The 230,686-nt window shown below is 40.2% G+C and carries 205 protein-coding genes, 1 tRNA gene and 3 pseudogenes (2 of these 209 running past the window's edge); 118 read left to right on the top strand and 91 right to left on the bottom strand.

What is annotated here, in order from left to right; translation table 11 throughout:
- Positions 1 to 346, top strand: partial view of a fluoride efflux transporter CrcB gene (gene crcB, locus PISS_RS06650; protein WP_010389726.1) — the 3' portion only. 35 nt of this gene lie to the left of the window's left edge; the window shows 346 of its 381 coding nt (coding positions 36-381); its start codon lies off the left edge, out of view; the stop codon is at positions 344 to 346.
- A 9-nt stretch (positions 347 to 355) separates the two neighbouring features.
- The gene (serS, locus tag PISS_RS06655) at positions 356 to 1,660 is read left to right on the top strand and encodes a serine--tRNA ligase (protein ID WP_024601694.1); all 1,305 of its coding nucleotides are present in this window, start codon (positions 356 to 358) and stop codon (positions 1,658 to 1,660) included.
- Between the two features lie 114 nt (positions 1,661 to 1,774).
- Here the strand turns inward: serS and PISS_RS06660 are convergent, their stop codons facing one another.
- Entirely contained in the window at positions 1,775 to 2,158 is a 384-nt protein-coding gene (locus tag PISS_RS06660) for a phage integrase N-terminal SAM-like domain-containing protein (RefSeq protein WP_232311343.1), read from the bottom strand.
- 310 nt (positions 2,159 to 2,468) lie between these two features.
- On the opposite strand from PISS_RS06660, the gene PISS_RS06665 reads away from it, so the two are divergent.
- The 4 genes from PISS_RS06665 (at position 2,469) to PISS_RS06680 (ending at position 5,126) form a co-directional block, all read left to right on the top strand.
- Entirely contained in the window at positions 2,469 to 3,176 is a 708-nt protein-coding gene (locus PISS_RS06665; RefSeq protein ID WP_058154503.1) for a hypothetical protein, read from the top strand.
- Between the two features lie 38 nt (positions 3,177 to 3,214).
- On the top strand, positions 3,215 to 3,778 hold the full coding sequence (locus PISS_RS06670; protein WP_058154504.1) for a hypothetical protein: 564 nt from the start codon (positions 3,215 to 3,217) through the stop codon (positions 3,776 to 3,778).
- A gap of 373 nt (positions 3,779 to 4,151) precedes the next feature.
- Entirely contained in the window at positions 4,152 to 4,514 is a 363-nt protein-coding gene (locus PISS_RS06675; RefSeq protein ID WP_232311344.1) for an alpha/beta fold hydrolase, read from the top strand.
- Between the two features lie 285 nt (positions 4,515 to 4,799).
- Complete coding sequence (locus tag PISS_RS06680) at positions 4,800 to 5,126, top strand: YggL 50S ribosome-binding family protein (protein ID WP_058154505.1); 327 nt, start codon at positions 4,800 to 4,802, stop codon at positions 5,124 to 5,126.
- 448 nt (positions 5,127 to 5,574) lie between these two features.
- On the opposite strand, the gene PISS_RS06685 is transcribed toward PISS_RS06680, so the two are convergent.
- On the bottom strand, positions 5,575 to 6,687 hold the full coding sequence (locus PISS_RS06685; protein WP_232311345.1) for a response regulator transcription factor: 1,113 nt from the start codon (positions 6,685 to 6,687) through the stop codon (positions 5,575 to 5,577).
- A gap of 183 nt (positions 6,688 to 6,870) precedes the next feature.
- On the opposite strand from PISS_RS06685, the gene PISS_RS06690 reads away from it, so the two are divergent.
- A complete protein-coding gene (locus PISS_RS06690) occupies positions 6,871 to 7,767 on the top strand; it encodes an alpha/beta fold hydrolase (protein ID WP_058154507.1) in 897 nt (298 codons plus the stop codon).
- A gap of 4 nt (positions 7,768 to 7,771) precedes the next feature.
- Here the strand turns inward: PISS_RS06690 and PISS_RS06695 are convergent, their stop codons facing one another.
- Positions 7,772 to 8,953 carry a PQQ-dependent sugar dehydrogenase gene (locus PISS_RS06695; RefSeq protein WP_083494650.1) on the bottom strand — a complete coding sequence of 394 codons (1,182 nt, stop codon included), beginning with the start codon at positions 8,951 to 8,953 and terminating at the stop codon, positions 7,772 to 7,774.
- Here PISS_RS06695 and PISS_RS06700 point away from each other — a divergent pair.
- On the top strand, positions 8,938 to 9,399 hold the full coding sequence (locus tag PISS_RS06700; protein WP_058154508.1) for a hypothetical protein: 462 nt from the start codon (positions 8,938 to 8,940) through the stop codon (positions 9,397 to 9,399). The genes PISS_RS06695 and PISS_RS06700 overlap by 16 nt on opposite strands.
- A 74-nt stretch (positions 9,400 to 9,473) precedes the next feature.
- Here PISS_RS06700 and PISS_RS06705 read toward each other — a convergent pair whose 3' ends face one another.
- Both PISS_RS06705 and PISS_RS06710 read right to left on the bottom strand, forming a co-directional pair.
- Positions 9,474 to 10,673: an Nramp family divalent metal transporter gene (locus PISS_RS06705; RefSeq protein WP_058154509.1), complete on the bottom strand. Its 1,200-nt coding sequence runs from the start codon at positions 10,671 to 10,673 to the stop codon at positions 9,474 to 9,476.
- Positions 10,674 to 11,074: 401 nt separating this feature from the next.
- Positions 11,075 to 12,337 (bottom strand): valine--pyruvate transaminase, encoded by a 1,263-nt coding sequence (locus PISS_RS06710; RefSeq protein ID WP_058154510.1) that lies wholly within the window; start codon positions 12,335 to 12,337, stop codon positions 11,075 to 11,077.
- Between the two features lie 234 nt (positions 12,338 to 12,571).
- Between PISS_RS06710 and PISS_RS06715 the strand changes: the two genes are divergently transcribed.
- From PISS_RS06715 to PISS_RS06730, 4 genes are all read left to right on the top strand, one after another.
- Complete coding sequence (locus PISS_RS06715) at positions 12,572 to 13,585, top strand: endonuclease/exonuclease/phosphatase family protein (RefSeq protein ID WP_058154511.1); 1,014 nt, start codon at positions 12,572 to 12,574, stop codon at positions 13,583 to 13,585.
- 354 nt (positions 13,586 to 13,939) lie between these two features.
- Complete coding sequence (locus tag PISS_RS06720; RefSeq protein WP_058154512.1) at positions 13,940 to 14,944, top strand: HlyD family secretion protein; 1,005 nt, start codon at positions 13,940 to 13,942, stop codon at positions 14,942 to 14,944.
- Positions 14,944 to 17,733: a ribosome-associated ATPase/putative transporter RbbA gene (rbbA, locus tag PISS_RS06725; protein WP_058154513.1), complete on the top strand. Its 2,790-nt coding sequence runs from the start codon at positions 14,944 to 14,946 to the stop codon at positions 17,731 to 17,733. The genes PISS_RS06720 and rbbA overlap by 1 nt, the downstream gene beginning before the upstream one ends.
- Positions 17,734 to 17,735: 2 nt before the next feature.
- Positions 17,736 to 18,857 carry an ABC transporter permease gene (locus PISS_RS06730; RefSeq protein ID WP_058154514.1) on the top strand — a complete coding sequence of 374 codons (1,122 nt, stop codon included), beginning with the start codon at positions 17,736 to 17,738 and terminating at the stop codon, positions 18,855 to 18,857.
- Positions 18,858 to 18,996: 139 nt separating this feature from the next.
- Here the strand turns inward: PISS_RS06730 and PISS_RS06735 are convergent, their stop codons facing one another.
- On the bottom strand, positions 18,997 to 20,163 hold the full coding sequence (locus PISS_RS06735) for a DUF3103 family protein (RefSeq protein WP_058155481.1): 1,167 nt from the start codon (positions 20,161 to 20,163) through the stop codon (positions 18,997 to 18,999).
- 279 nt (positions 20,164 to 20,442) lie between these two features.
- On the opposite strand from PISS_RS06735, the gene PISS_RS06740 reads away from it, so the two are divergent.
- On the top strand, positions 20,443 to 20,862 hold the full coding sequence (locus PISS_RS06740; protein WP_058154515.1) for an MAPEG family protein: 420 nt from the start codon (positions 20,443 to 20,445) through the stop codon (positions 20,860 to 20,862).
- 52 nt (positions 20,863 to 20,914) lie between these two features.
- On the opposite strand, the gene yddG is transcribed toward PISS_RS06740, so the two are convergent.
- The 3 genes from yddG to PISS_RS06755 form a co-directional block, all read right to left on the bottom strand.
- Positions 20,915 to 21,817, bottom strand: coding sequence for an aromatic amino acid DMT transporter YddG (gene yddG, locus PISS_RS06745; RefSeq protein WP_058154516.1), 903 nt, complete (start codon positions 21,815 to 21,817; stop codon positions 20,915 to 20,917).
- Positions 21,818 to 21,999: 182 nt separating this feature from the next.
- Positions 22,000 to 23,847: an ABC transporter ATP-binding protein gene (locus PISS_RS06750; protein ID WP_058154517.1), complete on the bottom strand. Its 1,848-nt coding sequence runs from the start codon at positions 23,845 to 23,847 to the stop codon at positions 22,000 to 22,002.
- A gap of 110 nt (positions 23,848 to 23,957) precedes the next feature.
- Positions 23,958 to 24,413 (bottom strand): phosphate-starvation-inducible PsiE family protein, encoded by a 456-nt coding sequence (locus PISS_RS06755; protein WP_013464778.1) that lies wholly within the window; start codon positions 24,411 to 24,413, stop codon positions 23,958 to 23,960.
- Between the two features lie 280 nt (positions 24,414 to 24,693).
- On the opposite strand from PISS_RS06755, the gene PISS_RS06760 reads away from it, so the two are divergent.
- Both PISS_RS06760 and PISS_RS06765 read left to right on the top strand, forming a co-directional pair.
- Positions 24,694 to 26,088 (top strand): M28 family peptidase, encoded by a 1,395-nt coding sequence (locus PISS_RS06760; protein WP_058154518.1) that lies wholly within the window; start codon positions 24,694 to 24,696, stop codon positions 26,086 to 26,088.
- Between the two features lie 119 nt (positions 26,089 to 26,207).
- The gene (locus tag PISS_RS06765; protein ID WP_058154519.1) at positions 26,208 to 26,654 is read left to right on the top strand and encodes a DUF4826 family protein; all 447 of its coding nucleotides are present in this window, start codon (positions 26,208 to 26,210) and stop codon (positions 26,652 to 26,654) included.
- Positions 26,655 to 26,752: 98 nt separating this feature from the next.
- Here PISS_RS06765 and PISS_RS06770 read toward each other — a convergent pair whose 3' ends face one another.
- Genes PISS_RS06770 through PISS_RS06785 form a run of 4 tightly spaced genes read right to left on the bottom strand, consistent with a single transcriptional unit; the run spans position 26,753 to position 29,663 of the window.
- Entirely contained in the window at positions 26,753 to 27,220 is a 468-nt protein-coding gene (locus PISS_RS06770; protein WP_058154520.1) for an outer membrane lipoprotein, read from the bottom strand.
- A gap of 16 nt (positions 27,221 to 27,236) precedes the next feature.
- Positions 27,237 to 27,854 carry a penicillin-binding protein activator LpoB gene (lpoB, locus tag PISS_RS06775; RefSeq protein ID WP_418054962.1) on the bottom strand — a complete coding sequence of 206 codons (618 nt, stop codon included), beginning with the start codon at positions 27,852 to 27,854 and terminating at the stop codon, positions 27,237 to 27,239.
- A gap of 10 nt (positions 27,855 to 27,864) precedes the next feature.
- Positions 27,865 to 28,290 (bottom strand): YcfL family putative periplasmic lipoprotein, encoded by a 426-nt coding sequence (locus tag PISS_RS06780; RefSeq protein WP_013464782.1) that lies wholly within the window; start codon positions 28,288 to 28,290, stop codon positions 27,865 to 27,867.
- An 8-nt stretch (positions 28,291 to 28,298) separates the two neighbouring features.
- Entirely contained in the window at positions 28,299 to 29,663 is a 1,365-nt protein-coding gene (locus PISS_RS06785) for a COG3014 family protein (protein WP_058154522.1), read from the bottom strand.
- Positions 29,664 to 29,879: 216 nt separating this feature from the next.
- Here PISS_RS06785 and PISS_RS06790 point away from each other — a divergent pair, with 216 nt between their 5' ends.
- On the top strand, positions 29,880 to 30,755 hold the full coding sequence (locus PISS_RS06790) for a DMT family transporter (protein ID WP_058154523.1): 876 nt from the start codon (positions 29,880 to 29,882) through the stop codon (positions 30,753 to 30,755).
- Here PISS_RS06790 and PISS_RS06795 read toward each other — a convergent pair.
- The 7 genes from PISS_RS06795 to PISS_RS06825 form a co-directional block, all read right to left on the bottom strand.
- Positions 30,742 to 31,437 carry a M15 family metallopeptidase gene (locus tag PISS_RS06795; protein WP_058154524.1) on the bottom strand — a complete coding sequence of 232 codons (696 nt, stop codon included), beginning with the start codon at positions 31,435 to 31,437 and terminating at the stop codon, positions 30,742 to 30,744. The genes PISS_RS06790 and PISS_RS06795 overlap by 14 nt on opposite strands.
- Positions 31,437 to 32,567 (bottom strand): succinyl-diaminopimelate desuccinylase, encoded by a 1,131-nt coding sequence (gene dapE, locus PISS_RS06800; protein ID WP_013464786.1) that lies wholly within the window; start codon positions 32,565 to 32,567, stop codon positions 31,437 to 31,439. Before dapE ends, PISS_RS06795 begins: the two co-directional genes overlap by 1 nt.
- The gene (locus tag PISS_RS06805; RefSeq protein ID WP_013464787.1) at positions 32,567 to 32,911 is read right to left on the bottom strand and encodes an ArsC family reductase; all 345 of its coding nucleotides are present in this window, start codon (positions 32,909 to 32,911) and stop codon (positions 32,567 to 32,569) included. Before PISS_RS06805 ends, dapE begins: the two co-directional genes overlap by 1 nt.
- A gap of 4 nt (positions 32,912 to 32,915) precedes the next feature.
- Positions 32,916 to 33,413, bottom strand: a complete 498-nt coding sequence (locus PISS_RS06810) for a PTS glucose transporter subunit IIA (RefSeq protein ID WP_013464788.1) — start codon at positions 33,411 to 33,413, stop codon at positions 32,916 to 32,918.
- A gap of 3 nt (positions 33,414 to 33,416) precedes the next feature.
- Positions 33,417 to 33,803 carry an ACT domain-containing protein gene (locus PISS_RS06815; protein WP_024602576.1) on the bottom strand — a complete coding sequence of 129 codons (387 nt, stop codon included), beginning with the start codon at positions 33,801 to 33,803 and terminating at the stop codon, positions 33,417 to 33,419.
- Positions 33,804 to 34,024: 221 nt separating this feature from the next.
- Positions 34,025 to 36,178 (bottom strand): phosphate acetyltransferase, encoded by a 2,154-nt coding sequence (gene pta, locus PISS_RS06820; RefSeq protein ID WP_058154525.1) that lies wholly within the window; start codon positions 36,176 to 36,178, stop codon positions 34,025 to 34,027.
- Position 36,179: 1 nt separating this feature from the next.
- Positions 36,180 to 37,394, bottom strand: a complete 1,215-nt coding sequence (locus tag PISS_RS06825) for an acetate kinase (RefSeq protein WP_058154526.1) — start codon at positions 37,392 to 37,394, stop codon at positions 36,180 to 36,182.
- 252 nt (positions 37,395 to 37,646) lie between these two features.
- Between PISS_RS06825 and yfbV the strand changes: the two genes are divergently transcribed.
- Complete coding sequence (gene yfbV / locus PISS_RS06830; RefSeq protein WP_016899917.1) at positions 37,647 to 38,093, top strand: terminus macrodomain insulation protein YfbV; 447 nt, start codon at positions 37,647 to 37,649, stop codon at positions 38,091 to 38,093.
- Here yfbV and rlmA read toward each other — a convergent pair.
- The 3 genes from rlmA to xthA are packed head-to-tail and all read right to left on the bottom strand — an operon-like array spanning position 38,077 to position 40,336.
- Complete coding sequence (gene rlmA / locus PISS_RS06835) at positions 38,077 to 38,880, bottom strand: 23S rRNA (guanine(745)-N(1))-methyltransferase (protein WP_058154527.1); 804 nt, start codon at positions 38,878 to 38,880, stop codon at positions 38,077 to 38,079. The genes yfbV and rlmA overlap by 17 nt on opposite strands.
- Positions 38,877 to 39,524, bottom strand: coding sequence for an energy-coupling factor ABC transporter permease (locus tag PISS_RS06840; protein WP_013464794.1), 648 nt, complete (start codon positions 39,522 to 39,524; stop codon positions 38,877 to 38,879). The genes rlmA and PISS_RS06840 overlap by 4 nt, the downstream gene beginning before the upstream one ends.
- Before the next feature lie 5 nt (positions 39,525 to 39,529).
- Complete coding sequence (gene xthA, locus PISS_RS06845; RefSeq protein ID WP_013464795.1) at positions 39,530 to 40,336, bottom strand: exodeoxyribonuclease III; 807 nt, start codon at positions 40,334 to 40,336, stop codon at positions 39,530 to 39,532.
- A gap of 240 nt (positions 40,337 to 40,576) precedes the next feature.
- On the opposite strand from xthA, the gene PISS_RS06850 reads away from it, so the two are divergent.
- The 4 genes from PISS_RS06850 (at position 40,577) to rluB (ending at position 43,339) form a co-directional block, all read left to right on the top strand.
- Positions 40,577 to 41,008, top strand: coding sequence for a hypothetical protein (locus PISS_RS06850; RefSeq protein ID WP_013464796.1), 432 nt, complete (start codon positions 40,577 to 40,579; stop codon positions 41,006 to 41,008).
- Positions 41,009 to 41,209: 201 nt separating this feature from the next.
- A complete protein-coding gene (locus tag PISS_RS06855; protein ID WP_028835840.1) occupies positions 41,210 to 41,731 on the top strand; it encodes an EF-hand domain-containing protein in 522 nt (173 codons plus the stop codon).
- A gap of 151 nt (positions 41,732 to 41,882) precedes the next feature.
- The gene (scpB, locus tag PISS_RS06860) at positions 41,883 to 42,473 is read left to right on the top strand and encodes an SMC-Scp complex subunit ScpB (protein ID WP_013464798.1); all 591 of its coding nucleotides are present in this window, start codon (positions 41,883 to 41,885) and stop codon (positions 42,471 to 42,473) included.
- On the top strand, positions 42,470 to 43,339 hold the full coding sequence (gene rluB / locus PISS_RS06865; protein ID WP_008110001.1) for a 23S rRNA pseudouridine(2605) synthase RluB: 870 nt from the start codon (positions 42,470 to 42,472) through the stop codon (positions 43,337 to 43,339). The genes scpB and rluB overlap by 4 nt, the downstream gene beginning before the upstream one ends.
- A 61-nt stretch (positions 43,340 to 43,400) precedes the next feature.
- Here rluB and PISS_RS06870 read toward each other — a convergent pair whose 3' ends face one another.
- Positions 43,401 to 44,147: a YciK family oxidoreductase gene (locus tag PISS_RS06870; RefSeq protein ID WP_028835839.1), complete on the bottom strand. Its 747-nt coding sequence runs from the start codon at positions 44,145 to 44,147 to the stop codon at positions 43,401 to 43,403.
- A 207-nt stretch (positions 44,148 to 44,354) separates the two neighbouring features.
- Here PISS_RS06870 and PISS_RS06875 point away from each other — a divergent pair, with 207 nt between their 5' ends.
- Positions 44,355 to 46,790 carry a VolA/Pla-1 family phospholipase gene (locus PISS_RS06875; protein WP_036956409.1) on the top strand — a complete coding sequence of 812 codons (2,436 nt, stop codon included), beginning with the start codon at positions 44,355 to 44,357 and terminating at the stop codon, positions 46,788 to 46,790.
- A 100-nt stretch (positions 46,791 to 46,890) separates the two neighbouring features.
- Complete coding sequence (gene sohB, locus PISS_RS06880; RefSeq protein WP_036956513.1) at positions 46,891 to 47,907, top strand: protease SohB; 1,017 nt, start codon at positions 46,891 to 46,893, stop codon at positions 47,905 to 47,907.
- A gap of 83 nt (positions 47,908 to 47,990) precedes the next feature.
- Here the strand turns inward: sohB and PISS_RS06885 are convergent, their stop codons facing one another.
- Positions 47,991 to 49,322 (bottom strand): dicarboxylate/amino acid:cation symporter, encoded by a 1,332-nt coding sequence (locus PISS_RS06885; RefSeq protein ID WP_013464802.1) that lies wholly within the window; start codon positions 49,320 to 49,322, stop codon positions 47,991 to 47,993.
- A 185-nt stretch (positions 49,323 to 49,507) separates the two neighbouring features.
- Here PISS_RS06885 and PISS_RS06890 point away from each other — a divergent pair, with 185 nt between their 5' ends.
- On the top strand, positions 49,508 to 52,219 hold the full coding sequence (locus PISS_RS06890) for an Ig-like domain-containing protein (protein WP_058154528.1): 2,712 nt from the start codon (positions 49,508 to 49,510) through the stop codon (positions 52,217 to 52,219).
- A gap of 253 nt (positions 52,220 to 52,472) precedes the next feature.
- Positions 52,473 to 55,181, top strand: coding sequence for a type I DNA topoisomerase (gene topA / locus PISS_RS06895; protein ID WP_033102497.1), 2,709 nt, complete (start codon positions 52,473 to 52,475; stop codon positions 55,179 to 55,181).
- Positions 55,182 to 55,348: 167 nt separating this feature from the next.
- Here the strand turns inward: topA and PISS_RS06900 are convergent, their stop codons facing one another.
- Positions 55,349 to 55,591, bottom strand: a complete 243-nt coding sequence (locus tag PISS_RS06900; RefSeq protein ID WP_016899532.1) for a hypothetical protein — start codon at positions 55,589 to 55,591, stop codon at positions 55,349 to 55,351.
- 243 nt (positions 55,592 to 55,834) lie between these two features.
- Here PISS_RS06900 and PISS_RS06905 point away from each other — a divergent pair, with 243 nt between their 5' ends.
- On the top strand, positions 55,835 to 56,389 hold the full coding sequence (locus PISS_RS06905) for a TIGR00645 family protein (protein WP_058154529.1): 555 nt from the start codon (positions 55,835 to 55,837) through the stop codon (positions 56,387 to 56,389).
- Positions 56,390 to 56,442: 53 nt separating this feature from the next.
- On the opposite strand, the gene PISS_RS06910 is transcribed toward PISS_RS06905, so the two are convergent.
- Entirely contained in the window at positions 56,443 to 58,083 is a 1,641-nt protein-coding gene (locus PISS_RS06910) for an alpha-glucosidase family protein (RefSeq protein WP_058154530.1), read from the bottom strand.
- Positions 58,084 to 58,741: 658 nt separating this feature from the next.
- Here PISS_RS06910 and PISS_RS06915 point away from each other — a divergent pair.
- The 10 genes from PISS_RS06915 (at position 58,742) to PISS_RS06970 (ending at position 73,597) form a co-directional block, all read left to right on the top strand.
- On the top strand, positions 58,742 to 61,534 hold the full coding sequence (locus tag PISS_RS06915) for a TonB-dependent receptor (RefSeq protein ID WP_058154531.1): 2,793 nt from the start codon (positions 58,742 to 58,744) through the stop codon (positions 61,532 to 61,534).
- Between the two features lie 118 nt (positions 61,535 to 61,652).
- The gene (locus PISS_RS06920; RefSeq protein ID WP_036956417.1) at positions 61,653 to 63,146 is read left to right on the top strand and encodes a tryptophan halogenase family protein; all 1,494 of its coding nucleotides are present in this window, start codon (positions 61,653 to 61,655) and stop codon (positions 63,144 to 63,146) included.
- Between the two features lie 150 nt (positions 63,147 to 63,296).
- A complete protein-coding gene (locus PISS_RS06925) occupies positions 63,297 to 65,159 on the top strand; it encodes an alpha-amylase family protein (protein WP_036956516.1) in 1,863 nt (620 codons plus the stop codon).
- On the top strand, positions 65,149 to 66,636 hold the full coding sequence (locus tag PISS_RS06930; protein ID WP_033102494.1) for an MFS transporter: 1,488 nt from the start codon (positions 65,149 to 65,151) through the stop codon (positions 66,634 to 66,636). Before PISS_RS06925 ends, PISS_RS06930 begins: the two co-directional genes overlap by 11 nt.
- Positions 66,637 to 66,650: 14 nt before the next feature.
- Positions 66,651 to 69,056 carry a glycoside hydrolase family 15 protein gene (locus PISS_RS06935; RefSeq protein WP_036956420.1) on the top strand — a complete coding sequence of 802 codons (2,406 nt, stop codon included), beginning with the start codon at positions 66,651 to 66,653 and terminating at the stop codon, positions 69,054 to 69,056.
- 70 nt (positions 69,057 to 69,126) lie between these two features.
- Positions 69,127 to 70,839 (top strand): alpha-amylase family glycosyl hydrolase, encoded by a 1,713-nt coding sequence (locus tag PISS_RS06940; protein ID WP_036956421.1) that lies wholly within the window; start codon positions 69,127 to 69,129, stop codon positions 70,837 to 70,839.
- Between the two features lie 846 nt (positions 70,840 to 71,685).
- Positions 71,686 to 71,952, top strand: coding sequence for a DUF4177 domain-containing protein (locus tag PISS_RS06955; RefSeq protein WP_058154532.1), 267 nt, complete (start codon positions 71,686 to 71,688; stop codon positions 71,950 to 71,952).
- A gap of 192 nt (positions 71,953 to 72,144) precedes the next feature.
- Entirely contained in the window at positions 72,145 to 72,795 is a 651-nt protein-coding gene (locus PISS_RS06960; protein WP_058154533.1) for a YidC/Oxa1 family membrane protein insertase, read from the top strand.
- Positions 72,796 to 72,822: 27 nt separating this feature from the next.
- Entirely contained in the window at positions 72,823 to 73,248 is a 426-nt protein-coding gene (locus PISS_RS06965) for a GNAT family N-acetyltransferase (RefSeq protein WP_058154534.1), read from the top strand.
- Positions 73,249 to 73,357: 109 nt separating this feature from the next.
- Positions 73,358 to 73,597 (top strand): DUF3955 domain-containing protein, encoded by a 240-nt coding sequence (locus PISS_RS06970; RefSeq protein WP_058154535.1) that lies wholly within the window; start codon positions 73,358 to 73,360, stop codon positions 73,595 to 73,597.
- 9 nt (positions 73,598 to 73,606) lie between these two features.
- Here PISS_RS06970 and PISS_RS06975 read toward each other — a convergent pair whose 3' ends face one another.
- Together PISS_RS06975 and PISS_RS06980 are read right to left on the bottom strand one after the other, a co-directional pair.
- Positions 73,607 to 74,239 carry a trimeric intracellular cation channel family protein gene (locus PISS_RS06975; RefSeq protein WP_058154536.1) on the bottom strand — a complete coding sequence of 211 codons (633 nt, stop codon included), beginning with the start codon at positions 74,237 to 74,239 and terminating at the stop codon, positions 73,607 to 73,609.
- Between the two features lie 285 nt (positions 74,240 to 74,524).
- Positions 74,525 to 75,541: a LacI family DNA-binding transcriptional regulator gene (locus PISS_RS06980; RefSeq protein ID WP_013464820.1), complete on the bottom strand. Its 1,017-nt coding sequence runs from the start codon at positions 75,539 to 75,541 to the stop codon at positions 74,525 to 74,527.
- A gap of 291 nt (positions 75,542 to 75,832) precedes the next feature.
- Here PISS_RS06980 and glk point away from each other — a divergent pair, with 291 nt between their 5' ends.
- From glk to PISS_RS07010, 6 genes are all read left to right on the top strand, one after another.
- The gene (glk, locus tag PISS_RS06985) at positions 75,833 to 76,831 is read left to right on the top strand and encodes a glucokinase (protein ID WP_016899969.1); all 999 of its coding nucleotides are present in this window, start codon (positions 75,833 to 75,835) and stop codon (positions 76,829 to 76,831) included.
- A 29-nt stretch (positions 76,832 to 76,860) separates the two neighbouring features.
- The gene (locus tag PISS_RS06990) at positions 76,861 to 77,874 is read left to right on the top strand and encodes a LacI family DNA-binding transcriptional regulator (RefSeq protein ID WP_008110549.1); all 1,014 of its coding nucleotides are present in this window, start codon (positions 76,861 to 76,863) and stop codon (positions 77,872 to 77,874) included.
- 340 nt (positions 77,875 to 78,214) lie between these two features.
- A complete protein-coding gene (gene edd, locus PISS_RS06995) occupies positions 78,215 to 80,065 on the top strand; it encodes a phosphogluconate dehydratase (RefSeq protein WP_058155483.1) in 1,851 nt (616 codons plus the stop codon).
- Between the two features lie 33 nt (positions 80,066 to 80,098).
- Positions 80,099 to 80,731, top strand: coding sequence for a bifunctional 4-hydroxy-2-oxoglutarate aldolase/2-dehydro-3-deoxy-phosphogluconate aldolase (eda, locus tag PISS_RS07000; protein ID WP_013464823.1), 633 nt, complete (start codon positions 80,099 to 80,101; stop codon positions 80,729 to 80,731).
- On the top strand, positions 80,728 to 81,732 hold the full coding sequence (gene gap / locus PISS_RS07005; protein ID WP_013464824.1) for a type I glyceraldehyde-3-phosphate dehydrogenase: 1,005 nt from the start codon (positions 80,728 to 80,730) through the stop codon (positions 81,730 to 81,732). Before eda ends, gap begins: the two co-directional genes overlap by 4 nt.
- 133 nt (positions 81,733 to 81,865) lie before the next feature.
- Positions 81,866 to 82,990 carry a sterol desaturase family protein gene (locus tag PISS_RS07010; protein WP_058154537.1) on the top strand — a complete coding sequence of 375 codons (1,125 nt, stop codon included), beginning with the start codon at positions 81,866 to 81,868 and terminating at the stop codon, positions 82,988 to 82,990.
- A 45-nt stretch (positions 82,991 to 83,035) separates the two neighbouring features.
- On the opposite strand, the gene PISS_RS07015 is transcribed toward PISS_RS07010, so the two are convergent.
- The 4 genes from PISS_RS07015 to PISS_RS07030 all read right to left on the bottom strand — a co-directional run bounded on the left by PISS_RS07015 (position 83,036) and on the right by PISS_RS07030 (position 89,364).
- Positions 83,036 to 84,313 (bottom strand): protein kinase, encoded by a 1,278-nt coding sequence (locus tag PISS_RS07015; RefSeq protein ID WP_058154538.1) that lies wholly within the window; start codon positions 84,311 to 84,313, stop codon positions 83,036 to 83,038.
- Between the two features lie 73 nt (positions 84,314 to 84,386).
- Positions 84,387 to 85,100, bottom strand: coding sequence for a YebC/PmpR family DNA-binding transcriptional regulator (locus PISS_RS07020; protein WP_013464827.1), 714 nt, complete (start codon positions 85,098 to 85,100; stop codon positions 84,387 to 84,389).
- 199 nt (positions 85,101 to 85,299) lie between these two features.
- The gene (locus PISS_RS07025; protein WP_058154539.1) at positions 85,300 to 87,378 is read right to left on the bottom strand and encodes a M13 family metallopeptidase; all 2,079 of its coding nucleotides are present in this window, start codon (positions 87,376 to 87,378) and stop codon (positions 85,300 to 85,302) included.
- 195 nt (positions 87,379 to 87,573) lie between these two features.
- The gene (locus tag PISS_RS07030; protein WP_198147823.1) at positions 87,574 to 89,364 is read right to left on the bottom strand and encodes an ABCB family ABC transporter ATP-binding protein/permease; all 1,791 of its coding nucleotides are present in this window, start codon (positions 89,362 to 89,364) and stop codon (positions 87,574 to 87,576) included.
- Positions 89,365 to 89,477: 113 nt separating this feature from the next.
- On the opposite strand from PISS_RS07030, the gene PISS_RS07035 reads away from it, so the two are divergent.
- From PISS_RS07035 to PISS_RS19015, 6 genes are all read left to right on the top strand, one after another.
- Positions 89,478 to 89,939: a hypothetical protein gene (locus tag PISS_RS07035; protein ID WP_058154541.1), complete on the top strand. Its 462-nt coding sequence runs from the start codon at positions 89,478 to 89,480 to the stop codon at positions 89,937 to 89,939.
- 107 nt (positions 89,940 to 90,046) lie between these two features.
- Entirely contained in the window at positions 90,047 to 91,885 is a 1,839-nt protein-coding gene (gene secD / locus PISS_RS07040) for a protein translocase subunit SecD (protein WP_058154542.1), read from the top strand.
- Positions 91,878 to 92,807 carry a protein translocase subunit SecF gene (gene secF / locus PISS_RS07045; protein ID WP_013464832.1) on the top strand — a complete coding sequence of 310 codons (930 nt, stop codon included), beginning with the start codon at positions 91,878 to 91,880 and terminating at the stop codon, positions 92,805 to 92,807. The genes secD and secF overlap by 8 nt, the downstream gene beginning before the upstream one ends.
- Positions 92,808 to 92,908: 101 nt before the next feature.
- Complete coding sequence (locus PISS_RS07050) at positions 92,909 to 93,385, top strand: GreA/GreB family elongation factor (protein ID WP_008110531.1); 477 nt, start codon at positions 92,909 to 92,911, stop codon at positions 93,383 to 93,385.
- 104 nt (positions 93,386 to 93,489) lie between these two features.
- Positions 93,490 to 94,038 carry a dienelactone hydrolase family protein gene (locus tag PISS_RS07055; RefSeq protein ID WP_058154543.1) on the top strand — a complete coding sequence of 183 codons (549 nt, stop codon included), beginning with the start codon at positions 93,490 to 93,492 and terminating at the stop codon, positions 94,036 to 94,038.
- Between the two features lie 154 nt (positions 94,039 to 94,192).
- The gene (locus PISS_RS19015) at positions 94,193 to 94,534 is read left to right on the top strand and encodes a hypothetical protein (protein ID WP_232311346.1); all 342 of its coding nucleotides are present in this window, start codon (positions 94,193 to 94,195) and stop codon (positions 94,532 to 94,534) included.
- A gap of 147 nt (positions 94,535 to 94,681) precedes the next feature.
- On the opposite strand, the gene PISS_RS07065 is transcribed toward PISS_RS19015, so the two are convergent.
- Positions 94,682 to 95,017: a zinc ribbon domain-containing protein YjdM gene (locus PISS_RS07065; protein WP_058154544.1), complete on the bottom strand. Its 336-nt coding sequence runs from the start codon at positions 95,015 to 95,017 to the stop codon at positions 94,682 to 94,684.
- A gap of 315 nt (positions 95,018 to 95,332) precedes the next feature.
- On the opposite strand from PISS_RS07065, the gene PISS_RS07070 reads away from it, so the two are divergent.
- The 3 genes from PISS_RS07070 to PISS_RS07080 are packed head-to-tail and all read left to right on the top strand — an operon-like array spanning position 95,333 to position 98,401.
- A complete protein-coding gene (locus PISS_RS07070; protein WP_058154545.1) occupies positions 95,333 to 96,727 on the top strand; it encodes a RimK family protein in 1,395 nt (464 codons plus the stop codon).
- Positions 96,727 to 97,872, top strand: a complete 1,146-nt coding sequence (locus PISS_RS07075) for a GNAT family N-acetyltransferase/peptidase C39 family protein (RefSeq protein WP_058154546.1) — start codon at positions 96,727 to 96,729, stop codon at positions 97,870 to 97,872. Before PISS_RS07070 ends, PISS_RS07075 begins: the two co-directional genes overlap by 1 nt.
- A gap of 16 nt (positions 97,873 to 97,888) precedes the next feature.
- Positions 97,889 to 98,401, top strand: coding sequence for an MgtC/SapB family protein (locus PISS_RS07080; protein ID WP_013464839.1), 513 nt, complete (start codon positions 97,889 to 97,891; stop codon positions 98,399 to 98,401).
- A gap of 12 nt (positions 98,402 to 98,413) precedes the next feature.
- Here the strand turns inward: PISS_RS07080 and PISS_RS19020 are convergent, their stop codons facing one another.
- Together PISS_RS19020 and PISS_RS19025 are read right to left on the bottom strand one after the other, a co-directional pair.
- Entirely contained in the window at positions 98,414 to 99,130 is a 717-nt protein-coding gene (locus PISS_RS19020) for an EAL domain-containing protein (RefSeq protein WP_335337942.1), read from the bottom strand.
- 30 nt (positions 99,131 to 99,160) lie between these two features.
- Complete coding sequence (locus tag PISS_RS19025) at positions 99,161 to 99,643, bottom strand: GAF domain-containing protein (RefSeq protein WP_232311347.1); 483 nt, start codon at positions 99,641 to 99,643, stop codon at positions 99,161 to 99,163.
- A 232-nt stretch (positions 99,644 to 99,875) separates the two neighbouring features.
- Between PISS_RS19025 and PISS_RS19030 the strand changes: the two genes are divergently transcribed.
- Both PISS_RS19030 and PISS_RS19035 read left to right on the top strand, forming a co-directional pair.
- Positions 99,876 to 100,424 carry a hypothetical protein gene (locus PISS_RS19030; protein WP_058154547.1) on the top strand — a complete coding sequence of 183 codons (549 nt, stop codon included), beginning with the start codon at positions 99,876 to 99,878 and terminating at the stop codon, positions 100,422 to 100,424.
- A gap of 44 nt (positions 100,425 to 100,468) precedes the next feature.
- A pseudogene (locus tag PISS_RS19035) lies at positions 100,469 to 100,921 on the top strand (GGDEF domain-containing protein); the annotation flags it as partial.
- On the opposite strand, the gene PISS_RS07095 reads toward PISS_RS19035, so the two are convergent.
- Positions 100,910 to 101,920, bottom strand: a complete 1,011-nt coding sequence (locus tag PISS_RS07095) for a GlxA family transcriptional regulator (protein ID WP_058154548.1) — start codon at positions 101,918 to 101,920, stop codon at positions 100,910 to 100,912. The pseudogene PISS_RS19035 and the gene PISS_RS07095 sit on opposite strands and share 12 nt — an antisense overlap.
- Positions 101,921 to 102,048: 128 nt before the next feature.
- On the opposite strand from PISS_RS07095, the gene PISS_RS07100 reads away from it, so the two are divergent.
- Positions 102,049 to 103,956: a beta-ketoacyl synthase gene (locus PISS_RS07100; RefSeq protein WP_058154549.1), complete on the top strand. Its 1,908-nt coding sequence runs from the start codon at positions 102,049 to 102,051 to the stop codon at positions 103,954 to 103,956.
- Between the two features lie 69 nt (positions 103,957 to 104,025).
- Here the strand turns inward: PISS_RS07100 and PISS_RS07105 are convergent, their stop codons facing one another.
- Positions 104,026 to 105,210: an acetyltransferase domain-containing protein gene (locus tag PISS_RS07105; protein ID WP_058154550.1), complete on the bottom strand. Its 1,185-nt coding sequence runs from the start codon at positions 105,208 to 105,210 to the stop codon at positions 104,026 to 104,028.
- Positions 105,211 to 105,336: 126 nt separating this feature from the next.
- Complete coding sequence (locus PISS_RS07110; RefSeq protein WP_013464847.1) at positions 105,337 to 105,753, bottom strand: MgtC/SapB family protein; 417 nt, start codon at positions 105,751 to 105,753, stop codon at positions 105,337 to 105,339.
- Between the two features lie 271 nt (positions 105,754 to 106,024).
- Here PISS_RS07110 and PISS_RS07115 point away from each other — a divergent pair, with 271 nt between their 5' ends.
- A complete protein-coding gene (locus PISS_RS07115; protein WP_083494652.1) occupies positions 106,025 to 106,357 on the top strand; it encodes a hypothetical protein in 333 nt (110 codons plus the stop codon).
- Here the strand turns inward: PISS_RS07115 and fghA are convergent.
- Both fghA and PISS_RS07125 read right to left on the bottom strand, forming a co-directional pair.
- On the bottom strand, positions 106,311 to 107,153 hold the full coding sequence (gene fghA / locus PISS_RS07120; protein ID WP_024601045.1) for an S-formylglutathione hydrolase: 843 nt from the start codon (positions 107,151 to 107,153) through the stop codon (positions 106,311 to 106,313). The two genes, PISS_RS07115 and fghA, sit on opposite strands and share 47 nt — an antisense overlap.
- A gap of 66 nt (positions 107,154 to 107,219) precedes the next feature.
- Complete coding sequence (locus tag PISS_RS07125) at positions 107,220 to 108,341, bottom strand: S-(hydroxymethyl)glutathione dehydrogenase/class III alcohol dehydrogenase (RefSeq protein ID WP_013464850.1); 1,122 nt, start codon at positions 108,339 to 108,341, stop codon at positions 107,220 to 107,222.
- 130 nt (positions 108,342 to 108,471) lie between these two features.
- Between PISS_RS07125 and PISS_RS07130 the strand changes: the two genes are divergently transcribed.
- From PISS_RS07130 to PISS_RS07160, 7 genes are all read left to right on the top strand, one after another.
- Positions 108,472 to 109,344: a LysR family transcriptional regulator gene (locus PISS_RS07130; RefSeq protein ID WP_029609976.1), complete on the top strand. Its 873-nt coding sequence runs from the start codon at positions 108,472 to 108,474 to the stop codon at positions 109,342 to 109,344.
- 136 nt (positions 109,345 to 109,480) lie between these two features.
- Positions 109,481 to 110,698: a lipoprotein-releasing ABC transporter permease subunit gene (locus PISS_RS07135; protein ID WP_013464852.1), complete on the top strand. Its 1,218-nt coding sequence runs from the start codon at positions 109,481 to 109,483 to the stop codon at positions 110,696 to 110,698.
- Positions 110,691 to 111,389, top strand: coding sequence for a lipoprotein-releasing ABC transporter ATP-binding protein LolD (lolD, locus tag PISS_RS07140; protein ID WP_013464853.1), 699 nt, complete (start codon positions 110,691 to 110,693; stop codon positions 111,387 to 111,389). Before PISS_RS07135 ends, lolD begins: the two co-directional genes overlap by 8 nt.
- Complete coding sequence (locus PISS_RS07145) at positions 111,379 to 112,623, top strand: lipoprotein-releasing ABC transporter permease subunit (protein WP_058154552.1); 1,245 nt, start codon at positions 111,379 to 111,381, stop codon at positions 112,621 to 112,623. The genes lolD and PISS_RS07145 overlap by 11 nt, the downstream gene beginning before the upstream one ends.
- Before the next feature lie 98 nt (positions 112,624 to 112,721).
- The gene (locus PISS_RS07150; RefSeq protein ID WP_058155487.1) at positions 112,722 to 113,195 is read left to right on the top strand and encodes a YehS family protein; all 474 of its coding nucleotides are present in this window, start codon (positions 112,722 to 112,724) and stop codon (positions 113,193 to 113,195) included.
- Positions 113,196 to 113,582: 387 nt separating this feature from the next.
- The gene (gene gdhA, locus PISS_RS07155) at positions 113,583 to 114,935 is read left to right on the top strand and encodes an NADP-specific glutamate dehydrogenase (protein WP_028835295.1); all 1,353 of its coding nucleotides are present in this window, start codon (positions 113,583 to 113,585) and stop codon (positions 114,933 to 114,935) included.
- Positions 114,936 to 115,115: 180 nt separating this feature from the next.
- On the top strand, positions 115,116 to 116,222 hold the full coding sequence (locus PISS_RS07160) for a GGDEF domain-containing protein (RefSeq protein WP_058154553.1): 1,107 nt from the start codon (positions 115,116 to 115,118) through the stop codon (positions 116,220 to 116,222).
- Positions 116,223 to 116,267: 45 nt separating this feature from the next.
- On the opposite strand, the gene PISS_RS07165 is transcribed toward PISS_RS07160, so the two are convergent.
- Together PISS_RS07165 and PISS_RS07170 are read right to left on the bottom strand one after the other, a co-directional pair.
- Positions 116,268 to 118,001 (bottom strand): AMP-binding protein, encoded by a 1,734-nt coding sequence (locus PISS_RS07165; RefSeq protein ID WP_058154554.1) that lies wholly within the window; start codon positions 117,999 to 118,001, stop codon positions 116,268 to 116,270.
- A 330-nt stretch (positions 118,002 to 118,331) separates the two neighbouring features.
- Positions 118,332 to 118,778 (bottom strand): DUF3010 family protein, encoded by a 447-nt coding sequence (locus PISS_RS07170; protein WP_008110482.1) that lies wholly within the window; start codon positions 118,776 to 118,778, stop codon positions 118,332 to 118,334.
- 565 nt (positions 118,779 to 119,343) lie between these two features.
- Between PISS_RS07170 and thrS the strand changes: the two genes are divergently transcribed.
- From thrS to PISS_RS07220, 10 genes are all read left to right on the top strand, one after another.
- A complete protein-coding gene (gene thrS, locus PISS_RS07175) occupies positions 119,344 to 121,254 on the top strand; it encodes a threonine--tRNA ligase (protein WP_024601037.1) in 1,911 nt (636 codons plus the stop codon).
- Between the two features lie 59 nt (positions 121,255 to 121,313).
- A complete protein-coding gene (gene infC / locus PISS_RS07180; RefSeq protein WP_008110479.1) occupies positions 121,314 to 121,874 on the top strand; it encodes a translation initiation factor IF-3 in 561 nt (186 codons plus the stop codon).
- Positions 121,875 to 122,086: 212 nt separating this feature from the next.
- A complete protein-coding gene (rpmI, locus tag PISS_RS07185; protein ID WP_004587840.1) occupies positions 122,087 to 122,287 on the top strand; it encodes a 50S ribosomal protein L35 in 201 nt (66 codons plus the stop codon).
- 15 nt (positions 122,288 to 122,302) lie between these two features.
- Positions 122,303 to 122,665 carry a 50S ribosomal protein L20 gene (gene rplT / locus PISS_RS07190; protein WP_008110477.1) on the top strand — a complete coding sequence of 121 codons (363 nt, stop codon included), beginning with the start codon at positions 122,303 to 122,305 and terminating at the stop codon, positions 122,663 to 122,665.
- A 286-nt stretch (positions 122,666 to 122,951) separates the two neighbouring features.
- Positions 122,952 to 124,769, top strand: a complete 1,818-nt coding sequence (locus tag PISS_RS07195; RefSeq protein ID WP_096040832.1) for a M14 family metallopeptidase — start codon at positions 122,952 to 122,954, stop codon at positions 124,767 to 124,769.
- Position 124,770: 1 nt separating this feature from the next.
- Positions 124,771 to 125,412, top strand: a complete 642-nt coding sequence (locus PISS_RS07200) for an MBL fold metallo-hydrolase (RefSeq protein WP_058154555.1) — start codon at positions 124,771 to 124,773, stop codon at positions 125,410 to 125,412.
- 84 nt (positions 125,413 to 125,496) lie between these two features.
- Positions 125,497 to 125,955 carry an Lrp/AsnC family transcriptional regulator gene (locus PISS_RS07205; protein ID WP_008110469.1) on the top strand — a complete coding sequence of 153 codons (459 nt, stop codon included), beginning with the start codon at positions 125,497 to 125,499 and terminating at the stop codon, positions 125,953 to 125,955.
- Between the two features lie 114 nt (positions 125,956 to 126,069).
- Entirely contained in the window at positions 126,070 to 127,626 is a 1,557-nt protein-coding gene (locus PISS_RS07210) for a SulP family inorganic anion transporter (RefSeq protein WP_008110467.1), read from the top strand.
- Positions 127,627 to 127,884: 258 nt separating this feature from the next.
- Entirely contained in the window at positions 127,885 to 128,958 is a 1,074-nt protein-coding gene (locus tag PISS_RS07215; RefSeq protein ID WP_008110465.1) for a sensor histidine kinase, read from the top strand.
- Positions 128,955 to 129,779, top strand: a complete 825-nt coding sequence (locus tag PISS_RS07220) for a LytR/AlgR family response regulator transcription factor (RefSeq protein ID WP_008110464.1) — start codon at positions 128,955 to 128,957, stop codon at positions 129,777 to 129,779. The genes PISS_RS07215 and PISS_RS07220 overlap by 4 nt, the downstream gene beginning before the upstream one ends.
- A 62-nt stretch (positions 129,780 to 129,841) precedes the next feature.
- Here PISS_RS07220 and pyk read toward each other — a convergent pair whose 3' ends face one another.
- Positions 129,842 to 131,278, bottom strand: coding sequence for a pyruvate kinase (gene pyk, locus PISS_RS07225; protein ID WP_036956445.1), 1,437 nt, complete (start codon positions 131,276 to 131,278; stop codon positions 129,842 to 129,844).
- A 350-nt stretch (positions 131,279 to 131,628) separates the two neighbouring features.
- Here pyk and gndA point away from each other — a divergent pair, with 350 nt between their 5' ends.
- The gene (gene gndA / locus PISS_RS07230) at positions 131,629 to 133,002 is read left to right on the top strand and encodes an NADP-dependent phosphogluconate dehydrogenase (protein ID WP_036956446.1); all 1,374 of its coding nucleotides are present in this window, start codon (positions 131,629 to 131,631) and stop codon (positions 133,000 to 133,002) included.
- A gap of 66 nt (positions 133,003 to 133,068) precedes the next feature.
- On the opposite strand, the gene ansA is transcribed toward gndA, so the two are convergent.
- On the bottom strand, positions 133,069 to 134,079 hold the full coding sequence (ansA, locus tag PISS_RS07235; RefSeq protein WP_024601031.1) for an asparaginase: 1,011 nt from the start codon (positions 134,077 to 134,079) through the stop codon (positions 133,069 to 133,071).
- A 70-nt stretch (positions 134,080 to 134,149) separates the two neighbouring features.
- Positions 134,150 to 136,015, bottom strand: a complete 1,866-nt coding sequence (gene sppA / locus PISS_RS07240; RefSeq protein ID WP_008112457.1) for a signal peptide peptidase SppA — start codon at positions 136,013 to 136,015, stop codon at positions 134,150 to 134,152.
- Positions 136,016 to 136,337: 322 nt separating this feature from the next.
- On the opposite strand from sppA, the gene PISS_RS07245 reads away from it, so the two are divergent.
- The 6 genes from PISS_RS07245 to bamJ all read left to right on the top strand — a co-directional run bounded on the left by PISS_RS07245 (position 136,338) and on the right by bamJ (position 141,140).
- Complete coding sequence (locus PISS_RS07245) at positions 136,338 to 138,299, top strand: oxidoreductase (protein WP_036956448.1); 1,962 nt, start codon at positions 136,338 to 136,340, stop codon at positions 138,297 to 138,299.
- A gap of 395 nt (positions 138,300 to 138,694) precedes the next feature.
- Positions 138,695 to 139,243, top strand: coding sequence for an NAD(P)H nitroreductase (locus tag PISS_RS07250; RefSeq protein WP_013464866.1), 549 nt, complete (start codon positions 138,695 to 138,697; stop codon positions 139,241 to 139,243).
- A gap of 203 nt (positions 139,244 to 139,446) precedes the next feature.
- On the top strand, positions 139,447 to 139,824 hold the full coding sequence (locus tag PISS_RS07255) for a hypothetical protein (protein WP_024601029.1): 378 nt from the start codon (positions 139,447 to 139,449) through the stop codon (positions 139,822 to 139,824).
- A gap of 98 nt (positions 139,825 to 139,922) precedes the next feature.
- A tRNA-Ser gene (locus tag PISS_RS07260) sits at positions 139,923 to 140,018 on the top strand.
- A gap of 111 nt (positions 140,019 to 140,129) precedes the next feature.
- Complete coding sequence (locus PISS_RS07265) at positions 140,130 to 140,453, top strand: hypothetical protein (protein WP_013464868.1); 324 nt, start codon at positions 140,130 to 140,132, stop codon at positions 140,451 to 140,453.
- 69 nt (positions 140,454 to 140,522) lie between these two features.
- On the top strand, positions 140,523 to 141,140 hold the full coding sequence (gene bamJ, locus PISS_RS07270) for a BamJ family beta-barrel-assembly machinery protein (protein WP_008112467.1): 618 nt from the start codon (positions 140,523 to 140,525) through the stop codon (positions 141,138 to 141,140).
- 78 nt (positions 141,141 to 141,218) lie between these two features.
- On the opposite strand, the gene PISS_RS07275 is transcribed toward bamJ, so the two are convergent.
- Entirely contained in the window at positions 141,219 to 143,609 is a 2,391-nt protein-coding gene (locus PISS_RS07275) for a TonB-dependent receptor (protein WP_058154556.1), read from the bottom strand.
- A 173-nt stretch (positions 143,610 to 143,782) separates the two neighbouring features.
- Entirely contained in the window at positions 143,783 to 144,172 is a 390-nt protein-coding gene (locus PISS_RS07280) for a YkgJ family cysteine cluster protein (RefSeq protein WP_008465669.1), read from the bottom strand.
- Positions 144,173 to 144,380: 208 nt separating this feature from the next.
- On the opposite strand from PISS_RS07280, the gene PISS_RS07285 reads away from it, so the two are divergent.
- The 3 genes from PISS_RS07285 to PISS_RS07295 all read left to right on the top strand — a co-directional run bounded on the left by PISS_RS07285 (position 144,381) and on the right by PISS_RS07295 (position 146,039).
- Positions 144,381 to 144,806, top strand: a complete 426-nt coding sequence (locus tag PISS_RS07285; protein WP_008112472.1) for a tetratricopeptide repeat protein — start codon at positions 144,381 to 144,383, stop codon at positions 144,804 to 144,806.
- A gap of 135 nt (positions 144,807 to 144,941) precedes the next feature.
- Positions 144,942 to 145,415, top strand: coding sequence for a hypothetical protein (locus PISS_RS07290; RefSeq protein WP_058154557.1), 474 nt, complete (start codon positions 144,942 to 144,944; stop codon positions 145,413 to 145,415).
- A gap of 27 nt (positions 145,416 to 145,442) precedes the next feature.
- Positions 145,443 to 146,039 carry a DUF1287 domain-containing protein gene (locus PISS_RS07295; protein WP_058154558.1) on the top strand — a complete coding sequence of 199 codons (597 nt, stop codon included), beginning with the start codon at positions 145,443 to 145,445 and terminating at the stop codon, positions 146,037 to 146,039.
- A 97-nt stretch (positions 146,040 to 146,136) separates the two neighbouring features.
- On the opposite strand, the gene yfaE is transcribed toward PISS_RS07295, so the two are convergent.
- The 5 genes from yfaE to ubiG all read right to left on the bottom strand — a co-directional run bounded on the left by yfaE (position 146,137) and on the right by ubiG (position 151,697).
- Positions 146,137 to 146,409 carry a class I ribonucleotide reductase maintenance protein YfaE gene (yfaE, locus tag PISS_RS07300; RefSeq protein ID WP_008112475.1) on the bottom strand — a complete coding sequence of 91 codons (273 nt, stop codon included), beginning with the start codon at positions 146,407 to 146,409 and terminating at the stop codon, positions 146,137 to 146,139.
- Positions 146,409 to 147,539 carry a class Ia ribonucleoside-diphosphate reductase subunit beta gene (gene nrdB / locus PISS_RS07305; protein ID WP_013464873.1) on the bottom strand — a complete coding sequence of 377 codons (1,131 nt, stop codon included), beginning with the start codon at positions 147,537 to 147,539 and terminating at the stop codon, positions 146,409 to 146,411. Before nrdB ends, yfaE begins: the two co-directional genes overlap by 1 nt.
- A gap of 73 nt (positions 147,540 to 147,612) precedes the next feature.
- Positions 147,613 to 149,895, bottom strand: a complete 2,283-nt coding sequence (nrdA, locus tag PISS_RS07310; RefSeq protein ID WP_013464874.1) for a class 1a ribonucleoside-diphosphate reductase subunit alpha — start codon at positions 149,893 to 149,895, stop codon at positions 147,613 to 147,615.
- 411 nt (positions 149,896 to 150,306) lie between these two features.
- A complete protein-coding gene (locus PISS_RS07315; RefSeq protein ID WP_058154559.1) occupies positions 150,307 to 150,987 on the bottom strand; it encodes an HAD family hydrolase in 681 nt (226 codons plus the stop codon).
- Positions 150,987 to 151,697 carry a bifunctional 2-polyprenyl-6-hydroxyphenol methylase/3-demethylubiquinol 3-O-methyltransferase UbiG gene (gene ubiG / locus PISS_RS07320; RefSeq protein WP_028835280.1) on the bottom strand — a complete coding sequence of 237 codons (711 nt, stop codon included), beginning with the start codon at positions 151,695 to 151,697 and terminating at the stop codon, positions 150,987 to 150,989. Before ubiG ends, PISS_RS07315 begins: the two co-directional genes overlap by 1 nt.
- 178 nt (positions 151,698 to 151,875) lie before the next feature.
- Between ubiG and gyrA the strand changes: the two genes are divergently transcribed.
- The 10 genes from gyrA (at position 151,876) to PISS_RS07370 (ending at position 162,614) form a co-directional block, all read left to right on the top strand.
- Positions 151,876 to 154,575, top strand: a complete 2,700-nt coding sequence (gene gyrA / locus PISS_RS07325) for a DNA topoisomerase (ATP-hydrolyzing) subunit A (RefSeq protein ID WP_008465686.1) — start codon at positions 151,876 to 151,878, stop codon at positions 154,573 to 154,575.
- A 98-nt stretch (positions 154,576 to 154,673) separates the two neighbouring features.
- Positions 154,674 to 155,756 (top strand): 3-phosphoserine/phosphohydroxythreonine transaminase, encoded by a 1,083-nt coding sequence (gene serC / locus PISS_RS07330; RefSeq protein ID WP_036956455.1) that lies wholly within the window; start codon positions 154,674 to 154,676, stop codon positions 155,754 to 155,756.
- On the top strand, positions 155,756 to 157,033 hold the full coding sequence (aroA, locus tag PISS_RS07335) for a 3-phosphoshikimate 1-carboxyvinyltransferase (protein ID WP_016899928.1): 1,278 nt from the start codon (positions 155,756 to 155,758) through the stop codon (positions 157,031 to 157,033). The genes serC and aroA overlap by 1 nt, the downstream gene beginning before the upstream one ends.
- A 107-nt stretch (positions 157,034 to 157,140) precedes the next feature.
- Entirely contained in the window at positions 157,141 to 157,851 is a 711-nt protein-coding gene (gene cmk, locus PISS_RS07340) for a (d)CMP kinase (RefSeq protein WP_016899929.1), read from the top strand.
- 95 nt (positions 157,852 to 157,946) lie between these two features.
- Positions 157,947 to 159,614 (top strand): 30S ribosomal protein S1, encoded by a 1,668-nt coding sequence (rpsA, locus tag PISS_RS07345; protein WP_002961176.1) that lies wholly within the window; start codon positions 157,947 to 157,949, stop codon positions 159,612 to 159,614.
- 67 nt (positions 159,615 to 159,681) lie between these two features.
- Complete coding sequence (gene ihfB, locus PISS_RS07350) at positions 159,682 to 159,969, top strand: integration host factor subunit beta (protein ID WP_008114744.1); 288 nt, start codon at positions 159,682 to 159,684, stop codon at positions 159,967 to 159,969.
- 21 nt (positions 159,970 to 159,990) lie between these two features.
- The gene (locus tag PISS_RS07355) at positions 159,991 to 160,272 is read left to right on the top strand and encodes a lipopolysaccharide assembly protein LapA domain-containing protein (protein ID WP_008114742.1); all 282 of its coding nucleotides are present in this window, start codon (positions 159,991 to 159,993) and stop codon (positions 160,270 to 160,272) included.
- A 2-nt stretch (positions 160,273 to 160,274) separates the two neighbouring features.
- On the top strand, positions 160,275 to 161,411 hold the full coding sequence (lapB, locus tag PISS_RS07360) for a lipopolysaccharide assembly protein LapB (RefSeq protein WP_028835278.1): 1,137 nt from the start codon (positions 160,275 to 160,277) through the stop codon (positions 161,409 to 161,411).
- A gap of 33 nt (positions 161,412 to 161,444) precedes the next feature.
- Positions 161,445 to 162,149, top strand: coding sequence for an orotidine-5'-phosphate decarboxylase (gene pyrF / locus PISS_RS07365; protein ID WP_058154560.1), 705 nt, complete (start codon positions 161,445 to 161,447; stop codon positions 162,147 to 162,149).
- A 90-nt stretch (positions 162,150 to 162,239) separates the two neighbouring features.
- Entirely contained in the window at positions 162,240 to 162,614 is a 375-nt protein-coding gene (locus PISS_RS07370; RefSeq protein ID WP_232311348.1) for a hypothetical protein, read from the top strand.
- A 56-nt stretch (positions 162,615 to 162,670) separates the two neighbouring features.
- Here PISS_RS07370 and PISS_RS07375 read toward each other — a convergent pair whose 3' ends face one another.
- Both PISS_RS07375 and PISS_RS07380 read right to left on the bottom strand, forming a co-directional pair.
- A complete protein-coding gene (locus PISS_RS07375) occupies positions 162,671 to 163,501 on the bottom strand; it encodes a CvfB family protein (protein ID WP_058154561.1) in 831 nt (276 codons plus the stop codon).
- Positions 163,502 to 163,503: 2 nt separating this feature from the next.
- Positions 163,504 to 164,826 (bottom strand): DEAD/DEAH box helicase, encoded by a 1,323-nt coding sequence (locus tag PISS_RS07380; RefSeq protein ID WP_058154562.1) that lies wholly within the window; start codon positions 164,824 to 164,826, stop codon positions 163,504 to 163,506.
- Between the two features lie 206 nt (positions 164,827 to 165,032).
- On the opposite strand from PISS_RS07380, the gene trhO reads away from it, so the two are divergent.
- The gene (trhO, locus tag PISS_RS07385; RefSeq protein ID WP_013464881.1) at positions 165,033 to 166,040 is read left to right on the top strand and encodes an oxygen-dependent tRNA uridine(34) hydroxylase TrhO; all 1,008 of its coding nucleotides are present in this window, start codon (positions 165,033 to 165,035) and stop codon (positions 166,038 to 166,040) included.
- A gap of 58 nt (positions 166,041 to 166,098) precedes the next feature.
- Here trhO and PISS_RS07390 read toward each other — a convergent pair whose 3' ends face one another.
- Positions 166,099 to 166,536: a hypothetical protein gene (locus PISS_RS07390; RefSeq protein WP_013464882.1), complete on the bottom strand. Its 438-nt coding sequence runs from the start codon at positions 166,534 to 166,536 to the stop codon at positions 166,099 to 166,101.
- Between the two features lie 221 nt (positions 166,537 to 166,757).
- On the opposite strand from PISS_RS07390, the gene PISS_RS07395 reads away from it, so the two are divergent.
- From PISS_RS07395 to PISS_RS07410, 4 genes are all read left to right on the top strand, one after another.
- On the top strand, positions 166,758 to 167,774 hold the full coding sequence (locus PISS_RS07395) for an efflux RND transporter periplasmic adaptor subunit (RefSeq protein ID WP_013464883.1): 1,017 nt from the start codon (positions 166,758 to 166,760) through the stop codon (positions 167,772 to 167,774).
- A 2-nt stretch (positions 167,775 to 167,776) separates the two neighbouring features.
- Positions 167,777 to 170,857, top strand: coding sequence for an efflux RND transporter permease subunit (locus PISS_RS07400; RefSeq protein WP_058154563.1), 3,081 nt, complete (start codon positions 167,777 to 167,779; stop codon positions 170,855 to 170,857).
- Positions 170,858 to 170,943: 86 nt separating this feature from the next.
- Complete coding sequence (locus tag PISS_RS07405; RefSeq protein WP_016899937.1) at positions 170,944 to 172,839, top strand: putative nucleotidyltransferase substrate binding domain-containing protein; 1,896 nt, start codon at positions 170,944 to 170,946, stop codon at positions 172,837 to 172,839.
- Between the two features lie 3 nt (positions 172,840 to 172,842).
- Positions 172,843 to 173,544, top strand: coding sequence for a 3'-5' exonuclease (locus tag PISS_RS07410; RefSeq protein ID WP_013464886.1), 702 nt, complete (start codon positions 172,843 to 172,845; stop codon positions 173,542 to 173,544).
- Between the two features lie 78 nt (positions 173,545 to 173,622).
- Here PISS_RS07410 and PISS_RS07415 read toward each other — a convergent pair whose 3' ends face one another.
- The 4 genes from PISS_RS07415 to pxpB form a co-directional block, all read right to left on the bottom strand.
- Positions 173,623 to 175,203 (bottom strand): BCCT family transporter, encoded by a 1,581-nt coding sequence (locus tag PISS_RS07415; RefSeq protein WP_013464887.1) that lies wholly within the window; start codon positions 175,201 to 175,203, stop codon positions 173,623 to 173,625.
- Positions 175,204 to 176,013: 810 nt separating this feature from the next.
- Positions 176,014 to 177,678 carry an asparagine synthase B gene (gene asnB, locus PISS_RS07420; protein ID WP_016899940.1) on the bottom strand — a complete coding sequence of 555 codons (1,665 nt, stop codon included), beginning with the start codon at positions 177,676 to 177,678 and terminating at the stop codon, positions 176,014 to 176,016.
- Positions 177,679 to 177,973: 295 nt separating this feature from the next.
- The gene (locus PISS_RS07425) at positions 177,974 to 178,915 is read right to left on the bottom strand and encodes a 5-oxoprolinase subunit C family protein (RefSeq protein ID WP_058154564.1); all 942 of its coding nucleotides are present in this window, start codon (positions 178,913 to 178,915) and stop codon (positions 177,974 to 177,976) included.
- Positions 178,912 to 179,568: a 5-oxoprolinase subunit PxpB gene (gene pxpB, locus PISS_RS07430; protein WP_013464891.1), complete on the bottom strand. Its 657-nt coding sequence runs from the start codon at positions 179,566 to 179,568 to the stop codon at positions 178,912 to 178,914. The genes PISS_RS07425 and pxpB overlap by 4 nt, the downstream gene beginning before the upstream one ends.
- 360 nt (positions 179,569 to 179,928) lie before the next feature.
- Here pxpB and msrA point away from each other — a divergent pair, with 360 nt between their 5' ends.
- Positions 179,929 to 181,215: a peptide-methionine (S)-S-oxide reductase MsrA gene (gene msrA, locus PISS_RS07435; RefSeq protein WP_013464892.1), complete on the top strand. Its 1,287-nt coding sequence runs from the start codon at positions 179,929 to 179,931 to the stop codon at positions 181,213 to 181,215.
- A gap of 642 nt (positions 181,216 to 181,857) precedes the next feature.
- On the opposite strand, the gene PISS_RS07440 is transcribed toward msrA, so the two are convergent.
- The 9 genes from PISS_RS07440 to PISS_RS07485 all read right to left on the bottom strand — a co-directional run bounded on the left by PISS_RS07440 (position 181,858) and on the right by PISS_RS07485 (position 191,328).
- Positions 181,858 to 182,736: a LysR family transcriptional regulator gene (locus PISS_RS07440; RefSeq protein ID WP_013464894.1), complete on the bottom strand. Its 879-nt coding sequence runs from the start codon at positions 182,734 to 182,736 to the stop codon at positions 181,858 to 181,860.
- 247 nt (positions 182,737 to 182,983) lie between these two features.
- A complete protein-coding gene (locus tag PISS_RS07450; RefSeq protein ID WP_013464895.1) occupies positions 182,984 to 183,640 on the bottom strand; it encodes a 3-oxoacid CoA-transferase subunit B in 657 nt (218 codons plus the stop codon).
- A 15-nt stretch (positions 183,641 to 183,655) separates the two neighbouring features.
- On the bottom strand, positions 183,656 to 184,354 hold the full coding sequence (locus PISS_RS07455) for a CoA transferase subunit A (RefSeq protein ID WP_013464896.1): 699 nt from the start codon (positions 184,352 to 184,354) through the stop codon (positions 183,656 to 183,658).
- Positions 184,355 to 184,383: 29 nt separating this feature from the next.
- Positions 184,384 to 185,280, bottom strand: a complete 897-nt coding sequence (locus PISS_RS07460) for a hydroxymethylglutaryl-CoA lyase (protein ID WP_058154565.1) — start codon at positions 185,278 to 185,280, stop codon at positions 184,384 to 184,386.
- Complete coding sequence (locus tag PISS_RS07465; RefSeq protein WP_058154566.1) at positions 185,280 to 187,271, bottom strand: acetyl/propionyl/methylcrotonyl-CoA carboxylase subunit alpha; 1,992 nt, start codon at positions 187,269 to 187,271, stop codon at positions 185,280 to 185,282. The genes PISS_RS07460 and PISS_RS07465 overlap by 1 nt, the downstream gene beginning before the upstream one ends.
- Before the next feature lie 8 nt (positions 187,272 to 187,279).
- Positions 187,280 to 188,050 (bottom strand): enoyl-CoA hydratase/isomerase family protein, encoded by a 771-nt coding sequence (locus PISS_RS07470; protein WP_058154567.1) that lies wholly within the window; start codon positions 188,048 to 188,050, stop codon positions 187,280 to 187,282.
- 12 nt (positions 188,051 to 188,062) lie between these two features.
- A complete protein-coding gene (locus tag PISS_RS07475) occupies positions 188,063 to 189,670 on the bottom strand; it encodes a carboxyl transferase domain-containing protein (RefSeq protein ID WP_036956475.1) in 1,608 nt (535 codons plus the stop codon).
- Positions 189,671 to 189,680: 10 nt separating this feature from the next.
- On the bottom strand, positions 189,681 to 190,856 hold the full coding sequence (locus PISS_RS07480) for an isovaleryl-CoA dehydrogenase (RefSeq protein ID WP_058154568.1): 1,176 nt from the start codon (positions 190,854 to 190,856) through the stop codon (positions 189,681 to 189,683).
- A 37-nt stretch (positions 190,857 to 190,893) separates the two neighbouring features.
- The gene (locus tag PISS_RS07485; RefSeq protein ID WP_008114692.1) at positions 190,894 to 191,328 is read right to left on the bottom strand and encodes a MerR family transcriptional regulator; all 435 of its coding nucleotides are present in this window, start codon (positions 191,326 to 191,328) and stop codon (positions 190,894 to 190,896) included.
- 330 nt (positions 191,329 to 191,658) lie between these two features.
- Here PISS_RS07485 and PISS_RS07490 point away from each other — a divergent pair, with 330 nt between their 5' ends.
- The 10 genes and pseudogenes from PISS_RS07490 (at position 191,659) to PISS_RS07540 (ending at position 202,697) form a co-directional block, all read left to right on the top strand.
- Positions 191,659 to 192,840 (top strand): thiolase family protein, encoded by a 1,182-nt coding sequence (locus PISS_RS07490; protein WP_058154569.1) that lies wholly within the window; start codon positions 191,659 to 191,661, stop codon positions 192,838 to 192,840.
- A gap of 70 nt (positions 192,841 to 192,910) precedes the next feature.
- The gene (locus PISS_RS07495; protein ID WP_058154570.1) at positions 192,911 to 194,401 is read left to right on the top strand and encodes a CoA-acylating methylmalonate-semialdehyde dehydrogenase; all 1,491 of its coding nucleotides are present in this window, start codon (positions 192,911 to 192,913) and stop codon (positions 194,399 to 194,401) included.
- 120 nt (positions 194,402 to 194,521) lie between these two features.
- Complete coding sequence (locus PISS_RS07500) at positions 194,522 to 195,679, top strand: acyl-CoA dehydrogenase family protein (protein WP_033103468.1); 1,158 nt, start codon at positions 194,522 to 194,524, stop codon at positions 195,677 to 195,679.
- A 10-nt stretch (positions 195,680 to 195,689) separates the two neighbouring features.
- Entirely contained in the window at positions 195,690 to 196,469 is a 780-nt protein-coding gene (locus PISS_RS07505; protein WP_013464905.1) for an enoyl-CoA hydratase, read from the top strand.
- Positions 196,469 to 197,626 (top strand): enoyl-CoA hydratase/isomerase family protein, encoded by a 1,158-nt coding sequence (locus PISS_RS07510; protein ID WP_013464906.1) that lies wholly within the window; start codon positions 196,469 to 196,471, stop codon positions 197,624 to 197,626. Before PISS_RS07505 ends, PISS_RS07510 begins: the two co-directional genes overlap by 1 nt.
- 4 nt (positions 197,627 to 197,630) lie before the next feature.
- Positions 197,631 to 198,530 carry a 3-hydroxyisobutyrate dehydrogenase gene (mmsB, locus tag PISS_RS07515; protein WP_013464907.1) on the top strand — a complete coding sequence of 300 codons (900 nt, stop codon included), beginning with the start codon at positions 197,631 to 197,633 and terminating at the stop codon, positions 198,528 to 198,530.
- 9 nt (positions 198,531 to 198,539) lie between these two features.
- Positions 198,540 to 199,310 carry an SDR family oxidoreductase gene (locus PISS_RS07520; RefSeq protein ID WP_013464908.1) on the top strand — a complete coding sequence of 257 codons (771 nt, stop codon included), beginning with the start codon at positions 198,540 to 198,542 and terminating at the stop codon, positions 199,308 to 199,310.
- Positions 199,311 to 199,837: 527 nt separating this feature from the next.
- Positions 199,838 to 201,121: a hypothetical protein gene (locus PISS_RS07530; protein WP_058154572.1), complete on the top strand. Its 1,284-nt coding sequence runs from the start codon at positions 199,838 to 199,840 to the stop codon at positions 201,119 to 201,121.
- 125 nt (positions 201,122 to 201,246) lie between these two features.
- Positions 201,247 to 201,471, top strand: coding sequence for a hypothetical protein (locus tag PISS_RS07535; RefSeq protein ID WP_058154575.1), 225 nt, complete (start codon positions 201,247 to 201,249; stop codon positions 201,469 to 201,471).
- A 112-nt stretch (positions 201,472 to 201,583) separates the two neighbouring features.
- Positions 201,584 to 202,697 (top strand): annotated as a pseudogene (locus tag PISS_RS07540) (transposase).
- A 206-nt stretch (positions 202,698 to 202,903) separates the two neighbouring features.
- Here PISS_RS07540 and PISS_RS07545 read toward each other — a convergent pair.
- A pseudogene (locus tag PISS_RS07545) lies at positions 202,904 to 203,026 on the bottom strand (IS110 family transposase); the annotation flags it as partial.
- Positions 203,027 to 203,375: 349 nt separating this feature from the next.
- Here PISS_RS07545 and PISS_RS19040 point away from each other — a divergent pair.
- Both PISS_RS19040 and PISS_RS07555 read left to right on the top strand, forming a co-directional pair.
- Positions 203,376 to 203,738, top strand: coding sequence for a hypothetical protein (locus tag PISS_RS19040; protein WP_232311349.1), 363 nt, complete (start codon positions 203,376 to 203,378; stop codon positions 203,736 to 203,738).
- A gap of 64 nt (positions 203,739 to 203,802) precedes the next feature.
- Entirely contained in the window at positions 203,803 to 204,246 is a 444-nt protein-coding gene (locus tag PISS_RS07555; protein WP_058154580.1) for a hypothetical protein, read from the top strand.
- A 145-nt stretch (positions 204,247 to 204,391) separates the two neighbouring features.
- Here PISS_RS07555 and PISS_RS07560 read toward each other — a convergent pair whose 3' ends face one another.
- Positions 204,392 to 204,604: a hypothetical protein gene (locus tag PISS_RS07560; protein ID WP_058154582.1), complete on the bottom strand. Its 213-nt coding sequence runs from the start codon at positions 204,602 to 204,604 to the stop codon at positions 204,392 to 204,394.
- Positions 204,605 to 205,051: 447 nt separating this feature from the next.
- Here PISS_RS07560 and PISS_RS07565 point away from each other — a divergent pair, with 447 nt between their 5' ends.
- A complete protein-coding gene (locus PISS_RS07565; RefSeq protein WP_058154583.1) occupies positions 205,052 to 205,603 on the top strand; it encodes a cytochrome b in 552 nt (183 codons plus the stop codon).
- A gap of 49 nt (positions 205,604 to 205,652) precedes the next feature.
- Here the strand turns inward: PISS_RS07565 and PISS_RS07570 are convergent, their stop codons facing one another.
- Both PISS_RS07570 and PISS_RS07575 read right to left on the bottom strand, forming a co-directional pair.
- Positions 205,653 to 207,200: a methyl-accepting chemotaxis protein gene (locus tag PISS_RS07570; protein ID WP_058154585.1), complete on the bottom strand. Its 1,548-nt coding sequence runs from the start codon at positions 207,198 to 207,200 to the stop codon at positions 205,653 to 205,655.
- 183 nt (positions 207,201 to 207,383) lie between these two features.
- Entirely contained in the window at positions 207,384 to 208,901 is a 1,518-nt protein-coding gene (locus tag PISS_RS07575) for a leucyl aminopeptidase (protein ID WP_058154587.1), read from the bottom strand.
- Positions 208,902 to 209,141: 240 nt separating this feature from the next.
- On the opposite strand from PISS_RS07575, the gene PISS_RS07580 reads away from it, so the two are divergent.
- Positions 209,142 to 210,959, top strand: coding sequence for a protein kinase domain-containing protein (locus PISS_RS07580; RefSeq protein WP_058154588.1), 1,818 nt, complete (start codon positions 209,142 to 209,144; stop codon positions 210,957 to 210,959).
- 57 nt (positions 210,960 to 211,016) lie between these two features.
- Positions 211,017 to 211,448 (top strand): DUF3859 domain-containing protein, encoded by a 432-nt coding sequence (locus PISS_RS07585; RefSeq protein ID WP_013464918.1) that lies wholly within the window; start codon positions 211,017 to 211,019, stop codon positions 211,446 to 211,448.
- Positions 211,449 to 211,511: 63 nt separating this feature from the next.
- Here PISS_RS07585 and PISS_RS07590 read toward each other — a convergent pair whose 3' ends face one another.
- From PISS_RS07590 to acuR, 3 genes are all read right to left on the bottom strand, one after another.
- Positions 211,512 to 211,928: a VF530 family protein gene (locus PISS_RS07590; protein WP_008114664.1), complete on the bottom strand. Its 417-nt coding sequence runs from the start codon at positions 211,926 to 211,928 to the stop codon at positions 211,512 to 211,514.
- A gap of 72 nt (positions 211,929 to 212,000) precedes the next feature.
- Positions 212,001 to 212,993, bottom strand: coding sequence for an acrylyl-CoA reductase (NADPH) (gene acuI, locus PISS_RS07595; RefSeq protein ID WP_058154590.1), 993 nt, complete (start codon positions 212,991 to 212,993; stop codon positions 212,001 to 212,003).
- Positions 212,994 to 213,042: 49 nt separating this feature from the next.
- The gene (acuR, locus tag PISS_RS07600) at positions 213,043 to 213,678 is read right to left on the bottom strand and encodes an acrylate utilization transcriptional regulator AcuR (protein ID WP_016900341.1); all 636 of its coding nucleotides are present in this window, start codon (positions 213,676 to 213,678) and stop codon (positions 213,043 to 213,045) included.
- Between the two features lie 363 nt (positions 213,679 to 214,041).
- On the opposite strand from acuR, the gene rmf reads away from it, so the two are divergent.
- On the top strand, positions 214,042 to 214,212 hold the full coding sequence (gene rmf / locus PISS_RS07605; protein ID WP_008114656.1) for a ribosome modulation factor: 171 nt from the start codon (positions 214,042 to 214,044) through the stop codon (positions 214,210 to 214,212).
- Between the two features lie 63 nt (positions 214,213 to 214,275).
- Here the strand turns inward: rmf and fabA are convergent, their stop codons facing one another.
- Positions 214,276 to 214,791 (bottom strand): bifunctional 3-hydroxydecanoyl-ACP dehydratase/trans-2-decenoyl-ACP isomerase, encoded by a 516-nt coding sequence (fabA, locus tag PISS_RS07610; RefSeq protein WP_008114654.1) that lies wholly within the window; start codon positions 214,789 to 214,791, stop codon positions 214,276 to 214,278.
- Positions 214,792 to 214,986: 195 nt separating this feature from the next.
- Here fabA and PISS_RS07615 point away from each other — a divergent pair, with 195 nt between their 5' ends.
- The 3 genes from PISS_RS07615 to PISS_RS07625 are packed head-to-tail and all read left to right on the top strand — an operon-like array spanning position 214,987 to position 217,095.
- Positions 214,987 to 215,844 (top strand): 6-carboxytetrahydropterin synthase, encoded by an 858-nt coding sequence (locus PISS_RS07615; protein WP_058154592.1) that lies wholly within the window; start codon positions 214,987 to 214,989, stop codon positions 215,842 to 215,844.
- Positions 215,837 to 216,655, top strand: coding sequence for a M23 family metallopeptidase (locus PISS_RS07620; protein WP_058154594.1), 819 nt, complete (start codon positions 215,837 to 215,839; stop codon positions 216,653 to 216,655). The genes PISS_RS07615 and PISS_RS07620 overlap by 8 nt, the downstream gene beginning before the upstream one ends.
- Before the next feature lie 5 nt (positions 216,656 to 216,660).
- Positions 216,661 to 217,095, top strand: coding sequence for an acyl-CoA thioesterase (locus PISS_RS07625; protein ID WP_008114650.1), 435 nt, complete (start codon positions 216,661 to 216,663; stop codon positions 217,093 to 217,095).
- A 186-nt stretch (positions 217,096 to 217,281) separates the two neighbouring features.
- On the opposite strand, the gene PISS_RS07630 is transcribed toward PISS_RS07625, so the two are convergent.
- The 12 genes from PISS_RS07630 to PISS_RS07680 form a co-directional block, all read right to left on the bottom strand.
- Positions 217,282 to 218,604 carry a Na+/H+ antiporter family protein gene (locus PISS_RS07630; RefSeq protein ID WP_028835250.1) on the bottom strand — a complete coding sequence of 441 codons (1,323 nt, stop codon included), beginning with the start codon at positions 218,602 to 218,604 and terminating at the stop codon, positions 217,282 to 217,284.
- Positions 218,601 to 220,574, bottom strand: coding sequence for a transglutaminase TgpA family protein (locus tag PISS_RS07635; protein ID WP_058155491.1), 1,974 nt, complete (start codon positions 220,572 to 220,574; stop codon positions 218,601 to 218,603). Before PISS_RS07635 ends, PISS_RS07630 begins: the two co-directional genes overlap by 4 nt.
- Positions 220,567 to 221,556 carry a DUF58 domain-containing protein gene (locus PISS_RS07640; RefSeq protein ID WP_058154595.1) on the bottom strand — a complete coding sequence of 330 codons (990 nt, stop codon included), beginning with the start codon at positions 221,554 to 221,556 and terminating at the stop codon, positions 220,567 to 220,569. The genes PISS_RS07635 and PISS_RS07640 overlap by 8 nt, the downstream gene beginning before the upstream one ends.
- Positions 221,557 to 221,560: 4 nt before the next feature.
- Positions 221,561 to 222,466, bottom strand: coding sequence for an AAA family ATPase (locus tag PISS_RS07645; protein WP_058154597.1), 906 nt, complete (start codon positions 222,464 to 222,466; stop codon positions 221,561 to 221,563).
- An 8-nt stretch (positions 222,467 to 222,474) separates the two neighbouring features.
- Complete coding sequence (locus PISS_RS07650; protein WP_013464929.1) at positions 222,475 to 222,858, bottom strand: response regulator; 384 nt, start codon at positions 222,856 to 222,858, stop codon at positions 222,475 to 222,477.
- A gap of 357 nt (positions 222,859 to 223,215) precedes the next feature.
- Positions 223,216 to 223,527 (bottom strand): DUF1090 domain-containing protein, encoded by a 312-nt coding sequence (locus PISS_RS07655; protein ID WP_232311351.1) that lies wholly within the window; start codon positions 223,525 to 223,527, stop codon positions 223,216 to 223,218.
- The gene (locus tag PISS_RS19105) at positions 223,508 to 223,642 is read right to left on the bottom strand and encodes a hypothetical protein (protein WP_257720501.1); all 135 of its coding nucleotides are present in this window, start codon (positions 223,640 to 223,642) and stop codon (positions 223,508 to 223,510) included. The genes PISS_RS07655 and PISS_RS19105 overlap by 20 nt, the downstream gene beginning before the upstream one ends.
- Positions 223,643 to 223,669: 27 nt before the next feature.
- Entirely contained in the window at positions 223,670 to 224,638 is a 969-nt protein-coding gene (locus tag PISS_RS07660; protein ID WP_028835244.1) for an ATP-dependent 6-phosphofructokinase, read from the bottom strand.
- A 185-nt stretch (positions 224,639 to 224,823) separates the two neighbouring features.
- Positions 224,824 to 225,396 carry a MiaE family protein gene (locus PISS_RS07665; protein WP_013464932.1) on the bottom strand — a complete coding sequence of 191 codons (573 nt, stop codon included), beginning with the start codon at positions 225,394 to 225,396 and terminating at the stop codon, positions 224,824 to 224,826.
- A gap of 74 nt (positions 225,397 to 225,470) precedes the next feature.
- Entirely contained in the window at positions 225,471 to 226,103 is a 633-nt protein-coding gene (locus PISS_RS07670; protein ID WP_096040833.1) for a sulfotransferase, read from the bottom strand.
- Positions 226,104 to 226,109: 6 nt separating this feature from the next.
- The gene (locus PISS_RS07675) at positions 226,110 to 227,009 is read right to left on the bottom strand and encodes a type 2 periplasmic-binding domain-containing protein (protein WP_058154599.1); all 900 of its coding nucleotides are present in this window, start codon (positions 227,007 to 227,009) and stop codon (positions 226,110 to 226,112) included.
- Between the two features lie 6 nt (positions 227,010 to 227,015).
- On the bottom strand, positions 227,016 to 227,384 hold the full coding sequence (locus tag PISS_RS07680) for an MAPEG family protein (RefSeq protein WP_058154601.1): 369 nt from the start codon (positions 227,382 to 227,384) through the stop codon (positions 227,016 to 227,018).
- Positions 227,385 to 227,504: 120 nt separating this feature from the next.
- Here PISS_RS07680 and PISS_RS07685 point away from each other — a divergent pair, with 120 nt between their 5' ends.
- Positions 227,505 to 228,866, top strand: coding sequence for a DUF2254 domain-containing protein (locus PISS_RS07685; RefSeq protein ID WP_058154602.1), 1,362 nt, complete (start codon positions 227,505 to 227,507; stop codon positions 228,864 to 228,866).
- An 86-nt stretch (positions 228,867 to 228,952) separates the two neighbouring features.
- On the opposite strand, the gene PISS_RS07690 is transcribed toward PISS_RS07685, so the two are convergent.
- Positions 228,953 to 229,663, bottom strand: a complete 711-nt coding sequence (locus PISS_RS07690; RefSeq protein ID WP_058154604.1) for an SIMPL domain-containing protein — start codon at positions 229,661 to 229,663, stop codon at positions 228,953 to 228,955.
- Positions 229,664 to 229,775: 112 nt separating this feature from the next.
- Positions 229,776 to 230,686: the 3' portion of an NAD-dependent malic enzyme gene (locus tag PISS_RS07695; RefSeq protein WP_028835240.1), read on the bottom strand. 784 nt of this gene lie beyond the right edge of the window; only the last 911 of its 1,695 coding nucleotides appear in the window; the start codon falls outside the window, past its right edge; its stop codon occupies positions 229,776 to 229,778.

Consider the following 230,686-nt stretch of genomic DNA (forward strand, 5'->3'; position numbering starts at 1 on the left):
AGCGTCAGGAGCCTGTTTACGGTTTTTTATTAGCGAAACCATGCTAAAACTCCTCGGTAGGGGATTCCCTTTTGGCACGTTGACGGTTAATATTCTGGGTTCATTGTTGATGGGCATTTTATACGGTTTAATAGATAAACAAGTTATTGCCGTCAGTCCTGCTAAAACCCTCATCGGAATTGGCTTTTTAGGTGCGTTAACCACCTTTTCAACATTCTCAATGGATTCGTTGTTGTTATTACAACAAGGTCACTTTATTAAAATGGCCCTCAATATCATCTTAAACGTGATGGTGTGTATTTTTATGGCTTGGCTGGGCCTTCAGCTAGTAATGCAAAAAGGTTAAAAAACTAACATGTTAGATTCTAAATATTTACGTCAAGATGTCGAACAAACTGCCGCTCGATTAGCCGCACGTGGTTATGAGCTAGATGTAGCGGTAGTGACTGAACTTGAAGAAAAACGCAAAACATTACAAGTAAAAACGCAAGAACTTCAAAGTCAACGTAACGCCAGTGCTAAAGCCATTGGCCAAGCAAAAGCAAAAGGCGAAGACGCACAACCATTGCTAGACGCAGTTGCTAACTTAGGCAGCGAGTTAGACGCGGCTAAAGCTGAGCAAGACGAAGTGTTAGAAGCAATTAAACAAATTGCCTTAGCAATTCCAAACTTACCGGACGAGTCGGTACCAGAAGGCGCTGACGAAGACGACAACGTAGAAATTTTAACTTGGGGCACCCCTAAAAAGTACGATTTTGAAGTTAAAGACCACGTTGACGTAGGGCAAGACCTAAACGGCCTAGACTTTGAAATGGGCGTTAAAATTAGTGGCGCACGTTTTACCGTAATGCGCGGCCAAGTAGCACGTATGCACCGTGCACTTACCCAATACATGCTAGACACCCACACAGATAAAAACGGCTACACAGAAATGTATGTACCGTACTTAGTGAATAGCGCAAGCCTTTACGGCACCAGCCAATTACCTAAGTTTGCCGGCGATTTATTCCACACGTTAGGCCTAGTGAACGATGATGGCGAGCAACAAGCTGGTTTTAGCTTAATTCCTACGGCAGAAGTACCGCTTACTAACAGCGCACGTGATGAAATTTACGAAGAAAGCGATTTACCTATTCGCTTAACAGCGCATACGCCATGTTTTAGAAGTGAAGCAGGCAGCTATGGTCGCGATACACGCGGTTTAATCCGTCAGCACCAGTTTGATAAAGTTGAACTAGTACAACTTGTAAAACCAGAAGATTCAATGCAAGCTCTCGAAGAGCTAACAGGCCATGCTGAACAAATTTTACAAGCGCTAGAATTGCCATACCGTAAAGTGATTTTATGTATGGGCGACATGGGCTTTGGCGCAGCTAAAACATACGATTTAGAAGTATGGTTACCAGCACAAGATACCTACCGCGAAATTTCGTCTTGTTCAAATATGGTCGATTTCCAAGCGCGCCGTATGCAAGCTCGTTTTCGCCGTGAAGGTGCTAAAAAACCAGAGCTTTTACACACACTAAACGGCTCAGGTTTAGCGGTTGGCCGTACACTTGTAGCAATACTAGAAAACTACCAACAAGCCGACGGCTCTGTAGTCGTACCAGAAGTATTACGCCCATACATGGGTGGACTTGAAGTGATTGGTAAAGCTTAAAGTACTAGCTGTCAGTTTTTAGCTATAAGCTTTAAGAAAGAGAGCCGTTGTTTTAACGAACAGCGGCTTTTTTATTGTGGGTTCAGAAAAAGGTGAAAGGTTAAAGGTTCGAGGTTAAAGGTAAAAGCTTGATACGACCCCCGATAAAGTAGCACGGGGTAAATAATGCTTTGCAGAGCACACTTTAAAAAAATTATTTATTTCCTGCTGCGTTAAAACTACCAGTAGTTTAGTTGCTCGTTTGCTCTTAATAAAACCTAATGATAAAAAGCTCAACGCATTTAAGGCTTGTGTTTGAGTATTAGGAGCAACATTTTTTTGGTTGACTAAATGATTTAAAAAAAGTTCGACCTCATTATCTCCCATCGTTGTAGGGTGTCTCATAGAGTTAAAACGAATAAACGAAGCTATCCAGTATAAATACGCTTTAACGGTACTTTTAGCATAACGCTTTAGATACATTTGTTCGGCTATCATAGTTAAAAATGGTGATTTCATGATATGAATCTCCAGTAAAAGTTAGCTGTATATATAGACAGTACCTGTTGCTTTGTCCAATATTACTGATCTCCACCATTTTGGTGTATGTCGCCATTTATAAAACATGAGTGAAGCTAACTAACTGTTTACAGGTATCTATTTGAGGGCTAAGATAAATGTATTGTAATATATGGACATTTGTCGTTTTATAAACCGACAAATGTCGTAGACAAAATTGTTAAGTGCCAAAAGAGTAGATGCTTTGAGATTCATTCATTACACGTCGAGTCTGGAAGGGCTGTTAGGAATACTAAGACATGGCTTTATAATGAATCCTTGCCAAAGAAAGACTCTAGATCTGTTTACTGACCGCTGTGAGTTTATTAGTCGAGAGCCACAGTATTTTGGAATGGTATGTTTGCACGGTTTCAATGTAAAACCTAGTCTCAGATATTGGGAAAAGTATGGGCCTTTCGGTATCGAGATGTCGCCAGACTGGGTTATAGAAAAGCGCTTTCAAAAGGTGCGTTACATTGAAAGACACGGGAGAGAACGAGACAGAATCAAAGCTTTTTTTGACGAAGCAATCGAAGAGCTTGACGGTATAGTTAATTCTCAGTACCCGGAAGATGGCTTTCGTCAGATGGCCTATACAAATAAAATTGTAGCGGGGCTTTTGGGTGCAAGGAAGTGGGCTAAATTTTTGACTCTCTTTGAAAGCATGGAGCCATACGAAAATTCATACGAACGGGAGTGGCGCTTTTCTCGGCCGGATCCGCTCTACAATAATGATCCGATTCCGAAAGTGGTTGATAACTTGAATAATGACCGAGGTTGGTCAAGACATATATATCCACTCAAATTTTCCGACTCAGATGTTCTAAAGGTTCATGTGAGTCGTGATTGCGTAAAAGAGCTTCAGGAAATGTTAAATGATATGCAATCAGACTTAAAGATTAGTACAGCACTTAACAAGTTGCTGAGCGCGGAAAAATTACTCGCTACGCTCCCAATTTTCCGGAGAGCAAAGCGTTAGGTTTATTCATTAGTTTTGAGTTCATACAAGGAAAGAAAATGAAAAAGGATGAGTTTTTAAATCCAAGATCAATGTCCACACCAGCCGCTTGCGGTGGTATTGTAATTATTATAACCAACTCTCTAGTATTTAATTTTTCTATTTCTGCGGTATGGACTGCACTTGCATTTAGTGCGTTGCTTGCTTTATTGGTGCTATATGCCAAAAATATCGAACCTTGGGAAAAGGCTTTACATTATATCGTTAATACTTTCTTGATTTTTTCATTTGCTGCTGGTGCAAACCAAGGAATTCATAAGGCTGCGACCCCTGAAATCGCTTATGCAGCGACAAACCCATCAGCATCAATTGCTATGTTCCCCGAAAAAGCAATCCCAATGAGTATTGATGCACTTAACCAGCTAGAGTTTTCATTAGCAAGTATATATAGTGATGAGAAAGTTGTGAACAAGTCTGAACTAATGTCTATTCAACAAACACTGCATGAATTAACATTAAAATTAAAATCCGTAGAGTCTAATATATCGAAATCTAATCCTGATCGTATTGAAATAACTGGCTCACGAATTGAAAAACCTTTTTTCACAGATTGGTTAAATTAAACCTAACAAGTCGTTTAAAAGGACAATGCTCCTCACCCGTTTTAGTGGACAGTTTTTTGCCCATTATTAAAACCACAGGGGTCAAATCTTGACTTTAGACATTAGAACTTAAACTTCTCAAAGCGGCTTAATTTAAGTCGCTATTTTGCATATTAAGCACAGCGTGATAAGTCGGGTTGTCCCAAGTAAATTCATCATTTTTTTGTTGGATGGCGTGGCTTCGCCACTTATCCGACCTACGTTAAAAGGTAGGTTGGTTAAGCCAAAGGCGCCACCCAACAGAGTTCTAATTTAGGTGACACAAGCTAAGAAGTTAATTAAGGTAGTAACTTAGTTTATGTGTTTATAACCCTATAAAAGCAGCGAAATTGTCATGAATGTCATTAGTAACACGATTAGCAACACTACAATAATCACTGACTCATTAGCTTCTTGGCACAAGAGCCAATCGACGTTTGAATTTCAAGGTCATAACATTGCATATCATGTGCAAGGCAAAGATGACGCGCCGTGTTTATTACTGATCCATGGTTACCCAACCGCAAGTTGGGATTGGCATAATCAATGGGCTGCGCTCACTCAATATTTTAAGGTATTTACCCTGGATATGCTGGGCTTTGGTTTTAGTGATAAACCAAAAAACAGTCGCTACACCATTAGTATACAAGCGGATTTACTGACACATTTTTTAAAAGTGTTCAATGTAAAGGCAACGCATATTTTAAGCCACGATTAAAAAAACCAAAGGGGTCAAATCTTGACTTCAGACATCAGAACTTAAATTTCTCAAAACGGCTTAATTCAACCTGTTATTTCCCTCTAAAAGAGCAGCGTCTCTTATCCTCTTTGTGAATTAAGTTCTTCATTAATAAAAGCACTCAGATAACAATTTAGCGAAGTTAGGTAAGTTTTAACTATATGTTAAATAGTAAGTTATCTTTGGCTTTTGCTCCTTTATAACTTATTCTAAGCCACTTCATTGACAGATTAATAAGTTGGCGTCATATACCAAAGGATATTTATGAGTACTAAAAGTAGACGATTACGCAAGAAGTTGTATTTAGATGAATTTGCTATTCTAGGTTTTGAATTTACTTGTAATTTAAATGCTACTGAAGCGGAATTTGATTTATTGCTAGATGAGCTTTTAGAATTCATCGATAAAAGAAAACTTTGTATTGCTGGTGGAGGTGATTGTAAGTCATTCAGTGGCTTTATTTGTTCTGTTCATCGTTTTGGTTCGGCGACTAACCAAGATAGAGCAGACATTGAGCTTTGGTTAAAGTCTAAAGAAAACATTTCAAATATTGTTGTTAGTCAACTAGTTGATGCAAACTACGCAGTGTAATGATTTATTTAAAGATTATTTGGTTGAAGACCAAAATTAGCAAATATTAACTTCACATATCAGAACTTAAATTTACAAAAGCGGCTTAAAAGCCGTTATATTGCATATTAAGCACAGCGTGATAAATCGGGTTGCCCCAAGTAAATTTATCATTTTTGTCGGATGGCATGGCTTCGCCACTTATCCGACCTACGTTAAAAGGTAGGTTGGTTAAGCCGAAGGCGTCACCCAACAGAGTTCTAATTTAGGTGACATAAGTTGATGATTTAATTAATTTAGTTACTAATTTATGTGTTTATAACCCTCTAAAAGCAGCGAAGTTGTCATGAATGTCATTAGTAACACTACAATAATCACTGACTCTTGAGCTTAATTGTAAAAGAGCGAAGTAAGGTTGAAGTTTTAACGTCATGGTTCTGTCGGGCTTGGTCTATAAATTGTACTTATATTATTCAACAGCTTTTAAGCGTTTTGTAATGGCTTGTAATTTATCTTCTAGTGTAAAAGACAGGATTAAGGTTTCTTCTACAATTTCTTTCGTTTCATCAACTAAGCCTACTAGCTCCGACTCTTGCTCTTCATCTAAGCCTAGGGTGATCATTTTTGATTGTATAGCTTGAGATAAGTCATTAACGAGTATTTTTATTTGTTTATCTTGCTCTGAGCATTGCTTTTTTATGGTACTAAAATCATCAGTAAGTTGGCTTTTGAGGGTGTTTAAAGCTTGTTGGCGTATCGTCGCTTTTTCTAATTGTTGTTCAATAAATTCTATCCTGCTTTCTATAATGGTAAGCAAAATAGCAAAGTTATCTCGAAGGCGACCAAGTAAGCCTTCATCCTTTGTATTTATTCCCTTTACAAGCATTGAACAAGCAGGCGCGTTAAATAATAAATTAGAGCTAAATGGAACTATTCGCTTGGCTCTTCTGCCTAGTTCTAGAATTTCTTTTTCCAAGTCAGAAATAGTTTGTTTTGGGAATTGGTGATATTGGTTTGCTACCCTAAACTCTACGCAACAGCTGGCGCCTGCATTAGTAAAATAGCGCTGTACGTTAGCAAATAATGTGTCTAAATCCGTTACCTCAAGATTGTCAGTAAAAAATGTGACTAATTCTCCAAGTTCGCTTGCTTGTTGCATTGATGTAAAAGCGGTAGATGAAGCGACTTCGAACATTTCTTTTAGATTATTTCGCTCTGTAATGCGCAGTTCTACACGCTTTAATTTTTCGTTAAGTTCCTTAAAATCTACTGGCTTGGCAATATAATCATCACCGCCATAGCCATAAGCTGTTAGTTTGTCTTCACTCGATGTTAAGGCTGAAATAAATATAATTTCACAGTCGTCGTACGCACCACATTCTTTTATTTCTTTAACCAAGTCGTAACCCGTGAAATCATTACTAAGTAAGATATCCATTAGGACTACTTGAGGCTGATGTTCCTCCATTAAAGCTAATATAGGCTCGCTGCCATCAGATGAGGTAATGTCATGTTGCTTGGATAGGACCATTTCCATGATATTTCTATTTTGAGGGTTATCATCGACGGACAATATTTTCACATGCTCTCCTAAATTTAACTATTCTCATCCTTCTTCAATATAATAGCCATGGAAATGGCTACCCGCAAATAATCGGCTTATGTATATTTTCATTACTTATTTAAGTGACACAACTTTAACCCTCAATTACGGTAGTTACTTAATTTATGTGTTTATAACCCCTATTAAAGCGGAGAAATTGTCATGAATGTAATTAGCAACACTACAATAATCACTGACTCATTAGCTTCGTGGCATAAGAGCCAATCGACGTTTCAATTTCAAGGTCATGACATTGCATATCATGTGCAAGGGGAAGAGGGCGCGCCGTGTTTATTACTGATCCATGGTTACCCAACCGCAAGTTGGGATTGGCATAATCAATGGACTGCGCTCACTCAACACTTTAAGGTGTTTACCCTCGATATGCTGGGCTTTGGTTTTAGTGATAAACCAAAAAATAGTCGTTACACCATTAGCATGCAAGCGGATTTACTGACTCATTTTTTACAGCTTTTTAATGTAAAAGCAGCGCATATTTTAAGCCACGATTATGGTGATACGGTAGCCCAAGAGCTACTTGCTAGAAGCAACTTAAATGAAGCTCATGGCATAAAAATACAAAGCATTTGCTTTCTTAACGGCGGGTTATTTCCAGAAACACATGAACCGGTATTACTGCAAAAGTTGCTACTTAGTCCACTTGGCGGATTTGTGTCGCGATTTGCAAACTATAAAAGCTTTAAGCGTAATTTTGATAATATATGTGCTACGCCCCTTGCTGAAAAAGAGCTCAACGAGTTGTGGCAGTTAATTGCATATAAACAGGGTAAGCCAGTCATGGCAAAACTGATTTATTACATCACAGAGCGTAAATTACATCGCGCTCGTTGGGTGAGCGCTTTACAACAAGCAGATGTACCCATGCGTTTAATTTGCGGTATGGACGACCCTGTTTCGGGTCGTCATATGGTTAAACGATATCGCGAATTAATCATTAATCCAGATATTATTGAACTAGAAGGGGTAGGACATTACCCGCAATTAGAACAACCAAATCAAGTAACTCAGTCCTTCTTTGAGTTTCATAAGTTTAAATAAATGACTAATTTGGCGTTACCAGCATTAACTTTGCCTCTTTTCCATCCGTTAATATCGCTACATTACCTTCAGCAGTGACAAACACATCTCTGAGCCTGCCTGTGGCTTCTGGGAAAATATGAGTCTGGGTGTATTCACCATTCGCTAAATTAATACTGTAGAGCTTTTTATCGACCAATGTAGTAATAAGTACGTGGCGTTGCAGTGAAGGGAAGGCTGCATGGTTATCGCCATAATACGCCATGCCTGATGGCGCAATTGAGGGCGTCCAATCTACGGCTGGTTTAGCCATTCCAGGGTAGTCTCTAAAGGGAGAAATACGTGCTTGTGAATAATCGTCGCCGTTGGTGATTACTGGCCAGCCGTAATTGGTGCCAGCTGTTAAATAGTTGAGCTCGTCACCGCCTGCGGGGCCATGTTCGTGGCTAATAATTTGCTGTGTATCGTAATCATAAACCAAGCCTTGCAAGTTACGGTGCCCGAGTGAATAAATGGCATGCGCGTTAGCGTTTTTGTGACTAATAAACGGGTTATCGCTTGGTATTGTGCCGTTTAAGTTTATGCGTAATGTTTTGCCAAGTTGACTGGTAATAACCTGTGCTTGCTCGCGGTAGTCAAAACCATCACCACTTGAAAATAATAAGGTATTATCAGGCAGCACAAGCGCGCGGCCAGAATAATGCTGCGGTGTGCCTTTATCGGTGGCGACTTTATAAATAACTTTTGGTACTGAAAACTGCTCGCCATCAAACTTAGCTTTGGCAATAACGAGTCTGTTTGCATCAAGCTCACCTTGGGCATAAGTGAATATTATTTCTTTTGATTCACTGTAATTTGGCGAAAGCACTACATCAAGTAAACCACCTTGCCCTGCAACGTATAAGCCCTCGAAGTTTATTTTAACTCGGGTTTGTTGGTTGTTTTTAATGATAACAACATGGCCATCACGCTCGGTGATTAACCAGGTATTGTTTGGGAGTTTAACCATACTCCACGGTGAATTGAGCCCTGTTGCTAAAGTACTAGCTGTGTATTGCTGTGTTGGTAACTCGGCACTGGCGTGACAAGAAAACGCTAAAAGTGACAGTAGCGTAATACAATATAGAGATTGTTTACCCTGCAAGCCTTTGCTAGTGTAAGGAAAAAGTTTTATTTTAAGTTGAGATAACCATGCAGTTTTTAACACGTATACTCCCGTCATTTTTAGTTTCTTGGTTACTTACATTCACTCTTGCTAGCTTGTTTCATAGTCAATACGTTGTCAATCAATTAGTTAATGTAGGTGTTGTAGTGGGCTTTAATGACCGTGTTAACTTAATCCTTGAAGATTGGCTTGGCTTGCTACCGACCTATGGCGCTATTATTGCTGTTGCACTTGCTATCGCGTTTTTGGTTACTTGGTTTATTGCTAAAAAAATGAACAAGCAAGGCACACAACTATTTGTTATTGCTGGTATGGTGGCGTTTGCAACGGCGTTAATTGCGATTGAGTCAATTATGAATATTACTATTATTGCAGGTGCAAGAGGTTGGGGTTTTTATGCGCAATTATGTGCAGGTGCAGTAGGGGGTTATGTATTTGCAAAACTCATTAAGGAAAATAAGCACAAGGCAGCGCATCACGGCTTTTAAGTTAGTATTGGTCTGCAATTTAAAAAGCCGCTATTAATATAGCGGCTTTTGTGTGTATAAATTGCGTCGTGATATCAAAAAATCAAACTAAACAGCTTGTAACCACTTAAGCCAAAAATAAGCACTAACACCGGTAAAATAAGTAAGTTTACCAACATTGAGTTGGTGTATTTGCCCATTACTGTTTTTTGGTTAACCAGCCACACTAGGTAGGTGGTGACAATAGGCAGTAATAGTCCATTAGCTGCTTGGGCAAAAATTATCACGGCAACAGGGTCTAAACCCAGAGACGCCACGGCTGCACCAAATAATAAAATAACAATGGCGACACTTTTAAAGCGGGTGTTATCCATTTTATTTGACCAACCTAACATGCCACATACTGCATATGCACCGGCAAGGGGAGCTGTTATTGCGCTGGTTAAACCTGCTGCAAATAAGCCAATAGCAAAAAAGTAATGGGCAGCATCGCCAAGTAATGGCTCAAGTTGTACCGCCATGTTGGCAGCGCTAATTTGCCCTGCATCTGTGCCATAAAATGCCACTGACGCGGTTGATAAAATTGCCAGCGTGATCACGCCACCTAAGGTGATAGACACACCCGTATCTACATTAGTTTGCTTAATAACTTTTTGCTTATCACTTTTGCTGTCGTGTCTTGCAGCTAAAACACCTGAGTGTAAAAATAAGTTATACGGCACTATGGTGGTGCCCACTAACGCCAATACGGTGGTAATTGAACCCTCTGGCATACTAGGAATAAAGCCTGCTAACACATCACTCAGCGAGGGAGCAGCCATAACAAGTGTAGAGATAAACACTAGGCTCATTAAAATCACTAATAAAATAAGCGCGTTTTCAACGACTTTGTGTTTACCGCTGTAAAGTAACACCGCACTTAAAAATGCAATGAGTGGCGTCCAAAGCTGGGCATTAACATGAGGAAATATTTCAATTAATCCCATGCTGGCACCGCTAAGGTTGCCAGCCTCGTAGGCGGCACTACCTACTCCAATGGCGCTGATCACTAAAAATATAGCGAGAGATTTAAATAGGGGCGTTTCAATGTGAGCTCTTAGCGCTTGCGCTAAATCTTGCCCGGTGGCTACGCCAAGGCGCGCCGCCATAGATTGTAATAATATGGTGGCAATAACTGAAAACAGTAATGTCCATATTAGTGCAAAACCAAAGTTTGCACCTGCCACGCTGGCAGTCGTAATAGTCCCTGGTCCAATGAAGGCAGCGGTGACGAGTAGTCCTGGTCCTAATCGCATAATTGACCTTAATAGTACTTTTGTATATTGCTATTTAAAGTTACATCTAACGTTTTATAACGCGATGCCTGTATTATTGCTGCCACTTATATTAAGTGCCTTGCAGCGATAGCCGCCCCTTGGCAAACCCTTTTTTGATGATAATCATATGTTAAAAAAGGTCGCGTAGCATACCAACTTATATATAAATTTAAAGGGGGTGTGGCGCGTTTGCACAAAATTAATACAATCAATAAATAACAGTAATAACCGCTTACCTCAGTTTAGGGCTTATTTAACGGCTTAGAGGATGACTGAATAACCTTAAATTGTTCACAGGTTTATGCCAATAACTATAGGCACTATAAACGCTTTGCACGCACTGTATTCATGCAAAGGGTTTGAATGCCCTAAATATCAATTCATGCCATCACGGCTTTAATGGCCTCTAAGCCTTTTCGCAAAGTGCTGGCATCGGTTGCATAATTAATGCGAATACACTGGTGTTTGTGTGCCCAAGCATCATCAATACCAATAAAAAAATTATGCCCGGGAATAATATAAACATCCTGCTCTTTGAGCTTTTGGTAAAGTTGTTCGCTGGTTATTTTTGCCTCTTTAAACCACAGCCACATAAAAAATGCGCCTTCTACTTTGTGTAAGTAAACGGGGAGGTGGGCAAATATTTCATCAAACAAGTTCATTGCTGTTTGTGCTTTTTCTCGATAAAAAGGCAGCACTGAATTTTTACACAGCGGAAGGAGTTCATCTTCATTAGTAAGGCGCGTTACTAAACTTGGGCCAAAACTATTCGGCGACAAAACCATACTGCCATTCACACGGCCAATGGCTTTAATTATGTCATTGTTAGCCACTACAATACCGGTTCGCAAACCCGGTAGGCCAAGCTTTGAAAGTGACATGCATAAAATAATGTTTGAGTTCCAGGTTAAGTTTGCGTCGGTATAAATACACCCAGGGAATGGGTCGCCGTAGGCGTTATCAATGATCAGTGGGATATTATATTGCTTAGCCAATAAATCGAGATGCTGTACTTCTTCATCAGTAATGACATTGCCTGTTGGGTTAGTCGGGCGCGATACACACAGTGCGCTAATGCTGCTGTCGCTTGCTAATACTTGCTCAACAGCTTTAAAATTAATGATATATTTAAATTGGTTTGAGCCACTTTCAGTATTTAAAATTTCGATATCGGGCTTTATTGCTACAAACATATCGTCAGTTAAGCCTTGATCTGCATAGCCTACATATTCAGGTGCCAGCGGAAATAAAACCTTTTTATGGCTTCCATCAGGCATACTGCCAGCTAACAGATTAAATAACACAAAAAAATTGGCTTGGCTGCCATTACCAAGCGCTATATTATTTGCGGTTAAATCCCATGAGTATTCACTTTTTAGTTGCTTGGCCAGAGCTGCACGAAATGCATCATTACCCGTTGGGCCATCGTAAAGTCCAAATACGTTGGAAAGTGTATTATTAGCAACAAGCTTTTGTAACTCATTGATAAAAATATCATTAACCTCAGGCACTAGGGCCGGATTACCACCACCGAGCATAACAATATTTGGATTATTACTGTTTTTAGCATCGCCTAAATCTTCCATTAACTGAGTAATACCATTAGGTTGAGTAAATTTAGTGCCGAAGTTTGAGTAATCCATAATGACCGTGTGCCTTAAAAAATGATAAGTTAGTGTAAATTAACACTATGAATTTGATATTGAAAAATTTTCACCGCTTAGATTACTATAGCCATAACCCGCTATAATCGTTTTTCATATTTTAAGTAGGGCAGCCTTATCAGCAACCTTGAATCACACACTAAAACACCTTTAAACACCAAAGCAGACGATTCGGTTATTACTGATACGATTCTTAAAATTGCCACTTTTAACTTGTTTAATTACCTTGAGCCGCCTAATGCCTATTATGAATTTGAACGCATATACACCGCAGAGCAGTGGGCTAGAAAGCAGCGTTGGCTTATTAATTACTTAACCGAGCATCAGCCTGATGTGATTGGTTTTCAGGAAGTATTTAGTATTGAGTCGCTTAAAGAATTAGTTAAAGATCAAGGCTATACGTACTTTGGCGTGGTAGATGAGCCCCAGGTAATCGACGACTTTATTTACAAACGCCCTGTTGTGGCAATAGCCGCAAAATACCCAATTGCTGAAGTGGCAAGTGTTGAGCATGACCATGAGCTTGCTGAAACCCTTGGTTTAACTGAGGATTTTACATTTAGCCGAAAGGTGCTTAGAGCTACAATAACCTTACCGCATATCGGCAACACGGATTGTTATGTGGTGCATTTTAAGTCTAAGCGCTCAATGATAGAGCTTGATGAGCAAAACAAAGACCTCACACCCGAAAAAAATATTATCGAGCTATTAAAAGCCGATATAGCAGGGAGTTGGGGCTCAACTATTCAGCGCGGCAGTGAAGCCACATTACTGATGATGGACATCATTGCGCGCCGCGAATCTACACAAAATCCAATGGTTTTAATGGGCGATTTTAACAACGACTTAGCTGATGGCGTTTTAAGCCATTTACTAACAAATACACTGCGCTTTGCCCCTGCGTTTGACAGTAAAACTTACCTTGTAAAATATTGCCTTAACGACGCATGGCAGTTATTTGCAAAGTCGCAATTAAATTTGGCTAATCAAAATAATGAAAATACAGTGGATTTAAAGCGAAAGCCTACCCATTATTTTGGCGCGAGCAGCTCAGTGCTTGACTACATTTTGTTATCTTGCGAGTTTGACTCAAGTTACGACGACAGTTTTTTTGAGGTGAGCCAGTACCATACTTACGATCGTCATTTAATTAACCCTGAATTTGAGCGTGATGATTTAAGCACCGATCATGGCGTGGTATTGATTAGCTTAGCATTAAGGTCGTAGCGGGTTTTGTTACTATAAATAGTAAGCTAATCTGTCGCTGACATAATTAATATTAAGGCGCTCAGTAGGTGCCTTGATGTTTTCCCTTTCTTTTATCCTGCTGTTTTAAAAAATCACTAATAATTAGTGCATTAACTCTAATTTATATTGATCTACATCATCTTTATTAACGGTGAGAGTGGTAGATTAGTGACGGTGGATTTTTAAGTTCGTTTAAATCACTTATTACAACTACCCTTGTTGTACTTACAAAGCAGGGTTGCTTTCATATAACAATTAGCGTGCTGTATCCTAACAATTTTTACCTTGACTACCCTCACTTACATTACTTTTACATACATGGAGTTTTAGTACATGACAATTAAATCAACGCTCAAATCTTTGAGTAAACTCGCTGTTTTGGTCATTGTGGGCGGGGCTGGCTGGTATGCTTGGCAAACCTTGCAACCTACATCATTTGCTGAACAACTCCCTGACAGCGTTGCCTATGGAAATGGGCGAATTGAAGCGACTGAGTACGATATTGCTACAAAATTACCGGGCCGCTTAGTTGACGTTATGGTGCAAGAAGGCGATATGGTCAAAGCGGGTCAAACGTTAGCGGTTATTGATACTGATGATTTAAACGCACAGTTACGTGAAGCTCAGGCGGGGCTTCGTGTTGCCAATGAGTCTCGTAAATACGCATTAGCGATTGTAGAGCAGCATAAAAGTGAGCTTAATTTTGCACAAACTGAATTGCGCCGCTCTGCAAAATTATTGGAAAAAGGCCATATTTCAAAAGAAGTGGTAGATCAACAACGAACCACCTCTGCTATTGCGCAAGCTGCTTTAACCGCGGCAAACGTAAAAGTTGTGCAGTCGGATGCTGAAATAGAAGCAGCGCAGGCACGTATTGAGCGATTACAAAGCAACATAGCCGACAGCACGTTAACAGCACCAATCAATGGACGCATATTGTATCGATTAGCTGAGCCTGGCGAAGTGCTTGGCGGTGGTGGCAAGGTTTTATCGTTATTGGATTTAACCGATGTTTATATGAGTATATATTTACCAACAGCGCAAGCGGGCAAGGTAACAATAGGCTCACAAGCGCGCATTGTTATTGATGCTGTTGCCGAGTATACATTGCCGGCTAAAGTGACGTTTGTATCTGCACAGGCGCAATTTACCCCTAAATCGGTAGAAACCCGAAACGAGCGCGATAAACTGATGTTTAGAGTTAAGGTAAAGCTCGACTCGCAGTTATTAAAAGACCATATCAAACAAGTAAAAACAGGGGTGCCAGGGCTTGCTTATGTGTTGTTAGCGCCTGAAAAAAATTGGCCTACGTCATTACAGGTACGAGTGCCTGAATAATGGATAACGACGATAAAAACATTCAACAGCCATCACGTGAAAGTGTGGTTACGCTTACTAAGGTGAGCCATCGCTATGCTAATAATCGCGTGCTGGACAACATTAGTATTTCATTACCTGGCGGGAAAATGGTCGGGTTTATAGGCCCTGATGGCGTAGGAAAATCAAGCTTGCTGGCACTTATTTCTGGGGCAAGGGCGATTCAAGAGGGGGAGGTTGAGGTATTAAACGGCAATATGCGCAGCAGTGGTTTTCGTAATACGGTGTCGCCACGCATTGCTTACATGCCTCAAGGGCTTGGCAAAAATGTGTATCCAACACTTTCTGTGTTTGAAAATATAGATTTTTTTGGTCGTCTATTTTCTCAAAATAAAGCCGAGCGAAAACAACGAATTAATAACCTTTTAAAAAGTACAGGCTTAGAGGCATTTGCCGATCGCCCCGCAGAAAAGCTCTCTGGTGGGATGAAACAAAAACTCGGTTTGTGCTGCGCACTGATCCATGACCCTCAATTATTAATTTTAGATGAGCCAACTACCGGAGTTGATCCGCTATCGCGTCGTCAATTTTGGCAATTAATAAACAGTATTCGCGCTGAAAATACACAAATGAGCGTACTGGTTGCGACCGCCTACATGGAAGAAGCCGATGATTTTGATTGGCTAGTTGCTATGGACGATGGAAAAGTAATCGGTACGGGCAGCCCACAAAACCTGAAAGCGCAAACTAATAAAGAATCGCTTGATGAAGCCTTTATAGCATTACTTCCTGAAGAAAAGCGCCATGATCATCAGCGGTTAGTTGTGCCACCTCGTAAACAAGACTTAAACACAACTCAGTTCGCTATAGAAGCAAATGGATTATGTAAAACATTTGGCGATTTTACCGCCGTTAACAAGGTGAGCTTGAGTATTGAACAAGGTGAAATTTTTGGCTTTTTAGGCTCAAATGGCTGTGGAAAAACCACCACAATGAAAATGCTTACGGGGTTACAACCGGCAACCAGTGGCGAAGCAAAATTGTTTGGTGAAAAGGTCGATGCCAATAACATAGAAAGCCGCAAGCGCGTTGGTTTTATGTCACAAGCGTTTTCGCTTTATAACGAGCTTACAGTGAAGCAAAACTTGGTATTGCATGCGCGTTTATTTCACTTACCTGCAGAGAAAATAGAGCCGCGCGTTAAAGATTTAATTACTCGGTTTAACCTTAAAAAATACAGTGACGATTTTCCTACCGATTTGCCCCTAGGTATTCGCCAGCGTTTATCGCTTGCTGTTGCGGTAGTACATAGCCCTGAAATGCTCATACTTGATGAGCCCACATCGGGGGTAGACCCCGTTGCAAGGGATGACTTTTGGCAGCTACTCATTGAGCTTTCGCGCGAACAAGGCGTGACTATTTTTATTTCGACTCACTTTATGGATGAAGCGGCTCGTTGCGATAGAATTTCGTTAATGCATGCAGGTAAAATACTTGCCAGCGATACGCCAGCTGCACTGTGCCAAGCGCGTAATACCGACACACTAGAAGCTGCCTTTATTGAATATTTAGAAGAGGCGGTAAATGCAGCGGGAGCAAGCTCGGCGATACAAGTATCGATAACGGATAAACCCAAAGCATTGGCTACAGCGCCCGCTACTCGTAAAAATAACACTAACCCCACATTTAGTTTGTTGCGGCTATTTGGTTATGCGCATCGCGAAACGCTAGAGTTGTGGCGCGATCCTATTCGCCTAACGTTTGCTTTAATGGGCTCGATAATTTTGCTGTTTATTTTAGGTTACGGCATTACATTTGATGTTGAAGATTTAAGCTTTGCGGTACTAGATCAAGACCAATCACCCGAGAGCCGCAACTACATTCAAAATATGGCAGGTTCACGTTACTTTATTCAAAAAGCAGATATTAAAAGCCCGCAAGAACTTGATAAACGAATGCGCAGTGGTGAGTTAAGCGTGGCCGTTGAAATTCCACCTAACTTTGCTCAGCAATTTAAACGCGGCCGTAAACCTGAAATTGTAGTGTGGATTGATGGTTCTATGCCGTTTAGGGCAGAAACGATTAATGGTTATATGAGCGGCGTGTATTACAGCTATTTAACCAACTTATCTTTGCGCACTTATGCACAAGTACCAAACTTAGTGCCAGCTAATATTGAATCTCGCTATCGTTATAACCAAGATTTTAAAAGCATTGAGGCCATGGTGCCGGCGGTTATTCCACTACTATTGGTATTTATTCCTGCAATATTGATGGCGCTTGGCGTAGTGCGCGAAAAAGAGTTGGGTTCAATCATAAACTTATATGTAACACCGGTTAATCGGCTGGAATTTATTATTGGCAAACAGCTGCCTTACATTTTAGTGAGTATGATTAGCTTTTTTGGCTTAGTTGCACTTGCTATTACTGTGTTTGGTGTGGCGCTAAAAGGCAGCTTTTGGGCGCTTAGTTTGGCTGCATTATTATACGTTACAGCGACTACCGGAGTGGGGCTGTTAATTTCGGCTTTTACAAAAACACAAATTTCAGCACTGGCAGCCACTACGGTGGTTGTGTTAATGATTGCCGTTAACTTTTGTGGGCTAATTGACCCTGTTTCTTCCTTGGAAGGGTTTGGGGCGTTTATTGGCAAACTGTTTCCGACCACCTACTTTTTAGAGGCGTGTCGGGGGGTCTTTAATAAAGCGCTTAATTTTTCTGATTTATCAGCCCAGCTACTGCCTTTATTCGCTTTTATACCCGTGCTGACTCTGGCCAGTGTATTGTTACTTCCAAAGCAGGACAAATAGCCATGCAACGTCGCGGAAACATTATTAATTTAGGTATTAAAGAGTTGCGTAGTTTATGGCGTGATAAGGTTTTGCTGCTATTTGTTTTTTTTGCTTTTACTGGGCTGATTTATGTGGTGGCTTCAGCCACGTCGATAGAGTTAAATAATGCGCCAATTGCTGTTGTTGATCACGACCAATCGCAATTATCTAAGCGTATTATTAATGCCTTTTATGAGCCTTACTTTAAAACACCAGACAGTATTTCATTAAGCGATGTTGACTCAGCTATGGATAATGGCCGTTATACTTTTGTGCTTAATATACCGCCTTATTTTGAGCGTGATGTACTTGCAGCTAAGCAACCTACGATTCAAGTAAATATAGATGCTACGCGTATGTCGCAAGCATTTATTGGTGATAACTATATTCAAACCATTATTAACGGCGAAGTAAATGAGTTTGTGCAAGGTTATCGAACCGTTTATTCACTGCCAATAAAGCAATCGGCGCACATTATGTTTAATCCAAACATGACAAGTGTATGGTTTGGTAGCGTGATGGAATTGATAAACGTGATCACAATGATTTCGATTATTTTAACTGGCGCCGCGGTGATCCGTGAACGCGAACACGGCACATTAGAGCATTTATTAGTGATGCCATTGAGCCCCTTTGAAATAGTGATGGCGAAAATTTGGGCCAATGGGTTAGTGATTTTATTACTAACTGCGTTTTCATTATTTATTGTGATCGAAGGTTTGTTACAAGTGCCTATTCATGGCTCGCCAGGCTTATTTTTATTTGGCGTTGCTATTCATTTATTTGCGACCACATCACTGGGCATATTGTTAGGCACACAGGCGCGCACCATGCCGCAACTCGGGTTATTGATGATCTTAATTTTATTACCATTACAAATGCTCTCTGGCGGTGTTACGCCGCGTGAAAGTATGCCTGAGGTGGTGCAAAATATTATGTTATTGGCGCCAACAACGCATTTTGTAAAATTTGCTCAAGCAATTTTATACCGAGGAGCAGGGTGGGATGTAGTTTGGCCTTACTTTTTAGCATTAACTGTTATTGGCAGTGTGTTTTTTACTATTGCATTAATGCGCTTTCGTAAATCAGTGGCGCAAGGTTAGGGTATTAAAATATAACGTGTAATTTCAAAAAATGACTTTAAGATAAAGCCACCCGTTAACGTTAAAGCGCTAATGGGTGGCTATTGAAGTATGGGGGAGTGATACCATCCGCAATAATAATTAAGCGAATGGGGATGACTTAGTTTAGTCTTGGGTTAATTTCTAAAGGAGACAGCGTAATGGTCGCATTACTGCTTGCTCCTTTATATTCTTGATAGTCTTTGTTTTCAAACAGCGTGTAAAAAACATCAACATAATCGTCATTATTAGTAAACCACTCATCCGGCATTGCTTTAAGTAGTTCATTGGTCAGCTTAGGGATAATGGCATAACCCTGCGCTTGTAAATCAGGAATGCTCGCCATTACTTGCTCTGATATTTCTAATAATTTTATTGCTAGAGTTTTATAGTTGGTGTTGTCATCTTGTTCCATTAAGAGTAAATCAACCGCTTGCCAACGATAACGCTGCCAATGAATTAGCACCTGATTAGGGCTGTAATCGGTTTGATCATGATCTAAATACGGTAAATCAACGATATCTAATATTGGTTCATCTCGGGTGGGGTCGACACCCGTTACAATGGCATAAATTTCAGCACCACCTGAGATCCAAGGTTCTTTGTCATCTTCTAAGCGTATTTTTTTCAATACACTGGTTTGCAGAGGTTGTTCATTGCTTAACTGGTTTCGTGGACTAACCGTGCTTTTACTGAATTTGTTAGTAGATAAAATTCCTCTCATTACTGCAATACCCGCATCTTGTACTTTTTGTTGATCTAATTCGACAATAAAGACAGGTTGGGTCGGCATTTGGTCAACACTAAGATAATGAATGTCACCATACTGATCGAACGCTTCAATCTCGCTCCATTGCGTATCGTCACCAGCGGGTGCAAATGCAAATAAAGGGCGTTCGCCTTGCTGCCAAGCGCTAAGCATTTTATCGCTTGCCAAACGCACTTGTAACAAACTACCTGTGTTTTGTGGTAAACCTTTCAGTTGTTGTAACGCGTTGTTTGCTAAACGAGTATTTTGTTGTGTGTGCATACCTAAAGACGGTAGCTGATCCGCATTCAAAACCAGTTTATATTGGCTTAGTGTTTGTTTAAGATCAGCGTTTAATACACTGTAATTAAGCGCTATTTGTTTTGCGAAATTGCGTTTAATGGTGGCTACGTCTTTGTATTGCGCCAACTTAGCCAAGTTTTCACCTTTTTCGATTTCATATTGAGCTGAAAAAGCGGGCGCTAATACACAGTTCAATAGCGCTAAGGTTACTAAGCATTTGGTTATTTTATTCATCATATTCATTTTACCGTTCCGTTATCAGTAACACTATAAAACAACACTTAGAATAAATACTCAAATAAAAATTATAAAATACGTAATTAGTGCTGGTTTTGAGTTTCGCTCAGACTCTAAAAAAATACCAAGATGCTGTGATAGAGTAAGTTTTATATAAAGAATGAATCTATTACAAAAAATTATTTTACTAAAAAGTAATTACTATATACATCAGTGGCTTATCTTTGGCTTGATAGTTGCTGTAACTACTACTCTAATAACAACACAAAGGATTAAACAATGACCGATATAGCACATTCAGCGTTTATAGCATTTTATTTATATTTAATTATGATGTTAGTTCAGTGGGCAGTGGCGACGTTTAGTAAAGCCAAACAGCCTGGGGCTGTACCAGGAAAAATTGATAAAGACATATCTCATGAGAGTTTTATATTTAGAGCGCATCGCACCTTTCATAACACATTAGAAAATAGTGCGTTATTTATAGGAACGGTTTTATTTGCCTTTGTGATTAATTACCACAGTTCGGTTTTTGCAATCTGTATTTGGATTTATGTTACTGCACGTTTAATCCATATGGCACTGTATTACGCCATTGCCACCGAGAAAAACCCCAGCCCGCGTAGTTACTTCTTTTTGATTGGTGTGATTGCAAACATTGTGATGTTAGTGCTGTTAGGACTGCGATTAGCAAGCTAATTAAATGATTAAAGCGAAAAGCAGACAGTCCCTAGCTTTTCGCTTACTTATTTTATTGGGCTGGCTTTGTTTTTCGCGTCACAATAAAACACATTAATGAGCCTAATGTAACTAATACTACGCCTTGCCAAAATGCGTTGGTGAGCGATAGTGATAAGTAAATAGAGGCAAATAGCGTAGACAATACAGGAATAAAGTAAGACAAGGTGCCTAAAAACACTAGGTTACCGCCAATGATTGCTTGGTTCCATAGTGCGTAACCTCCACCAATAACCACCCCTGCCAGCAATAAAGTAAAACTAGAATATACGTTAAACTCAAAGCTGGGTTCATTACTCAGTCCGTAACTTATCCATAAATAAATTGCCGTGGCTGCAAAAAATACACTAATGGCATTTTTACCCTCGCTAAGCTTAACCGTTACACTGCAATACACAGCCCAAATAAACGCTGCTGCAAACGCCATAGAGTAGGGCAATGGGTTGTCGCTAATATTAGCGGTTAATACAGCCATAGATAAACCACTGTTGCCAGCAATACACCATGCAACGCCTAAAAACGCAATCAGTATGCTCGGGTAGACTAATACGCTTACTTTAGTGCGGTTAACAATAATCGATAATAAAATGGTTAAGGCTGGCCAAAGGTAGTTAATAATTGCCATTTCTAACGCTTGCTGGCGACTATTTGCAAAGCCGAGGGATAACGCTAAACACATTTCGTAAATAACAAATAAGCTGCCACCAAAGACTAAATAGCGTTTTGGATAATTGCTTAGCCTTGGTACACCCATGACTAATATTAAAAAAATCGCACTGACGCTGTAAATTAAAGCAGCACCGCCAATAGGGCTAAATAACTCTGATAAGTCACGAATAAAGGCAGTTAAACTGCTCCAAAGTAAAATAGCGAGCACCCCATAAAGGGTGTATTTATGTTTGCTTAAAAATGACATGGTGAATTGCTTGATGAATGATAAAAAGTCAGCCGCGAATGTGACATTTTAAAAACAGTGGGGCAAGAGGTAGACTATAAAATTCGACTAAATAACTATAAATAGCTTTAAAATCAAATAATAAGTTTAATTTTAGTAAACAAGAGCAGGCTATAATAATGGCCCGCCCTCAATTAGTTTAATTACTCAACGCCAATAAAGCCGCCGGTTTGATGTGCCCAAAGAGCAGCGTAAATGCCGCCTTGAGCAATTAATTCATCGTGACTGCCTTGCTCTACAACGCCGCCTTCATCAAGCACGATGAGTCTGTCCATTTGTGCAATGGTCGATAATCGATGGGCAATGGCGATTACTGTTTTACCTGTCATTAAATCATCTAAGCTTGCTTGAATAGCCGCTTCGACTTCTGAGTCTAAAGCGCTGGTGGCTTCATCAAGTATGAGGATAGGTGCGTTTTTAAGCAGTACGCGCGCTATAGCAATACGTTGGCGTTGACCGCCTGACAGGGTGACCCCTCGTTCGCCAACTTGCGCATCAAAACCTTTATTGCCTTTGCTGTCTTCTAAATCGGTTATAAAATCAAGGGCTTTGGCTTGCTTAGTTGCATCGAGCATTTCGGCTTCTGTGGCATCGGGTCTGCCGTATAAAATGTTATCTTTTACTGAGCGATGTAGTAGGGATGTATCTTGGGTAACCATAGCAATATAGCGGCGAAGGCTTTCTTGGCTTACATCCGTAATATTTTGGCCATCAATACTAATACTACCCCTGTCTGTATCGTAAAAGCGCAGCAACAAGTTAACTAATGTGGATTTACCCGCACCAGAGCGACCCACTAAGCCGATTTTTTCACCGGGTTTAATGTTTAAGTTTAATCCGTTTATTACTGGGCCTCGGTTATTTTCATTCGCGGCTTTACCGTAGTTAAAATGTACATTATTAAAGTCGATTGCCCCTTGGGTGACCTTTAACGTTTCGGCTTCTGGTTTGTCATCAACCGCAATAGGATTAGAGAGGGTGCGCATGCCATCGGCCACGGTGCCAATGTTTTCAAACAAGCTGCTAATTTCCCACATGATCCATTGGGCCATACCATTGAGCCTTAATGATAAACTCAATGCCACGGCAATCGCTCCCGCACTAATGGCGCTTAACGACCATAAATACAAAGACACTGCTGCCACTGAAAACACCAACAAATAGTTTAAGCTTTGAATAACCACGTTTAAGCTGGTGACTAAGCGCATTTGTTTATAAACAGGCTGTAAAAATACGTCCATACTTTGTTTGGCGTATTGTTCTTCGCGTTGGGTATAGGAAAACAATTTAATGGTTGAAATATTTGTGTAGCTGTCGACGATACGGCCGGTCATTTCTGAGCGTGCATCAGCTTGTGAACTGGCAATACTTTTTAATCGGGGTACAAAGTAAATTTGCACGCAAATATAAAATGCTAACCACACTAATAATGGCAACATTAAACGCCAGTCTGAGGCGGCCACTAAAAACACCATTGAGCCAAAATAAACAGCAATGTACATAAGTACATCAAGTAACTTAGTGACTGACTCACGTACTGCTAATGAGGTTTGTAATACTTTTGTAGCGATACGCCCAGCAAATTCGTTTTGATAAAAGCTGACACTTTGACGCAGTAGATAACGGTGTGCCAACCAACGAATCGACATAGGGTAATTGCCCAATAGCGATTGATGTAAAATAGCTGATCTAAAAAATACGACTACAGGCATGACGACTAAAAGCATTAACCCCATTTTTATTAACGCGGATTGTTGCTGCGAAAACAGCTCTTCAGGTGTGTATTCGCCAAGCCAGTCAACCAGTTGGCCCATATAACTAAATAAAGACACCTCTAAAATAGCGAGTAATGCGGCACTGAGCGACATAAGCACTAACGACAATTCCATGCCTTTGGTGTAGTGACGACAAAATGCAAAAAGGGTTTTAGGAGGCTGAGATGGAGAACGCTCTGGGAACGGTTTAGTCATCCGTTCAAATAGTCGATACATATTAACTGCTTAATTAAATATTTATAAAGATGTCCCACTATACCATTGTAAAACACAAAGGCGCAGTGGGAATGAGGTGTGCGTCGGTTAACTCAAGTTGAGTTAACCGTTTATAGCTTAGTGTGGCCGGTTTTATTTTTTACCAGCCAATACGATATACCCAGTGCTAAGGTAACTAACGCAAGGCCAACAATTTGCTCTGAGGTCACTAATTTTAAATCGAGGACAATAATTTTACGCGCCACAGCCATCAGTGCGGTAGCAATAACCAGTTCAACGGGCAGCGAGCTAGAGCCCAAATATAACCGAATGTTAGTAAATATTTCTACCGCAATTAGCACCACCATAAAGGCACCAAAGGTTTGCAGAATGTCTTCAATATTTAATAAAAAATAAGGCGGAGAACTTAACCGCATGTATAAAACATACACTACATCAGCAATACTCCAAAAAATAACCAGCACCATGAGCACTGCCAGTATTTTAATTGCAAAGCGAATAGCATGATGTAAATACTGCATCAGGGGATCAACATGATCCTCTGGTAATTCTTCGTGTTTCTTCATGTTATTTCAGCACCTTATTGATTAAATTAGCCTTTATAAAATAATAGCTGATTAATTATGTTTAGCACTATATACGGTCAAAACAGTATAAGTGATTATTTTTATTAAAATAGTGTGCTTGAACAGGGGACTTGTTTGGTGAGGGTTAAATTCTAAGTAAAATTCAAGGTGTTAATAATATGTAATTAAGCGTGTGATTTTTAGTGTCTATCTCAAAAGGTTTGCGGTTATTGGTTTCTGCTGTCATGTTGGTGGCATTCATTATGAGGATAACAATGCTATGTCTAATTTAGGTTTAAAGTTAGTTAATCGACTTATAAAGTATGGTGTGTTGGCATCATTAAGTTCTGTAACGCTTACAAGCTTTGCTGGCGAGTCTACACAACAAGCATCATTGCATAAAATTGCACAAGAAATTTCGGCGCAGCGTATTGAGAGTGATATTCAAACGCTGGTGGGTTTTGGTACGCGACATACGCTATCAGAGACTAAGTCTGATACACGTGGTATTGGCGCGGCAAGGCGTTGGATTAAAAAAGAATTTGAAGCGATTTCGGCACAATGTGGTGGCTGCTTAGAAATAATAGAAGTAAAACAAACCATTTCAGGAGAAAAGCGTATTCCTAACCCTGTAGAAGTGGTTAACATAATTGCGATTCAGCGCGGCGGTACTGAGCCTAATCGTATGGTGATGATGTCGGGTGATATAGACTCGCGTGTTAGTGATGTAATGGATTTTACCAGCGATGCGCCAGGGGCAAATGATAACGCTTCAGGGGTTGCCGGTGTTATTGAGGCAGCGCGTGTTTTATCGAAATATACATTTAATGGCTCGGTTGTTTACGCGGCGCTCTCAGGTGAAGAGCAAGGTTTATTTGGCGGTAAAATTTTAACCGCTTATGCGCAAAAAAATAATTGGCAGGTTCATGGTGTTTTAAATAACGACATGATTGGTAATATTACCGGTATTAATGGCGTAACCGATAACACCACTGCACGCATTTTTTCAGAAGGGACGCGAGTGGTTGAAACCAAAGAGCAAGCGCGTACTCGTCGTTTTACAGGTGGCGAAGTTGACTCAGCGAGTCGTAATTTAGCGCGTTACATAGACACCATTGCCGATAAATACATTGAAAATTTAGACACTATGCTGGTATACAGACTCGACCGATTTGCTCGAGGAGGGCATCATCGCCCATTTAATGATGCGGGCTTTGCGGCTGTACGTATAATGGAAACTAACGAGCATTACGACCGTCAACATCAAGACCTACGCACCGAAAATGGCATAGTGTACGGTGATACCATTGATGGGGTTGATTTTGATTACGCCGCAAAACTCACGTCATTGAATGCGGTGAGCCTAGCGTCAATGGCATGGGCACCAGCGCCACCGAAAGAAGTGAAAATTAGTGGTGCCGTACGCGCCAGTACCACACTTTCTTGGCAACCATCGGATGATAAAAATATTGCCGGTTACAAAATTTACTGGCGCTATACGAGTGAGCCACAATGGCAATACAGCCAATGGGTTGATAATGTTAGCGAGTTTACGCTTAAAAATGTGGTTATTGATAACTACTATTTTGGCGTTGCTAGCGTGAATAAACAGGGTGTTGAATCGCCAGTGGTGTTCCCCGGTGATGTGGGGTCGTTTGATCACAACATAAAATAATCGGTTTGCTTAAAAACCCAGCAAACAGCTGCGAATAAGGTGTTAAGCACGCTATTTATGCTTGCGCCTTATTTGTTATGCCCTTAAAGTGTAAACAAAGAAGTAAAAAGGTTATTAAAATGCAGCAACAAGAACAAAAACTATTAACACCAGAGCAGCAAGCTGAACTTCAGCAACAAGAAATTCAATGGCAGCGCGAATGTTTTCAAAATGCGCAAAAACATTTAGCTGAAAAAGGCATTATGCCCAAAACATTGCTTGAAAAAGAAAGCCGTTTTTTAGCGCCTTTATGCGCGCTATGGAAATTTAAAGCGCAAAACGGTAAAAGCTACTGGGTGATCACCGGTCGTTTACCAACCGATCACGCTGAAGCATCTGCAGCAAAAGATGCACGCGATGCAATGCGTTATTTTTCACTGCAGTGGCAGTTAAAGGCCGATCAAATTATTACCGCAGGTGCGCGAGATAAAACCCAAGCTGATTTTGCAAATTTACTGATTAACCGTGCACATGGTTTATATGAAATGCATGAAAACGAGCAGCTGTGGGCAAAAGAACCCGCTTAATAAATAAAAGTGAATACATTTAAAAAAACCTAACTTAGTGACCTAAGTTAGGTTTTTTGTTGGAACTTTCAGAATTAAGCTCGAAACATAAATAGACTCTAATAAGCGCTATCTACGCGCACTGTGTTATTAGTTAAATAAATAAGGCGTACATTATCACCTTGGTGAAAACGCATAGCGGGATCGCTGTCTTGTACCACCATAAATTGTTCACCATTTTCTACTTGTATAAGTAGTTCAACTAATTGGAGGTTTTCATAGCGTTGTGTCTGTTGCTGATTATGCGCAACATTACCACCAATCACTGATCCTAAAATAGTTGCAACCGTGCGACCGCTGCCACCACCAAATTGATTACCAATAACGCCACCTAATAAGGCACCGCCAAAGGTTTTCCAGCCGTTGCTTTTATCGTGAACTAATTGTTGCTCTGTAATGTTGCGCACCGACTTCACTTTACCAAATAGTACTTGCTGCACAGGAACGGCTTTATTGCGTTCATACTTGGCAAAAGTGGGGGCACTAAATATTAATAAAGTGCATAAAATTAAGCTAAGCGTTTTCATGGTTCGCTCCTGTTAGTTACCAACCAAAGGTAGATTTTTCACGGGTCTTACGAATTTCAGTTTCGTCAGCCCATTCAATAAGGCCACTTTGCATATCCATTAAGCGCATTGTAAATTTGTAGTACACATCGGCTTTATCAGCATTGGATTTAACAATGCTCGATAGGTTACCGTACAGCATATATTGCGCACCAATTTGTTTACCAAAGGCCACCGCAGTGCTTGGATTGATCAGTGCATCTTCATTTTGAAATGTAAGTTGTTCACGAACCGCTTCTACACGAGTCATATCAACAAATCTAAATTTTCCACTGCGAAGTAATTGAGTCGAAATTGAGTCGGTAATTGACTCAGTGTCTATGTGTTCACTGGTTTTGTTTTTAATACGCTCAACAAATACCACAGGGCGGGTATTGGCAGTCATAGTACCAACCACTGGCGAACTGAGCAGTGAGTCGGTCATTTGCGAGGCTACTTTTTGTAGGTCGGTAGAGCCAAAGTTTATATCTGTGGTTTCTACGGCTTGTGCATCACCATAACTAACGACTGCTTTATTGGCACAGCCGGTTAGTGTGAGTGCGGCTAAGCCTAAAATTGCATAGCCAGAGAGTGCTTTAAATTGTTTATTGATCATCATGGTTTCCTTAATCTTTAAATTCTTGTGCTTCAGTAGACACTTCTCTTACAGCTAAAGAGAAAGTAACGGCATTAGGGCTAGGCGCGAGCCCTGCAAGCTGAGTTTTAGCAAAGCCAAATAATGTGAGGGCTTGCCACGGCGAGTGGTTGCCTTTAATTAAAAAGCCATCTTTATCAAACCAGTTAAATTGATACTGTAAATATTGTGACTTTTTATAGGTACTTGCCAAGGTGACTACCACGTCGGTTAGGTTATTTGTTTGACGAGTTTTTACATCACTAATTAATAGCTTTTTTGCTAACTGTGGATTGTTAACATTGAGCTGCTCTTTGTAGGCGTTGGTAGTTTGTTCAACTCCAATGCCTGAGGTTACAGGTCGGCTGCTACATGCGCTAAGCATAAACAACGCAATAATGGGGAGTATGTATTTCATGATGGCTCCTAAAGTTGCACTACATGGGAGTTAAAATAGTTATTAACAGAGGTTAGGTAGATTAACGTTAACCTTTGCTTACTAACGGTAAAATTTATTGGCGGTTGTGAGCCAACATTTAAGGTATGTTCGCCTGCAGCCACTGCACTGCGGGCAAGGCTAATTTGATTGGGTAAGGTAAGCCAGCTGCGGGTATCGGCTTGCTCAGATGCAAGATTATATAAATTTGCTAAAATATTCCCCACATCACCGCCACTGCGGGCAAGCTCAGCGCGCAGCTTTTCTTTCGCCACTAAGCGCAATATTTGCCTCGATACACGCCCAGCAACTTGCTGCTCTAACGTTTTAGCGGCCAGTGCCTCTAAGTGCACTAGCGGGCTTAGTGATATTACGTGGTCATTAATTTTGACGTTGTTAACGGTGCTTTCATAGGCATTATTTATATAAATGGGCATGGCGAGACTATAAAAGCGGGCGTCTCCCTGTGAAGTATAAATGGGTAGTCGCAATTTAAATTCGTGTTGTTTTGGTATCAGGCCTTGTTCGAATAATATAACCACTTCGCCTTGGTTTTTTTCTAAGGTGTTAACTTCACCAAACTGGCGTTTAAATTGGTTATAGTCATCAGCAAAACCTTGCTGCTTAGCAAGACGCAGTACATCGTGTTGTAAATACGGATTGTTAGGTTGTATTTCGAGTGCTTTTTTATAGTCTATGTAGGCATCATCACCTTGCTTTGCCGTTTCATATAGCAACCCTGATAAGTAAAACGTGTACGCATTTTGAAAGCCATTTTTGACCGAGCGAATTAAGTTATCCATATCGGGATAGTGTTGCTGTGCTTGGGCAACCGCATTATCAAATTCGCTTTGATTATTTAATAGTTCATCAACTTGTACTTTATTAGCACGGCGTATTTCAACTAAGGCGCTTTCAATATCATGTTTATAAACATAATTGAGCGCTTTGTAGCTATGCAACATACTCATTTCGTAGGCGGGCGGTGTATAACCAATAGCTGAGTCGTTGGTTAACAGCGCATTACTTTGCTCAAGCCCAGCACTTACTTGTATTTTTGCAGCTTGGCGCTTAGATTGCATTTGTTGATAGACAGTTTCAAAATGAACTAGTGCGTTATCGGGGTTGTTGGCTAAATCCGCGATACGGCCTTGTTCTAATTGGCTCAGTAAATAATTACTGTGTGTTTTGCTGTTTTTGCTTATTAAGGAGCGTGCACTCTCAATATTATTATTCGTAATGGCTTGTCTAATAGGGGTGGTATTAGTGGCGTAATCATTAAAGAGATCGTCAAAGCCAATGGTGCTGCAACCACTTACAATAAAGCAAAGACTAAAAATTAAAATGTGACGCACGCGCACTCCTTCTTATTTATTCTGTTAGGTTAACATACTGCCAATAAATACAAGTGTGAAAGATTGTAAAAAAGCGTAGTGTATAAACATAGAACAAAAACCCTTAATAAAAACTTTATCATTTAAAAAATAACCATGGTAACGTTTACAACATTGGGCGTTAATTTAATCGGTATATAAATACGGTACATATTTATCAATACGTTAGGAATTAATTTGAAAGCAACACTGTTTACTATTATCGCGTTAGTTGCCTTTGCTGCAAATTCGTTATTATGTCGGTTAGCGTTGGCGCAAGGCTACATTGATGCGTGGAATTTTACCGTTATTAGGTTACTGAGCGGGGCAGTGTGTTTGACCATTATTATGCTGCTCTACACTAGGCAGTTAAATAAAAAAGCGCAGTTAAGTAATCCTATTATTAACGATACTGGCAGTTGGCGAAGCAGTGCTAGCTTATTGATATATGCGCTGTGTTTTTCTGTTGCTTATATCGAGCTTGATACCGGTATGGGGGCGCTTATTTTATTCTCGGCGGTGCAATTTACAATGATTGGCTGGGGCATATATAAACAAGAGCGTTTAAGTGCTGTGCAATGGCTTGCATTTATAGTGGCGTTTGCGGCATTTGTTTACTTAATGCTGCCCTCACAGACAGCACCACCGCTGATGGCTGCATTATTAATGAGTATAAGTGGCATTGCGTGGGGAGTTTACAGTATTTGTGGCAAGGCGTGTGTGTCGCCGCTAAGAGCCACTGCCTTTAATTTTATTCGTAGTTTATTAGTGCTACCTATTTTAATTGTGGCGGGAATGAGCCAGCTTAAAAATATACGTATCGAAGGGGCGTTACTTGCAATAGCCTCAGGTGCCATCGCATCTGGCGTAGGGTACAGTATTTGGTATGTGGCTATGCCACTATTAAAGAGCACGCATGCAGCCATAGTGCAGTTATGCGTACCCGTTTTGGCGGCTATTGCAGGGGCAGTGTTTTTATCAGAGACATTAACTGTACAATTTATGCTCCCCAGCAGTATCATTTTACTGGCTGTATTGGTTTTTACGTTAAATAAAAAAACTAACACCGCTTAGCAGGTGGGCTCACATTAAGCACAAAGCGTTCATACAATGCAGGTAATTGGGTTAAAATAGTGTCTTTACCTAATAAATCACTGTGTTTAATGCAGTCGTGCAACACTTCTGGCGTAAGGTGGCGAATAAGCTGCGCTGATTGCGCTATGTGGCTAATATGCCAAAGCTCAGGAGCTACCCCGCCCAAGTCGTACTGGTAAGGTCGATAAAATCCAAATTCTGCTAGATGAGTGTCTAGCCATTGGCTTAGTTTAGCAAAAGGCCCACCTTGCTGATATTCATTAGGGCTCAATTGCAAAACATAATCGTCACTCACTGCGCTTTTATCGTAAATATCTAAATCAGTCCCTAAATGATGGCGACTCGCCCCCGGTAGCGCAGAATAAAGCATAATGGCAATGCATTTATCAATATCACTGAGCGAATTAATATCAACGTGTTGCTGCGCTTTGTTTAATACCGGCCGCTTAGCGGAAAATTTAGCGTTCCAAATAGCTGATTGACGGTTAAAATCCCGAAAACTTGATGCAATACATAAATCAAAGCCTACAGATGCAGCCGCTGTTTGCAGTGCAATAAAGTCATTTACAATATCGGCATGCAAAGAGTGATTTTGTATGGCAACTAAATGTGCATCACTTTGGCCAGTGATGCATTGTATGAGTTCTTTATTTGCAGTCATTAAGTTAACAGGTGCTCTAATATTTGTTCGTAAATATCGGCCAGCGCGATTAGGTCGTCGGTGCTAACACACTCGTCCACTTTATGAATAGTGGCATTACGTGGCCCTAATTCAATAACTTTAGCACCCGTTTGTGCGATAAAACGACCATCTGAGGTGCCACCTGTTGTTTCTAAGTTAGTGGTTAACCCCGTTACCGATTTAATCGCGGCTACGGTGGCATCAACCAATGGGCCGTGATCGGTTAAAAACGGCAAGCCATTCACAATCCAATTGAGTTCATAATTTAAATTGTGTTTTTGTAAAATGGCATTTACTTTTTGTTGTAGTTGTTGATGAGTAACTTCGGTACTAAATCTAAAATTAAATTGTACCTCTAGCTCCCCAGGGATCACATTGCCTGCGCCCGTACCGCCATTAATATTAGAGATTTGAAAGCTGGTGGCTGGAAAAAAGTCATTACCCATATCCCACACAGTTTGGCTTAACTCGGTTAAAGCTGGCGTGGCTAAATGAATTGGGTTTTGTGCTAAATGTGGATAGGCCACATGACCTTGCACGCCTTTTATAGTTAAAAACCCCGTGAGTGAACCACGGCGGCCATTTTTAACCACATCACCGAGTACATCGCGAGAAGAGGGTTCACCTACAAGGCACATGTCTATTTTTTCACCGCGCTCCTCTAAAGTATCAATAACGCGGGTAGTGCCGTTAATAAACGGGCCTTCTTCATCTGAGGTAATTAAAAACGAAATGGAGCCTTTGTGATCTGGATGCTTAGTCACAAAGCGTTCGGTTGCCACAATCATCGCTGCTAATGAGCCTTTCATGTCGGCAGCGCCACGGCCATGCAATAAGCCGTCTTCAATTAGGCCTGCAAAAGGCGGGTGCTGCCAGTTTTTTTCAGGCCCAGTGGGCACCACATCAGTATGACCGGCAAAACAAAAATGCGGTGATTGGGTCCCTTTACGTGCCCATGTGTTTAGGGTATCGGTAAAAAATAGCGATTCAATATCAAAGCCAATGGCGCTTAGGCGTTCATTCATCATATGTTGGCACCCGGCATCTTCAGGTGTAACCGACTCTCGCTGAATTAAGGCTTGGGCTAGGGTAATTACTGGATGGGTCATTATTTAAAAATCTCATCGTATTGTGCTGCTTTAAAGCCTAAGTGATATTGCCCGTTATTAACAAGAACAGGGCGTTTGATCATCGCCGGTTGTTCAACGAGTAAATCTATAGCGGTTTGTTTAGTCAAGCTTTGTTTTTGCTCATCAGTGAGCGCTCTGTACGTTGTGCCACGCTTATTAACCAATTGTTCCCAATCAATATGTTCTGCAAAGTCGCTTACCATGTCGTTATTAACGCCGTCTTTGCGATAGTCGTGGAAAGTGAATGCAATGTCGTTATCGCTTAAGTATTTTTTTGCTTTTTTAATTGTATCGCAGTTGCTAATGCCATAGAGAGTGATCATAAATCTACTTCTTTTTAATAATAGTTAATAAGGTATCTACACCGGCATTAACTTGCGGGTGAGAATAATGAAAAGTGCCTAAATTATGGCCATTGAGAATTATTAGGCTGGCTAAAATAGGCGAGTCGAGCTCACGTAAATCAAAATAGGCAAGGCGTTGGCCTTTGGTTATTTTGCTGCCGTTAAGCTGAGCAATATGAGTATGCGTAAGTGTTTGTGAATCGGGCACCGCTAGGTTTATTAATACTTTTAAGCCGTTGTTGGCTTTTAAAATAAATTCACAACCGGCACTTTTTACCTGCAGTAAGGTGCCATTGAAGGGCGCTAATACTTTATGACTCGATAAACTAACAACAATACCTGGGCCGAGTGTGCCAAAACGAAAAAAGGGTTGTGGATGCTCTTCCATTGGCATCACTTTACCACTGAACGGACTCGTGATTTGTATCGCGTTTCGGCCAATTTTATTTTTAGTTAAATAGCTAACGTCTTCAGATTTCATTATTTATTCAGTTACCACGTTGTAGCCATCGGCTTTAAGGGCTGTAATTGCTTTGGTGACCGTTTGTTTTTTTACTAAAATATAGTCGGTATCATATGTGGATATCGAAAAAATGGACACGCCAGCTCTGGCTAATACGCCTGACAGATTTGCCATAATGCCAGTTAACGAAAACCCTAAAGGACCTATTACTTCCAGTGCTTGCCAATTAGATTCAGTGTCTTGGCTATCAATAATAAAGTCTACAGGGCAAACAACTGACAGTTCATCATGCGTTTTTGAGATAAAAAATAACGGTTGCTTTAACAGCGCAGGCGGTATGTCAGCATCAAGGGCTAAACTATGAATAGATAACACGGTGCTGTGTAATTGTAATGTTTGTTTTGACATTAAACGTATCGTCAGCAGCAAAATAATAGCTTTATAGTATAGAGTATTGAAGCTAAATTAAAGGCTCAAGTTTAGGCAGTGCTATATTTTTATTAGCTAAAAAATAATTGTCCACAATTTCTGTGGATAAGCTTGGGGGTTGTGAGGTATAAATAGCCTAACCAGTTAATTATTAAATAAAAAATGGCTAGGCTATAAAAAGGGCATGTTAATTACAGGCCTTAATTAAGCGCTTCTACTTGCGCCGCCTGAATGGCTGTTAAAGCAATGGTATACACAATATCGTCAACTAATGCGCCACGGCTTAAGTCGTTAACAGGTTTGCGCATCCCTTGTAACATAGGACCAATACTGATCAAATCGGCACTTCGTTGCACTGCTTTGTAGGTGGTATTACCCGTATTTAAATCAGGGAAAATAAACACGGTTGCTTTACCGGCAACCGGGCTATCTGGCGCTTTTTTAATAGCTACACTTTCCATAATGGCCGCATCGTATTGCAATGGCCCATCGATAATGAGATCTGGGCGCTTTTGTTGGGCAATTGTTGTTGCTTCGCGGACTTTTTCTACATCAGCGCCACTGCCCGAATTACCCGTGCTGTAACTTATCATTGCTACACGAGGTTCTATGCCAAATGCGGCAGCAGAATCGGCAGATTGAATTGCAATATCGGCTAGTTGTTCAGCATTAGGATCAGGATTAATAGCACAGTCACCATAAACAAGCACTTGATCAGGCAATAACATAAAAAATACCGACGAGACTAATGATGAACCCGGTGCGGTTTTAATCAGCTGTAAAGGCGGGCGAATGGTATTGGCCGTGGTATTGACTGCCCCTGAAACCAGCCCATCTACTTTTCCTTGCTCTAGCATCATGGTGCCCAGTACCACGTTATCTTGCAGTTGTTCCTTTGCAATAACGTCAGTTAAGCCTTTGTTTTTACGAATTTCGACCATAGGTGCTACGTAGTCATTAATAATACTACTTGGCTCTATTACAGTCACATGCTCGTTCAGTTCAATCCCTTGTTGCTCCGCGATTCGAAATATTTCATCGCGATCGCCAAGTAAAATTGTTTTAGCTATGCCGCGCTGGCCACAAATGGCAGCGGCTTTAATGGTACGAGGCTCGTTACCCTCAGGCAGCACAATCGTTTTATCTGCTTTACGGGCTTTATCGGTTAATAAATACCTAAAGGCCGGCGGGGATAACTTGCGGGTTTTTCCCACACTTTTTGCTAATGTGTCCAGCCAATCAGAATCGATATGTGCAGCGTTATGATCTTTTACTTTTTCTATGCGCTGCTCATCGTCGCTAGGCACTTCTAGGTTAAAGTTATGCAGCAATAAAGAGGTGCGCCAGGTATCGCCTTCGGTTGCCAAAATTGGCAGACCAGTTTGCATAGCTTGTTCGCATAACGCCATAATACGCGGCTCAGGTTCAAAACCACCGGTAAGTAAAATTGCACCTAGTTTTGTGCCATTCATGGCCGATAAGCAAGCTGCAACGAGTATATCTGAGCGATCGCCAGGGGTTACCAATAACGCACCTGGCGTAAAATAATTTAGAATATTTGATACCGTGCGGGCACAAAATGTAATTCGTCTGAGTCGGCGGTGCACCATATCGCCTTCGTTGATAATAGTGGCTTTTAAATAGGCACTTAAATCTTTAACACGTGGGGCAACCAGTTCAAAATCCCACGGAATAGCGCCGAGTAACATAAACGGGTTTTTTCTAAAAATAGGTAAAGAAGCTAAGCGGTTTAATTCGTTATCAAGCGCTTCTGGCTTATAGGTATCGACTAAATCGGCGCGAGCACGACCTTCCTCATCAAGGGGGGCGTTCACTTTATTAAAAATACAGCCAAGCACGCGAGGGTGGTCAATGCCACCATAGTTGCCAGCGGCTATTTCTAGTCGGTCTTCAATTTGAGTAATGTTGTAATTGCCAGGGGTAAGTACAAAAACGATATCCGCCCCTAAAGTTTGTGCGATTTCGCGATTTACTCTCCCCGCATATGGTTGGCGACGAGTAGGCACCATGCCTTCAATAATAGCCACTTCATCATCGTTAATTTTACTTTGAAAACGCTCTACAATTTCTTCTAGCAGGTCATCGCCTTTGCCATCGCCAATCATTTGCTCAGCGTAATCCAGCGCAAATGACGTGGGTGGATCAATAGGTGAGCCTTGGGTAACAATTTGTGTTGACTTTTCTGGGCCTGTTTCACCCGCGCGTGGTTGGGCTATAGGTTTAAAAAAATTAACTTTAACAGTTTTCTGTTCCAGCGCCCTTACCAAACCCACCGATACTGAGGTTAAACCAACCCCAGTAGATACGGGGATCAACATAATACGACGAGCCATATTATAACTCCTTGGTGATGTTTGCGGCATCAAGTGCGATCACCCATTCTTCGTTAGTGGGCATAACAACCGCTTTGCTACGTGAATCAGCTGTACTAATTAACCCAGCTTGGCCAAAACGTGCATCAAGGTTTGCTTGTGGGTCTAAATTAATACCTAAAAAGGCCAATTGTTTAAGTACTTTATCACGGATAATATCGGAATTTTCGCCAATACCGCCGGTAAAAATAACTGCGTCTAGCTGTTGCAGCGGGACCATGTAAGCGGCTATTTGTTTTGCGAGGCGGTAACAAAACATATTAAGTGCCAGCATAGCTTGCTGGTTGCCTGCAATAGCGGCTTCTTCTATGGTGCGACAATCGTTAGACAACTCGCTTATGCCTAATAAACCACTTTTTTGATTGAGTAAGTCATCAATTTGCTGAGCAGTGTAATCGAGTTGCGTGGTTAAAAAGTTAAATAGGCCCGGATCAATGTCGCCACAGCGCGTACCCATAACAAGCCCTTCAAGCGGGGTTAACCCCATACTGGTATCAACACTTTTGCCATTTTTAATCGCACACACTGAACAGCCGTTGCCTAAGTGGGCGCTAATAAAGTTACTGTTTTCAATAGGAAGTGCCAACAACTTCGCAGTTTGCCCTGCCACATAAAAATGGCTGGTGCCATGAAAACCATAGCGCCTAACACCAAAGTCTTTATAAAGCTGATAAGGAAGGGCATAAAGATAAGCGACTTCATCCATTGTTTGATGAAATGCCGTATCGAACACGGCTACTTGCGGTAAATTTTTAAATGATGCTTGCGCTGATGAAATACCCAGTAAGTTAGCGTGGCCATGCAAAGGTGCTAGCGTGGCTGCTTGCGTGATACCTGCAATAACGTGTTCGTCAATTAATACTGATTGGGTAAAATGCTCACCGCCATGCACAACACGATGACCAACAGCAACTAGTTGCTCATCTAGGTTGTGATCTTTTATTAAATTAACCAGCGTATCAATTGCATGCGCGTGTGCCTGATTAGCAGCAAGTTTAATGGTGGTCTTTTCTCCCTTAAATTTATATTTTATTGAGGGAGCATCTGCACCTAGGCGCTCAGCTAAACCTGAAATAATGTCTTTTCCTGTGTTTGCATCAATAATTGCAAACTTTAAACTTGAGCTTCCACAATTAAGTACCAAAACATGGTTTGGTTTTTTTGGGAGAGTTGGCATAGATTCATTTTCCATTTAAATATTAATCAGTACACTTGGTTGATATATAAGCATTGAGGCTTAAATGGGTATAGACTAAAGTGTAGTTGACTTTATTAAAAGGGCTTTCTGGAATTCTTTCGATAATTTATGCCTTTTGTGAGTTTTACTAATGAAATTAAGCATTTTTACCGATAAAGTGAGAGTTGTGTTACACTTTTATAAGCAAGATGCTTTTTGAAGTGTTAAATGCCGTGATTGTGAGGATTTATAATGCAAAAAAGTGTGATATCACAAGTTCAATTAGGGCGCGCTTATGCTAAAACATGGCCTATGCGTAAAGAGGTCGCGCCATTATTTGCCGAGTTTAAAGTGATCAGAGCAACCGAGCTTGCGATTACAGTAATGCCTATTTTAGCCATGCTAACTTTGTTTTTTCAGCTTAATTATTTAGGCCCTGATTTTTTACCTCAAGCTATTGCCAGTAGTCTATTTTTTATCTCCTTGCCGTTACAAGGGCTTTTATGGCTAGGTAAACGGGCGCAAACAGAATTAGAACCCGCTATGCTGCAATGGTACAACGAGTTATTTGCAAAAATGATCGCCAACGGTTACGACGCACAAATGGGGAAAAACAAGCCCCGCTATTTGGAGCTTGCTGAATTGTTAAAAGACATGTTTGATAAAATGGATAAAACCTTTACTAAAGAGCAGTTTTAACAAACTGGCTAATATAAAATGACAAGGTAACCTTATGATGCTGTTTTTGTTCAAGTGCCTGCCAATGCTCGGGTCTGAACTTCCATGCAAAGGGTGTCATCATTATTAAATTTCTTACGTCGCTAAATGTGAGTGACACTTGCTCTGCAATGAGCTGTTGCGATGATTGTTTAAAGCCTGTTGGCGTAGCCACTTCAGTATGTTCATTTACCGTATTATAGATATATTTTTTCAACTCTTTGAGGTGCATAGGCCCAGGGCTTGCCACCACTAAACAGCCATCCTCTTTAACAAGGCGAGAAAGTTCATCGTCAAACAAAGGGGCAAACACGCTAATTAACACATCAGCAAGGTGATCATTAAACGGCGCGTGGCTTATTGATGCCACGCTAAATTGACATTGTTTGTATCGTTTTGCTGCGTATTTTACCGCCGACTTAGATATATCAACACCATACACAGTAGCTTGCGTGTTATTTGCTATAGCATGGGTGTAAAACCCCTCGCCACACCCTAAATCAATCACTATATTTGCATTGAGCGGTTTGACTAAATTAGCTAAGGCTGTCTGTAAAAATGCATAATGGCCTTGCTCTAAAAAAGAACGCCTTGCTTGTACCATTTCTAAAGAGTCACCGGGCTGTTTAGAGTTTTTATTTTGCACGGGGAGTAAGTTTACATAGCCTTCTTTGGCAAAATCAAAGCTGTGGTTATTATCACAGCGTAATGTTTTTTCATTAAGTGCCAATGGAAGTTTGCAAATAGGGCAATGGTAATGAAGACTCATGAGCCTAAATAGTCCTTATCAAAAAAAGTTTTTACCCAGTGCGGGCGATAGGTGATCATAACAGTTATTGCCATACCGTTTAGCATTGCTTCAGGAAACGCTAAAATAGGACTGAGATAAATGTAGTTTTCTGTTAGCTGATGCCAATTATATTCGCCAATTGCGTAATAAAAAACACCCCCGAGTATAATGTTAACGCAAGCAACGACACCAGCCGTTAAAAAGCTACAAACAAATATATAGATAAAAAAGTGCCGCGCTAAGTAGTGGTAACAAAGCATAAATACAAAGTAGCTTAATAATACTGGAATAAACGCACTTATTAGTAATTTTACCGCAATCAGCTCGAATGCTATTTGTCCAAAAGCAGTTAGCAGAGCTGTTGCTAATACACAACTTAAAATAGCCAGACGCCAGCCTAAAATCAGCGTAACAGCAGTAATGCCCAATATATGAAGATCAAGACCAGGTAAAATACCGGCTTTTATACGCCATAGTAAAGCGAGCACCAGCGCGCAGGCAAACACACCGGTTTGCCTTGCTGGCGTATTAAATAAATTGGCGTATGTTGATTTATTAACACTTAAAAAGCCAATAACAATAACACCAATCCACAGTAATGCCTGTAATTGCACGCTTAGCATAATCGTTAATTAAACTCAGACCAAATAGGCGCATGATCTGAAGGCTTGTCGATAGCACGTAATTCGTAATCTATACCGGTGTCGATACAGCGAGCTGCTAAGTCATGCGTTGCCAGAACCACATCAATCCTTAGTCCACGATTATCAACAAAACCCTTAGAGCGGTAGTCAAACCACGAGTATTGATCGTTAGTTTCTGGGTTTTGCTCTCTAAAGGTGTCTTTAAAGCCCCAGTTTAATAACGTTGCTAGCCATTCACGCTCAACGGGTTGAAATGAACATTTTCCGGTTTTTAACCAGCGTTTTGCGTTTACCTCACCAATACCAATATCTAAATCGGTTGGAGAGATATTAATATCGCCCATTACAATTACATCTTGATCAGGCGTGTAATGACTATTTAGGTGAGTCATTAAGTCTTGATAAAATTGACGTTTATAAGGGAATTTAGTTTCGTGGTTGATATTATCGCCTTGCGGGAAGTAGCCATTCATGACATGCAGGTCACGGCCATTTTCTTGCTCTACGGTAACGCTGATCATTCGCTTTTGCGACTCATCTGTGTCGGTGGAAAAGCCTTTTAATACCGACTTAGGCTCTTTTTTGCATAACATTGCCACACCGTAATGCGCTTTTTGTCCATGAAAATAAACGTGATAACCCATTTTTTGTACATCGTCTAGCGGAAATGCTTCATCGTGCACTTTTATCTCTTGAAGACCAATAATATCTGGCTGGTGTTTATCAATAATAGCTTGTAACTGATGTAGGCGAGCACGCAGGCCATTGATATTAAAAGAAATCACTTTCATAAAGTTTACCTTCAAATTTATTTTCATTGTTAGCTAAATTGTATCAGTATTTGGAGCGACATAACATGACTGAAACGAGAAAATAGCTGCACAAATGTTGATCAATTTTTGCTTAATGTTTAAACATTGTAAATGCAATATTAAATAATAAAATAAATAAAATATTCAATTGATATGTTAAAAGTTGTCTATATAATGCGCAAAAATCGTTTGTTTAACTCGTTCAAATAGGACTACCTGATGAAAACTCAATTACTTTTAGCCGCCTCTCTTTTTGTTTCTGTAACTGCTACTGCGCAAAGCAATACGTATTACAGCCAAGACAACAAATTAGAGTCTAACTTATGTGTAGTAAGCGCCAATGAGGGGTTTTCGGCTGCTCGTAAAATGGCAGCAAAGCACGGTGTATATTTATCGCGTTATTCAAAAAGTATCCTATGTAACGGTCAAGACATCCGTGACATTGCAAAAAAAGAAGCAGCAACGCAATCAGTTGTGTCTAAAGTAGAAGTATTTGCAAAAGATTCACACCAAGAAACACAGTTATGTATGACTGCATTAAAGCAAGGCTTACAACCAGTACGTAAGCAAATTGGTAACTTAAATTCATTAAAGTGTAATGGCCAAAGCGTTACTGATTTTGTTAAGCGTTACCAAAACGCTGCAATCTAAATTACCGTATTAGATATAAATAGCTCGGTTATTACCGAGCTTTTTTTTTGCAAAAATTACCAGAGTAGCTTGCAAAAATTGCATTATTAAATATCGTAATAGAAGTTGTTCTTGGTTAATTGTTTGATTTTAATGGTTTATTTTTTTGGCATCGTATTTGTATTACTAGATTTGAAATTTATTAATACAAGGATACGTCTGATGAAAAAATTAACGATAGCTTCTACTGTTTTAGCCGCATTGAGTTTAGCCGCTTGTTCTTCAAATCAAGGTTTAGAAAAAATCGACAGTGATTTTGCAAGCTTAGATAACGACAGCGATGGCTTTATTTCTAAAACAGAAGCCGACGATGATAGTATTTGGCAGCACTTTTCAAATATAGATACAAATATGGATAATCAAATAAGCCGTAATGAATATGATGCTTATATGCAGCTAAATGCTGGGAAAGTTGCTACAGATAGTGAAGTGAGTGAGTCTGCATTTAAGGCTGATATTGCGAAGTTTGATAAAATAGAAAATGACTTTAAAAGCTTAGATAATGATAGCAACGGCTTTATTTCAGTTTCTGAAGCTGACGATGATGATATTTCAAATCATTTTGGTTACATGGACAGCAATAAAGATAAACGAGTAAGTAAAAAAGAGTTTAATAGCTATATCAAAAAGCATGGTGATTCTGTTGCAGAGGACGATGCACTTGAGCAATTTAAAAATAGCTAAATTACATTATTAAATACACTTGATACCAAGCCAGTGTTTTTCACTGGCTTTTTTATACCTATAAAATGTTATTTTATTAATATGTTTTCCTAGTTTGCCGTTGTTCTGTCATAATAGATGGCTGTGTGTTTTTATTAACTTTAGAGTGATTATGGTTGGTCGGCGAATTAGTGATGAACAATTAATTGAAATCATTGAAGCGGCGATTTTTGTGGCAGGCAAACCCGTATCAAAACGTCATCTTAAGGACACGGTTTTAAACGACTTAGCAATTTCTATGGCGCGCATTAATGATGCTGTAGAGGCCATTCAAGTTCACTATCAGACGCGTGGAATACGTTTAGTTGAAGTAGGCAGTGGCTATCGTTTTCAAGCGTGCAGTAGTTTAAGCCCATGGTTGAGTAATTTATGGCAAGAACGTGCCCCTAAATACTCGAGAGCTTTACTCGAAACCCTGTCGTTAATTGCATACAAGCAACCCATTACCCGTGGTGAAATTGAGCAAGTGCGGGGTGTAGCAACTGGCTCAAATATTATTAAAACTCTGCTTGAAAGAGAGTGGATTAAAGTAGTTGGGCATAAAGAAGTACCCGGTAAACCGGCACTTTATGCAACGACTAAACAATTTTTAGATTATTTTTCGATAACGGGACTTCATGATTTACCCGCATTGCCAGAGCAACAGCAAAGTAAAATTACCCAGTTATTAAGTGATCCTTCTGTGAGAGAACCATCCGAATGAGTATACAAGGTGAAAAGTTACAAAAAGTCCTAGCCCGTGCAGGTGTAGGCTCACGCCGTGAAATGGAAAAATACATTGATGCAAATCGTGTGAGTGTAAATGGTAAAGTAGCTAAGTTAGGCGACAGGGTTGAAGAAACCGATTTAATTCGTGTTGACGGCCATACCGTTAAAATAGAAGAAAAAGCAGACAGAATTTGTCGTGTAATTATGTATAACAAACCAGAAGGCGAGTTAAGTACGCGTAAAGACCCTGAAGGCCGTAGAACCGTTTTTGACCGCTTACCTCGTATTGATGGCGATCGCTGGATAGCAGTAGGCCGATTAGACGTGAATACCTCAGGCCTAATGCTGTTTACCAATGACGGTGAATTGGCAAACCGCTTAATGCACCCAAGCTATGAAGTTGAACGCGAATATTCAGCACGTGTATTTGGTGAAGTCACTGACGAAACAATGAAAAACTTACTGCGTGGCGTAGAACTTGAAGATGGCCCCGCAAAGTTCACTGGTATCAAGCCTATGGGCGGTGAAGGTATTAATCGTTGGTATAATGTAACGCTTAACGAAGGTCGTAACCGTGAAGTGCGTCGTTTATGGCAATCACAAGATGTGGAAGTATCACGTCTTATTCGTATTCGTTACGGTAAATTAGAGCTTGATAAGCGTGTACCGCAAGGTGGCTGGATTGAGTATGATTTAGATACGGTTAACTATTTACGTAAAACAGTAAAGCTTGGCAAAGAAACACAAACTAAGCTGTCGGTTATTCCTGAAAAGCGTAAAGACAAGCGCGCTAAAATAAACCAAATTCGCAAGGCGGTTAAAAAGCACAATCAACGTGTAAAACCGACTAAACGTAAGTAATTAAAGCATAAAACAACAAAGCCGCTTTTTATAGCGGCTTTTTTACGTTTAAAACTAAATATTACTTTTTAGCTTGTGCGTCTAACGATTGGCCATTGATATTTTTTGAGTCATCACTCATTAAATACAGGTAAGTTGGCATTAAATCTTCAGGTGTTGCTAGTAAATCACGATCTTCACCTGGAAATGCACTTGCACGCATTGATGTACGTGTTGCGCCTGGATTGATGCAGTTAACACGGATTGGCGTTTTTTCAACTTCACACGCCCATGTTTGCATCATACCCTCTACCGCAAACTTAGAAATAGCGTAAGGTCCCCAAAATTCTCTTCCTTTACGACCTACACCCGATGAGGTAAATACCACTGAAGCACTTTTTGACTTACGCATTACAGGGAACAACGCTTTGGTGATCATTGCTTGTGCAGTTACGTTTACTTTCATTACATTTTCGAATGTTGATGAACAAAAGTGCTCCAACGGCCCTAAAGTACCTAAAATACCCGCGTTATTTAATAGTCCATCAAGGCGGCCAAATTGGCTCTCGATAGTTGCAGCAAGGTCGCGGTAGTTTTGTTTAGTTGCACCTTTTAAGTCCATAGGCACAATCGCTGGCTGTGGGTAGCCTGCATTGACGATTTCGTCATACACACATTCTAGTTTATTAGTTGTTTTTCCTAATAAAATAACGGTTGCACCATGTTTAGCATAAGTAATTGCTGCAACACGGCCGATACCATCACCTGCGCCTGTTATCAAAATTACTTTGTCTTTAAGTGCGTTTTCAGTTGCTTGATAGGTATGCATAAAAGTACCAATGTTTAAATTTTTTTTGATTTTAACATAGCAAATCGACAAGTAATCGAATTTATTACAAATTTAGGTGGCGAAACTAGAAAGTTTACGTTAAGTTTAACTGGTCTAATGTCTCATTAATATACTAGCTACATTATTTTAACTTAATTACACTGACTATAAACACACTATAAAAATAAGATTTGTGCGGAGAACACTATGAAAAAAATGCTACTCTCGCTCTCAGTTGCAGCTGCATTAGCAGGCTGTGGCGGCGGAGAAACGTTAGAAGATGTTAAAAACGATTCAGTTACAGTTATTCCAAAAGCTACGGTAAAATTTGACCCTGCAAATGGTGTAATTTCGGTTCCTAATGATTTATTGATGAGCGGTACGCGCGATGGCACATTAAACATTCCTGGTGAGCTAAATGACGAAAATGTTTCTATCCCTCGCGCTGCGTATGCGGATCCGCAACTTGCACTAGGGGCACTTGATGGCTGGTCTACGCAAGTTCCTTTTAAAATAGATTTAACGTTTCCACCGGGCATTAGCCTAGATGAAACGTCTGCAGCTTCACCAGGCTCAGTACGTATTTTTGAAGTGATCATGGGTGCAAGCCTAACAGATGCCGAATGCTCACAAGCACCAGCCGGTGCTGCATGTAAATTAGTGGGCGAATTAACCTTTGGTGTTGATTTTGTTACACAAGGCTCTGGAGACGCGGTTGCAATTATTCCACTTAAGCCATTTAAGGCTGGTAGCTCGTACATTAATGTATTAACGACTGGGCTTAAAGATTCAGAAGGTCGCTCAATTGAGCCATCATCAACATATGCCACTGTTAAACAAGAAGCGCCGTTAGTAACGCCATCACAACTTGCGCTGCAAGGGGCTGTTAACAGCTACGAAAACGTAGTGGTAAGCTCAGGAAATATCACCAAAGACGATATCATTTACTCAGCTGCCATGACAATGCAATCAGCAGGTCCTGTGCTTGGCACGATTAAAAAGGTTTTAGCAGCAAGCTTAACAGAGCCAACAATTCCAACGCCTGCGTTGCAAATTCCAACACAGCCTATGGCTAATGTACAACAAGCGTTTGCAATACAAGGTGTAACGGTGCCTGACGTATTCCAAGTAGCACAGTATCAAAAAGGCAGCATCCAGCTACCTATGTATTTAGGTACACCTACGGGTAAAGAAATCAGTGATTTAAATGATACTTACTGGCAAGGTATGTGTGACAGTGCCGTTGCTATTTTAGGTTACAAAGCGCAAGCGGGTGAAGCGTTCCCAACTGATCCCATTAGCACTAACGATGCGATGTGTGCTGCTTTGAGTGATGGACAGCTTCGTGACTTAGGGCTTGATAGCACTAAACACTTAACTAAATATAACTCACTTCCTAAAATGCAAAGTATGGAAAATGTGCCAGTACAAATTACCAAACCGATTTTACCGGTTGTTAATGCGTACCGAACAGGCTTAGGTTTAGAGCCTTTTGCTGCTATGCCAGAAAATGGCTGGCCAGTGGTTATTATGCAACACGGTATTACCACACAAAAAGAAAGCATGTTAACGCTAACAGCGCAGCTTTCATTGCAAGGCTTTGCAACGGTTGCAATTGACCATCCTCGTCATGGCGAGCGTGGAATAGATGTTGATGTTGATGGCACAGATGACTTTAACGCAACATCAGGCTCTGTACTTAGTTACATGAACCTAAGCTCGTTATTGGTCGCCAGAGATAGCTTACGCCAGTCAAGTGCTGACTTACTTGGTTTACGTTTAGGCTTAAACTTCAGTGGTGATAGTTCACTCAATTCTAGAGATGTATCTTATATTGGCCATTCACTGGGCTCAATTGTAGCGCCTGCATTTATTGCACAAGCGAATAGCCCATTGGCTGATCAAGTAGACCCACTCTTTAAAGTTAATGCTGTTGCATTGGCAAGCGGCGGTGGCGGTATTGCTAGCTTCTTATTAGAGTCAGCCGCGTTTGGTCCATTTATTCAAGGCTCTGTACTTTCTCAAGCTGGAACTGCTGAAGCTGACGAGTTTAATGCATTCTTAAATGCTGGTGCGTTATCAAACTGTGGCGCCTTGTTACCAGACATGCAGGACTTCTTAAGCTGTGGCTTTAATGAATTTGCAGCATCGCTAACGATGGCGGGAGAAGCTGATAAATTGGCTAACATTAAGGGCGTGATGACGCAGTTTGTATTTGCAGCTCAAACCGCATTGGATAGTGGCGACCCGACTAACTATGCAGCAACGGTTAAAGCACTAGAAACACCTGTGTATATGAATGTTGTTGTTGGTGATGGTACTGATAGTAACAAGCCAGACCAAGTTATTCCGCCGATGACTGCTAACAATCCAATTGCAGGTACACTACCTCTAGCTAACTTTATGGGGTTAGAAACAGTGAGTACAACTCAAGCACCAACAGAGATGGGCGCTAGCTATTTAGTTAAATTTAACACAGGTCATCATGGCTCGGTATTGACACCGGCGCAAGATGAAAGACAGTCGTCTACAGCAGCGGGCAGCGCCGCAGCTAATGCAGAAATGCAATTGCAAATTGCAACTTATCTAGCATCGCGTGGACGTTTATTATCTGTATCAGATACTGACATTGTGACTAATTAATAATCAACCACTCAATTAAGTCTAAAAAGCCACTGTATAGTGGCTTTTTTTTATTTTAAAGCATGCTAAATTGGCTGAAATTTATAAACGGAGAACACAGTTGGAATTTTTATACGAGTACGGCTTATTTTTTGCAAAAACCATTACCTTTGTTATTGCTATTGCTGTGATTTTAACCTTAATTGTAAGCTCGGCTGTTAAGCCAAAAGCGAAAAAAGGTGAGATTGAAATTGATGACCTATCAGAGCAGCTGACCAATATAAAAGAAAGCTTTTTAAATAATACGCTAGGTAAAAAAGAGTTAAAAGCCTATCAAAAACAACAAAAAGCAGAGCAAAAAAAAGCGGACAAAGAAGCGCCTAAATCACGACTCTATGTTATTGACTTTAAAGGCAGTATGGACGCACATGAAGTAGAAAGCTTGCGCGAAGAAGTGACCGCGATAATTTCGATAGCGGATGCAAAAAAAGATAAAGTGTTAGTTCGCCTTGAAAGTGGTGGTGGCGTGGTACATGGCTATGGTTTAGCCGCATCACAATTACAACGTTTAAAGTCAGCCGGTATTGAGTTGACTGTATCAATAGATAAAGTCGCCGCCAGTGGTGGTTACATGATGGCTTGTGTGGCTGATCATATTATTGCAGCACCGTTTGCAATTGTTGGCTCTATTGGTGTTATTGCACAAATTCCAAATTTTAATAAAATTTTAAAGAAAAATGATGTCGAGTTTGAGCAAATTACGGCGGGTGAATTTAAACGCACGTTAACTTTATTTGGTGAAAATACCGATAAAGCCCGTGAAAAGTTCCGCGAAGAGATAGAGCAAACTCATGTATTGTTTAAAACTTTTGTGAGCACTCAGCGCCCAAGTTTAAATATGGATTTAGTGGCAACGGGTGAACATTGGTTTGCAACCCAAGCAATTGAAAAAGGGTTAGTCGATACTATTAAAACCAGCGATGATGCGTTGTTAGAGCAACAACAGCAATATCAAATTTATAAAGTGCAATACAAGATTAAAAAAGGATTAAGTGACAAGCTGGCAATGGGTTTGAGCCATGGTGTGAATAAAGCGGGTGTAAGTTTAATGTCAAAGTTTAAGGCGTTAAACCCTTAATAATTTAATCACTTAAACCCAACAAAAAAGCCTTGTTACTTAACGAAGTAGCAAGGCTTTTTTTATGACTATTGTCAGAAATACTAATCAATAGATTTGTGGTAGTCCTCTAAATCTTTTGCTGCATTTGGGTCGTTAAAGATACTTTCATCTAGTTCACCTTCGCTTTTAGCGACGACACACGTAACCATACAGTCACCCGTTACGTTTACTGCTGTACGGGTCATATCAAGCAATCTGTCTACACCAATAATAATGGCGATGCCCTCAACAGGTAAGCCAACTTGGTTAAGTACCATGGCTAGCATAATTAAACCAACACCAGGTACACCCGCCGTACCAACAGAGGCAAGCGTTGCAGTTAGTATCACCATTAAGTAATCAGAAATAGTTAAGTCAACACTAAATACCTGAGCGATAAATACCGTAGCCACACCTTGCATAATTGCGGTGCCATCCATGTTAATGGTTGCACCAAGCGGAATAGTAAACGAAGCGACCGAATTATTAGCGCCAAGCTTTTTAGTTGCCGTTTCAAGTGTAATAGGCATAGTCGCGCTTGAACTTGAGGTACTAAAAGCAAATAAACAAGTGTGCTTCATTTTAGCCAAGAAAGTGAGCGGGTTTAGACCCGTGAGTATTTTTAGCAGTAGGGTGTAGTTTACAAATGCGTGTAGTAATAAGGCTAATACAACCACGCCAAAGTACTTAGCTAAACTCACAATTAAGTTTAGTTCAATGGTAGTGAACAATTTAGCCATTAAGAAAAATACGCCGTAAGGGGCAATGTTCATTAGCAAAGTAACCAGTTTTAAGATAACGGTGTTTAAGTCTTCAAATACAGTAGCGACACGTTTACCTGCTTTTCCGCTAAGTGCCATTGCAATACCGAATAATAGAGCAAACACAATTACTTGTAACATGTTGCCCTTTGCCATTGCTTCAAAAGGGTTGGTAGGGAACATATCAATAATTACGCGAGCTAAAGTAGGCGCTTCTTTGGCATCATAACTTGCTTGAGAGGGTAACCCAATGCCTTCACCTGGGTTAAATAGTAACGCTAAGGTAATCGCGACTGTAATCGCTATTGCCGTTGTAACTAAGTATAAACCAATTGATTTACCGCCTAAACGGCCTAGTTTCTTCGGATCGCTTAAACTGCAGGTACCACATACCAGCGATACAAATACTAAAGGCACAACCAGCATTTTCAAACTGGCTATAAATATTTGCCCACCTACATGGAAAAGGCCATCAACAAAAAAGGCTTTAATTGGCAAAGAGAATAACCCAAGAGGAATTAGGTAATCGTCTTCACCAGCTAATATAGCCTGAAATATAAAGCCTACTGCAACACCAAGCACCATACCAATCATGATGCGAGTAGTTAAACTCATTGAACGGATTTTAGACATATTTCCAATCTATTTTTTATAAATTTGGCATAGACTAACAGCATGTAATTTTTTTTACAGAAAAAACGTCAACTTTTTAAAAATTTTTATCAAAAAAAGGAGTAAAAAACTGAGATTTTAGACTAAGTTATAGGTTAACATTAAGTAAATAAGTTTAACTTAGTAATAGCGCAACGGAGAAACCTATGCCTTTAACTCGTTTGCTCAGCATTATATGGCTCAGCACATTACTCATAGCCTGTGGCGGTGGTGGCTCACTGGAAAAAGAAAGTGGAACCGTTGGCGGTGATACTGGAGGCACCGGTGGAGACGTTGTCGAACAAGCAATTCAAGTTGAACTTGATTTTGAAGATAGAATTGTTACTGCTGATAACCCGCTAGAGGTGGTTGCAACGGTAACCGGAAGTGATGGTCAACCTGTTGTGCGTCAAGAGGTAAGCTTTACCACAACACTGGGTTCTTTTATACCGGCTACAGGTAGCGCTTTAACAAATTCCAGCGGTGTTGCAACTATCGAGCTTAGCGCGGGTAGTGTTGAAGGAGCAGGAACCATTGTTGCAAGTTACGAAGATGCCACAAGTAAACTTGGCTTTTACACGGCAGGTGATGAGCCTCAATCGAATGACTCAACCGCAAATATTGACATTAAAATTTTACAAAACTGCCCTGATAGCTGGTTAAATATAGACAGAGATTCTATAGAGCTTGATCCATCTGAATGTTCTCAAAATAGTAATTTACTCGGGCAACAAGCTATTGTATACGCAAAAATCACCAAACCTGGCAGTAATACGCCAGCAAGTAATGTACTTGTTCAAGCGACAACAACGCTAGGTATTTTATTACCTGAAAGCTTAACGGCTAAAACGGATGCGTTTGGTGTTGCTATTTTGAATTTATTGCCTGGCAGCAGCTCAGGTGTTGGCCAAGTTGAGTTAACCGCTCAGGGCGGCGTTGCGAGTGCTTTATTTGAAATTAACGCTGTTCAAGTAAATGTCAATTTAAGCGCGGGTATTGCAACTGGTGATGTGTTGTCTGCAGGTTCTACTACTATTATTACCGCTCAGATTGTAGATAGCAGCAATAACTTATTCACCACTCCACTTGAAGTACAATTTAACTCGGCATGTGCAGAAGAATCTACTCCTAGAGCCACTATCGATAGTGTGGTAACTAGCATTGGCGGCACGGCAAGCGCAACTTATAAAGCGGATGGTTGTAATGGTATAGATACGATTACAGCAACCGTGGTTACCGGTGGCAACGTTGCCACTAAAACAATTAATATTAATGTAGCTGCCGCTCAAACGGGTTCAATCGCGTTTATGGGTGTGACCAATCAAGTGTTAGCTATTAAAGGAGCTGGCGGTCAGACTCTCACTGAAAACTCAGAGCTTACCTTTAAACTTTTAGATATTAATGGTAACCCTGTTGGTCAAAAGCTGATTGATTTTGCTCTTTCGCAAAACCCCGGCGGCGCGTTGCTAGACAGTGCATTTCAGTTTACCAATAACGAAGGTTTAGTAACTGTAAATGTCCGCTCAGGAAGAGCCGCAGGAGTTTTATCTGTTATTGCATCACATCAAGTTGTGAGTGGCGATACATCACAAAATAATGTGATTTCTATTGTGTCAAATGACATAACCATTACCACTGGTGTGCCAGATCAAGACAGTTTTACGCTTGCAGTGCAAACATTTAATACCGAGTCATTAAATGAAGCCGGGGTGACAACAGACTTAACTGTATTTGCAGCCGATCACTTTAATAATTTTGTTCCTGATAACACGGCAATTTATATAGCCAGCGAAGGTGGTGCAGTAGGCACAATAGATGATCAACAATTTACACCTTTATTACTTTGTCGCACCATAGATGGTGTGTGTAAAGCGCAGTGGCGTAGCCAAAACCCAATTCCTTATCATTACAGCATTTATAAAAACTCTGTGGCTGATAAGTGTGACCGTTTTTTTGGTCAAGCAGCACCTTGTACATTAGGTATCAGAGAGTCACAACTAGACACAAACGGCAATCTACTTACCTATCTTGATAGTAGTGGTAACCCGATATCACTTGCGGATGCGCCAAGTAATGCGCCAATAGATTATCCATTAGGTGGTCGTGTAAGCTTGCTAGCATACTCAGTGGGTGAAGAATCATTTAATGATGTATCTGCTAACGGTGAATTTAATCAAAACGAGTTTGATTCTACATTACAAGATTTACCTGAAGCATTTATAGATTTTAATGAAAACGGTATTTTTGACGGAAATTTACCCGCACCTGCGAACCCTGTAAATTCTAATGGCGGTGAGGATGAGTGGTATGTGGAGCGCTCTGGTGCACTAAATAATGGTCAGTTTGATTCCGGCGATGGCATTTACAATGGCTTGTTATGTAGTGACGAGGCGCTTGCTGCAAATGCATGTACGCGTGAAACAGTAAATGTACGCGATCGTTCAGAGTTAGTGATGTCTGGAAGTACACCTTACATTAGAGCTGTAACGGCTTTAGATGACTGTAGTTTAAGTGATGGTATTCGCTTAGAAGCTTCCGATATGGCGGGTATGTGTGACATAAACCTTATTGATATTAGCAATTCCACACCTTACAGCGCGATTTCAGTGACTATCTTCTTCAGTGATATTCATAATAATCCATTGCCTGCAGGTACTACAGTTACTGTCACTGCCGACAATGGTGTGTTAAGAGGGTTAACAGATTACACCGTTGTGAATACTGCTCAACAAGTGCCTATCTCTGTTTCAGTAAATATTACAAAAGAGGCTGAGCCAAATGATGTTGATTCTGGCTTTTTATACATCGAATTTGTGACTCCTGGTGGAGTGAAAACTCAATATACCGTGATGTCGATTTTAGACGAGCCTAAGGTTTAAAATTAATAAAGCATAGAAAATGCCAACCAATAAGGTTGGCATTTTTGTTTCTATTCTATATATTCCACATCAATTATTCAAAAAGCACTGGTTTGATTAAATTTACAACAGAAATTGTTTGTTTATTCAGTAAATACTGAAAAGTTTGTATTAAAAGCTTGTAAGAACTAGTGTTTGTAGATATACCTATAAATATTCGCGCCGCATGAGTCGGCTAAACACATTTAAAAAACTAGGTTAGAAATAGGCAACTATGGGCAAATCGCTAGTAATTGTAGAGTCACCTGCTAAGGCTAAAACAATTAATAAATACTTAGGTAATGATTTTATCGTTAAGTCCAGTATTGGACACGTACGAGATTTACCTACTTCAGGTTCTGGCAAAAACAAAGCACCAGCAAGCAAAACGCCTGCTGAGGTGCGTAAAATGCCACCTGATGAGAAAGCAGCGTATAAACAGCAACGTGACTATACTAACTTAGTCGCGCGAATGGGCATCGATCCTGAAAAAGGATGGGAGCCACATTACGAAATATTGCCGGGTAAAGAAAAGGTTGTTCAAGAATTACAAAAGCTTGCCCAAAATGCTGATCAAATCTATCTCGCAACGGATTTGGATAGAGAAGGGGAAGCAATTGCTTGGCACCTTCAAGAAATAATTGGTGGCGAGCCAGAAAAATATAAGCGTGTTGTTTTTAACGAAATCACTAAAAATGCAATACAACAAGCATTCGAAACCCCAGGTGAGTTAAACACCGACATGGTTTATGCACAGCAGACCCGTCGCTTCTTAGACCGTGTTGTTGGCTTTATGGTATCGCCCCTATTATGGGCTAAAGTAGCGCGTGGTTTATCAGCGGGTCGAGTGCAATCTGTTGCAGTGCGTTTATTAGTTGAACGCGAACGTGAAATTAAAGCATTTATTCCTGAAGAATTTTGGGACATTCATGCCGATGTTAAAAATAGCGAGTCTGACCTACGTTTAGAAGTCACTAAACAAGCAGACAAGCCATTTAAGCCAGTAAATGAAGCTCAGGCTAGTGCAGCAGTTAAAAGCCTTGAGAATGCCGAATATAAAGTTGTCAGCGTTGAAGAGAAACCAAGTAAGAGCCGTCCAAGTGCGCCATTTATTACTTCAACAATGCAACAAGCAGCAAGTACCCGATTAGGTTATGGCGTTAAAAAGACCATGATGCTTGCCCAGCGTTTATACGAGGGGGGTTATATTACTTATATGCGTACCGATTCAACTAATTTATCGAAAGATGCGGTTGAAATGTGTCGCGAATACGTAACCAATGAGTTTGGTGCCAAGTATTTACCTGCTGATCCGATTAACTATAGCTCTAAAGGTAATGCACAAGAGGCGCACGAAGCGATTCGTCCTTCTAGCGTATCAGTGCTTTCTGGGCATGTTGAAGGTGTGGATGCCGATGCGAAAAAGCTTTATGAGCTTATTTGGCGTCAGTTTGTGGCCTGTCAAATGGTGCCAGCTGAGTACGATTTAACCACCTTAACGGTCGCTGCCAACGATTTTACATTGAAAGCAAAAGGACGTGTTTTACGTTTTGATGGTTGGACTAAAGTGCAACCGGCAGTACGTAAAAAGAATGAAGAAGATCAATCGCTGCCTGCTGTTAAGCAAGGCGAGGTGCTCACGTTAGTTGAGCTTGATCCTAAGCAGCACTTTACTAAGCCACCGGCTCGTTTTAGTGAAGCAAGCTTAGTTAAAGAGCTCGAGAAACGTGGGATTGGTCGTCCATCTACGTATGCCTCTATTATATCAACGATACAAGACCGTGGTTATGTACGAGTAGAAAATCGTCGCTTTTTCGCTGAAAAAATGGGGGAGATTGTCACCGATCGCCTTGTTGAAAACTTTACCGATTTAATGAACTTCGATTTTACCGCTAAAATGGAAGGCCGTTTAGATGATATCGCCGAAGGTGAGCGTGTTTGGACGCAAGTTCTCGATAAGTTTTACGCTGATTTTTCAACGCAATTGAATATTGCCAAAGGTGAACCCGATGAAGGCGGTATGCGTCTTAATCAAATGGTAGAAACCGACATTGACTGTCCAACGTGTGGCAGAAAAATGGGTATTCGTACTGCTTCAACGGGCGTATTCTTAGGATGTACTGGTTATAACTTGCCACCTAAAGAGCGCTGTACTACCACTATGAACTTAGTGTCGGGTGATGAAGCGGTTGCAGCTGATGTTGAAGACGTTGAAACAGAAACATTAATGCAAATGAAGCGCTGTCCAATTTGTGAAACAGCGATGGATTCATACCTTATCGATGAAACCCGTAAACTACACGTGTGTGGTAATAACCCAGCGTGTCATGGGCATGTGGTTGAAGAGGGTACGTTTAAAATTAAAGGTTACGACGGCCCTATTATTGAATGTGATAAATGTGGCGCCGATATGGAATTAAAATCAGGTCGATTTGGTAAGTATTTTGGCTGTAACAATGACGAGTGTAAAAATACCCGTAAGTTATTAAAAAATGGCGAAGCCGCGCCACCAAAAGAAGATCCCGTTCATATTCCTGAATTAGAATGTGAAAAGTCTGAAGCCTATTTTGTATTACGTGATGGTGCTGCAGGTATTTTCTTAGCAGCAAATACGTTCCCTAAATCACGAGAAACACGCGCCCCCAAAGTAGAAGAGTTACAGCGTTTTAGAGATCGTATTTCGCCTAAGTTTTACTACTTAGCTGATGCACCAGCTAAAGATCCTGATGGTAATCTTGCTGTTGTGCGTTACAGTCGTAAGAATAAATCACAGTATGTAATGACTGAGGTTGATGGCAAAGCAACTGGTTGGACGGCACACTACGAAGGTGGTAAATGGGTAGAAGAGGCTAAGAAAAAAGCCGCGCCTAAAAAGAAAGCCGCCGCTAAAAAAGCGCCTGCTAAAAGTAAAGCGAAAGCAAAAGTAAAAAAAGACGATGAATAATTAATTATTCACCGCTTTAAGTAATAAAAAACCGGAATGCACAGCCTGTGACAGTTCCGGTTTTTTTTGTCAAATCAAACCTATCGCAATGGCATTTCTAATCTGATTTTTTACTTTACAGGATTAAAAAATGTAACCAATTTAGGTTCAATTCACACAATTATTCATTAAATTTTAACAGCAGTGACTTTGTTATAGCCTTCAGATGTTAGTTCATCATTCACACACTTTAAAACATAGTTATAAAGCTCTTCATTGCTTACGTCGTCTTCTTTAGCCCAACTAACACACATTTCTGTGAATTCTTGAATCGTCTCAGCTGAAGCGTCTGTAGCATCGTTTGCCACTGCATTAGCAGCAGATAAAACGAAAAATGGTGCAACGATTAACGCGAGTAATGCTTTATTCATTTTCTTATTCCTAAAAATGGAGTAACAATCGAGTTATGCATTCATACAATGCCTACATAAAACAAGTGTAACCAAGCCAGAACATCTCTGTTGGTATATTGATTTTTAATCGAATATAAAATAAAGGGAAACGAAATATTTTTATCGTCAAGATGAGCGTATCGCGTAAAAGTGTTTAACCTTAACTAATTGTGTTACAGCTAAATTTAGGCTAATGTCGCGTTTTAATTTTTAGGTGTTCTTATGTCAGAGCCAGATACAAATAATATAAATAAAAAAATACAACCTGTTCATAAAGTAGAGCATGCTCTTGAGTCGTTTATATTCAAAGGACGCTGGTTATTAGCCCCATTTTTTGTCGGTTTACTATTTGCTGTGGTTTTATTACTAATAAAATTTTTTAAACAGCTGTATTTGATGGGGATCGCAACGTTTACTGCCAGTAATCAAGAGTTGTTGGTGGGTATATTAACTTTGGTTGATACCGCTTTGTTAGCTGGACTTTTATTAATTATTATATTTAGTGGCTACGAAAACTTTGTCTCTAAGCTTAATATCGAAAATCATGAAGACCGTCCCGTATGGATGGGAAAAGTAGGGTTTTCTGGTTTAAAAATGAAACTGATTAGTGCAATAGTCGCCATTTCAGCCGTTGAGCTACTAAAAGTGTTTATAAGCTCTGCATCTCATTCAAATGATGAATTACTCTGGAAAGTGCTGATACACGTTACCTTTGTTGTGTCGGGTGTACTGTTTGCATTTACTGATTACTTAAATAGTAAAACAATTAGCCATTAAAAAATGCTAAAAAAACCCGAGCAGTGCTCGGGTTTTTTATAATAATGCAAATATTAACTGCAGTGGGCGTAATAACAACCAAATGGCTCAACTGTCAGTGTTTCATTATCAAGCTTTGCGTTGTGATGAGAAAGGTCGTTATGTTCATTTTCAACACTTGCATTAATAGTAAGTTTTGCTTGTGAAGCACTCAAATTGAATACACACAACATTTTTTCATCGTTTAGAGTACGGTAAAACGCTAAGATTGGCTCTTGGGTTTGTAAAAACTCAATATCACCTTCAAGTAATACCGGCTGGTTTTTACGCCATGCCATAAATTCACGGTACGCATTTAATATTGAGTTTGAATCATTCTCTTGCTCAGCAACTGCTTGCAGCCTATGTTGTTGATCAACAGGTAACCACGGTTTTACTTCACTAAAGCCCGCATTGTGAGCATTGGCATGTGAGCTATCAAGGTTTTCCCAAGGCATTGGGGTACGACAACCATCACGGCCTTTAAAGTTTGGCCAAAACGTAATGCCGTATGGGTCTTGTAAATCTTCAAACGCAACACTGGCTTCACCTAGCCCGAGTTCTTCACCTTGATACATACACACGCTACCACGTAACGAGGCCAATAGGGCGGTTAACATCTTACATTGCGCAGGGTTTACTTCACCCGTTTCGCTCCAACGACTTGCAACGCGCTCTACGTCATGGTTACTAAATGCCCAGCAAGGCCAGCCTTCAGTCATACGTTGTTCAAGTGTAGTAACGGTGTTTCTTATATATTCACTCGAGTAGTCATCAGTTAGTAGCTCAAAGCTGTAACCCATGTGCAGTTTATCGCCGCCTTGGGTGTATTCTGCCATTGTGGCTAATGAATCTTCAGATGAAATTTCACCCAGTGATACGGTACCTGGATACTTGTTGAGTAAAGTACGAATATCACGCATAAACTCTATGTTTTCAGGTTGGGTGTTATTGTAGTAATGATACTGAAATGCATACGGGTTATCTTCGCTAAAGCCACGGCCTTGACGTTTTTCTTTTGGTTTAGCTGGGTTATCACGAAGCAAAGCGTCATGGTAGCAAAAGTTAATTGCGTCTAACCTAAAGCCATCCACGCCCTTTTTAAGCCAAAATTCAACATTATCGAGTACAGCTTGACGAACATCGGGGTTATGAAAGTTAAGATCAGGCTGTTCCGTGAAAAAGTTATGTAAGTAGTATTGTCCACGACGCGGCTCCCATTGCCATGCACCGCCACCAAAAATTGATAACCAGTTGTTTGGTGCTGTTCCGTCTTCTTTAGCATCGGCCCATACATACCAATCAGCTTTATCGTTGGTTAAATCTTCACGGCTATCAATAAACCATTGGTGTTGATCTGAGGTGTGACTAAGCACTTGGTCTATAATAATTTTAATATCGCGTTGATGTGCTTGCGCAATGAGCTCATCAAAATCATCTAAGTTACCAAAAAGGGGGTCGATATCGCGATAGTCGCTAATATCATAACCAAAATCTTTCATAGGTGATTTAAAGAAAGGTGAGATCCAGATAGCATCCACCCCTAAGCTTTTAATGTAATCAATGCGATTAATTATCCCTTTTAAGTCACCAATGCCATCGTTGTTGCTATCTTGAAAGCTTCGCGGATAAACCTGATAAATAACCGCACCTTTATACCATTGCTTTTGGGCCATGCCTTTCTCCGTTTTCACACTGTCTTTGTGTTGTTCTTTTTTAGAGGTGTTAATCCTCGTTTATTTGAAAAAGCATACTTGAAGCCCGTCATACTGTAAAAAGTCTGCATACGTATGCACCGTTTTAAGGCCATTAAAAGAGGTTAAATCAATCGCTTATTTCATCGATTTTAACGCCGGTTTATTGAATATCTCTTTACCAATTTGGTTTGTTAAATTGTTAATTTATTGTTTGCGTTATTTAGGTGCTTAAAAATAAGGGGGCGCACTTAATTGGTGATTATTAATATTGGTCTTACCAATTGTACTTAAATAAATGTCCTCCATAATAATAAATTAGAAAATAAAATAGCGTCGTGTCACTTTATTTATGTTTAATGACACACTTATTTTATCAAAAAATAAATAATGACTATCATTAAAGCTATAAATGCTAATTGCACTAAAATAACTCATAATAAAACAGTGACTTATAAAGTGCCGTGTAAATTTAATGTTAACTTAATGCGAGTGGTGTAACTTTGAATACGTATGCATAAAGTTGTTAATAAAATAATACGAGCGTTAATATTCATCCTGACAACAAAATAAGCTCGCAGGCTTAACTATCACTTAAGCAAGTAAGCGGGTATCACATTATGGGTAACGGGAAAACATTATGGCTATGTTCAAACCAAGTATACTAACGCTAGCATTAACTGCTGCCGGACTATCAAGCTTTGCCACCACTGCGGCACAAGAAGAAACAATAAAAAATGATGATGTAGAAATCATTGAAGTAAAAGGTTTTCGCGGTAGTGTTGTTGAATCAATTAATACTAAGCGTTTTTCAACACAGGTTGTTGAGTCAATTTCTGCAGAAGACATTGGTAAACTTCCAGATACATCTATTGCAGAGTCAATCGCACGTTTACCAGGTTTAACAGCGCAACGTCTTGATGGCCGTGCTAGTCGTGTAAGTGTTCGTGGTTTTAGCGAAAACGAAAGCGCAACAACATTTAATGGTCGTGAGCAAGTATCGATTGGTGACAACCGTGGTGTTGAGTTTGACCTTTACCCATCAGAAATAATGAGCGGCGTAACCGTTTATAAAACACCAAGTGCCAGTATTGAAGCTGAAGGTATTGCCGGTGTAATCGACATGCAAACGGTAAAGCCTTTAAGTAAAGGCGAGCGCGTGATCATGTTTAATGGTCAGTTAGAGCAGTCAGGTTTTGATAAGCTAAATCCTGATGGTGATGATAAAGGCTTTCGTGGCACGGTTTCATACATTGATCAGTTTGCAGATGACACTATAGGTGTTGCATTTGCTTACAACACAATGAGCTCACCAAACCAAGAAAAACGCTGGAATTCTTGGGGATACCCTGAATTCGACGTTGATGGACAGAATTATTCAATCTTAGGCGGCGCTAAACCATTCGTACGTTCATCAACACTTGAACGTGATTCAGCGATGCTAGTAGTGGAAGCTGCACCAAATGATCGTCTAAACATGACGTTTGATGCGTTATATGTAGATTTTAACGATGAAAAAATCTTACGTGGTATTGAAGTACCTTTCGCCTGGGGTCAAGGTAGCATCGACCCGAATAGTGTTACTGTAGATGAACAGTCTGGCTTTATCACCAGTGCAACAACGCAAGGTCAACGCGTTGTAGTTCGCAATGATGTTGAAGAACGTGATGCTGAATTAACGCAATTTGGATTTAATACTAAATATGACATTGACGATTCATGGTCGGTAGAGTTTGATGCGAGCTTATCTGAAGTTGAGCGTAAGGACTGGAGCTTACAAAGTTATTCTGGCACAGGCCGTGGCGATGCAAACGGTATTGCTGACAACATTGGTTACTCACTTGATGGCGGCAATACCGGCGCCAAATTTAGCCACGAGTTAGATTATAGTGATTATGCTTTAATTCAGTTAGGTGGTCCTTTGTCATGGGGAACCAGCTCAGCGCTAAATAATAAGTACGGCTTAAATGATACGGCTTATCAAAACACCGCACAAGATGGCTTTATTAATGCACCTGAAGTTAATGATGAACTACATACTTTAAAACTAGCAGCAAGCAAGCTATTAGAAAACGATTACTTAAGCAAAGTAAGTTTTGGTATGTCATATCGCGACCGCGAGAAGAGTAAAAAGTCTGAAGGGTATTACTTAACATTAAGCGATTTCTCATTAGATAATCCTGGTACGCTTGTCGTTCCAGAGCAATATCGCCTCGGAACAGCTAGCTTAGGCTTTATCGGTATGGGGGATATGATTGCCTATGATACCCGTGCACTAGTTGACGATGGATATTATGACTCAATTCAAGAAAGTTTAACGGATATAAAACACACTACGCAGTCGTACACAGTTCAAGAAAAAGTTACGGCGTTTTTTGTTCAAGCTGATATTAATGCTGAAGTAGGTGAACTACCATTAACAGGTAACTTTGGTGTTCGCTATGTTAGAACTGAGCAATCTTCGCAAGGTTTTGCGGCTGTGCCGAATGACGTGACTGGTCTAGTTGAAGCCGTTCCTAACAATGTGTCACACGATTATAGTCATGTTTTACCTAGTCTTAATTTATCTTTAGCGCTAGATGAAAATCAAACTGTGCGTTTTGGTGCCGCTAAAACTATCTCACGAGCCCGCCTAGATGAAATGAATGCTTCTGTTAATGCGAGCTACAATTCTGAGCGTCCTGATGAGAATGGCAACTATTGGTCAGTATCTGGTGGTAATCCTACACTTGAACCAAAAGAAGCAACGGGTTTTGATTTTACTTATGAAAACTACTTTAGTGCAGAAGGATACTTCTCAGCGGCTGTATTTTATAAAGACTTAAGCCAATGGATATTTGATGGTGTATACGAAGTTGATATGTCAGGAGTTGCTAACCCTTCAACGGGTGAGATACCAGAGAATAGTACCGGTACTGGATCAGGTAAAGTGAATGGCGGTGGTGGAGATCTTTGGGGCTATGAATTGTCTCTTGCTCTACCGTTTAATATTTTTAGTGATTCATTAGAAGGTTTTGGTTTAATTGCCAGCCATACAGGAATTGAACAAGATATTGAAGATCAAAACGGTAATGAATACGAATTACCTGGTTTGTCGGATAAAATTGAAAGCATAACTTTTTATTATGAAAACTATGGCTTCCAAGCACGTACTAGTATGCGTAAGCGTAGCGACTTTAAAGGTGATATTTACAACGCAGGTTATGAAACTCAGCAAGTGAATATCTTAGGTGAAACAATTTGGGACGTACAAGTTGGTTACGATTTTGGCGAAGCAGGTGTTGAGAGCTTAGATGGCTTAAATGTGACATTCCAAGTACAAAATATCACTGAAGAACCATTTACAACACTAAGTGGTGATAATGCTTTACAAGTGCGTGATTACCAAGATTATGGGCGTAACTTTATTCTTGGATTTAGCTACAAGCTTTAACTGAAATTTAGTTAAGTTATTAGCCCTTGTAATTAGTTTTACAAGGGCTTTTTTATAACTACCTTACCTAAGTTTTATCAAACTTTTTAAATTCTGATTTAAAAAAGTGAGCAATAATATGAAGCCAATAAAACACGTCGTCATTGCAGGCGGTGGTACAGCTGGATGGATAGCCGCTGCACTGTTAAATAAAGTATTAGGTAAAGTAATTAATATTACCCTAATAGAATCAACTCACATTGGCACAGTGGGCGTAGGGGAAGCCACTATACCCCCTATAATGCAGCTAAATAATGCATTGGGTATCAATGAACAACACTTTATAAATGCCACTAACGCGACGATTAAGCTTGGTATTGAGTTTGAAAACTGGAAAAGCTCAGCACACAGTTATATGCATGCGTTTGGCACTTTGGGTAAAAACTTCCCTTTTTGTGACTTTTATAATTTTTGGCTTAAAGGCCAAACGCAAGGCAACAAAGATGATTTTTGGGATTTTTCATTAAATTATCAGGCTGCGAAAAACAACAAATTTGCTCCACTGAATACCATTTCTAACACGTCGTTGCCAGGATTAAGCTACGCGTATCATTTTGACGCCAGTTTGTATGCTGAGTTTTTAAAGCACTTAGCCACAGAGCGGGGGGTAAAACATCTAGATGCTAAAATTAATGAGGTCATGCAGTGCCCAACCAGTGGCAATATTCAGAGCCTAACCCTTGATGATGGCAGCAGTATCAGTGGCGATTTATTTTTAGATTGTACGGGCTTGCGTGCCTTATTGATTGAGCAAACACTCAATACTGGGTTTGTAGATTGGTCGCACTACTTACCCTGCGATAGCGCCATTGCAGTACAAACAGCATCAAATGATGAATTAAAACCTTATACACGTTCAATTGCGCACAGTGCCGGTTGGCAGTGGCAAATTCCATTACAGCACAGAATGGGGAATGGCTTAGTATATTGTAGCCGCTATATATCTGATGACGATGCAAAACAATTATTACTCAATAATCTTCCTGCAGAGCCTATTACTGAACCCCGATTAATTAAGTTTAAAACGGGTCGTCGTTTAAAACAGTGGCATAAAAACGTCGTTGCCATTGGCTTATCGAGTGGGTTTTTAGAGCCACTTGAATCAACCAGTATTCACCTAATACAAAGTGCTGTGACGCGTTTAATTAAGTTATTTCCTCACCATGGGGTTAGTGATGCGTTAGTAACAGAATTTAATAAGCAAAGCATCACCGAAATCGAGCATATTCGTGACTTCATTATTTTGCACTATAAGCTAACTGAGCGGGAAGATACTCCATTTTGGCGTCAATGTAAGCAAATGGAAATTCCGCAATCGTTAACGCATAAAATGGATTTATTTAAACAAACGGGCAAAGTAGTGCGCGAAAACGATGAGTTATTTGCCGAAGTGGCGTGGCAACAAGTCATGATAGGTCAAGGCCTAATACCTGATGACTATAACAGTATTGTTGATTCGTTAAGCAGTGAACAGCTAACAGATTTATTCTTAACTTTAAAAACACTAATAAATTCAACGGTAGAGCAACTGCCAAGTCACACCGTATTTTTAAGTAGTTTAAAACCAAAATAAGTGCCTTGGCTAGTAACATGCTTAGCAGTTTAATTCTTGGGTTAACAGGGTCTGAATATAGCTGTGAATACGTATGCAGCAACTGTAACCAAACTACAGTTAGCTTTAGTATAAACCAATGACAACACTGAAATAAAAATGACACACACAATGAAAAAAAGATTTTACATACCTTTGCTGCTATCAAGCACATTAGTTGTGCAAGGCTGCAGTGATGATAATGAAAGCACGCAAGCAAAAACGGTGGTAAATAAGACAGAGCCTGTAAAGCCAGTTGTTTATCAAGTGTTTACTCGTTTATTTGGTAATACGCAAACAGCTAATATTCCGTGGGGTACTAAAGAGCAAAATGGCGTGGGTAAGTTTGCTGATTTTAACGATGCTGCGCTCAAAGGTATTAAAGAGTTGGGTACTACGCATGTGTGGTATACCGGCGTTTTACATCATGCCTTAGTGGGTGATTACACCGAATATGGTATTAGTCAGGATGATCCAGATGTGGTTAAAGGGCGTGCAGGCTCGCCCTATGCAATTAAAGATTATTACGATGTAAATCCTGATTTGGCGGTAAATGTAACGAACAGGCTCGAAGAGTTTAGCGCGCTTATTGAACGTACCCACGATCATGATATGAAAGTGATAATAGACATTGTGCCCAATCACGTTGCACGTGATTACCACTCAACGGCTAAGCCTTATGGCGTTAAAGACTTTGGTGAACAAGACGATACCAGCAAAGACTATGATGTTAATAATAACTTTTATTATGTACCTGGTGAGTCATTTCAAGTGCCTTCGAGCGACAGTTATCAAGTGCTTGGCGGAAATTCTCATCCCTTAGCTGATGGTAAATTTAATGAAACACCGGCTAAATGGACAGGAAACGGTGCACGCTCTCCACAGCCTAATATAAACGACTGGTACGAAACAGTAAAAGTAAACTACGGTGTTAAACCCGATGGTAGCCTAGATTTTCCAACTTTACCTAAGGCGCTAGAAAACCAAGACTACCGCGCTCATTACGCCTTTTGGCAAGATAAAGAGTTGCCTAATAGCTGGTATAAATTTAGAAATATTGCGCTTTATTGGTTAGATAAAGGCGTGGATGGCTTTCGCTATGATATGGCTGAAATGGTGCCGGTTGAATTTTGGAGCTTTTTAAATTCATCGATAAAAATGCATAAACCCGATGCATTTTTACTTGCCGAAGTGTACAACCCATTGATGTACCGAACTTATATTCACCAAGGTAAAATGGATTACTTGTATGACAAAGTAGGCTTTTACGACACCTTAAAAGCTATAATGCAAGGCAAGCAAGCCGCAAGTAGTATTTTTAATGCTCAGCAAAAAGTGGCTGACATAGAGCAACATATGCTGCACTTTTTAGAAAACCATGACGAACAACGTATCGCAAGTCCTGATTTTGCCGGCGATGCCGCATTGGGCAAGCCTGCAATGGTGGTCTCTCACCTAATCAGTCGCTCGCCAAGCTTGCTTTATTTTGGACAAGATGTCGGTGAAGATGGCTCAGAAAACGCGGGGTTTGGTAGCCCAACTCGCACCAGTATTTTTGACTATATTGGTGTTCCTGCTCACCAAGCATGGATGAACAACGGTAAATTTGATGGCGGTCAGTTAACAACTGAACAAGCGCAATTACGCCAATATTACATTTCAATTATGGCACTTAACGATTTACCAGCGATTGTTGCCGGCGATATGGCGCAACTGATGATCACGGGGAGTGACAGCGTGATTGGTTTTGTGCGTACCTTAGGCCAACAATCATTATGGGTGCTGAGTAACTTTAGTCAGCAAGCGCAAACAGTCACTATTACGCTCACGCCCAATCAAGCAACAATGCTCAAACCAAACTCAACGCTTTACGATCTATTAGAGTCGCATAACGGTATTTTGGTGAGCGATGAGAAACAAAATACAACCTTTACGCTGACCCTTGATGCACTCAGTAGTGCAGTTTTAACAAATAAGGCTGACCATGAATTATAATAACAAACCAACCTTAAGCTTTTGGCAAATATGGAACATGTGCTTTGGCTTTTTAGGCATTCAATTTGGCTTTGCACTGCAAAACGGTAACGTAAGTCGGATTTTTCAAACCCTTGGGGCGAATGTCGACGATATTCCTATTTTGTGGGTAGCAGCACCACTTACCGGTTTAATTGTACAGCCAATTATTGGTTATTGGAGTGATAAGACGTGGGGCAAATTAGGTCGCCGTCGTCCGTTTTTTTTATACGGCGCTATTTTAACCACATTATCGTTATTTATTATGCCAAACTCACCAACACTTTGGATTGCAGCGGGCATGTTATGGATCATGGATGCATCGATTAACGTCACCATGGAACCATTTCGCGCCCTTGTAGGCGATAACCTACCAAACAAACAGCGTGCTACGGGCTATGCAATGCAAAGCTTTTTTATAGGCGTAGGCGCCGTGGTTGCTTCTGCACTCCCTTGGATGATGACAAACTGGTTTGATATTGCCAACACCGCCGCTGCAGGGCAAATTCCTGATTCAGTAAAGTACTCATTTTACTTTGGTGCAGTTGTATTGCTGGTCGCAGTGGGCTGGACAATTATAACCACCAAAGAATATTCACCTGAAGAATTGGCCGCATTTAATCAACAAGAGCAAGCTCAAGTCGAACAGACGGTTTGTGCACAAATTAACTTTAGTAAAGGCGGCAGTGTATTTACCGTGCTAGGGCTTGCCGTACTTGGTTTAGTCACGGGATTAAACCTAGAAAAAGAGCTGTACCTATTAGCAGCTGGCTTAGTGAGTTTTGGCGTTATTCAATTTATTGCAGCCGCACTACAGGCAAAAAACCACACCAGCGGTGGCTTTTACCAAGTCGTTAACGATGTATTCACCATGCCAGAGGCGATGAAACAACTTGCTTGGGTACAGTTTTTTAGCTGGTTTGCCTTATTTGCCATGTGGATTTACACCACCTCAGCGGTAACCAGTTTTCATTATGGTAGCAGCGACACAAGTTCAGCGGCGTATAACAATGGTGCAGACTGGGTGGGTATTTTATTTGCGGCTTACAACGGTTTTGCTGCATTGGCGGCTTTATGTATCCCGATCATCGTTAAGCGTGTTGGTTTAAAACTAGCACATGCACTTAACCTTATTTTAGGTGCGTTAGGTTTGGCGAGCTTTATGTTTATACAAGAACCGAGCTTACTTATTTGGCCAATGATAGGTATTGGTTTTGCGTGGGCGTCTATTTTGTCGTTGCCTTACGCCATGTTAAGTACCTCAGTACCGAGTCATAAAATGGGTGTGTATATGGGAATATTTAACTTTTTTATTGTGATCCCACAATTATTAGCCGCCAGTGTACTTGGCCTGATACTCCGTCACTTTTTCCAAAATCAACCTATTTACGCATTGATGCTAGGTGCTGTGTCTTTTGTACTTGCAGCGGTTGCCGTACTGCGTGTTAAACAGTCTTAATTTAAGGGGCTAAAATGAAAAAATATAACCTAATTACCGCGACAATATTGGCCGCAGGCCTTGTAGGTTGTGGCGTGCAAAATACGCAAACCAGTGCAGTAGCAAAAACATCAGTGAGTGCGCCAGGCGCACCAGGCGAAGCCCCATTTTGGGCATACGCAGGCAAAACTGGGATAGGCACGTCTTTTGAGCAATACCAAAATGGCCATTACAGTGACGAAGCACCTACAGGTAAAGTGTCAAAAGTATGGTTTTCGATTGCCAAAGGGATGATCACCGAAACCATGTTCGGGCTTATTCATCAAGCGCAAATTAAAGACATGCAATTTGTTGTAGTCGGAAAAGATTTTACAGTCACCGAAGCTGACGATTTAGACGTTACCATTGATTACTTATACAAAGACGATAAAGGCCGCCCGTTATCATTAGCATACAAAGTAGTAAGCAAAGATAAGCAAGGTCGCTTTAGCCTCGAAAAACATATATTTACCGACCCAGACGGTCAAAGCTTATTTGTACGCAGTATTTTTAATACCCAGCTTGACGGTGTAAAAGCATATGTAACAGTTAACCCGTATATAAACAACAACGGCTTAGATGACTTTGCAAAAACCACCGAGCAAGGATTGGTAGCGTGGCAGGGCGATAATTACTTGTCATTGCAAGGTGCACAGCCATTTAAACAAACAAGTGTTGGTTTTACAGGTGTGAGCGATGGTTTAAGCCAGCTTAAAACAACTCAGCAGCTTACCCGAGTTTATAAAACTACCGGTGAACAATCGGGTAATGTTAGCCTACTTGCAGAGCTGGGTGAAATTGGTGAAAACAGCCAGTTCGATTTAACCTTAAGCTTTGGTAACAACCAGCAATCAAGCTTTAAACAAGGGCAAGCTACGCTTGCCAAAGGTTACCAAGCTGTGCTTGATAATTACAACGGTAAAGGCGAAGCGCTTGGTTGGCAAGACTACCTGCAAAGCCTTGCACCGCTAAACAACATGAGCGAACAAACCGCTGATAACGGCAAGTTACTTTACACCAGTGCTATGGTGTTAAAAGCGCAAGAAGACAAAACTCATGCTGGGGCACTTATTGCCTCTTTATCTAACCCATGGGGTGAAACCGTATCGGCGAAAACCGGCTCTACCGGTTACAAAGCGGTATGGGTGCGCGACTTTTATCAAGTTGCCATGGCATTTATGGCACTAGGCGATACCGCAACAGCTAAAACCGCATTTGAATACCTGGAAAAAGTACAAGTAAACAGCAAAACCCCGGGCAACAACGGCGACACAGGTTGGTTTTTACAAAAAACGCACGTAGATGGCGAACTTGAATGGGTAGGCGTACAGCTAGACCAAACCGCTATGCCTATTATGCTAGCGTGGAAGCTTCATCAGGCAGATGTGTTAAGTGATGCTGAGCTAACTGATTGGTATACCCGCATGTTAAAACCGGCCGCTGACTTTTTGGTAGACGGTGGGCGCGCTAAAATCCTATGGAACGACATGCAAATAACCCCACCTGCGACTCAACAAGAGCGTTGGGAAGAGCAAGAAGGGTATTCGCCATCAACCACCGCTGCTGTTATTGCCGGTTTAATTACCGCCGCTGATATTGCAAAAATGGCAGGAGATGAGGTGAATGCTAAACGCTACCTTGCAACAGCAAAAAGTTACAACGCCGATATAGAAAGTATGATGTTTACCACCGCAGGTAATTTAGAATCAAACGCTTCAGACGGCGAGTATTTTATACGTATTGGTCAAGACAAAGACGCCAATTCAAATACTAAAATTAACGCTAATAATGGCCGTGAAGGGTTTAATAAAAAGCAAATACTTGATGGTGGCTTTTTAGAGTTGGTTCGCTATGGCGTACGTGATGCGCTAGCGCCTAGCATAGTAAAAACACTGCCAGAGTATGATGACGAAACCCTAACAGATAACTTACAAGTTAAATACAGCTTTGAGTTTACAGATGGTAGCGGCACATTTGCAGGCTACCGCCGTTATGGTAACGACGGCTACGGTGAAGACGAAGTAACTGGCGCTAATTATGCGCAAGGTGGAAAAAATAGCCCAGGGCAACGTGGGCGAGTTTGGCCATTTTTTACCGGTGAACGAGGTCATTACGAAATTGCCGCCGCGAATGCCAATAATACGTTAGATGCAACTAAACAGCAGGCTATTAAAAATAGCTATGTAAAAGGGCTAGAGCAATTTGCTAACGAAGGTATGATGCTACCAGAACAAGTATGGGATGGCGTAGGCGTTAATAAAGCGGTTTACACGTTAGGCGAGGGTACAAACTCGGCCACACCACTGGCGTGGACACATGCGGAATACGTAAAGCTAGTGCGCTCATTAAGCGACAAACAAGTATGGGATCATTACCCGGTGGTAACTAAAGCACTAAAATAACCGCAAACTAATTAACATAGCCGTAGTAAAATACGGCTATGTTATTTGTTACAATAATAACGAGGCTGAAATGAAAACATTTACCTTGAGCGCATTAGCATTAGCAATCATGCTAACAGGCTGCCAAAGCGCACCATCATTAAATAACAACACGAATAACACCGAAACATCGCTACTAAATACTGAACAACACGCAACGCCTTGGTGGCAAAATGCGGTATTTTACCAAATTTGGCCCCGCAGTTTTTACGATAGCGATGCTGATGGTCATGGCGACTTTAACGGTATGACCCAAAAGCTCCCGTATTTACAAGAGCTCGGCGTAAATGCACTGTGGTTAACCCCCATGTTTGAAGCACCGTCGTATCATGGCTATGATTTTACTGAATTTTACCAAGTAGAAAACGACTACGGCAGCATGGCCGAGTTTGAAGCCTTTATAAAAGCTGCTGACGACAAAGGCATGAAAGTCATACTTGATTTAGTTATAAACCATATATCAAGTAACCATGAATGGTTTCAGCGTTCAGCAAAACAACAAGCTCCTTATGCAGATTACTTTATTTGGCGCGACGATATGCCAAATGCAGGAAGTGGTTGGGGGCATGCTTGGAGTAATAACGACCAACCCGACGCAGTATGGCATTGGAATGAAACACGTCAGCAGTATTACTATGGTGCGTTTGGAGCCAGCCAACCTGACTTGAACTTACGCCACCCTGATATTGTTGCCGAAATGGAAAAAATGGCTAAGTTTTGGCTTGATAAAGGCGTTGCAGGGTTTAGATTAGACGCAGTACGTTTTGCAATGGAAGGTGGCGCAGATGCGCAAGCCGATACCGACGAAACTATTGAATATTGGCAGCACTTTAACCAATACGTAAAAAGTGTTGATCCAGAGGCGTATTTAGTAGGTGAAGCTTGGGCAGACATTCCCGTTGCAGCAAAATACTTTGGCGAAGGTAAAGGCCTCGATCAAGGCTTTGATTTTGAAGTGGGCTATAAAATATTGGGCTTATTAAAACCCGATGTAAGTGGTGAAGCGCAATTTGGCACTATGCAATCTAATCAACAAGTGAATACAGTTGATGCCAATGTGCTCAAACAAAATTTACAACAGCGTATTGATTCAAATGCACCGCTTGATTTTTTTGCACCGTTTTTAACTAATCACGACCAAGAACGTATCGCTTATCAACTTGCAGAGCACGACGATAAAGCAAAACTTGCCGCCGCCATGTTATTTAGCTCTCCTGGCACGCCGTATATTTATTACGGTGAAGAGATAGGCTTAACACAAGGTGGCACAGTTCACGATGTGTATAAACGTGCGCCTATGCAATGGGACAACAGCAATCAAGCCGGTTTTACCAAAGCTAAAACGAGCTGGGTTGAACAAAGTGAATTATTTGGTAAAGACTTTACAAGCTGGTGGCCTGAATTTTTAGCCGAGCAGCTTAGCGCAGGTGATCGCAATGTTAAAGTACAGCAAATGCAGCCAAACTCATTATGGCGCTTGTACCAGCACTTAATTTCGCAGAAAAAACAGCGCCCAGAGCTGGGTATTAAAGGCAGTTATGAATTAACGCAACACGACAACGGCCTAGTTGAAATAACCCGCGAGTTAAACGGTAGTAAATCAGTGTTTGTGCTTAACTTAACCGTTAACCCGCAAAGCATCAGCGGTATAAAACGTCAGGGGTTAACGCCTAGCTGGCAACACGACCTCAATGGCGAACAACTCGCTGGCTATGGTTTGTTGTTACTGAATAACACACTATAAATAAAATACACATAAAAGGGGCTAACATACGTAAGCCCCTTTTATGAACATGCTTTAATTGCATTACCCCCAAGTTATAGCGCATTTTAATGAGTCATAAGTTGCTTAACTTCTTCTGGCGTCATGGCGCTTATCATGAAAATGAATATAAGATGCAATCCACCTCAGGTAGGTGTCCACGGTACATAATGAATACTGACGTACCAACATATAATCAGCGATATAATTTAAAAATGGGGAACGCGTTTTTATATACTCAATAACTATACTGTATTTATATACAGAATGGTTGTTGTGCTCCCATATTCAAGAAGATGAGCGACGAGCGCACTTTCTTCTTTCTTATTATATTTAGTTGCAAGAAAAATTTTAGCTGGCAATGAGTTAAGTTATTTGTTAAAAAAGTAATTAATAAATATATTAGCGTGACGCTGGCAGAAATGTACGCGACGAGCGCACTATAAAATTGTTAGGTGTTTCTAAGGTTTGGAGTTCAAATGGGATTTAAGTTTTGGTTCGTTAGAGCATTAAAAGTATTTCTTGGAGTAGCAGCCTTACTTTTTATAGTGAGTTGCTTAAACAGCACTCAGTTCAAGAAGCATTAATTTTTGCTTGTACTTGGTCATTGATTACAACAGCAGTGTTTATATGTTCAAGACTATATCAATCACGTAAAGGTGTAGAGTGTGCTTTGTGCAATGATATTCCAGACAAAAGTGATAAAAACACCTAACAAGAATTTAAAGCGGGACTGCTAACAGTTTGCTCGGTTTCGCTACGCTACACATTTTAGCAAACAATTAACAGCCCCTTAAATGGGCGTTATGTTACTAGATAAGGATATTTATGAAATTAAGCATCGGAGCTTTATTAACACTCTGTCTAATCTCAGGCTGTACAAGTACATCAATTAAGCCGGTGAAATGGGAATACAAAACTATAAATGTAAATCCATTTAAAAATGGGCTTATTGGTAGAGAGCTAAGAGAAATCGAAAAGGAATATTCTAATACGCAAAAAGAGCTTCTTTCAAAATATGGTGAAGATGGCTGGGAATTGGTTCATATTGAGGGTAAAAACTATATTTTTAAAAGGCCAGTTCAGGTTAATTAAGTAACATAACAAGTCGTTAAAGCAGGACACTGCTCCTCACCCGTTTTAGTGAACAACTCCACATAACATTAAGGAGTAACACAGCCTAATAGGCCCTTAAACATAGCGAGTTGATTTTAGTTTAAAATAAACTGTTGACATAATATGTCGTGATGATTACTTTTAATACTTCATATTAAAAGGAAAACTAAAATGGAAATTTGGAATTTATTTACAGATTTTATCGTGCAATCAATCACCTTTTTTACCCATGAAGTGGGCGTAAGCCAAGCGGCTGCAATTATTTTGTTTACCGTTATTGGGCGATTAGTTTTAATGCCGATTAACCTTGTCGCTATGGCTAATATGGTTAGAAACAAAAAAGCAATTGCCGCACTAAAACCTGAGCTAGATAGCATAAAGAGCAACTATAAAGACCAGCCCAGTGAAATCGCAAAATTAACTATGGCGCTGTATAAAAAGCACAACATTAAGTTTATCGATAAAAAAAGTGTGATTAATATGGCAAGCCAAGGGGTATTTGGCCTTGGAACTTTTCAAGCTCTGCAACAAATTGTATTGAATAGTAAATTCGCTTGGATTACCAGTATTGCAAAGCCTGATATTGCGCTTTCGTTATTAGTGGGGGCTATTACATATTTATCTATGATGATGATGCCAGGTAGCGCAGAACAAACCAGCACCTTATTGTTCCTAATTCCCGCAATTATTTGTGTGGTTACTCTCGTTAATTTTCCTTCTGCAATTGGTTTGTACTGGGCTACATCCAGTAGTACTAGCTTGTTGCAGTCATTATTAGTAAATAAGTATTTTAAAAACCATCAGCCGCAGCATGCTTTGTAAAAGTCGCTAAACAAAGGAATGGCAATAATGAATATGTATTATCAGCCCACAGCCGATTTAATGGTTTCTGCACAGTTAACCTACACCAACATGCGTGAATATTATGAGCAGTATGGCGTTGATTGGCAGCAACTTAAAATATATGAACAAATTTCAGAGCTTGAAAATTGGGATGTTTTGTTAAATGGCGATGTAGTGGGTGCAATGCGCTTGGCTTTTGATGATGAAGGTTGCTATATACGTGACTTACAAGTAGATGCTGCGTTTCAAAATATGGGTATTGGTGCAGCAGCAATTAATGAGTGTGCTCGTTTAGCTGTGCTCCGAGGTGCTATGCAACTTAGGCTTCGGGTTTTTAAAATAAGCCCTGCGCACAAGCTTTACACACGTTCAGGTTTCAGCATAGATAAGGAAGACGACAGATTTTATTATATGTCTAAAAGCTTAGTTTAATGACTGTGACTTTTATTTTAAAAATTAATGTTGCTCAGTCACTGTAGATTAATATTCGCTCATTCAAACTGCTATTCTCACAATTTAATAAAATATTTATGGATAGTTTATGCGCTCTTTTACAAACAAAACAGCCACATTGAGTGTTTGCTTTTTATTGCTTGGCACGGGTTTTATGCTGATAGAGCACAGTCTGTATCAATACGTTGATAATAACGGTGTATTGCATGAAAGCTTATTTTTGCCTTTGAGTATATTGTGTTTTGCTTTGGGGTTATTTTTTGTGGCCAGTTTATTAGCCCGCAAAGTAATAGGGCTCTTTAAAAGCGCTAGGGCAGAGGAGAATTAACCCCTGCCTTTATTGCTCATTTTTCAAATTAGCTGTTTCTAACAAACTAAATGTAGGCAAACGCCATTTAAAGCGCACCGATGCCATGCGTATAAAATACCCAACAACTAGACTTGTAATCACGCTGATATTGTCGTCAATGTTGTAGTGATGGAGTGCTAAGTATAAACACGCGACTATCAGCGCTACGCTTGCGTAAAGTTCATGGTGTAATACGAGTGGTGCTTGGCGACAAATTAAATCACGCAATAATCCACCAAATACGCCGGTAACAATAGCAGCGACCACACAAATACCATAGTGCAAACCCATATTAAGCCCAACTTGGCAGCCGATAATACTAAATGCGGCAAGCCCTAAGGCATCTAAACGCATAAATATGCCTTTAAATTTAACCACCCATTTTGCTAGCCAAGTTGTAACAATACCCGCCACGCATGTGATCAGTAAATATTCTGGGTGTTTAACCCACGTTAACGGGTAATTGCCAAGTAAAATATCGCGTACGCTGCCACCCCCAATGGCTGTGGCACTAGCTACTAGCATAACCCCAAACCAATCCATGTTTCTGCGCCCAGCGCTGAGTGCACCGGTCATGGCTTCTGCTGTAATTCCGATGATGTAAACAATAGTGAGTAGCATGAAATAGTCACTTAAACTTTTAAGAGCAAAAATAAAAGTGCGATTGTAGAGATAAAATAGTGCATTGACGAGTGAAAAATTACATTAAAAACAGTCACTTTCAGATTAAAAAAACTAATGTTATAGCAAGGTGTGAATAGGCTGTTAATCTAAAGAACGCTTTTGGTTTGCTGGTAAAAACAGCAAGGACAAATGACCGCAATTAAGCCAATAAAGTCCAAATAAATATAAGGGTAAGAGGAGGGGGATTTTACTACTTTTTAAAGGGTGGCCCTCCACAGTGAGTTAACTTGAGCCGCGCGCAATTAAACGCGGTGGCAGCAGGGTGCTTTGTACTTGCTCACCACGAATTAATTTGAGTAAGTTTTCAACTAACATTTGCCCCGCTATAGTGGTGTTTTGCTCTATGGTTGTCAGCGGCGGGTTAATGTAACTTGCAATAGAAATATTATCAAAACCTATTACGGCTACATCTTTTGGCACGTTAATATTGGCTTCTTTTAGCGCGCGTATTGCGCCTATGGCAATCAGATCGCTGGCAGCAAAAAGTGCATTAAAAGTAATATTATTAGCAATTAAAGAGCGAGTAGCATGGTAGCCAGATTCTTCGGTAGAAATTGCGTTGGCAATTTTACGATCATTTAAGGTGACACCGTTTTGCTGGAGTTCGTCTTTAAAGCCATTAAAACGGGCAAAAAACTCAGGGCTGTGATCAGAGGCATCGCCAATAAATGCACAATCAGTTCGGTTATGCGCTAGTAAATGCTCAGCGGCAAGTTTACCACCGCCATAATTATCGCAACTTATGGTTAAATCAGGGCGGTTATCAACGCTTGCTCCCCAGCAAACAAATTTAGTGTTTTGTTCAAGCAAGGTATTAAATTTTGGTTGAAAATCAATGTAGTCGCCATAGCCTAATAAGATTATTCCATCTGCTCGATGGCTGTCTTCGTAGTCTGCTTGCCAATCAGCGCTGGCTGATTGAAATGAAACAAGTAAATCGTAACCCTCTTTTGCGCAGGCACGAGTAATACTGCCCAGCATGGCTAAAAAAAACGGATTGATTTGTGATTCATCTGAGGTTGGGTCTTCAAACAACAGCAATGCTAGGGTACTGCTTTGTTGAGTGCGAAGGTTACTGGCGTTTTTGTCTACTTTGTAATTAAGTTTTTTAGCAATATCGTGAACACGTCTTCGTGTTTCGTCATTTACCAGTGGACTATTTCGTAAAGCACGGGAAACTGTAGATTGAGACACCCCAGCATAGTGGGCTATATCAAACGAGGTGGCTTTACCTTTCATCACGATTACTTACTTAAGAGGACAATAAGGGGATATTCTCGTTTATTAGTGATTTTTTTCAAGCTTATTTGTCAATAAAGGCATTTTTTTATTGATTTTTTCATGACACCGGTGTCACAATAAGGGCGTTTTATCATTTTGTTGTCAAAACGTATTAGCTACCTTTATTATTAAAGGTAGCATTTTTTTACAGTGATAGCTGCTTTGAGGTGATAGCTCAAAGTAAATAAGTATCAATGATACCCCATTAAAATAATAAGTACTCATTACTTAAACAAAAGAGATAACACTATGGGTTTACACTCTAGCACACACTTTGATCCTATTCTGGTTGCCGATATTGGCGGCACAAATGCTCGTTTTGCGTTGATCACTGGGTTCGACGAATCAAGTAATCAATTTACCATTGAGCATAATCATACTTTTCCCAGTGCTAACTATGGATCGCTCGAAAGTGCTACCGAGTACTACTTATCAACAGTGTCTCATATAACCCCTAAACGCGCATGCCTTGCAGTAGCAGGCCCTATAAATGCAGGGCAAGTTCATTTAACTAATTTAGGTTGGCACTTTAGCGTTAATGATTTTAAACACCACTTTGACCTTGCTCAATTAAGCGTTATAAATGACTTTGCTGCTTTTGCCTACGCAGCACCGTATTTAGACCCTTCACAAAATGTCACTGTTAAACCTGGTCAAGCGGATGAGTCTGCCAATATAGGTGTAATGGGTCCAGGCACTGGTTTTGGTGCAGCATGCTTAGTTAGAACCGCACATTCGTGCGCGGTGATGAGTTCAGAAGGCGGGCATATTTCGTTAGCAGCCGTTAATCAACTCGACGCTCAACTTATTCAAGAACTTAAAAAAGATCACCCTCATGTATCGGTAGAAACGGTATTTTCGGGCCCTGGCATTGCTCATTTATATAAAGCCATGGCTGCGGTTAAAGGGGTGGCTGCAAAAAATTTAGATGCCGCACAAATTAGCAGCTTAGCCAATAGCGGTGAATGTGAAGTGTGTGATGCAACGCTTAATCAATTTTGTGACTGGATTGGCAGTGTTGCGGGCGATTTAGCATTGGCCTACGGCGCCTTAGGCGGCCTTTATATTGGCGGTGGAATTTTACCACGCATGCAAGCTCGTTTACTTGAAAGTCGTTTTATTGAGCGCTTTTCGCAAAAAGGTATTATGTCGCAGTACACAGGTCAAATTCCGGTGACGTTAGTAACACAAGACAACATCCCATTAATTGGAGCTGCCGCGTGTTTGCATACAAGCCAACAGGATTAATCGCTTTGCATAGGTTTGGAAATAAATAGATGAAAAAAGTCACTATAAACAGCGTTGCCAGTCATGCAGGTGTTTCTAAAAAAACCGTGTCGCGAGTACTCAATAATGAGCCTAATGTCAGTGCAGCTACACGCGAAAAAGTGTTAGCCGTATTTAAAGAGCTAGATTACACCCCAAACCCAATTGCACGCGGCCTTGCACAAAATCGCAGCTTTATCATTGGTTGCATTTACGATAACCCTAGTAAAAGTTATATCACCCGTGTGCAAACAGGCGCACTGGCTGCCTGCCAAGAGAACAACTATAACTTGCTTATTCATCCTTGTGAGCTCAGGGGCGATGCACTCATTAACAATATTGAGCAGTTATTGCAGTCATCACGCCTTGACGGTTTAGTATTAACCCCGCCCTTTTGTGATTTTGGCGAGTTGGTAGATTTTTTAAAGTCGAAAAAAATCCCTTATGCTCGAGTCGCTTCTGCAATTTTAGATGATGATTCTATTTCTGTGACCAGCAATGACGAGCAGGGTGCGTTTGAAATTACCGAGCATTTAATAAACCTAGGACATACGTCTATCGCGTTTATTAAAGGTCACCCAGATCACAGTGCCACTGAGCAGCGTTTTAAAGGTTACAGGCGCGCATTAACAACTCATGGCATTGAATTTAATGAACGCTTAGTTGAAGAGGGTAACTTTAGTTACCATTCAGGAGTAGACAGTGCGCGTAGTATTTTAGATTTATCGCCTCGTCCTACCGCTGTATTTGCATCAAACGACTACATGGCAGCGGCAGTGCTCAAATTAGCCACGCAGCGCAACTTACGTGTACCTGATGATATTTCTATCGCTGGGTTTGATAATGCACCAATAGCGCGCCACATTTGGCCTGGGCTGACCACCATAGCGCAACCTGTAGAAGAAATGACAAAACAAGCCGTTACGCAATTGATCACCCATATTATTGAGCCGCAAGAGTCGCCATATAAAGTGATTTTAGAAGCAAAATTAATCACGCGAGAGTCAACTGCAGCCGTAAAATAAAACCCTTTTTTCACAGTAGCCCGAGTATGAGTGACGCTTACTCGGGCTTTTTTTTGTCTGTACTTTTAATTTTCATTATTTGCTTGCTGGTATTTCACTAAAAATTCACGTTTATTTATTGTACATGTTAAAAAAATTGGCTATTTTTATGACTCAGGGTTGACACCGGTGTCAATGTCATGCGTTAATACCCTGACACCGGTGTCAGGGTTGTTGTGAGAGGCTCCCTGGTAGCGTACCTTTGAACGGGTAAGTCAAAGATGCTCAGTACAGTTATTTTCGTGGAGTCTATAATTGTTACTGAGCCTTTATCCTCTAACGAATAGAGATGAGTAAAATTATGTTGCACCCTCGAATTCAAGAAGTCACAGAACGCGTTATTGAGCGCAGTAAACAAACCCGTCAAGCCTATTTAGATCGTATTTCGCACGCAAAAAAACAAACAAGAGTTCGTGCTGGATTAGGCTGTGGCAATATTGCTCATGTAATGGCTGCGTGTAGCAGCGATGACAAAGCGCGTTTAAAAGCAGACGAGGTGCCAAACCTTGCAATTATCAATTCATATAACGACATGTTATCTGCACATGTGCCTTACAAAGAATACCCCGATTTAATTAAAAGCATTGCCACTAAATTTGACGCCACCGCGCAAGTTGCTGGCGGTGTACCTGCGATGTGTGATGGTGTTACGCAAGGGCGTGATGGCATGGAACTATCGCTTTTTTCTCGTGACGTTATTGCTATGTCTACTGCGGTTTCGTTATCGCATGACGTGTTTGATGGTGTGTTTTGTTTAGGTGTATGTGACAAAATTGTCCCAGGCCTATTAATTGGTGCTTTATCATTTGGTCACTTACCTGTGTATTTTTTACCAGCAGGGCCTATGCAATCAGGTATTCCAAACAAAGACAAAGCCCGTGTTCGTCAAAAGTTTGCACAAGGACTGGTATCTCGTGAAGAGCTACTAGAAGCTGAAAGCGCTTCTTATCACAGTGCGGGTACCTGTACGTTTTATGGTACCGCTAATTCAAATCAAATGTTGATGGAAATAATGGGCTTACACTTACCAGGTAGCTCGTTTATAAACCCATACACAGAACTGCGTGATGGCTTAACCGGTAATGCGGTTGAAACCATGCTTAAGCAGCTTACTGAAAACAAAGATGGCCCGTGTTTAGCGGATGTGATCAGCGAAAAAACTATAATTAACGGCTTAGTTGGCTTGTTATCAACAGGTGGCTCAACCAATCATGCAATCCATATTGTGGCGATTGCTAAAGCGGCTGGTATTCAAGTTACATGGAAAGACATGTCTGATTTATCAGCGGTTGTTCCACTACTGACGCGTATTTACCCAAATGGCTCAGCAGATGTTAATCACTTTCAAGCAGCCGGCGGAATGGGCTTCTTAATGCGTGAATTAGCAGGTGCTGGTTACCTTCATACAGACGTAACCACTATTTTAGGCGAAGGCCTTGCACCTTACATGTGTGAGCCACTACTCGATAAAGACGACAACTTAATTATGAGTGATGCGAATGGCCCAAGTAAAGTTAAATGGGTAGCGTGTCCAGAAAACTCACATGATGAAGAAGTACTTCGCCCAGTAAGTAACCCATTTAGTAAGCAAGGTGGTTTACAGCTACTAACGGGTAACTTAGGTAAAGCGGTTATTAAAGTCTCTGCGGTTGCAGAGTCTCATCAAGTGGTGTCGGCACCGGCTAAAGTATTTAGCTCACAAGGTGAGTTACAAGATGCCTATAGCCGTGGCGAACTTAACCAAGATTTTATTGCTGTACTTAAAGAGCAAGGGCCAAAAGCCAAAGGCATGCCTGAGCTTCATAAGCTCACACCGGTAATGGCAACATTACAAGATCAGGGCTATAAAGTGGCTATTGTTACCGACGGTCGTATGTCGGGCGCATCAGGCAAAGTACCAGCGGCAATCCATTTAGCACCTGAAGCGGTTGAAGGTGGGATTATTGCTAAAATTCATGAAGGCGATATTGTTACTCTAGATGCGCCAAATGGTATTTTAAAACTGCATGTTAGCGATGAAGAGCTTGCACAGCGTGAGCTACAAATTAGCCAAGCAAGCCAAACGTTTGGTACAGGTCGTGAATTATTTACTGGATTTAGAAACATAGTAAGCAGTGCCGATTTAGGTGCAAGTGCTTTTGGACTTGAATAATAATTAGCCATATTGGGTAATGAGGAACAAGTAATGAGTATTGAAAAAATCTTAGCATCGGCACCGGTAGTGCCAGTGGTGGTAATCGAAAAATTAGAAGATGCAGCACCACTTGCAAGAGCGTTATATAACGGTGGCCTAAAAGCACTTGAAATTACACTGCGTACACCCATTGCAGCTGAGGCTGTAAAACTAATGAAAGCAGAAGTGCCCGAAGCTTATGTTGGTACAGGTACTGTGGTTGATAAAGCAAGCTTTAACGCATCAGTAGAAGCGGGTGCTGACTTTATGGTGAGTCCAGGTGTTAGCGATGAATTATTAGCGCTGGCAAAAGAGTCTACTATTCCATTTTTACCCGGTGCAGCGACCCCAAGCGAAGTGATGAACTTAGCTGCTCATGGTTTCAAATTCTTAAAGTTTTTTCCTGCAGAAGCTGCAGGCGGTGCTGCTATGCTTAAATCTATTGGCGGCCCATTACCTGATATTACTTTTTGTCCAACCGGTGGCATTAGTTTAGCAACCGCACCTGATTACTTAGCACTTAACAATGTTATTTGTGTAGGTGGTACGTGGATGTTAGATAAGCAACTTATTGAAAATAAAGACTGGCAAGCTATTGAAACGCTTGCTCGCCAAGCATGTGAAGTTAATAGGAGTCAAAAATGATTAATGTAGCAATTAATGGCTACGGCCGAATTGGTCGTAATGTATTACGTGCATTGTATGAATCAGCGCAAAATAATGAAATTAAAATTGTGGCTATTAACGATTTAGCCCCAGCCAATGTAAATGCTCATCTGACTCAGTTTGACTCAGTACATGGTCGTTTTTCACAGCAAGTAACGCTTAAAGACAACACCATGTTAATTGGCGATGATGTGATCACCTTAACGCAAGAACGCGATCCTGCTAACTTACCGTGGAAAGCACTAAACGTTGACATCGTACTTGAATGTACGGGGTTATTCACGTCACGCGAAGCGGCTAATAAGCATATTGAAGCCGGTGCTAAAAAAGTAGTGGTATCGGCACCTGGTACAGATATGGATGCTACCGTAGTTCATGGTGTAAACAGCGATGTAATTAATGCCGATAGCAATATCATCTCAAACGCGTCGTGTACAACTAACTGTTTAGCACCAGTGGCCAAAGCAATAAACGATACGGTAGGGATTGAACAAGGTAGCATGACTACTATTCACGCTTATACCAACGATCAAAACTTATCTGACGTATACCACCCAGATTTATACCGCGCGCGTAGTGCGACTCAATCTATGATCCCAACTAAAACGGGCGCTGCAAAAGCGGTTGGTTTAGTATTGCCTGAGCTGGCAGGTAAATTAGATGGCATGGCGGTACGTGTACCTACAATTAATGTGTCGTTAGTTGATTTAACGTTTATTGCTAAACGTGACACAAGCATTGAAGAAATTAACCAAGTGGTTAAAGCAGCCTCAGAAGGGCCAATGAAAGGTATTTTAGAGTACAACGAGCTGCCGCTTGTTTCTATCGACTTTAACCATAACCCAGCTTCATCTATTTTTGATGCAACGCAAACACGTGCTGATGGTAAATTAGTTAAAGTAATGGCGTGGTACGACAACGAATGGGGTTTCTCAAACCGCATGTTAGATCAAGTTAAAGCGCTGGGTGCATATTTATAAATTTTCCGTGTAGTTAATTTAGCTTTATCCGGCCAAGCCACGCATTGCGTGGCTTTTTTGTGTTTTAGTTAGCCCAAAATTTGCTAGAATATGCGCACTAGAATAGGGACTGCATATTATATTAAGGAAAATAATGCTAAAACACGTCACTAAAAAAATATTTCGCACCAGTCACTTGCAAATTGGTGAGGGTAATATCAGCGGTTATATTGCTTGCTTTTTGGCAATATTAAGTTGCTTGGGAGTGCTTGCATTCCACTTCCCTGAATATTTAACGACTCCAGAATTGCGTAAAAGTTATAGCGTCGAGTTTTTACGTCAACTTATGTTTGTTGCCCTTATTATTTCAGGAAGCCTGGGTTTACTTAATTTTGTACGAAATACTAATAAGCGATTGGGTGCCACTGCGTGGTTTTTTATTGTACTGGCCATTAGCTTTGGCGGCCCGAATGTTGAAGTGAATGACTTTGCAGATAACACTCCTTATATTGGCTTAGATTGGTTTATATTAGACTTATTAGGCTCAACCTTAATTTTTATCTTAATTGAAAAACTGCTTCCGCATCGAAAAGAGCAAAAAATACTGCGTAGTGAATGGCGCGGGGATTTAAACCACTTCTTTGTTAACCACTTAATAGTGGGCTTTGTATTACTGGTTACTAATCATTTTGTTCATTATGGTTTTGGCTGGGCGGTGTCGAGCACACTGCAAGCTTACATAGCGCAAATGCCGTTTATACTGCAGCTATTTTTAATTATTTTGGTGGCTGATTTAATGCAGTATTGGACACATCGTGCGTATCACGAAGTCCCCTTTTTATGGCGATTTCATGGTGTCCATCACAGTGCCAAAGAAATGGATTGGCTCGCAGGCTCTCGTCAGCATATTTTAGAAATACTGATCACCCGTAGTTTAGTGTTAACGCCTATATTTGTGCTGGGTTTTTCACAGCAAATTATTAGTTTGTACGTGATTATTGTAGGCTTTCAAGCGGTATTTAATCACGCTAACGTAAATGTAAAATTTGGGTGGTTAAAGTATTTTATGGTTACACCGCAGTTTCATCATTGGCATCACGCATCCGATAAAGCCGCAATTGATAGAAATTACGCAGCCCATTTTTCGTTTTTAGATTACTTGTTTGGTACTGCAGTAAAAGGGCAAGCAGAGTGGCCTAAAGAATATGGGGTTGTGGGTGATTACATGCCTGTAGGTATGCTAAAGCAACAAATTTACCCGTTTAAAAAACAAAAATAGTGATCATTCTAGCTTGCGGCCATAATATTAATGGCCGCATAACCACTATAAAAAGTCAGCTAATGCGCTAAGTGTTGGCCGCTGTGCGATATTTTCGCTCATGCATTGCTGCGCAATATGTTTTAAGTGCATGACTTCAGCGCTTTGCTCTTGGCAGGTTGTGAGTAAATCCTCGATTAAACACCCCAAAGCACGCACTTCTATTAACTGCATTTGTTGACGTTGATAGTCACTGAGCATAGTAAGATCAGTGGCCGCGCCAAAATCCCCAAACAGCACACGCGCGTGCGGGTCAACCATGGTATTGTGCGCATATATATCACCATGGCTTATATTGTGCTGGTGCAAGTGGGCCACAGTGCTAACCATTTGCTGCGTTATGGCATAAATTACTTGGGTAGAGTAGTGGCACTCGCTTTCAAATGTATCTCGAGTACAGGTATCAAGGCTCGGCGGTAAGCCTAGATTTGTAAAGCTTGTATCAATTAACTCCATCACTAAACCAAGCTGTTGCTGTTGTTCAATGTAAGCCAGTACTTTAATTAAGTTTGGATGCTCAAGCGCTTGCAAGCAGCAATTAACTTCATCCAGCGGATAACCATCGCTTGTAATAGTCCCTTTAAATAACTTAACAGCAACCGGCTCTTTATTCGTTGAATAAGCAAGATGGATAATCCCTGATGCGCCTTGGCCTATTACTTTACTGAGCGAGTAGTCACTCAGTGGTTTATTGGCTAAATTTGATTGGGTAAGGCACTGTGATTTATTAAAGCAATTGCCTGCAAATGCAAGCCAAGTCAGCTTTGGTAGTTCAAATAGCCAATCATCAATTTGAGTTAACTGATTTGCAGAGAGCCTAATTAGTTCCAGGTTATGGCAGTTTGCCATGCTTATTGGTAGCTCACTGAGCTGATTACCTGCCAATGCCAGCTTTTTAAGCGCAGTGTATTGGCCAAATGTTGCAGGCAGCTTAGCTATTTTATTATCTGTAAGAATAAGCCATTCAATCGCTTTAGGTAGGCAGTAATCTGCAAATTCAGTGATGTAATTACCTTTAAATGCAACCATGATCAAAGCAGGACACTTAGCAAGTATTTTAGGTATATGTTTAAACTGATTAAACGATAAAAACAGTCGTTTTAATTTTGTTAGGCAGGCAAATTCATCAGGTAAATCAGATAAATTGTTATTAGATAAATCCAAGACTTCGAGGGTATCCGCGAGGGTAAAAATTTCCTCTGGAAAGTGGCTTAGCGCTTCAACTAATTGTAGGTGTTTTGCACCATGTAATTGGCCGCTGCGAAGTTGTGAAAGGGTATTCAAAATTAATAATCCATTTTAAAATCAACAAAAAGGCCAACTAAGTTGGCCTTTAAACACGATTAAGCTTTAACGCTTAAAATTGTGCGTTGTGGTACACGTTTTGTACGTCGTCACAATCTTCAAGCATGGCTAAAAAGCGTTCCATCACTTCTACATCTTCGCCTTCAATAGGGGCTTCTACTTGGGGTACAAAGGCAATTAAGTCTTCGTCAAATTCTGTCACACCCATTTCTTCAAGTGCGGTACGCGTATTGTTGTATTCAGTGTGTGGAGCAAATACGGTCACTTTACCGTTTTCTACTTCTACATCGGTTACATCAACGTCAGCCATCATTAGCGCTTCAAGAACGGTTTCATCGTCGTCACCGTCAAATACAAAAATAGCAAGGTGATCAAATAAGTGTGATACCGAGTTTTGTGCGCCAATTTTAGCGTTTGCTTTAGTAAAACACACACGTACATCAGCAAAGGTACGTTTGTTGTTGTCGGTTAAACAGTCAACAATAATCATGCAATTACCTGGGCCGTAACCTTCGTAGCGCGTAGCTGCATAGTCTTCACCGCCGCCGCCTTTGGCTTTATCAATGGCGCGTTCAATTACGTGAGCCGGTACTTGGTCTTTTTTAGCGCGTTCAATTAAACGACGCAGTGCTAGGTTACCGTCTGGATCAACACCGCCGTTTTTAGCACAAATATAAATTTCTTTACCGTATTTTGAATAAACTTTAGTTTTAGCACCCGCAGTTTTAGCCATTGAATCTTTTTTGTTTTGGTAAGCTCTTCCCATCTGCGTTTCGCCTTAATATGTATAAATAATTGAAAAAATTTGCAAGCCCATATTCTAAAGGTAAATGCGGGGCAGGGCTAGTAAGTATTGAGATTGATTACTAAGTAACAGGGGGAAACAGTTATTATGGTTGGAAAATAAAACAACCCGCCATAGCGGGTTGTTTATTCGTTACAAATGATGAACGTTTGTCAGAGTATTACCAAATACGAACACGTTCGTCTTCTGGTAAGTACAACTCATCACCTGGTTTTACATCAAATGCTTTGTACCAAGCGTCGTGGTTACGAGGAGCTTGTGCTCTAAAGCGACCTGGCGCATGCGTACCGCCACGTAATTGATTTAACATGCTTTGCTCAGTACGTTTTTCTTTCCATACTTGTGCCCACGCTAAGAAGAAACGTTGATCGCCGGTTACACCATCAATCACAGGGGCTTCTTTACCATTTAGGCTTAGTTTGTAGGCATGATAAGCCATGGCTAAACCACCTACATCACCAATATTTTCACCTAAGCTGTTGCGGCCATTTACAAAGTTACCTGGAATTGGCTCATATTTGCTGTACTGAGCCGCCAGTTTGTCGGCTTTAGCATCAAAAGCAGCACGGTCTTCGTCAGTCCACCAGTTACGTTGTATGCCGTTAGCATCTGATTTTGACCCTTGGTCATCAAAGCCATGGCCCATTTCGTGGCCAATCACGGCACCAATACCACCGTAGTTTACCGCAGGATCTGCATTTGGATCGAAAAACGGCGGTTGTAATATAGCGGCAGGAAATACAATTTCATTAAATGAGCTATTGTAATAAGCATTTACACGTTGTGGTGTCATACCCCAGCGATTGCGGTCGGTTTTCTTAAGCTCTTTTTCTACGCTATCGGCTTGGAAAAACTCACGCATATTTTTTACATTAGCCATTAAATCATTTTTGCTAATACTTAAGCCTTCGTAAGATTGCCATTCATCTGGGTAACCTATTTTTGGCACAAATGCCGCTAATTTTGCACGCGCATTTACTTTTGTTTCTGCGCCCATCCAATCTAGGTTATCAATACGCTCGCCAAGGGCTGTGCGTAAGTTTTCAACCAGCTCAGACATTTGTTGCTTCGATGACTCAGGGAAGTAACGATCTACATAAATTTTACCAATCGCAAAGCCTAGTGAACTAGTGCCTGACATTTGGCTGATCGCACGTTTCCAGCGCGGACGAGGCTCTTGCTGACCATTTAACTCTTTACCAAAGAAAGCAAAGCTGGTGTTAAATATGTCTTCTGACAACAGCCCAGCGTTACCATTAATTGCATGATACGTCAGGTAGTCTTTCCATACGCTTATATCTTCGTTGTTGATTAAATCAATCATGGCCTTTACAGGTTCAGGCTGCGACACGTTTAGCTGCGGTACTTTGTAACCTGTTTGCGCAAAGTATAAATCCCAATTAAATCCAGGGTACTGGGTACTTAACTCGTCGCGTTTTATTTGGTTTAACGTTATGTCACGATTACGGCGTTTTTCACGTGGCCAATGACCTTCTGCAATTTTTGTCTCTAGCGCTAAAATTGCTTGTGCACGTTCAGTGGTATTTTCAACACCAGCAAATTTAAGCATGTCGGCAATATGTGCAACATACGCTTCTCGAGTTTTTACAAAACGCTCTGCATCTTCAAGGTAATATGAACGATCAGGTAAGCCTAAACCACCAGCACCTAACGACATTTCGTATTTATTAGGATCTAAGCGGTTAAACCACATACCACCACCAATTGGGGCGCTAACACCAGTGAGCCATGAATTACCAAAGATTTTTGCTAAGTCATCAGTTGAGTCGACAGCGTTAATATCTTTAAGCAATGGCTTAATGGGAGTCACACCGAGCTTATTAAGCGTGTCGGTATCCATGTACGAATTATAAAAATCAGCAACTAGTTGCTCTTCTGCATTTAAATTGTCACGTGCTGCAATGTCTTCAATAATTTCTTTTACACGCTCTTCACTGCGTTCAGCTAACGCAGAAAACGCACCATAGCGTGTTTTATCTGCTGGCATTTCGTAGTTGTCGTACCATGAACCGCTGGCATACATAAAAAAGTCATCGCCTGGTTTTACAGCTTCATTGCGGGCAGTTAAATCAACCCCAAATGTTCCTAATTCAGCTTGCTCAGTTGCTTGTGGTTTTTCAGCAACGGCTGCGACTTGCTCAGTTTTTGTAGTTTGTGGCTCTGAACAGCCGGTAATAAATGTAGCGGCGAGTGCCGCTGCTATTAAACTTTTTTTCATTACTTTCCCCTATGAATTCACGTTACTTAATTCGTTATATTTTTGTTATAAAAATAGCTATTTGATTGTATTGATAACTTCACTTCAAACAAACCTTTTGAGGTGAATAACCGTACCGGTCGATAAGATGAATAAAATACTATCGAAAATAGCAAAAAACACTCAACTACTTCAATCGTTCTTGAGCGGCTTAGTTTATTGCGCCTTTGACTGCTTTTGCTGTAATGCCCACATACGGGCATATTCACCGTTTTGATTTAGTAGTTCTTGGTGTTTGCCTTGTTCAATAATTTCACCAGCTTCTAAAACAATAATTGAGTCTGCATCGGTTATGGTCGAAAGTCGGTGTGCAATAACAATACTGGTGTGATCATTTGCCACTTCACGCATTGCTTTTAAAATAGCTTGCTCTGCATGAGAGTCGAGCGCAGAGGTTGCTTCATCAAAGATTAAGATGGGTGATTGCTTTAAAATAGCACGGGCAATGGCAATCCGTTGTTTTTCACCCCCTGAGACTTTTAACCCACGCTCACCCACGAGGGTTTTATCGCCTTTGTCTAAGCTATTTATAAAGTCGGTTAAGTGCGCCATGTTAATTGCTTTATTTATTTCATCTTCAGTTGCTGAGGGTCTGCCATAGGCAATATTCTCACGGATGGTGCTATTAAACAGCACAGTATCTTGGGGGACTATCGCAATGGCTTTACGCAAGCTTGCAAGAGTAACTGTATTAATTGCTTGTTTATCTATGCTAATAGTGCCTGATGACAGCTCATAAAAGCGATACAGTAATCGGGCTAATGAGCTTTTTCCTGCACCACTTGCACCCACAATCGCGACTTTTGAGCCGGCAGCAACATTAAAGCTAATGCTTTTTAAAATAGGCCTTTTACTGTCGTAGTGAAAGCTTACTTTATCAAAGCTAATTTCACCTTGTTTAATGACCAATTCTTTAGCCTCATGAGCATCCGCCACTTTAGGTTGTGTATTAAGCAGGCCGAGCATGTTTTCAAGGTCGGTGAGGGCACGGCGTATTTCGCGATACACAAACCCTAAAAAGTTGAGCGGTAAAAAGAGTTGAATCATATACGCATTGATCATCACCAGTTCACCAATCGTTAACTCGCCCGTGACAACTTCGCTTGCGCCAAGCCACATTAATGCGGTTATTGCACAGGCAATTATGAGTGCTTGCCCTGAATTTAGCGCCAGTAACGAGAGTCTGTTTTTTAATCGTGCTTGTTCCCAGGTTGCTAAAAACGTATCGTAAGTTTTAGCTTCATACTCTTCGTTATTAAAGTATTTAACGGTTTCGTAATTTAATAAGCTGTCGATGGCGCGTGTGTTACTTTGGTTGTCAGCAGCGTTTGACTCACGAATAAAGCGGTTTCGCCATTGGGTAACTGCCACGGTAAAAAAGATATAAATAGCCACAGCAAGTAGGGTGATCAGCGCAAACCAAATAGAAAACAAGGTGCCAAAAATAATCGCCACGGTCATTATTTCAAACAACGTGGGCACAATATTAAACATTAAAAAGCGCATTAAAAAGCTCAAACCACTGGTGCCGCGCTCTATGTCTCGACTTATACCGCCAGTTTGTCTGTCTAAATGAAAGGCTAAATCTAACGAATGCAAATGTTTAAATACTTTAAGGCCAATATCACGCATGGCATGCTCGGTGACTCGAGAAAATACAGCATCGCGTACTTCACCTAAAAACACGCTGGCAAATCGCAGTGCGCCGTACATAACGAGTAATAAGGTTGGGACGAGCAGTAGCGGGTTAATTGATTTATCAACCGCATCAATTATTTCTTTTAAAGCCCATGGCATGAGCAATGTCGCGCCTTTAGCACCCACAAGCGCTAATATGGCAATCAGCACACGGCCTTTAAATTTAGTGATATAAGGCCAAAGAGTTTGAATGCTTTGTTTTAAATTCATAGCGTCGGGGCGTTTTACTGAACTTTGTCTGGAGCGCATCGAGGATCTCAGTATTTGTTTTTATATAAATGAAATAGCTTAATGTTGGCTATTGTATTTTAATTAGCTGCCCTTATATACTAGCTATCCTTTATTTTAGTTTTAAATGACAGATGTTTAAATTTCGCGTTTTTTTAGCTACATGCTTGTTTTTTGCCGCACTCTTTAGTGGGCAAAGCCATGCTATGGGTGTAAAACACGAATTAAACAATAACCAAAGCAGTTATAGCCATGTTGTTAATGTCGAAAATTTAACTAATGCTCCCACACCGTTAAAGTCGCTAGGTAATTTACAGCATAAAAACTCAAAGCATTCTGAGTTTGCTGCGCATCAGCCTAGGCTAACAGCCAATAACTCATTTTTATTTTTACACAGTGCGCAGGGCGATCCTGAATACGATGTAGTGCATGAGTTTTTTGCCCTAAATGGGTGTAGGCATATTTTTTTGCGACCGCAAGCAGTCACCATAAGTCAGCCTTGGTATACCTGGGTATTTAAAAGTAAAAAGTCGCGCTTGAGCGGCTGGAAAGATGCGAACCTGTTATACACCGCTGTAACCACCTACCATGCTTAATGTTTCTTATTTAATTTAATTGGTTATAACGCTTTGCGTTTTGACCTGCAGATTAATTGTACCTAATAGGTACGTTACTGGGCTATGCCGAGTAATAAGGAACAACTATGTTAAGTCTAAAAAAACAAAAAAAGCCATTTATGGCTAAATTTAAATTAAGCTATGTAGCCATGCTGATTGTATTGGTTTTACTAGCAATAAGCGCCTTACCTAATTTATACCCGAATAAATCGTGGTTGCATATTAGTGCCGCTCCTGAGGTTAAAACACAAGCAATACCAAGTACTGAAAACATAGTGCGCTTTTTAAATAGCCAAGGGTTTGAGGTCAGCCAAGGGGTAGAAAACCAAGCAACAATTAATGTGCTTTTAAATACACCTACGCACAGTGCCCAAGCTCAAGCGGCTATAAAATCGAATTACCCAAATACACAAGTTAAAATTGTAGAACATGCAACCAGCCCTGTTTGGTTACAAGAGTTTGGTTTATCGCCCATAAAGCTGGGTCTTGATTTAAACGGCGGGGTATTGTTTGTACTTGATGTTGATTTAGATAAAGCCATTGATGAGCAATTACTCAGTGCTTACCAGCAAACGAAAGCCATCATTGTTAAACAAAAAGCCTATGGTGTTAAAGCAAAGCAAACTAACCAGGGCTTTGAAATAAGTGCATTAGAAAATGCAGCCGAAAAGCTAACCTCAGTTATTAACGACCTTAAAAGCCGCTTTGAAAATCTAACTATAACCACATCAACTCATGGCAACTTACAGGTCGTTAAAGTGAGTTATTCTGAGCAAGGGCGCAGCGCATTTGATAAACAAGTCATGAGCCAAACACTCACTACGCTTCGCTCACGCATTGAAGAGTTAGGAATTACCGAGGCGGTTACACAGCGCCAAGGTAAGCAGCGCATTCGCATTGAGCTACCCGGCGTCCAAGACCCAGCCGAGGCAAAACGTATTATTGGTGCTACCGCGTCACTTGGATTTTATCAACTTAAAGAGATTGGCGGGCAAACATTTAATTTGCAATCGGGTGGGACTATTAAGCTCGACCCTGTGCCTATTTTTACTGGTGAGCATATTAATAATGCCAATATTGGCCGTGATGACTGGGGTAAACCTTTAGTACAACTGAGCCTAGATAGCCAAGGTGGCGATGCTATGTCGGCGTTTTCTAAGGCGAATATAGGCAAGCCGATGGCAACGCTCTATTCAGAGTATTCACAAAATGCTAAAGGTGAAGTGGTTAAAAAAAGCGAAGTCATTAATGTGGCGAATATAGCCCAGCATTTAAGCTCGCGCTTTAGTATAACCAATATGCAAAGCCAGCAAGCGGCTGCCGATTTAGCGCTATTACTACGTGCAGGATCGCTTACGGCGCCAGTGACCATAGTACATGAACAAACTATTGGTCCAAGCCTTGGCCAAGACAACATTAACAATGGATTGGCGGCGTTAATGTTAGGCATGGGGTTAACGCTTGCCTTTATGGCGCTGTGGTATCGTCGTTTAGGGCTTATTGCAAATGTTGCGTTAGTTTTAAATTTAACGTCTTTAGTGGGGTTAATGTCATTATTACCTGGGGTGGTTTTAACACTTCCTGGTATTGCAGGTTTGGTGCTAACCATAGGAATGGCAGTTGATACTAACGTGATTATATTTGAACGCATTAAAGAAGAACGCCGCAAAGGACGTCCTCCATATCAAGCGATACAAGAGGGCTATAAACAAGCTGCGAATACGATTTTAGATGCCAATATTACCACGATGATCACCGCGATTATTTTATATGGTATAGGTTATGGCCCTGTAAAAGGCTTTGCTATAACGCTTGCGCTGGGACTTATCACATCGGTATTTACTGGTGTGTATGTATCGAAATATTTAAGCCAAAGCTTATATTTAAAGCTGGGTAAAAAAGCAGGAGTAAACGCGCATGCTTAATTCTTTTTTAAAATGTGAGGCAGGGTCTCGTATACGTTATACAGGCATGCTGATCAGCGCCATATTTGTGTTGTTGTCGGTATTCACCATTGCACAAAAAGGGCTAAACTTTGGCCTTGATTTTACGGGTGGATACTTAACAGAGTTTACCACCAGCCAAGGTGTTGAACTAAAACAGCTTGAGCAATTTATTGCAAAAAATCATCAGGGTGAATTTGAGCTAACAGCACAGGGCAATAATCATTTTCAACTAACACAAGGCCCCAATAATACAAGCAATAACGATGACTGGAAAACGGCTATTAGCCAAAACCCAACTATAAATGCTGAGGTTTTATCATCGGCTTATATTGGCTCTCAAGTGGGTGATGAACTATTTGAACAAGGCTGCTTAGCATTATTTGCTGCGATGGTCGCGGTAATGATTTATTTAGCTGTTCGTTTTGAATGGCGTTTGGCATTAGGCTCTGTGGTGGCTTTATTTCATGACTTAGTGCTGGTGGTTGGCTTATTTGCATGGTTACAAATAGAGTTTAACCTAACCGTTTTAGCCAGTTTGTTGGCGATTATTGGCTACTCACTAAATGACTCAATAATAGTTGGAGATAGGGTGCGCGAGCTGTTGCGCATACCAACAAACATCACACTCAAACCAAGCAGTATTATCAACAGTGCTATTAAAAGCACCTTAACTCGTACGCTTATTACCTCCGGGACTACGCTCGCAACGGTGGCAAGTGTTTGGCTGTTAGCAGGGGCGCCGCTTCAGGGATTTGCAATTGCTCTGTTTGCAGGAATAGTCGTAGGCACGTTATCGTCCATTTGTATTGCTGCAACATTACCCGAGCTACTTGGGTTAAGTGCTAAAAACTACGATAAGCAAGTGGATCAGCAAACGCAGGCATTAATGGATATGCCATAGGCTTAAATCAGCATTGTTGTTACACAGCAAAGGGATAGTGTTAGGTGTAGCAACAATGCTAAAATGGCAAAATTATTTTACCGTATTTAGTGAATTTCCAAATGAATAAAGCCCATGTTACAGAGCACCTGCGTTTTGCCTTAGAAGAGCAGCTTAATACTGCGAAAATTGCAGCTCAAACAGCCCACGATACCGCGACCCACGAAGAAAGCATTGCAGAAACTCAATATGATACGCTCGGGCTTGAAGCTGCGTATTTAGCGCAAGGTCACGCTGATCGGGTGAATGAGTGTTATAAAGAAATACAACTATTTGAAGCCATCTACAACGACGCCGTTACAGGCACAATAGCAGTCAGTTCATTGGTGTGTTTAGAAGATGATGCAGGCACACAAAAATGGTTTTATTTAGGCCCAGCAGCTGGTGGATTAACCGTTGATATTAAAGGCACAACTATTCAAGTGCTTACCTCTGGTGCACCATTAGGCCAACAGTTATTAGGTAAACAAGTCGATGATGAAGTTAGTTTAACACTCGGTGATGTAAAACATAGTTACGATGTGGTTAAAGTGCTTTGAGTGTAGTATTTATTTGTCTCTTACGCTGAGACGCAGCATCTCGTAGGCCTCTTTGTTAAATAATTGCCTGAAACTTATAGAATAAAATTAAAGATGAGCCGTTTATGAACTTAGTTTTGGTTAGTGATATATTTGGTAAAACAGCGGCTTTAAAAGCATTAGCTGAAGAACTAAACGCTCAGTCTATTGTCGATCCCTATGGCGGGGTTGATATGGCATTTAACAGTGAACAGCAGGCCTATGAGTATTTTAGTCAGCATATTGGCCTTGATGAGTATGTCGCTATTTTACAAAAAGCGATTAAACCACTCGCTGGTAACATCATATTGATTGGTTTTAGTGTTGGCGCATCGGCAATTTGGTCAATGTCTTCACATCCGGCGATTAAAACGATAGCTAAGGGCATTTGTTTTTACAGCTCGCAAATTAGGCACCATACAGACTTACAACCACAGTTTGAGATTGAACTTATACTTCCGCATTATGAACCGCACTTTGATGTTAAATCACTGCACGTTGAGCTGGCAACAAAGGCTAATGTTAATGTAAAGCATGTTAATTACTTACATGGTTTTATGAACCCGCATTCGAATAATTTTAATCAACGCGCTTACGATGAAACATTAACTGTGTTATCTAATAAGCTAATATAATAAACTAGTTAAGGAGTGTTTATAACTCGATGTTAGCCGGTTTCACTCAATCACAACTAAGGCATTTATAGCGTGAACTTATAAGATTTGCTTGAGTCTGATAATCATTAACGGATAAGCAGTTAAATAAAGGACATAAATTTAAGGGAATATTATGGAGATAGGGATTTTTACCGTCACAATTACGGGTGTTTTACTCACGGCTTTAATTATAAAGTACTTAACTTTTAGGCCTGAGCGTGTTTTTTCTGATATTGGAGAAAACGTTCTACTTTGCAAAAAACCTCACTGGTTCAATAATAATAAAAGTAGAATGCAGCTTATTCCTAAAGGGGCGATAATTAAAATACAGCTAGCGTCAAATACCGTTACTTTATTTTGTAAAAGTGGCAATGTTATTGATATACCAGTGCCAAACTCAAAGTATACTGCCGATGTTTTGCAAAGCGCAAAAACACACTTTCGCAAAGCAGAAGTAGTAATACTAGACAACTAACACACCACTTTGAGAACTGAATTTAGATTTTCAATTTTTAAAAGGCGCTGAAAATCAATTAGTTAAAGTGTATGTCAGTTTGTTAAAGCAATAAAGCGCCAAGATTACGCAGGTTATTGCTGTATTTAATTGTTTATCTCAATGGGTTTAGGTTTTTTTAACAAATTTAGCCGTCACCATCATTTCACCTATGCCATCTACTTTACAGTCAAGCTCATGATCTTTTTTATCAAGTACACGTCTTACTAAGGCCTTGGTGCCAATTTTAATAACTTGTGAGCTACCTTTAATTTTTAAATCTTTAGCTACGGTTACTTTGTCGCCATCAGCAAGTAAAGTGCCGTTTGCGTCTTTCACTAAAATAGCGTCTTCGTCATTAGTAACATTCGGGTTCCACTCATAGGCACATTCTGGACAAATAAGCAGCTGTTGGTCTTCGTAAACGTATTCACATTGGCATTTAGGACAAGCGGGAAGAGACATGATGATCACTTTTAGTATTAAATTTTGGCTATTTTAAAACACAAATTAGCAATAAAAAAGTTCATCAAAAATTTTTATCTTTACGCTAAAAATATCTCGTTTGTGCGTATCTAAAAAAGGGCATATAAATCACTTGTCGCTTAAGCAATTTAAGCGCTAACGTTTATAGTAGATATTCGTTAAAGCACCTATCGTATTAAGTGATTTGCTAAATGCTGCACTTAGTGCGATAGGTGTTTCTATTTGCTGTTTTATTCGCTGAGCTAACTGATTAGCAAGGCTGCTTTGTATATTTTGACTTAACTAGGAAAAGTCGTGTTTAAAACCTTAATTGTGGTTGATAACAATGAGCAAACGCTTGTTCTTTCATTTGAAAATGTCATTACCTTTAACACCTATTTGCGTGACTACCCAAAACGCAACGAACCAAAAACCCGCATAATAAATCTATGTGATGCTAGCCAGTATTTAAGTAAAGGTTATTACTGTTCGTTACTTGCTGAGGCGCGTAAGCATCAAGTATTACCGAGTGTAAAAACAATTAACGCGCTTCGAAGCAATCAAGCGTCATTACAAAATATTGGCCATATTGATGGTGCTGTTTATTTTGGTCACGCGGGAAATGATCAACAAGTTAAAGCCGCTAAATCGGTATTTAAACAATATCCGGCACCTATTTTATTTGTTGATGAGCAAGGCTTATTACAACAAGGATCATTAGCGTCATTGAGCGAGCAGCAACACACTGATTTTATAGAAAAACTAAATGAGTTTACGCAAACACAGTGGCGAATTGGTAAGGTTGAACGTCGTTTTCGTTGGGATATGGCTATTTTGGTTGATCATAACGAAAAAGTACCGCCAAGCGATAAAGATGCAATTACACGTTTTATAAAAGCAGCAGCGAAACATGGTATTAATGCAAAAGCACTCAGCTTTGAGGAAATAGACAATATTGCCCAATTTGATGCGTTGTTTATTCGCCAAACAACAGCGATTGATCACCCAACTTACCGCCTTGCAAGTAAAGCACAAAGCCTAGGTTTAGTGGTGATTGACGATGCGGAGTCTATTTTACGATGCTGTAATAAAGTGTACTTACATGATGCATTTAATTATCAAAAAGTACCGAGCTTAAAAACCGTGGTGGTGGCAGATCAATCAAAAGACACAATTGAGCAACTAGAGGCTTCGTTTACTTATCCACTGGTATTAAAAATGCCAGAAGGGTCGTTTTCAAAAGGCGTGTATAAAGTTGCTAATCGTGATGAATTAGAAGCTAAGCTTAGTGAGTTATTTGCTTTAAGTGCGCTAGTTCTGGCGCAAGAGTACATGTACACAGAATATGATTGGCGTGTGGGTGTGCTTAATGGCCGTGCTATTTATGCGTGTCGTTATTTAATGGCGCGTAACCATTGGCAAATATATAACCATGACGCGAAACGGTTTTTCTCGGGTGGCTTTGAAACATTGCCTACGTTTGAATTACCTAAAGCTGTACTGGATGCTGCTTTAAAAGCATGTAAAACCGTAGGCAAGGGTTTATACGGTGTGGATGTAAAAGAGCATCAAGGCCGTGCGTATGTGTTGGAAGTAAACGATAACCCAAGTATTGATCACAAAGTAGAAGATGGTTACTTAGGTGATGAGTTATACATGATCATTATGGATGAGTTTAAACAGCGCCTTGAAGCACGAGGCCGCGGCTAATGCCTAACGCATTGTCTGATATAACGATTTTGGCAGGAGCGGGTATTAGTATTCGCCCTGCAAGCGCGAGTGATTTAAAAGCCTTAGTGGCGCTTGAAAATGCCTGCTTTAGTAACGATAAGTTAAGTGCGCGAAGTTTAAAGCGCTGGCTTAGTGCTAAACATGGGATTTTATTAGTCGCCGAGCACAATGCGCAATTATGTGGTTATGGTTTGGTGTGGTGCCATAAAGGCACGCGGTTAGCGCGTTTGTATTCGTTAGCGGTATTACCGACGATGCAAGGCAAAGGAATCGCTAAAACGCTGCTTAAAGCCCTTGAAAAAGCCACTAGTGAGCGTGGGCGTATTTATTTGCGTTTAGAAGTGGCGGTAAATAACGACAGCGCCATAGGGCTTTATAAAAGTGTAGGGTATCGTGTTTTTGGTCAATATAGTGATTATTACGATGATCACAGTGATGCCTTGCGCATGCAAAAAAACATTCGCCAAACCAGCGAATTGCAAGTTGAGCGTTTAACGCCATGGTATCAGCAAACCACCGAGTTTACCTGTGGACCTGCTGCGTTATTAATGGCAATGGGCTCGCTTGATAACAGCACAGAGCTGAGTCAGTCACATGAATTAGCTTTATGGCGTGAAGGCACCACCATTTTTATGACCTCGGGACATGGCGGTTGTCATCCGTTTGGATTGGCATTGGCTGCAAATAAACGGGGATTTAAAAGTGAGGTCATTGTTAATACCTCAGAGCCATTATTTTTAGATGGGGTACGCAGTGATAATAAAAAAACGGTGCTAGCGACAGTACATCAGCAATTTGTTGAAGGCATAGCCTCGGCTAATATTCCTGTTACCTATAAAGATGTTGAACTAACCGATATAGAAACGTGGTTAAACCAAGGTTTTAGTGTGTTACTGTTAATAAGCACTTATCGGTTTGATGGAAAAAAATCACCGCATTGGGTATGTGTTACTCATTTAGATGCGCACTGTGTGTACGTACATGACCCGTTTTGCGAACCAGGTAACGACAATCAATTAGCGATTGACTGTCAATATGTGCCAATTGCACGCAGCGATTTTAGTAAAATGTCGGCTTTTGGTAGTCAAAGGCTTAGAACGGCAGTTGCTATTAGTAAAAAATAATAGATTAGGATTTTAAGTGACATTTTTAGATTTTATCGATGTAGCCCCATACTCGTGGGCAGCCATTGGTACGGCGGCTTTTTGTGGCGCTATTATTGGTATAGAACGACAATTGCGTGGCAAACCTGTAGGGATCCGTACCTCTGCGCTGATCACCTTAGGTACTTACTTGTTTTTATCGACTGCGTTTAATTTACAAGGGGATGTGATTGATCATTCTCGCGTAGTCGGGCAAATAATTACCGGCATTGGCTTTTTAGGTGCAGGTGTAATGCTGGCAAAAGACGGTGCCGTAGTCGGGGTTACCTCTGCTGCCACCATTTGGGTATTGGCCTCCATTGGCGTTATGATAGCAACCGAGAATCTAGGGGCTGCTATTAAGCTTTCGGTACTTGTGGTGGGTATTTTATACGGCGTTGACGTGCTAGAGGCTAAGTTTAAAAGCTTAAGTAAAGGCGTGCATGCTAAAGTGAAAAGTTATCATAAACGCTATTATCGAAAAGACAGCATTGATACCGAGCGCCACTAATTAGTGGCGTTTTTATGCGGGTAGTGCTTTGTTTTGGAAGCTAAGCGCATCTTCAATTGGTGCGGGGCGGCCAATAAAATAACCTTGTACACTGTCTACATTGAGTATTCTTAACGAGTTTAGTTCTTCTGCGGTTTCGATCCCTTCGGCAACAATGGTGCAGTCGATTGCTTTTGCAAATCCACACAGTGCTTTTGCCAGTAAAAATTTACGATCGTCTGTGTTTATATTTTGAGTCAGGCTAATATCTAATTTTATAATATCGGCCTCAAGCTCTAGTATGTGCTGAAATGAGGAAAAGCCAGCGCCTACATCGTCAATGGCCAAGTGCAGACCTTTGTTTCTGAGAGGCCTAAGTGCAGCTCGCATTTTTTCGTAATTAGAAATTGGCGAATGTTCAGTAATTTCTAATACCAGCCTAGTGCAGTCAATCTGTTGTAATGTTCGTTCAAGTGCACCGCTAAGAATGTACGAAGGCGAGCAATTAATGGCAATGTAAGTTGTATTATTAAACTTTGCCATATTGGCTACTGCATTTTTAATAGCGAGCATTTCTAATGCTTCATTTAAGCCAACCTTACTTGCTTCTTTAAACCAGATATCAGGGGTTTTATAAGGAGTGGTAAAAAACCGAGCAAGTGATTCAAAACCTACAACTTTATTATTTAGTTGACTATAAATAGGCTGAAAATAGATACTAATATCATTATCGCTAATAATTTGCTCAATAGTTGATTTTGTGTGGTTGTACGATACGCTTTAATCTAAACTCTTTTCAATTAATCCGGTCGCTATTTCTGAAATAATATTTAAAAAAGATAAATCGCGCTCATTTAAGCTCTCATCATGGTGTGATTTATAACAACAAAACGTACCATATAATTTCCCGTTCGACAGGTTGATAGGTACACCTATATATGCCCCTATACCTAATTTTTTTGTAACCGGCATCGCTTTGGTTATTGGGTTTGCTTTGGTATTAGTAATAATAGGGCTAAGCTTGTTGTCGGTGATTTGTTGGCAATACGTTTCATTAATCGGATCGGCATTACCCACTTTAACAATTTGGTTTTCAGAGGGGTTATCGACCACTTTAAAAACACGCTCATCGTTAATAAATTCAGATATAAAAGCAACATCCATATCTAAATGTTTACGAACCAAAGTGAGTAAGTTAGCTAGTTTAGCCTTAATGGATGCATTGTTGTGTTGTTCGACAAGCAAATTGGTAAATTCATCCATCGGCTATCTCCCTATGTTAATACCACTACACCTAATGAGTAATACTATAATTTATATATATAAAAAGATCTAATCAAGGCCTATCAATCTTTGTTCACGCATATTTAAATTTAGGCTAATATTAGCTGTTATAGTAAGTAGGCTTACATATAAGTTGTAGTTATTATCTATTTTTTAATGCTAGGCTGATATGCTTGAAGTTTATGGGAGGTAATATTTTAAAGGGATATTAATGCATCAGCATTCATTTGATAAAACAGAATCAGTCAGATTAACCGTATTCAAAAATATAAGCTTAATAATTACATTAGTTGCTTTAGTTGTCGCTTACGTTAATGTGTTTATGAGTAAAAATTATGTTTTGGGCTTTATTGAACTTGCATTAGCTTTTTTTTGTGTTTATACCTATCACCAAACGAGAACAAACCGCTCTAAATTATGGCATCGCTATGCTGTTATTTATACTTACTTTGCAGTTGTGTTGCTTGCTATCACCGCAATTAACTTAGAGACTGGCATATCGCATTGGGTGTGTACTCTTCCTGTATTGGTTTACTTATTGTTTGGAAAAAAGCATGGCTTTATAAGCAGCTTTAGCTTTTTGATTACGTTGTTACTGCTGTTTTATGTGATCGACAAACGGTTAGTTGAAATAAATTTTAAGCTCATCATTAATCTTTCTCTGACGTATATTATTGTGTGGGGTGTTTCACGTGTTTTTGAATCGATGAGAGCCTCTAATCAAGAGGAAATTATTAATTTAGATTACGCGACAGCTTAACGCAGGCTTACAACCGGCGTGCTTTTAAAAGCCATTTTCATAACCATATCGACTTTTCTAACCCCTATTGTTTTGCCTTAGCTGATCTGGATTTTTTTAAAAAAGTAAACGATAAATATGGGCACGATGCCGGTGATGCAGTGCTGGTACAATTAACACAGTTATTTAAAAAACATTTAGGCGATGAACATGTTTATCGTTTTGGCGGTGAAGAATTTACATTGGTGGTAAATGACGACATAGAGGTCGCTATAATCACAATGGATAAGCTAAGAACTGACATACAAAATCATCAATTTACTTATATGCAGAGCACGTTAAACATCACTATCAGTATTGGCTTGGTCGGTATTGATGCACATGAGCATACTCACCTGAGTGAAATTTTAAGATTAGCCGATAATTATTTATATTTAGCTAAAAACAACGGTCGAAACTGCGTTGTCAACGGCCTGACTAAAATATCAAACAAGGGCAAAGAAACATTAACCAAATAACTTTCGTCTGACTACTTTTCTGTATTCGCTCGGGGTTTGGCTCAATACCTTTTTAAACACACGGGTTAAATGCCCTTGATCGTTATAACCAACTTCTAACGCGACTTCCTGAATTGATAAGTTCGATGAGGCCAGTAATTCTTTTGCACCTTCAACACGTAGCTGCTGCCAGTACTCTATAGGGCTTTGATTTGTAGCAAGTCGAAACCTGCGTGTAAACGTGCGGTAGCTTAAGCTAAATTGTGCCGCGACTTCTTGTAAATCTAACTCACTAGATAAATTAGTTTTTAACCAAAATTGTATTTGTGCAATAAGTTCATCAGCATGTCGGTTAACGGCGCCTTCTAAATAGCGTTGATCTTCGTAGGGTTTACGTATTTCATGTGAAAAGTTCCGCTCAACATGCTGCGCCGCTTCTTTACCATAGTATTGGCTAATAATATGAACAATAACGTCAGCTAAGGCATTTAAACTGGCTACCGTATACATGCGCTCTGATTGGGTAATAAAAAAATCAGGTTTTAAGCTAACGTTTGGATAATCTTGAGAAAATTGCTTGGCATAATGCCAGTGAGTGGTTGCAGGGTGACCATCAAGTAAACCGGCTTCTGCGAGCAAACAATTGCCGGTACCAACACCAATAATATGGCTTCCCATGGTAAAACTCTCATTGAGCCAATTAACTATTGGTTGATTCGTTTTAACAACAGGGCGTGGATTACGCCAAATACCCGGAACAATGATTAAATCGCAATAGGGGGCGTTATCACTGCTGCAATCAGGCACGATGGCTAAACCTGTTCTGGATGCAATAGGAGCAATATTTTTAGCAATTAAATGAATATTCAGCGCTCTAAAGTGTTGCTTACTAGTGTGCCCCTTGGCGAACGCTTCACCTGCTCGGAGCATTTCAATTGGCAGGGTTAAACTAGTTACCAGTAGATGCGAGTAAACAGCAATGGCTATATTTAATGGTGGATTTGTTGGATTATTGCTCATTTAAATGCTCCGACCAGTTGTTTCTGGCCTTTTATGCTTAATATTTGGCTATTAAAGCACAAAGATATGTGCGTAATCCATTTAAACTAACTCCATATTCTTATAACACGTTTTTTTAAAGGTAAATTATGACCGCATTACCCGTCATTGTCGGCATGGGAGGCATTAATGCCGCTGGCCGTACTTCTTTTCATCAAGGTTATCGTCGTATCGTGTTAGATAGCTTAGAGTCACAAGCTCGCCAAGAAACATTTTTAGGCCTCGCCACATTAATGAATTTAGTGAGTGTTGTGAATGGACAACTACAAGACATGCAAGGCAATAATGTTGAGCAAAGCGACATAGAAGCACGTTTTGGTGAGCAAATTATTGCAGGTACATTAATTCGTAAAATTGAAAAACAACACTTTGATGTAGATGCCACGCCGTGGCAGCAAAAAATGACGTTAACCGCATCGGATGAAAACGCGATTGTGTTTGAAACACGCCGTCGTGATTTACCTTCGCCAGTACCTGAAAGTTGGCACGTAGAAGAGCTTGAAAATAAAAAAGTGAAAGTAACTATTGCGGCTCAATTTGATATTAAACATGATTCTACTCGTGATAACCCAATTAAATCTGCTGGGCAACTACCCACAGGGTTTGATCCGTCAATTATGTACAATAGCCGCTACCAACCTCGTGGTTTACAAGCCACTATTTTTGCTGCCACCGATGCAATAAAATCAACCGGACTTGATTGGCAATACATTATGAATAGTGTTGAGCCTGATAAAATTGGTACCTATTCAGCATCGGTTATTGGCCAAATGGACGATAAAGGTTTAGGTGGGTTAGTCAAAGCGCGCCAGCAAGGTGATCGCGTCAGCACAAAGCAGCTAGCACTGGGTTTAAATACAATGTCGACCGATTTTATCAATGCCTATGTTACGGGCAATGTAGGGACTACTTTTTCTACATCGGGTGCGTGTGCTACTTTTTTATATAACTTGCGCGCAGCAGTAAATGATATACAAGCAGGGCGCACACGTGTTGCAATTGTGGCAAGTGTAGAATGTGCGATTACCCCTGAAGTGGTTGAAGGCTTTGGCAATATGAGTGCGCTGGCTAATATTGAAGGTTTGCGCCGCTTAGATGATTTAAGTAATGACGATGAACCTGATTATCGTAGAAGCAGCCGCCCATTTGGCGAAAACTGTGGCTTTACTTTAGGTGAAGGCGCACAAGTGGCTATATTAATGGATGATGCGCTGGCACTTGAACTAGGTGCAGACATTATGGGCTGTGTGCCTGATGTATTTGTTAACGCCGATGGAGTAAAAAAATCAATTACTTCACCTGGGCCTGGTAACTACATTACCATGGCAAAATCGGCTGCACTTGCCAGTAGCTTACTAGGTAAAGAGGCATTACAGCAACGTAGCTTTATTTTAGCCCATGGTTCAAGCACACCACAAAACCGCGTAACTGAGTCGTTAATTTATCATAAAGTAGCGCAAACATTTGCAATAGATAATTGGAAAGTAACCGCCCCTAAAGCGTATGTTGGCCATACTATAGCACCTGCCAGTGGCGATCAGCTTGCCATTGCCTTAGGTGTATTTAGTCATAATATTATGCCGGGTATTACCACTATAGATAAAGTGGCTGATGATGTTTATGCAGATCATTTAGATATTCGTAACAGTCACTATGATTGTGGTGATATGGATATTGCATTTATAAACTCTAAAGGGTTTGGTGGTAATAATGCAACAGCCACAGTGCTTTCAGCAAAAGTAACGATGCAGATGCTTGCTAAGCGTCATGGCGATGAAATGATGGGGCTTTATACCAGCAAGCATGCAGCGGTAAATGAAGCACAACAGCACTATCAACAACAAGCAGATTTAGGTCAATACGCGCTAGTTTATCGTTTTGGTGATGGGCTGATTGATGAAAATGACATTGTTATTGATGAGCACAGCATTCAGCTGCCAGGCTTTGAAAAAGCAATTATATTCAATACAACAAATTCCTATCAAGATATGTTCTAAGCACACATACTTGTTAGCAAGGCGCTTTTTAAGCGCCTTTTTTAATGACTAAAAACAACAGCGTAATAACTAAATATATTTAGCAATCAGGCTGTTTTTATTACGATATTTCCAGTTTAAGTAGCGCTTAGCGAGTAGGGCGGTAAGCACAACCACTACAGCTATCATCGCCATGGTTGCAATATAACTCATACCATACCCTGATGGTAAGCCAACAAGGGTTTCACCATAGGTCATATCACTAAAGTTAAAACCAAGAGCAGGTATTAAAAGCCAACTGATAGCATGTAGCAAATACAAGTGAGTGAGGTAGGAAAACATGCTGGTTTTACCTAGTACTTGCAGAAAATTTTGCGAAAAACTAGCTCTTAAGTGGCTCAACATTTTTAGCGCAATTAAACCAAGCCCTACAGTAAGTAATATAAATTGTAACGACAACGGATATTTAGTCGGATTTAAAAACGACATAATAGTCAGCAGTGGAGCTGTATGTGTAGAAAACTGTGACATATCACCGTATAAATTAAAGCCGCGTAGTATTGAATAAAGTGCTAGGCAGCTCATACCCATAATAAACGCGTAATTCATCACTTTTTTACTATAATGCTGAGATTTATAATATACACCTGCACAATAAGCCAAACACATGAGTCCAACAATAGGCGCAACGGGGTATGTCGTTCTAATAGAAAAACCAAACGGCAGTGCTAATACATTTTTTTGATGAACGATAGACCACAGTGTATGCGCGATGGTGTTACTTTCAAAGGTAATGCCATCAAGTAAGTTATGACCAAATACCAGTAATAAGCCAGCTATAAATACAGGGTATATACCTGTTAAGCGAAGCAAGCCAAGCACCACAAAGCCCCAGCCAATCGCCCAAATTACTTGAGCATATAACATCGGGAAAAGAGGGTTAAAACTCCATGACCATGACACAATTGTAAACTCAAATAAAATAAGCACTAAGCCTCGAACTATTAAAGCGTTAGCAAACTGACGAGTACACGCGTATTTATGCTCTGTAATAGCGGCAGAGAGGCCTGCTAAAAATACAAATAATGGCGCACAGAAATGCGATATAAAGCGTGTGAAAAAAGTAAGCGCATCTGTTCCGGGTATGGTCATGGGATCAGTTACTGAATAATTTAGACAATAATACATGCCGTGATCTATCACCATAAATATGATGATAATGCCGCGTAATAGATCAATATGATGCAAGCGACTTTGCGATAAAGATAATGACATAAAATACAATTAACAAGAATGAAAAAATGAACTTGATTATATGTTATATTATATCAAAAGGCGAGTTTGAAGATTGAATCTAACAGGGTGATCGCGTCAACGCTAAGCAATTAATTATAATTTTCATTATTTAAATTTTTTAACATACCTAAGCGTTATGAAGTTTATTACTGCCAACAAAATAGCTATTTCATAGCGGCTGTACGCAATAGCGATACCAATTAAACCCATATTCCAAATACTCGCAGCTGTTGCTGTTCCAGATGTAGACTGGTTATTTTTTAAAATAGCGCCACCACCAATAAAACCAATACCTGTAATAATACCTTGTAACATTTTAGATTGCGCCTCTGCCCCCTCCAAAACTGACATAGCAATCAGTGCATAACCACATGATGCGACGGCAACTAAAGGAAACGTTCTTAGACCTGCACCATTATGGCTATGCTCTCTATCATATGCCATTGGCAGGGCAAGTAAATACGCCATGCCAAGATGAATCAAGTTATCAATAATGTCTCTCCACTGTAGATCAATTTCCATTGCTATTTCCACGGATAAATTTTAAATAAGTAGCAAAAATTGAACCAAGGTATTAATTTAAATAAAATCATTGTGTTACCTTTGTTTTATCGAGGGGGATGAGTGGCGTTAGCAATATTTACACAATAAAGTGCGTTTTTACCCAGTAATGAATTTCAGCTGCGTACCACACAAGCAAACTCTATTATGTAAAATTGTGGGGCTTACATATTTTTACAACACTCCCTTTTTAAGTCGTATATAATTTGGCTTATTTGCAACGAGAGTTTACATGCGCATTTTATTAATTATTATCTTTTCAAATGTATTAAGTGGTTGCACAGTAATGGGTATATTTTTGGATGAAACGGCGAGATCCAAGTTAAACATCAATAGCACTAATAGTTTTGTAAAGGATAAAGATAGTTTTAGTTTTAGCAAACTTGGTTACGAAACTGATAACGCCATAATTGAATTTATAAAAGAAGATAACGGTGTGATTAAAAAATGTAGGCAGGTTACTAAGGTCTTAAAAGAATGTGTAGAAGTAGATAAATCTACTCTACACAGTAATGAACCTAAGCCGATAAAAACTGATGATGAAATAATAAGTGTTGGTCTATAAAGCTACTAATAAAAAAGTAACTATGATCGTAACCAGCGTGCATTTCGAGCTGCAGCGGATACGCTTTTTTATTAGCGATATCGACCAAATTTTGCGGCTTAAGCTGCTCTTCTAAAAAGTTATCAGCATCACCTTGGCTTACCAGCATAGGTAAATAGTTAGCTTGCTCGGCTTGCTGCATTAATTCGCAAGTATCGTAGTGTGCCCACGTTGTTTTGTCGTCGCCTAAGTAGCCTGTAAATGCTTTTACACCCCACGGACACGCCATAGGATTAACAATAGGACTAAATGCCGAAGCGCTGGTGTACGATTGTGGGTTTTTAAGTGCAATCATCAATGCGCCGTGCCCGCCCATTGAATGACCACTAATTGCTTTTTTATCTGTAACAGGAAAGTGTTGCTCAATTAGTGCCGGTAACTCATTAACAACGTAATCATACATATTAAAATGGGTGTTGTAGGGCGCTTTTGTGGCATTAAGGTAAAACCCAGCACCTTGTGCAAAATCATAGCTGTCTTCGTTTGGCACGTTATCACCACGTGGGCTCGTATCTGGCGCTACAATGGCGATACCCAGCTCCGCTGCTTTTTTAAATGCGCCTGCTTTTTGCATAAAGTTTTCATCGGTACAGGTTAAACCTGATAACCAGTACAGTACCGGCACCTTATTGGTTTCACTGGCGCCTGGCGGTAAAAAAACTGCAAAACGCATAGTGCAACGAGTGCTTGAAGCGCTATGGCTGTATTGCTTATGCCATCCGCCAGCTACTTTAGCCGTTGAAATATTTTCTAACATAACAATCCTTAAAAGCCGTTACTTAATAGCAACGGCTTGTGATGGTAATTAAGTGAAATGAGCGTATTAGTAATGAATTACAGTACGAATACTTTTACCTTCATGCATTAAATCAAAGGCATCGTTAATTTCTTCTAGGCTCATGGTATGAGTGATAAAGTCGTTTAGCGCAAATTCACCCGCCATGTAACGCTCTACAATTTCAGGAAGTTGTGAGCGGCCTTTAACACCACCAAATGCGCTACCACGCCATACACGGCCAGTAACAAGTTGGAACGGGCGAGTTGAAATTTCTTGGCCAGCACCAGCTACACCAATAATCACAGACTCTCCCCAACCCTTATGACAACACTCAAGCGCAGAGCGCATTACATCAACATTACCAATACATTCAAATGAGTAATCAACACCGCCATCGGTCATCTCAACAATGACTTCTTGAATTGGCTTGTCAAAGTCTTTTGGATTAATTAAGTCGGTAGCACCTAGTTTGGTCGCCAAGTCAAATTTAGAGGTATTAATATCAATACCAATAATACGACTTGCACCAGCCATTTTAGCGCCAATAATGGCAGATAAACCAATACCGCCTAAACCAAAAATAGCCACCGTATCGCCCGCTTTTACTTTAGCCGTATTTGTTACAGCGCCCATACCGGTAGTAACACCACAGCCTAATAAACAAATTTCTTCTAACGACGCTTCTTTGTTTACTTTAGCCAATGAGATTTCTGGCAATACTGTGTATTCAGAAAATGTAGATGTACCCATATAGTGGTAAATAGGCTCGCCATCTTTGAAAAAGCGAGTGGTGCCATCTGGCATTAAGCCTTTACCTTGCGTTTCGCGAACTGCTGAACACAAGTTTGTTTTACCTGAAGTACACATTTTACATTCACCACATTCTGCGGTGTATAAAGGAATAACGTGATCGCCAACTTCTACACTTGAAACACCTTCGCCCACAGCATAAACCACACCCGCGCCTTCATGACCTAAAATAGCGGGGAAAATACCTTCAGGATCTTCACCTGATAAAGTAAAAGCGTCTGTATGGCACACACCAGTGGCAGTGATTTTGACCATTACTTCGCCTTTTTTAGGCATCATCACATCAACTTCTTCAACGCTTAAAGGCTGATTAGGGCCCCAGGCAATCGCTGCTTTTGATTTTATAAATTCAGACATGTGTATATCCTTTGTAGTGGTTTGAATATGAATTGTAGACCCATACTGTTTGGGTGATGAGGTTATTGTATTTGTTTCTCAGATAATGATAATCTTCAATTTAATAAAACACTTTTACAGTATGGTAATAATTATGCGTTGGGAAGGTATTGATGAGTTTATTGCTGTTGGCGAAGAGGGGAGTTTTACCCAAGCTGCACAGACGTTAGGTTTATCGGTTGCTCATATTAGCCGCCATGTTACAAAGCTAGAACAACGGTTAAATACGCAATTATTAACACGTACCACTCGAAAGGTTGTGTTAACCAAAGAGGGCGAGCAGTTTTTACACCAAGTTAAACATTTACAGCACGCAATGGACGAGGCCACTCAAGGCTTAGCATCGGTACAAACCTCACCTAAAGGTAAAATTAAATTAACAGCACCGGTTATGTATGGTGAAAGTTTTATTATGCCCATTGTGCATTCATTTATGCATGATCACCCAGAGGTAGAAGTAATCGCAACGCTCTCTAACGAGCAAGAAAACTTATTAGAGGGGGGCTTTGATTTAGCCATTCGACTAGGCCATTTAAAAGATTCAAGCTTAAAAGCGCGGCGCTTGAGCTCGCGACGATTTATTATGTGTGCTTCACCTGCATATTTAGCGCGTTTTGGTGAGCCTCACACTTTGGGGGAGCTTAACAATCATCAATGTTTAATTGGCAATAGTAGTTATTGGCGAGTAAATGAAAATAATCGTGATAAACATATTAAGGTCGCAGGGCGATTGCATTGTAATAGCGGCTGGGCACTGGTTGACGGCGCTATAAAGGGTTTGGGTATTGTTCAGTTGCCTGATTACTATATTGAAAATGAAATTAAATCCGGTCAGTTAGTACCTATATTAACTGCATACCAACCACAACAAGAGGGCGTGTGGGGTCTATATCCGCCACGGCAATTTGTGGCTACTAATGTGCGGGTATTACTTGATTACTTAGTAACAGGGCTGAAAGTTTAGCAGGGTTTACTGGCTTGTTTAAAATATAGCCAAGTATCAGATTTATAAATTATTTCTTACATTTATGGTGATATTCAATTGCGCTGAGTTCGTGCTACTATAACGCCACACTTTTGGCATTAATGTTTTAATTAATATGTTTCAACCTGTTAGCCTATTTATCGGACTCAGATATAGCCGCTCCTCTAAAGGCAATGCGTTTATTTCGTTCATTTCGTTTTTTTCTATTGCAGGTATAGCGATTGGTTTAATGGCGCTTTTTACGGTCAGTAGTGTAATGAACGGCTTTGAGAGTAGTTTAAAATCAAATATGTTGGGGCTTATTCCTCACGTTGAAATACAAGCCAAAGATCACTCCAAAGCGCAAATGAATTCGCTAAAACCTGCGCTTGAGCAATCACCGTATGTTGATCATGTTAGTTTATATCGCCACGGTGAAGCCATATTGCAAACCAATAAAGATCTTCACGGGGTGTTATTACAAGGCCTTTACGACAACAACGGCTCGCTATATAAAATCACCGACAAAATAGTGCAAGGCAATTGGCAAAATGTACTAAACAATAATTATAATATTGCAATAAGTCGTTATTTAAGCCGCAAACTTGGCGTTGGTTTAGGTGATAAGTTACGTGTAATTATGCCTAACGCATCTACGTACACCCCACTTGGGCGCATGCCAAGCCAACGTTTATTTAAAATTGCTGCTATCTATGAAACTGGCTCTGAAATAGACATGGGACTGGCATTTACCAGTGGCGTATCACTACAACGGGTTTTAAAACTTAGCAACAATACGGTACCTAATTTAAGCGTGTCACTGCATGAGCCGTTTGCACTTGACCAATTTATGCAAGACAGCCAACACATACTCAATGACTTTAAACTCACCGACTGGCGAAGCAGTCAAGGCACTTTATTTGCCGCCGTTGCGATGGAAAAACGCATCATGTCTATGCTCCTTGGCTTAATTGTGCTGGTGGCGGTATTTAATATTGTATCGGCACTGACCATGATGGTCAGTGAAAAACAAAGCGAAGTAGCAATTTTGCAAACATTAGGACTCACACCAAGCCAAGTGCAAACCGTATTTATGGTACAAGGGCTCTATAACGGAGTAATTGGCACGGCCGTGGGTGCTTTTTTAGGTCTTTTATTAAGTTTATATATAAATGAACTGCTGGCTTTGGTTGGTTTAAATTTACTATCGGGAATTTCACTCCCCGTCAAATTTGATGTGGTTAGTTTAAGTGTTATTGCCGTTTTAAGCTTAGCAATGAGCTTTTTAGCGACTTTATATCCAGCACGCCAAGCCGCTAAAGTAAACCCAGCAGAGGTATTACGTTATGAATGATTTAGTAATTAGTTGTGAAAAAATAAGTAAAGTGTACCAAGACGGGCAAAATCAGGTTGAGGTATTAAAAGGCGTTGATTTAGCCCTAACGCAAGGTGAAATGCTGGCAATTGTAGGCAGCTCAGGTTCAGGTAAAAGCACCTTGTTACATATTTTAGGCACCTTAGACACGGCCAGTGCGGGTAGTGCAAAAATAAAAAACCAAGACGTTGCTAAGTTATCTCGCTCGCAGCAAGCGGCTTTCAGAAATAAAAACTTAGGGTTTATTTATCAGTTCCACCATTTATTAATGGAATTTAGTGCGGTTGAAAACGTTGCCATGCCATTACTCATAAAAGGGTTGAGCGCGAAAGAAGCCAAAAAGAAAGCACTTAACATGCTAGATAAGGTAGGCCTTGCACATAGAAGTAGCCATAAGCCTTCGGCTCTTTCTGGTGGTGAACGTCAGCGTGTTGCCATTGCACGCGCTTTAGTGACAGAGCCTGCGCTGGTGCTTGCTGATGAGCCAACGGGTAATTTAGATAAGCAAAATGCGATTAAAATTTACGATTTAATTAATGAGTTAAATAAAAGTTTAAACACCAGCTTTGTGGTAGTGACTCATGATTTAGAACTGGCAGATAAGCTGGGTAAAATAGCGTACTTAGATGATGGTAAACTATCAATAAAAGAGTCTAGCCATGTTGCTTAGTGCCTTTATTAGTAAACGCTTTAGAGCCTATTCAGGCCATAAAGATGAAAAAAATGCCTTCGTAAGTTTTATAGCCAAAGCATCCACTATTGGTATTTTACTTGGTGTTGCCGTGTTAATTGTGGCGTTATCGGTGATCAATGGTTTTGAGCAGCAATTAGTGCATCGCTTATTGAGTGTAGTGCCGCAAGTTGAATATGTTGCCCCAAGTAGGCCGATTGCCGATTGGCCCACTAAAGTCGAAAAGTTAAAACAGCAACCACACGTAACGGGCGCAGCCCCATTTATTGCTGTTAATGGGATGGCGCAATTTAAAAGCCAATTAAAAGCGGTTGAGATCCGAGGTGTTGAGCCTTCGTTGGAAGGTGATGTGTCAGCCATAAACCAATTTACACAAGGTAAATTAGTCAGCCAGTTAACAGGTGATGATGTTATTTTAGGCAAGCAAATTGTTAAGCAACTTAATATCGCATTAGGTGATAATGTGACCTTGTTAATCCCGCAAATTAGTGAAAAAGGCCGGTCATTACTCGCCCCAAAACGCGTTACCCTCACGCTTGCCGGCATTATAGAAATGGGCGGACCAATCGACAGCAGCGCTGCTTTTATTCATCTTAACAAAGCACAACAAACCTTAGGCTATGATCAAAGCCAAGTAACAGGGTTACGCTTGCGTGTTGATGATGTGTTTTCGGCGCATCAAATAGCGCTTCGTGTTGGCCAGACCATTACCGATTATGTGTATATTTCGAGTTGGCTCAGAACGCAAGGTAGCTTGTATCAAGATATTCAAATGGTGCGCACGATTGTTTATATTGTGGTGTTTTTAATTATCGCGGTGGCGAGTTTCAATATTGTGTCTTCACTGGTAATGGAAGTGCGTGAAAAAGAAGGCAATATTGCTATTTTAAAAACCATGGGTGCGAAAGACAGTACCATATTGGCTACTTTTGTCATGCAAGGCTTAACCCAAGCATTTGTGGGTGTACTTTTAGGCTCAATTGTTGGCGTGATTTTAGCAATTAATATTAGTGAGCTATTTACTTGGCTGAGCTTATTACTGGGTGAAAACCCGCTAGAAGGTGTGTACTTTATCGAATTTTTGCCCAGTAAATTAGTTTGGCAAGATATTGTGTTGACCGTTATAGCCACCTTTGTGCTTGCGATATTTGCTACGCTATATCCAGCATGGCAAGCAACACGCGTAGATCCGGCAAAGGTATTGGGTAATTAAACACAGTATTTAATAGGGTGCTTAGTGTAACTCTGATAAACTGCGCCGCTACTAAACAGCTTTTGTTTGCTGAGCGCTTATTTACCTTGGGATTTACTTTGACAAATAACGATATTTTACGCCGTATTCGCTACACCTTTGATTTAACTGATTCAGCTATGGTTGATGTTTTCGCCGCAGAAGCGCAGAGCGTAAGCACTGAGCATGTGATTGCATGGTTAACTAAAGAGGGCGAGCCTGGGTATACCCCAATAAGTGATACTGAGTTTGCGGTATTTTTAAATGGTTTTATAAATACCAAGCGCGGCAAGCGTGAAGGTGAGCAGCCAGAGCCTGAAAGTAAATTGAACAACAATATTATTTTTATGAAGCTACGTATTGCTTTAAATATGAAAGCAGAAGACGTGATCGCGACCTTGGCGTTGGTTGATTTTGATTTAAGTAAACATGAGCTAAGCGCATTTTCACGTAAAGTTGAAAACAAGCATTACCGTGTGTGTAACGATCAAATCTTGCGTTTATTTTTAACCGGTGTACAGCGTACTTTTCGCCCAGATGGCGAAAAAGCTTAATGCATTTTATGGAGGTTGAATACAACCTCCATTTTGACCTCTCCACATTTACTCAATTATCAGTCTATCCTTCTACAACTTCAGTCTCATAAAGCAGTTTATTTTGTCGCTCTCGTAAAAATGTAGACTCGTATTTTGTTTTACTATTTTTTTAATACTTTTAACGTGTTATTCATTTTAACGGGTGTTTTTAGCATATAAATTCTTTTTTAATGGGTTTTTATACAAAAGAAACAACAATTTAATTCAACATCAAACACGTGCATCCAGTTTATCTATGATGTTAAAGTGTGAAAATAATGATCGGATAATTAATTTCTTCACTAACAATAGCATTGATCATTTTTCCTATTTCAAATTAAAAAATACCTACGTGGAAGAATAAATATGAATTATATACACACAACCATTGCGCAGTTAAAACAAACGAGCCCTGCGCAATGTGAGTTTTATCAAGCAGTGGAAGAAGTGCTTGACTCACTTGAACCTGTATTTGCGCAAACAAGTCATTACCAACAACAAGCAATTATTCAAAGAATGGTAGAGCCAGAGCGCCAACTAATGTTTCGTGTGCCTTGGGTTGACGATGAGGGCAATATTCAAGTGAATAAAGGCTACCGTATTGAATTTAATTCGGCGTTAGGGCCTTACAAAGGCGGCTTACGTTTTCACCCGAGTGTAAATGCCAGCATTATAAAGTTTTTAGGCTTTGAACAAATTTTTAAAAATGCACTAACAGGTTTGCCTATTGGTGGGGGAAAAGGCGGTGCGAACTTTGATCCTAAAGGACGCTCTGATGGCGAAATTATGCGTTTTTGCCAATCCTTTATGAACGAGCTATACCGCCATATTGGCCCGACTACCGATGTACCTGCCGGCGATATTGGCGTAGGTGCCAGAGAGATTGGCTATATGTTTGGTCAATACAAACGCTTAACAGGGCGTTATGAAGGGGTGCTAACGGGTAAGAGTTTACTTTGGGGTGGATCGCTTGCCCGTAAAGAGGCCACAGGCTATGGCGCTGCCTATTTTGCTAATAATATGCTTGAAGAGCGTAACGATAGCTTATCAGGTAAGCGCTGTTTAATTTCAGGCTCTGGTAATGTGGCTATTTATGCCATGGAAAAGTTATATCAACTTGGTGCAACGCCAATTACCTGTAGTGACTCTAAAGGCACTTTATATGATGAGAATGGTATTGATTTAAAGCTGATAAAACAGCTCAAAGAGCAATCAAGAGGGTGTTTAAGTGACTATTTAGATAGTCATTCACAAGCCAAGTATACGCCTCGCGATGACTACCCAGAGGATGGTCATACGGTATGGCGCTACAGTGCGGATGCGGCATTCCCTTGCGCCACGCAAAATGAATTGACCGAAGCGGATGCAAAAGCGCTACTTGATAATGGCTGTAAATTAGTATGTGAAGGAGCCAATATGCCCTCAACCAAAGAAGCGATTGATTGCTTCATTGAAGCAAAAATAGCTTATGGCCCGGGTAAAGCGGCTAATGCCGGTGGCGTGGCAACCAGCCAACTAGAAATGGCGCAAAATGCCAGTATGCAAAGCTGGACGTTTGAAGAAGTTGATGAAAAGCTCAAGCAAATAATGAAAGATATTTTCACAACAGCAAGCGATACCGCAAAAGAATTTGATCAGCCCGGTAATCTATTACTAGGCGCTAACATCGCTGGTTTTAGACGTGTAGCCGATGCAATGATTGAACAAGGCGTTGTATAGTAGCGCCTCGGCTATTTAATTAACTCTCTACTTTTATTCGTTATATCCTGAATAAGAATTGTTCAGGATATAGCAAAAATAATGTATAATATTATTTAATAAGGTAAATTTAACTCGCTAATTAATAACAATAAACTATAGTGTGGATAAGGATCAGTGAGCTTATTAAGGAGAGTGCAGGTGCGTCTTATTCCCGCAATTTTTTATTTTTCAAGTGCGACAGAGCACGACTTCCAAAATCAACTTAATAAAAGCTCAATGCGTCTTGCTGATGCATCACTCTACCTTGTAACACTTTTTTTATTGTCTTTTATTTTTATGTCTTGGTTTAATCAACAAGAGCCTGCTAATTCAACCATAACAATTTTACGTGTAGTCATGGTGTTGTTATCGATAGTTCTGATTATTATAAATAAAACACTAAGTTCAGAGTACTTACATTCGCGCTTTTTTAGTTATGCGGTTTTATTTTGTTTTTTATTTAGTTATTTCTTCTGGGTATATGTTCAGCGTTACGGTGAGTTGAAAGAGGGAGGGCCTATGCTTGTAGCGGCTGCATTTATAGCCATACCGATGCTGCACTTAGGACATAAACTGGTTTTATGGTCAATAATCGGCATTGCCTTGATATTTATTGAGCTTTTTTCTTCTACTTCGATTGTATGGACACTTTATTTTTATTTTAGCATGGTGATTGTATTGGCTATTGTGCAATATCAACTAGATACCTTATTAAGAAAGCAATATAAAGCGGAGTTATTTGAAACGGAAAAAGCCAACACCGATCAGTTAACAGGTATGCATAATCGGCATAGTTTTGATCGGCGCTGTAAAGCATTAATTAACAAGTTATCGCCATCACAATATTTAGGGTTAGCCATGATTGATGTCGACTATTTTAAAAAATATAACGATAACTACGGCCACTTAGAGGGAGATAACGTACTAATAGCAGTAGCAAACCGATTAAAACATTGTGACGCTGATATTGTGGTGCGTTTTGGTGGTGAAGAATTCATATTGGTAAAAACATTGCAAGCGAATGAGCTAGATTGGTTAAGTGACTTACCTAAGTGCTTCGCAGACGACCCCATTGCACACCAATATTCACCTTTTAACCGTATTACTGTCTCTGCCGGTATTGCAATTGATCAATACACGACATACAGACCTTCAATAAAATCATTGTTAGCAACAGCTGATGTAGGGGTTTATAAAGCTAAAAATGCAGGACGAAATATCAGTATTACCGATTTTGTTGACCCTAAACAACCTGAAATTGAGTAAGACAATGCAAAGCACTAAGCTGATAGTGCTTCGCATTGAATCGGATTACGAAAATGCAGATTCGGCGAGCTCTTCTTGCATTTGTTCACGCATTTTAAATTTTTGCAATTTGCCGGTTACCGTCATCGGGTAATTTTCAACAAAGCGAATGTATTTAGGTTGTTTAAAGTAGGCGAGTTTGTCCTTTAAAAACAGACGAATTGCTTGCTCATCTAGTACTTCACCTTCTTTGGGTTGGATCCAAGCACAGACTTCTTCACCGAATTTTTCATCACTAATGCCAAAAATAGCGGCGTCTTGTATACCCGGATAGGTGTAAAGCACTTCTTCAATTTCACGCGGATAAATGTTTTCACCACCACGAATAATCATGTCTTTAATTCTGCCAACAATGCTGACAAAGCCCTCACTGTCCATTACCCCTAAATCGCCCGAGTGCAGCCAGCCTTCATTGTCGATAGTAGCTTTGGTTTTCTCTTCATCATTCCAATAGCAACGCATAATGCCGGCCCCACGGCTACAGACTTCACCAGGCTGCCCGATTTTTTGAATGTCACCAACCTCATCAATAATTTTTACTTCGGTGTGTGCAAGTGCTCGGCCAACCGTAGTGACTTGACGCTCAATAGAAGAGTCGGTTTCGGTAATGTTATTAATTGGGCTGCATTCTGTTTGCCCATAGGCAATTACCACCTGATTCATATTCATGAGTGTTTGTACTTTACGCATCACCTGTTCAGGACAAGTTGAGCCTGCCATAACACCCGTTCGCAGTGTACTTAAGTCATACTCGTTAAAGTTATTAAGCTCTAACTCGCTGATAAACATAGTGGGTACACCATGAAGGCCGGTGCATTTTTCTTGTTGTACCACCTCTAATGTAGTTTTTGGATCAAAAGAATCACTTGGATAAATTGCAGCGGCCCCTTTACTGACACACAATAAACTGCCTAATACCATGCCAAAGCAGTGATATAGCGGAACAGGAATACAGAGCTTATCGCGCTCAGTAAAGTGCATAGCTTGTGCGACTAAAAGCGCATTATTCAATATATTTTTATGCGTCAACGTAGCCCCTTTAGGGTTTCCTGTTGTGCCAGAGGTAAATTGAATATTGATATCTTGATTGCAATCGAGGGTTTTGGCCACCGCTTGCAGTTCTAATTTATGTGCATCGGTGGGCATGCTCATAACCTCATTAAATGAGAACATCCCATCGACGGGTTCATCACCAATACAAATTACATTTTTTAAAGTGGGTAATTTGGCTGCGGTTAATTCACCTTTGTTACAACCGCTAAGCTCAGGAGCTAAACTTTGCAGCATATTAATATAGTGGCTGCCTTTAAATTCAGTGGCGGTTATAAGCGTAGAGCATTCCACACTGTTTAGTGCATATTGCAGTTCACTAGGGCGGTAAGCTGGGTTAATGCATACCATAATGGCACCTATTTTAGCGGTGGCAAATTGTGTTAAGCACCACTGTATATTGTTCGGTGACCAAATACCGACCCGTTCACCAGGTTTTACCCCTAAAGACAGTAACCCCATAGCAAGTTGATTAATCTGCTGTTGAAATTGCTTATAGCTTAAACGTATATTTTGATGGGCAACGACTACGGCCAGAGCGTCTGGGTTATTGTCGACAATGGCGTCAAAGTAATCGCCTATGGTTTGTTCTACTAATGGTGTGCTCTGAATTCCTTTAAAATAGCTGTTTGATAGCGGTATAGTGTTTATTTGCTCTACTTCTTTTATCACTTTTTGTGTCGCTTTCATGACATACTCCATGTTTTTATTTTTGAGAGGCCTGCTGTTTAAATAAACACGAATTGTCGACAAAAGGAAGAGGGTTAGACTAATGTATTATACCAATCGGCAATAATACTAAATCATTTTGAGGGGGCAAATCAGACGCTAGCTGTGTTAAAATTTCTCATTTAGAACAACTAACTAACGAAATTTTTGCTTTGATATCGACACGATTTTCCTCCCTCAAATTAGATCACTTAGTTAAGCGAATTGGTATTACTGTTTTTATGTAGAATTTAAAGACAAAAAAACGCGTACTCTCTAGCGAATACGCGTTTTTATAAGGATGTAATTAATTTACATTTCGTCGCTGCGATACGTTTTTTTCATGATGTAAACGTAAGCATTAACAAATGCATTTTCTTGATACTTTTTAAGACCGGTGTCTTCAAACGCGATAGGTATCGGATTACGTTTTACTTGTTCTTTTATTTCGGTGGTTGAAAACACGCGTACATCGAGATTATCGATTAACTGAATAGCGGTTTCCATTTTGAATCCTTTAGCGCTGCCAGCAAACTTACCTTTAGGTTGGCGTTCGCGAATGGCAACCGAATCAATTTGGTAATCTTGCATTAACTTGGCAAAATCAAACTGAAACTTACGCATTACTTCAGTGTCGTTACCGTTACCTAAGGTAAAGCGTGTTTGGCGCACATCACGAATATCAAAAACGTCATTATCTTTACTTAAAATACAAAGTAGTACATCACTACCGGTAATTTCTACACCACATGTTCTCATTGCTAATCTCTACTATAACTTAATTACCCGTTATTATACGCAACACGCATTAAAATGCGAGTTTAAGCACTTACAGTGGTGTTTTTGTTAGCGCTTAACGTCCATTCGTCATTTTGATGTAACAAGGTCTGTTTATCTTTGCGGCTAAATGTGCAGCCCTCCTTTTTTTAGCCAAGACAGCGCTATGGGTTGTTTACTTTAAATAGGTGTGAGCGTTGCTCAATTTTTTACTTAGCGCCAGGTGATAGCTCCCGGGCTTTAACTAAATCGCCCCTAGATTGAACAAATCCTAATACAGAAAACCAACAGACTCCTATTAAACGTTATTAATTGCACTTTTATGGTAAAATTGGGTGGTTTTTAATAGCTTAAAACTTGTAATTAATGCTGCAGCACGCGACAATAACTCTCTTGTAGTTGAGCAGACTCAGCATCTACATTAGCCATTTTTGGCGAAAAATAGTCAATGCTTATTCGTAAAAGCGTTGTCGAGTCATTCTCATTTAATTAATTAAAAATACACGTGATACATTGTAGGTGTCACCACTGTATGTAAGGATTTATAATGCCAGTTATTACTCTTCCTGACGGTAGTCAGCGTAGTTTTGAAAACCCTGTAAGCACACTTGATGTAGCAAACGATATAGGCCCAGGTCTTGCTAAAGCCACCATTGCGGGTCGTGTTAATGGCGAACGCGTAGATGCGTGTGATTTAATTAGTGACGATTCTCGTCTTGAGATCATTACCGCAAAAGACGACGATGGCCTAGAGATTATTCGCCACTCGTGTGCGCACTTAATTGGTCATGCTGTTAAACAACTTTTCCCTGATGCAAAAATGGCGATTGGTCCAACAATTGATAACGGTTTTTACTACGATATTGATATGGAACATTCGTTATCTCAAGATGATCTTGATGCCATTGAAAAACGTATGCTACAGCTTGCAAAAACAAACTACGACGTAGTGAAAAAAACCGTTAGCTGGCAAGAAGCGCGCGACACTTTTGCAGCGCGTGGCGAAACATACAAAATTGAAATACTAGACGAAAATATCGCACAAGATGACCGTCCAGGTTTATATCATCACGAAGAATACATCGATATGTGTCGTGGTCCTCATGTGCCAAACATGAAGTTTTGTCAAAACTTTAAAATTATGAAAGTGGCCGGCGCATACTGGCGCGGTGATTCTGAAAACAAAATGCTACAGCGTATTTACGGCACAGCATGGGGCGATAAAAAGCAACTTAAAGCGTATTTAAAGCGTTTAGAAGAGGCTGAGAAGCGCGATCACCGTCGTATCGGTAAAGCACTCGATTTATGGCACTGGCAAGAAGAAGCGCCAGGTATGGTATTTTGGCATAACGATGGTTGGAGCATTTACCGCGAGCTAGAAGACTTTGTGCGTGAAAAATTACGTGAGTACCAATACGAAGAAGTGAAAGGTCCAATGATGATGGATCGCTCTTTGTGGGAAAAATCAGGGCATTGGGAAAAGTATTCAGAGGCAATGTTTACCACTGAATCTGAAAAGCGTGAATACGCAATTAAACCAATGAATTGCCCGGGCCACGTACAAATATTCAACCAAGGTTTAAAATCGTACCGTGACTTACCACTGCGTATGGCAGAGTTTGGTTGTTGTCACCGTAATGAGCCATCAGGGGCACTTCACGGTTTAATGCGTGTGCGTGGCTTTACTCAAGATGATGCGCATGTATTTTGTACAGAAGAGCAAATCATGGATGAAGTATCGGCCTGTATTAAAATGGTTTACGATACGTATGAAACATTCGGCTTTGAAAAAATTGTAGTTAAACTTTCAACTCGCCCAGAGCAACGTATTGGCGAAGATGAAATGTGGGACAAAGCAGAGCTTGCACTTGCTGACGCACTTAAAGCAAATGACATTGAATTTGATTATTTACCAGGTGAAGGGGCGTTTTATGGCCCTAAAATTGAATTTACTTTGTACGATTGCTTAGACAGAGCGTGGCAGTGTGGTACAGTGCAACTAGATTTTGCATTACCGGGTCGTTTGGGCGCTACTTATGTAGCTGAAAATAACGAACGTCGCACACCTGTTATGATACACCGCGCTATTTTAGGGTCTATTGAGCGCTTTATCGGTATCTTAACAGAAGAGTACGCTGGTTTATTCCCAACGTGGCTTGCGCCTAAGCAAGTGGTGATTATGAATATCACCGATAAACAAGCACCTTATGTGCAGGAAATTGTACAAAAATTAAATAAACTTGGAATTAGAGCTGCTGCTGACTTGAGAAATGAGAAGATTGGCTTTAAAATCCGAGAACATACACTTAAGCGTATTCCTTACTTACTGGTTGTTGGCGATAAAGAAGTTGAACAACAAGAAGTAGCAGTACGAACTCGCACAGGTGAAGACCTAGGCAAATTTAATGTCGATGATTTTATCGCTAAAATCAGTGAAGAAATCAAAAATCGACAGTAAAAATCGAGCGTGTAGGGCAATCACAAACGGCCAACTACACGCTTATATTATTGATATTCTTGGAGGAACGTACCATTAGAGGCGGCAAGAAAGGGCAACAAACAGCTCAAAAAAATCGTATTAACGAAGAAATTACAGCGCTAGAAGTTCGTTTAATCGACATCGACGGCGAACAAGCTGGAATTCAGTCATTAAAAGACGCGCAAGCTATGGCTGATGCAGCGGGTGTTGATCTTGTAGAGATCAGTCCAAACGCTGAGCCGCCTGTTTGTAAGGTTATGGACTACGGTAAGTTCATCTTTGAAAAAAGCAAAGAACTAAAAGAGCAGAAGAAGAAGCAAAAGCAAATCCAGATTAAAGAAATCAAATTCCGTCCGGGAACGGATGAAGGCGATTATCAGGTTAAGCTGCGCAACTTACGTAAGTTCTTAGAAGCTGGCGATAAAGCTAAGATAACTATCCGCTTCCGTGGTCGTGAAATGGCTCACCAAGAAATTGGTATCGAATTATTAAACCGTATTAAAACCGATTTAGAAGAGTTAGCAGTTGTTGAGTCTTTCCCAAATCGTGTTGAAGGTCGTCAAATGGTTATGATGATGGCACCGGTTGCTAAAAAGTAATAATTAGGCGATAATACGCACCGAATTTAGCTCAGGTTTGCAAGTGATTTGAAAATGTCCACCTGAGTTAACCGGTTTTAAAGTAAAACTGCGGTATTTATATCGGGTTTTCACCGGAATATAGCAGTAAGTTAGGCCTTTAAAGTGGAGCTATAGCAATATATCTCACGCCTTCTTACTAAATTTAAAGCAATACAATTGGAGTTATTGCAATGGCTTACAAGCTAAAAAGTCACAGAGGCGCAGCTAAGCGTTTCAAAAAGACTGCTTCTGGCGGTTTCAAGCGTAAACAAGCGCATCTTCGTCACATTCTGACTAAGAAAACTTCTAAGCGTAAGTTACACCTACGTCCTAAGATGATGGTTCATAAAAATGACCATGGTCTAGTTTCACGTATGTTACCATTCGCTTAATAGGGGTTTTTAGAAATGGCAAGAGTTAAACGCGGCGTTGTCGCACGTGCACGTCACAAAAAAGTTTTAAAACAAGCGAAAGGTTACTACGGAGCACGTTCACGTGTTTACCGCGTAGCTTTCCAGGCTGTTACTAAAGCGGGTCAATACGCTTACCGTGACCGCCGTGCTAAGAAACGTACTTTCCGTCAACTATGGATTGCACGTATCAATGCTGCTTCACGTCAAAATGGTCTGTCTTACAGCCGTTTTATCAATGGTCTTAAAAAGACATCTGTAGAAATCGATCGTAAGATCCTTGCAGATATCGCTGTTTACGACCAAGTTGCATTCGCAGCGCTTGTAGCAAAAGCAAAAGAAGGCCTAGCGGCAGCTTAAGTTTTTGTATAAGTAATGAAAAGGAGCCCATGGCTCCTTTTTTTGTGCCTGTAATTTATTATCTTTTTTATGCGCTTGTAGGCTTTTTCCTTTATTTATTGCCGTTGTGTGTTCGTTTTTTAGGTACTAATTAGCCCTTTTTATTCAGTAGATGTTGATAGCGTGGCTGGGCTGCAACTAAAAATGCCGTTGGCTGTATTTTTTTGTTGAACCACCGCAGTTTTGGCAACTAGAAAAGTTTAATTGCTATAATTTTTCTTAATTAATGGGTTTGTTAGAGAAGTATATGTTTATAAGTTTATTGGTTTTATCTGCAAGTATGGTAAATAGTGATCATTTACCGCCATTATTACCATGGGAAGGTAGTAGTACCTCACTATTGCAACAACAGGGACCCTTAACCACAGACTTTGAAATTTCTGCAGGAGTCTCGTCTCCCAATTATGCTAATACCATGGCATTTGTTGATAGATTAGTGGCTGCGAATCCCACTCAATTTAAATCAAAAACGATTGGCTATAGTAATAGTAAACGAGCAATAAAAATGTTGATTGCTAGTGAGCAAGGTTTTTTTGATGCGGGGCAAATGGCCAATAGCACCAAACCAACCGTGCTTATTCAGGCTGGTATTCACGCTGGTGAGATTGATGGTAAAGATGCGATGTTTATGCTGCTTAGAGATATTGCTACGGGTAAACGACGCGATATATTAAAAAAGGTAAACATTTTATTTATCCCAATATTAAACGTTGATGGTCACGAGCGTAGTAGTGCGTTTAATCGTATTAATCAGCGTGGCCCTGTAAAAATGGGTTTTAGAACAAACGCAAATAATCTTAATTTAAATCGTGATTACACTAAGCTTGATACGCCAGAGGTTAAAAGCGTCCTTCAAGTAATTAATGATTATAATCCGAATTTGTATATTGACGTACACGTGACTGATGGGGCTGATTACCAATACGATGTAACCTATGGCTATAACCCGGTATTTGCTAGCGAGTCGCCTGCCATTTCAGATGCGCTTAACCGTTATTTTAAACCAATGATTGATCAAACCCTCACTGAGCAAGGCCATATTCCGGGCCCTTTAGTGTTTGTTATGGATAAGCAAGAATTTAAATCAGGGCTGGCCGGTTGGGTTGCCACACCGCGGTTTTCAAACGGGTGGGGTGATTTAAAGTCATTGCCTACCATTTTAGTTGAAAACCATTCTTTAAAGCCATACAAACAACGCGTGTTAGGGACTTATGTGTTTATAGATGGTGCTATTGAAGCATTATCAGCGCATAAAGATAAACTCGCTAATGCAGTAAAAAAAGAACAAGAATTTGTTCCTAAGCAATTAATTGTTAAGCGTGGTTATTCTGAGCAGCCTGATCATATCGCGTTTAAAGGTATTGCTTATTCTAAAAGCCTGAGCCCATTGTCAAATCAACAAGAAGTAAGCTATTTGGGTAAAAAACAGGATTATGACAAGCTGCCTATTTTTTGGCAAAAAGAGGTGCAGCACACGGTTGAAGTACCAAAATCATTTTTTATTCCACCTGTTTACACCGATATTATTGAGAAATTAGCCCTGCATGGGGTGTCAGTTAATAAGCTCAGTGGTGCCAACACTCAGCCATTAAAAATGGCAAAAGTAGTGCAATATAGTTTTGATAAAGCGCCATTTGAAGGGCGTTTTAGAGTGTCGGCTAGTTTTGATTATGTACCAGCTACAAATGTGGATTTAGATGGTTGGTTTGAAGTGAGTACGCAGCAAAAGGCAGGAGAGTTAGCTGTCCACTTGCTACATCCTGAAGCACCAGATTCATTTTTTGCTTGGGGGGAGTTTAATACTATTTTTCAGCGCACTGAATATATGGAAAATTATGCTTTGATACCGTTTGCTGAAAAAATGCTTGCTGATGACCCCAAATTAGCCCAAGAATTTGATAAAAAAGTAAATCAGGATAAAGACTTTGCTAAGAACGCTGATGCACGTTTAAATTGGTTATATGAGCATAGCCCATTTTATGATCAAGCTTATTTGAAATACCCAATTTTAATGTCATATGAAGAGAATATAGTTATTCCAGCACAAAAAGATAAAGAAATATAAGATGAAAATAATCACTATTCCCGTAACCCCGTTTATGCAAAATTGCCGCATTATAGTATGTGAACAAACCCAGCAAGCTGTCGTGGTTGACCCTGGCGGTGATGCTGACAAAATTAATGCATCACTTAAGCTGCATAATTTATCATTAGCAGCGATTTGGTTAACCCATGGGCATTTAGATCATGTAGGCGCTGCGCATAATTTACGCGAGCAACACAAGGTAAAGATGATTGGGCCTCATGAGGATGAACGTTTTTGGTTCGACAATTTACCGATGCAAGCCACTATGTTTGGCTTTAAACCGATCAACTCCTTCTATCCTGATGAATGGTTAGCCCATGGTGATAGTATCAAGGTTGGGCAGCTTGAATTTAAAGTACTTCATTGCCCAGGGCATACGCCAGGGCATGTTGTGTTTTATCAACAAGCACACAATACGGTTATCGTCGGGGATGTTATTTTTAAAGGTTCAATAGGGCGTACCGACTTTCCTAAAGGCGACAGCAAGCAGCTAATCGACTCTATAATGCAACATATCATGACATTACCACCGAACACTGCAATTTTAAGTGGCCATGGTGACAACACCCATGTTGCTAATGAACAGGCTACTAACCCATTTGTAAGTGGCCAGTTTGGTTGATGTGCATATTTGTTAAAAATAAGCAGACTGCTTTTTAAAAAGGCTGTATAATTTAACCAATTTATTAGATAAATAAGAAATAAAATGTCTCTAAATCACGTAGATCGCCAAATATTGGCACTTTTACAACAAGATGCAAGTTTATCAACTGCTGAGATTGCAGACAAAGTCGGACTTTCTCAGTCTCCTTGTTGGCGTCGTATTGCTAAATTAGAACAAGATGGCTACATCAAAAGTAAAGTCGCATTGCTTGATGAAAAAAAGCTGGGCTTTGATATGTTGGTTTACGCCCATGTACGTTTATCAAACCATGGTAAAAAGAATTTAGCTGAGTTTGAAAAATTAATACTTAGCTATGATGAAGTGACTGAATGTTACACCATGGCTGGCACTATGGACTTTATGTTGCGTATTATTTCTCAAGGCATAGAAGGTTATGAGCACTTTGTACGCGATAACTTGCTTAGCTTAGAATATGTACAAGAGGTTCATTCTAATGTGACCATGACGTGTGTTAAACGAAGCACGGCACTGCCACTTTAAACTTTACTAAGCAGCTAAAAACACACAGGCTGAATTAACTATAATTGTGAAATGAGCGCTAATTTGATAAAATCTAGCGCTTTTTTTGTTAGCGAAATAAAACTGAGGAACTCAATGTTTAACTTACTCAGCAGAGCGCCAAGCTCTGCTAAAAACGATATTCTCTCTGGATTGACAGTGGCACTTGCCTTGATCCCAGAAGCTGTTGCATTTGCCTTTGTTGCAAATGTAGAACCTCTTGTAGGTTTATACGCCGCATTTATTGTGGGCTTAATTACGGCTATTTTTGGTGGTCGTCCGGGTATGATTTCGGGTGCAACCGGTGCATTAGCGGTTGTGATGGTAAGTTTAGTACTTGATCACGGAGTGGAATACCTATTTGCCACTGTGTTGCTGATGGGACTACTACAAATATTGGCTGGGGTATTTAAGCTCGGTAAATTTATTCGTATGGTTCCGCATCCTGTTATGCTCGGTTTCGTTAACGGTTTAGCGATTGTTATATTTTTAGCCCAGCTTGGACAGTTTAAAGTGCCTGATGGTGCTGGCGGCCAAATGTGGATGACGGGCAGTGCGCTTTACATCATGTTAGGTTTAGTGGCGCTAACGATGGCAATTATTCACTTTTTACCAAAATTAACTACCGCAGTGCCTTCATCACTGGTTGCTATTGTTACTGTAACGGGTTTAGTGATTGGTCTTGATTTAGAAGCGCGTACAGTACTTGATTTCTTAAAAGGCATGACAGGAAATGAAGCTGCAACCATTGCCGGTGGCTTACCACAGTTTCATATTCCTATGGTCCCTTTTAACCTAGAAACACTACAAATTATCTTTCCATATGCGCTTATTCTTGCAGCAATTGGCTTAATTGAATCGCTGTTAACGCTAAGCTTGATTGACGAAATTACAGAAACCCGTGGCCATTCTAATAAAGAATGTATTGGCCAAGGTGCGGCCAACGTCACATGTGGTTTTTTTGGTGCAATGGGTGGCTGTGCCATGATTGGCCAATCTATGATCAACATTAATTCAGGTGGGCGTTCGCGTTTATCAGGTATTAGTGCCGCATTGATGTTACTTGCATTTATTATCTTCGCTTCAAGCTTAATCGAAATGATTCCACTGGCGGCATTAGTTGGGGTTATGTTTATGGTGGTGCTGGGTACGTTTGAATGGGCGAGTTTCAAAATGATGAAACGCGTCCCTTTATCTGATGCTTTTGTAATTGTATTAGTTTCGGGTGTAACGGTTATTACCGACCTTGCGATTGCGGTGTGTGTAGGTGTTATTGTCTCTGCGTTAGTGTTTGCATGGCAGCATGCAAAACATATTTACACAACTAACTATATTGATAAAGAAGGTTCAAAAGTGTACGAGCTACATGGGCCTTTATTTTTTGGTTCGGTTAAAAACTTTGCTGATTTATTTGATGTTAAGAATGACCCTAAAGATGTGATTGTTGAGTTTAAATACAGTCGCGTTGCGGATCATAGTGCGATTGAGGCCATCGACAGCTTAGCTGACAAATACAATAAAGCGGGTAAAAAGCTGCACTTGCGTCACTTAAGTAAAGACTGTACAGAACTACTTCATAAAGCACGTGACTTAGTTGAAGTGAACGTAATTGAAGATCCGACTTATAAAGTTGCTTCAGATAAGCTTGCTTAAAAAATAAAAGTAAACATTGATAAGCGAAAGGTGGATGCCTTTCGCTTTTTTTATGCGCTTTAAACCATCCGCAAGGGGTAATTGCAACACGAGTTTTAGCCTGTTTAACGTAACAACTAAACCAGAACTGAACATCCATCCTGTATTTATTTAATTTATTGTTTGCGATAGGGCTATTAAAAAGTAAGACAGTTGGTAGTGCTATACCCGACGATAAATCGATATAATAGTGACAAATTTACAAGGTAATAATTAATTTTGAATTGGCAGTCTTTAATTGATAACAGACAACGTTTTTTCTGGCTTTTGCAAATTGCAGGCTGGATAGGTTATGCGTTAGTTAACTATATTGGTTCTAAAGTATTCGAAATGCGTGATATTTACGTATTCGTTATTTTACTAAACGCCTATGCGGGCTGTTTAATGACTGTGCCTCTGCGTTATATTTATCGCAAAATTTGGAATGCCTCACCTTGGGTATTAATTATTGTTGTATTTGGCGCCTCTTATATAACCGGTACATTATGGGCCGTGGTGCAAAAGTTTAACCTGTGGGAAATTTATCGCCACGGATACCGTCCTGAAGAATGGTTTTATTATTTACAACAAGGACTTGATTCTGTTTATATTATTTTGTGTTGGAGTGGTTTGTACTTTGGGGTTAAGTATTACCAGTTATTACAAAGTGAACGTCAAAAAGCCTTAAAAGCGACCACAATGGCGCACGAAGCGCAGTTAAAAATGCTTAGATACCAGCTAAATCCTCATTTTTTGTTTAATACGCTCAATGCAATATCAACCTTAGTTTTGGTAAAAGAAAATAAAGATGCTAACTTGATGGTATCTAAATTGAGTGACTTTTTACGCTATACGCTTAATACTGATCCAATTAAAAAAGTGCCGCTGGAGCAAGAGTTACATGCATTAATGCTCTATTTAGAAATTGAACGTGTACGTTTTGATGAGCGCTTACAAGTTAATGTGGACGTGAGTGAGCAGGCCAAACAAGCATTAGTGCCGAGCTTAATATTACAACCGATCATCGAAAATGCCATTAAGTACGCCATTGCCCATATGTCAGAAGGTGGTGTTATTGATATAAAAGCGCAAGTTTTTGCTAATGAATTATTACTTGAAGTGGGCGATAATGGGCCTGGCACTGATATTGAAAATGGTCAGTTAGTTAATGCACAAGGCGTAGGGGTAGCAAACACCCGAGACAGATTAAAAACGCTCTACGAAAATAATTACTCGTTTGTATTATCACATAATACGCCAAGTGGATTAAAAGTTAATCTGCGAGTCCCGTTTGAGAAGGCTGTGAAGAAATGACAAGAATAAAAACGCTTATTGTTGATGATGAACCATTAGCACGTAAAGGTTTAGCCGTCAGGCTTGAAGAGTTTTCTGATATTGAAGTGATCAAACTGTGTAGTTCAGGTTTTGATGCGATTGAAAGTTGTAAAAACGAAAAAATTGATCTTGTCTTTCTTGATATTCAAATGCCTGGTATGAACGGTTTTGAAGTCGCACGTGCTTTAAGTGAAAGCAGTAAAGATTTACCTGCCATTGTGTTTGTTACGGCGTTTGATCACTTTGCTGTTAAAGCATTTGAAATTCATGCTTTAGATTACATTTTAAAACCCGTTGATGATAACAGATTAAAACAGGCGGTAGAAAAAGTGCATACCTATTTAAAAACTCAGCAGGATAACGCCCATAAGAAAAAACTAGCGAGCTTCGTAGCAGGGATAACAGGCAATAACTGCGAAGAAATTTTAAAGAAATTAGCCACAGGCGATACCCTTACGGATCGTCGTTATCCTGAGTCATTGGCCGTAAAAGAGCAGGGCGAAATTGTCAGAGTACCCGTTGCTACTATACAGTGGGTAGATGCGGCAGGTGATTACATGTGTCTGCATTGCCAAGATGGGCAAACGCATATATTACGTAAAACCATGAAAGAGCTTGAACAAGAATTAGATCCAAGCTTATTTGTACGTGTTCATCGCAGCGCGATTGTTAACACCAAACAAATTAGCAAGTTGGTAACTCAGGTTAGTGGTGAATATTTATTAGTGTTAGATAACGGACAAGAGCTTAAAGTAAGTAGAAGTTACCGTGATAAAGTAAAAGCAGCATTAGCTAGCTAACTTTAATAAATAGCATAAAAAAACGCGAGCTTTTAGCTCGCGTTTTTTTATGCGCGTTACAGTTACGAAACCGTGACTATTTTCATCGTGTTGGTTGCACCAATCGTTTCCATCGCATCACCGTGGGTAATAATCACGGTATCGCCTGCTTGTAAAGAGCCTGCGGCTACAAGTGTGCTTAATGCATCTTTAACCATGCTATCTTTTTCACATTTTGTAGAGTCAAAAAATACAGGGTAAACACCACGATACAGTGCTGTTTGACCTAATGTACTTGCATGACGTGAAAGTGAATAAATAGGCAGTCCAGAGCTAATACGCGACATCAATTTTGCCGTACTACCTGACTCAGTAAGGGTAATAATCGCTTTAACAGAGTCTAAGTGGTTAGCTGCATACATAGCTGATAAGGCAATTGATTCGGCATTAGAAGAAAAACGGCTGTCTAAACGATGTTTAGAAACGTGTGTTTCTTTTTGTGATTCAGCACCTAAACAAACACGCGCCATAGTAGCAACGGTTTCTTCCGGGTAATCACCAGCGGCTGTTTCAGCAGAAAGCATCACTGCATCTGTGCCATCAAGTACTGCATTGGCAACATCCATAACTTCTGCACGTGTTGGCATAGGGTTATCGATCATCGATTCCATCATTTGCGTAGCGGTTACAACGGTACGGTTCAATGAACGAGCACGACGAATAATGAGTTTTTGTTTACCCATTAGTGCAGCATCACCAATTTCAACACCTAAGTCGCCACGGGCAACCATAACAGCGTCAGACGCTAAAATAATGTCATCAACTGCTTCTTGTGTTTCTACTGCTTCAGCACGCTCAATTTTAGCTAAAAGCTGTGCATTAGAGCCTGCAGCCTCCGCTAATGAACGCACATAACGCATATCATCGCCACTGCGAGGAAAAGAAACGGCAATGTAATCAACGCCAATTTCAGCAGCGGTGATTAAATCTTCTTTATCTTTTTCCGTAAATGCAGGTGCTGTTAAGCCTCCACCTAAACGGTTAATCCCTTTATTATTAGAAAGTACGCCGCCAACAGTCACAATGGTATGAACTAAGTTACCTTCAACACTTTCTACGGTGAGTTGAATTAAGCCATCGTTTAATAGCAATAAATCACCAGGGGCAACATCTTGTGGTAGCTCTTTGTAGTCAATACCGACGGCGTTAATATCGCCTTGGCCTTTTTCCATTTTGGCATCAAGAATAAATTTTGCACCAACAGATAAGGTCACTTTGCCTTCTTTGAAGGTTGAAACGCGAATTTTTGGGCCTTGTAAGTCAGCGAGAATCGCGATGTGCTTACCAAGTTTAGTTGCAATATCTCGAACAGCTTGTGCACGGTCTTTATGATCTTGTGCAACACCGTGTGAGAAATTTAATCGAACGACATTTGCGCCTGCACGAATAATTTTTTCTAAGTTATTATCTCTATCTGTTGCAGGTCCAAGTGTCGCGACTATTTTTGTACGTCTTAACATTAAATTCTCCTGTGTGCTTTTTTTAAGCAAGTTGACGGTTATTTTGTTTTTAGCGATTACTAATAAAGAGCAATCTTTAGTTTTATGCAATTTTTATAACATTGCGACTATTATATACAAAATGAATATGTCATCATTATGACACCGGTGTCACAGGGCGTCAATGATCTAAAAATTTAAATAGCACTGCTATTTCTTCCCCTGAGAGGGCGGTTGTTTGATATAATTGCGGCGTTTATTTTAGCTGTAATAAATGCATGTAGCTTTGCTCATGGCTGCGGTCTGAGTATAATGCACGCGGTATTATTTTAATTTACTAACCAAATAGTTGTTACCGAGGAGGGCACTAAATGCAAGTTGCATTAGTAGGGTTAGGCGTTATGGGGAAAAATCTTGCCCTGAACTTGATTGAAAAAGGGATAACGCTTGTCGCTTATGACAAAAACCCAAATGCGGGTGAAGAATTACTAAGTTGTGCTAAATCACAAGGCATGGCTGATAAACTTCACATTGTCTCTGATCTAGGGGATATGGTTAGGCGTTTAGAAGCACCGCGTTCTATTTTATTACTTGTGCCTGCTGGCGAGTTAGTTGATGCGGTTTGCAACGAGCTTATTGAAGCGGGTGTTCAGTGTAGTGATATTATTGTTGATTGTGGTAACAGTAATTATAAAGACGGTATTAACCGTAAGCTCAAATACCAAGATAAGTTTGAATTTGCCACTATGGGTATTTCAGGCGGTGCCGAGGGTGCACGTCACGGTCCAGCTATGATGGCCAGTGGTTCTGAAGGTGGCTGGGAGCGTGTCGAGCCATGGTTTACAAAGGTTGCTGCAAGCTATAAAGGCGAGTCGTGTTTTGCGCGTGTGGGCCAGTCAGCCAGCGGCCATTTTGTAAAAATGGTTCATAATGGAATTGAATACGCACTCATGCAACTGATTGCAGAAATGTATCAGCTATTGCGTCACGGCACTAATCGCTCACCTAAAGAAATTGCAGAGATATTTAACGAATGGTCTCAAGGGCAGCTAAATAGCTATTTACTGTCAATCTCAAGCCATATTTTATCACTTGAAAATTCGCATAATGTGCCGCTTGTAGATTTAATTGACAATAAAGTAGGCGCAAAAGGCACCGGTTTATGGACAGCACAAAACGCCCTTGAATTAGGTATTGCGGTACCGTCGCTAGTGGCTGCTGTACAAGCTCGTCATTTAACCAATGCGTGTAATACCACTGCCGCACAAGAAATGACATACAGCGCACAAAATACCACGCAAGTTGATATTGATTTAGATGAATTAAAAGATGCGTTTACCCTTGCGAGCCTGTTGGCATACCGTCAAGGACTTGCATTAATTAAAGGCGCTTCACGAACTCATCAATGGAAAGTTGATTTAGCGAAAACGCTACAAACATGGCGTGCAGGGTGTATTATCCGTGCTGATTACCTTGATAGTGTAGCGCAAGGCGTTGAGTTTATTGACACGCTTGAACAAGAGTCATTAGCGATGCGTAAAGTGACTGGCCAAGCCGTTATGACGGGTCTGGCGTTTCCTGTGCTTAGTGCAACACAAACCTACTTAGCAACGCTAACAACACCAAGTAATGGGCACTTAGTTCAAGCCCAGCGTGATTACTTTGGTGAGCATGGCATTAAAACCCACAGTGGTGAAACGTGTCATTTAACTGACTTAGTTGATATTGACGCAAAAGTTCGTTAATAAAATCTAAGTAATCAAAAAGGACGCTAAGTAGCGTCCTTTTTTGTTATTCGCTTAACTGATTACTTAACGGGTCAGCTCACCACGCAGGTTATCTTGCATTAAATGGCGAATTGTTTCAATTTCTAGGTTTTGACTAAACAAGTAATGCAGCTTAGTTAAGCATGCTTCTAAGGTCATATCGTAACCGCTGATCACGCCTATGTTTAACAGCGCATTACCCGTGGCATAACCGCCCATGTTCACTTGGCCTTTTAAACATTGGGTTAAATTAGTAATAATAACACCCCGTTTACTTGCTTCATCCAGAATCGCTAAAAACTCAGGGTCTTGTGGCGCATTGCCTACACCAAAGCTTAGCAGTACAAGGGCTTTAATATTGCCATTAACTAAGCTTTTTACTACTTCTTTGCTGATCCCTGGGTATAAATACAGCACGCCAATAGCTTGCGGTGTAATAGGGGTAACTTGGAGTTCATTTTCTACATACGGGCTTAATTGCCCTTTGATCAGCTGAATATTAATACCTGAAAGTGCAAGCGGCTCTAAGTTAGGTGAGGCGAATGCATCAAACCCATCTGCATGGGCTTTAGTGGCACGATTACCTCTGAACAACTGATTATTAAAAAATAAGCTGACTTCTGCAATGGGGTAGTTAGCCGCTAAATACATGGCATTAAGTAGGTTAACTTGGCCATCTGAGCGTAATTGAGACAGTGGAATTTGTGAGCCGGTCACAATAATAGGTTTAGTTAAGTTTTCAAACATAAACGACAGAGCTGATGCAGTATAGGCCATAGTATCGGTGCCATGCAGTACCACAAAGCCATCGTAATCTTGGTATTTACTTTTTATGTCATCGGCGATGAGTTGCCAATGAGCCGGTGACATATCTGAAGAATCTATAAGCGGGCAGTATTCATGAATATCAAATAATGGCATTTCTTCACGATTAAACTCTGCGTTATTAACCACGGTTTCGGTTAAAAACCCTTCAGCAGGAATATAGCCGCGAATTGATTTTTTCATTCCTATGGTACCGCCAGTGTAAGCGATATAAATGCGTTTACGTTTCATAAAAAAAGCCCAGTAAAAAAACTGGGCTTAGTATAACGCTAACTGCTAATCAATACAGCCTGTTAAGGCACTATTGTGCAACTGTACACTCTAAACAGCGGGCATAAACACCTTGTGGATCGTTATAATCTTTTAGGTTTTCTACTTCACTGCTTAATTGTTTAATAACACTTTGCAGATTAGCTTGGCTGGCTAATACTGCTGTTTTTTGTGTTTCAAGCCCAAGTACTGATTTAACGGCGGCACTGCCGAAGATATCTTGAAGCATTTTTTCTTGTGGGCTAAGCGATTGCTTAATTGTTTTAACGTCATAGTAGTTAAGCTTTGCAAGCTCAGCAGCTGCTTTAATCGCATCTTGTTTATTACCAAGTTTATCAACTAAACCAAGCTCTTGAGCTTGCGATGCAATCCATACCCGACCTTGGGCAATTTTATCAACTTGCTCTGGGGTCATATTACGTGCCTCAGCAACCACATCTAAAAAGCGTCCATACGCTTCTTCAACACTCATTTGAATAACTTTAGCCATTTTCTCGTTAAGTGGGCGAGTGATTGAAAAACCTGCCAATTCTGTGGTGGCTACGCCATCTGAATACACGCCTATTTTAGCTAGGGTATCTTCAAATGTCATAAAGGTACCAAATACGCCAATTGAACCGGTAATTGTACTCGGTGCTGCCCAAATTTCATTGGCCGCCGATGCAATCCAATAACCGCCTGATGCAGCTACTGAGCTCATTGATGCAATAACGGGTTTACCAGCAGCTTTAAGTGCAAGTACTTCAGCACGAATTACTTCTGAGGCAAACATGCTGCCACCGCCTGAATCTATTCGTAAAACCACCGCTTTAACCTTGTCATCAAGTCGCGCTTTGCGAAGTAGGGCTGCAGTTGAATCACCACCAATTTCACCAGCACGGCGCTCACCATCAACAATAGTGCCTTTAGCAACCACAACAGCGACTTTTTCAGTCATAGGGTTATCAAACTCAATAGGCGGTTTTACTAAACTTAAGTATTCACCAAAAGAGACTTGTTTAAATGTTTTTCCATCTTCATTTTCTCCAACCAATTCAATTAATTGTTGGCGAATTTGCTGATTGGTTTTTAATGAATCAACCCATTGGTTATCCAGTGCATATTTACCGGCATCACCATTAGCGGCTTGCATTTTAGCTAAATAAACATCCATTGTTTCATCAAAGTTTGACTCATCAAAAGGACGTACAGCACTAACGTCTTGCTTATATTCATTCCATAAAGCACCAAGCCATACGCGGTTTGCTTCTTTAGCTGCCTCTGACATATCGTTTCTGATAAACGGTTCAACGGCCGATTTAAAGGTACCTACACGGAATATATGCTGAGTGACTTCTAATTTTTCTAATGCGTCTTTGAAGTAAAGCGGGTACATACCGTAGCCTTCAATAAGCACACTACCATAAGGATGCATCGCAATTTCGTCTGCATGCGCGGCAATGTAATATTGTGCTTGGGTGTAGTAATACCCTGAGGCAATCACTTTTTTACCGGTTGCTTTAAATGTTTCAAGTGCCTGTGTAATTTGTTTGAGCTTATTTAAATGTGCTTTTGGCATTTCTTGTAAATCAAGCAAAATAGCGCTTATACGCGAGTCTTGCGCTGCTTCATTAATTACTTCAACTACATCGTCGAGCAATATTTCACTGGGTGAGTCAGCACTGGCCGTTGCATCATTAATAGCGGCTTCAACAGGGTCTATATAGGTTTTTTCTTCGACAATAGGGCCATTAAGGTTAAGTCTAAGAACAGAGCCCTCTTCGACAATAATTTTATCACCGTCACTTGATACCGATACGATAAAAATAACGACCAAAAATAAAAACAATACGTTGAGTATTAAACGACGTGAGAAGTTGATCCCCGTCCATATACCTTTAAATACCTTTGCTATCAAAATAGCTCCTTAAATTGGTACAGCTAAAACGTTATTGCCATCTTAGCGTAGAATATAAATAAATTTAACTGCTAAATCGTAACGAAACATTTATAAATTCAATTACACTTGAAATTAAACACGTGTTTATTTAATAAATAATTACTGAAATTATGGCTGTAGTCACTACTTTTAACTCACGCTATTGGTCAAGATAAACGCAGTTAACAGATTTTGAGTTAAAAAATTATTAAGTTTAATCTGCTCATATATTGCTTATTGTTGGTCATTAAAGCAGAATTGACTAAATGCACACAGGTTAGACCAGTTATTGGGGCACAGGATGTTAGAACAAAAATTAGAACTAAAACACACACAACTACGTAACCGTTTAGTAATGGGATCAATGCATACCGGTCTCGAAGAGGGATGGCATAATCGTAAACGTCTACGTGCTTTTTATGAAGCACGTGCTAAAGGTGGCACAGCAATGCTCATTACGGGGGGATATAGCCCTAATCTTCGCGGCAAGTTAACGCCTATTTCATCATCATTTAATAGTTATTATGATGTTTTTAAACACCGTGCTTATACGCAAGCTGTTCATCAACATGGTGGTAAAATTTGCCTGCAGTTATTGCATGCTGGGCGCTATGCCTATCATCCATTCAATCAAGCTCCAAGTGCGATAAAAGCACCGATCAACCCTTATAAACCTAAGGCTATGTCTTTAAGTTCAATTAAAAAAACCATTAAAGATTTTGCTCACTCTGCATATTTAGCAGAAAAAGCAGGTTACGACGGCGTAGAGGTGATGGGCTCTGAAGGTTACTTAATTAATGAATTTATGGCACCGCATACAAACAAACGAGACGATGAGTTTGGTGGCAGTCTTGAAAACAGAATGCGTTTAGCTGTTGAGATTGTAAAAGCAGTAAGAGCTAAAGTTTCAGATAAATTTCTAATTATTTTTAGACTGTCTGTTATCGATTTAATTCCGAATGGCTCAACTCCTGAGGAAGTAACACAACAAGCTATTGCACTTGAAAAAGCAGGTGTTGATATTTTTAATACTGGCATTGGTTGGCATGAAGCACGGGTACCGACAATTGCAAGCATGGTACCCCCAGGCGCATTTAAAGAAGCGTCAAAGCGGTTGAAAGATGTTATTAGCGTGCCTGTTATTGCCGTAAACCGCATTAATACACCAGAAATTGCCAATGATATTTTAACGGCGGGTGAAGCTGATTTAATCTCTATGGCGCGCCCTTTACTTGCCGATCCTGAGTTTTTTAACAAATACCAAGCCAAGCGCTCTGACCATATTAATATTTGTATTGGGTGTAATCAGGGCTGTTTAGACCACGTATTTAAAGGTAAACGTGCCACTTGCTTAGTTAACCCACAAGCGGGTTTTGAACTTGATTACCCTCTAGAAAAAGCCGCAACAGCTAAAAATGTATTAGTGGTTGGAGCGGGTCCTGCTGGGCTTTCTTCAAGTTGTTACTTAGCGCAAAAAGGTCACAATGTAACGCTTATTGACCAAAAGCAGCATATGGGTGGGCAGTTTAATTTGGCCATGCAAATACCAGGTAAAGAAGACTTTAACCATACATTGGCTTACTTTACCAATGAACTTAAGCGTTTAAACGTCACTATTGAATTAGGTAAAGCATTTGATGATGGTATGCTAAGCCAGTTTGATGATGTGGTTTTTGCCACGGGTGTAAGGCCACGTGAAGCCTCTATAGAATGTAGTGATGACAAACGTGTTTTTGCCTACGATGAAGTCATTCGCGGTGAGGTTGAACTTGGTAACTCGATTGCGATTTTAGGCGCAGGCGGTATTGGTTTTGATATGGTGGCATTTTTAAGTGAACATAAATCACAAAGTATCAGCGACTTTAAAACCCAGTGGGGAATAGAGTGCGATGCTCAGCCTCACAAAGATGATCGTCAACTTTATATGCTTAAACGCAGTGAAGGGCGCTTTGGTGGTGATTTAGGTAAAACAACCGGTTGGATACATCGTCAAGTTGCTAAACAACATGGCGTTAAGCAAATTGCCAATTGCCAATACCATCGTTTTGATAAAAACGGCCTAACTATCAGTGTTGCTGGCGAAACGCAAGTATTGCCAGTTGATACTGTGATTGCTTGTATTGGCCAAGTGTCTAATGACGAACTATTTAAGGCGCAAGCAGAGAATGCCAAGGTTCATGTTATTGGTGGCGCTAAACTAGCAGCGGCTATTGATGCCAAGCGCGCTATATTCGAAGCCTTACAAGTTGCACGCAGTATTTAATATGCAATTTAAGTAAGTACACGGGTCTGATTATTTTTTAAAGATAGTTAACTTTTAATCAGACCCTTATATTGTTGTTTTTTACCTTACCCCATTCCTTGTATAGCTAATAAATACGCTATTGCGACTTTCAATGGTGCCTCGGCTTCAACGCTTAACTGGCAAAATTAAACCTATAAAGCCCCTCATTAGTTCGACCTAATTATTTACACGCAAAAGGCGAGCGCCACTTTGTAATGGCACAAATACACGGCTATTTGGGTTGCGATATTATTTGTGTGCTTTTTTAACCTAGGTACTTTCTTGATAAGCAAATAATAACAGCGGGGTGCCCATTATATTTTAACCTAAGGGTTTCAATGGTATGCTATTGTTTTGTCTTTTGAGTAATTATAATGGATGCTATTGAGCTTTTATTAACCCGCCAGTCAGATGCAAAACTGACAGAGCCAGGCCCTAATGAAGAACAACTAAACATTATTCAGCAGGCTGGGCTCAGAGTTCCCGATCATGGCTGTATTGCGCCTTGGCAATATATCATTGTTCAAGGGGATGCACGTCATAAGTTGGGTGAAATTTATTATCAAAGCGCTTTGGCCGAGCAGCAAGCTGAAAAAGTAATTAATCGTGCTAAAGAGTTACCCCTTAGAGCACCCATGATCATTATTGCCATTGCAAAATATCAACAACATCCAAAAGTACCAAGAATAGAACAAGTTCAAAGTGCAGGCTGTGGCGTGCTGGCTATGCAACAAGCCGCATTTGCACAAGGGCTTGGCGGTATTTGGCGCACAGGTTACTTTGCACAAAGCCCCAGTGTTAAACACGCGCTTAACTTAAACAATGATGATGAAATAGTGGGTTATTTGTATTTAGGGACGCCAGCAGTTGAGTGTAAAAAGTCACCGCGCCATAAACCAGAAAACTATTTTAGTTTTTTGTAGCAATAGGATGAACTTTTTATATTCAATATAGTCATAATTCATTAAGTTAATCGTGTTACACTACCGCGGTTAATATTGTAGCTGCGAGAAGCGCACGGAAGCACCATACGCAATAAATCTTCTTCAGTTTGTTTTTTAATCGGTTGTTTTTTGGTAATGTATGGAAAGTCTTACCAATAATAACGATAAAGAAGACGAAAATGATGGGAAATTTATTTTTACGTGAAAAAGAAAACTGGTTTGCTTGGTCAATCTGGGGTGTTGTTGGCGCGCTTGCGACATTTTATGTTGCAATGAATACACAAGCAGCTCATTTTATTGCTGCAACTGCGATGGGTGTGCTAGTACTGCTAACATGGTGGATGCAACAGTCTCGACGATTTGATTTTGGCAGAGCCTTTAAAATATGCTGCTATGTTCTATTATTCACCGTACTACCTTCGTTTGTGTTAGTTGTGATCCCAAGTGATGACTTAAACCGCTTCGATTTAATATTTCAAAGTATTGCATTTTTAACTGCCAGCTTATTGGTGTGTTTAGTATGTTCTTGGATTGCCCGCAGACCTAAACAATATTACTAGGGTTTATGACTATCCTGATTAATATTTAACTATTTAACCGGTTTTAGTAAAATAGGGCTTTACAAGCTAAGCGTATGATCTTATTATGCGCGCCGTACGGAGAGATGGCAGAGTGGTCGAATGCACCGGTCTTGAAAACCGGCAGGGGTTTATAGCCCCTCTAGGGTTCAGTTCAAATCCCTATCTCTCCACCATTTAAAAAACCGCCTTATTGGCGGTTTTTTGCTATCTGGAGCTTTATTATGTCACAGTCCCCGGAGTTATCCTTTTCTAAACGTTTACTCAAGCACATCCTGCTATGGACTGTGTTTGGTTATTGTTACCAAAGTGCCATATCGTTATTGCAAAAAATGGCCATTGATGCATACCCAGATAATGCGCTGATGATGACTTTCTTATATGGCATCGGGTTTAATCTTTTATCCGGGCATTTAATCACAAAATACGATCATTTTTGGCCAGTGTGGGGCGCGTTTTACATTGGCATTATCGGTTTGGTGGCTGTGCCTCTTTTGTTGATCGGCGTGGTCGGATTGTTGCCGATGAGCTTACTTGTTGGAATTTTGCTCAGTTTACCTGTATGTACCTTTGCTATTGGTTTAATTAAAGAAAAACTCAATAAAAACTAGCCCCAAACGGCTTTTATTTTGTGATAGCATATACGGGTCTTTTAACTAACAAAACGTGAATAACACATTATGTCAGATAATTTTACTACAGATGCTGAAAAAGCAAGTTACGGTATTGGCTTACAAATGGGTGAGCAACTTAAGGCTAACCCTTTTGAAGGTTTAAACTTAAATTCAGTATTTGAAGGCATGAAAGATGCGTATGCAGGCAGTGCTTTTCAAGTAGAGATCCCTGAGATCCAAGCTGCATTTGAGAAAATCAACGAAGAGATCCAAGCTCGTCGTGAAGAAGAAGCTAAAGTATTGGCTGCTGAAGGTATTGCATTTTTAGAAGAAAACGCAAAACGTCCTGAAATTACAGTTACTGAGTCAGGTCTTCAGTACGAAGTACTTGCAACAGGTGAAGGCGAAAAGCCAACTGCAGAGTCTACAGTACGTGTTGATTACCACGGTACTTTAGTAAACGGTACTGTTTTTGATAGCTCATACGAGCGCGGTCAACCTGCTGAATTCCCAGTAGGTGGCGTGATCAAAGGTTGGACTGAAGCATTACAAATGATGCCAGTAGGTACTAAATGGCGTTTATACGTTCCTCATGAGCTTGCTTATGGTGAACGTGGTGCCGGTGCTGCAATCGCACCTTACTCAACTCTAGTATTTGACGTTGAGTTACACGCGATTCTTTAATTAGAATTTAGTTGTAAAAAAACCGCATTCATTATTACGAATGCGGTTTTTTATTGTCTGATTAAAAATGAGCGCGTTTTAAAAGTAGCCTCTAACGCCAAATTGGAAGTTACGTCCAGGAAGAGGTGCCGTATCTTTAATAAATGAACTATGTACAAAACCAAGTTCATCAGTAATGTTATCAACACTTAGGTAAAGCTGCGTGTCAACGGCACCTAAATCAAGCTGATAATTAGCTTGTAAATCAATTAATGTATAGCCATCCGTTGCCGTTTCGTAAGCACTAATATCATTTTGCTCAAAGTAATGGGTTCCTGTTAAGGTAAATTGCGCATTACCTAGGGTATATTGTAGTTCTGAGCCCAATTTATTGGCAGGGATACGTGGTAAATTACCTTCATTATCTTTTAGTTTGGCGCGAGTAGAGTCACCAAATACTTTTACCATGGCGCTGGGGTTTATTTGATAATGTGCATCAAATTCAAAACCATAAAGCTGCGCATCTTTACTGGTAAATTGATAAACATCAATTGCATCGCTGTGTCCATTGGCAGCAGACTCAAAGCCATCCATCTCATCAAACACTAATCCGGTGTTTTGTTGATAATAAAAGTTTTTAATATCGTTATAGAAAAAGTTGACGGTGTAGCCAAAGTCACCGCTAAAACGACGTAAACTAATATCAAGATTGGTAGAGGTCTCTTGTTTAATTTCTTCAGGTTCAAAATGCGCTTCTGCCCCTTCAATATGATAGCCCAAGCCAAGCTCATAAGTACCTGTGGCAACATGCACACCATTAGAGAGTAACTCAGCTGAAAGAGGTGCACGCTCTGAATGTGACAAGCTAACGGCTAGGTTGTGACTTGGCATATACTCCCAAATCGCACCTGCTGAGGCACTTACATTAGTAAAGCTTTCGGTGTAGTTAATGGTCTCATCTGCCGATACAGGTTGTTCATCATGGCTGTGCTGATGTGTATCTACATCACTTTTGATATCATAATCTTCTAGGCGGGCGCCAAGCTCTACGGTGACATCGCCAAATGTGCGTTCTTCAAGTAGATATAACGCATGGGTGGTAGTGACACTTGCAGGCGTAAACGCTTCTTCGCCAATTGCATCGTAATCAGATTCACTATAGTGATAGCCAATCATGCCATGCCATTGGCTTAACTGATGCTCTACATTTAAACGTGCTTCTGTGGTTTCGTTACTAAACGTGGTGCCAATCGCGCCATCTTCAATTTCACTGTGAGTGTAGTCGGTGTAGCCAAGACGAAGATTAATCGATTCAATCCAGTTATCATGAAATGCATAACTTACCAGTCCTTGCCAACGATCTTGCTCTAAATGAGCATAAACGGGAGTTTCTATATGTTCTTCATCCGCATGATCTTCATGATCGCCTTCTTCTTCATGGGCATGACCGTGATCATGTGAATGCCCTGGAATGCCATAGTCTGTTTCAATATTGCCGTATGAAAAGCCAACGGTTAAATGCTCACCGACATAGCTGGTACCAAAGTTCACTGTTTCACTGTCGATAAAAGTATTTTCAACTGAAGTGGCTGTTTCTTCATCGCCCTCAATGTGTACTTCACCTTCTTCATGTTCATCTGGTAGGTTAAAGCGAGGCGTTTGATAGTCATCACCACTGCGTTTGGTGCCATCAAAATGAAAATTAAAGTTATTGCTGCCTGTTTCTAATTTTGCCGCATAGGTGTTCGCATTTGAAACGGTATCGTGTGTGTATTGTGCCGCTCCCGAGAGTGCGTCAATATTATTGGTTGGAATACGGTTATCAACCACATTTACTACACCGCCAATAGCACCAGAGCCATATAGTAGGGTGCTTGGGCCTCGTAGTACTTCAATTTGTTCAGCGGCTAAGCTATCACTTGATGTCGCGTGATCTGGACCAATACGTGATGCATCACTGCTATCTAAACCGTTTTGAGTAATTTTAACACGAGGACCACCTAGGCCACGAATAATCGGACTTGAAGACACTGGGCCGAAATAACTCGCGTTTACTCCTGGTATTCCTTTAAGTGTTTCACCTAGGGTCGGTTTCGCTTTATTTTTTAGTTCATCCCCTGATAGTACGCTCACAGGTGAAATCATTTCTAAGCTATTTTTATGCAGTGCCGAAGCATACACAACCACAGTTTCAACCGAAGACGGCTTTAATGTAACAGTAATTGTATCGTCTACATTCTCAAGCGATATACGTGAATCGATGTAGTTATCTTTACTAATATGTAATTGGCTTTTAGCATCTATGTCGATGCTAAACTGACCTTGTTCATTGCTTTTCACGCTTTGTGACTTTCCATGAACATGGATAGTTGCATTAGCAATAGGTTGTTTTTTTGAATCTGTTACTGTGCCGTTAATCGTTGCTGCTAGGGCAGAGTGAGAACACAAAACAGACAGTAGCGCTGAGGATATGAGTGTTAACTTTGTCATAATTACTTCGAATCGTGGTTGTTATGTTGTGATATAATATAACACTACAAAATGGCATCATCAACAATGTTATACTATAACTTTTAATTTTGCGTTGAATGGCAAAATAATCGCGTTAAATTTACATTACCAGCTCATTATTACAGATCAGTGCATTTGTTATATTTATTCGCTTAAGAGCGGCTGTCTATCATTAGTATGTCTAATTTTTTTTGTGCTTTAAAAGGATTTTGTTTATCGATTGGTTCAAGCATTTCACAGTCATCGTTTATCATTTCTGAAATTAAACTTGGGTAGTGTCGGCAATCTTGAGGACGGTCATGGTAAATACTGCATGTATATTTATCTTTTTCTTGTGGATATTTTTTACTGCTTAGTACTAAAAATGGGCATTGCGTTAATTGCTCGCCTGTTTTGGGATCAAACCATAACTGATCGTTTTTAACATATTGAAATATTTCTGGGTTGAATAACGCCCACATTTCAATTTCATCCTGATTTGTATCTAAATCTGCCGCACCATATTTAGTGCAGCATTTACCGCATTGATTGCAATTTTGCATAGGGTAGGTATTTACTATTGCGACTTAAATTAAGCGTTAAGTGTAGCACTGTAATATCCAGGTTTTTAAATTAAACCTCTGTTTTTATCGCTTATAATACTTTTGTAACAACGCAGCGCTTAATAATAATGTACTATTAGGGAATATATTTCGAATACGATGCCTTTAATAAGTCAAAAAAGGCGCGTTAATAAGGTAGCGAGTAATTATGAATACTAAAGTATACAAAGCGGTTCACGATTTGGCGGAAAAGCTGATGGCAGCGGCTAATAAAAATGATACTAAACAGTTTGAATCTTTATATGCTGAGCTAAAAGCTATTTGTATTGAAAACGAAAATACAGCGAAAGATCACCCTGTTCAGTGGGAAACATTGGCTGATTTCACCGAAGAGCTAGAAGAAGCTATCGAGACTTACGAAAAAGCGTTACAGAAGTCGATAGAAATTAATAACAAAGATCATATGTCGTCTGTTGCCTTTTCTATGGCTACTTTACAGCTTGAGCTGGGTGATAAAGAAGCGGCAATTAAAAATCTGCAAGATGCTAAAATCAGTGCGAATAAAATTGAAGACAAAGAATTAAAATCAGAGATCCATGAGTTATTAGAATCATTGGTTGAAGAAGAAGGCTAGACAATTTTATAGCCATTATTAATAATCAGCGTCAGTAATAATACCATTGGCGCTTTTTTATTGATAAAAGCAAATTCTGCGTCATTAAATATTTATGCTTAAGTTAAGTCACTAAGCAAATTTTTTGGAGAAAACATGCTAGCGCAAATAGAACAATGGATTGATAAAACGAATAGCGAGTATGTTCATCAAAGAATATGCTGTGATGCATTTGTTAGCGAATTTGCTGGCTTTTACCCGCATGATTTTTTGAAAACTGCATTTTATGTGGTTGTTGAACACATTCCCAAGCCTGACTTTACTGGTTTACGTGAAATTGGTTTAAGCGATTTTATTGACATGGATGTAGCAGGGATCACCTATAAAAACACTTATTACATATTACCTCATGTTGCGCGTAATTTAAGAGTGCATTTTCATGAGCTGGCTCATGTCGTTCAATGGCGCGAGCTCGGTGCTCACGCTTTTATTATGCGCTACATCAATGAAATCCAAACCTGTGGTTATGATGATGCTCCGCTTGAAAAAATGGCCTATGCACTTGATGCGCACTTTACCAGCAATGGAAATAAATTTAATATTCCTGACTATATTACTCAACAGCTTTAGTTAATAAATATTATAAAAGGAATTTATATGTCGCGCTTTGTGCTCTATGTACTAGTTTTATCTGCCTTTAATGTACAGGCGAGCTCTTTTGATGACGATATCGTCAATGCATTGATCCACAGAACAACGCAACAAGTAACTTACGATGGCGCCTATCATAGGCTTGAATACCCTGGTGGCGATGTGCCCGATAATATTGGTGTGTGTACTGATGTTATAATTAGGTCGTATCGACAGCTTGGTATTGATTTACAAAAGTTAGTACATGAAGACATGCAGGCCAATTTTCGCGCATATCCTTCTAAGCGTATTTGGGGATTAACCAAGCCAGATAAAAACATTGATCATCGACGTGTACCTAACTTACAAGTTTACTTTGAGCGCCATGCTCAAGTGTTAACTAAATCGCTTAATGCAGCAGATTATAAAACCGGTGACATAGTCACTTGGATGCTGCCAGGCAATTTACCGCACATAGGTATGGTCGTTAATCAAATAGCGCAGGACAGTGGTCACCCGCTTATTGTGCACAATATTGGTCGCGGACCTGAAATGAGCGATATGCTTTTTGCTTATACAATTACGGGTCATTACCGATTTGTACCTGCTGCTTATTCAGAGTAAATAACACGGCTATAATCGCGATTACTTGAGTAATAATTGCAGAAACAGGTAAGTGAATAAAGCGAGCTGTTAGGCATTATACTGTGTGGTTTGCTAGTTACTTTAAATTAATACTGATATCACCATTGGGCTTGCAGCAACACAACAGTATTTCACCATCACGCACAAAGGCTAACGGTTCTTCATTGTAATTGACTTCACCAGAGACAAGCGTAGCACGACACGCACCACAATATCCCTCACGGCACTGGTAAGCAACATCAATTTTATTCGATTCTAAGCAGTGTAAAAGAGAAGGGCAGCCAGCGGTAAAATCTAAACACTGGCTGTTATCTGCAAGCGTGACACTTGCAGTGGTTCTATCAGTCATTATAAATCAAAGTCACCAAATTCAGCAGCATCAACCTGTGAATCAATTTGACCTACAAGGTATGAGCTAATTTCCGCTTCTTGTGGAGCAACTTGCACGTTATCAGAAACAAGCCATGAGTTGATCCATGGAATCGGATTACTGTTATTATCAAACTGTGCTGGTAAACCAATAGCAGTCATGCGTGCATTGGTAATGTATTCAACATACTGACATAAAATATGTTTATTTAAGCCAATCATTGAACCATCTTTAAACAGGTACTCGGCCCATTCTTTTTCTTGCTCTGCAGCGTCAACAAACATCTTGATTGCTTCTTCACGGCACTGTGCAGCCACGATTGCCATTTCAGGGTCGTCTTTGCCATCTTGCATAATATTTAAAATATGCTGAGTGCCTGAAAGGTGAAGCGCTTCATCACGGGCAATAAGCTTAATAATTTTAGCATTACCTTCCATTAGCTCACGCTCGGCAAACGCAAATGAACACGCAAAGCTCACATAAAAGCGAATAGCTTCAAGAATGTTCACTGACATCATCGCCAGATACAATTTCTTTTTCAGCTCGAATAGGTTAACCACCACGGTTTCACCATTAATATCATGTTTGCCTTCACCGTACAGGTTGTAAAGCGACACTGAGTTAATTAAATCGTCGTAATAAGTGGTTACGGCATCGGCACGTTCACTAATTTTGTCATTGCTAACAATGTCGTCAAAGATGAGTTCAGGCGCTTGAGTTACATTACGAATAATATGTGTGTATGAACGGCTGTGAATGGTTTCACTAAACGCCCATGTTTCAATCCATGTTTCAAGCTCAGGAATTGACACAATTGGCAATAGTGCAACGTTAGGCGAACGGCCTTGAACACTATCAAGCAAAGTTTGGTATTTTAAGTTACTTAAAAAGATATGCTTTTCGTGATCAGGAAGCGCTTGAAAGTCTAAACGGTCTTTACTTACGTCAACTTCTTCAGGACGCCAAAAGAAAGACAATTGTTTTTCAATCAGCTTTTCAAAAATAGGGTATTTTTGTTGATCGTAACGTGACACGTTAACGGTTTGACCAAAAAACATTGGCTCTTGCATTTGGTTATTATGATTTCTGCTAAAAGTAGTATAAGACATGTTTATCACTCAAAAAACTATCACTAAAACTATCAGGACAAAGCGGGCAAGGCGCCCGCTTTAAGTTTAACTATTAAATTTTACACGCGCCGCCTGCACAATCATCATCTTCCACTTCTGGAGCGTCTTCTTGTGCGTCTGATGCGCCATCACGGGTGTTATGGTAGTACAGCGTTTTAACACCTAGCTTGTAGGCACCAAGTAAGTCTTTTAATAAGACTTTCATAGGTACTCTACCGCCTTCGTATTTATTTGGATCATAATTAGTATTTGCTGAAATCGTTTGGTCGATAAATTTCTGCATTATGCCTACTAATTGTAAGTAACCATCGTTAGATGGGATATCCCACAGTAACTCATAGCTATCTTTAAGGCGTTCGTACTCAGGGACAACTTGTTTTAAAATACCGTCTTTACTTGCTTTAACACTAATATGGCCACGCGGTGGCTCAATGCCATTGGTTGCATTAGATATTTGCGATGATGTTTCTGATGGCATTAATGCGCTCAGTGTTGAGTTACGCATACCGTGCTCTTTAATACTGGCACGTAACGCGTCCCAATCAAGATGAAGTGGTTCATCACAAATTTTATCTAAATCACGTTTGTACGTATCAGTTGGCATAATACCTTGTGAGTACGTTGTTTCGTTAAATTTAGGACAGGCACCACGCTCTTTTGCCAGCTCATTAGATGCTTTCATTAGGTAGTACTGAATCGCTTCAAATGTTCTGTGCGTAAGCGCATTTGCGCTGCCATCTGAATAACGCTTACCGTTTTTAGCTAGGTAGTATGCGTAGTTAATAACGCCTATGCCTAGCGTACGACGTCCCATGGTTGCATTTTTAGCTGCAGGTACTGGGTAGTCTTGGAAATCAAGTAGGTTATCAAGTGCGCGTACTGCAAGCTCAGCTAACTCTTCTAGTTCATCTAAAGACTCAATCGCGCCTAAGTTAAACGCAGATAATGTACAAAGTGCAATTTCACCTTCTTCATCATTCACGTTGCTAAGAGGCTTAGTTGGTAACGCAATTTCTAAACATAAGTTAGATTGACGGATCGGAGCCACTTTTGAGATAAACGGACTGTGTGTATTACAGTGGTCAACGTTTTGTAAGTAAATACGACCCGTGCTAGCACGTTCTTGAGCAAACATAGAGAACAGCTCAATTGCTTTAATTCGTTTTTTACGAATTGACTCGTCTTGCTCATATTTTACATATAGCGCGTCAAACTCGTCTTGATCTTCAAAAAATGCATCGTAAAGGCCAGGCACATCAGAGGGGCTGAATAACGTAATGTAATCGTCTTTAATTAAACGTGAGTACATGAGTTTATTAAACTGTACGCCGTAATCTAAGTGACGTACGCGGTTATCATCAACGCCACGGTTGTTTTTAAGCACTAATAAGTTTTCAACTTCTAAATGCCAAAGCGGGTAGAAAAGGGTTGCTGCGCCACCACGTACACCGCCTTGCGAACAGCTTTTAACCGCTGTTTGAAAGTGCTTATAAAACGGAATACAGCCAGTGTGATACGCTTCACCGTTACGAATAGGGCTACCTAGTGCACGAATACGACCTGCATTAATACCAATACCAGCACGTTGAGAAACGTATTTAACAATCGCTGATGATGTAGCGTTAATTGAGTCTAGGCTATCGCCACACTCAATAAGTACGCATGAGCTAAACTGGCGTGTTGGCGTACGTACGCCCGACATAATTGGCGTAGGTAAAGAAATTTTAAATAATGAAACCGCATCATAAAAACGTTTAATGTAATCAATACGTGTATCACGAGGGTAATCAGAGAATAAGCTTGCAGCCACTAAAATATATAAAAACTGCGCGCTTTCGTAAATTTCACCCGTTACACGGTTTTGAACTAGGTATTTACCTTCAAGCTGTTTTACTGCTGCGTAGCTAAAGTTAAGATCGCGAGAATGATCTAAGTACGCATCTAGCTCATCTAATTCTTGCTCTGTGTAATCAACGAGTAAATGTGCATCGTAACGTTTTTGTTCAACCATGTTAGTAACATGGTCAAAAAGACGCGGTGGCTCAAACTGGCCATAGGCTTTTTTACGTAAATGGAATACAGCTAAACGAGCAGCAAGATACTGATAATCAGGTGATTCTTTTGAGATCTGATCCGCAGCGGCTTTAATAATCGTTTCGTGGATGTCTTTAGTACGAATACCGTCATAAAATTGAATATGCGATTTAAGTTCAACTTGTGAAACCGAAACGTTATTTAAACCTTCGGCGGCCCATTCAATAACGCGATGGATCTTATCAAGATCGAGTGGCTCTTTACGACCGTCACGTTTGCTTACAGATAACTGTTGGTTCATAGCTTTGCCTGTATTCCTTGGGAATTAAATATTTTTGACCAATGCGTGCACCTAAAAAAGCGCAGTGCCTATTCGTTTATTGTTATTTTCACCGGTTTGGTGAATTTAATTGAATAACATTTAGCCACAATATCTGGTGTTGTTCAAATTAGAGATCACAAGATAGTGTGGTCTGGTATCTTTTGCAAGGGACAGAAACCGCTCTCATTGTGGATAACGTTGGGATAACGTAATTGTGTTAGTAGGCATTAACCTTTGATCAATCGGTTAAGTTGAAATTTGTAAAAATCAACTAAGGAAAGATTAAATTTACGCTTTTTTAAAATAAATTTTGTCTGCTTTTTTTATCATCAAGCTTTGCGTAAAAACTAACACAATCACAATATGTAGTGTTTATTAATTAACATGGCACTATATGTGGTTAAATGCATCTATAGGACTGTGCCAATTAAAATCCGCATTCCAAGCCAATGCCTCGTCAACACTCGGTACATATCCCCATAGTGCGGTTGCGGTGTGCATATTGGCTGCTTTACCTGCTTGAATGTCACGCTGCGCATCACCTATATATAAGCAACGCGAAGGATCAACACTCATTTGCTCAGCGCAATACAGTAAAGGAAGGGGTGAGGGCTTAGATTCAGCTAAGGTATCACCGCTTATCACAATACGTGCATTTTTTAATGCAGGAATCGCCTTGACTAAAGGATCAGTTAAAAATCCGGGCTTATTAGTCATAATTCCCCAGGGTATTGCTTTGTTATCAAGTGCGATTAGTAATTGCTCTATTCCTACAAAACATCGAGTATGGGTGGCAATATTGGCAGCGTATTGCGTGACTAGCTCATGTAAAAGTTGCTCTTGCGGCTGTTGTGCCCAGCTTTCTTTAAAACCAGCAGCCAATAAAGCGGCAGCACCGTTTGAAGCCGCGGGGCGATATATATCACTGCCCACTTGGGGCTGTTGATGATTTTGCAGCACGGTGTTCAGTGCGGCGCCTAAATCATCAGCGGTATCGAGTAAAGTGCCATCTAAGTCAAACAGCAATGCTTGATATTCCATTGGGACAATGGGGGTTTGAGAGCTTGCCATTACGCTAACTTCTCAAAATGCAGCATATAATTTACGCTTACATCATCATTCATTGTGTATTGCTTAGAAAGCGGGTTGTAACTTAAACCAGCACTGGCACGTACTTTTAAGCCAGCTTGCTCTGCCCATGCAATTAATTGTGCAGGTTTAATAAACTTTTTATGGTCATGGGTACCCTCTGGGACCATTTTTAACAGTTTTTCTGCACCGACAATAGCGTATAAGTAAGCTTTTGGGGTTTTATTAAGAGTAGAGAAAAAAACATCAGCCCCAGGTTTTGCTAATTTAGCCACCGCATGAATAATAGAAGCAGGGTCGGGGACGTGCTCTAACATTTCCATACAAGTGATCACATCAAAGCGCTCAGGGTGCTCATCTGCAAACTGCTCTGCAGGTACTTTTATATACTCAACGGGGACACTTGTTTCTAAGCTGTGTAACTTAGCTACGGTTAAAGGCTCTTGGCCCATATCGATGCCTGTTACGTTTGCGCCCATTCGCGCCATGCTGTGACTTAAAATGCCACCACCACATCCTACATCTAGGGTTTCTTTATCAAATAATCCTTTGGTTTTGTCTGCGATGAAATCTAATCGTAATGGATTAATTTCGTGAAGCGGCTTAAATTCGCCTTCTAAATCCCACCAACGTTCTGCGATGGCTTCAAACTTTGCTATTTCTGCGTTATCTACATTTTGATGTTCGGTCATAAAATACTTCCTCGTCAATCTGAGGCCATTATATAGGCCTAAATTGATAAATCGCAAAGTTTTGCGCCTGTAAATTAAAATTAATTGTGATAGCATGGTTACTTAGAAATAATAACAAACACTCTTAATACCTAATACTGGGTTGTTAAGAGCTGATACTGAAGGAATGTGATATCAAATGACTGATCTCGCCAATGAAATTCTGCCAGTCAATATTGAAGACGAGTTAAAAAACTCCTACTTAGATTACGCCATGAGTGTAATTGTAGGACGTGCATTACCAGACGTGCGTGACGGTTTAAAACCTGTTCACCGTCGCGTTTTGTTTGCAATGAACGAGCTTAGTAATGACTGGAACAAGCCTTACAAAAAATCGGCCCGTGTGGTCGGTGACGTAATCGGTAAATACCACCCACACGGCGACAGTGCAGTTTATGACACCATCGTACGTATGGCTCAGCCATTCTCACTGCGTTACATGCTAGTAGATGGTCAGGGTAACTTTGGTTCGGTTGATGGTGATTCAGCAGCGGCAATGCGTTATACAGAAGTACGTATGGCAAAAATGTCGCACGAATTATTAGCCGATCTTGAAAAAGAAACGGTTGATTTTGTGCCTAACTACGATGGCACAGAGCAAATTCCTGATGTGTTACCCACTAAAATACCTAACCTGTTAGTTAATGGTTCATCGGGTATTGCGGTTGGTATGGCAACAAATATTCCGCCACATAACTTAACAGAAGTCGTGAATGGCTGTTTAGCGCTTATTCAAAACCCTGAATTGACCATTACTGAGTTAATGGATTACATTCCTGGGCCTGATTTCCCAACTGCGGCGATTATTAACGGTAAAAAAGGCATTGAACAAGCTTATCAAACCGGTCGTGGTAAAGTGTACATGCGTGCGCGTGCTGACATCGAAACCGATGAAAAGACGGGTCGCGAAACCATTATTGTTCATGAAATCCCTTACCAAGTTAACAAAGCACGTTTGATTGAAAAAATCGCCGAGCTAGTTAAAGATAAAAAAATTGAAGGGATCAGCGCATTACGTGATGAATCAGATAAAGACGGTATGCGTATCGTTATCGAGATCAAACGTGGTGACGTAGGTGAAGTTATTTTAAACAACCTTTATTCACAAACTCAGTTACAAACAGTGTTTGGTATGAATATGGTTGCGTTAATTAATAACCAACCTAAGTGTTTCAACTTAAAAGAAATGCTTGAAGAATTTATTATCCACCGCCGTGAAGTTGTTACCCGTCGTACGGTATTTGATTTACGCAAAGCCCGCGACCGTGCGCATACGCTAGAAGGTTTAGCGATTGCACTGGCTAACATTGACCCAATTATCGAACTTATCCGTAAGTCGCCAACACCTGCTGAGGCAAAAGTTGCATTAACAGCGCGTCCATGGGAATTAGGTAATGTTAAAGCCATGCTTGATAAAGCAGGCGAAGACAACGTAGCACGCCCAGATTGGTTAGCAAGCGAGCTTGGTATTCGTGATGGTCAGTACTATATTTCTGAGCAACAAGCTCAAGCAATATTAGACTTACGTTTACATAAACTTACTGGTCTTGAACACGAAAAAATTCTTACCGAATATCAATCATTACTTGAGTTGATTGCTGAGTTATTATTCATTTTGGCAAATCCAGAGCGTTTAATGGAAGTTATTCGTGATGAGCTCGTTGAAATTAAAGAGCAATATGGTGATGAGCGCCGCACTGAAATAAATGCTGCAGCACACGATATAAGCCTTGAAGATTTAATTAACGAAGAAAACGTAGTTGTTACGCTTTCACATGAAGGGTACGTTAAGTATCAAGCATTAACTGATTACGAAGCGCAGCGTCGTGGTGGTAAAGGCAAGTCAGCAACTAAGATGAAAGATGAAGATTTCATTGAACGTTTATTGGTTGCCAACACTCACGATACTATTCTTTGTTTCTCTACAGCGGGTCGTTTATATTGGCTTAAAGTATACCAGTTGCCACTTGCCAGTCGTGCAGCACGCGGTAAGCCAATTGTTAACTTATTACCACTTGAAGCAGATGAACGTATTACTGCAATCCTGCCAGTACGCGATTATGAAGATGATAAGTACATCTTTATGGCGACAGCATTTGGTACGGTTAAGAAAACGCCATTAACGGCATACAGTCGTCAACGTGCAAGCGGAATTATTGCGGTTAACTTAAACGAAGGTGATAGTTTAATCGGTGTTGATATTACCGATGGCAGCAACGAAATTATGTTGTTCACTGATGCGGGTAAAGTTGTTCGCTTTAAAGAGGCTGAAGAAACAGCTGTCGTTGATGAAAATGGTAACCCAGTACTAGACGAAGAAGGCAAACCTGAAATCCGTTTCAAAGGTGTACGTCCTATGGGCCGTACTGCAACGGGTGTTCGTGGTATTAAGATGCCAGACGATCAGCGTGTTGTATCACTTATTGTACCAAAGAATGATGGTGCAATATTAACAGTGACAGAAAATGGCTACGGCAAGCGTACCCAACTTGAAGATTACCCATCTAAGAGTCGTGCAACTCAAGGTGTTGTATCAATCAAAGTGAGTGAGCGTAACGGTGCTGTTGTTGGTGCTGTACAGGTTGATGACAACGACGAAATAATGATTATTTCGAATCGTGGAACCTTAGTGCGTACTCGTGTTAATGAAGTTTCTACGGTTGGACGTAACACCCAAGGTGTTATTTTGATCAGAACTATTGACGAAGAGCAAGTAGTTGGTTTACAACGTATAGAAGAAATTGAAGTGACTGAAAGTGACTTGGTTGATATCGAAGACGTTGAAACAGTAGATACAGTTATTGATGAAGTGGCGGATGACAATCCTCCTTCAGAATAATTAGATTGAAAAAAGCGGCCTTGGCCGCTTTTTTTATGTGGTTGAAAAAAATTAAATTAGTTTAATTCAAGTTAAATTACTGGAATGAGGAAAAGGTAATGAGTATATATAATTTTTGTGCAGGCCCTGCAATGTTACCACCGGCTGTTATGCAAAAAGCGCAAAAAGAGTTTTTAAACTGGCAAGGTCTTGGTGTATCGGTGATGGAAATAAGTCATCGTAGTCATGAATTTTTAGCATTAACCGCTAAATGTGAAGCCAGCCTGCGTCGTTTAATGAATATCAGTGACGAGTTTGAAGTGCTATTTATGCACGGTGGTGGTCGAGGTCAATTCAGTGCCGTACCTTTAAACCTTCATGTTAACGGTAAAAAAGCAGTTTATTGTGAAAATGGCGTTTGGTCAAAAAGTGCAACCAGCGAAGCCGATAAGTTTACAAATACACACGCTGTTGATGTGCGCAATGATGATAACGGCCTGTTTTCTATTAAGCAGGTAGCCGATTGGGTTTTACCTGCTGATGCGGCTTACATTCACTATTGCCCGAATGAAACCGTAGACGGCCTTGAAATATTTGATGTACCCAGTCATCCAACGGCGCCGATTGTGGCCGATATGTCGTCGACTATTTTATCGCGCGAAATTGACGTTAATAAATTTGATTTAATCTACGCGGGTGCACAAAAAAATATCGGTCCGTCGGGCATTGCTATTGTGATTGTTCGCAAAACGCTACTTGAGCGTGAAGGGCTCGCCAAGCCGGGTATTTTAGATTACGCCCTTGAAGCAAAACAAGGCAGCATGTTTAACACCCCACCGACTTTTGCTTGGTATTTAGCGGCAGAAGTATTTGCATGGCTTGAGCAAACCGGGGGTGTAAAAGCCATGGAAGCTCATAATATTGCCAAAGCGCAGCTGCTTTATGATTTTATTGATGGTTCAGATTTTTATACCAATAAAGTAGCGAAGCATTGCCGTTCACGTATGAATGTGCCTTTTTGGCTGGTTGATGAAAGCTTAAATGATAAGTTTGTTAAAGAGTCAAAAGAAGCGGGCTTGTTAGCGCTTGAAGGTCATCGTATTGTTGGCGGGATGCGCGCCAGTATTTATAACGCGATGCCATTGGAAGGTGTACAAGCCTTAGTTGACTTTATGGCTAACTTCGCCAAGGAGAATAGTTAATGGAGCAACTTTTCTTAGCCCCTATTTCACAAGTGAATGGCAGTGTGACATTACCGGGCTCAAAGAGTTTATCAAACCGAATTTTATTATTAGCAGCATTATCTAACGGCACCACGGTTGTTGAAAACTTACTCGATAGCGACGATATTCGCCATATGCTGGGTGCGTTAAAGCACTTGGGCGTTAATGTAACGCTTAATACTGAACGCACCGTAGCAACCGTAGAGGGCGTGAGTGGCGTGTTTAATACGCCAACTGAGCCGTTGTTTTTAGGTAATGCAGGTACAGCGTATCGGCCATTAACGGCAGTACTGAGTGCGATTGCTGGTGAGTATGAGTTAATTGGTGAGCCGCGCATGGAAGAGCGACCAATTGGTCATTTAGTTGATGCCTTACAAGCCTTGGGTGGTAATGTAAGTTATTTAAAAAATAAAGATTACCCACCACTTAAAATTATCGGTGGGCAAATAGCCGGTGGTGAAGTCGAAATTGACGGCAGTATTTCAAGTCAATTTTTAACGGCGCTGCTCATGGCTGCGCCGTTATTTAAAGGCGATACATACATTAAAATTAAAGGTACCTTAGTCTCTAAGCCTTATATTGATATTACTCTGGATGTGATGGCGCGCTTTGGTGTAACTGTTGAGCATGATAATTACACCACGTTCTTCGTTAAAGGTGCTCAGCAATACCAAGCGGTTGAGCGCATAATGGTTGAAGGTGATGCTTCATCGGCTTCTTATTTTATTGCTGCTGCAGCAATTGCCGGTGGCGAAATAGAAATTAAAGGCGTTGGCGCTAAATCAGTTCAAGGTGATATTGGTTTTGCTAAAGTAATGGAGCAGGTTGGTGCCAAAATTGATTGGTATGACGAGCATTTAGTTGTTCGTAAAGGCGAGCTTAACGGTATCGATATAGATGCTAATGCGATACCTGATGCTGCAATGACCTTGGCGACTGTTGCCTTGTTTGCTAAAGGGCCAACCGCTATTCGTAATATTTATAACTGGCGGGTAAAAGAAACTGACCGTTTACATGCAATGGCCACCGAGCTTAAAAAAGTAGGGGCTGAAGTGGTTGAAGGGCACGACTTTATTGAGATCACACCGCCAAAGCAATTTAATAATGTGGCTGTAGATACCTACGACGATCACCGTATTGCCATGTGCTTTGCAATGGTGGCAGTAGGGGGCAAGCCCATAACGATTAACGATCCGGCCTGTACTTATAAGACATTCCCAACATTTTTCAAAGTGTTAGCATCTGTCAGTAAATAGGCTATTTATAAGTATTTATAAAAAGTTACATACTAAAAGCGGATAATCTTTATTAATTGGCGTATAATGTGGCGGTTTATTTTGGTGTGCATTGAAGGAGGTTTTAAATGCCGGCGTTATTAATGCCCGTAATCACCGTAGATGGCCCAAGTGGTTCTGGTAAAGGAACTGTTTGTCGCCTATTGGCTGAAAAATTAGGCTGGGATGTGTTAGATAGCGGAGCAATTTATCGCGTACTATCACTTGCAGCACTTCATCACCAAATTGCGTTAGATAACGAAGAAGCACTCGTCCCATTAGCTGCAAATCTTGATGTGCAGTTTTTGATAGACAGTGACACTAATGCAGGAAAGATTATTTTAGAAGGCGAAGATGTTACCACCACTATTCGAAATGAAGAAGTGGGTGCTGCAGCGTCGAAAGTGGCCGCATTGCCGCGCGTTCGAGAAGCGTTGCTTCGCCGCCAGCGTGCGTTTAGAACAGAAAACGGTTTAATTGCCGATGGCCGCGATATGGGCACTGTGGTATTTCCAGATGCGCCATTAAAGATATTTCTAACCGCAAGTGCAGAAGAACGTGCTCGCAGGCGTTTTGTTGAGTTGAATGAGCGCGGGCTTGATGTTACACTAAGTGGTCTATTACAGGACATTCAAGCACGTGACGATCGCGATATGAATCGCGCCGTTGCGCCGCTTGTACCTGCAGAGGATGCGATTGAGCTTGATACTAGCGAACTCAACGCACAGCAAGTCTTTGATAAAGTTATAACTTTATTAGATGCGAGCATCTCAGAAGGTAAGCTTCCTAAACGAAGCTAAATACATTTTATGCACCAGCAGGATGCCAGTGCTATTTTAACAACCCCATGCAGCATGGTTGCTTATTGGTATTAATATATGAGACGTATATTCGTATGTCAGAAAATTTTGCGCAGTTATTTGAAGAAAGCTTAAAGGGTTTTGAAGCAGAGCAAGGCTCTATCGTTAAAGGTACAGTAATCTCAATCGAGAACAACATTGTACTTGTAGATGCTGGTCTTAAATCAGAAAGTGCTATCCCTGCAGAGCAGTTCAAAAATGCTGCTGGTGAACTAGAAGTTGCTGTTGGCGACGAAGTAGATGTTGCACTAGATGCAATCGAAGACGGTTTCGGTGAAACTATCCTTTCTCGTGAGAAAGCGAAGCGTCACGAAGCGTGGATCCGTCTTGAGAAAGCATGTGAAGAGCAAGAGACTGTTACTGGTGTTATCAACGGTAAAGTTAAAGGCGGTTTCACAGTTGAAGTCGATTCAATCCGTGCTTTCCTACCTGGTTCACTTGTTGATGTTCGTCCAGTACGTGACACAACTCACCTTGAAGGCAAAGAGCTTGAATTTAAAGTAATCAAGCTTGATCAAAAACGTAACAACGTTGTTGTTTCACGTCGTGCAGTTATCGAATCAGAAAACTCACAAGAACGTGAAGAGCTTCTTGCTAACCTTGTTGAAGGTCAAGAAGTTAAAGGTATCGTTAAGAACCTTACTGACTACGGTGCATTCGTTGACCTTGGTGGTGTTGATGGTCTACTACACATTACTGATATGGCGTGGAAGCGTGTTAAACACCCTTCAGAAATCGTTAATGTTGGCGACGAAATCGCAGTTAAAGTTCTTAAATTCGACAAAGATAAAACTCGTGTATCTCTAGGCCTTAAACAGCTTGGTGAAGATCCATGGGCAGCTATCGCTGGTCGTTACCCAGAAGGTTCTAAACTTTCTGGCCGTGTAACTAACCTTACTGATTACGGTTGCTTCGTAGAAATCGAAGAAGGCGTTGAAGGTCTAGTACACGTTTCTGAAATGGATTGGACTAACAAGAACATCCACCCTTCAAAAGTTGTATCACTAGGTGACACTGTTGAAGTTATGGTTCTTGAAATCGACGAAGAACGTCGTCGTATTTCTCTTGGTCTTAAGCAATGTATTGCTAATCCTTGGCAGGAATTTGCTCGTCTACAAAACAAAGGCGACCAAGTTACTGGTAAGATCAAATCAATCACTGACTTCGGTATCTTTATCGGTCTTGACGGTGGTATTGATGGTCTTGTACACCTTTCAGACATTTCTTGGAACACACCTGGCGAAGAAGCTGTACGTGAATTCAAGAAAGGCGACGAAATCACTGCTATCGTATTGCAAGTTGACCCAGAGCGTGAACGTATCTCGCTAGGTGTTAAGCAAATCGAAGCTGACCCATTCAATAACTACCTTGATGCAAACAAAAAAGGTGCTATTGTTAAAGGTAAAGTGACTGAAGTTGATGCGAAAGGCGCAACTGTTGAACTTATCGAAGGCGTTGAAGGTTACATCCGTGTAGCTGATATCGCTCAAGAGCGCGTTGAAGATGCAACTACTGTTGTTTCTGTAGGCGACGAAATCGAAGTTAAATACGTTGGTGTTGATCGTAAGAACCGCACTTTAAGCTTATCTGTTAAAGCTCTTTTCGAAGCAGAAGAGAAAGAAGTACTAGAGAAGCTTAAGAAAGAAGAGCCAGTGTTTGAAAACGCAATGGCAGCTGCTTTCGCAAATGCACAAAAAGACTAATTAATTATAGTCTTTTAATTGGAAGGGCAGTTTATGCCCTTCCACTATTTCTTTTTAAGGAAACGCTATGACTAAGTCAGAACTGATAGAAACACTTGCTGAACAACATTCACATATTCCTGTGAAAGATGTTGAGAACGCTGTTAAAGAAATTCTTGAACAAATGGCCGGCTCATTATCTTCTTCAGATCGTATTGAGATCCGAGGTTTTGGAAGTTTCTCTTTGCATTACCGTGCGCCTCGTACAGGCCGTAACCCTAAAACAGGTGAAACTGTAGAGTTAGATGGTAAGCATGTACCTCATTTTAAACCAGGCAAAGAACTACGTGACCGTGTAAACGAGAGCATTGCTTAGTAAACTTATTGGAGTAGTTACTTGTTCAAGGTATTAAAAATTATTCTGGCGGCACTTTTTTTAATTGGTGCATTTGTATTGGGTTCTCAAAACCCACAATTAACACAAATTAACTACATAATAGCCAGTAATACATTACCTTTAGCCGTTATAATAAGTATCTGCTTTTTGCTAGGTGTTGTAGTGGGTTGTTTTGTGAGTTTTAAATTGTTCACGCAATTAAAGTGGCAAAATTACCGTTTAAAAAAGCAATTAACGCCTGAAAAAGATAATAAAAAGCGTATTGCCAACAAAGACACCTAATTATGATTGAGCTGTTGTTTTTACTGCTTCCCGTTGCTGCCGGTTATGGTTGGATCATGGGGAAAAACAGTGCAAAAAATCAGGCTCATCAGTTTAATCGTCAAATTACTTCTGAATACAGTAAAGGCTTAAAGTTTTTACTGGACAGAGAAGAAGATCAGGGGCTTGAGCATTTAATTAATTTGCTCGAAGTAGCTGCTGACTCTGTTGAACATTATTCTACTTTAGCCACCATGTTTCGCCGCCGTGGTGAGCTTGACCGCGCAATAAAAATTCACGAACTACTGCTAAAACACCCAAGTCTTAACGAAAAACAAGCCGCTAATAGCCGTTTAGAACTAGCCGAAGATTATATTATGGCTGGCTTATTAGACAGCGCAGAAGAACATTTAATATGGCTGGTAAAAAATAGCCATGCAGATGCACTCGATCCTATTATTTCTTTATATTCACAAACCCGTGAATGGCAAAAAGGCATTAATATGTTTGAAGCGCATACTGAGCTTTTTTCAAAAGAACAACACTTTAAAGCCATCGCTAATTTTTACTGTGAGCATGCCATTGCCAGTAATAACCCACAACTTATGCGCAAAGCCATTAGCTTAAACTTTAAAACAATTAGGCCTTTATATGAGCTTGGACTGTCAGCTTACACCAAAGAAGATTACGTAAAAGCAATTTACTATTGGCGAGAATTAATCTGCCAATTTACTTTTTTTGCGCCATTGTTTATTGAAAAGTTAGCTCACAGCTATAAGCAATTAAAATTAACTCACCAATTCCATGAACTCATTACTGAGTTACTAGAAAAGGGTGGGGTGATGATAAAAATACAGCATTGCCAAGCCTTGCTTGAGCAAGGACACACTGAACAAGCCTTTGAATTTTTAACTGATAATTTAAAACGTCAACCCACTATTCGTGGCTTTAGTTTTTTATTACAGTTAATGAGTACAGAAAATAAAAATACAAAAGATGTGCTTAATCAAATCGATAAACTTGTTACTTCGTACATTGCCACTAAACCTGACTTTCAATGTCAGCATTGTGGCTTTACTAGCTACACCATTTATTGGAATTGCCCTTCATGTAAACACTGGGAAACCATTGTGCCTAGCAGAGGCTTAGACGGATTTTAATCTTTATACTTTTCGCTCACTAGTAGGATAGTTATGTCTTTCGAAAAATCAAAAAAAATTCTTATCGCGCTTGATTATGATGATCAGCAAACTGCTTTAGCATTTGTAAAACAGTTATCACCAGATACCTGTCGATTAAAAGTGGGCAAAGAAATGTTTACTTATTTTGGTCCTGCATTTGTTAAAGAATTGGTCGATTTAGGTTTTGATGTATTTTTAGATTTAAAGTTTCACGATATTCCAAACACCGTTGCTAAAGCGGTGACTGCTGCGGCTAAAATGGGTGTATGGATGGTCAATGTACATGCATCGGGCGGTTATGAAATGATGCATAAAGCTAAACAAGCACTCGAGCAGTTTGGCGACAAAGCGCCATTACTGATTGCGGTAACTGTATTAACCAGCATGGACGAAGCTGAACTTGAGCGTTTAGGTATAACTAAATCACCCCAAGAGCAAGTTATGCATTTAGCAAAATTAACAAAGCAAGCAGGGCTTGATGGTGTAGTGTGTTCAGCACAAGAAGCTGAAATTCTAAAAGCGGCTTTAGGCAGAGAATTTAAACTAGTAACCCCAGGTATTCGCCCAGCGGGAAGTGATGCGGGCGATCAAAAACGCATTATGACACCTAAAGAAGCCATTGAAGCGGGCAGTGACTACTTAGTAATAGGGCGTCCGATCACTCAGGCACAAAACCCTGTAAAAGTACTAAATGATGTAAATGAATCAATAGCTTAAATTAAAAATTAGCATAATTGAGAGCAGTTCCTTACAACTGCTTTTCTTTGTGCTACATTTAAATTATGGGTGTGCAGTGAGGGATTTGCTTTGCGTATAATAATATTTTTAGTTGTAATTATCATTAGTGGCTTTGCTGTAAATAAATATGTTTTTTCAACTAAAATGTATGATGATGTTTCAAACGTTACTGACTTGGTATCTGGTTACCCCGTTGATTTATTCAAGTTTAAAAAAATTGCTCAAAATTATGCCCAGCATCTGTGTTACACCAATGAAGGTGTGTTAGCAGGAATAGATATTAGCAGCAGAGACTGTGTTGCGACACATGATGAAATGCAAAATGAGTGTACAGAAAAAGTTTTTAGGCTAGCGCCGTTAAATCTAGATTCTAAAAAAGAATTAATTGAATACTCAAATGAATATTCTCGCTGTACCTTACCTTATAAAAATATTAGGTTATAAATTTCAGATACTAAAAAGCCACTTAGGTTTAAAACTTAAGTGGCTTTTTTATTTAATTATTTTAAACGAATAGACTTAGCTTCAATATCAATTAAGCCTTGTTTAAATAAACCGCCAATGGCTTTTTTGTAGTTTGCTTTGCTGGTCGAAAATACTTTTTTAATTAATTCAGGATCAGACTTATCGCCTATGGCTAATATGCCACCCTCATCCTTTAGTTTTTCCATTATTTTTTCACCAAGCTCGCTTACTTTACCCATGCCTGGTTTTTCAAGTATGACGTCAATTTTCCCGTCTTCACGTACTTTTTGAATAAATCCTTTTAGCTTTTGACCAACAAACAGGTTTTTAAACACCATGTTGTAAAACACGACGCCAAAATGGGATTCTTCAATAAGCACCTTGTAACCAATATCAGTTTTGCCTGCAACAATTAAGTCAACTTCTTGTAAGTGACTATACTGAGGCTCATCTTTTGATAAAAAACGGTTAAAGTTAGTTGAGGCACAAATACGCTGACTGGCGTTATCAAGATATAAACGCACTAAATATGAGTAGCCTTCTTGCATACGTGGTTTTTGTTCATTAAACGGTGCAAGTACGTCTTTTTCTAAGCCCCAATCTAAAAACGCGCCTATGCTGTTTATTTCTTTTACACGCAGTAGGGCATATTCACCCACTTGAGCATGCGGCTTTTTAGTTGTGGCTGTTGGCAGGTTTGCATTATCTAAAAAAGTGAATACGCTGATGCTATCGCCGGCTTCAAGCTCATGTTTTATTTCATGTTTAGGTAAATAAACTTCACCTAAGTCGTGCCCATCTAAATAGGCACCTTCGTTGCTGACTTCTTTAACAAAAAGGGTTTGGGTGGTTCCTAGGTAACTCATAATTATTCCTGCTCAGGCTTTTTTTTACGACGCATCGGGGTATCACCATCAATATTAATAGGTGCTTTAATTGGGGCCGCTGGCTTTTTCGGTTTTGCTTTTCGTTTTGGCTGTGGCTTATTCGTGGTCACTGCTTTTTTAGTCGGTTTAATTGGCGTTACTTTTTTCTCTTTAATACCTTTAAATTTCGCTTTTAAACCCTCAACAGCAGCAAACGATAATTCATCATTTAAAAATGATTTTATTGCCAAGTAACTTGCCCAATCTTTAGGGCCCACAAGTGATAATGCGTTACCTTTAAAACCAGCACGACCAGTTCGACCAATACGATGAACGTATTCTTCTGCGTGTTTTGGTAAATCAAAGTTAATAACATGGGTAACACTGAGTAAATCTAAACCGCGCGAAGCAACATCTGTAGTAATTAATATTTTAAAGTTTTCACGGCTAAACGCATCCATAATATCAAGGCGCTTACTTTGAGTTAAATCCCCAGCTAATGCGACAGATTTAAAGCCTTTACTATTTAATGATTCACTTAAACGGCTGGTATCAGCTCGTGTGGCAGTAAATATAATGCACTGGCCGACGTTATCTTGGTTTAAAAAGTGCTCAAGCAGTGCTTCTTTATGATCAAGGTGGTCAGCTAAATACAATGTTTGTTTAATATCACTGTGTTGCTCATTGGCTGCACTGAGCATAATTTGTTTTGGTTTTTTTAATAAATTACGCGATAACGCATCAACTTGAGCATGATCTAATGTCGCCGAAAACAACAAAGTTTGACGAAGACGATGATCGGCCAGTTCATTAATTAATTTAAGTTGATCGGTAAAACCTAAATCTAAAATACGGTCAGCTTCATCAAATATAAGTAACTCTAGGCCACTTAATTGTAATGAACGTTGCTTTAAATGATCGGCTAAACGCCCAGGTGTGGCGACCACAAAGTGAGGGTCGTTACGCAGTGCTTTAATTTGGTCGTTAAAATTTTCGCCACCGAGGATTTTAACGGCCTTTATGTTGGTACCGGCAATAAGTAATCGAAGTTGAGTAAAAACTTGGGTCGCAAGCTCACGAGTTGGAGCAACAATAAGTACACGAGGATCACGTTTACTGAGTGCTTTTTGTTTCATTACACGCTGCACAGCCGGTAATAAAAACGCTAAAGTTTTGCCTGACCCAGTTTTTGACTGAGCGAAAATGTCATGTCCCGCCAGTGCCGTTGGCACAGCATGAGCTTGAATATCGGTAGGCTGGGTGATCCCTTGGTGCGCTAATTGTGTTTCTAGGCGAGTATCAATCCCAAGATCAGTAAAGTGCAATGTATGTTTCTCCAATATGAGCAAGTCTGTATAAATTTATCCGCGCATTATAGCCCACTGAGCTACTGCGCTAACAGTAAAAAGCGCATTATCATCCATTTTTTTGCATTTAAATAAAAAAAGCGTAAAATACGCGCCCCATATGCGCCGGATTTACGATTCGGTAAACCGCCCCTTGCGGGTTTTAAAAGCAAAATAGGAATACCATGACTGCTGTCCATAAAGACAATGTAACCAGCGAACACTTTGTTGTATGCGCTCTGTATAAATTTGTTTCTCTGCCGGATTTTGAAGCACTTCGCCAACCTTTACTTAATGTAATGGAGCAAAACGAAGTACGAGGCACTTTATTAATTGCTGCAGAGGGGATTAACGGTACTGTCTCTGCAAAACGTGAAGGCATAGATAATTTACTTGCGTGGTTAGACACCCAACCAAATTTAGACAACATTGTTACCAAAGAATCATTTGATGACGAATGCCCGTTTTATCGCACAAAAGTTAAGCTGAAAAAAGAAATTGTGACTATGGGTGTTGAAGGCGTAGACCCATTAAAAGTAGTGGGCAGTTATGTTAAGCCACATGAATGGAATGCCCTTATTTCTGATCCAGAGGTGATCCTTGTTGATACCCGTAATGATTACGAAATTGAAATTGGTACGTTTCAAAACGCAGTAGATCCAAACACTAAAACGTTCCGTGAATTTCCTCAGTGGGCCAAAGAAAACCTAGACCCATCAAAACATAAAAAAGTAGCCATGTTTTGTACTGGTGGTATTCGCTGTGAAAAATCAACAGCCTATATGAAAGAGCAAGGTTTTGATGAGGTATATCACCTTGAAGGCGGCATATTAAAATACCTAGAAGAAGTGCCAAAAGAAGAAACCATGTGGGAAGGCGAGTGTTTTGTATTTGATAACCGTGTAGCGGTAAATCATGACTTACAAAAAGGCTCATACGATCAATGTCACGCATGTCGCATGCCTATCACAGAAGAAGAAAAGCAAAAGCCAGAATACATGGAAGGGGTGTCGTGTCACCACTGTATTGACAATGTAACCGATGAACAACGCGCTCGCTTTGCAGAGCGCCAAAAGCAAATAGAGCTTGCTCAAGCGCGCGGTGAAGGCCACATTGGTAACGAAGCACAAGCTGTTTTACAACAACGTAAAGAAGCTAAAAAAGCGCAAAAAGAAGCACAGCGAAATAAATAAGCGGTACTTTTTGTTTGTACGTTATTAATAAAAAAACCTCAGTTTTAACTGAGGTTTTTTATTTTATACTCTTTTCACAATTGCTTGTATCTGTAGTAGAGAGCGTGACCTTGTTGGCAGCATTGACGAGCACACATTTTGTGTTTTTATCGAGCTTTTTCTTTTGAATAACGGTAAATTCACCTTCATCAGCAGCATATAGATTATACTGATACGCGGTGTTGCCCCCTTCAAATAAAGCAGTAAATAATCCACCGACTAGTCCACCAACAATGGCGCCGCCAATCATTTCTTCTTTGTTGCCATCCAAGCTATCTACAAAGCCAAACCCCGCACCAGCAGCTATTCCAGTTCCCACTTCTGAGGAGAGTGTTACTTTTTGTATTGATTCAACAGACGCATAATAACGTTTAACAACTTGATTTTGATCTGCCCGATCAATCCCTGGTGATGCACAGCCTGATAGCAAGATCACCATAATTAAACTCTTTTTCATAAATGTGCCTTTAATAAAAATATTGATGAGCTAAATCATAGTCATAAATGTAATTTAAATATGTGTGGATTTTGTATGCAGCTGTAAAAATATGTAAGAGTGGCTAACATGCTTAATTTCAGCTTACTGTTTTGCTAATTTATCGTACTTAGCTATTTATTGATCATAGAGCTGTTAAACTACGTAACATAATGCAAATAATAATTAATTAGGGTGAACCTTTGAAATCGCGAATTTTTTTTACCAGCGTGTTTTTTTCTTTAATGTCGTTAAGTTTATCTGTAAAGAGTGCCAATGTCGTGGTGGAGCAGGTAGCGATGGAACATGCTAAAGAGCAAGTTCAGGCTGTCGGTAACGCCGAAGCAATTCATTCGGTTATTTTATATCCGGCTGTGGGCGATAAAGTAACTGCGGTGCATTTTAAACCGGGTGATAGCGTAAAGGCCAGTGATGTGTTACTCGAACTTGATTCACGCAGACAAAAAGCGGCACTTGAAGAGGCAAAAATAAAACTTGCTGACACCCAAAGAACCCTCGCACGTTTAAAGCAAAGCCAAGCAAAAGGGGCTGTGCCACAAAGTGATGTGGATGATGCAAAAACAGTTGTTGAATTAGCAAAAGTGACCCTTACCCAAGCAGAAACAGAATTTGAAGACCGCCAAGTTCGTGCGCCTTTTAACGGCACTATGGGACTTACCGACGTTGAAGTGGGTGACAGAATTACTCCCCAAACGGCGATTGCAAGTATTGATGATACGCGTGCTTTATATATAAACTTTAACGCCCCAGAATCGGCCGTTTATATGCTGCGCAATAAAGGCAATGTAAAAGTATTCCCTTGGCAGTCACAAAATGCTGTAAACGCAAAAATTGCTTATCTAGATTCACGAATAGACCCACAAACCCGCACCTTACGTGTAAAAGCGCAGCTTGAAAACCCGCAGCAAAAGTTCTTACCTGGCATGAGTTTTCGTGTTCATATTGAAGTAGAAGGGCAACGTTTTGCTGCTGTACCTGAGGCGGCATTACTGTGGGGAGCAACAGGCCCTTACGTATGGACAAGTGTTGATAAAAAAGCCACTCGAATTGATGTTAAAATTGAACAGCGCCTTGCAGGTCGTTTATTAGTTTCGGGGGCTTTAAAAGAACAAGATAACTTAGTGGTAGAGGGCGTACAGCGCTTACGAGCTAACCAAGAGCTAAGCTTCTCAGCGCCAATCGCTAATACGCAGGAGTAGCCATGAAACAGCAACCTATGATGCAAGACTTGCCATCAATGGCTATTCGCCGCCCAGTGCTTATTGTGGTACTGAATTTACTGATTATTATTGCCGGAATTGCCGCCATAGCTGGCGTAGAAGTTCGAGAGCTTCCAGATGTAGACAGACCCCGTATTACTGTATCAGCCTCGTTCCCTGGTGGTTCACCTGAAACCGTTGATACCGAAGTTACCAGTAAACTTGAAGGTGCCGTGGCCCGCGTGAGCGGTGTTAAATCGATTCGTGCACAAAGTGAAGAAGGTAATTCACGCATTGTGGTTGAATTTAGACCGGGTGTTAATCTTGACGACGCCGCGAATGAAACGCGTGAGTCCGTTGCTCGAGTGCAAAGAGAGCTCCCTGAAGAGGTAGAGCGCGTTTCTATTATTAAGGCTGATAACGACGCTGAAGCGGTGGTTTCATTAACAGTATCAAGTGAAAGCTTATCGTTAGAGGCTTTAACAGAGCGGGTTGATGTTGACTTAGCGCCGCAGTTTTTAACTATTCCTGGCGTTGCCGACGTACGATTAAACGGCGATAGAGAACGTGTGCTCAGGGTTCGCATTGATCCATTAAAGCTCAGCAGTTTTAATTTAACGATTCCAGATGTTGCCGATGTACTCAGGCAAGCCCCCTTTGATGTGCCTGCAGGGAGTTTAAAATCAAACGATCAGCAAATAATAGTGCGCGCTGATGCAACGTCTGTTACCCCCGCACAGGTGGGCGACATTATAATCCAGGGCGATACTCGCATTAGCGATATTGCTGCCGTGTACTTTGGTCCGGCCGATCCGCGCTCTATGGTAAGACTTAATGGTAAACCTGTTATTGGTATGGAAATTATTCGCCAAGCACAGTCCAACACTATCGAAATTTCTGATGAAGTACTCAACCTTATAGAGGGGATGCGGGAGCGCTTTCCTGAGATGGAGTTTACGCTAACATCAGATGACGCGCAGTTTATTAGAAGCTCAGTAGATGAAGTGATTAACTCATTGGTACTGACGGTACTGCTAGTGATCATCACCTTGTGGGTGTTTATTGGCTCATGGCGTGCAACATTAGTCCCAGCATTTGCCATTCCTGTTGCGCTTATAGGTTCATTAGCACTGATATGGGCACTTGGGTTTTCAATTAATATTTTAACCTTATTAGCACTGGTATTAGCGACAGGATTAATTGTTGATGATGCAATTGTAGTGAGTGAAAACATTCAACGCCAGCGAGGGTTAGGCCTTGGAAGGCGTGCCGCAGCGGTTGTTGGTACCCGCGAAGTATTTTTTGCCGTTATTGCCACCACTGCAGTATTAGCGGCTGTGTTTGTACCCATCGCATTTTTACCCTCTACAGCAGGGCGTTTATTTAGGGAGTTTGGTGGCGTACTAGCTGGTGCGGTAATTATATCTAGCTTTGTTGCTTTATCGTTAGTACCGGCGCTCACCTCAAAACTAAAGCTTAAGCAAGGTGGTTTTCACCCCTTTGCGAAATTTGGTAACGTGCTTGCCAATATTTATACCAAAACAATTCATAAAGTACTGGATCATGCGTGGGTTACCTTTATTGTTTGTTTATTAGTTGCAGGCGGTTCGGGTGCTTTGTATATGAGTTTAGATAACGAACTGCTCCCTACTGAAGATCGCGGTAAAATTAGAATATTTGCCCGCGGACCTGATGGCGTAGGGTTAAACTTTATGGATAGACAAGCCATTAAAATGGAAGATACCTTATTGCCTTTCGTTGAAAGTGGTGAAATTGAGTCTATTTACACTGTGGTTGGGCAATGGGATCCCAATATTGTGTTTATTACTGTGCCATTAAAGCATTGGGATGAACGTAACTTTAGCCAACAAGAAATTATTAATAAAATTCGCCAGCCTTTAGGCAACATCCCAGGCGCACCAGCTTACCCTGGTGGGGCAAATAGCTTAAATTTACGTGGCCAAGGTGGCGGCATAGAAATCGCTTTACTGGGACAAGATTACCTTGAAATATTTAAGGCTGCACAGCAGTTCTCAGCTGATCTTGAAAAAGCCGTGCCAGAAGTTGCGCCGGTAAGAGTATCGTATCAGCCATCGCAGCCGCAATTGCGTGTTAATATTGACAGACGACGCGCAGAAGAACTTGGCGTGTCTTTAAGTGATATCGCAATTACGTTAAAAGCCGCTATTAATGGTGACGATATCGCTGATTTAAACATTGGCGATCAATCTATTCCTATTATGCTACAGGCACAAAATCAAACTATTAACGACCCAAGTGATTTAGCAAACTTGTTTATTAGAGCTCGTAATAATCAATTGGTACCGCTCAGTAGTGTCGCTAACATTTCAGAGGAAGGGGTTGCCGCCGAGCTTGAGCGTCATGCTCAGCGCCGTGCCATAGAGCTCAGTATGGAGCTGCCTGAAGGCTTAACAATTGCCACCTTAGTGGAGCAAATAAAGCAAGTGTCTGAGCAATCATTACCAGCAGGTATTACCCTTGCGTTTAAAGGGGAAGCACTGACATTTGAAGAAACCTCCAACGAAGTATTAATGACCTACGTATTGGCATTTTTAATTGTGTTTTTAGTACTTGCGGCGCAATTTGAAAATGTTAACAGTGCAATCGTGGTAATGATCACTGTACCATTTGGGATTACATCGGCCATTTTAGCGCTGTATTTAACCGGTACCTCACTGAATATTTACTCGCAAATAGGCCTAGTGATGTTAATTGGGTTAATCGCTAAAAATGCAATTTTATTGGTCGAGTTTGCTGATCAATTAAGAGATCAGGGGCTGAGTGTTCGAAAAGCGGTTGAACAAGCTGCATTGGTACGTTTAAGACCAATCACCATGACCTTAATATCGACCTTACTCGGTGCGTTACCCCTAATTATGTCAACTGGTGCCGGAGCAGAAGCACGTAATGCCATTGGCTGGGTGGTATTTGGTGGACTTGCGTTAGCGGTATTGTTTACGCTTTACTTAACACCGGTGATTTATTTAGGATTAGCCCGCTTTACCAGTCCTCGTGGCGATGAGTCAAAGCAATTAGCCCAAGAGCTGGAGCAACTTGACTAACTAATTACGCTAATTGGCTATTTTTCTTTGAAAAAATAGCCAATCAAGCCCACAATTCAACTAGATTAAAGCCACAAGGATCACCCATGCAGGCCGAGCAAGTTGAAATAGCCCAATTTTTAGTTGAACACCCCCCTTTTGATACGCTTGAGAGCGAGGCACTAAACGAACTAGCAATGCAAATTGAAGTTGCTTATTTTCGTGCGCAAACTGATATTTTACATTTAGGCCAAGATATTAGTGACTTATATATTATTCGTAGTGGCTCGGTTGAAATTTCACGTCGTAATGGCGAGCTCTATAATCGTTTAGCCACAGGCGGCATTTTTGGCCAAATGGGCCTATTGATGAACCGCAAAGTGCGCTTTCCGGCTCGAGCCCTAGAAGACACCTTAACCTATTGTATTAACGTTAATACCTTCAACGAATATTGTGATAAATACGAAACCTTTGCCGATTTTTTTGAAGTGGATGGTAACGTACGTTTGCACCAAGCCATTGTAGAGCAAGCCGACAGCAATGATTTAACCACCGCGAAAGTGAAGTCATTATTACACCGTGATGTGGTCACAGTAACAATGCAAACTGCTATTCAAGACGTCGCATTTTTAATGACGCAAGAATCGGTCTCTTCAGTGTTAGTTACCGACATAGAAAAACAAATAAGCGACGACCCAGAAGAAGACGACGGTCAAGTTGTTGGGATCATAACCGACAGAGATATTCGCACTAAGGTGGTTGCCCAAGGGTTAACATATGATACACCCGCCAAAGAAGTCATGACATCAAGCTTAGTACTACTTGATAGCAACGCCTATGTGTTTGAAGCCGTATTAGCCATGCTAAGAGATAACTTACATCATTTACCTGTGGTACATAAAAAACGGCCTATTGGGGTAATATCGCTGTCTGACATTTTACGTTATGAATCACAAAGTAGCTTACTGTTAGTACGCGGTATTTTAGCGCAGCAATCAGTTGATGACTTAGTTCATTACGCGCGCCAATTACCTAATGTATTTGTACGTATGGTTAATGAAGATGCAAATTCGCATATGATCGGAACCGCTATGGCGGTCATAGGGCGTACCTTTAAACAGCGTTTGTTAGCACTGGCCGAAGAAAAATTTGGCGAGCCGCCTATTCCTTATTGTTTTATAGCCTTAGGCTCAATGGCCCGCGACGAGCAGCTAATTGTGACTGATCAAGATAATGCTCTCATTTTGGATAATAGTTTTGATGAGGCACTGCACGATGAGTATTTTCAAAACCTATCAGATTTTGTATGTGATGGTTTAGCTAAATGTGGCTATACCTATTGTGACGGTGAAATTATGGCGTCGTTTAAAAAATGGCGTATGACCCGTACACAATGGAAAGAAAAATTTGCTAGTTGGATGGCCGAGCCGAAACCGCAAGCACTGCTTAATAGTTCGATATTTTTTGACTTAGATGGTGTATGGGGCAAGCTAAAATGGGCCGATGAGCTTAAAACGCTGGTGGCCAAAGAAAGCAAAGTAAACAAACGCTTTTTAGCGAACCTTGCTGCCAATGCCCGCAATAGAACGCCGCCACTAGGATTCTTTAACGGTTTTGTGCTTGAGCATAATGGCCAGCATAAGCGGTCAATGAACTTAAAACGCCGTGGTACGGCGCCGCTATCTGATGTGGTGCGCGTGCACGCCTTAGCGGTTGGCTCACGTAAACAAAACTCCTTTGAGCGCTTAGAAGATATTATAGAGGCAAATTTACTGCCTAAAGGTAAAGCACAAGATTTACGTGATGCGTTTGAGTATATTGCCACAGTACGTATTCGTCATCAGGCGTGGCAAATAGAGCAGGGTGAAGCCCCAGATAACGATCTAGACCCCCATTTACTTTCACCCTTTGAGCAAAGTAATTTAAAAGAAGCCTTTGCTATTTTAGAAAAAGCGCAAAGCTTTTTAAAATTTAGCTATTCTGCGCACCCGGGTGTGAAATAAGTTATGGCTAAATCACCGTTAGATTGGTCACAGCGCTACGAGCAGTTATTGCAAACTGCGCAAAACCCGTTACTTAAAGACTTTTATCAACAAGCGTTTACCAATCAGGCTGCTCCACTTAAAGATGTCCCTTTTGTGGCGCTCGACTTTGAAACAACCGGCCTTGATGCGAATAGCGATGATATTGTTAGTGTGGGGCTGGTGCCTTTTAATGTAAATCGTATTTATTGTAAAGAGAGCCGTCACTGGGTGGTGCAACCACGACGAGATTTAAGTGAAGAGTCAATAGTTATTCATGGAATTACTCATTCAGAAGTGGATGAAGCCCCTGATCTTAATCGAATTTTAGCGCCACTGCTTGATGCCCTTAAAGGCAAAGTGGTGGTGGTACATTATGCTGCAATAGAACGTCATTTTTTTTATAACGCGCTACTTATGCGTATAAAAGAGGGCATTGAGTTTGCACTAGTTGATACGATGGAAATAGAAAGGCGGGCGCTTAAAGCGCGGCAGGGGTTATTAGGCAGGCTGTTTAATTCAAAGCTAGGATCACTTAGGTTAAGTGATACACGGGAGCGTTATTCATTGCCACTGTATCAAAACCATAATGCGCTTACTGATGCACTAGCCACTGCCGAGCTGCTGCAAGCGCAGCTGAGTTACCACTATAGATCAGACACGCCAGTGAGTGAAATTTGGCTTTAGCTATTGAAGCATTACTGTTAAAAATAGAGCACAAAAAAAGCCGCAATTTGCGGCTTTTTTATTATGGAATGTGTTGTGTTATTTAACTGGGCGAGGCTCAGTTCGTAAACCTAAAATTAAGCTTACACACATCAATAACAATACAATGGTAAATGGCAGACCGGTTGATATAGCCCCCGCTTGCAGTGCTTCAATCGCTTGAGTGCCACCAATCCAAAGTAATGCAGCAGCGATAGCACCCTCAACAGACGCCCAAAAAATACGCTGTGGTACCGGCGCATCAATCTTACCACCTGCTGTGATTGAATCGATTACAAGTGACCCTGAATCAGAAGAAGTAATAAAGAATACCAGTACTAAAACAATAGCAATGAAAGATAAAACGTTCGCCATTGGCATTTCATCAAGCATTTGGAACATCGCCATAGGCACACTTGTTAAACCGTCAGTTCCTAGGGCACCAATTCCATTAACTACTTGGTCAATTGCGATGCCGCCATAAATAGACATCCATAAGATAGTGACTGCTGTAGGAATAAGTAGTACAGCGGTTAAAAACTCACGAATTGTACGACCACGTGAAACACGGGCAATAAACATACCTACAAACGGTGACCACGAAATCCACCAAGCCCAATAAAATACTGTCCATCCATGCATCCATGTTTCATCTTCACGACCATGTGGGTTACTTAACGGAATAATGTTTTCTACATAGCCCATTACCGTGTTTGGTATATTACCCATAGATACAGCAAAACCAACTAAACATACAAATACCAGTAGCACTAAAGCAATAAGCATATTGACGTTACTTAGTAGCTTAACGCCACCATCAATGCCTCGAATAACTGAGACAATGGCTAATAACGTCACCCCTGTAATAACCAGAATTTGTGAACCTACGCCACCTTCAAGGCCAAATACGTGGTTAATACCCGCTGAAGCTTGTTGAGCACCTAATCCTAAAGACGTTGCCAAACCAAATAAGGTCGCAAGCACAGCTAAAATATCGATTATATGCCCCGGCCAGCCCCATGCTTTATCACCTAAAATAGGGTAAAAAATTGAGCGTATAGAAAGCGGTAAGCCTTTATTGTATGTGAAAAACGCTAAAGAAAGCGCGACAACCGCATAAATGGCCCAAGGATGAAGACCCCAGTGGAACATAGTTGCGCCCATTGCAAGCTTTGCTGCTTCTGGGGTGTTGGCAGCCACATTAAGCGGTGTTTCATACCAGCCGGTGTAATAAGCCACCGGTTCAGCAACTCCCCAAAACATTAAGCCAATACCCATACCTGCTGCAAATAACATTGCCAGCCAAGAAATACGAGAGTGAGATGGTTTAGCATCGTCGCCGCCTAAACGGATATTGCCGTAAGGCGAAAAAATTAAAACTAAACAAAAAATAACAAAGAAGTTAGCAGCCCACATAAACAGGCCGTCAAAATTATTAATAATATCGGTTTTAATACCATCTAGCGTCGTTTTAGCAACTTCGGCATCAGATACTAATACGGCAATTAAAAACAGCGCTATTAACCCTGCACTTATTCCGAATACAGGGTTATGTATATCAAACCCCCATTTTTGCACATTATCTTGACCTACGGTGTAGTCCGTATTGTCAATACTGTACTTGTCATGATTCTCGCTCATGCAATACCTCATTGGTTAATGAAACAGGCTGGCTTAATGCCAGTTTTTTATAGTTCACTGTATTCGTCTTATTAGATTCTTTGCCAAAGCTAACAACACGAATAATTAGAAGACTAACTAATTTAATTGCCCATCATACCTTTACTGCTAGGGGAGTTAAATATTAAATACGAAAGAATTAACACTTTGCTAAAATTTTGAGCTGACTTTGTCTTTTTATTGTACATGTCTGGTCGCTAAGAAAATGAAAACTAACGCGTTAGCACTTTATTTTATAGTAGTAAATAGCAATGAATGCAAAAGCTAAGTTAATGAATATTCATATTAATAGGGCGTATAAACAGATAAATCACTTAATTGGATACGCTAAAAGCGTACTCTGATTTTTAAAACTAAGAGTAATTTGTTAAATGGGCTTTTTTATGACTTTTTAATTACATTTTTATAGCTTTGGATTTTTAGCCAAGGGGAGGTTAATAGAATCAGCAATGATAATAGCGATGTTAAAGTAGTTTTTATAAAAAGGTGGCATACTTATTTTGCAGTTTAAACTAATTTGCTTTCTCATTTATTTTGAGTCTTAACAGCTTAACTCACAAAGAGGACAAAGAGACGCTACGCTTTTAGAGAAGTAACAAAGCCACATAATTAAACAAAAATGATGAGGCAGAATGGCTTTTACTTTCTCATTTTCTTCTCATTTTCTTCTCATTCTCTTCTCTCAGTGCAATAAGCATTTTAAGAAAATTACGCACAAAGACACCAAAAAAAGCTGCAGCTTTAACACTGCAGCTTAGGATGGTTAAATTTTCATTTGTACGCTTCGTTATGAACGCCCGCGGCGCGCCCTGATGGGTCGGCATTATTTTGAAATGATGCATCCCATGCGAGTGCTTCTGGGGTTGAACACGCAACTGATTTACCATGTGGTACACACTTAGCCGAGGCATCGCCCGGGAAGTGCGACTCAAAAATACTGCGGTAAAAATACGCTTCTTTAGAGTCTGGCGTGTTAATTGGGTATTTAAATTTGGCATTCGCCAATTCTTGATCCGTTACTTGCTCATTAACAAATTCTTTTAAGGTATCTATCCAGCTGTAGCCAACGCCATCAGAGAATTGCTCTTTTTGACGCCATAACACTTCATCTGGGAGGTAGCCGTCAAAGCCTGCACGTAAAATGTGTTTTTCAATTTTGCCGTCTTTACACATTTTAGCTTCAGGGTTAATGCGCATTGCCACATCAACAAACTCTTTATCTAAAAATGGTACGCGTGCTTCAACACCCCAAGCCGCCATTGATTTATTGGCACGTAAACAGTCAAACATATGGAGCTTTGAAACTTTACGGTTCAGCTCTTCATGAAATTCTTGTGCATTAGGCGCTTTATGAAAATATAAATAACCGCCAAATAATTCATCTGCACCTTCACCTGAGAGCACCATTTTTATACCCATGGCTTTAATTTGACGGGCCATTAAGTACATTGGGGTTGATGCACGAATGGTGGTTACATCGTAAGTTTCAATGTGGTAAATCACTTCTTTAAGTGCATCAATACCTTGTTGAATAGTAAAGATAATAGGGTGGTGAATAGTCCCTATCATATCAGCTACTTTTTGCGCTGCGGCTAAATCGGGGGAGCCTTCTAAACCCACCGAAAAGGAATGCAGTTTAGGCCACCAAGCATCGCTTTCATCGTTATCTTCAATACGTTTTGCAGCAAAGCGCTGGGTAATAGCGGAAATAACCGATGAATCTAAGCCACCCGATAGCAATACGCCATAGGGTACGTCACACATAAGCTGGCGCTTAACCGCCGCTTCCAATGCATCTTTTACATCTTCTGCTTTGGCATCGTTGTTTTTAACAGCGTCGAAGCGTTGCCAATCACGTTTATAGTAAGGGGTTAATTTGCCGTCTTTGCTGTACAGGTAATGCCCCGGCGGAAACTCTTCAATGTGCTTACAAATAGGTGACAGCGCTTTGAGCTCTGACGCTACATAAAAGTTACCGTGCTCATCGTGACCTGTGTACAGTGGAATAATACCAATGTGATCGCGACCAATTAAGTACGCGTCTTGCTCTTCGTCATATAAACAAAAAGCAAAAATACCATTTAAGTCATCTAAAAATGCCGGCCCTTTTTGTTTATACAGGGCTAAAATCACTTCACAATCTGACTGGGTTTGAAAATCAAAGTCGACCTCTAAATTAGCGGCCAGCTCTTTGTGGTTATAAATTTCGCCATTAACCGCTAAAATATGGGTTTTTTCTGGGTTGTAAAGGGGTTGAGCACCGCTTGATACGCCAACAATGGCTAAGCGCTCATGCACTAAAATTGCTTTATCAGATGAATACACACCAGACCAATCAGGCCCACGATGACGTAACAGTTTAGACATTTCGATTGCCTGAGTGCGTAACTGGCTGGGATCCGATTTAATATCGAGTACACCAAAAATTGAACACATAATTTTTCCTCATTCCTATTAAGTGCCTACGATAGCGAGTTTGCTAAAGACTAACCTTGTTTTATCAGAAATAAATAACTAAGTCACACGGCTTTTTTAAATTAATAAGAATAATTTATGCACCAAACAAGTTACTGGTGCACCAACATGGTGAGGTTGATAGTGTGATAGCAACTGATTGTACAATTTTTAATTTAAAACAGGCAGGGATAAGCATTTAATGCTCATGAAAATTTATATTTGCACCAAGTGGGTGCAAATATAATCATTAAGAAAACAGCGTTATCGTATTATGTTAATTAGCCCAATAGTGATTTAAACTCAGTTTAAGCTGAGATAGATGCGCATCGAGTTTACTTTTTGCCGCGGTTGCTTGTTCAAGCGTTACAAACTCAAAAGTAATAGAATCGGCGGTTCTAAACTGAGCAAACTGATGTAAATCCGCCTCTATTACATGGCCTATCAATGGGTAGCCCCCCGTTGTTTGTGCATCATTTAACAGCACAATTGGGTTGCCATCAGGTGGGAGTTGCACGCTTCCCGGTGCTACCGCGAGTGAGTGCAGTGAGAGCGAGTGTTGCATTATTTGGCTGTTATTATGATCTAAGCGTACTCCCATTCGATTACTATTCGGGTTAATAGTAAATGAGGTGGTACAGAAAGCGTTTATACACTCAGGTGTAAGTAGTTCATGATGTGGGCCTTGATGTAGCCGAATAACTTTTCGTTTAGGCGGTGTTAATGCACCTTTATTGCATAGCCAAGGCTGAGTATATGGGGTTATTTTTATAATATCGTCGCTTTGTAATGCTCGGCCATTAAAACCACCAATGGCTGCCCCTAAGTCGGTTGATTTAGAACCCATAACTTCAGGGCATTCAATTCCACCTTTTACGGCAATGTAAGCTCTGGAGCCACCGCGTCCTGTATCAAATTTAAGTGTTTGTTTTGCTTTTACCGGATAACTCCACCCGGGGTAAACGGCTTGAGCGTCAAGTTTAGCGTTTAAGTCGGCTCCATGCAGAGCAATGACGGTATCGCACTCAAATTGCAATTCACATAACCCAACGGTGAGTTCAAGTACGGCATCGTTATCGTGATTATTTACTAAGCGATTGGCAATAATGTGCGCATAGGCGTCTAAGCTACCCGAGCGGCTAACCCCTAAATGACGAAAACCCACACGGCCTAAATCTTGGATTGTAAGCTGTATACCGGGTTTGATTACTTTAATCATTGTTTACTCCTTTTAACAGGCACAAATTCAAGGGTGTCACCGGGTTTAAATAAACAAGGGTTTGAGGCGGTTGCATCAAATAAACAGGCATCAGTATGAGCAATAATATGCCAGCCACCAGGTGAGTTTTCAGGATAAATGCCTGTTTGGTCTGCCCCAATCGCAATCGCGCCTTTAGGAACACTGACTCGTGGGTTATCACGCCTTGGGGTAAACAGTTGAGAATTGAGCCCATGTAAATAAGGAAAACCGGGCACAAAACCTAAAAACAACACATGGTAAATTTCTTTACTGTGTAAATTAATTACCTCATCTATTGTTAGCTTGTGATAATTAGCCACATAGTTTAAATCCTCACCTTGGTAATAGGTGTCTATTTTATGATGCTGACTTTCAAAGGCGTAATCATCAACCTCATCCCATAGTTTTGTTAAGGTGTTTTGCCATTGATGTAAATTACTGGCTGATTTTAAATACAAGGTTAATGAGTTCATCCCGGGGACTAAATCTATAAACTCATTGGTGTTTTTACAATACTGTGACAGCGCCCAGAGTTTTTTTTGCGTCGCAAGTATGTGTTGTTCGCTGTAGTGAGAAACATCAAAAAGCAGACTAGAATTTGTTAATATTTTTATACTTGGCAAAGTGCTCATACAGATAACTTATTAATATTGTTTGTATTTAAGCTATCACAGTCGTTGTGCTATTACGATATTAATAGACAAACTCGGATCGATTAAATTCCCGTCTTCGTAAAGTTTTATTGCGTGTGAAATTTATTCTTGAGTTTACAGGTCTGCTTTAGGGTCTGTTGACCTTTGCGGATTAAAATCGCTCCTAGGCAGAACCCGAAGGGCAGCGCCTGTTTGGCATTGATGCTCCGTTATCGCCTATTTATGGGGAATAACCACACCACATAGGCTCTGCCTTGCCTAAACACCAAACAAACTGCTGCAAATTTAACCTTGAAAGGTCAACAGACCCTAGAGTAACTAAAACTAAGAGGTCATCGTATGTTTAAGCGGGTAATACTATCGGCGTTTGCCATTGTGGGCTTACTAAGTGCAATGAGTGCTATATCGTCAGATGAAATAATCAAACCAACTGATTTAGATGCAACCATGCATGTTGAAAAAATAGTGCTGGGTTCGGGCTGTTTTTGGGGTGCAGAAAAACGCTACGAAGCACTTAATGGTGTGTTAGACGCTGAATCGGGTTACGCCGATGGCCGGGGGTTTAAGCCAACCTATAGAAATATCACTAAGTTATCCCGTCGCTTTGATGAAGATAATTACGCCGAAGTGGTGCAGGTTACCTTTAATAGTAATATTATTTCAGCAAGAGAGTTGTTGCAAAATTACTATGAGAGCCACGATCCAACGCAAAAGAATCGTCAAGGTAATGATGTAGGCACGCAATATCGCTCTATTATTTTAACCACTACCGATCAGCAAGCGAGCATCGCAAAAGCGGTCACGAGTGAGTATCAGCAATTATTAAGTAAAGCCGATTATGGAAAAATAGTGACGCAAATAAAGCCACTTGAGCGCTTTTATTCGGCTGAAGAGTATCATCAAAATTACCTTGAAAAAAATCCAAACGGCTATTGCCCTGATCATTCAACCGGTGTTGTATTTACTCAAAGTGATAAACCGAAGGTAGATAATACTGCATTATTAAATGGCAAACAGATTGTTATTTTAGACTCGCAAAGTTATTGCCCTTACTGCGAAAAGTTTAAAGCGGCCGTTGCCAATGATTATAAAGGCACAATTCCAATGACTTTCCGCCATGCTGATCAGCTTGATGGGTTAACGATTAAATCGGCGACATGGGCTACACCTACCATATTATTTTTAGAAAATGGGGTTGAGGTCTATTCTCGCCAAGGCTACATGAACCCAGAGCAATTTTATAAAGCATTAGGTGCGTTTAAGCTTGGCAACAGTGAAGCTTATAAGGTGGCTTTTAATGCTAAAACCGACAGCCCTTACTGCAAAGAATATGCTATTTTTAAAAACACGCCCGATGGCATCTTTATTGATAAACTAAGCGGTGAGCCATTATTTGATACCCGCGATAGATTTAACTCAGGCACCGGTTGGCTTTCATTTACCCACCCAATAAAAGACAGTGTAACCCAACATGAAGATAATAGCTGGGGAATGCAGCGCATTGAGCTTAAGTCTAAAAGTACCGGTATTCACTTAGGGCATTTATTTCCGGGTGAGGGGCCTAGAGGGCAAGATAGATATTGTATTAATGCGACTGTTTTAGAATTTGTAGCCAGAAAACAGTAAATTTTAAGCAAAAAAAAGCAGCGATGATTAAGTAGATACTTAACGGTCGCTGCATTTCAATTGACAACATCTTCACACACAATAAAGATTCGGGGGGTTGTATTAGTACAAAACTAACTCTGGCTTATTGTTGTTGATGAGAATGAAAATAAAAACAACCCAAGCTCAGTCACCACCGGACTTGAGTTGTTTTTTACACTGACAACATCTTCACACACAATAAAGATTCTTAAGTTTATTGGCGGGTGTAAGGGTAAAAATAAAAACAACTCAAGCTAAGTCACCACCGAACTTGAGCTGTTTTTTACACTGACAACATCTTCACACACAATAAAGATTCTTTTTTACTAGCTCGTTGTTACAAACTAATGAAATCTGATTTTGGTAACACGTTTTATATTTTTTAGCGTGTTGCCGTTTGGTTGAGTTAACTTTAGAGCTTTTACTCAATTTCGACAAGCGATAAAAACAAAACTAATAAGTGAAAAAAACTAACTTATGGGGTTTTAGATTTTTTCAATAAATAAAGCGCTGATAAATAAGCGCTTTTTTTGTTTTTCGGTAGGGGGATTTTAAAAATAAAAGTTGCACACTTTAAAATTAGCTAAAAAGCGCTCAACAAGGAGCGCTTAATTGAATGTGCTATTTAGTTTGCCTAAAGGTGTTAATCACCCATTTTGCAAACAAATCGAGAGGGTGATTAGCGGTACTTGAGCCATGCTGAACTAAATAATATTTGTCTTTTGTTGTTAGTGGTTGCTCAAACAGTTTGTAAAGCCATTGCTCATCCAGCCAGCTTTGGCTTATTGGTAAAGGAATAAGCGCGATGCCCATACCTTGCTGTGCAGCGCGTGCAACGCCAAACATACTATCTATTTGAATAATTTGTGCAGGGGAAAAGTCATCAATACCGACTTTTTCAGCCCATTGATGCCATGCCCAAGGCCGTGCTTTATGCACAATAAGCGGCACTTGATTGAGCGCCTGGCAGTGATCGTTTTGCCACTGATCGAGCAGCTTTTTATTACACGCTGGAATATATTCTAAATTAAATAACTCAGTAGCCAGCCCATCAAGCGGTTTACTTGAAGATAAAATGATTGATAAATCACTTTGGCGAGTCAGCTCTTTGCGCGTTTTAAGGGTGTCCATGTGTAAATTAATATTAGGATGCTCACTCGTCCACTCACTGAGTTTTGGCATTAGCAATTCACTGGCAAAAAACTCGGGCAGGGTAATGGTTAAATTTACATTTTGTTGTAACTGACTAAATTCGGTAATGGTGCTTTCCAGCATATTTATAATGGGGTAAATCGCTTCAAAAAAGTTTTTTCCAGCTGGCGTTAAGCTTATGGAACGGGTTTGCCTTTGAAATAAATCAATGCCCAGCTGCTCTTCTAGCTGCTTTATTTGATGGCTGACCGCCGATGGCGTTAAATACAGCTCTTTGGCGGCATGTTTAAAACTTAAGCTTTTTGCGGCAAAACAAAAAGAGCGAAGGCCGCGAATAGGTGTTTGCATGGTATCCAATATAAAGTTATTTCAATCACCTTATTACAGGCAATTATTAAACCAAAAATAAAAGTTAACTATATCAGTTATTTAATTTTTTTATTAGGGCGAATTCACCTAAGTGGTGCGTTAAATTCTCACTATAGTGCAAAAGCTAAAATAAAGGCAAAAAAAATCCCTCTTGCGAGGGATTTTGGGTAACTCAGCGCCATTGGCACTGGGAATGAGGTCGGTACAGGGTGAAATTGTGAGTAGTTTAAAACACCATCTCAGGAATATCACCGTCAACAAGCAATTTACCTGCCGTTTTACTAATAATTTCATCAACTGATACGCCTGGTGCGCGTTCTAGCAAATGAAATGCGCCGTCTTTAACTTCTAATACGGCTAAATCGGTTACTATTTTTTTAACACAGTTAACGCCCGTCAGCGGTAACGTACAGCTTTCTAATAATTTAGAATCGCCGTGTTTACTGGCATGGGTCATAGTAACAATAATGTTTTTTGCACCAGCAACTAAATCCATTGCTCCGCCCATGCCTTTTATTAATTTTTTAGGGATCATCCATGAGGCTATAGACCCGTTTTGGTCTACCTCAAATGCGCCCAGAACCGTTAAGTCTACATGACCACCCCGTATCATGGCAAAACTATCTGCACTATTAAATATAGCTGCACCGGTAGCTGCCGTCACGGTTTCTTTACCCGCGTTGATCATATCGGCATCTACAGTGTCTTTAGTTGGGTATTCACCCATACCTAATAGGCCATTTTCGGACTGTAGCATAACTTCTATGCCATCGGGTACATAGTTTGCGACGAGTGTCGGAATACCTATGCCTAAATTAACATAGTACCCATCTTGTAGCTCTTGAGCGACGCGCATTGCGACTTGTTCACGTGATAATGCCATTTTAAGTGCTCCTGCTTAATCTCGTGTGGTAACACGTTCAATGCGTTTTTCAAAGTTGCCCTTGATCACGCGATTTACAAAAATGCCAGGGGTATGAATTTGACTTGGCTCTAGCTCACCGGGTTCAACAATCTCTTCCACTTCGGCAACGGTAATTTTACCTGCGGTTGCGGCCATTGGATTAAAGTTCATTGCGGTATGGCGAAATACTAAATTACCGTAACGGTCTGCTTTCCATGCTTTTACAATGGCAAATTCGCCCGTGATTGACTCTTCTAAAATATAAGGGCGACCATTAAATTCTTTTACTTCTTTACCCTCAGCTACTGGCGTACCGTAACCCGTGGCGGTATAAAAAGCAGGAATACCGGCACCACCAGCACGCATTTTTTCTGCTAGAGTACCTTGCGGTGTTAGCTCTACATCAATTTCGCCATTAAGTAGTTGTTGTTCAAAAAGAGCATTTTCGCCCACATAAGAAGCAACCACTTTTTTAATTTGTTTGTCTTGTAATAAAAGCCCTAAACCAAAGTCATCAACGCCGCAATTGTTCGATACGACCGTTAACTCTTTGGTTTGCATTTTTTTAATTTGTGCTATTAATCCCTCGGGAATACCGCATAAACCAAAACCACCAGCGATGATAGTATCGCCGTCTTTTAAACCTTCCATTGCAGCTTCGTAACTCGAAACTACTTTATCAAAACCGGCCATGAGTGACTCCTCATTCTATGCTATTGCAATTATTGTGTGTGTAATGCCACTGAAACTTTACTAACAGGCTGTTTATTAAGCGCATTAGTAATTTGCCAACCTGCTTGTGCAAGCCTTTTTAAATCAATTCCATGTTCAATGCCAAGCCCTTGCAGTAAGTAAACAACATCTTCGGTGGCAACATTTCCTGACGCACCCTTAGCGTAAGGGCAGCCACCAAGGCCAGCAACGGCAGCGTCAACCGTTGAAATACCTAGGCTTAAGGCAGCGTAAATATTTGTGAGCGCCTGTCCATATGTATCATGAAAGTGTACTGCAAGCTTACTTTTATCGATATGCTTGAGCAGCAATGTAAGCAGCTCAGTTACTTTACCTGCGGTGCCGACACCAATAGTATCGCCAAGGCTCACTTCATAGCAGCCAAGTGCTAATAACTTTTGTGCCACGTTTAAAACAACCTGAGGGTCAACGTCTCCCTCATAAGGGCAGCCTAAAACACAGCTTACATAGCCTCGAACGCGTATATTATTCGCTTTAGCAAAAGTTATTACCTCGCTAAAACGATCAATACTTTGCGCTATTGAACAATTTATATTTTTTTGACAAAACGCTTCGCTGGCCGCCGTAAATATAGCAAATTCTTTAATACCAACAGCATGCGCAGCTTGTGCGCCTTTTAAATTTGGCGTTAAGGCACTTAAATTAATCTCTGGAAGATCAAGGGCACTGATCACTTCGCTTGAATCTGCCATTTGTGGCACCCATTTTGGGGATACGAACGCACCAGCTTCTATATCTTTTAATCCCGCGGCGGCGAGGGCATTAATAAGTGTTACTTTATCTTCAGTGCTGACGGTTTTTTCATTTTGTAAACCATCACGTGCACCCACTTCAACAATACGAACTTTATTTGCAAAGGTACTCATTAAGCACCTTCCTGCACAGTCGTATCTTCAACAATGGCTAACAGTGCGCCGTGTGAAACTAGTTCACCTTCACCAAAGCAGTAACTCTGTAATATGCCGTCATGTGGTGCATTAAGTGTATATTCCATTTTCATGGCTTCGATAATAACAACGGCATCACCTTTGGTGATAGTGCTACCTACTTCAATTAAATGTTTTACTACCGTGCCATTGAGTGGCGCAGCGAGCGGCAGCGCGTCATTTTCGTGTGAACTAATATAATGTTTATCAACACATTCAAACTTAGTTTGCAGTGCTTTATTCATTACAGTAATTTCATTGTCAGTTATGCTGACATGCGCACTGTGCTTTTCACCGTTAATAAATACGTTGCACACACCATTATTTAGCGTCCCTTGTAAACTGTATACGCCCGCACTGTGTGTCACATTGTAACCCTGCGCAGTTTTGATAGCGCTTAGCGGTAAAGCTACAAATGGGATTTTAATTGCCTGCGGTGCATTTAAAGTAAACCCACTCAGTTGTTGCCAAGGGCTGGCACTATTGTTTTGTGCTTGGTGCGTGTTTAACGACTCTAAATAGGCAAAAGCGGCAATAAGCTGGCTTGATAGCAATAATGACTCATCAACTGCAGCGAGTGAATCACCTTGCTCAGCAATAAAGTGTGTACTTGGCGCGCCTTGTTTAAAACTTGCGTGGCAAGCTAAGTTATGTAAAAAGCCAATATTGGTACTAAAGCCTGCTAAATGAAATTGCTCAAGCGCCTGTTGCAAACGAGAAAGCGCTTGTTCGCGATTATCATCATGAACAATTAACTTTGCAATCATTGGGTCGTAGTAGGGGCTTATTTCATCACCTTGGGCAATCCCGGTATCTATGCGTACAAATTCACTATTAACGGGGACATGTAGCGCTTCAATGGTGCCTGAGCACGGAATAAAGCCATTTGCAGGGTCTTCGGCGTAAATACGCGCTTCAAAGCTATGGCCTTGCAGTTGAATATCAGATTGCTTTAACGGCAGTGTTTGCCCGCCCGCTATATTAATTTGCCAGTTCACTAAATCAACGCCGGTTACCATTTCGGTCACTGGGTGCTCTACTTGCAGGCGAGTGTTCATTTCCATAAAGAAAAATTCATTACCGCAAAGTAAAAACTCAACAGTACCCGCACCACGGTAATTAATGGCTAATGCACAGCGAACAGCCGCTTCGCCCATTTCTTTACGCAGCGCGTCAGATAAACCTGGAGCAGGGGCTTCTTCAATCACCTTTTGGTGTCGGCGTTGCAACGAACAGTCACGATCACCCAAATAAACACAGTTACCGTGATTATCTGCAAATACTTGTACTTCAACATGGCGAGGTTGATTAACGTAGCGCTCTAATAGCACTAAATCGTTACCAAAACCGGCAATGGCTTCACGTTGGGCGCCTTCAAGTGCAGTTATAAAGTCTTTCGGCTTTTCTACCACTCGCATCCCTTTACCGCCACCGCCAAAGGCCGCTTTGATAAGAACAGGGTAACCAATTTTTTCAGCCTCAGATTGCAAAAAAGCAGGGTCTTGTTTATCACCATAGTAACCAGGTACTAAAGGAACGTTTGCCGCGGCCATTATTTCTTTAGCACGGGTTTTTGAGCCCATTGCTTCAATACTCGTTGCTGGTGGGCCAATAAAAGCAATATTATGGGCTTCACAGGCTTTAGCAAATTCACTGTTTTCTGATAAAAAGCCGTAGCCTGGATGAATGCAATCAGCGCCACTGGCTTTAGCAACCTGCAAAATTTTATCTGCGACTAGGTATGAATCTTTACTTGGCGCAGCACCAATATGGTAGGCTTCGTCGGCCATTTTTACATGTTGCGCGTTTTTATCTGCATCTGAATACACCGCAACCGTGGTTAAGCCCATTTGCTTTGCGGTGCGCATAATACGACAGGCAATTTCGCCACGGTTAGCAATCAGAATTTTTTGTAATTGTACTGTGTTCATAATGCGTCCTAGAGTTGCCATTGGGGAGGGCGTTTATCAAAAAAGGCGCTCAGTCCTTCTTGGCCTTCAGTTGATACACGAATTTTAGCTATACGCTCTGCAGTCAGTGCAATTAGCTCCTCGTTTATCTCTTTATTGGCAACATCGTTAATAAGTGCTTTTGCGGCTTTAACGGCAATAGGGCCGTTATCAATCAAGGTTTGCAGCAAATTATCGAGGGCTGTCTCTAAGTTCCCAGTAATTTGATGCACTAAACCCAGTTGCTTTGCTGTGTGGGCATCAAACACTTCTGCAGTTAAAAAATATCTGCGTGCAGCACGCTCACCAATGGCCTTAATCACATAAGGGCTGATCACGGCAGGTATTAGCCCAAGTTTAACTTCACTTAAACAAAATTGTGCATCGTCTTTACTAAGCGCAATATCACAGCAGGCAATTAAGCCTAATGCCCCACCAAAGGCGGCACCTTGTACCGCACAAATTGTAGGATGCGGGCTCTGTGCTAATACTTCCATAAGTTTAGCCAGTTGCATTGAATCAGCTAGGTTATCGTTATAGTTATTATCTGCCATCGATTTCATCCAGGCTAAGTCGGCACCGGCTGAAAAATGTTTACCTTCGGTTTTGAGTACTAAGGCACGAATATCGAGCGTATTAGCATGTTCAATACATTGAATAAGCTCATGGATAACGTCGCTATTAAATGCATTACGTTTTTCTGGGCGGCTTAAAACGAGTACAGCCACATTAGATTTTGTTATTTGTAGTGTTACTGACATTGTGCGCTCCGGTTACATTCTAAATACGCCAAACTTAGACTCACGCTGTGGTGCATTTTTAGCTGCTGTTAATGCAAGCCCTAACACATTACGTGTATCGACAGGGTCTATAATGCCATCGTCCCATAAGCGGGCACTGGCATAATAAGGATGACCTTGTTGTTCGTATTGACTAATAATTGGCTTTTTAAAATCGCTAACTTCTTGCTCGCTCATGCTTTCGCCTTTACGGGCTAATCCATCTTGTTTAACTTGTGCCATAACACCGGCAGCTTGCTCACCACCCATGACTGAAATACGGGCATTTGGCCACATCCACATCATGGTCGGTTCAAATGCACGGCCACACATTCCATAATTGCCGGCGCCATAAGAGCCACCAATAAGCACGGTGAATTTTGGTACATCAGCACACGACACCGCCATCACCATTTTAGCGCCATGCTTAGCAATGCCTTCGGCTTCGTATTTTTTACCGACCATAAAGCCAGTAATGTTTTGTAAAAATACCAATGGAATATTGCGCTGGGCACACAGCTGAATAAAGTGCGCGCCTTTTTGCGCCGACTCACTAAATAAAATACCGTTGTTAGCCACTATGCCCACAGGGTTGCCATAAATGCTGGCAAAGCCTGTCACCAGTGTTTCGCCAAAGTAACGTTTAAATTCATCAAAAGACGAGTCATCGACAGTGCGGGCTATTACTTCACGCACATCAAATGGCTTTTTAAGATCAGTACCAACAATGCCGTAAAGCTCGTTAATATCGTAACGGGGAGCTTTTACGTCATCTAATAATGGGGCGGTAGGGCGTGTGTAATTAATTCGCTCTATGCATTGGCGTGCAATTGATAATGCATGCGCATCATTTTCAGCATAATGATCGGCCACACCCGATGTTTTACAATGAACATCGGCGCCGCCAAGCTCTTCTGCGGTAACTTCTTCACCGGTTGCCGCTTTTACCAGTGGTGGGCCTGCTAAAAATATAGTGCCTTGCTCTTTTACAATAATACTTTCATCGGCCATAGCAGGAACATACGCACCACCTGCGGTACATAAGCCCATAACCACTGCAATTTGTGGAATGCCTTTACCCGACATACGTGCTTGATTGTAAAAAATACGCCCAAAATGCAGTTTATCTGGAAATACATCGTCTTGCTCTGGCAAATTAGCACCGCCAGAATCAACTAAGTAAATACACGGTAAGTGGCAACGCTCAGCAATATCTTGTGCGCGTAAATGCTTTTTAACAGTAAGCGGGAAATAGGTGCCACCTTTAACTGTCGCGTCATTTGCAATGATCATGCATTCAACGCCTTTTACGCGACCAATACCTGCAACTACACCGGCACAAGGTATCTCTTGTTCATACACACCAAATGCAGCAAATTGCGATATTTCTAAAAAGGGTGAGCCTTCATCTAATAAAGTACTGATACGGTCACGAACAAACAGCTTTCCTCTGCTTTCATGGCGCTCTTTAAGTGCAGCGCCACCACCTAAGCTAATATTGGCAACTTTATCGCGTAAATCATCCACCAGCGCCGACATATTTTTGTGGTTTTGCACAAAACTAGGATCGTGGGGATTAACGCTCGATTTTAAAATCGTCATAAATTAATCCTTAACGGCTTTCAGTAAATAATTCACGGCCAATCAACATGCGGCGTATTTCTGAGGTGCCTGCGCCAATTTCGTATAATTTCGCATCACGCAGTAAACGCCCTGTTGCGTATTCGTTTATGTAGCCATTGCCGCCTAAAATTTGAATTGCATCAAGCGCCATTTTGGTTGCAAGCTCTGCAGCGTATAAAATTGCGCCAGCTGCGTCTTTACGGGTGGTTTCGCCGCGATCACAGGCTTTTGCTACTGTGTACACATAAGAGCGGGCTGCATTCACTTGTGTATACATATCGGCAATTTTGCCTTGAATTAACTGAAATTGACCAATAGGACTGTCAAACTGCTTACGCTCATGAATGTAAGGCACCACAATGTCCATACATGCTTGCATAATTCCTAACGGGCCTGCAGCTAAAACAACTCGCTCGTAATCAAGGCCGCTCATAAGTACCTTAACGCCTTCGTTTAAGTTACCTAAAATGTTTTCTTCGGGTACTTCGCAGTTATCAAATACCAGTTCACAGGTGTTTGATCCGCGCATACCGAGTTTGTCTAGCTTTTGTGCGGTAGAAAACCCCGGGAATGTTTTCTCAACAATAAAGGCGGTAATGCCTTTCGCACCGGCATTTAAATCTGTTTTTGCGTAAATAACCAGAGTATCAGCGTCAGGGCCATTGGTGATCCACATTTTATTGCCGTTTAAAATGTACTTATCGCCTTTTTTCTCGGCTTTAAGTTTCATTGATACAACATCAGAGCCCGCGTTAGGCTCACTCATGGCTAAGGCACCAATGTGTTCACCGCTAATAAGTTTAGGTAAATATTTTTCTTTTTGTGCTTGTGAGCCATTACGGTTTATTTGATTAACACACAGGTTTGAATGCGCACCATAGCTTAAGCCAATAGAGGCACTTGCACGGCTAATTTCTTCCATGGCAATAACGTGCTCTAAATAGCCTAAACCGGCACCACCAAATTCTTCATCAACGGTCATGCCTAAAACGCCCATTTCACCCATTTGCGGCCAAAGTTGATTGGGAAACGCATTATCAAGATCTGTTTTTTCAGCTAGTGGGGCAATTTCTTGACTTGCGAAGCTATTAACATGACTGCGGATCATGTCCGCTGTTTCGCCAAGACCAAAATTCATTTCTTTATATAGTGAAATAGTGCTCATGATTCATTCCTGTGTGTTTGATGACGTTTATAATGTTTTATTCATCTATTTTGCTAAGCGTGTCGCGACAACGACGTTCTGCGGTAACCAACTCCATTAGTACAACTTTAATGTCGTCCATTTGTTGAGATAGGTCGGCCTTTTTTTCGCTAATGAGGTCAAGCATAGTAACTAACTGTTTAGCGCTTGATTTGTCTGCATCATAAAGTTCAAACAAACGACCGGTTTCAGCCAAAGTAAACCCTAAACGTTTACCACGTAGTATTAACTTTAGGCGCACTTTATCGCGCTTTGAGTAAATACGAGTTTGGCCATTGCGCTCTGGTGATATAAGCCCTTGGTCTTCGTAAAAACGAATAGAGCGAGTGGTAATATCAAATTCTTTCGCTAATTCGCTGATACTAAAAGTTTGTTCGTTTTTAGCCGGCTCATTGGCTGAATTTGCAAAGTTTGTTTGATTATCTGATTTCATTGTAATGTTTACCTCATTCGAATATCACCAATATAAGTGAAGTTTACGTAAAGGTAAAGTGCGATCTGGTTGTTATACTTTAGACGTACAAAATAAATGCGGATTTACAGTAGAAGTTGAGTGTTTATAAACGTTACAAGCCATTTATGGAGGTTGTAATACATTTTCAGCAAGCTTGCTTTACAGTTTTTACACTAATTAGAAAGTTGATTTTAGATTTACGTTGGCGTAAACGTAAATTTTATGTATGCTCGTATTTATCAGATTAGTTTAAACATTAAGCTAAACATAATAAAACATGTTTGCGGTAATTGAAAATGGAGCCTTTTTATGTCTTTTGAAAGCGTTGTAATTGTAGCAGCAAAACGCACCCCAATGGGTGGATTTATGGGCGCACTAAGTGATGCGCAGTCTACCGAACTAGGTGCTACAGCTATTGCAGGTGCACTTGCTCAAACGGGTTTAAGCAATGATGCAATTGATGAAGTGATTATGGGCTGTGTATTGCCTGCAGGCTTAGGCCAAGCGCCTGCACGTCAAGCTATGCTTAAAGCGGGGCTTGCACTTAGCACCGGTGCTACCACTATTAATAAAGTATGTGGCTCGGGTTTAAAAGCAGCGATGTTAGCGAATGATTTAATTAAGGCGGGTTCTATTGAATCAGCAATCGCTGGTGGTATGGAAAGCATGACCAATGCGCCTTACTTTATTCCTAAAGCACGTGGCGGCATGCGTATGGGCCATGGTGAAATAAAAGATCATATGATGAGCGATGGCCTTGAGGATGCTTACGACAATAAAGCAATGGGTTGTTTTGCTCAAGACACGGCTGATGAATACGGTATTGGCCGTGAGCAAATGGACGCGTTTGCACTGGGTTCGTTAAGTAAAGCAAACGCAGCCATAGAAAATGGTAGCTTTGACAACGAAATCGCCCCTCATACTATTAAAACCCGTAAAGGCGATGTAACAGTTTCAATTGATGAACAACCTGGTAATGCCCGCCCTGAAAAAATCCCAAGTTTACGTGCAGCATTTAAAAAAGACGGCACCATTACTGCGGCAAACTCATCATCAATTTCAGATGGTGGCGCAGCACTGATTTTAATGAGCGAATCAAAAGCAAAAACAGAGGGTTTAACGCCACTGTGCAAAATTGTTGCTCACAGCACGCATTCTCAAAAACCCAGTGAATTTACCGTAGCGCCTGTTGGTGCAATGAACAGTGTGCTTGAAAAAGCAGGGTGGACAACCGCAGATGTTGACCTATGGGAAATTAACGAAGCGTTTGCCATGGTTACCATGCTAGCTATTAACGAGTTAAAGCTTGATGAGAACAAAGTTAATGTTAACGGTGGCGCCTGTGCATTGGGTCATCCTATTGGTGCCAGCGGTGCGCGTATTTTAGTAACACTGATCCATGCACTTAAAAACCGGGGTCTTAAAAAGGGCGTAGCCTCTTTATGTATTGGTGGCGGTGAAGCCGTTGCCATGGCCGTAGAAGCACTTTAACTAATAATAAAGCCGCAGCAACTATAACAAAAACGCTGCGGTACCCAATTTAATCAATAGGATTTTAATTATGCACCAAGTACCCTTACTCATTAACGGCGAATTTATTCAATCAACTTCAAATGAATTAATTGATGTTGTAAATCCTGCTAATCAAGAAGTGTTAGCGAAAGTACCATGTGCTACAGACGCTGAAATGGACGCGGCTATTGCCTCTGCCAGTGAAACGTTTAAAACGTGGAAAGACGTACCAATTACAGAACGTGCGCGCATTATGATGAAATACGCGGCGCTGTTAAAAGAAAACCATGATGAATTAGCCACTATTATTTGTCATGAGCTAGGTAAAACATTTGAAGATGCCAAAGGTGATGTGTGGCGTGGTATTGAGGTAGTTGAGCAAGCTGCTAATGCACCATCATTAATGATGGGCGAGACGATGGAAAACGTAGCGCGTAAAATCGATACCTATTCATACATGCAACCATTGGGTGTATGTGCAGGTATTACGCCATTTAATTTTCCGGCGATGATCCCACTTTGGATGTTCCCACTGGCAATTGTGTGTGGTAACACCTTTATTTTAAAACCGTCTGAGCAAGACCCACTTACGCCTATGCGCTTAGCTGAGCTATTTATTGAAGCCGGTGCACCTAAAGGTGTGTTACAAGTCGTGCACGGTACTAAAGCACAAGTAGACCGTTTATTAGAAGACAAAGCGGTTCGCGCTATTTCATTTGTAGGTTCATGTGGCGTAGGTGCATACATTTATTCTAAAGGCACACAACATCTAAAACGTGTGCAAGCCTGTGTGGGCGCTAAAAACCACATGGTAATTATGCCTGATGCAAGCAAGTCTCACGTAGTTAATAACTTAGTAGGCGCATCGGTTGGTGCGGCAGGCCAGCGTTGTATGGGTATTTCAGTGGCGGTATTTGTTGGCCAAGCAAAAGACTGGGTTGATGAAATTAAAGCTGGCTTTGAAGGTGTACGCCCAGGTGTATGGGATGATGCAGACGCTGCATATGGTCCGCAAACATCACCAGCTGCAAAAGCGCGTATTTTATCATTGATTGCCGATGGTAAAGCGCAAGGCGCAACCTGTTTAATTGATGGCTCTGATTTTACTGTTGAAGGGTTTGAGCAAGGTAACTGGGTAGGCCCAACGTTATTTACTGATGTAACCAAAGAGATGAACTTGTACAAAGAAGAGATTTTTGGCCCAGTACTGGCGTGTATGTTTGTAGATACGCTTGAAGAAGCCATCGCCCTTATTAACGAAAGCCCTTACGGTAACGGTACCTCATTATTTACATCAAGTGGTGCAGCTGCACGTAAGTTCCAACACGAAATTGAAGTGGGTCAAGTGGGTATTAATGTGCCTATTCCTGTGCCACTGCCATTTTTCTCGTTTACTGGCTGGAAAGGCTCATTTTATGGCGATACGCATACATACGGTAAGCAAGGTATTCGTTTTTATACAGAAACTAAAACTATTACCTCTCGTTGGTTTGAAGATGACATTGCCTCAGGTCCAAACATGAGTATTAATCTTAAATAATATTGCACTGAATAATTAATAAAAAAGAGGGGCACAACACACAGTGTTGTCGCTCCTCACTAATTACTCCCGTTATGGGATGCTCTGACAACAAACAAAACACACTTAAAGAGGTCTACCATGGACTTTAACTTATCTGAAGATCAACAAGCTTTTGCGCAAACGGCGCGCCAATTCGCAGAATCTGAACTAGCACCACACGCTGCCAAGTGGGATCGCGAACATATTTTTCCTAAAGACACAATAAAAGCCGCTGGTGAGCTAGGTTTTTGTGGTTTATACACCCCAGAAGAAGCCGGTGGCTTAGGTTTATCTCGCTTAGATTCAAGCATTATTTTTGAACAGCTGGCGATGGGCTGTACGGCAACAACGGCCATGTTAACTATTCATAATATGGCAACCTGGATGATCGCAAGCTTTGGTACCGATGCAGTAAAAGACAAATACGTTGAGCAATTGGTAATGGGTGAATTACTTGCATCGTACTGTTTAACAGAGCCTGGCTCGGGTTCTGATGCTGCGTCATTAAAAACTAAAGCAGTGCGTGACGGTGATGAGTATGTTATTAACGGCTCAAAAATGTTTATTTCAGGCGCCGGTGAAACCGAAATATTAGTGGTCATGGCGCGTACGGGAGCCGACGGCCCTGGTGGTATTTCGGCTTTTGTTGTACCTGCAGATGCACAAGGCGTTGAATACGGTAAAGCAGAAGAAAAAATGGGGTGGAATGCACAGCCCACACGTTTAATTAGCTTTGAAGATGTGCGTATTCCAGCCGCAAACTTATTAGGCCAAGAAGGTGAAGGCTTTAAATTTGCAATGCAAGGTTTAGACGGCGGCCGTATTAATATTGCCACTTGCTCTATTGGTACAGCACAAGCGGCACTTAATACCGCACGTGAGTATTTAAAAGAGCGTACCCAATTTGGTAAGCCATTGGCTGCGTTTCAAGCGCTACAGTTTAAAATTGCCGATATGAATACCGAGCTTGTAGCAGCACGCCAAATGGTGCGCTTAGCGGCGTTTAAACTCGATACTAACGACAGTGAAAAAACCACTTATTGTGCTATGGCTAAACGCTTTGCAACCGATGTAGGTTTTACTGTTTGTAATGACGCGCTGCAAATTCACGGTGGCTACGGTTACATAAAAGAATACCCGCTTGAGCGCCATGTTAGAGATGTACGTGTTCATCAAATTCTTGAGGGCACTAACGAAATTATGCGTGTGATTATTGCGCGTCGTATTTTAGCCGAATCAGCCAGCGAAGTTTTATAAGGAGATTAGTATGTCAAATCCTAGCATTGAATTAACTATTGAAGGTCATGTTGCTATTTTAACCATGTCGAATCCGCCAGCGAATACCTGGACGAAAGACACCTTAGTGGCGCTTAAAGACACGGTTAACCAATTAAATACCAATAAAAATATTTATGCGTTAGTACTGACTGGTGAAGGCGAGAAGTTTTTTAGCGCCGGTGCCGACCTCAATGTATTTGCCAGTGGCGATAAAGGTGTAGCTGCAGATATGTCACGTGTATTTGGTGAAGCGTTTGAAGCGCTAACTAATTTTAGAGGTGTGTCGGTTGCAGCCATTAATGGCTATGCAATGGGTGGCGGCCTTGAAGTAGCGCTTGCTTGTGATATTCGTATTGCAGAAGAGCAAGCACAAATGGCGTTACCTGAAGCAAAAGTGGGTTTATTACCGTGTGCTGGTGGAACGCAAAACTTAGCATGGCTCGTAGGTGAAGGCTGGGCAAAACGCATGATTTTATGCGGTGAGCGCTTAAAAGCCGATAAAGCCCTGCAAATTGGTTTAGTAGAAGAAGTGGTTGCACAAGGTGAAAGTTTTGCCGCAGCATTAAAACTGGCAAATCAAGTAGCAGAGCAAAGTCCATCGTCGGTTGCTGCATGTAAAACCTTGATTCAAAAAGGGCGTCATCAACCAATGGCGAATACATTGCCACTGGAGCGTGAACTGTTTGTTGGTTTATTTGATACCGAAGATCAGCAAGAGGGCGTGAACGCCTTTTTAGAAAAACGTAAAGCTATTTGGGTGAATGGCTAATGACAGAACTTACTCGTTTAAATTCAGCTGATGCTGCCGTGGTATTTGAAACGGCAACCACAGACAATGGCCGACTCATTGGTTTTGCAACCTTAAATGCGCCTAAATCGTTAAATGCCCTTAATTTTGAAATGATCAGCTTACTCGAGCCGCAACTACAGCAATGGGACAAAGACGATAACATTGCATTAGTGGTTCTTAAAGGCACTGGTGAAAAAGCATTTTGTGCCGGTGGCGATGTAGTGAGCTTACACAAAGCAATGAGTGAGGGAAAACCGAGCTCACTGGTTGAAGAATTTTTTACTCAAGAGTATCAGCTCGATTACCTAATTCACTGTTACAACAAACCCATTTTAGTGTGGGGTAACGGGATTGTAATGGGCGGCGGTTTAGGTTTAATGGCCGGTGCCAGTCATCGCGTAGTGACTGAAACATCACGCATTGCTATGCCAGAGCAAACCATTGGTCTTTACCCTGATGTAGGTGGCAGTTATTTTTTACATAAAATGCCTGCGCATGTTGGTTTGTTTTTAGGGCTGACCTCGGCATCAATAAATTGTGAAGACGCTAAGCTTGTATCGCTTGCCGATCACTTTGTAAATGCCGATAAATACCCAGAGCTTGTTGAAGCGTTACTCAATACTAAATGGGGTAAAACAGCAAGTTTAAACCACGACAAGCTAAGTAACTTGCTTATTGAGTTAGATAACAACTCTAGCCGTATGCCTAAAGGCAATTTAAAAGCCAACTTATCGCTAATTCAAAAGTTAGGCGACTTTGACACCTTACAGCAGCAGGTAGATTACATTTTAAACCTAACCACAGATGACAAATGGCTACAACGTGCACAAAAATCGTTGGCGCATGGTTGCCCTTTAAGTTGTGCCTTAGTAAGTGAGCAGCTCAAACATAGCAAAGGTAAAAACTTAGCTGAGTGTTTTAAAATGGAATTGGGCATGTCGGTTCGTGCCGGTGAAGTGGGCGAGTTTCAAGAAGGTGTACGTGCCTTACTAATCGATAAAGATGGTGCGCCACAGTGGCAGTTTAAATCGTTAGCTGATGTACCAAAAGAAGTAGTAGAGAGCTTTTTTGCAAACCGCTTTGGCGAGCAACATCCGCTAGAGCCGTACTTTTCACAACTAAATTTACAAGGGTAAAGCGATGAGTAAACTTAATATAGGATTTATTGGTTTAGGAAACATGGGCGGCCCAATGGCAGCAAACTTAGTTAAAGCAGGCCACAGTGTGCGCGTGTTTGACTTAAGTGCAGAGGCCGTGAAAGAGCTTGTGAATCATGGGGCTAGTGCGGCGCAAAGCGCCAGTGACTGTGCTCACGAGGCTGATGTGCTAATTAGCATGCTACCGGCAAGCAAACATGTTAAATCACTTTATTTAGGCACAGACGAGCAATCGGGTTTAATTAAAGTACTGAGTAAAAGTACCTTAGTGATTGATTGTTCAACTATAGATGCACAATCAGCACGTGACGTTGGCCATGCCCTAAGTGAGCAAGGTATTGCGTTTGTTGATGCACCGGTATCGGGTGGTGTAGCAGGTGCAACAGCAGGAACGCTTACGTTTATCGTTGGTGGTGAGCAAGCTGCATTCGATAAAGCCAATACTGTATTAGTCGATATGGGTAAAAACATATTCCATGCTGGTGATATTGGTGCTGGGCAAGTTGCCAAAATATGTAACAATATGCTGTTGAGTATTTTAATGGCAGGCACCAGTGAAGCCATTCAAATGGGCATTAATAACGGCCTCGACGCAAAAGTACTCAGCGACATAATGAGCGCAAGTTCGGGTCGTAACTGGACGTTAGAACTTTATAACCCCTGCCCAGGTGTTATGGAAACCGCACCAGCTAGTAACGACTATAAACCCGGCTTTATGGTTGATTTAATGGCTAAAGATTTAGGCCTTGCTATGGAAGCGGCGCAACAAAGTAATTCACTGACGCCAATGGGCTCAATGGCTAAAAATTTATACACTATGATGCAGCACCAAGGTGCAGGCAGTGATGATTTTAGTGCCATTTTTAAATTGTTTTCGAAGTAGGAAAGTATTGTGGAAATAAAAAATAATACCGTAGTTATTACCGGTGGCGCACAAGGCTTAGGTTTTGCAATGGCGCAAAAGTTTGCCTTAATGGGCGCTAATATTGCCTTAATTGATATGGCGCAAGCCCAATTAAATGAAGCAACCGAGCAACTATCTGCATTAGCAGGCGTAACAGGCACTATTAAAGGCTACAGCGCCAATGTAACCGTTGAGAGCGAAGTTGAAGACGTTTTTAATACTATTAACAGTGACTTTGGCCACATTGGGGTATTAATTAATAACGCCGGCATTTTACGCGATGGTATGTTTATAAAAGCCAAAGACGGCAAAGTGGTTAAAAAAATGTCGCTTGAACAATTTCAATCAGTGATTGACGTTAACCTAACAGGTGTATTTTTAGCAGGGCGCGAAGCTGCAAGCCACATGATTGAATCAGGCAAAGGTGGCGTAATTGTAAATATGTCGAGCGTAGCGCGTGCGGGTAATATTGGCCAAACTAACTATGCTGCCTCAAAAGCCGGTGTTGTGGCACTAACCACTACATGGGCTAAAGAGCTTGGCCGTTTTGGTATTCGCGTTGGCGCCATTGCCCCAGGTGTTATTAGCACCGCAATGACCGATGTAATGAAGCCCGAAGCAAAACAACGCATGCTTGCTGTAACGCCCGTAGGGCGCTTAGGTGAAACCGCTGAAATAGCCCATACCGCACAGTATATTATCGAAAACGACTTTTTTACTGGTCGAGTAGTAGAGATAGACGGCGGCATACGTTTATAACTTTGTTAGATCTAGTTTAATTATTGAAAGCACAGCTCTTTGGGCTGTGCTTTTTTGTTTTAAATAATGTCGTTTTTTATTTTTTAAAAAATAGCAATACTTCAACCTGTGAAAGCACGACGGGAAGTTTCTGATTGCGGTTGCTTTTAACAAAATTTAAATCTAATGAAAGCTCATTTTTTATAATATGCTTATATAAAAATAAGCGATTGCGTTTAATGCGGTTGATTGTGTTCTCGCTGCCACTCTTTTAGTGTCTACTAGGGGATTTAGTTTTCATTTTAAATATCGATATCTGTGATTATATACAGTGCTGGTGTTTTTCTTCTTAAGTTAAGAAATGAGGATGTTTTCCTCTTTTTTGCAGATTATTTAAATAACAGCCTGACTTAAAATTTAAAGCTGGCAATGTGTTACAGGTTTTGTTACTAATGTTAAAAAATAATAAAGAGGACTTGCATTGCTCATGAAAAGAGGAAAGTGTCCTTAGATAAAGTGTTACATTGCAATCATAGAATGGAGTTCAAATGTCTCAATGGGATGATAAATTCAAAAATCATGCGATACATGCCACTTTAGATAATTTAGAGGAGCGCTTATCTGATGAAACTCTTAAAACGGATGACTTATCAGTTCTTGAGCATATTGACAGAATTGCTCAACTTAAATTATATGCAGAAACCTGTCTTGAGAATCTAATTCCAGCATTAGTTAATCATGGGCATCTTAATAACACCAATAGTTATATCCAGAGTTTAATCTCTGAACTTAACAATTATATTGCGAATAAAAACGTTGCACACTTAAATAACACCTCATCGCATATTGATAATGCAATGGCTCAACTTATTGCGCTTCCAATGCAGAGCCTTCCTATTTCTAAACAATCGTTTACCAAATCACTGCTTCAATTTAAATCGTTAGCTGAAGAGTCACTATCAGAAATAAAAGAATCAAAAGATAATTTGGATGCATCTATTACCACTATTTCTGAAGATGCTGTTAATCAAAAATCAAATTTAGAGAATTTGGTTTCAGAAATTCAGAGTCATAGCGAAAAGATTGAAACCTCATTAAGCAGCTTCACTGAAAGGTTTGAGAATACAGAAACTGATTTCACAAATAAATTTGATTCAACCGTTAGTGAAATTGAAGAAAAATATGAAAGTTATACTCAAGAGTTCAATTCTCAACTAGATGATAAAATTGAAAGCACGGAAGGTATACTTCAAGAAAAAATAGGCGAACAAAATGAGACATTCTCAGCTCAACTAGAATCACAAAAAACAGATGCACAAAGCGTACTTGACGTACTTGAAGAAAAGAAGGAAGAAGCATCTAATTTACTTCAAATCATTGGGAATATTGGAATCACTGGTAACTACCAGAATATTGCTAATATTGAAAAAGCAGCCGCAGATAAATGGCGTAATATTGCCTTATGGTTAATGATTTCAATGGTCGCTGTTATTGGCTTTACTATATTTATTTCTGCTACAAATGGTTTTGATTGGAAACTTGCGCTATTTAGAATCGGTGCGGCTTTAGCTTTAGCAATTCCAGCAGCATATGCAGCTAAAGAATCGGCAAAACATAGATTGCTGGAGAATCATAATAGACGCTCAGAGCTTGAACTTGCCTCTTTAGATCCATATTTAGAAAAACTACCTGAAGATACAAGAAATAAAGTGAAAGAGGAGCTAACTAAAAAATTCTTCGGCTTAAATAATTCTCAAGAGAAAAAAGTAGAAGAACCAGTTTCAAATGTAGCTATCCTCGATTTATTAAAGACAGCGATTAGTAAGAAGTAGAGCAATGTAACAAGTCGTTTAAAAGGACAAAAACAGTTGGCTTTTGCTCCTTCGTAGCTAATTTTAGCCAACAATTTTTTGCCTCTTAATGAGGCATTAGCCATAAAGCAAAGAAAGGATTAATCATGCCTAATAAGAAAATCGAAGTTACTGAATATAATTATTCTGAGAAACTAGAAACATCCTACTTTAACAGTCCTGCTGAAAACGCTTCCATCAATTGCACTAACCCTGAATGTAATAATCCTAATGTTTTGGTTAAATTTGATGTTGCACAATTTAGTTGCAGCGGTAAAGAAAAAATTGGTAGAAATTGTATGAGGTTATTCCAAGTACAATCAGTTGATTAGTGCGTTTAACCAAAGGGGTTACCCATAAAAACAAACTTGACACCCACTCTTTTTTTAGTTTGGCGAACTAAGTACTAGGCTTTCATCAGTGTGAAAAAAAGCAGGGTGTCTTATGGCAATCGCAAGAAAGCGTCAAGTAAGTTTGGTTGATACAAAGTACTACCACTGTATATCACGTTGCGTACGCCGTGCATTTTATGTGGAGAAGACCATTTTACGGGTCAATCTTACGAGCATCGCAGAGTGTGGGTTGAAGACAAACTGCTTGAGCTAGCGAAGATATTTTGTATTGACGTCTATGCTTATGCTGTTATGAGTAACCAGCAAAATGTTGGAACATTTTACAACAGCGCAGCTGGCCCGGAGGGCGGAAGGCAGGATGCCTGAAGTACACGCATTTAGTGTTGTATGTAGATGATAAGAAAGCTAATAGGTTAAATGACAAAGCGATTGTTATTCGCTGGCACAAGCTGTGCAAAGGCACCGTACTTACGCAAAGGTACATACAAGGTGAAAAGCTAAGCAAAGCCGAACTTATCTTTTTTAATCTAACAGTAAAGGAATACCGAGAGCGCTTATCAAGTATTAGCTGGTTTATGCGGTCGTTAAATGAAGACATTGCGCGCAGAGCTAATAAAGAAGATAACTGCACTGGCAGGTTTTATTCGCTGCCATCCATGGCGCTCACCCTTCGGGCTGCCTAACGGCATTCAAATTTATTCCCTATAAATTTATGGGAAGGTCGCTTTAAATCACAAGCACTCCTTGATGAAGCGGCGCTTGCCGCGTGTATTGCATACGTCGATTTAAACCCTATTAGGGCTAAGATGGCTATCACTCCAGAAGAGTCTCACCATACCAGTGTACAAAAACGCTTAATATACGCAAAAGAAGGCAAGCAGCCAAAACAACTACTTCGCTTTGCAGGTATGCCGCGTCAAATTATGCCAAAAGGGCTGCCGTTTGAGCTCAAGTCGTACCTCGAACTTGTTGAGCTAACAGGACGAATAATGCGAGAAGATAAACGCGGCCATATTGATAACACCCAACTTCCTTTACTGGAAAGACTCAATATATCTCCTGAAAACTGGTTAAAACTCACCACACAATTTAAACGCGTATTTCACGGCGCAGTTGGCCGGCCGACCTCACAAGCAAGTTATTGTGAAAATTTGAATCGAAAACGGCGAGCCAATACAAGTAATTGTGAAAAGCTATTAGCATAAACTTTAAATTACTCAGTAGAAAGGTTGAAACTGCATCATGCAGTTATTTTTATGCGTGGAATTTAGATTTAAGAGTAATAATTGCTTATTTACTGGATGAAACGAAAGTAACGTAGTCGTAAAGCATAAATTATTAACCTATAAAATAAATATAAGAACTTAGCTTTTGCTTGTTAAATTAAAGTGGGTGTCATGTTTGTTGTTTTTTTGGAAGAAGAAAATCGACCAAGGTGAACAGGTTGAGCGCCTCTATGTTCTTCAATATAGGCGACTTCATTGAATTCTTTATGTGTATCAAGACCGATAAAAAGTATGCTATGTTTATTCATGTTAGCCTCTGCTGTTTAGTTATTTGACAAACTAATTATGGCTCTGGCTTTGAATTAAGCTAACCCACGAAAAGCGGAGGCTAACACCGTGTGGGAGTCATTATGTCTATGCATCTAGGTAGATTGAGCAATGGAAGCGAGACCTAACAAATCTGAAGAGTTATTCCTCAGTCTTGGATACAATCGGTTTTACGACTTGTACGATGAGATCATGGAGGATAATTTCTGGGAAAAAGAAAGTTGCTATAGGTTTGGCAAGGTATCGAGTATCTTTGCAGTTTACTCGGAGCTTTTATCCTACGAACCATTCAAGCATGTGCTTGAAGCGATAAAGATACAGCGACCTCCGATGGAATCCGAGATTGGAGGCCCACTGTTTAAGTTCGTACGTAACATACTCGCTCATTTCCCCTTATTTGAAACGTGGGATGAGGTGTGGGCAAGTAAAGAGCTAGTTAATTGGCAGAAAGAAGGCCTGACGATTGACCGCTTCCTTAAGAAGTATGCAGGTCACGGTGAAGTGAAGTATCGCTTTTGGGAAGAAGATAAAAAACGCATGACTTATATGAGCATTCGTTTTCCTGAAGAATACGGTAATAACAAAATACATCTTAAAGATATGATCGAAGAAAAAGACGGGGTGAAATTTTCACTCATTATGATGCGCCAAATACTTAATACACAAGTAGAGTCAGTTGGTGAAAATGTATAACAAACAAAGGCAGTCGGACTCGTTCCTCGCTCGCTGCTTTGGGCGTTAAGCTTCTCGGAGAGTTATGGACAGTATTCAACTACAGAGTAAAACGAAGGCGCTTAAAGGAAGCATTGAGGCGTACTGGTTCGAAAACGAAAATATTGGCTTAGAAAATACGCAGTTTCATCGTATAAGTATTCCTTTAGAGCCTTTTGATTCAGGCTTAGATTACGAAGAACAACCAGTGAAAACCGAAATAATATTGGACTGGTATAAGTTGGGTATCTCATCTCCAGATGACTTAGATGGCCTGAATTTGAAGCACGAGTCATATCCTGATGCAGAAGGTTCAATATATGTTGGTACTGCTCATAATTGGTGTGACGTTAAAAAGTTAGAAATTTTCAAAAATGAAGATGCTAGCTTTTGTGTAGTTGGCGAAATTTATGTCGAATTCGAAAATGAAGGTGTGGGAAAAAACGAGCTATTTAAATTTGAAACTAATGTTGTATTCAGCAAAGCTTAACAAGTGTATGCACACGACAAAAACTGCGTCGCTCCGTTTGTGTATGGGCTTCGCCCATTTTACACAAACATCACTGTGGTCGTCTGCATATTTTAAGCCTGAATATTGTTGAATTGCAGCGGGGGTTAGCTAAGTGAAGTTTAAATTATGCATCTATTAAAGCGTCGACTAACCAGTACCAATTAAATGTTGATTCGACAACAAGCCCTTTTAAGTTGTCTTTATAAGGACTTAAAAAAGATAAAATGACAGACATGTCATTATTTAAACGCTTAACGGTAAGTGTTTCACCTTGTTCATTAATGATAGCAATAACACAATTATTTGAATGCAAGTCAATTCCACCATATAGTTTCATACCAAGCTCCTCGGTTTCAGTTTATGTTTTGGTCAACACAACTGTATCGAAAAACCCGAGGAGCTTTCTATATGATTATCAAATCTTGACTTCAGACATCAAAAGAGCCAATTCTACAAGCATTCGCTACTCTATTAGCTGAACTCGATACTCTTTCAATTGCAGCGGTTTAATACGTTTAAACACGAATGATTTTTTAAAACGGTAACGTAAAGTTGCCGTTTTTTTATGTCTGCTATTTAATTTTAATAGTACATAAGTTTATTTTAAGTTTAATAAAGTACGCTAAATTTCTAGCTAACAAATAAACAATATGATTAAGAAGTAACGCATTTTATGTTTTAGATCAGTAAAGCATGCGTGATTATACGCTAGGCTATTATTGCAAATTTATTACGCATAAAGTGAGCACATTACTCAATGCGTTTCTTCACTAAAAGAGGCCTTATGAATTTTAAAAACACAACAACTCATTACAATACACTCTCTATAGCCTTACACTGGCTTATGTTTATTTTAATAGTCACTGTTTACGGCAGTATAGAGTTACGTGAATTATTTGATAAAGGCACTGAAACCCGTGATGCCTTTAAAATGTGGCATTTTATGTTGGGTTTATCGGTTTTAGCTTTAGTCAGCGTGAGGGTAGTTGCGCGTGTAGTGGGCGGCTCGGTACCAGCCATACACCCTGAGCCTGCAAAGTGGCAAGATAAGTTAGCTAAATTTGTACACCTTGCGCTGTATGTGTTTATGTTTGCTATGCCTATAGCTGGTTGGTTAATTTTGAGTTTAGCAGGTAAACCTGTGCCATTTTTTGGTTTAGAGCTGCCTCCATTGGCAAGTGAAAACAAAGAGCTGGGTAAAACCATTAAAGAAATACACGAAACTGCGGGCGAAGTGGGGTATTACGTAATAGGCTTACATGCGGCGGCTGCATTATTTCATCATTACATTTTGGCTGATAATACCTTTAAACGTATGCTGTTTTCTAAAAAATAAACACATCACTTACAAAAAGGGAGACCATATGTCTCCCTTTTTATATTAATTAATGACTTGTACTCTTAAACCCTATTCTAAACCCGCCCCAATGTTTACCGTTTACATAAATTGGCACCGAGAGGTCATGCAGTATTTCACCGGTATCACGTTTATAGGTTTGTAATAAAAAGCTTTCGGTGTGGCTACCACAGCGAATTCCTGTCGGGTCATTAAAAATACGTTTAGTACGGTTGTTTACTAAATCTTTTTCAAAGTTACCGGTTAGAGCTTGGCTATAGCGTTTGTTATGAGTAGGAAAGTAGCCCTTTGTATCAACGGCTCCTGCAAAAATAATGTCTTTATTTTCCAGTATTGGTTCTTGTATAGCCGGCAATGATTGATCTGTAAGTTTATCGTAATCGGTTGTGTACTTGGTTGGATTGGTATTTTCGATGGGTTTATAGTTTTGCGAAAAAAGTTGTTGCTGGGTTATTTTTCCGCTTTGGATCCAACCCTCAAAACATTCGCCAATTGCTTTACTGGCGTGTTTAGCTGATGTCAGAATTGGTTTAAAGAATGCGTCATACTCTATGTTTTCAAGCTCTCTAAATATTGATTCTGATCCCAGCGATAAAGAAGACGCTTGCTGAGAAATTGTACTGCCTTTTTTAGTAACTTCGCCCAATAAACTACTAATACTAGTGACTGAGCTATTTATTTGTGTGGTTGCATGCTGAAATGCAGAAACAGACTGATGCATACTATCAAGCGCGGTAGATGAGGCACCAATATCTTGGTTAATTGTTAAAAAGGATTGAGTCACGTTTTCAAGCTCTGATTTTACAGAAATACTTTGCTGTGAAACCTGCTTCATATCTTCATTGGTTTTTATACTGTTGGCGTTGATGTCTGTGAGCATGTCAGCAATTTGTTTGGTTGCTTCATTGGTTTTATTTGCAAGGTTGCGCACTTCGTCGGCAACAACCGCAAAACCACGACCTTGCTCACCTGCGCGAGCGGCCTCTATGGCTGCATTTAAGGCAAGTAGGTTGGTTTGCTCTGCAATGTTTTGAATAACTTGGGTAATGCTTTGTATATCACTGGCACTTTTTAATAATAAATCTAATTGCTGGGCCACTTTATCTATAGAGCCTGATAACGAATCAATTTGGCTGGTGGCCGTTTGTAAGCGGCTATCGGCAGAGCTTGAGGCTTGCGCTGTTTGTACCATTGCTTGATTAATAGTGGTCATGCTGTCACTGAGTTCAGTACTATTTTGTGAAAGCTCGTGTGTGGCACGCCCGACAGTTTCACTCTCGTTATAACAAGCGTCTATTTCTTTAGATAAGCTATCAACATAAAATGACACTTCAGCTGCGCCTATGGCATTTTTTGAGGTGGCTTTGGTAATGTTTTGTGCAATTTTGTTATTGAACGACTGCACGGCACCTAGTGACGAATTGTTATTTGCTGATTCAGATTTTGCTGGTTTTATATAAAAAATTGCAGATAACAGCACTATAATTGCTGCAGCAGTGGTGGAGAGCTGTTCAAAATAGAAAAGAAAACAAATGCTTAAATAAAAAATGCTGTAGAGCAGGTAGGTTATTTTCATTCCTTTGACCTCGTTACTAATTGTTCCTTCTATCTTTGACTATAAATCAAACAAAATCAAATAATAAACACACTTTTAAGGATTTATTAATAGTGATGTATTGAGCTCTATAAAACTGTTTTCGTACAAAAAGCGCCAAAGTAGTAAACCTACTTTGGCGCTTTTATTAGTATTAATAAACAATTAGTTAGCTAATAACCATTCGCTTAATAAGCGAACACCAAACCCCGTTCCCCCTGGTGAAAGCTCATCTTTACCTTTTTTCACTAAGGCATTACCTGCGATATCGATATGCACCCAACGGGTATCGCCAGCAAAATGCTCTAAGAAAGTGGCAGCAGTGGTTGCACCTGGGCCACCTGAACCCACATTTGTTAAATCAGCTATGTCAGACTCCAACATATCTTTATACCCTAAAGGTAGGCGCCATAGGTTTTCGTTTACTTGTTTACCGGCTACCGTTAGTTGAGATACTAGCGTATCGTCATCTGAGAACACTGCCGCGTATTCATTGCCTACAGCACGGATTTTTGAACCGGTGAGTGTTGCAACATCAATCATAATTTCTGGTTTGTAGTGCTCACGTGCATACCACATAGCATCACTTAATACTAAGCGTCCTTCGGCGTCGGTATTTAAAATTTCAACACTTAAGCCCTCTGCGGTGCGAACAACATCACCTGGGGCTACAGCGAACTGCGATACCATATTCGCAGCCATGCCCATAACGGCTACTACGTTTTTGTCAGCTTTAGCTAACGCCATTGCTTTAACTGTACCAAGCACTGCAGCAGCACCGGCCATGTCTGACTTCATACGTGCAATAGATGCACCGGTTTTAATGCTGTAACCACCTGAGTCAAACGTAATGCCTTTACCAACAAGGGCAATAGGGGCATCGTCAGACCCTTTATAATGGGCAACCACTAAACGGGCACCTTGCTGGCTACCTCGACCAACAGCTTCTAATGCACCCATACCAAGTTCTTTTATTTCTTTAGGCTCCAATACTTTGATGGTTACGCCCAAAGATGCTAATTCTTTTGCCGCATTAGCAAAGTCAACAGGTGTCATTTCGGTAGCGACTTCAGATGTTAAATCGCGGGCTAAAAAAACACCGGCTTGAATACTTTCTAATTGGGTGTAAAGCTTGCGAGTTTGCTTAGTGTTATCAACATCAAAGGTATAGCTAACTGTTTCAGTGTTTGGTTCTTTTTTATAGTTTTCAAAACGATGATCGCGTAAGTTTGCACCATGGGCAAAGTTAGCAGCAAGTAATGCATTGTCACTTACACCGGCTACATCTTCAAATACAACGCTGGCAGTGCCAACTTTGGCTTTAACTAGTTGAGCGTGAATATTACCGCCTAACTTAGCTGCTTTTGCTTTATCAAGCTCGCTAGTTTTACCAGTACCTACGACTAAAACGCGGCTGTAGTTACTTTTACTTGGCGCAACAAGTTGTGCCACTTTAGCGTAATCGCCGGTAAAATTTTCTATATCAATAACGCGTTGCAATTGGCCATCGAACTGCTTGTCGAGTGCTTTAAATTGGCTGTTGTTTCCATCTTGGCTATAAAATACAACCAGCGTATTTGCATCGTTGTCTACTTTTGTAGAAAAGTTAAAGTCTGCGGCTTGAGCATTCATGCACATACTCAGAGCAAGCGCGATTGAAGAGGCTTTTATAATACGTTTCATTTTTTTAACCTAAGAATAATATAAAGGTGTGTTTTACCCTATTTACGATGCTGTGGTTAAGTAGGATACGGCGAAATAGCAAATAACAGCGATATATGTCTAAATCATGACTAAATATCATGACATAACGGCTTGATAAACATATTGTGATGCTTAAAGGTTTAATTAACACAATGCTCGCGTTACTATCAAATATAAAGGTAACACTGCGCTTTTAACAACTAACCTAGAGAACCCGCATTGAAAGCTAAAGAAATTCGCAATTTTTATATCAACGAAGAGCAGTCGGTTTATTTGCTGTCACACCGTGATGCAAAAAAACATCGTCAGTGGCTTAATATTTGTATTAAACAGCTCACTTTGCTTGGGTATAAAAAGGTAGAAATGATTGGCTCAGGGGCATTTGGGTTTGTATTTGCAGGGGATGATGAACATGGCCTGCCTTGGGTGTTTAAGTTTTCTAGAATTACGCTCGCGCAAAGTGTACGTGATCGCCTTGAAGATGAAGCGTATATGCTTTCGCAAATCAAAAATCCCTTAGTGCCAACATTTTATGGTTTTGAGCGAATAAAAAAACAAGGTATTTTGATGATGGCGCGCGCCATTGGTGAAGACCTTGAAAAAGTATCACTAAAGCAAGGGCGCTTACCGGCCGCCAAAATAATGAGCTTAGCGGTTAAATTAAGAAATGTGTTGCTTGATTTACGTCGTCATAAAAATGGTTTAAGCCCGCAGCCTATTGTACATGGTGATATTAAACCCTCTAACTTGGTGTGGGATGAAAATGAAAAGCAGCTATCCTTGGTTGACTGGGGAAGCTCTGTTTATGCCCAAGTAGATGAACAAGGAAACCCAATTGCCAGTAATTTTATGGATTTAATGTCCGGCGATTTAAGTACCACTAACGCACGAATGGGTGATGTTTATTTTATAGGTGATGCGCAAATGTCGGGTGAAAAGTCGTCCCCTCGTTTTGATGAGCAAGGGGTTGCATCAACGCTATATGCACTTGCCTCAGCGCAGTCTTGCCGATTTGGTGCTCAGGCTATACCGGCCAGTAGTTTAATGTTACCTAAGGAGCTGGCAAACGTTATTGATGGCATGCTTTCAAAAGAACGGTTGGTAAGGGACAAAGCGGGTGACTATTTTATGCGTAACATAGAAACCATGGCAAAAGCGTATTTACCACAACTACCAAAAACAGAAACTAAAGCGGCAATTCCGTTTTGGTTTAGCCAAGACCCCGAACCCGAAACCGTAGTTTATAGCTCTAGAAAACAATTTTTACGCCAAGCCGATCATAAACAACAACTTTTAGATGTTAACGATGCTCAGCTTGATAGGTATTATAAAGAGTTTTTATTTGATACTGGGGATACCGAAAAAGCGTTTTTAGCCTCTATTAGCCGCTTAGCTAAATATCCTGTAGTAGGAGGGCTCAGCTTTCATTGGAAAGATGAATCTTTGTATGTTGAATCGTCACTCATTATGCATGACGAGACCCTCGCAACCGCATTCACCGATGCAGTAAACAACACAGTAATGTTAGCCCAGGCTATTAGCCAAAAAGGCTTATTTAAGTGTTGTTTATTTGATGCCCGTAAAACGATTCAACTAGAGCGCGATGGCACCGGTGCATTTAAATTTAACCAGTTACCTGAGCTTGATTATGAAGTGGTTAATGTAAAAGCCAGCGAGGTAACCCGTCCGCATTCATATTTTGAAGATGGTAAAGACCCCGATGAGCAACTGCAACTACCTAAAAAGGTGATTAAATGTGTATTTGAGCTAAACCAGATACATCATACCGGCTGTATTATTTTTGAAGCGCTGCCAGATAGGATGAAAATTCATCATTACTACAGATTACTTGATGCCAGTAAAGAAGTTGAATTTAAACGTTTACTAAATAAGCTTATGCAATACGCGGTAAATATTACCGACGTGGGGGTGGCTGGTTTTATGAAGTTGCCGTATAAAAATACTCGCGAGTTTAGTTTATGCGAGCAGCAACCCAGCAACTACTACCCTAAAAATCCAAAACAACTACTTAATTAATAAACCGCTCGCTTAAGCTGGTGGCTTAAAAATTGAAAGTAAAAAATAGAAAGTTCAATGGCAAAATCTAAACCACAAATTACATTACAAAGTTTCGGCATATATAGTCACTGGGACAAAGACAGTAAATCACTACCGCAAATTACTCAATTCACTACGCAAGTCAAAGCAGAACTTGATGTAGAATTTGGTCTGATAGTTAATATTAAAAAAGCCAAAGGCGAAAAACTACATTTTTGTATTTACCACCCAGGTATTATAGATACCAATGGCGAAGTGATGCTGCCTTTTGAGGGCACTGTATATGTTAAAGATAACGACTGGTCGTTTTATTTAGGCGATACGGTATGGGAGCCTATAGAAGATAAAATAGGTGACTGGCGTATGACCCTATCTTTAGCGGGGAAAGTCATTGCGGATAAAACATTTAATCTTATCAATGAAAAAACCAAAACTGAAGACGACTTTTGGAAATACCGCGGTTATTAATTACTACAGTTTGCAGTAACGCAAGAGCTAACGTTTATTGTTAACTCTTGCCTAAAAGGTGTATTAGTTACCCCACGGGTTACTTGAATTTGAACGTTGCTTACGGGTACGCGCACGTTGTTTTGCTGCTTTTTTTTCTTGAATACGTTTTGCATCAGAAAAGCTTAACTCGCAAGGCTCACCTGGTTTATCGCCTTCAGGAATAATGCGGTCGCGTGGAGGCAGTTCGTATTGTACGTCATCTGGGCGAGGTAAGTTTTTAAGGCGGTACAAATAGAAATTATCTACTTTTTGTTGTGCCCACTCGGTTTTACGCAAAAATTTAACTGCAGATTTAATGTCTGGATTATTTTTAAAGCAGTTAAGTTGTAAGTAGGCATGCAGAAGTTCCCACCCATATTGCTCAACCAGTTCTTCAACCACTTGCTCTAATTTAACGCCTTGCAGTGGGTTATTACTGAAAAGTTCTTGGTTGCTCATAGGTGTTCTCTCGTTATTAAAAAATCAGCGAACATTATAAATTTAATAACGAGAGTTTAGTAGCAAAAATGCTTAACTTTGACAATTAACCACTACACGACCACGAATTTGGCCTTGCATTAGTTGCTCGGCGCTTTCAATGACTTGATCAAGATTTATTTCAGTTGAAATTTTATCCAAGTAATCGGCATTAACTAATGAAGCTAAACGTTCCCAAGCTTCAACACGATCCGCTTTAGGGCGCATAACGCTATCAATACCCATTAATGAAACCCCACGTAAAATAAAGGGTGCAACCGAGGCCGGTAAGTCCATACCTTGAGCAAGCCCGCAAGCAGTAACAACCCCCCCATATTTAAGTGATGCACAAATATTTGCAAGTGTATGGCTACCCACAGAATCAATAGCTGCAGCAAAGCGTTCTTTTTGCAGAGGTTTACCAGGGTTAGAAAACTCATTTCTATCAATTACATTAGTTGCTCCTAATGATTTTAAATAGTCTGCTTGCTCCATACGACCTGTTGCAGCGGTGACTTGATAACCTAGCTGGCTTAGTAAATAAATAGCAAAACTGCCTACGCCACCATTAGCACCGGTCACTAAAATTTCACCTGACTCGGGAGTAACGCCTTGCTTTTCTAGTGCAATAACACTGAGCATTGCCGTATAACCGGCAGTACCAATTTGCATAGCTTGTTTAGGTGATAAGTTAGCGGGTAGGGGAATTAACCAATCACTGCTCAGTGCCGCTTTTTGAGATAAGCCACCCCAGTGCTTTTCGCCAACACCAAAACCATTTAAAATAACGTGGTCGCCACTTTTAAATTCAGCACTGTCGCTGCTAGTCACTGTACCCACTAAATCAATCCCCGGCACCATAGGAAAGCTACGTACAACAGGGCCTTTACCCGTGATGGCTAAGCCATCTTTATAATTTAAGGTACTGTAAAGCACATCAATTAATACATTTTCGTTTGGCAGATCGTCACTGTTTATGGTGCTTAGGGCTGCAGTGTAGTTGTCGTCTTGCTTATCTATAACAATAGCTTTAATAGAATTGCTCATTAGATTTCCTTTTAGACCGATCGTCTTTAAATTAGTAATAAAAAATGCATTAACTGAGTAATGCGCGTAAAAACATTTCTGTGTATAAAGTAAGTGGCTTACTTGATTGGGTTAGTTTAGCTCGCATTACTGCGCCTTCCCAACCCACCCAAAAATATTCACTCATTTGTTCGGTATTAATGTGTGGATTAATAGTTTGTTGCTGCTGGGCTAAATCTAAACATCGTTTTAATTGTTGTTGCCAAGCGATGTAGCTTTGCATTAAACGGGTTTTAAAGTCGTCACTTAAATGATTAAGCTCTTGATTTAAGTTACCCACCAAGCACCCGCGTTTGTAATCATACTTTTGCATTCCAGCAATTGCGCTTTGTGTGAAATTAACAATGCGCTCGAGTGCGGGGACTTCAGATTGCTCTAGGTAAAATTTAAGTTTATTTATAAAAAAATCGTCGTAGGCATCAACAAGAGCCAAGCCATAGGCTTCTTTACTTTTAAAGTAATGATAAAAGGAGCCTTTAGGTACTTTTGCTTTTTTTAATATGGTGTCGAGCCCGGTGGCACTAAAGCCAAACTCAGTTAAGGTTTCTAAGCCCACACGAATGAGCAGCGCTTTTGTATCGGCACTGTCTCTGGCTATTTTGGGTGGGCGGCCACGCCTAGTTGCAACTGCTGGTGTTTTGTTCATGCTTTATATTAGACCGATCGGTTTTAATTAATCAAGCTTTTATTTGGAATGTTTTTAAAACAGCTCTGACGTTCATTTTTTGATTACAAATTAATTGGGAACTTAAGGGTATATTGTTAGTCACAAATATGACACTTATGTGTTTTGAACCGATGTACCGGAACATTTTAATAAAGTTAAATTGGTTAAAGTTGATCAATAAAATTATTTTTAAATTAATTTATCATTGCATCAGCAGCTTAGTTAAAGTCAAACAAATTAATTGTATTTTGTGTTTGAATTTAACATTTTTGTTGGCTATTTATTAAATGTAGATGAATTTAATGCTACAAAAATATAAATATAAAGGTGAGGATTTTACCGATGAAGAGACAGAAAAGAGATCGTTTAGAAAGAGCTCATTCTCAAGGTTTTAAAGCTGGTTTAGCTGGTCGCTCAAAAGAGCACTGCCCTTATCAACAAGTTGATCCTAAGTCTGAGTGGCTTGGTGGTTGGCGCGAGGCAATAGAAAATCGCAATATGTATAAAACATAAACTCACAACGAATTTAAGCAAAAAAGCCTCTAGTTAGAGGCTTTTTTGTTGCGTGCGTTAAAATTAAAACGCGCTAGTGTCTTGGAATAAGCCCACTTTTAAATCTTTTGCTTCGTATATAACGCGGCCGTCTACTTCAACAGTGCCATCAGCCATGCCCATAAACAACTTACGTTTAATAACGCGTTTCATATCAAGACGGTAAGTTACTTTTTTTGCCGTTGGTAGAATTTGGCCAGTAAATTTCACTTCGCCTACACCTAATGCGCGGCCAAGACCAGGGCCACCAGACCAGCCTAAGAAAAACCCAACCAGTTGCCACATTGCATCTAAGCCCAAACAACCCGGCATTACAGGGTCGCCTTTAAAGTGGCAGTCAAAAAACCATAGGCTAGGGTCAATATCTAGCTCAGCAATAATTTGGCCTTTACCATGCTCACCACCATCATCGGTGATAGAGATGATACGATCCATCATTAACATGTTGTCACTTGGTAAACGACAATTTCCTTCACCAAACATTTCACCTTGACCACAAAGGATCAAATCTTCTTTTGTATAGCTATTTTTAGGTTCCATAACACTTTATCTTTGCTTAGAAATTGCCCTGTACTTTAGCGTACACTTGTACGCTAAACAACTCGGAGCAGTTAAAAAATGGTTTAAATATAGCCAATCAGACAATGCAACTGATTTTAGTATGATTAAACCGCGCAATTACTAACAGAAATCATTATAATTAGGGCTGACTTTTAATCAGTTTAAAGGAAATTTATGACCCTTTTTGTTAACTCACTCACTGTGATTGATTTTTCTTACTTATGCAATAAACGCGGTGCAGTTGGCGAAAGTTGGATTGTTGATTTGACTTTACATGGCAAACTAAATGAAGAGTCTATGGTTTTAGACTTTGGCTTAGTTAAAAAGCAAATAAAAGGCATTATTGATGAGTGTATTGATCACCGTTTAGCTGTTCCAAATAACATAAACGGTAGCATTAATGAATTTGCTGATCATAAAACATTAGATTGTACATTTGGTGAGAATAAGCACATTGCAATGAGTGCGCCTCATCAAGCTTTTTGCCTGATAGATACCGATAAGATAACCATTGAGTCGGTTACAGAGTATTTAGTTGCCACAATACTGCCACAGCTTCCTGATAATATTGAAAAAATTGAACTGGTATTAAAGCCTGAGCACAACCAAAGTTTTTACTACCACTACAGCCATGGCCTTAAAAAGCATGATGGTAATTGCCAGCGCATTATTCATGGACATCGTTCACAAATAGGGATCAGCTTAGGTGGTATCTCTATGCCTCGTTTACAAAAACAGTGGGCTGATAAATGGCAAGATATTTACTTAGCTACCAGCGAAGATCAAATCAGCGCCTCTGAATTAAAGCATATTATCGCCAAAGAGGATGACGTGTGTTTTGCATATACAGCCGCGCAAGGTTATTTTGAAATGGCAATTAGCGAATCGCGTTGCGACATCTTACCCATAGATACCACAGTAGAATGTATTGCTGAGTATATTGCCGGCCAAGTAAAACTGCAGCATCCAGAAAAAGACGTAAAAATTACTGCTTATGAAGGCGTTGGTAAGGGGTCAATTAGTTATGCTTAAATCCTTATTAGTGTCAGCGTTAATTGCATCATTTAGTTTTAGTGCTTTGGCAGTTGAACTAAAAGGGCATTTAACTCAAGGCGGCTTGGTTACAGGGCAATTAAATAACGCAAAATCGGTTAGTTTAAATGGTAAGCCATTAAAGCTATCTGATAATGGCTTATTTGTATTTGGTTTTGGTCGTGATGCAAAACCAAACCACACTTTATCATGGGTTGATAAAAGTGGAAAAAACCACAGCCAAGATTTAGTTATAACCCTTCGCGACTACAACATCGATAAAATAACCGGTGTTGCAAAAAAATATGTATCGCCACCAAAAGCGGTCAGTGAACGTATTAGCCGTGAAGCGGTCGCGGTAAGAAAAGCGCGCGCTGTTGACTCTGACCTAGAGTACTTTTTACAGCCTGTGCTTAGGCCTGCCGAGGGCCGTATTTCAGGTGTTTATGGAAGCCAGCGTTACTTTAATGGTGAACCACGCAGACCACACTTTGGTTTAGACATAGCAAATAAAACAGGCTCTCCTGTGTATGCGCCGATCAGCGGTACCGTGGTATTTGCTGAACCAGATTTATATTACTCAGGTGGTACTTTAATTTTAGATCATGGCCACGGTGTTACCTCGACTTACATTCATCTAAGCAAGCTAGATGTAAAAGTGGGGGATAAAATTACACAAGGTATGAAAGTGGCTGAAATAGGTGCTACGGGCCGTGTAACTGGCCCGCATTTAGATTGGCGATTTAATTGGCAAGGTGAACGCCTTGACCCTGCATTATTGATGCAAGACACATTAGCAAACAAAAAGTAGAGATTATGACTCAAGTAGAGCGCGAAGCAATTATTGCGCAACGTATAAAAGATTCGACCACATCGGTTACAAAAGCGGTATTTCCTGGGCGTACTAATCACCACAATACGCTATTTGGTGGTGATGCATTAGCGTGGATGGATGAGGTTGCTTTTATAGCAGCTACCCGTTTTTGCCGTAAGCCATTAGTGACTATTTCATCTGATAGGGTAGATTTTAAAGAGGCTATTCCGGCAGGTTCATTTGCCGAATTAATCTCAAAAGTGTCGCATGTAGGGAATACCAGCCTAAAGGTAGATGTTGAAATATTCCTAGAAACCATGCACAAAGATAATAAGCATTCTGCTATTACGGGTAGTTTTACCTTTGTTGCCGTGGATGATAACCACAGACCAACACCGGTAGTATGCGATAAAATGCTACATGGCTTTGAGTTATAACGCTAAATAGTAAATTAATATAAGCACCTAGTTTTGGTGCTTATATTAAAACCCATTAAGAACACATCATACATAATTTGTTAGTGCTGCAAACTTAGCATTAATGTTTGTGTTTGGGATAATGAGTAAAAAGGAGGGTGTAAATTTCAAAATAAAAAGGCGTGCACAAAGCACACCTTTTAAAAATTAAAGTACCATGGCGGCTATCCAGCCGAATACCAATAGCGGTAAATTAAAGTGAATGAAGGTTGGTACCACTGAATCCCAAATATGATCGTGCTGACCATCAGCATTAAGGCCGGAAGTTGGCCCTAACGTGGAGTCGGAGGCAGGGGAGCCGGCATCACCTAATGCGCCAGCAGTACCAACAAGTGCAGCGGTTGCCATTACGGAAAAGTTTAGCTCTAAACATAAAGGAACAAATAAGGTGGCAATAATAGGCACCGTTGAAAACGAGCTGCCTATTCCCATCGTTATAAATAAGCCGACTAATAAAATTACAGCCGCAGCCATCGGCTTATTACCATCAAAAATTGCGGCGCTACTGTGAACTAAGCTGGCTACGTGTCCGGTTTCTTTCATGACCGCGGCAAAACCTTGTGCTGAGATCATAATAAAGCCAATCATGGCCATCATTGCCACGCCTTTACTAAATACGTCGCCGTTTTCTTCCCACTTAACCACACCAAATACACTAAATATAACCACGCCAACTAGGCCGCCTAATATCATAGAGCCACTGGCATTTTGAGCAATTAACGACGCAACAACAGCAAATAAACCAACCATCATTACTTTTTTGGGGTTATCAATTTCTGTTTGTTTACTCTCAACGGTAAGGGCGGTATTTGTATATTCTCGGCGTTTTCTATAAGTAATAAACAGCGCAATTAACAACCCCACGAACATGCCAATAGCAGGAATAATCATCGCCAAAGGTACGCTGGTATTGACTATTTCAAGGCCATTATCCACTAGGTTTTTATGTAATATAGAGTATAAATAAATTCCACCAAACCCATAAGGGAGTACCATATACGAGGTGGCTAAACCAAAGGTTAAAATACAAGCAATAGCGCGTCTGTCTAATCGCAATTTGTTAAACACCACTAATAACGGCGGAATTAGAATAGGAATAAACGCAATATGAACAGGGACTAAATTTTGTGATGAAATAGCACAAATCAAAATAATAAACAGGATAAAATAGCTGAGCAGGCTTTCGCTTGAGCCAGTTTGTGCGTTAACTTTTGCCAATAACTTCGCGGCTAAAATACGTGTTAGGCCTGACTTAGAAATTGCCACGGCAAATGCGCCCAACATAGCATAACTTAAAGCAATCTCGGCACCTGACGATAATCCTGAATTAAATGCATCGATGCTTTCTTTCAATCCCATGCCAGCGGTTAATCCGGCAACCAGTGCACTTATCGTCATTGCAACAATCACATTTACACGGACTAAAGTGAGTCCAAGCATTAAAATAACGCCGATAATAACTGCGTTCATAGATTTCTCTGTTTTGTAGATTTAATTAATTTTATCAGATCTTTAGCCTGATTTTTACGTTCTTTAGTAAATGGATGCCTTGCATAGCGCACTTGCTTAAATAACTCACAAAAAGCGGTTATTTGTTGCTCTGCATGGGGCGCTTGATTGCTAATGTGTTCTAAAGTTTGGGTTGGCGTGGCATTTTCAGGATAGCTAATCGCGTGTTTATTAGCCCAACAAATAATTTCATAATACTCATTGACCAGTGGCGGTTGTTTTGTTGAGGCTTTAGGTCTGTTTAAATAAATAAAGTAAGCCGTAAAGCTCAAAATTAAAATAATAATAACCCCAAGTGGCACCAGCCAAATAAACTTATTACCAAATAAGGTAGCAAATAAATCTTGTTGTTTGTCTTTATCAAACCCAAGTACCCAACTAGACCATTGATAATCTAAGTTTTCTAATTCAAGTCTAAGCCAATTAATGGCGGCATAGTTACTTAAACTAACGAGTCCAAAGCTAATATTATTTTTAAATTCGTCATTAAGGGTGGTACTTTGTGACAAGGAGCCGTTTAACCGCTCGGGTGCGACAACCGCTGTGGCATCAAATACTTTCCAACCGGCACCGGTATATACTTCAACCCAGGCATGCGCATCGTATTGACGAATAGTCATGTAATCACTGTTTTTATTTAACTCGCCTCCTAAATAGCCACTGACAACACGCGCAGGAATACCTGCACTTCTAAAAATAAAGGCAGCAGCACTGGCATAATGCCCGCAAAAACCGCGTTTATTATCAAACATAAACTGATCGAGCGTATTTTCGCCGCGCATGGGTGTAGGTGTAAGTGTATAGCTAAATTCATTTTTTGAAAAATAGCTTAAAAGTCGATTAAAAAATTCATCGGCATTGGCGCTATTATTTTTTAATTGTTGCGCTAACTGCTGAGATTTTTGATTATTACTAACAGTTAATTGGCTATAAAACCGCTGTTGGGACTTATTAAGCGATGTACTAGATAACGGTTCACTATTAACTGCATATTGTAAAACCTTGGATTTATATTGTTGTTTTCGTAATAAACCTAAAGTATTGGCAATAACATTGGGGCTTTCACTGCTTGAAAAACCAAGCCCATATAGCCAATCTGAAATAGCAGGCTCAGCTATAACCGTATACTGAGCCTCATTTTCACTCGTGCTTTTTTTAGCGGGTAATATCAACGCTTGCTTTAAAAAGGAGGATGTTTTCCACGCTGCACCATCAAATTCATCATGTACAATAGCGCGCCAATAATAGGGCGTAGGGGGTGGTGTACCATTAAATTTTGCTCTAAATACCAGTTCATCAGAATTTGATAACTTTGCTATATCAAACGGATCGACTTGTTCAGATAATCCTGTTTGTGCCATTTTTGGACCGGGTAGTTGCCAAAATGCCGGAAGTTTAGGTAAAAATAATAAAAGTATTACGGCTAAAGGAAAAGCCAGTAGCATAATTTTAGCACTTTGTTTTGAAGAGAGTTTTAAGCTATGACTAGACTCTAATAACCCTAGCACCGCAAAGTTTAAAATATAGAAGGTGCTTATAACTAAGGTAGTAAAAATGGTTTGGCTAAACAAATATACCGCTGAGAGTGAAAAGAACGTAAGGGTAATGATCAATTGGTAATGCTGTTTTGATTTTGCCTGCAATAATTTAAAAACACACGACAATAACAGCATGGCTACAAACAATACAACGGTATCTTTAAAGCCTATGCTGCTTAGCATAATAATTAATGCAATGGCGGCCAATCCATTAGCAAACCACGCGTTGGGTTTCTGCTTTTGTTTAACTGTTAAATAAATATTCCAGCCACATAACACACTAAGCATTGCAATAAAGGGCAGGGGTAAGTGCTCTGTAAAAAAACTGACTAGCCCTAAATAAATAAACGATAGAGCAAAGTTAATAACGCGATGGTTTTTAATCTCATTCATTATCATTACCGACTTGGCTTAACGCTTGTAAACAACGCTGATGATGCAGCTTGCCTGAATTGGTGGTGATTAATTTATTAGGAAGTTTTAAAGAATAATTAATATCACTTTCAAATGCTTGGCAAACTAAAAAACAGAGTTGCCCTAAACGCTGTTCGGTATCGCCCGTGACTAAGTTAAAATCGAATTGTGCATCCGCTGATTTAAAATCACTAAATTGTTTTACAAGTAATTGCTGTGTTTTTGCATAGTGCTTCCATGATATTCGCTGTAACCCCATTTCTGGCAAATGAGTAATTAAACTTTCAAATTCATCATCACCTTTATGTTTTTCAGTGCCTTCATCGGTATTATTTGCAACTAAGTTTTGGTGTTTTTGATTTGTTGTTTTAATTATTGACGGATAAACATACACTGCTTTATTCGGTTGTATATAACTCCACACACTGACTAAACCAAAGGGGTAATTACTGGCAATTTTTATTGGCTTTAACTTGTAACAGCCTCGCTTGGTGTAAGGTAATGATAATTGGCATTTTATTACTTCATTTTTAACGTGCGTAATGTAACACGCATTTTTTAAATCCTTGGGGTAACTCAATGTAATGGATTGGCAAGGATCATCGGCTTCTATTTGCCAAACTAGCTGTGGTGTCTGAGGCGCAAAACTGTCAATGGCGTATTTAAAGCTGACAGTTAAACCTCTGGCATTACTGTAGCCCAATAACAATGCAAAAATTATAATCACAAACATTAAATAAGCCATAAACAGAATTAAATTATTTTGATAATTAATCCCCATTACAAAATTTAATGATGCAACAACGCTAAAGTAAACGCCAAGCGTGGATGGTAAAACATAAATAGTATTATGTTTTAAGGTGATGCTATTTTTTTTGTGCTTATTTTTTAATAAGGCCGTTAAAATCGCGCTTTTTATATCGTGAATAAAAGTAGGGCGCTTAAATTTATAAATACGCATTTACCTAAACGGGCACTAAAACATGTTTTAAAATGGCCGCTATTTGTGTATCGCCCGCATCACTATGTAAACCTAATCGATGCTGACACACACTTGAAAAAACAGCCTGTACATCTTCGGGTAATACGTAGTCACGGCCTTCAATATAGGCCCACGCTTTGGCCGATTTAGCCAGTGCCATACTGGCTCTTGGGGAAAGCGAAGTCGTTAATGTTTGAGACTCACGAGTATAAGTCACTAACTCAATTATATAATCAACGACTGGCGAACTTAGCGTGATATTTGATATAGCATCTTGAATTTGCTTAAGTTGATGTTGTTCAATTCGCTGCGGTAACTGCGAATAATCACGTTTTTGATTATTTAACAGTAACCGTTTTTCTGCATCTTTAGGTGGAAACCCTAAACTAATTCGCATTAAAAAACGATCTAGTTGTGATTCTGGTAACGGGTATGTACCTGCCTGATATAATGGATTTTGAGTCGCAATTACAAAAAATGGAGTAGGGAGCGGGTACTTGTCTCCATCTACTGTTACTTGATGTTCTTCCATCGCCTCCAATAAAGCACTTTGTGTTTTAGGACCCGCGCGATTTATTTCATCAGCGAGTACCACTTGGCTGAAAATTGGGCCTTTATGAAATGAAAAACTATGTTCATTATTATTAAATATATTGGTGCCAATAATATCAGCGGGCAATAAATCGCTGGTAAATTGTATACGCTGATACGATAACCCCAGTACTGCAGCTAATGCATGCGACAAAGTGGTTTTTCCCATGCCGGGTAAGTCTTCAATTAGTAAATGGCCTTCACTAAATAAACAGGCTAACGCTAATTTTATTTGTTGTTGTTTACCAAATATAACGGTAGATAGGTCATCAATTATTGTCGTAACAATGTGCTGCATAATTTCCTTTAATCTATGAGTTCTAAACGTTTCATTACCGCATCAACTTTTTGCGCGTTAAAGGGCTTAGCTATAAATTCTTTTGCGCCTAGCTCCCAGGTATTTTGCACTGTTTCAAAGCTATTGTGGCCTGAACACATAACAACATGTGCATGAGGGTGTTCGTTGTTAATCGACTCTAAAATTTCAATGCTTTCAGAATCAGGTAAATCAACATCTAAGAATATAACGTTGGGTGATTTTTCAATAAGCAGAGGTTTAGCACAATTAAAATTATCGCACTCAATAATGTCATCAAAACCTAAACCGGCTAATACTTGGCTTAAATCAGCGCGGATCTGTTTAACATCATCAATAATTAAAATTGGTTCGAGTGGGCGTACAAATTCCATATGAATACTTCAATGTTTTTTACGGCTTGTGCTTTAATATTAAGCTAAGCATTAAGGAACCTCAAGGTGATAACTATGAATAACCATAATAGTTGTTTAAAGCTACTTAATGTCCGATACCGTCTAGTATTGGACTTAGTGAGCTTGAAGCTTTTAAAATAGACCGCTGTTTATATATAGGTATATTAATACCTATAATTTATATTATGTTAAATAAGGTGAAAATGTACTTAAGCAAACTAACTATCGGCAATTACATCACTTATAAACATGGTATTTTAGCCCTTTTATTCGCACATTATTTATTTATAGTAATATGCTCTACTTTATTAAATATAAAAACGCTGTAATGACATTTTAATTAATCAAACTATTTAGCTCATCAATTAATTGCTTAAGCTGTTTAGTTTTGTCGTTTAGCTTTTGCTGATACTTTTCAACTTTGTCATGCTTACCTTGGCGCTTAGCTTTTTTAAGATCGGTTTTATATTCTTCAATTTCGCTATTGGTATCATCTATTTTTTGTTGCAACTCTGCTTTTAATCCATCATGAGTACAATATGCGTTTATATTATTGAGTGCTTTATTAAGACCTGCAACTTGGTGTGAATTACCTTGGCGTTTTGCAGTTAATAACTGGTGGTTAACTTCACAGGCTTTTTTTCGCACACCCCGTTAAATCTGCACAATCATCTTTGGCCAATACGACTGTTGAACCGGCAAATAAAAAACTTATTGCAATACCTTTAATAATCGTCATTTTAGAGTTTTTATTATCTCGCATTGGTCATTATTCCTCTTTAATTCATTGTTAGCGGCAAAATACAGATAACAGCCCTTGCAGCTCTTCATTTATAACATGTTGTTTTACAACATCTTGCATAGGAGTATTTGATACTTTGTTATTTAAAATACCCACCATTTTAGCGCTTTCTCCAGCACATAAAGCCTTAACACTGTGTACGCCTAATCTTATTGCTAACATACGATCCGCTGCAGATGGATTACCGCCGCGTTGTAAGTGCCCTAGCTTAGTTACGCGCAAATCTATACTGGGATTAACGGCACTTATTTTCTCACATATATGTTCAACGCCAATTTCATCACCTTCAGATACCACCACAATAAAAGCATGCTCACTGTGATAATCACTAATTTTATCCACTAAATAAGTTATGTCTTCATCACTTTCAGGTATTAATATCGAATCGGCGCCAGAGGTTAAACCGGCATAAGTGCCAATATAACCAGAATCACGTCCCATTACTTCAATAACAAACACCCTATTATGTGATTCTGCAGTATCTCTAATATTATCAATACATTGCATTGATGTGTTTACTGCCGTATCAAACCCTAAGGTGTAATCTGTACCCGCAATATCATTATCAATAGTGCCTGGAATGCCTATATACGGTATGTCAGTAATTTGTGATAACCATAAACACCCTCTAAAGGAGCCATCTCCACCTATCACAATTAAAGCGTCAATATTATTATGTTCAATTGTGGCTAGTGCTTGATTTCTACCGGCATCACCTCTAAATCTTTCACTACGCGCTGTTTTTAACACAGTACCACCTAAGTGCATGGTTTGTTGTAGGTTTTTGAAATCAAGTGTCACTAAATCATTATCAATTAAACCCTCAAACCCTTTTCGAACGCCCGACACTTTTATTCCGTGTTGTTGAGCGGTTTTTACTATGGCAAATAATGCGGTGTTCATCCCAGGCGCATCGCCCCCTGAGGTTAATACGGCAATGTGTTTAATTGGCTGCATCGGTTCACATCCTTCGATAAGCTAAACTTTAATAATTCATAATAGCTGTTTATGAGTAGGCTGTGTAAAGTAAGCGCAGTAAAGTTGATCTACTTAGGGTTTATTTGATTGTTTAATTAGTATGAAGGGAGCAGTTATAACTTGAAAAGTTGGTATGTTGCTTTTAAAACAACATACCGTAATTTTTAATGGAGAGCCGCTGTAAAAGGAATATTTTTACAAATTTCGGCTTCTATTGTTAGTAACTCGTCTAAGCGTTCGTCAACTTCTTGCTTATCAAAGTATTCGTAGGCGAGTTCCACAAATAAATTTTTATGTTTTTCTTCTGATTTAGCAATTGCGACATAAAAATCTTTTTCTTTTCCTTCAGGTAGTGCCTCGGCAACTAAAGAAAAACGTTCATGTCCCCTCGCCTCAATTACCCCACCTACTAATAGTCTGTCCATTAAAAAACCGTCACGACCATGCCTAAAGTGTGCACGAATTTGTTTAATGTATGGATCTTTTTTATCATCACCCAAATTAGTATCGCGTTCAATTAATAGTTTAAGCACTTGTTTAAAATGAATTAACTCTTCAAGAGCTAAGTCAGTCATGGCTTTAACTAATTTACGCTTATCCGGATAATGTGAAAGCATTGACATAGCCATGCCAGATGCTTTTTTCTCAGCAGCAGCGTGGTCTTGTAAGAAGGTTTCGAAGTCAGCTAAAACAACTTCGGTCCATTCAAATGGCGTGTGGTATTTTAATTCAAACATAGGGATACAACTTATAAAATAATGCGTGGATTTTAGCGTATTTAAAAATAAAAATCTTTGGTTGCGATTTAAATTTAACTTTCATAAGGCAAAAACTTATCAATCCGCCCTTTCGCCGTCGACTCAATTTTTAATGGGTGCTTTATATCATTCCATGCAGTGACTTTACCGCCCATGTTCATTTTTTCAAAGCCAGCTAAGCTGCTGGTAATATTTAAAAACTCACATAGCTTATTAAAACTCTCGGGATTTGCTATATCAATGGCTAAAAAATCATTAGGCCGGTCAGCAAAATAAGCATTAGCACTATTAAAATGAGTGTTATAACAATTAGTTAAATATTCATCCTGATTAATATTTTCGAGTGAAAAATCACTAAACGTATTTAAATAACAGCGCTTTAAATGAATATTAAAGCCGCCATCGGCACGCGTTAAATTGGTATGCATACGCAGTAAAAGCTGTTTTATTGAAGGCAACCACGCGCTAAGTTCTCGCTTTAAATATACAAATTTAGAACCTGGGTAATATTTATCTAATGTTTGATAATCGTTAAATACAGGTGTGTCTGCGATAGCCACCGCATTTTCAAAACAAGCGTTAGTGTAAGCAGTATGGGCAGTAGGTATACCAAAATCTAAAAATGCATTACATACGCTAGTCGTCCCAGTGCGTGGTAAACCAATAATAAATATTTTTTGTGTCATGGCGTTTTAAATGTCTTTTTCTGAAAACCAAAGTGATGCATCATTAAGGGGTGTTAATGCGGGTAACTGATTGTTTTTTAATTTAATGATAATTTTATTTTTTATATCTGCATGCTCAATCGCACTGCGATGATAAGCCTTAAACAAACGATCAAACTCACCGTTTTTACGCATAATAGCTAAGCCTTTCTCAACCGCTTGCGCTATTTCGGGCTTTTCTTTACTAAAAAAGAAGTAGATTGCACTTGGGTATTGCAACAATAAGTGTGGCACTATCGTGAGGTTCGCACCGGCTTCATCTTTAAAGGTATTGAGCTCAGTTTCAACCTCTAACACAGAACGAGGAAATACATCACCTCGGCCTTTTATCAACATATTAAATAACGAACTATATTCGATTGATGTCGATACAGTTAAGCCGTTATCCTGCAGTATTTGTGTGTCAGGCCAATCATGCCCTTGAATAAAGTGTATGCTTTTAAAGTCGCTAAGGGTATTGATGTTTAATAAGGTATTCACTTTATCCTGTGTAGTTACCAAAACACGCCACCCATATAACCCCTTAAATATAGGCACTCTAACGGGTAGTAATTGTTGCTCACGCTGTTTAGAGGTCATGGTCCAAGCTACGTTTATTTCATCATTATGAAGAATTTGCTTTAACGATCGGCTCTGTGGCATCGAAATACTTGAGGGTTGTAATGTAAAATTTTCTCCGCTGAATTGCAGAGCTGTTCTTAATAGTACTAACGGGTATAATATTTCATCTTCACCACTGCGCATTGTTTTGGGGTATACAACATGCAAACTAGAAACGGTGTTTTTGCTATTATTTTCTATTGCCCATGCAAATGATGTCAGCGAACTGAAAAAATAAACACATGTAAAAACAATAGCTAACCGCATAATCGTTTATCTACTTAAAAGTAATAACACCGCGCTTACTATCACAATAGCAAAGGTGATCATCATGCTCAATCCACGTGCCTTTAAATTATTGTTAATAATGGCAGAACCATGAACAACACGGCTGATAAATAATAAACCGCCTAGCGCATGCACATAATGACTTGCTAACCCCTGATACTCCAATAAAAAAACTAAAATTAAGCTAATGGGCACGTACTCAATAAAATTACCATGCGCTCGGGTTGAACGTTCAAGCGCGGTATTACTGCCATTACCTAACGAAATCCCTTCGGCTTTACGTATTTTTATAACATTAACACTCAAATAAATATAATAAAGGGCCAATAAGGCCGCATAGCTAGATATGATCACAGTATAGTCCATTTAATTTTTCAGCAATAATAACACATAAGTTAAGCGGTAAATCAGTAGTTTTATCATGAACTATGCTAGAGTAATTTATACATTGGAATAGTAATAAGTAAGGATAATATGTATTTAAGAACAAAAATCACCAATCACTATCGTGAAATAATAAACAGTATTGGCTTTTATCCCTCACTCCTGTCTGTTGCGTTTTTAATTTTTGCTGTACTCACTATGTCTGTTGAGTATTTAGCCCCTATTGAGCAATTTAAATCATTAATCTCATTTGTATTAGTAGACAGTGCAGAAAACGCACGAACCATATTAAGCACCTTAGCTGGCAGTATTATTTCGTTAACCGTATTTAGTTTTTCTATGGTGATGGTGGTTTTAAATGCGGCCAGCGCTAGTTTGTCACCCAGAGTCGTTCCTGGGCTTATTACCCGTAAATCGCATCAAATGGTATTAGGGTTTTATTTAGGCAGTATTATTTATTCTATTATAATGCTCATTAATATTAATAAGTTAGATAACGGAAATACGGCAATACCCTCATTAGGGGTGCTCTTTGCATTAATTTTTGGTTTGATATCTTTGGGCTTGTTCGTTTTTTTTATTCACTCTATTTCAAAAGCAATTCAGGTTGATAACGTATTAAATGGTTTATTTAGACAAACCAAACAAGAGATCCAAGACATCATCAACAAACAAGGCGATAACCCCGTCGATAACTTTCCTGAATTTTCAAATTGGCATTCAATAAAAAGTACTACTGAGGGTTACTACAAAGGGGTTCACACAAATAAGCTGTGTGCTATTTTGGCTGAAGAAAAAATAGAACTTTTTATTACCGTTAAGCAAGGTTACTTTACCGTTAAAGGCTACCCGTTCTTAAAGTGTAATAAAGACATTTGTGAAAACGAAGAGTTAATAGAGAAAATCTTAGACTGCTTTATTTTTTATATAGAAGAATACATTAGCGATCATTACCGTTATGGATTAACCCAAATTTCTGAAATCGCTGTAAAAGCAATGAGCCCTGGGATTAACGATCCGGGCACAGCGGTTAAAGCTATTGATATGCTGAGTATTTTATTGATTGCTCGCCTAAAGATTAATGCGATTAACTACGCGTGTTATCAACCAGAAGAAGCCCCTTTGCTCTATTTTCATGAAACCAGTTTTGATGAATTACTGCACGATAACTTCACTCCTTTGCGTAATTATGCCAAAGCAGATGCCTATGTAATGACCAACGTTATTGAAGCATTTAAAAATATTTTGTTTATTGCCAACGAGGATGTTGAAGCTCGAAACAGTGTGTTTAATTATTTAGGTGCCATTGTTGATGATATTAATCAGCACATTTGTAATGAGTATGACCGACAAGAAATTAGAAATATGCTACAAGCAATAGTGCGAATTAGTGAGTTACAAGGTAAGCAGTTGGTGGCACGTTTTGAGCAGCACCGACCTATTAGCGAGTAAGCTCTGTAGAGCTATTTATTTTGCCGAGGGGCAAAGAGCTATCGCTCCTCGGCAGCGCCTATTTGGCATTGAAAGATCATCAAACCCTAATCTATATAATAAATTGCATAGCTTGACGCGCTAATTGTAATTTCACCCGCATGATAGGCATCAGGGACATAATTACCAGGTGCACTGTCTGCCATCATTACTTTTTCACTGCGCATGTACGGTGTAGATGGCATATCAAGCGGGGTTATAGACGCGCTATATAAGCCTTTTAACTCTACATCAAAGTCGTCACTTAGCTCTTTTGCCGCGACTTTGGCTTGTTTAATTGCCATTTTTTGTGCTTTTTTATGCAGCTCATCGTAGTTGCTAGCTAAAAATTGCGTTTGTCTAATTTCATTAATGCCATTATTAACTAAGCTCTGTAATAATTCAGGGTATTTATTAATTGCAGAGAGTTTAATAGTGAGCGTTCTTGATACTTTAAAGCCAGTAAACTCTTGTTTACCCGTTTCACGGTTATATTGATTATCGCGATAGATTGAGATTTGACCAGCATTAATATCGGCATCAGCAACGCCTATTTTTTTTACTAAACTAATTGCGTTGGCCATAGTGGTGTCGGTTTGTTTTTTTGCGGCAATTAAGTCTTTATCTATTTCAGTAATGCCCACCGTTAATAAAACATGATCCGGCATCGTCGTTAGTGAAGCTTCACCTTTAACATAAATATGCGGCTCTTCTGGGGCGTTGCTTGCATAAGCTGATGTACTGAGTAATGCGGCGGTTAAAATCGAAAGCGTTTTCATAAGTCTATCCTTTTAAATTTGATTGCCTCAGTTAACACCTTATGCGGTTAATTAAAGATGAACAAGTATAAAAAAACAGGCAAAAGCCTGTTTTTTTTAATCTCTACTGTAATTAAATGCTGCAACGCTTGTAGTTACGATATTTTGGTAACCAGTAGTTTTTGTCGATGGCTGCCCACAGCGCATCGTCTGAAATTTCAAGGGCTACGCCCTCTTCAATTGCTTTTTTAGCCACTGCAAACGCAATACGTTTACTAAGCGTTTCAATTTCAGTCAGTGCCGGTAGTAAGCTGCCTTTACCTGTATTAGCTAAAGGTGACGACTCAGCCAACATTTCGCTCGACATTATTAGCATCGCATCGGTAATACGCGTCGCTTTAGCGGCAATAACACCTAAGCCAATACCTGGGAATATGTAACTGTTATTACATTGTGGAATTGGGTAAGTCACACCGTTATAAACAACTGGGTCGAATGGGCTGCCAGTTGCAACAATTGCTTTGCCATCGGTCCATTTAATTACATCTTCTGGGTAGGCTTCTACTTGTTTAGATGGGTTACTTAACGGGAAAATAATTGGCGATTCACATTTAGCATGCATAGCGCGAATGACTTGTTCGGTAAATAAACCAGGTTGGCCAGATACACCAATTAAAATATCTGGTTCAGCACAGTGCATTACATCTAATAATGACGCGTATTCGCCGCTGTAAGTCCAATCTGCTAGGCAGCTAGTTGGTTGTGCAAGCATTTGTTGAAAGTCGCGTAAGCCTTGCATACCATCTGTTAATAAGCCAAAACGGTCAACCATAAAGACTTGGCTACGTGCCTGTGCTTCACTAATACCCTCAGCAACCATAGTGCTAACAATTTGTTCAGCAATACCACAGCCTGCAGAGCCTGCGCCTACAAAAACAACTTTTTGAGTTGATAATTTAGCACCTTTAACACGACATGCTGCTAATAAAGACCCCACAGTGACCGACGCAGTACCTTGAATGTCATCATTAAAGCTACAAATTT

It is taken from the genome of Pseudoalteromonas issachenkonii (genome assembly GCF_002310795.1).
GTDB classification, from domain to species: domain Bacteria; phylum Pseudomonadota; class Gammaproteobacteria; order Enterobacterales; family Alteromonadaceae; genus Pseudoalteromonas; species Pseudoalteromonas tetraodonis.

Coding starts and splice junctions, on each gene's coding strand:
- PISS_RS07480 (WP_058154568.1), bottom strand. CDS start 190,856: ATGAGCACTATTTCACTATATAAAGAAATGAATTTTGGTCTTGGCGAA.
- PISS_RS06885 (WP_013464802.1), bottom strand. CDS start 49,322: ATGTCTAAAATCCGTTCAATGAGTTTAACTACTCGCATCATGATTGGT.
- PISS_RS06690 (WP_058154507.1), top strand. CDS start 6,871: ATGAATGTAATTAGCAACACTACAATAATCACTGACTCATTAGCTTCG.
- PISS_RS07285 (WP_008112472.1), top strand. CDS start 144,381: ATGAATACTAAAGTATACAAAGCGGTTCACGATTTGGCGGAAAAGCTG.
- PISS_RS06840 (WP_013464794.1), bottom strand. CDS start 39,524: ATGCTAAGCGTGCAATTACAGGCATTACTGTGGATTGGTGTTATTGTT.
- PISS_RS06675 (WP_232311344.1), top strand. CDS start 4,152: ATGAATGTCATTAGTAACACGATTAGCAACACTACAATAATCACTGAC.
- PISS_RS07425 (WP_058154564.1), bottom strand. CDS start 178,915: ATGATTAAAGTAATCAAACCCGGTATACAGCTTACAATCCAAGATTTA.
- PISS_RS19105 (WP_257720501.1), bottom strand. CDS start 223,642: ATGCGAGATAATAAAAACTCTAAAATGACGATTATTAAAGGTATTGCA.
- PISS_RS07590 (WP_008114664.1), bottom strand. CDS start 211,928: ATGAGCAACCAAGAACTTTTCAGTAATAACCCACTGCAAGGCGTTAAA.
- PISS_RS07375 (WP_058154561.1), bottom strand. CDS start 163,501: ATGAGTTACCTAGGAACCACCCAAACCCTTTTTGTTAAAGAAGTCAGC.
- PISS_RS06720 (WP_058154512.1), top strand. CDS start 13,940: ATGACAATTAAATCAACGCTCAAATCTTTGAGTAAACTCGCTGTTTTG.
- PISS_RS07075 (WP_058154546.1), top strand. CDS start 96,727: ATGCCTAACGCATTGTCTGATATAACGATTTTGGCAGGAGCGGGTATT.
- gndA (WP_036956446.1), top strand. CDS start 131,629: ATGCAAGTTGCATTAGTAGGGTTAGGCGTTATGGGGAAAAATCTTGCC.
- PISS_RS07535 (WP_058154575.1), top strand. CDS start 201,247: ATGCCTAATAAGAAAATCGAAGTTACTGAATATAATTATTCTGAGAAA.
- asnB (WP_016899940.1), bottom strand. CDS start 177,678: ATGTGTTCAATTTTTGGTGTACTCGATATTAAATCGGATCCCAGCCAG.
- PISS_RS06955 (WP_058154532.1), top strand. CDS start 71,686: ATGAAATTAAGCATCGGAGCTTTATTAACACTCTGTCTAATCTCAGGC.
- fabA (WP_008114654.1), bottom strand. CDS start 214,791: ATGGAACCTAAAAATAGCTATACAAAAGAAGATTTGATCCTTTGTGGT.
- PISS_RS07505 (WP_013464905.1), top strand. CDS start 195,690: ATGTCAAATCCTAGCATTGAATTAACTATTGAAGGTCATGTTGCTATT.
- ubiG (WP_028835280.1), bottom strand. CDS start 151,697: ATGACCGAACATCAAAATGTAGATAACGCAGAAATAGCAAAGTTTGAA.
- PISS_RS07475 (WP_036956475.1), bottom strand. CDS start 189,670: ATGACGATTTTAAAATCGAGCGTTAATCCCCACGATCCTAGTTTTGTG.
- PISS_RS07255 (WP_024601029.1), top strand. CDS start 139,447: ATGGGAAATTTATTTTTACGTGAAAAAGAAAACTGGTTTGCTTGGTCA.
- yfaE (WP_008112475.1), bottom strand. CDS start 146,409: ATGACTGATAGAACCACTGCAAGTGTCACGCTTGCAGATAACAGCCAG.
- PISS_RS06980 (WP_013464820.1), bottom strand. CDS start 75,541: ATGAAAGGTAAAGCCACCTCGTTTGATATAGCCCACTATGCTGGGGTG.
- rluB (WP_008110001.1), top strand. CDS start 42,470: ATGAGTATACAAGGTGAAAAGTTACAAAAAGTCCTAGCCCGTGCAGGT.
- edd (WP_058155483.1), top strand. CDS start 78,215: ATGTTGCACCCTCGAATTCAAGAAGTCACAGAACGCGTTATTGAGCGC.
- PISS_RS06735 (WP_058155481.1), bottom strand. CDS start 20,163: ATGATGAATAAAATAACCAAATGCTTAGTAACCTTAGCGCTATTGAAC.
- PISS_RS07405 (WP_016899937.1), top strand. CDS start 170,944: ATGCAGGCCGAGCAAGTTGAAATAGCCCAATTTTTAGTTGAACACCCC.
- cmk (WP_016899929.1), top strand. CDS start 157,141: ATGCCGGCGTTATTAATGCCCGTAATCACCGTAGATGGCCCAAGTGGT.
- PISS_RS07050 (WP_008110531.1), top strand. CDS start 92,909: ATGAATAAAGCCCATGTTACAGAGCACCTGCGTTTTGCCTTAGAAGAG.
- PISS_RS06755 (WP_013464778.1), bottom strand. CDS start 24,413: ATGAAGAAACACGAAGAATTACCAGAGGATCATGTTGATCCCCTGATG.
- PISS_RS06805 (WP_013464787.1), bottom strand. CDS start 32,911: ATGATCACTCTCTATGGCATTAGCAACTGCGATACAATTAAAAAAGCA.
- PISS_RS07665 (WP_013464932.1), bottom strand. CDS start 225,396: ATGTTTGAATTAAAATACCACACGCCATTTGAATGGACCGAAGTTGTT.
- PISS_RS06965 (WP_058154534.1), top strand. CDS start 72,823: ATGAATATGTATTATCAGCCCACAGCCGATTTAATGGTTTCTGCACAG.
- PISS_RS07220 (WP_008110464.1), top strand. CDS start 128,955: ATGACAAGAATAAAAACGCTTATTGTTGATGATGAACCATTAGCACGT.
- PISS_RS07115 (WP_083494652.1), top strand. CDS start 106,025: ATGCGCATTTTATTAATTATTATCTTTTCAAATGTATTAAGTGGTTGC.
- PISS_RS06990 (WP_008110549.1), top strand. CDS start 76,861: ATGAAAAAAGTCACTATAAACAGCGTTGCCAGTCATGCAGGTGTTTCT.
- PISS_RS06875 (WP_036956409.1), top strand. CDS start 44,355: ATGAAAAAAATGCTACTCTCGCTCTCAGTTGCAGCTGCATTAGCAGGC.
- PISS_RS07660 (WP_028835244.1), bottom strand. CDS start 224,638: ATGCAGCCAATTAAACACATTGCCGTATTAACCTCAGGGGGCGATGCG.
- PISS_RS07495 (WP_058154570.1), top strand. CDS start 192,911: ATGCACCAAGTACCCTTACTCATTAACGGCGAATTTATTCAATCAACT.
- lapB (WP_028835278.1), top strand. CDS start 160,275: ATGATTGAGCTGTTGTTTTTACTGCTTCCCGTTGCTGCCGGTTATGGT.
- nrdB (WP_013464873.1), bottom strand. CDS start 147,539: ATGTCTTATACTACTTTTAGCAGAAATCATAATAACCAAATGCAAGAG.
- acuI (WP_058154590.1), bottom strand. CDS start 212,993: ATGAGCAATTCTATTAAAGCTATTGTTATAGATAAGCAAGACGACAAC.
- thrS (WP_024601037.1), top strand. CDS start 119,344: ATGCCAGTTATTACTCTTCCTGACGGTAGTCAGCGTAGTTTTGAAAAC.
- PISS_RS07205 (WP_008110469.1), top strand. CDS start 125,497: ATGTCTCTAAATCACGTAGATCGCCAAATATTGGCACTTTTACAACAA.
- PISS_RS06925 (WP_036956516.1), top strand. CDS start 63,297: ATGAAAAAAAGATTTTACATACCTTTGCTGCTATCAAGCACATTAGTT.
- PISS_RS06740 (WP_058154515.1), top strand. CDS start 20,443: ATGACCGATATAGCACATTCAGCGTTTATAGCATTTTATTTATATTTA.
- pyrF (WP_058154560.1), top strand. CDS start 161,445: ATGTCTTTCGAAAAATCAAAAAAAATTCTTATCGCGCTTGATTATGAT.
- PISS_RS06850 (WP_013464796.1), top strand. CDS start 40,577: ATGAAAACTCAATTACTTTTAGCCGCCTCTCTTTTTGTTTCTGTAACT.
- PISS_RS06960 (WP_058154533.1), top strand. CDS start 72,145: ATGGAAATTTGGAATTTATTTACAGATTTTATCGTGCAATCAATCACC.
- PISS_RS07485 (WP_008114692.1), bottom strand. CDS start 191,328: ATGAAATCAGATAATCAAACAAACTTTGCAAATTCAGCCAATGAGCCG.
- PISS_RS07275 (WP_058154556.1), bottom strand. CDS start 143,609: ATGACAAAGTTAACACTCATATCCTCAGCGCTACTGTCTGTTTTGTGT.
- aroA (WP_016899928.1), top strand. CDS start 155,756: ATGGAGCAACTTTTCTTAGCCCCTATTTCACAAGTGAATGGCAGTGTG.
- PISS_RS07295 (WP_058154558.1), top strand. CDS start 145,443: ATGTCGCGCTTTGTGCTCTATGTACTAGTTTTATCTGCCTTTAATGTA.
- fghA (WP_024601045.1), bottom strand. CDS start 107,153: ATGTTAGAAAATATTTCAACGGCTAAAGTAGCTGGCGGATGGCATAAG.
- rmf (WP_008114656.1), top strand. CDS start 214,042: ATGAAGAGACAGAAAAGAGATCGTTTAGAAAGAGCTCATTCTCAAGGT.
- PISS_RS06750 (WP_058154517.1), bottom strand. CDS start 23,847: ATGTATCGACTATTTGAACGGATGACTAAACCGTTCCCAGAGCGTTCT.
- xthA (WP_013464795.1), bottom strand. CDS start 40,336: ATGAAAGTGATTTCTTTTAATATCAATGGCCTGCGTGCTCGCCTACAT.
- PISS_RS06705 (WP_058154509.1), bottom strand. CDS start 10,673: ATGCGATTAGGACCAGGACTACTCGTCACCGCTGCCTTCATTGGACCA.
- acuR (WP_016900341.1), bottom strand. CDS start 213,678: ATGAACAAAACACCAGCAGTTGCAACTAGGCGTGGCCGCCCACCCAAA.
- PISS_RS06815 (WP_024602576.1), bottom strand. CDS start 33,803: ATGTCAAAACAAACATTACAATTACACAGCACCGTGTTATCTATTCAT.
- secD (WP_058154542.1), top strand. CDS start 90,047: ATGTTAAGTCTAAAAAAACAAAAAAAGCCATTTATGGCTAAATTTAAA.
- gap (WP_013464824.1), top strand. CDS start 80,728: ATGATTAATGTAGCAATTAATGGCTACGGCCGAATTGGTCGTAATGTA.
- PISS_RS07670 (WP_096040833.1), bottom strand. CDS start 226,103: ATGACACAAAAAATATTTATTATTGGTTTACCACGCACTGGGACGACT.
- PISS_RS07560 (WP_058154582.1), bottom strand. CDS start 204,604: ATGAAACTATATGGTGGAATTGACTTGCATTCAAATAATTGTGTTATT.
- PISS_RS06670 (WP_058154504.1), top strand. CDS start 3,215: ATGAAAAAGGATGAGTTTTTAAATCCAAGATCAATGTCCACACCAGCC.
- PISS_RS06905 (WP_058154529.1), top strand. CDS start 55,835: ATGTCAGAGCCAGATACAAATAATATAAATAAAAAAATACAACCTGTT.
- msrA (WP_013464892.1), top strand. CDS start 179,929: ATGTTTAAGCGGGTAATACTATCGGCGTTTGCCATTGTGGGCTTACTA.
- PISS_RS07125 (WP_013464850.1), bottom strand. CDS start 108,341: ATGTCTGAATTTATAAAATCAAAAGCAGCGATTGCCTGGGGCCCTAAT.
- PISS_RS07110 (WP_013464847.1), bottom strand. CDS start 105,753: ATGGAAATTGATCTACAGTGGAGAGACATTATTGATAACTTGATTCAT.
- PISS_RS06935 (WP_036956420.1), top strand. CDS start 66,651: ATGAAAAAATATAACCTAATTACCGCGACAATATTGGCCGCAGGCCTT.
- PISS_RS07625 (WP_008114650.1), top strand. CDS start 216,661: ATGACTCAAGTAGAGCGCGAAGCAATTATTGCGCAACGTATAAAAGAT.
- pyk (WP_036956445.1), bottom strand. CDS start 131,278: ATGTTAAGACGTACAAAAATAGTCGCGACACTTGGACCTGCAACAGAT.
- PISS_RS07410 (WP_013464886.1), top strand. CDS start 172,843: ATGGCTAAATCACCGTTAGATTGGTCACAGCGCTACGAGCAGTTATTG.
- PISS_RS07065 (WP_058154544.1), bottom strand. CDS start 95,017: ATGTCTCTTCCCGCTTGTCCTAAATGCCAATGTGAATACGTTTACGAA.
- serS (WP_024601694.1), top strand. CDS start 356: ATGTTAGATTCTAAATATTTACGTCAAGATGTCGAACAAACTGCCGCT.
- mmsB (WP_013464907.1), top strand. CDS start 197,631: ATGAGTAAACTTAATATAGGATTTATTGGTTTAGGAAACATGGGCGGC.
- PISS_RS06930 (WP_033102494.1), top strand. CDS start 65,149: ATGAATTATAATAACAAACCAACCTTAAGCTTTTGGCAAATATGGAAC.
- PISS_RS06870 (WP_028835839.1), bottom strand. CDS start 44,147: ATGCATACCTATCAAGCAACTGAAAACGCACTTAAAGACAAAGTAATT.
- lolD (WP_013464853.1), top strand. CDS start 110,691: ATGAATGATTTAGTAATTAGTTGTGAAAAAATAAGTAAAGTGTACCAA.
- PISS_RS06660 (WP_232311343.1), bottom strand. CDS start 2,158: ATGAAATCACCATTTTTAACTATGATAGCCGAACAAATGTATCTAAAG.
- PISS_RS07615 (WP_058154592.1), top strand. CDS start 214,987: ATGACCCTTTTTGTTAACTCACTCACTGTGATTGATTTTTCTTACTTA.
- PISS_RS06915 (WP_058154531.1), top strand. CDS start 58,742: ATGGCTATGTTCAAACCAAGTATACTAACGCTAGCATTAACTGCTGCC.
- dapE (WP_013464786.1), bottom strand. CDS start 32,567: ATGACCCATCCAGTAATTACCCTAGCCCAAGCCTTAATTCAGCGAGAG.
- PISS_RS07010 (WP_058154537.1), top strand. CDS start 81,866: ATGCTAAAACACGTCACTAAAAAAATATTTCGCACCAGTCACTTGCAA.
- PISS_RS07450 (WP_013464895.1), bottom strand. CDS start 183,640: ATGGCATTATCACGTGAACAAGTCGCAATGCGCGTCGCTCAAGAGCTA.
- PISS_RS07690 (WP_058154604.1), bottom strand. CDS start 229,663: ATGAAAACGCTTTCGATTTTAACCGCCGCATTACTCAGTACATCAGCT.
- PISS_RS07555 (WP_058154580.1), top strand. CDS start 203,803: ATGGACAGTATTCAACTACAGAGTAAAACGAAGGCGCTTAAAGGAAGC.
- ihfB (WP_008114744.1), top strand. CDS start 159,682: ATGACTAAGTCAGAACTGATAGAAACACTTGCTGAACAACATTCACAT.
- PISS_RS06765 (WP_058154519.1), top strand. CDS start 26,208: ATGCAGCAACAAGAACAAAAACTATTAACACCAGAGCAGCAAGCTGAA.
- PISS_RS07135 (WP_013464852.1), top strand. CDS start 109,481: ATGTTTCAACCTGTTAGCCTATTTATCGGACTCAGATATAGCCGCTCC.
- PISS_RS07315 (WP_058154559.1), bottom strand. CDS start 150,987: ATGGCAAGCTCTCAAACCCCCATTGTCCCAATGGAATATCAAGCATTG.
- PISS_RS07635 (WP_058155491.1), bottom strand. CDS start 220,574: ATGAATGAGATTAAAAACCATCGCGTTATTAACTTTGCTCTATCGTTT.
- PISS_RS07675 (WP_058154599.1), bottom strand. CDS start 227,009: ATGCGGTTAGCTATTGTTTTTACATGTGTTTATTTTTTCAGTTCGCTG.
- PISS_RS07630 (WP_028835250.1), bottom strand. CDS start 218,604: ATGAACGCAGTTATTATCGGCGTTATTTTAATGCTTGGACTCACTTTA.
- gdhA (WP_028835295.1), top strand. CDS start 113,583: ATGAATTATATACACACAACCATTGCGCAGTTAAAACAAACGAGCCCT.
- glk (WP_016899969.1), top strand. CDS start 75,833: ATGGGTTTACACTCTAGCACACACTTTGATCCTATTCTGGTTGCCGAT.
- pxpB (WP_013464891.1), bottom strand. CDS start 179,568: ATGAGCACTTTGCCAAGTATAAAAATATTAACAAATTCTAGTCTGCTT.
- PISS_RS07585 (WP_013464918.1), top strand. CDS start 211,017: ATGGCAAAATCTAAACCACAAATTACATTACAAAGTTTCGGCATATAT.
- secF (WP_013464832.1), top strand. CDS start 91,878: ATGCTTAATTCTTTTTTAAAATGTGAGGCAGGGTCTCGTATACGTTAT.
- PISS_RS06700 (WP_058154508.1), top strand. CDS start 8,938: ATGCAGTTTTTAACACGTATACTCCCGTCATTTTTAGTTTCTTGGTTA.
- PISS_RS07470 (WP_058154567.1), bottom strand. CDS start 188,050: ATGTCAGTAACACTACAAATAACAAAATCTAATGTGGCTGTACTCGTT.
- rlmA (WP_058154527.1), bottom strand. CDS start 38,880: ATGAGTCTTCATTACCATTGCCCTATTTGCAAACTTCCATTGGCACTT.
- trhO (WP_013464881.1), top strand. CDS start 165,033: ATGACTGCTGTCCATAAAGACAATGTAACCAGCGAACACTTTGTTGTA.
- PISS_RS07500 (WP_033103468.1), top strand. CDS start 194,522: ATGGACTTTAACTTATCTGAAGATCAACAAGCTTTTGCGCAAACGGCG.
- PISS_RS19030 (WP_058154547.1), top strand. CDS start 99,876: ATGCATCAGCATTCATTTGATAAAACAGAATCAGTCAGATTAACCGTA.
- PISS_RS07415 (WP_013464887.1), bottom strand. CDS start 175,203: ATGAGCGAGAATCATGACAAGTACAGTATTGACAATACGGACTACACC.
- PISS_RS06890 (WP_058154528.1), top strand. CDS start 49,508: ATGCCTTTAACTCGTTTGCTCAGCATTATATGGCTCAGCACATTACTC.
- PISS_RS07055 (WP_058154543.1), top strand. CDS start 93,490: ATGAACTTAGTTTTGGTTAGTGATATATTTGGTAAAACAGCGGCTTTA.
- eda (WP_013464823.1), top strand. CDS start 80,099: ATGAGTATTGAAAAAATCTTAGCATCGGCACCGGTAGTGCCAGTGGTG.
- PISS_RS06970 (WP_058154535.1), top strand. CDS start 73,358: ATGCGCTCTTTTACAAACAAAACAGCCACATTGAGTGTTTGCTTTTTA.
- PISS_RS06920 (WP_036956417.1), top strand. CDS start 61,653: ATGAAGCCAATAAAACACGTCGTCATTGCAGGCGGTGGTACAGCTGGA.
- PISS_RS06975 (WP_058154536.1), bottom strand. CDS start 74,239: ATGCTACTCACTATTGTTTACATCATCGGAATTACAGCAGAAGCCATG.
- PISS_RS07250 (WP_013464866.1), top strand. CDS start 138,695: ATGGATGCTATTGAGCTTTTATTAACCCGCCAGTCAGATGCAAAACTG.
- bamJ (WP_008112467.1), top strand. CDS start 140,523: ATGTCAGATAATTTTACTACAGATGCTGAAAAAGCAAGTTACGGTATT.
- PISS_RS07145 (WP_058154552.1), top strand. CDS start 111,379: ATGTTGCTTAGTGCCTTTATTAGTAAACGCTTTAGAGCCTATTCAGGC.
- PISS_RS07645 (WP_058154597.1), bottom strand. CDS start 222,466: ATGCAGCACATTGTTACGACAATAATTGATGACCTATCTACCGTTATA.
- PISS_RS07025 (WP_058154539.1), bottom strand. CDS start 87,378: ATGAAAAAAAGTTTAATAGCAGCGGCACTCGCCGCTACATTTATTACC.
- topA (WP_033102497.1), top strand. CDS start 52,473: ATGGGCAAATCGCTAGTAATTGTAGAGTCACCTGCTAAGGCTAAAACA.
- PISS_RS07200 (WP_058154555.1), top strand. CDS start 124,771: ATGAAAATAATCACTATTCCCGTAACCCCGTTTATGCAAAATTGCCGC.
- PISS_RS07455 (WP_013464896.1), bottom strand. CDS start 184,354: ATGGCCGGTTTTGATAAAGTAGTTTCGAGTTACGAAGCTGCAATGGAA.
- PISS_RS19015 (WP_232311346.1), top strand. CDS start 94,193: ATGGAGATAGGGATTTTTACCGTCACAATTACGGGTGTTTTACTCACG.
- PISS_RS07195 (WP_096040832.1), top strand. CDS start 122,952: ATGTTTATAAGTTTATTGGTTTTATCTGCAAGTATGGTAAATAGTGAT.
- PISS_RS06770 (WP_058154520.1), bottom strand. CDS start 27,220: ATGAAAACGCTTAGCTTAATTTTATGCACTTTATTAATATTTAGTGCC.
- PISS_RS07290 (WP_058154557.1), top strand. CDS start 144,942: ATGCTAGCGCAAATAGAACAATGGATTGATAAAACGAATAGCGAGTAT.
- PISS_RS06680 (WP_058154505.1), top strand. CDS start 4,800: ATGAGTACTAAAAGTAGACGATTACGCAAGAAGTTGTATTTAGATGAA.
- PISS_RS07465 (WP_058154566.1), bottom strand. CDS start 187,271: ATGAACACAGTACAATTACAAAAAATTCTGATTGCTAACCGTGGCGAA.
- PISS_RS07170 (WP_008110482.1), bottom strand. CDS start 118,778: ATGAGAACATGTGGTGTAGAAATTACCGGTAGTGATGTACTACTTTGT.
- PISS_RS07035 (WP_058154541.1), top strand. CDS start 89,478: ATGTTTAAATTTCGCGTTTTTTTAGCTACATGCTTGTTTTTTGCCGCA.
- PISS_RS07685 (WP_058154602.1), top strand. CDS start 227,505: ATGTATTTAAGAACAAAAATCACCAATCACTATCGTGAAATAATAAAC.
- PISS_RS07490 (WP_058154569.1), top strand. CDS start 191,659: ATGTCTTTTGAAAGCGTTGTAATTGTAGCAGCAAAACGCACCCCAATG.
- PISS_RS07510 (WP_013464906.1), top strand. CDS start 196,469: ATGACAGAACTTACTCGTTTAAATTCAGCTGATGCTGCCGTGGTATTT.
- PISS_RS07390 (WP_013464882.1), bottom strand. CDS start 166,536: ATGAAAAAGAGTTTAATTATGGTGATCTTGCTATCAGGCTGTGCATCA.
- PISS_RS07400 (WP_058154563.1), top strand. CDS start 167,777: ATGAAACAGCAACCTATGATGCAAGACTTGCCATCAATGGCTATTCGC.
- nrdA (WP_013464874.1), bottom strand. CDS start 149,895: ATGAACCAACAGTTATCTGTAAGCAAACGTGACGGTCGTAAAGAGCCA.
- PISS_RS06730 (WP_058154514.1), top strand. CDS start 17,736: ATGCAACGTCGCGGAAACATTATTAATTTAGGTATTAAAGAGTTGCGT.
- yddG (WP_058154516.1), bottom strand. CDS start 21,817: ATGTCATTTTTAAGCAAACATAAATACACCCTTTATGGGGTGCTCGCT.
- PISS_RS07280 (WP_008465669.1), bottom strand. CDS start 144,172: ATGCAAAATTGCAATCAATGCGGTAAATGCTGCACTAAATATGGTGCG.
- PISS_RS07210 (WP_008110467.1), top strand. CDS start 126,070: ATGTTTAACTTACTCAGCAGAGCGCCAAGCTCTGCTAAAAACGATATT.
- lpoB (WP_418054962.1), bottom strand. CDS start 27,854: ATGATCAATAAACAATTTAAAGCACTCTCTGGCTATGCAATTTTAGGC.
- PISS_RS07030 (WP_198147823.1), bottom strand. CDS start 89,364: ATGCGCTCCAGACAAAGTTCAGTAAAACGCCCCGACGCTATGAATTTA.
- PISS_RS07530 (WP_058154572.1), top strand. CDS start 199,838: ATGTCTCAATGGGATGATAAATTCAAAAATCATGCGATACATGCCACT.
- PISS_RS07245 (WP_036956448.1), top strand. CDS start 136,338: ATGTTAGAACAAAAATTAGAACTAAAACACACACAACTACGTAACCGT.
- rplT (WP_008110477.1), top strand. CDS start 122,303: ATGGCAAGAGTTAAACGCGGCGTTGTCGCACGTGCACGTCACAAAAAA.
- PISS_RS06825 (WP_058154526.1), bottom strand. CDS start 37,394: ATGCCAACTCTCCCAAAAAAACCAAACCATGTTTTGGTACTTAATTGT.
- PISS_RS07440 (WP_013464894.1), bottom strand. CDS start 182,736: ATGCAAACACCTATTCGCGGCCTTCGCTCTTTTTGTTTTGCCGCAAAA.
- PISS_RS06780 (WP_013464782.1), bottom strand. CDS start 28,290: ATGAAATACATACTCCCCATTATTGCGTTGTTTATGCTTAGCGCATGT.
- PISS_RS07640 (WP_058154595.1), bottom strand. CDS start 221,556: ATGCGTATTTATAAATTTAAGCGCCCTACTTTTATTCACGATATAAAA.
- ansA (WP_024601031.1), bottom strand. CDS start 134,079: ATGAAACGTAAACGCATTTATATCGCTTACACTGGCGGTACCATAGGA.
- PISS_RS06795 (WP_058154524.1), bottom strand. CDS start 31,437: ATGACTGCAAATAAAGAACTCATACAATGCATCACTGGCCAAAGTGAT.
- PISS_RS06710 (WP_058154510.1), bottom strand. CDS start 12,337: ATGGATTACTCAAACTTCGGCACTAAATTTACTCAACCTAATGGTATT.
- yfbV (WP_016899917.1), top strand. CDS start 37,647: ATGCAAAAAAGTGTGATATCACAAGTTCAATTAGGGCGCGCTTATGCT.
- PISS_RS07020 (WP_013464827.1), bottom strand. CDS start 85,100: ATGGGAAGAGCTTACCAAAACAAAAAAGATTCAATGGCTAAAACTGCG.
- scpB (WP_013464798.1), top strand. CDS start 41,883: ATGGTTGGTCGGCGAATTAGTGATGAACAATTAATTGAAATCATTGAA.
- PISS_RS07100 (WP_058154549.1), top strand. CDS start 102,049: ATGACCGCATTACCCGTCATTGTCGGCATGGGAGGCATTAATGCCGCT.
- PISS_RS06665 (WP_058154503.1), top strand. CDS start 2,469: ATGAATCCTTGCCAAAGAAAGACTCTAGATCTGTTTACTGACCGCTGT.
- PISS_RS07570 (WP_058154585.1), bottom strand. CDS start 207,200: ATGAAAATAACCTACCTGCTCTACAGCATTTTTTATTTAAGCATTTGT.
- serC (WP_036956455.1), top strand. CDS start 154,674: ATGAGTATATATAATTTTTGTGCAGGCCCTGCAATGTTACCACCGGCT.
- PISS_RS07575 (WP_058154587.1), bottom strand. CDS start 208,901: ATGAAACGTATTATAAAAGCCTCTTCAATCGCGCTTGCTCTGAGTATG.
- PISS_RS19040 (WP_232311349.1), top strand. CDS start 203,376: ATGGAATCCGAGATTGGAGGCCCACTGTTTAAGTTCGTACGTAACATA.
- pta (WP_058154525.1), bottom strand. CDS start 36,178: ATGGCTCGTCGTATTATGTTGATCCCCGTATCTACTGGGGTTGGTTTA.
- PISS_RS07105 (WP_058154550.1), bottom strand. CDS start 105,210: ATGTCATTATCTTTATCGCAAAGTCGCTTGCATCATATTGATCTATTA.
- PISS_RS06900 (WP_016899532.1), bottom strand. CDS start 55,591: ATGAATAAAGCATTACTCGCGTTAATCGTTGCACCATTTTTCGTTTTA.
- PISS_RS06855 (WP_028835840.1), top strand. CDS start 41,210: ATGAAAAAATTAACGATAGCTTCTACTGTTTTAGCCGCATTGAGTTTA.
- PISS_RS06940 (WP_036956421.1), top strand. CDS start 69,127: ATGAAAACATTTACCTTGAGCGCATTAGCATTAGCAATCATGCTAACA.
- PISS_RS19025 (WP_232311347.1), bottom strand. CDS start 99,643: ATGGATGAATTTACCAATTTGCTTGTCGAACAACACAACAATGCATCC.
- PISS_RS07460 (WP_058154565.1), bottom strand. CDS start 185,280: ATGAGTACCTTTGCAAATAAAGTTCGTATTGTTGAAGTGGGTGCACGT.
- PISS_RS07650 (WP_013464929.1), bottom strand. CDS start 222,858: ATGGAATTTGTACGCCCACTCGAACCAATTTTAATTATTGATGATGTT.
- PISS_RS06910 (WP_058154530.1), bottom strand. CDS start 58,083: ATGGCCCAAAAGCAATGGTATAAAGGTGCGGTTATTTATCAGGTTTAT.
- gyrA (WP_008465686.1), top strand. CDS start 151,876: ATGACTGATCTCGCCAATGAAATTCTGCCAGTCAATATTGAAGACGAG.
- PISS_RS07620 (WP_058154594.1), top strand. CDS start 215,837: ATGCTTAAATCCTTATTAGTGTCAGCGTTAATTGCATCATTTAGTTTT.
- rbbA (WP_058154513.1), top strand. CDS start 14,944: ATGGATAACGACGATAAAAACATTCAACAGCCATCACGTGAAAGTGTG.
- PISS_RS06760 (WP_058154518.1), top strand. CDS start 24,694: ATGTCTAATTTAGGTTTAAAGTTAGTTAATCGACTTATAAAGTATGGT.
- PISS_RS07565 (WP_058154583.1), top strand. CDS start 205,052: ATGAATTTTAAAAACACAACAACTCATTACAATACACTCTCTATAGCC.
- rpsA (WP_002961176.1), top strand. CDS start 157,947: ATGTCAGAAAATTTTGCGCAGTTATTTGAAGAAAGCTTAAAGGGTTTT.
- PISS_RS07095 (WP_058154548.1), bottom strand. CDS start 101,920: ATGAGCAATAATCCAACAAATCCACCATTAAATATAGCCATTGCTGTT.
- PISS_RS07165 (WP_058154554.1), bottom strand. CDS start 118,001: ATGAAAGCGACACAAAAAGTGATAAAAGAAGTAGAGCAAATAAACACT.
- PISS_RS06810 (WP_013464788.1), bottom strand. CDS start 33,413: ATGAAATCTGAAGACGTTAGCTATTTAACTAAAAATAAAATTGGCCGA.
- rpmI (WP_004587840.1), top strand. CDS start 122,087: ATGGCTTACAAGCTAAAAAGTCACAGAGGCGCAGCTAAGCGTTTCAAA.